The organism is Streptacidiphilus sp. ASG 303, assembly GCF_020991365.1.
Classification (GTDB): Bacteria; Actinomycetota; Actinomycetes; order Streptomycetales; family Streptomycetaceae; genus Peterkaempfera.
The window spans coordinates 228,259-452,496 of the sequence record NZ_JAJLRA010000003.1; the positions used below are offsets into that span (position 1 = coordinate 228,259).

At 74.3% G+C, this 224,238-nt stretch carries 202 protein-coding genes, 4 tRNA genes and 3 pseudogenes (1 of these 209 only partly in view); 64 read left to right on the forward strand and 145 right to left on the reverse strand.

All coding sequences use genetic code 11. From position 1 onward, the window contains the following. From LO771_RS05810 to tsaB, 5 genes are all read right to left on the reverse strand, one after another. On the reverse strand, positions 1-332 hold the 5' end (the start) of the coding sequence (locus tag LO771_RS05810) for a polysaccharide deacetylase family protein (protein WP_230648692.1). Its footprint begins 580 nt before the window's first position; 332 of the gene's 912 nt are visible here — the first part of the coding sequence; the start codon lies at positions 330-332; the stop codon falls past the left edge of the window. Between the two features lie 220 nt (positions 333-552). After that, entirely contained in the window at positions 553-852 is a 300-nt protein-coding gene (locus LO771_RS05815) for a hypothetical protein (protein ID WP_230648695.1), read from the reverse strand. Continuing rightward, the gene (tsaD, locus tag LO771_RS05820; RefSeq protein WP_230648697.1) at positions 849-1,943 is read right to left on the reverse strand and encodes a tRNA (adenosine(37)-N6)-threonylcarbamoyltransferase complex transferase subunit TsaD; all 1,095 of its coding nucleotides are present in this window, start codon (positions 1,941-1,943) and stop codon (positions 849-851) included. Before tsaD ends, LO771_RS05815 begins: the two co-directional genes overlap by 4 nt. Next, positions 1,936-2,481 carry a ribosomal protein S18-alanine N-acetyltransferase gene (rimI, locus tag LO771_RS05825; RefSeq protein WP_230649072.1) on the reverse strand — a complete coding sequence of 182 codons (546 nt, stop codon included), beginning with the start codon at positions 2,479-2,481 and terminating at the stop codon, positions 1,936-1,938. The genes tsaD and rimI overlap by 8 nt, the downstream gene beginning before the upstream one ends. 29 nt (positions 2,482-2,510) lie before the next feature. Then, a complete protein-coding gene (gene tsaB / locus LO771_RS05830) occupies positions 2,511-3,173 on the reverse strand; it encodes a tRNA (adenosine(37)-N6)-threonylcarbamoyltransferase complex dimerization subunit type 1 TsaB (RefSeq protein ID WP_230648700.1) in 663 nt (220 codons plus the stop codon). Positions 3,174-3,436: 263 nt separating this feature from the next. Here tsaB and LO771_RS05835 point away from each other — a divergent pair, with 263 nt between their 5' ends. Then, positions 3,437-4,003 (forward strand): hypothetical protein, encoded by a 567-nt coding sequence (locus LO771_RS05835; protein WP_230648703.1) that lies wholly within the window; start codon positions 3,437-3,439, stop codon positions 4,001-4,003. 190 nt (positions 4,004-4,193) lie between these two features. Here the strand turns inward: LO771_RS05835 and LO771_RS05840 are convergent, their stop codons facing one another. The 8 genes from LO771_RS05840 to glmS all read right to left on the reverse strand — a co-directional run bounded on the left by LO771_RS05840 (position 4,194) and on the right by glmS (position 13,088). Further along, the gene (locus LO771_RS05840) at positions 4,194-4,427 is read right to left on the reverse strand and encodes a hypothetical protein (protein WP_230648706.1); all 234 of its coding nucleotides are present in this window, start codon (positions 4,425-4,427) and stop codon (positions 4,194-4,196) included. Positions 4,428-4,624: 197 nt separating this feature from the next. Then, complete coding sequence (gene tsaE / locus LO771_RS05845; protein WP_230648708.1) at positions 4,625-5,173, reverse strand: tRNA (adenosine(37)-N6)-threonylcarbamoyltransferase complex ATPase subunit type 1 TsaE; 549 nt, start codon at positions 5,171-5,173, stop codon at positions 4,625-4,627. Positions 5,174-5,250: 77 nt separating this feature from the next. Continuing rightward, the gene (locus LO771_RS05850) at positions 5,251-6,615 is read right to left on the reverse strand and encodes an alpha/beta fold hydrolase (RefSeq protein WP_230649073.1); all 1,365 of its coding nucleotides are present in this window, start codon (positions 6,613-6,615) and stop codon (positions 5,251-5,253) included. A gap of 97 nt (positions 6,616-6,712) precedes the next feature. Next, the gene (alr, locus tag LO771_RS05855) at positions 6,713-7,924 is read right to left on the reverse strand and encodes an alanine racemase (RefSeq protein WP_230648711.1); all 1,212 of its coding nucleotides are present in this window, start codon (positions 7,922-7,924) and stop codon (positions 6,713-6,715) included. 164 nt (positions 7,925-8,088) lie between these two features. Beyond that, positions 8,089-8,808 carry a L,D-transpeptidase gene (locus tag LO771_RS05860; RefSeq protein ID WP_230648714.1) on the reverse strand — a complete coding sequence of 240 codons (720 nt, stop codon included), beginning with the start codon at positions 8,806-8,808 and terminating at the stop codon, positions 8,089-8,091. A gap of 229 nt (positions 8,809-9,037) precedes the next feature. Next, the gene (locus LO771_RS05865) at positions 9,038-10,642 is read right to left on the reverse strand and encodes an NAD(P)H-hydrate epimerase (RefSeq protein ID WP_230648716.1); all 1,605 of its coding nucleotides are present in this window, start codon (positions 10,640-10,642) and stop codon (positions 9,038-9,040) included. Between the two features lie 103 nt (positions 10,643-10,745). Further along, on the reverse strand, positions 10,746-11,114 hold the full coding sequence (locus tag LO771_RS05870; protein ID WP_230648720.1) for a holo-ACP synthase: 369 nt from the start codon (positions 11,112-11,114) through the stop codon (positions 10,746-10,748). A 126-nt stretch (positions 11,115-11,240) separates the two neighbouring features. After that, positions 11,241-13,088, reverse strand: coding sequence for a glutamine--fructose-6-phosphate transaminase (isomerizing) (glmS, locus tag LO771_RS05875; RefSeq protein WP_230648723.1), 1,848 nt, complete (start codon positions 13,086-13,088; stop codon positions 11,241-11,243). 120 nt (positions 13,089-13,208) lie between these two features. Between glmS and coaA the strand changes: the two genes are divergently transcribed. Further along, positions 13,209-14,243 (forward strand): type I pantothenate kinase, encoded by a 1,035-nt coding sequence (coaA, locus tag LO771_RS05880; protein WP_230648726.1) that lies wholly within the window; start codon positions 13,209-13,211, stop codon positions 14,241-14,243. A gap of 95 nt (positions 14,244-14,338) precedes the next feature. Here coaA and glmM read toward each other — a convergent pair whose 3' ends face one another. From glmM to LO771_RS05900, 4 genes are all read right to left on the reverse strand, one after another. Then, positions 14,339-15,700, reverse strand: coding sequence for a phosphoglucosamine mutase (glmM, locus tag LO771_RS05885; protein ID WP_230648729.1), 1,362 nt, complete (start codon positions 15,698-15,700; stop codon positions 14,339-14,341). Positions 15,701-15,901: 201 nt separating this feature from the next. Then, a complete protein-coding gene (rpsI, locus tag LO771_RS05890) occupies positions 15,902-16,384 on the reverse strand; it encodes a 30S ribosomal protein S9 (protein WP_230648732.1) in 483 nt (160 codons plus the stop codon). A gap of 47 nt (positions 16,385-16,431) precedes the next feature. Continuing rightward, the gene (gene rplM / locus LO771_RS05895; protein WP_230648735.1) at positions 16,432-16,875 is read right to left on the reverse strand and encodes a 50S ribosomal protein L13; all 444 of its coding nucleotides are present in this window, start codon (positions 16,873-16,875) and stop codon (positions 16,432-16,434) included. A 324-nt stretch (positions 16,876-17,199) separates the two neighbouring features. After that, a complete protein-coding gene (locus LO771_RS05900) occupies positions 17,200-18,849 on the reverse strand; it encodes an ATP-binding cassette domain-containing protein (RefSeq protein ID WP_230648738.1) in 1,650 nt (549 codons plus the stop codon). Between the two features lie 142 nt (positions 18,850-18,991). Here LO771_RS05900 and LO771_RS05905 point away from each other — a divergent pair, with 142 nt between their 5' ends. After that, entirely contained in the window at positions 18,992-20,158 is a 1,167-nt protein-coding gene (locus LO771_RS05905; protein ID WP_230648741.1) for a hypothetical protein, read from the forward strand. Between the two features lie 48 nt (positions 20,159-20,206). Here LO771_RS05905 and truA read toward each other — a convergent pair whose 3' ends face one another. The 31 genes from truA to rpsJ form a co-directional block, all read right to left on the reverse strand. After that, positions 20,207-21,124 (reverse strand): tRNA pseudouridine(38-40) synthase TruA, encoded by a 918-nt coding sequence (truA, locus tag LO771_RS05910; protein ID WP_230649074.1) that lies wholly within the window; start codon positions 21,122-21,124, stop codon positions 20,207-20,209. Between the two features lie 152 nt (positions 21,125-21,276). Then, positions 21,277-21,804 (reverse strand): 50S ribosomal protein L17, encoded by a 528-nt coding sequence (rplQ, locus tag LO771_RS05915; protein WP_230648744.1) that lies wholly within the window; start codon positions 21,802-21,804, stop codon positions 21,277-21,279. A 146-nt stretch (positions 21,805-21,950) separates the two neighbouring features. After that, complete coding sequence (locus LO771_RS05920; RefSeq protein WP_055585118.1) at positions 21,951-22,973, reverse strand: DNA-directed RNA polymerase subunit alpha; 1,023 nt, start codon at positions 22,971-22,973, stop codon at positions 21,951-21,953. A 123-nt stretch (positions 22,974-23,096) separates the two neighbouring features. Continuing rightward, positions 23,097-23,504, reverse strand: coding sequence for a 30S ribosomal protein S11 (gene rpsK / locus LO771_RS05925; protein WP_037575384.1), 408 nt, complete (start codon positions 23,502-23,504; stop codon positions 23,097-23,099). 74 nt (positions 23,505-23,578) lie between these two features. Then, positions 23,579-23,959: a 30S ribosomal protein S13 gene (rpsM, locus tag LO771_RS05930; RefSeq protein ID WP_230648746.1), complete on the reverse strand. Its 381-nt coding sequence runs from the start codon at positions 23,957-23,959 to the stop codon at positions 23,579-23,581. 164 nt (positions 23,960-24,123) lie between these two features. Next, on the reverse strand, positions 24,124-24,237 hold the full coding sequence (gene rpmJ, locus LO771_RS05935) for a 50S ribosomal protein L36 (protein ID WP_009740505.1): 114 nt from the start codon (positions 24,235-24,237) through the stop codon (positions 24,124-24,126). A gap of 87 nt (positions 24,238-24,324) precedes the next feature. Next, positions 24,325-24,546, reverse strand: a complete 222-nt coding sequence (gene infA, locus LO771_RS05940) for a translation initiation factor IF-1 (protein WP_014144336.1) — start codon at positions 24,544-24,546, stop codon at positions 24,325-24,327. Between the two features lie 167 nt (positions 24,547-24,713). Next, positions 24,714-25,547: a type I methionyl aminopeptidase gene (map, locus tag LO771_RS05945; RefSeq protein ID WP_230648748.1), complete on the reverse strand. Its 834-nt coding sequence runs from the start codon at positions 25,545-25,547 to the stop codon at positions 24,714-24,716. Positions 25,548-25,705: 158 nt separating this feature from the next. Further along, positions 25,706-26,353, reverse strand: coding sequence for an adenylate kinase (locus LO771_RS05950; RefSeq protein WP_230648751.1), 648 nt, complete (start codon positions 26,351-26,353; stop codon positions 25,706-25,708). After that, positions 26,353-27,666 (reverse strand): preprotein translocase subunit SecY, encoded by a 1,314-nt coding sequence (gene secY, locus LO771_RS05955; RefSeq protein ID WP_230648754.1) that lies wholly within the window; start codon positions 27,664-27,666, stop codon positions 26,353-26,355. The genes LO771_RS05950 and secY overlap by 1 nt, the downstream gene beginning before the upstream one ends. Positions 27,667-27,869: 203 nt before the next feature. Further along, positions 27,870-28,322, reverse strand: a complete 453-nt coding sequence (gene rplO / locus LO771_RS05960; RefSeq protein ID WP_230648757.1) for a 50S ribosomal protein L15 — start codon at positions 28,320-28,322, stop codon at positions 27,870-27,872. A gap of 1 nt (position 28,323) precedes the next feature. After that, on the reverse strand, positions 28,324-28,506 hold the full coding sequence (gene rpmD / locus LO771_RS05965; protein WP_030300409.1) for a 50S ribosomal protein L30: 183 nt from the start codon (positions 28,504-28,506) through the stop codon (positions 28,324-28,326). After that, the gene (gene rpsE, locus LO771_RS05970) at positions 28,506-29,117 is read right to left on the reverse strand and encodes a 30S ribosomal protein S5 (protein ID WP_230648760.1); all 612 of its coding nucleotides are present in this window, start codon (positions 29,115-29,117) and stop codon (positions 28,506-28,508) included. The genes rpmD and rpsE overlap by 1 nt, the downstream gene beginning before the upstream one ends. 46 nt (positions 29,118-29,163) lie before the next feature. Further along, entirely contained in the window at positions 29,164-29,547 is a 384-nt protein-coding gene (gene rplR, locus LO771_RS05975; RefSeq protein ID WP_230648762.1) for a 50S ribosomal protein L18, read from the reverse strand. Between the two features lie 3 nt (positions 29,548-29,550). Then, a complete protein-coding gene (gene rplF, locus LO771_RS05980) occupies positions 29,551-30,090 on the reverse strand; it encodes a 50S ribosomal protein L6 (protein ID WP_230648765.1) in 540 nt (179 codons plus the stop codon). Positions 30,091-30,112: 22 nt separating this feature from the next. Next, positions 30,113-30,520, reverse strand: a complete 408-nt coding sequence (gene rpsH / locus LO771_RS05985; protein ID WP_111489788.1) for a 30S ribosomal protein S8 — start codon at positions 30,518-30,520, stop codon at positions 30,113-30,115. 188 nt (positions 30,521-30,708) lie between these two features. Then, entirely contained in the window at positions 30,709-30,894 is a 186-nt protein-coding gene (locus LO771_RS05990) for a type Z 30S ribosomal protein S14 (RefSeq protein WP_104816571.1), read from the reverse strand. Between the two features lie 2 nt (positions 30,895-30,896). Then, entirely contained in the window at positions 30,897-31,466 is a 570-nt protein-coding gene (rplE, locus tag LO771_RS05995) for a 50S ribosomal protein L5 (RefSeq protein WP_230648768.1), read from the reverse strand. Beyond that, positions 31,466-31,789, reverse strand: a complete 324-nt coding sequence (rplX, locus tag LO771_RS06000; protein ID WP_230649075.1) for a 50S ribosomal protein L24 — start codon at positions 31,787-31,789, stop codon at positions 31,466-31,468. Before rplX ends, rplE begins: the two co-directional genes overlap by 1 nt. 15 nt (positions 31,790-31,804) lie before the next feature. Further along, positions 31,805-32,173 carry a 50S ribosomal protein L14 gene (rplN, locus tag LO771_RS06005; protein WP_230648770.1) on the reverse strand — a complete coding sequence of 123 codons (369 nt, stop codon included), beginning with the start codon at positions 32,171-32,173 and terminating at the stop codon, positions 31,805-31,807. Between the two features lie 99 nt (positions 32,174-32,272). After that, positions 32,273-32,551, reverse strand: coding sequence for a 30S ribosomal protein S17 (gene rpsQ / locus LO771_RS06010; protein ID WP_230648771.1), 279 nt, complete (start codon positions 32,549-32,551; stop codon positions 32,273-32,275). Continuing rightward, the gene (rpmC, locus tag LO771_RS06015; RefSeq protein ID WP_230648773.1) at positions 32,551-32,775 is read right to left on the reverse strand and encodes a 50S ribosomal protein L29; all 225 of its coding nucleotides are present in this window, start codon (positions 32,773-32,775) and stop codon (positions 32,551-32,553) included. The genes rpsQ and rpmC overlap by 1 nt, the downstream gene beginning before the upstream one ends. Then, positions 32,775-33,194, reverse strand: a complete 420-nt coding sequence (rplP, locus tag LO771_RS06020; RefSeq protein WP_055585134.1) for a 50S ribosomal protein L16 — start codon at positions 33,192-33,194, stop codon at positions 32,775-32,777. Before rplP ends, rpmC begins: the two co-directional genes overlap by 1 nt. Before the next feature lie 4 nt (positions 33,195-33,198). Beyond that, the gene (gene rpsC, locus LO771_RS06025; RefSeq protein ID WP_230648776.1) at positions 33,199-34,041 is read right to left on the reverse strand and encodes a 30S ribosomal protein S3; all 843 of its coding nucleotides are present in this window, start codon (positions 34,039-34,041) and stop codon (positions 33,199-33,201) included. Further along, complete coding sequence (gene rplV / locus LO771_RS06030; RefSeq protein WP_230649076.1) at positions 34,041-34,388, reverse strand: 50S ribosomal protein L22; 348 nt, start codon at positions 34,386-34,388, stop codon at positions 34,041-34,043. Before rplV ends, rpsC begins: the two co-directional genes overlap by 1 nt. Before the next feature lie 52 nt (positions 34,389-34,440). Further along, positions 34,441-34,722, reverse strand: coding sequence for a 30S ribosomal protein S19 (gene rpsS / locus LO771_RS06035; RefSeq protein WP_230648779.1), 282 nt, complete (start codon positions 34,720-34,722; stop codon positions 34,441-34,443). An 11-nt stretch (positions 34,723-34,733) separates the two neighbouring features. Beyond that, entirely contained in the window at positions 34,734-35,570 is an 837-nt protein-coding gene (gene rplB / locus LO771_RS06040; protein ID WP_230648782.1) for a 50S ribosomal protein L2, read from the reverse strand. 42 nt (positions 35,571-35,612) lie between these two features. Then, complete coding sequence (rplW, locus tag LO771_RS06045) at positions 35,613-35,933, reverse strand: 50S ribosomal protein L23 (protein WP_230648785.1); 321 nt, start codon at positions 35,931-35,933, stop codon at positions 35,613-35,615. After that, the gene (rplD, locus tag LO771_RS06050; protein ID WP_230648788.1) at positions 35,933-36,610 is read right to left on the reverse strand and encodes a 50S ribosomal protein L4; all 678 of its coding nucleotides are present in this window, start codon (positions 36,608-36,610) and stop codon (positions 35,933-35,935) included. Before rplD ends, rplW begins: the two co-directional genes overlap by 1 nt. A 5-nt stretch (positions 36,611-36,615) precedes the next feature. Further along, complete coding sequence (rplC, locus tag LO771_RS06055) at positions 36,616-37,260, reverse strand: 50S ribosomal protein L3 (protein ID WP_230648790.1); 645 nt, start codon at positions 37,258-37,260, stop codon at positions 36,616-36,618. Positions 37,261-37,274: 14 nt separating this feature from the next. Beyond that, complete coding sequence (gene rpsJ / locus LO771_RS06060) at positions 37,275-37,583, reverse strand: 30S ribosomal protein S10 (RefSeq protein WP_020549238.1); 309 nt, start codon at positions 37,581-37,583, stop codon at positions 37,275-37,277. Positions 37,584-38,212: 629 nt separating this feature from the next. Between rpsJ and LO771_RS06065 the strand changes: the two genes are divergently transcribed. Beyond that, a complete protein-coding gene (locus LO771_RS06065) occupies positions 38,213-40,546 on the forward strand; it encodes a protein kinase (RefSeq protein ID WP_230648792.1) in 2,334 nt (777 codons plus the stop codon). Between the two features lie 173 nt (positions 40,547-40,719). Here LO771_RS06065 and tuf read toward each other — a convergent pair whose 3' ends face one another. From tuf to LO771_RS06090, 5 genes are all read right to left on the reverse strand, one after another. Continuing rightward, the gene (tuf, locus tag LO771_RS06070; protein WP_230648794.1) at positions 40,720-41,913 is read right to left on the reverse strand and encodes an elongation factor Tu; all 1,194 of its coding nucleotides are present in this window, start codon (positions 41,911-41,913) and stop codon (positions 40,720-40,722) included. Positions 41,914-42,117: 204 nt separating this feature from the next. After that, the gene (gene fusA, locus LO771_RS06075) at positions 42,118-44,223 is read right to left on the reverse strand and encodes an elongation factor G (protein WP_230648796.1); all 2,106 of its coding nucleotides are present in this window, start codon (positions 44,221-44,223) and stop codon (positions 42,118-42,120) included. Between the two features lie 42 nt (positions 44,224-44,265). Continuing rightward, positions 44,266-44,736, reverse strand: a complete 471-nt coding sequence (gene rpsG, locus LO771_RS06080) for a 30S ribosomal protein S7 (protein WP_055588949.1) — start codon at positions 44,734-44,736, stop codon at positions 44,266-44,268. A gap of 2 nt (positions 44,737-44,738) precedes the next feature. Further along, entirely contained in the window at positions 44,739-45,110 is a 372-nt protein-coding gene (gene rpsL, locus LO771_RS06085; RefSeq protein ID WP_014144289.1) for a 30S ribosomal protein S12, read from the reverse strand. Between the two features lie 523 nt (positions 45,111-45,633). Next, positions 45,634-46,212, reverse strand: coding sequence for a DUF1707 and DUF4190 domain-containing protein (locus LO771_RS06090; protein WP_308188845.1), 579 nt, complete (start codon positions 46,210-46,212; stop codon positions 45,634-45,636). A gap of 188 nt (positions 46,213-46,400) precedes the next feature. On the opposite strand from LO771_RS06090, the gene LO771_RS06095 reads away from it, so the two are divergent. Both LO771_RS06095 and LO771_RS06100 read left to right on the forward strand, forming a co-directional pair. Then, entirely contained in the window at positions 46,401-47,189 is a 789-nt protein-coding gene (locus LO771_RS06095; RefSeq protein ID WP_230648798.1) for an ABC transporter ATP-binding protein, read from the forward strand. Then, positions 47,186-48,877 (forward strand): transporter, encoded by a 1,692-nt coding sequence (locus LO771_RS06100; protein ID WP_230648800.1) that lies wholly within the window; start codon positions 47,186-47,188, stop codon positions 48,875-48,877. Before LO771_RS06095 ends, LO771_RS06100 begins: the two co-directional genes overlap by 4 nt. A gap of 40 nt (positions 48,878-48,917) precedes the next feature. On the opposite strand, the gene LO771_RS06105 is transcribed toward LO771_RS06100, so the two are convergent. Together LO771_RS06105 and LO771_RS06110 are read right to left on the reverse strand one after the other, a co-directional pair. Continuing rightward, positions 48,918-49,568, reverse strand: a complete 651-nt coding sequence (locus LO771_RS06105) for a response regulator transcription factor (protein ID WP_230648802.1) — start codon at positions 49,566-49,568, stop codon at positions 48,918-48,920. Then, a complete protein-coding gene (locus LO771_RS06110; protein ID WP_230648804.1) occupies positions 49,520-50,929 on the reverse strand; it encodes a sensor histidine kinase in 1,410 nt (469 codons plus the stop codon). Before LO771_RS06110 ends, LO771_RS06105 begins: the two co-directional genes overlap by 49 nt. 182 nt (positions 50,930-51,111) lie before the next feature. Between LO771_RS06110 and LO771_RS06115 the strand changes: the two genes are divergently transcribed. Further along, entirely contained in the window at positions 51,112-53,451 is a 2,340-nt protein-coding gene (locus LO771_RS06115; RefSeq protein WP_230648806.1) for a helicase-associated domain-containing protein, read from the forward strand. 48 nt (positions 53,452-53,499) lie between these two features. On the opposite strand, the gene LO771_RS06120 is transcribed toward LO771_RS06115, so the two are convergent. The 12 genes from LO771_RS06120 to LO771_RS06175 all read right to left on the reverse strand — a co-directional run bounded on the left by LO771_RS06120 (position 53,500) and on the right by LO771_RS06175 (position 68,811). Next, positions 53,500-53,700: a hypothetical protein gene (locus tag LO771_RS06120; RefSeq protein ID WP_230648808.1), complete on the reverse strand. Its 201-nt coding sequence runs from the start codon at positions 53,698-53,700 to the stop codon at positions 53,500-53,502. A gap of 129 nt (positions 53,701-53,829) precedes the next feature. Beyond that, the gene (locus LO771_RS06125) at positions 53,830-57,723 is read right to left on the reverse strand and encodes a DNA-directed RNA polymerase subunit beta' (RefSeq protein ID WP_230648811.1); all 3,894 of its coding nucleotides are present in this window, start codon (positions 57,721-57,723) and stop codon (positions 53,830-53,832) included. Positions 57,724-57,824: 101 nt separating this feature from the next. Further along, positions 57,825-61,301 (reverse strand): DNA-directed RNA polymerase subunit beta, encoded by a 3,477-nt coding sequence (gene rpoB / locus LO771_RS06130; RefSeq protein WP_230648813.1) that lies wholly within the window; start codon positions 61,299-61,301, stop codon positions 57,825-57,827. Between the two features lie 990 nt (positions 61,302-62,291). Continuing rightward, entirely contained in the window at positions 62,292-62,675 is a 384-nt protein-coding gene (gene rplL, locus LO771_RS06135) for a 50S ribosomal protein L7/L12 (RefSeq protein ID WP_230648815.1), read from the reverse strand. An 87-nt stretch (positions 62,676-62,762) separates the two neighbouring features. After that, positions 62,763-63,326, reverse strand: coding sequence for a 50S ribosomal protein L10 (gene rplJ, locus LO771_RS06140; protein ID WP_230648817.1), 564 nt, complete (start codon positions 63,324-63,326; stop codon positions 62,763-62,765). Between the two features lie 375 nt (positions 63,327-63,701). Next, positions 63,702-64,562, reverse strand: a complete 861-nt coding sequence (locus tag LO771_RS06145; protein ID WP_230648819.1) for a hypothetical protein — start codon at positions 64,560-64,562, stop codon at positions 63,702-63,704. Positions 64,563-64,728: 166 nt separating this feature from the next. After that, positions 64,729-65,517, reverse strand: coding sequence for a hypothetical protein (locus LO771_RS06150; protein WP_230648821.1), 789 nt, complete (start codon positions 65,515-65,517; stop codon positions 64,729-64,731). 104 nt (positions 65,518-65,621) lie between these two features. Then, a complete protein-coding gene (rplA, locus tag LO771_RS06155) occupies positions 65,622-66,344 on the reverse strand; it encodes a 50S ribosomal protein L1 (protein WP_230648823.1) in 723 nt (240 codons plus the stop codon). A gap of 83 nt (positions 66,345-66,427) precedes the next feature. Continuing rightward, positions 66,428-66,862 (reverse strand): 50S ribosomal protein L11, encoded by a 435-nt coding sequence (gene rplK / locus LO771_RS06160; RefSeq protein WP_230648826.1) that lies wholly within the window; start codon positions 66,860-66,862, stop codon positions 66,428-66,430. A gap of 329 nt (positions 66,863-67,191) precedes the next feature. Continuing rightward, on the reverse strand, positions 67,192-68,151 hold the full coding sequence (gene nusG / locus LO771_RS06165; protein ID WP_230648828.1) for a transcription termination/antitermination protein NusG: 960 nt from the start codon (positions 68,149-68,151) through the stop codon (positions 67,192-67,194). Between the two features lie 189 nt (positions 68,152-68,340). Further along, positions 68,341-68,640, reverse strand: coding sequence for a preprotein translocase subunit SecE (secE, locus tag LO771_RS06170; RefSeq protein WP_230648830.1), 300 nt, complete (start codon positions 68,638-68,640; stop codon positions 68,341-68,343). Between the two features lie 98 nt (positions 68,641-68,738). Further along, positions 68,739-68,811, reverse strand: a tRNA-Trp gene (locus LO771_RS06175). Between the two features lie 281 nt (positions 68,812-69,092). On the opposite strand from LO771_RS06175, the gene LO771_RS06180 reads away from it, so the two are divergent. Next, positions 69,093-70,352 carry a pyridoxal phosphate-dependent aminotransferase gene (locus tag LO771_RS06180; RefSeq protein ID WP_230648832.1) on the forward strand — a complete coding sequence of 420 codons (1,260 nt, stop codon included), beginning with the start codon at positions 69,093-69,095 and terminating at the stop codon, positions 70,350-70,352. Between the two features lie 184 nt (positions 70,353-70,536). Next, positions 70,537-71,577 carry an adenosine deaminase gene (locus LO771_RS06185; RefSeq protein WP_230648834.1) on the forward strand — a complete coding sequence of 347 codons (1,041 nt, stop codon included), beginning with the start codon at positions 70,537-70,539 and terminating at the stop codon, positions 71,575-71,577. A 54-nt stretch (positions 71,578-71,631) separates the two neighbouring features. Here LO771_RS06185 and LO771_RS06190 read toward each other — a convergent pair whose 3' ends face one another. The 8 genes from LO771_RS06190 to LO771_RS06225 all read right to left on the reverse strand — a co-directional run bounded on the left by LO771_RS06190 (position 71,632) and on the right by LO771_RS06225 (position 76,548). Continuing rightward, positions 71,632-72,687: a UDP-N-acetylmuramate dehydrogenase gene (locus tag LO771_RS06190; RefSeq protein ID WP_230648836.1), complete on the reverse strand. Its 1,056-nt coding sequence runs from the start codon at positions 72,685-72,687 to the stop codon at positions 71,632-71,634. A gap of 134 nt (positions 72,688-72,821) precedes the next feature. Further along, positions 72,822-74,228, reverse strand: coding sequence for a DHA2 family efflux MFS transporter permease subunit (locus LO771_RS06195; protein ID WP_230648837.1), 1,407 nt, complete (start codon positions 74,226-74,228; stop codon positions 72,822-72,824). Positions 74,229-74,305: 77 nt separating this feature from the next. Continuing rightward, the gene (locus tag LO771_RS06200) at positions 74,306-74,863 is read right to left on the reverse strand and encodes a TetR/AcrR family transcriptional regulator (protein WP_230648839.1); all 558 of its coding nucleotides are present in this window, start codon (positions 74,861-74,863) and stop codon (positions 74,306-74,308) included. Positions 74,864-74,988: 125 nt separating this feature from the next. Continuing rightward, positions 74,989-75,417 (reverse strand): MaoC family dehydratase, encoded by a 429-nt coding sequence (locus LO771_RS06205; RefSeq protein ID WP_230649078.1) that lies wholly within the window; start codon positions 75,415-75,417, stop codon positions 74,989-74,991. An 8-nt stretch (positions 75,418-75,425) separates the two neighbouring features. Then, positions 75,426-75,878, reverse strand: a complete 453-nt coding sequence (locus LO771_RS06210; RefSeq protein WP_230648841.1) for a MaoC family dehydratase N-terminal domain-containing protein — start codon at positions 75,876-75,878, stop codon at positions 75,426-75,428. A gap of 246 nt (positions 75,879-76,124) precedes the next feature. Next, entirely contained in the window at positions 76,125-76,289 is a 165-nt protein-coding gene (rpmG, locus tag LO771_RS06215; protein ID WP_004571794.1) for a 50S ribosomal protein L33, read from the reverse strand. Positions 76,290-76,373: 84 nt separating this feature from the next. Continuing rightward, positions 76,374-76,446: transfer RNA gene (locus LO771_RS06220), tRNA-Met, on the reverse strand. Positions 76,447-76,475: 29 nt separating this feature from the next. Further along, a tRNA-Thr gene (locus LO771_RS06225) sits at positions 76,476-76,548 on the reverse strand. Positions 76,549-76,780: 232 nt separating this feature from the next. Between LO771_RS06225 and LO771_RS06230 the strand changes: the two genes are divergently transcribed. Both LO771_RS06230 and LO771_RS06235 read left to right on the forward strand, forming a co-directional pair. After that, on the forward strand, positions 76,781-78,049 hold the full coding sequence (locus LO771_RS06230) for an amidohydrolase family protein (protein WP_230648843.1): 1,269 nt from the start codon (positions 76,781-76,783) through the stop codon (positions 78,047-78,049). Positions 78,050-78,229: 180 nt separating this feature from the next. After that, complete coding sequence (locus LO771_RS06235; protein WP_230648844.1) at positions 78,230-78,895, forward strand: SDR family oxidoreductase; 666 nt, start codon at positions 78,230-78,232, stop codon at positions 78,893-78,895. Between the two features lie 44 nt (positions 78,896-78,939). Here LO771_RS06235 and LO771_RS06240 read toward each other — a convergent pair whose 3' ends face one another. The 5 genes from LO771_RS06240 to LO771_RS06260 form a co-directional block, all read right to left on the reverse strand. Beyond that, complete coding sequence (locus LO771_RS06240) at positions 78,940-79,500, reverse strand: N-acetyltransferase (protein WP_230648846.1); 561 nt, start codon at positions 79,498-79,500, stop codon at positions 78,940-78,942. Between the two features lie 217 nt (positions 79,501-79,717). Next, positions 79,718-81,310, reverse strand: coding sequence for a nickel transporter (locus LO771_RS06245; protein WP_230648849.1), 1,593 nt, complete (start codon positions 81,308-81,310; stop codon positions 79,718-79,720). Continuing rightward, positions 81,307-82,836 carry a lipopolysaccharide assembly protein LapB gene (locus LO771_RS06250; RefSeq protein WP_230648851.1) on the reverse strand — a complete coding sequence of 510 codons (1,530 nt, stop codon included), beginning with the start codon at positions 82,834-82,836 and terminating at the stop codon, positions 81,307-81,309. The genes LO771_RS06245 and LO771_RS06250 overlap by 4 nt, the downstream gene beginning before the upstream one ends. A 241-nt stretch (positions 82,837-83,077) precedes the next feature. After that, positions 83,078-84,691 (reverse strand): DUF4331 domain-containing protein, encoded by a 1,614-nt coding sequence (locus tag LO771_RS06255; RefSeq protein ID WP_230648853.1) that lies wholly within the window; start codon positions 84,689-84,691, stop codon positions 83,078-83,080. 243 nt (positions 84,692-84,934) lie between these two features. After that, the gene (locus LO771_RS06260; RefSeq protein ID WP_230648855.1) at positions 84,935-85,447 is read right to left on the reverse strand and encodes an STAS domain-containing protein; all 513 of its coding nucleotides are present in this window, start codon (positions 85,445-85,447) and stop codon (positions 84,935-84,937) included. A gap of 191 nt (positions 85,448-85,638) precedes the next feature. On the opposite strand from LO771_RS06260, the gene LO771_RS06265 reads away from it, so the two are divergent. From LO771_RS06265 to fxsT (LO771_RS06285), 5 genes are all read left to right on the forward strand, one after another. Beyond that, positions 85,639-85,863, forward strand: a complete 225-nt coding sequence (locus tag LO771_RS06265) for a hypothetical protein (RefSeq protein WP_230648857.1) — start codon at positions 85,639-85,641, stop codon at positions 85,861-85,863. A 715-nt stretch (positions 85,864-86,578) separates the two neighbouring features. Next, a complete protein-coding gene (locus LO771_RS06270; protein ID WP_230648859.1) occupies positions 86,579-87,409 on the forward strand; it encodes a hypothetical protein in 831 nt (276 codons plus the stop codon). Then, on the forward strand, positions 87,406-87,777 hold the full coding sequence (locus LO771_RS06275; RefSeq protein ID WP_230648861.1) for a transcriptional regulator: 372 nt from the start codon (positions 87,406-87,408) through the stop codon (positions 87,775-87,777). The genes LO771_RS06270 and LO771_RS06275 overlap by 4 nt, the downstream gene beginning before the upstream one ends. Positions 87,778-88,380: 603 nt before the next feature. Next, entirely contained in the window at positions 88,381-88,797 is a 417-nt protein-coding gene (locus LO771_RS06280) for a hypothetical protein (protein WP_230648863.1), read from the forward strand. Beyond that, positions 88,797-91,925 (forward strand): FxSxx-COOH system tetratricopeptide repeat protein, encoded by a 3,129-nt coding sequence (fxsT, locus tag LO771_RS06285; protein WP_230648865.1) that lies wholly within the window; start codon positions 88,797-88,799, stop codon positions 91,923-91,925. Before LO771_RS06280 ends, fxsT (LO771_RS06285) begins: the two co-directional genes overlap by 1 nt. A 2,622-nt stretch (positions 91,926-94,547) precedes the next feature. Here fxsT (LO771_RS06285) and LO771_RS06290 read toward each other — a convergent pair. From LO771_RS06290 to LO771_RS06300, 3 genes are all read right to left on the reverse strand, one after another. Then, positions 94,548-95,375 (reverse strand): serine/threonine-protein kinase, encoded by an 828-nt coding sequence (locus LO771_RS06290; RefSeq protein WP_230648867.1) that lies wholly within the window; start codon positions 95,373-95,375, stop codon positions 94,548-94,550. Positions 95,376-95,873: 498 nt separating this feature from the next. Continuing rightward, entirely contained in the window at positions 95,874-96,596 is a 723-nt protein-coding gene (locus LO771_RS06295) for an HAD family hydrolase (RefSeq protein ID WP_230648869.1), read from the reverse strand. Beyond that, positions 96,586-97,452 carry a winged helix-turn-helix domain-containing protein gene (locus tag LO771_RS06300; protein WP_230648871.1) on the reverse strand — a complete coding sequence of 289 codons (867 nt, stop codon included), beginning with the start codon at positions 97,450-97,452 and terminating at the stop codon, positions 96,586-96,588. The genes LO771_RS06295 and LO771_RS06300 overlap by 11 nt, the downstream gene beginning before the upstream one ends. 463 nt (positions 97,453-97,915) lie before the next feature. On the opposite strand from LO771_RS06300, the gene LO771_RS06305 reads away from it, so the two are divergent. From LO771_RS06305 to LO771_RS06370, 14 genes are all read left to right on the forward strand, one after another. Continuing rightward, on the forward strand, positions 97,916-98,164 hold the full coding sequence (locus LO771_RS06305) for a hypothetical protein (RefSeq protein ID WP_230648873.1): 249 nt from the start codon (positions 97,916-97,918) through the stop codon (positions 98,162-98,164). Then, positions 98,161-99,078: a DUF2637 domain-containing protein gene (locus tag LO771_RS06310; protein ID WP_230648875.1), complete on the forward strand. Its 918-nt coding sequence runs from the start codon at positions 98,161-98,163 to the stop codon at positions 99,076-99,078. The genes LO771_RS06305 and LO771_RS06310 overlap by 4 nt, the downstream gene beginning before the upstream one ends. A 44-nt stretch (positions 99,079-99,122) precedes the next feature. Beyond that, the gene (locus tag LO771_RS06315; RefSeq protein WP_230648877.1) at positions 99,123-99,449 is read left to right on the forward strand and encodes an RRQRL motif-containing zinc-binding protein; all 327 of its coding nucleotides are present in this window, start codon (positions 99,123-99,125) and stop codon (positions 99,447-99,449) included. Between the two features lie 92 nt (positions 99,450-99,541). After that, complete coding sequence (locus tag LO771_RS06320; protein ID WP_230648879.1) at positions 99,542-101,113, forward strand: hypothetical protein; 1,572 nt, start codon at positions 99,542-99,544, stop codon at positions 101,111-101,113. An 85-nt stretch (positions 101,114-101,198) separates the two neighbouring features. Further along, positions 101,199-103,415: a hypothetical protein gene (locus LO771_RS06325; protein ID WP_230649092.1), complete on the forward strand. Its 2,217-nt coding sequence runs from the start codon at positions 101,199-101,201 to the stop codon at positions 103,413-103,415. 216 nt (positions 103,416-103,631) lie between these two features. Beyond that, the gene (locus tag LO771_RS06330; protein WP_230648881.1) at positions 103,632-103,823 is read left to right on the forward strand and encodes a hypothetical protein; all 192 of its coding nucleotides are present in this window, start codon (positions 103,632-103,634) and stop codon (positions 103,821-103,823) included. Positions 103,824-103,836: 13 nt separating this feature from the next. Then, positions 103,837-104,328 (forward strand): hypothetical protein, encoded by a 492-nt coding sequence (locus LO771_RS06335; RefSeq protein ID WP_230648883.1) that lies wholly within the window; start codon positions 103,837-103,839, stop codon positions 104,326-104,328. 98 nt (positions 104,329-104,426) lie between these two features. Continuing rightward, entirely contained in the window at positions 104,427-104,984 is a 558-nt protein-coding gene (locus tag LO771_RS06340; RefSeq protein ID WP_230648885.1) for an RNA polymerase sigma factor, read from the forward strand. 44 nt (positions 104,985-105,028) lie between these two features. Continuing rightward, positions 105,029-105,706, forward strand: coding sequence for a class I SAM-dependent methyltransferase (locus LO771_RS06345; protein ID WP_230649079.1), 678 nt, complete (start codon positions 105,029-105,031; stop codon positions 105,704-105,706). Next, complete coding sequence (locus tag LO771_RS06350) at positions 105,703-106,545, forward strand: bifunctional DNA primase/polymerase (protein WP_230648887.1); 843 nt, start codon at positions 105,703-105,705, stop codon at positions 106,543-106,545. The genes LO771_RS06345 and LO771_RS06350 overlap by 4 nt, the downstream gene beginning before the upstream one ends. Positions 106,546-106,547: 2 nt before the next feature. Further along, on the forward strand, positions 106,548-108,026 hold the full coding sequence (locus tag LO771_RS06355) for an ATP-binding protein (protein ID WP_230648889.1): 1,479 nt from the start codon (positions 106,548-106,550) through the stop codon (positions 108,024-108,026). 486 nt (positions 108,027-108,512) lie between these two features. Further along, positions 108,513-108,692, forward strand: coding sequence for a hypothetical protein (locus LO771_RS06360; RefSeq protein ID WP_230648891.1), 180 nt, complete (start codon positions 108,513-108,515; stop codon positions 108,690-108,692). Between the two features lie 2 nt (positions 108,693-108,694). Beyond that, positions 108,695-108,883 (forward strand): AlpA family transcriptional regulator, encoded by a 189-nt coding sequence (locus tag LO771_RS06365; RefSeq protein WP_230648893.1) that lies wholly within the window; start codon positions 108,695-108,697, stop codon positions 108,881-108,883. Positions 108,884-108,978: 95 nt separating this feature from the next. Next, positions 108,979-110,322 (forward strand): tyrosine-type recombinase/integrase, encoded by a 1,344-nt coding sequence (locus tag LO771_RS06370; RefSeq protein ID WP_230649080.1) that lies wholly within the window; start codon positions 108,979-108,981, stop codon positions 110,320-110,322. A 181-nt stretch (positions 110,323-110,503) separates the two neighbouring features. Here the strand turns inward: LO771_RS06370 and LO771_RS06375 are convergent. Further along, a tRNA-Tyr gene (locus LO771_RS06375) sits at positions 110,504-110,584 on the reverse strand. Between the two features lie 185 nt (positions 110,585-110,769). Here LO771_RS06375 and LO771_RS06380 point away from each other — a divergent pair. After that, the gene (locus LO771_RS06380; protein WP_230648895.1) at positions 110,770-111,258 is read left to right on the forward strand and encodes a YajQ family cyclic di-GMP-binding protein; all 489 of its coding nucleotides are present in this window, start codon (positions 110,770-110,772) and stop codon (positions 111,256-111,258) included. Between the two features lie 30 nt (positions 111,259-111,288). Here LO771_RS06380 and LO771_RS06385 read toward each other — a convergent pair whose 3' ends face one another. The 12 genes from LO771_RS06385 to LO771_RS06440 form a co-directional block, all read right to left on the reverse strand. Beyond that, entirely contained in the window at positions 111,289-111,681 is a 393-nt protein-coding gene (locus LO771_RS06385; protein WP_230648897.1) for a YccF domain-containing protein, read from the reverse strand. After that, positions 111,678-112,541 carry a zinc metalloprotease HtpX gene (gene htpX, locus LO771_RS06390; protein ID WP_230648899.1) on the reverse strand — a complete coding sequence of 288 codons (864 nt, stop codon included), beginning with the start codon at positions 112,539-112,541 and terminating at the stop codon, positions 111,678-111,680. Before htpX ends, LO771_RS06385 begins: the two co-directional genes overlap by 4 nt. A gap of 220 nt (positions 112,542-112,761) precedes the next feature. Further along, positions 112,762-114,333, reverse strand: a complete 1,572-nt coding sequence (locus LO771_RS06395) for an NADH-quinone oxidoreductase subunit N (protein WP_230648900.1) — start codon at positions 114,331-114,333, stop codon at positions 112,762-112,764. Positions 114,334-114,384: 51 nt separating this feature from the next. Next, complete coding sequence (locus tag LO771_RS06400; protein ID WP_230648902.1) at positions 114,385-115,971, reverse strand: NuoM family protein; 1,587 nt, start codon at positions 115,969-115,971, stop codon at positions 114,385-114,387. A 55-nt stretch (positions 115,972-116,026) separates the two neighbouring features. Next, a complete protein-coding gene (locus LO771_RS06405) occupies positions 116,027-118,159 on the reverse strand; it encodes an NADH-quinone oxidoreductase subunit L (RefSeq protein ID WP_230648904.1) in 2,133 nt (710 codons plus the stop codon). Next, positions 118,156-118,557, reverse strand: a complete 402-nt coding sequence (nuoK, locus tag LO771_RS06410) for an NADH-quinone oxidoreductase subunit NuoK (protein ID WP_230648906.1) — start codon at positions 118,555-118,557, stop codon at positions 118,156-118,158. Before nuoK ends, LO771_RS06405 begins: the two co-directional genes overlap by 4 nt. Positions 118,558-118,563: 6 nt before the next feature. Beyond that, positions 118,564-119,226: an NADH-quinone oxidoreductase subunit J gene (locus LO771_RS06415; RefSeq protein WP_230649081.1), complete on the reverse strand. Its 663-nt coding sequence runs from the start codon at positions 119,224-119,226 to the stop codon at positions 118,564-118,566. A gap of 77 nt (positions 119,227-119,303) precedes the next feature. Further along, positions 119,304-119,909: an NADH-quinone oxidoreductase subunit I gene (locus LO771_RS06420; protein ID WP_230648908.1), complete on the reverse strand. Its 606-nt coding sequence runs from the start codon at positions 119,907-119,909 to the stop codon at positions 119,304-119,306. Further along, positions 119,909-120,868 carry an NADH-quinone oxidoreductase subunit NuoH gene (gene nuoH, locus LO771_RS06425; RefSeq protein WP_230648910.1) on the reverse strand — a complete coding sequence of 320 codons (960 nt, stop codon included), beginning with the start codon at positions 120,866-120,868 and terminating at the stop codon, positions 119,909-119,911. Before nuoH ends, LO771_RS06420 begins: the two co-directional genes overlap by 1 nt. Then, positions 120,865-122,073 (reverse strand): NADH-quinone oxidoreductase subunit C, encoded by a 1,209-nt coding sequence (locus tag LO771_RS06430; RefSeq protein WP_230648912.1) that lies wholly within the window; start codon positions 122,071-122,073, stop codon positions 120,865-120,867. The genes nuoH and LO771_RS06430 overlap by 4 nt, the downstream gene beginning before the upstream one ends. Next, positions 122,070-122,828, reverse strand: a complete 759-nt coding sequence (locus LO771_RS06435) for an NADH-quinone oxidoreductase subunit B (RefSeq protein ID WP_230648914.1) — start codon at positions 122,826-122,828, stop codon at positions 122,070-122,072. Before LO771_RS06435 ends, LO771_RS06430 begins: the two co-directional genes overlap by 4 nt. After that, positions 122,819-123,268: an NADH-quinone oxidoreductase subunit A gene (locus tag LO771_RS06440; RefSeq protein WP_230648916.1), complete on the reverse strand. Its 450-nt coding sequence runs from the start codon at positions 123,266-123,268 to the stop codon at positions 122,819-122,821. Before LO771_RS06440 ends, LO771_RS06435 begins: the two co-directional genes overlap by 10 nt. A gap of 341 nt (positions 123,269-123,609) precedes the next feature. Here LO771_RS06440 and LO771_RS06445 point away from each other — a divergent pair, with 341 nt between their 5' ends. Continuing rightward, the gene (locus LO771_RS06445) at positions 123,610-124,869 is read left to right on the forward strand and encodes a sensor histidine kinase (protein ID WP_230649082.1); all 1,260 of its coding nucleotides are present in this window, start codon (positions 123,610-123,612) and stop codon (positions 124,867-124,869) included. A 577-nt stretch (positions 124,870-125,446) separates the two neighbouring features. Here LO771_RS06445 and LO771_RS06450 read toward each other — a convergent pair. From LO771_RS06450 to LO771_RS06465, 4 genes are all read right to left on the reverse strand, one after another. Continuing rightward, on the reverse strand, positions 125,447-126,631 hold the full coding sequence (locus LO771_RS06450) for an acyltransferase (protein WP_230648918.1): 1,185 nt from the start codon (positions 126,629-126,631) through the stop codon (positions 125,447-125,449). 341 nt (positions 126,632-126,972) lie between these two features. Continuing rightward, positions 126,973-128,157 (reverse strand): acyltransferase, encoded by a 1,185-nt coding sequence (locus LO771_RS06455; RefSeq protein ID WP_230648920.1) that lies wholly within the window; start codon positions 128,155-128,157, stop codon positions 126,973-126,975. 205 nt (positions 128,158-128,362) lie between these two features. After that, the gene (locus LO771_RS06460; protein WP_230648922.1) at positions 128,363-129,874 is read right to left on the reverse strand and encodes an alpha-2,8-polysialyltransferase family protein; all 1,512 of its coding nucleotides are present in this window, start codon (positions 129,872-129,874) and stop codon (positions 128,363-128,365) included. Further along, positions 129,871-130,881 carry a glycosyltransferase family 2 protein gene (locus LO771_RS06465; protein WP_230648924.1) on the reverse strand — a complete coding sequence of 337 codons (1,011 nt, stop codon included), beginning with the start codon at positions 130,879-130,881 and terminating at the stop codon, positions 129,871-129,873. Before LO771_RS06465 ends, LO771_RS06460 begins: the two co-directional genes overlap by 4 nt. A gap of 368 nt (positions 130,882-131,249) precedes the next feature. Here LO771_RS06465 and LO771_RS06470 point away from each other — a divergent pair, with 368 nt between their 5' ends. The 5 genes and pseudogenes from LO771_RS06470 to LO771_RS06490 all read left to right on the forward strand — a co-directional run bounded on the left by LO771_RS06470 (position 131,250) and on the right by LO771_RS06490 (position 136,667). Beyond that, a complete protein-coding gene (locus tag LO771_RS06470) occupies positions 131,250-132,566 on the forward strand; it encodes a DUF6716 putative glycosyltransferase (protein WP_230648926.1) in 1,317 nt (438 codons plus the stop codon). 107 nt (positions 132,567-132,673) lie between these two features. Further along, a pseudogene (locus LO771_RS06475) lies at positions 132,674-133,066 on the forward strand (cytidylyltransferase domain-containing protein); the annotation flags it as partial. 489 nt (positions 133,067-133,555) lie between these two features. Beyond that, the gene (locus tag LO771_RS06480) at positions 133,556-134,464 is read left to right on the forward strand and encodes an N-acetylneuraminate synthase family protein (protein ID WP_230649083.1); all 909 of its coding nucleotides are present in this window, start codon (positions 133,556-133,558) and stop codon (positions 134,462-134,464) included. Beyond that, the gene (locus LO771_RS06485; RefSeq protein ID WP_230648928.1) at positions 134,461-135,753 is read left to right on the forward strand and encodes a hypothetical protein; all 1,293 of its coding nucleotides are present in this window, start codon (positions 134,461-134,463) and stop codon (positions 135,751-135,753) included. Before LO771_RS06480 ends, LO771_RS06485 begins: the two co-directional genes overlap by 4 nt. Further along, complete coding sequence (locus LO771_RS06490) at positions 135,753-136,667, forward strand: ABC transporter permease (protein WP_230648930.1); 915 nt, start codon at positions 135,753-135,755, stop codon at positions 136,665-136,667. The genes LO771_RS06485 and LO771_RS06490 overlap by 1 nt, the downstream gene beginning before the upstream one ends. 88 nt (positions 136,668-136,755) lie before the next feature. On the opposite strand, the gene LO771_RS06495 is transcribed toward LO771_RS06490, so the two are convergent. From LO771_RS06495 to LO771_RS06505, 3 genes are all read right to left on the reverse strand, one after another. Next, positions 136,756-139,125 carry a bifunctional glycosyltransferase family 2 protein/CDP-glycerol:glycerophosphate glycerophosphotransferase gene (locus LO771_RS06495; protein WP_230648932.1) on the reverse strand — a complete coding sequence of 790 codons (2,370 nt, stop codon included), beginning with the start codon at positions 139,123-139,125 and terminating at the stop codon, positions 136,756-136,758. Between the two features lie 2 nt (positions 139,126-139,127). Further along, the gene (locus tag LO771_RS06500; protein WP_230648934.1) at positions 139,128-140,777 is read right to left on the reverse strand and encodes a glycosyltransferase family 39 protein; all 1,650 of its coding nucleotides are present in this window, start codon (positions 140,775-140,777) and stop codon (positions 139,128-139,130) included. 356 nt (positions 140,778-141,133) lie between these two features. Further along, positions 141,134-142,420: a hypothetical protein gene (locus LO771_RS06505; protein ID WP_230648936.1), complete on the reverse strand. Its 1,287-nt coding sequence runs from the start codon at positions 142,418-142,420 to the stop codon at positions 141,134-141,136. Positions 142,421-142,614: 194 nt separating this feature from the next. Between LO771_RS06505 and LO771_RS06510 the strand changes: the two genes are divergently transcribed. Continuing rightward, on the forward strand, positions 142,615-143,775 hold the full coding sequence (locus LO771_RS06510; RefSeq protein WP_230648938.1) for an acyltransferase: 1,161 nt from the start codon (positions 142,615-142,617) through the stop codon (positions 143,773-143,775). A 16-nt stretch (positions 143,776-143,791) separates the two neighbouring features. Here LO771_RS06510 and LO771_RS06515 read toward each other — a convergent pair whose 3' ends face one another. Genes LO771_RS06515 through LO771_RS06525 form a run of 3 tightly spaced genes read right to left on the reverse strand, consistent with a single transcriptional unit; the run spans position 143,792 to position 149,417 of the window. Beyond that, positions 143,792-146,599, reverse strand: coding sequence for a stealth conserved region 3 domain-containing protein (locus tag LO771_RS06515; RefSeq protein ID WP_230648940.1), 2,808 nt, complete (start codon positions 146,597-146,599; stop codon positions 143,792-143,794). Between the two features lie 8 nt (positions 146,600-146,607). Then, positions 146,608-147,585: a hypothetical protein gene (locus LO771_RS06520; RefSeq protein WP_230648942.1), complete on the reverse strand. Its 978-nt coding sequence runs from the start codon at positions 147,583-147,585 to the stop codon at positions 146,608-146,610. 59 nt (positions 147,586-147,644) lie between these two features. Next, positions 147,645-149,417: a stealth family protein gene (locus LO771_RS06525; RefSeq protein ID WP_230648944.1), complete on the reverse strand. Its 1,773-nt coding sequence runs from the start codon at positions 149,415-149,417 to the stop codon at positions 147,645-147,647. 233 nt (positions 149,418-149,650) lie between these two features. Between LO771_RS06525 and LO771_RS06530 the strand changes: the two genes are divergently transcribed. The 3 genes from LO771_RS06530 to LO771_RS06540 all read left to right on the forward strand — a co-directional run bounded on the left by LO771_RS06530 (position 149,651) and on the right by LO771_RS06540 (position 153,335). Continuing rightward, positions 149,651-150,742 carry an acyltransferase family protein gene (locus tag LO771_RS06530; RefSeq protein ID WP_230648946.1) on the forward strand — a complete coding sequence of 364 codons (1,092 nt, stop codon included), beginning with the start codon at positions 149,651-149,653 and terminating at the stop codon, positions 150,740-150,742. 128 nt (positions 150,743-150,870) lie between these two features. Beyond that, the gene (locus tag LO771_RS06535) at positions 150,871-152,505 is read left to right on the forward strand and encodes a hypothetical protein (protein WP_230648948.1); all 1,635 of its coding nucleotides are present in this window, start codon (positions 150,871-150,873) and stop codon (positions 152,503-152,505) included. A 71-nt stretch (positions 152,506-152,576) separates the two neighbouring features. After that, the gene (locus LO771_RS06540) at positions 152,577-153,335 is read left to right on the forward strand and encodes a hypothetical protein (protein ID WP_230649093.1); all 759 of its coding nucleotides are present in this window, start codon (positions 152,577-152,579) and stop codon (positions 153,333-153,335) included. Between the two features lie 75 nt (positions 153,336-153,410). Here LO771_RS06540 and LO771_RS06545 read toward each other — a convergent pair whose 3' ends face one another. The 3 genes from LO771_RS06545 to LO771_RS06555 all read right to left on the reverse strand — a co-directional run bounded on the left by LO771_RS06545 (position 153,411) and on the right by LO771_RS06555 (position 159,430). Further along, complete coding sequence (locus tag LO771_RS06545) at positions 153,411-154,613, reverse strand: glycosyltransferase (protein WP_230648950.1); 1,203 nt, start codon at positions 154,611-154,613, stop codon at positions 153,411-153,413. Then, the gene (locus LO771_RS06550; RefSeq protein ID WP_230648952.1) at positions 154,610-157,573 is read right to left on the reverse strand and encodes a bifunctional glycosyltransferase family 2 protein/CDP-glycerol:glycerophosphate glycerophosphotransferase; all 2,964 of its coding nucleotides are present in this window, start codon (positions 157,571-157,573) and stop codon (positions 154,610-154,612) included. The genes LO771_RS06545 and LO771_RS06550 overlap by 4 nt, the downstream gene beginning before the upstream one ends. A gap of 147 nt (positions 157,574-157,720) precedes the next feature. Continuing rightward, entirely contained in the window at positions 157,721-159,430 is a 1,710-nt protein-coding gene (locus LO771_RS06555) for a glycosyltransferase family 2 protein (protein ID WP_230648953.1), read from the reverse strand. Between the two features lie 235 nt (positions 159,431-159,665). Here LO771_RS06555 and galE point away from each other — a divergent pair, with 235 nt between their 5' ends. Further along, positions 159,666-160,652, forward strand: a complete 987-nt coding sequence (gene galE, locus LO771_RS06560) for a UDP-glucose 4-epimerase GalE (protein ID WP_230648955.1) — start codon at positions 159,666-159,668, stop codon at positions 160,650-160,652. Positions 160,653-160,852: 200 nt separating this feature from the next. On the opposite strand, the gene LO771_RS06565 is transcribed toward galE, so the two are convergent. Then, complete coding sequence (locus LO771_RS06565; protein ID WP_230648957.1) at positions 160,853-163,369, reverse strand: serine/threonine-protein kinase; 2,517 nt, start codon at positions 163,367-163,369, stop codon at positions 160,853-160,855. Between the two features lie 527 nt (positions 163,370-163,896). On the opposite strand from LO771_RS06565, the gene LO771_RS06570 reads away from it, so the two are divergent. Next, positions 163,897-164,544 (forward strand): TetR family transcriptional regulator, encoded by a 648-nt coding sequence (locus LO771_RS06570; protein WP_230648959.1) that lies wholly within the window; start codon positions 163,897-163,899, stop codon positions 164,542-164,544. Between the two features lie 276 nt (positions 164,545-164,820). Here LO771_RS06570 and LO771_RS06575 read toward each other — a convergent pair whose 3' ends face one another. The 5 genes from LO771_RS06575 to LO771_RS06595 form a co-directional block, all read right to left on the reverse strand. Beyond that, positions 164,821-165,765, reverse strand: coding sequence for a beta-ketoacyl-ACP synthase III (locus LO771_RS06575; RefSeq protein WP_230648961.1), 945 nt, complete (start codon positions 165,763-165,765; stop codon positions 164,821-164,823). Positions 165,766-165,881: 116 nt separating this feature from the next. Then, complete coding sequence (locus tag LO771_RS06580) at positions 165,882-166,793, reverse strand: hypothetical protein (protein ID WP_230648963.1); 912 nt, start codon at positions 166,791-166,793, stop codon at positions 165,882-165,884. A gap of 780 nt (positions 166,794-167,573) precedes the next feature. Beyond that, positions 167,574-168,725, reverse strand: a complete 1,152-nt coding sequence (locus tag LO771_RS06585) for a GDSL-type esterase/lipase family protein (protein ID WP_230648965.1) — start codon at positions 168,723-168,725, stop codon at positions 167,574-167,576. A 20-nt stretch (positions 168,726-168,745) separates the two neighbouring features. Then, on the reverse strand, positions 168,746-169,201 hold the full coding sequence (locus LO771_RS06590) for an ATP-binding protein (protein WP_230648967.1): 456 nt from the start codon (positions 169,199-169,201) through the stop codon (positions 168,746-168,748). 353 nt (positions 169,202-169,554) lie between these two features. Continuing rightward, positions 169,555-169,965 (reverse strand): STAS domain-containing protein, encoded by a 411-nt coding sequence (locus LO771_RS06595; protein ID WP_230648969.1) that lies wholly within the window; start codon positions 169,963-169,965, stop codon positions 169,555-169,557. 478 nt (positions 169,966-170,443) lie between these two features. Between LO771_RS06595 and LO771_RS06600 the strand changes: the two genes are divergently transcribed. Beyond that, positions 170,444-170,995 carry a sigma-70 family RNA polymerase sigma factor gene (locus LO771_RS06600; protein WP_230648971.1) on the forward strand — a complete coding sequence of 184 codons (552 nt, stop codon included), beginning with the start codon at positions 170,444-170,446 and terminating at the stop codon, positions 170,993-170,995. Beyond that, on the forward strand, positions 170,992-172,107 hold the full coding sequence (locus tag LO771_RS06605; RefSeq protein ID WP_230648973.1) for a zf-HC2 domain-containing protein: 1,116 nt from the start codon (positions 170,992-170,994) through the stop codon (positions 172,105-172,107). Before LO771_RS06600 ends, LO771_RS06605 begins: the two co-directional genes overlap by 4 nt. Before the next feature lie 51 nt (positions 172,108-172,158). Here the strand turns inward: LO771_RS06605 and purU are convergent, their stop codons facing one another. Continuing rightward, entirely contained in the window at positions 172,159-173,052 is an 894-nt protein-coding gene (gene purU / locus LO771_RS06610; protein ID WP_230648975.1) for a formyltetrahydrofolate deformylase, read from the reverse strand. A gap of 193 nt (positions 173,053-173,245) precedes the next feature. Further along, on the reverse strand, positions 173,246-173,692 hold the full coding sequence (locus LO771_RS06615; protein ID WP_230649084.1) for a hypothetical protein: 447 nt from the start codon (positions 173,690-173,692) through the stop codon (positions 173,246-173,248). A gap of 285 nt (positions 173,693-173,977) precedes the next feature. On the opposite strand from LO771_RS06615, the gene LO771_RS06625 reads away from it, so the two are divergent. Next, positions 173,978-175,303 carry an ABC transporter substrate-binding protein gene (locus LO771_RS06625; RefSeq protein ID WP_304944763.1) on the forward strand — a complete coding sequence of 442 codons (1,326 nt, stop codon included), beginning with the start codon at positions 173,978-173,980 and terminating at the stop codon, positions 175,301-175,303. A 52-nt stretch (positions 175,304-175,355) separates the two neighbouring features. Here the strand turns inward: LO771_RS06625 and LO771_RS06630 are convergent, their stop codons facing one another. The 3 genes from LO771_RS06630 to LO771_RS06640 all read right to left on the reverse strand — a co-directional run bounded on the left by LO771_RS06630 (position 175,356) and on the right by LO771_RS06640 (position 179,493). Next, entirely contained in the window at positions 175,356-176,294 is a 939-nt protein-coding gene (locus tag LO771_RS06630; protein WP_230648977.1) for a uroporphyrinogen-III synthase, read from the reverse strand. A gap of 397 nt (positions 176,295-176,691) precedes the next feature. Beyond that, on the reverse strand, positions 176,692-177,894 hold the full coding sequence (locus LO771_RS06635; RefSeq protein ID WP_230648979.1) for a hypothetical protein: 1,203 nt from the start codon (positions 177,892-177,894) through the stop codon (positions 176,692-176,694). A gap of 216 nt (positions 177,895-178,110) precedes the next feature. Further along, positions 178,111-179,493, reverse strand: coding sequence for a transcriptional regulator (locus LO771_RS06640; RefSeq protein WP_230648981.1), 1,383 nt, complete (start codon positions 179,491-179,493; stop codon positions 178,111-178,113). A 576-nt stretch (positions 179,494-180,069) separates the two neighbouring features. Between LO771_RS06640 and LO771_RS06645 the strand changes: the two genes are divergently transcribed. Further along, a complete protein-coding gene (locus LO771_RS06645; protein WP_374228082.1) occupies positions 180,070-180,768 on the forward strand; it encodes a bifunctional DNA primase/polymerase in 699 nt (232 codons plus the stop codon). Positions 180,769-180,920: 152 nt separating this feature from the next. On the opposite strand, the gene LO771_RS06650 is transcribed toward LO771_RS06645, so the two are convergent. Next, positions 180,921-181,802 (reverse strand): YhjD/YihY/BrkB family envelope integrity protein, encoded by an 882-nt coding sequence (locus tag LO771_RS06650; protein ID WP_230648983.1) that lies wholly within the window; start codon positions 181,800-181,802, stop codon positions 180,921-180,923. Between the two features lie 519 nt (positions 181,803-182,321). Next, a complete protein-coding gene (locus tag LO771_RS06655) occupies positions 182,322-183,014 on the reverse strand; it encodes a metal-dependent transcriptional regulator (RefSeq protein ID WP_230648985.1) in 693 nt (230 codons plus the stop codon). A 231-nt stretch (positions 183,015-183,245) separates the two neighbouring features. Here LO771_RS06655 and LO771_RS06660 point away from each other — a divergent pair, with 231 nt between their 5' ends. Beyond that, positions 183,246-184,013, forward strand: coding sequence for a sugar isomerase domain-containing protein (locus LO771_RS06660; RefSeq protein WP_230648987.1), 768 nt, complete (start codon positions 183,246-183,248; stop codon positions 184,011-184,013). Positions 184,014-184,111: 98 nt separating this feature from the next. Here LO771_RS06660 and LO771_RS06665 read toward each other — a convergent pair whose 3' ends face one another. Then, positions 184,112-185,539 carry a PAS domain-containing protein gene (locus LO771_RS06665; protein ID WP_230648989.1) on the reverse strand — a complete coding sequence of 476 codons (1,428 nt, stop codon included), beginning with the start codon at positions 185,537-185,539 and terminating at the stop codon, positions 184,112-184,114. A gap of 167 nt (positions 185,540-185,706) precedes the next feature. Here LO771_RS06665 and LO771_RS06670 point away from each other — a divergent pair, with 167 nt between their 5' ends. Then, positions 185,707-186,612 carry a DUF4231 domain-containing protein gene (locus LO771_RS06670; RefSeq protein ID WP_230648991.1) on the forward strand — a complete coding sequence of 302 codons (906 nt, stop codon included), beginning with the start codon at positions 185,707-185,709 and terminating at the stop codon, positions 186,610-186,612. Between the two features lie 240 nt (positions 186,613-186,852). After that, the gene (locus LO771_RS06675; RefSeq protein ID WP_230648993.1) at positions 186,853-187,746 is read left to right on the forward strand and encodes an alpha/beta fold hydrolase; all 894 of its coding nucleotides are present in this window, start codon (positions 186,853-186,855) and stop codon (positions 187,744-187,746) included. Positions 187,747-187,788: 42 nt separating this feature from the next. Here the strand turns inward: LO771_RS06675 and fxsT (LO771_RS06680) are convergent, their stop codons facing one another. The 6 genes from fxsT (LO771_RS06680) to pdxH all read right to left on the reverse strand — a co-directional run bounded on the left by fxsT (LO771_RS06680) (position 187,789) and on the right by pdxH (position 198,340). Then, a complete protein-coding gene (gene fxsT, locus LO771_RS06680) occupies positions 187,789-191,745 on the reverse strand; it encodes an FxSxx-COOH system tetratricopeptide repeat protein (RefSeq protein ID WP_230648995.1) in 3,957 nt (1,318 codons plus the stop codon). Continuing rightward, positions 191,742-193,106 carry a TIR-like protein FxsC gene (locus LO771_RS06685; protein ID WP_230648997.1) on the reverse strand — a complete coding sequence of 455 codons (1,365 nt, stop codon included), beginning with the start codon at positions 193,104-193,106 and terminating at the stop codon, positions 191,742-191,744. Before LO771_RS06685 ends, fxsT (LO771_RS06680) begins: the two co-directional genes overlap by 4 nt. 208 nt (positions 193,107-193,314) lie before the next feature. Continuing rightward, a complete protein-coding gene (locus LO771_RS06690; RefSeq protein WP_230648999.1) occupies positions 193,315-194,109 on the reverse strand; it encodes an aminoglycoside N(3)-acetyltransferase in 795 nt (264 codons plus the stop codon). Between the two features lie 7 nt (positions 194,110-194,116). Next, positions 194,117-196,537, reverse strand: coding sequence for an FxsB family cyclophane-forming radical SAM/SPASM peptide maturase (locus LO771_RS06695; protein WP_230649001.1), 2,421 nt, complete (start codon positions 196,535-196,537; stop codon positions 194,117-194,119). A 21-nt stretch (positions 196,538-196,558) separates the two neighbouring features. Then, entirely contained in the window at positions 196,559-196,741 is a 183-nt protein-coding gene (locus tag LO771_RS06700) for a hypothetical protein (RefSeq protein WP_230649003.1), read from the reverse strand. A 966-nt stretch (positions 196,742-197,707) separates the two neighbouring features. Then, positions 197,708-198,340 (reverse strand): pyridoxamine 5'-phosphate oxidase, encoded by a 633-nt coding sequence (gene pdxH / locus LO771_RS06705; RefSeq protein WP_230649087.1) that lies wholly within the window; start codon positions 198,338-198,340, stop codon positions 197,708-197,710. Between the two features lie 507 nt (positions 198,341-198,847). Between pdxH and LO771_RS06710 the strand changes: the two genes are divergently transcribed. Together LO771_RS06710 and serC are read left to right on the forward strand one after the other, a co-directional pair. Beyond that, positions 198,848-199,948 (forward strand): citrate synthase 2, encoded by a 1,101-nt coding sequence (locus LO771_RS06710; protein ID WP_230649005.1) that lies wholly within the window; start codon positions 198,848-198,850, stop codon positions 199,946-199,948. Positions 199,949-200,154: 206 nt separating this feature from the next. Continuing rightward, entirely contained in the window at positions 200,155-201,273 is a 1,119-nt protein-coding gene (serC, locus tag LO771_RS06715; RefSeq protein WP_230649007.1) for a phosphoserine transaminase, read from the forward strand. Between the two features lie 195 nt (positions 201,274-201,468). On the opposite strand, the gene LO771_RS06720 is transcribed toward serC, so the two are convergent. Continuing rightward, positions 201,469-202,272, reverse strand: coding sequence for a hypothetical protein (locus tag LO771_RS06720; RefSeq protein ID WP_230649009.1), 804 nt, complete (start codon positions 202,270-202,272; stop codon positions 201,469-201,471). Positions 202,273-202,374: 102 nt separating this feature from the next. On the opposite strand from LO771_RS06720, the gene LO771_RS06725 reads away from it, so the two are divergent. Continuing rightward, positions 202,375-202,857, forward strand: coding sequence for a MarR family winged helix-turn-helix transcriptional regulator (locus tag LO771_RS06725; protein WP_230649011.1), 483 nt, complete (start codon positions 202,375-202,377; stop codon positions 202,855-202,857). Positions 202,858-203,143: 286 nt separating this feature from the next. Then, positions 203,144-204,448, forward strand: coding sequence for a S8 family peptidase (locus tag LO771_RS06730; protein WP_230649013.1), 1,305 nt, complete (start codon positions 203,144-203,146; stop codon positions 204,446-204,448). 146 nt (positions 204,449-204,594) lie between these two features. On the opposite strand, the gene LO771_RS06735 is transcribed toward LO771_RS06730, so the two are convergent. Both LO771_RS06735 and thpR read right to left on the reverse strand, forming a co-directional pair. Beyond that, positions 204,595-205,653: a hypothetical protein gene (locus LO771_RS06735; RefSeq protein WP_230649015.1), complete on the reverse strand. Its 1,059-nt coding sequence runs from the start codon at positions 205,651-205,653 to the stop codon at positions 204,595-204,597. 219 nt (positions 205,654-205,872) lie between these two features. Beyond that, on the reverse strand, positions 205,873-206,502 hold the full coding sequence (gene thpR / locus LO771_RS06740) for an RNA 2',3'-cyclic phosphodiesterase (protein WP_230649017.1): 630 nt from the start codon (positions 206,500-206,502) through the stop codon (positions 205,873-205,875). A gap of 156 nt (positions 206,503-206,658) precedes the next feature. Here thpR and LO771_RS06745 point away from each other — a divergent pair, with 156 nt between their 5' ends. Then, positions 206,659-207,177 carry a GNAT family N-acetyltransferase gene (locus tag LO771_RS06745; protein ID WP_230649019.1) on the forward strand — a complete coding sequence of 173 codons (519 nt, stop codon included), beginning with the start codon at positions 206,659-206,661 and terminating at the stop codon, positions 207,175-207,177. Positions 207,178-207,207: 30 nt separating this feature from the next. Here the strand turns inward: LO771_RS06745 and LO771_RS06750 are convergent, their stop codons facing one another. After that, positions 207,208-208,524: an MFS transporter gene (locus LO771_RS06750; protein ID WP_230649088.1), complete on the reverse strand. Its 1,317-nt coding sequence runs from the start codon at positions 208,522-208,524 to the stop codon at positions 207,208-207,210. 367 nt (positions 208,525-208,891) lie between these two features. Continuing rightward, positions 208,892-209,326 (reverse strand): MarR family winged helix-turn-helix transcriptional regulator, encoded by a 435-nt coding sequence (locus LO771_RS06755; protein ID WP_230649021.1) that lies wholly within the window; start codon positions 209,324-209,326, stop codon positions 208,892-208,894. Between the two features lie 185 nt (positions 209,327-209,511). Here LO771_RS06755 and LO771_RS06760 point away from each other — a divergent pair, with 185 nt between their 5' ends. The 3 genes from LO771_RS06760 to LO771_RS06770 all read left to right on the forward strand — a co-directional run bounded on the left by LO771_RS06760 (position 209,512) and on the right by LO771_RS06770 (position 211,460). After that, positions 209,512-209,994, forward strand: a complete 483-nt coding sequence (locus LO771_RS06760; protein ID WP_230649023.1) for a hypothetical protein — start codon at positions 209,512-209,514, stop codon at positions 209,992-209,994. 166 nt (positions 209,995-210,160) lie between these two features. Further along, positions 210,161-210,532: a VOC family protein gene (locus LO771_RS06765; protein ID WP_230649025.1), complete on the forward strand. Its 372-nt coding sequence runs from the start codon at positions 210,161-210,163 to the stop codon at positions 210,530-210,532. A gap of 157 nt (positions 210,533-210,689) precedes the next feature. Beyond that, positions 210,690-211,460, forward strand: a complete 771-nt coding sequence (locus tag LO771_RS06770) for a hypothetical protein (protein WP_230649027.1) — start codon at positions 210,690-210,692, stop codon at positions 211,458-211,460. Between the two features lie 96 nt (positions 211,461-211,556). Here the strand turns inward: LO771_RS06770 and LO771_RS06775 are convergent. Then, a pseudogene (locus tag LO771_RS06775) lies at positions 211,557-211,706 on the reverse strand (NCS2 family permease); the annotation flags it as partial. 164 nt (positions 211,707-211,870) lie between these two features. Here LO771_RS06775 and LO771_RS31605 point away from each other — a divergent pair. Continuing rightward, a pseudogene (locus LO771_RS31605) lies at positions 211,871-212,230 on the forward strand (recombinase family protein); the annotation flags it as partial. On the opposite strand, the gene LO771_RS06785 reads toward LO771_RS31605, so the two are convergent. After that, the gene (locus LO771_RS06785) at positions 212,131-212,454 is read right to left on the reverse strand and encodes a hypothetical protein (protein ID WP_230649031.1); all 324 of its coding nucleotides are present in this window, start codon (positions 212,452-212,454) and stop codon (positions 212,131-212,133) included. The pseudogene LO771_RS31605 and the gene LO771_RS06785 overlap by 100 nt on opposite strands. Before the next feature lie 26 nt (positions 212,455-212,480). On the opposite strand from LO771_RS06785, the gene LO771_RS06790 reads away from it, so the two are divergent. Both LO771_RS06790 and LO771_RS06795 read left to right on the forward strand, forming a co-directional pair. Further along, complete coding sequence (locus tag LO771_RS06790) at positions 212,481-213,281, forward strand: recombinase zinc beta ribbon domain-containing protein (protein ID WP_230649033.1); 801 nt, start codon at positions 212,481-212,483, stop codon at positions 213,279-213,281. A gap of 72 nt (positions 213,282-213,353) precedes the next feature. Beyond that, positions 213,354-213,845, forward strand: coding sequence for a DUF3592 domain-containing protein (locus tag LO771_RS06795; RefSeq protein ID WP_255743845.1), 492 nt, complete (start codon positions 213,354-213,356; stop codon positions 213,843-213,845). Positions 213,846-214,112: 267 nt separating this feature from the next. Here the strand turns inward: LO771_RS06795 and LO771_RS06800 are convergent, their stop codons facing one another. The 5 genes from LO771_RS06800 to LO771_RS06820 all read right to left on the reverse strand — a co-directional run bounded on the left by LO771_RS06800 (position 214,113) and on the right by LO771_RS06820 (position 217,880). Further along, positions 214,113-215,564 (reverse strand): replication initiator, encoded by a 1,452-nt coding sequence (locus LO771_RS06800; protein ID WP_308188848.1) that lies wholly within the window; start codon positions 215,562-215,564, stop codon positions 214,113-214,115. A gap of 273 nt (positions 215,565-215,837) precedes the next feature. After that, on the reverse strand, positions 215,838-216,029 hold the full coding sequence (locus tag LO771_RS06805; RefSeq protein WP_230649035.1) for a hypothetical protein: 192 nt from the start codon (positions 216,027-216,029) through the stop codon (positions 215,838-215,840). Further along, complete coding sequence (locus LO771_RS06810; protein WP_230649037.1) at positions 216,026-217,315, reverse strand: FtsK/SpoIIIE domain-containing protein; 1,290 nt, start codon at positions 217,313-217,315, stop codon at positions 216,026-216,028. Before LO771_RS06810 ends, LO771_RS06805 begins: the two co-directional genes overlap by 4 nt. Continuing rightward, positions 217,315-217,521 (reverse strand): hypothetical protein, encoded by a 207-nt coding sequence (locus LO771_RS06815; protein WP_230649039.1) that lies wholly within the window; start codon positions 217,519-217,521, stop codon positions 217,315-217,317. The genes LO771_RS06810 and LO771_RS06815 overlap by 1 nt, the downstream gene beginning before the upstream one ends. Next, positions 217,518-217,880, reverse strand: a complete 363-nt coding sequence (locus tag LO771_RS06820) for a hypothetical protein (RefSeq protein WP_230649041.1) — start codon at positions 217,878-217,880, stop codon at positions 217,518-217,520. The genes LO771_RS06815 and LO771_RS06820 overlap by 4 nt, the downstream gene beginning before the upstream one ends. Before the next feature lie 231 nt (positions 217,881-218,111). Here LO771_RS06820 and LO771_RS06825 point away from each other — a divergent pair, with 231 nt between their 5' ends. Next, positions 218,112-218,885 (forward strand): GntR family transcriptional regulator, encoded by a 774-nt coding sequence (locus tag LO771_RS06825; protein WP_230649043.1) that lies wholly within the window; start codon positions 218,112-218,114, stop codon positions 218,883-218,885. 432 nt (positions 218,886-219,317) lie between these two features. Further along, entirely contained in the window at positions 219,318-219,677 is a 360-nt protein-coding gene (locus LO771_RS06830; RefSeq protein ID WP_230649045.1) for a hypothetical protein, read from the forward strand. Between the two features lie 159 nt (positions 219,678-219,836). Here the strand turns inward: LO771_RS06830 and LO771_RS06835 are convergent, their stop codons facing one another. After that, positions 219,837-220,373, reverse strand: a complete 537-nt coding sequence (locus LO771_RS06835) for a DUF2716 domain-containing protein (protein WP_230649047.1) — start codon at positions 220,371-220,373, stop codon at positions 219,837-219,839. Between the two features lie 529 nt (positions 220,374-220,902). Beyond that, the gene (locus LO771_RS06840; protein WP_230649049.1) at positions 220,903-221,277 is read right to left on the reverse strand and encodes a YrhB domain-containing protein; all 375 of its coding nucleotides are present in this window, start codon (positions 221,275-221,277) and stop codon (positions 220,903-220,905) included. 277 nt (positions 221,278-221,554) lie between these two features. On the opposite strand from LO771_RS06840, the gene LO771_RS06845 reads away from it, so the two are divergent. Further along, entirely contained in the window at positions 221,555-221,869 is a 315-nt protein-coding gene (locus tag LO771_RS06845) for a CPCC family cysteine-rich protein (protein WP_230649091.1), read from the forward strand. Between the two features lie 142 nt (positions 221,870-222,011). Here LO771_RS06845 and LO771_RS06850 read toward each other — a convergent pair whose 3' ends face one another. Both LO771_RS06850 and LO771_RS06855 read right to left on the reverse strand, forming a co-directional pair. Next, positions 222,012-222,494: a hypothetical protein gene (locus LO771_RS06850; protein ID WP_230649051.1), complete on the reverse strand. Its 483-nt coding sequence runs from the start codon at positions 222,492-222,494 to the stop codon at positions 222,012-222,014. Positions 222,495-223,107: 613 nt separating this feature from the next. After that, the gene (locus tag LO771_RS06855) at positions 223,108-223,560 is read right to left on the reverse strand and encodes a hypothetical protein (RefSeq protein ID WP_230649053.1); all 453 of its coding nucleotides are present in this window, start codon (positions 223,558-223,560) and stop codon (positions 223,108-223,110) included. Between the last annotated feature and the right edge of the window lie 678 nt (positions 223,561-224,238).

Here is a 224,238-nt window from a genome sequence, read left to right on the forward strand (position 1 = left end):
ACGACCCGGTCGCGGGTGGGGATGCGGCTGACGACCGGGACCGGCCCGGCGCCGGTGCGCCTCGGCGGCACGGGCGCGGCGGGCGGCGGGGGCGCCGGGGGGAGCGGCGCCAGGCCCCAGGCGCGCCAGAGCGCGGCGCGGCGCCGGGCCTCGGCGGCGGGAGCCGGGAGTCCGGCGCGGGCCGTGGTGGCGGGTGCGGAGGCGGACGGGACGGGGGCGGACGGGGCCGGGCTGCGGCCCGCTCCCCCGCCGCACGCCGCCAGGGAGGCGGCCAGGGCTGCGGCGGCGGCCGCGGCGGCGGCGCGGGTGCTCCTGCGGGCGGTGCCGGGCACGGCTGCTCCTCCTCGTGGTCGGCGGTACCTGGAGGGACGTCCGCGGGAGGCGAACGGTTGTCCGACCGGAGGGATCCGGGCGTGCGGATGCCCGGCCGCGGCGGCGGCCGGGCAGGGCGGAGGCACGGGACACGGGCCGGCGGCCCCCGGGGAGCCGGCCGTCGGGGGGACCGAGGTCGGGCGGCCGGCGGTCACGGGGCCGGGAGCAGGGGGCCGGGGATCAGGGGTAGCTCTCGACCCGGCGGAAGCGCCAGCGGTGCGGCTCCCGCCGCAGCAGCCCGGCGGGCGGGTCCGGCAGTTCCGGCAGGGCGCGCTGCTCCGGCTCCTGCGCGGCGCCCGGCGCGGCCGACCACCAGGTGACCACCAGGACCCGGTCGTCGTCCGCCGTGAAGACCTCGGCCCGCTCCAGGCCGGCGACGGAGTCGGTGAGGTCGGGCAGGGCGTGCTGGAGCACCCAGTCGAGCAGGACGGCGCCGCGGCCCTCGGCCGCCCGCGCCTCCCACATGAGGGTGGTGGTCATGCCCCGCCTCCCAGGGAGTGGTGGGCGTGCGCGTGCACGGCGCCGTGCGGGTCGGGCACCGAGACCTCGGTGACCGGGAGGGACGAGTCGGCGGAGAGGTCCAGGGCGGAGGCGTCGCGCCCGCGCCGCACCATCTCGGCGCCGAGCGCGGCCACCATGGCGCCGTTGTCGGTGCACAGGCCCGGCCGGGGCACCCGCAGCCGGATGCCGGCCCGCTCGCAGCGCTCCTCGGCCATGGCCCGCAGCCGGGAGTTGGCCGCCACGCCGCCGCCGATCATCAGGTGGTCGACGCCGTTGGCGCGGCACGCCTTCACGGCCTTGCGGGTGAGGACGTCGGTGACGGCCTCCTGGAAGGAGGCGGCGACGTCCGCGACCGGCACGTCCTCGCCGGCCCGCCGCTTCTGCTCGACCCAGCGGGCGACGGCGGTCTTCAGGCCCGAGAAGGAGAAGTCGTACTCGGGGTCGCGGGGGCCGGTGAGGCCGCGGGGGAAGCGGATCGCCTCCGGGTCGCCCTCCCGCGCCATCCGGTCGACCACCGGGCCGCCGGGGAAGCCGAGGCCGAGCACGCGCGCCACCTTGTCGAAGGCCTCGCCGGCCGCGTCGTCGATGGTGGCGCCCAGCGGCCGCACGTCGGAGGTGATGTCCTCCGTCAGCAGCAGCGAGGAGTGGCCGCCGGAGACCAGCAGCGCCATGGTGGGCTCGGGCAGGCGGCCGTGCTCCAGCTGGGAGACGCAGATGTGCGAGGCCAGGTGGTTGACGCCGTACAGGGGCTTGCCGAGCGCGTACGCGTACGCCTTGGCCGCGGAGACGCCGACCAGGAGCGCGCCGGCCAGTCCGGGACCGGCGGTGACGGCGATGCCGTCGAGGTCGGCGGCGGTGACGCCGGCTTGGTCCAGGGCGCGCTGCACGGTGGGGACCATGGCCTCCAGGTGGGCGCGGCTGGCCACCTCGGGGACGACGCCGCCGAAGCGGGCGTGCTCGTCGACGCTGGAGGCGACCGCGTCGGCGAGCAGGGTGGTGCCGCGGACGACGCCGACGCCGGTCTCGTCGCAGGAGGTCTCGATGCCCAGGACAAGGGGCTCGTCAGCCATGAGTGGTGCTTCCTCGGTCGGCGGGTTCGGCGGGTCCGGCGGCTGCCGGGGGTCCGGCGGGGCGGGGGTGTGCGGGGTCGGGCAGCGGGGCGTGCGCGGGGTCCTCCAGGCGCATCACCAGGGCGTCCACGCCCGCGGGCTGGTAGTAGTTGCGGCGCACGCCCACCGGCTCGAAGCCGAACCGCTCGTACAGGCGCTGGGCCCGCAGGTTGTCGACGCGGACCTCCAGCAGCAGGTCGGCGCAGCCGCGCCGTCCCGCCTCGCGGACGAGGTCGGCCAGCAGCAGCGAGCCGAGGCCGCTCCCCCAGTGCCCGCGGGCCACCGCGATGGTCTGCACGTCGCCCTCCGCGCCGACCGCCATCAGCCCGGCGTAGCCGGCGACGCGGCCGGCGGTGTCCTCGGCCACCGTGTAGTGGCGGGTCGCACCGGGGTGGCGGGTGTCGGCGAGCTCGGACCAGAACATGCCCGCCGACCAGGCGTCCTCGGGGAAGAGCTCCCGCTCCAGCTCCAGCACCGGCGCGATGTCCCACCAGCGCATGGGCCGCAGCAGCACTCCGGCCGGACCGCTCACGCCGGCAGCACCGCCTTGTACCCGGCGGGCACCTGCGCGTCCGGGCGGCGCAGGTAGAGCGGGACCGGCGGCAGCAGGTCCCCGCCGGCGGCGAGGCGCTCGGCGGCGTGGGCGGCGAGGTGCCCGGCGGAGACGTGCTCGGGGCCGCGCGCGCCGGTGAGGACGCCGGCGTGGAGCAGCGCCCCGGCGCCGACGGCGGGCGCCCCGGCCAGCCGGTCGGCGATGTCGGCGGGCCGGTCGACGTCGGGACCGGAGACCCGGGCGCCGTGCTCGTCGTAGGCGGCCCAGTAGACCTCCTTGCGGCGGGCGTCGGTGACGGCCGCGAAGGGGCCGGTGACGCCCTCCGCGCGGGCGGCGCGCGCCAGCCCGTCGAGGGTGCAGACGCCGTGGACCGGGATGCCGAGGGCGTGGCCGAGGGCGGCGGCGGTGACCAGGCCGACCCGCAGCCCGGTGTACGGGCCGGGGCCGACGCCGACCGCCAGGGCGGTCAGGTCCCCCTTGGCCGCGCCGGCGTCGCGCAGCACCCGGTCGATCGCGGGCAGCAGCAGCTCGCCGTGGCGCCGGGCGTCGATCCGGGTGGACTCGGCGACCACGGTCGTCCCGTCGTGCAGGGCGGCGGTGACGGCGGGGGTGGCGGTGTCGAAGGCGAGGAGGAGCACGGATCCAGGTTAGAGCGTCCCGGGCGGACCCTGTCCGGGCGTCCGGTCCGGACGTGCGGCCCGGACGTCCCGGACGCGGCTCCGGCCGGGCGGCCGGTCCGCCCGGCAGGTCCGCGCGGCCGGTCCGCGCGGCAGGTCCGGCGGCACGTCCGCGCGGCCCGCCGGGACGACTCGTACGGCCGTGCGGCGCCGGGTCGCGGCGGAGCGCCCGGAGGGTGCTGGCACGATGGGACACGACAGGCGGCAGAGGACGAGGAGCGCTCGTGGCGAAGATCGGTTCGGGGACGGTCGTCACCGGACTCACCCTGGGGGCGATGGCGGCGGTCGCGGCCCTCGCGGTGCAGGCGCAGGGGACCGGGCGGAAGGCCGCCCCGGCCTCTCCCCCGCCGCCCTCCGGAGCCTCGGCGTCCCCCCGCCCGGGGGCGGCGCAGGCCCCGCCCGTCCCGGCGCTGCCCGCCGCCTCGGGCACCGGCCGCCGGGTGGTCTACTCCCTCGGCGCCGACCGGGTGTGGCTGGTGGACCCGGCGCGCACGCCGCAGGTGGTGCGGAGCTTCCGGGTGCGGCCCAGCGCCGTCGACCCGGCGCCCGGCACCTACGGCGTCTTCTCGCGCCGCCCGGCCGTCACCGGCTCGGACGGGCGGCCGATCGAGCACGTGCTGCTGTTCGCCCGGTCGTCCGGGGTCCCGGTGGGGTTCAGCGCGGCGGTGGACGGCAGTCTGCCGACGCCCGTCCCGGGGAGCCGCACGGGCGGGATCCGGGAGACACGGGCGGACGGCGCCGCGCTGTGGCGGTTCGCCCCGCTGCAGAGCCGGGTCGTGGTGGTGCCCTGACGCCGATGCCGCCCTGACGCGGTGGTGCCCTGACGCGGTGGTGCCCTGACGCGGTGGTGCCCTGGCGCGGTGCCGCCCTGGCGCGACGGTGTCCTGACGCGAGGGTGGACCGGCGCGCGCGGACCGGCGCGGCGGCCGGTCACCGGCGGTGATCGGCGGTGACCGGCGGTCCCGCCGGTGCGCGGGCGCGTCAGGCGGCGCTGCCGACCGGGTCCGGGTCGAGCGGGCCGGGGTCGAGCGGGTCCGGGTCGGTGCCGGGGGCGGGTGCGGCGGCGGGGGGCGTGGAGACGGCGGCCGCGGCGGCGCAGGAGGCCAGGAGCTCCCGCGTGCAGACGGCGGGCGCCTCGGGCGTCCCGGCGGCGGCGCGCGCGGGCGGGGCGGGCCGGGGCTCGTCCGCACGGTCCGGCGGGGTGCTGCTCGACATGGCGCCTCCCGGAGTTAGGTGCACCTAACCGCTTGCTCCATGTGACCATGCCTTCCCCGGAGGGCGCAACAGCATGCGGACGACGTGTCGGCGCGGCCGCCCCGGCCCGCGACGGGGGTGTCCCCGGGCACGGGCCGCCGGGCCCGATCCGGCCCCGCAGGGCCCGGCCAGGCCCGGCCCGGCCCGGCCCGGCCCGGTCAGTGCAGGCGGTCGGCGAGCGCGGAGAGGTCGGCGCCATCCCAGCGGCGGCCCACGCCGCAGAGCACGACCCGGCGCACGTCCCCGGCGCCGTCGTCGTCCCCGTCCGCCGCGCCGTCCGCCGCGTCCCCCTCCGGGCCGTCGCCGCCGAGCTGCCGCTCGATGCGGACCTCCAGCCGGTCCTCGGAGAGCTCCTCGACCCTGCCCTCGCCCCACTCGACGACCACCACCGACTCCGGCAGCGAGACGTCCAGGTCGAGGTCCTCCATCTCCTCCAGGCCGCCGCCGAGGCGGTACGCGTCGACGTGCACCAGGGCCGGGCCGCCGCCCAGCGGGGGGTGCACCCGGGCGATGACGAAGGTCGGGGAGGTCACGGCGCCGCGCACGCCCAGGCCCTCCCCCAGGCCGCGGGTGAGGGTGGTCTTGCCCGCGCCCAGCTCTCCGGAGAGCAGCACCAGGTCGCCGGGCCGCAGCAGCGCGGCCAGCTCGCGGCCGAGCCGCTGCATGCGGTCGGGCGTGGGCACGGTGAGGGTGGCGTACGAGCCCATGGGTGTGTCGCGGTCCTTCCGGGGGTGCGTGCCGGGTCCGGCCCCCGGGCGTTCGGGGTCCGGGGGCCTCCAGGGTCTCAGGGTCGCACGCCGGAGCCGTCCGGGTCGCCCGCGCCGTCGAGTCCGCCCAGGTCGCCGAGCGGGACGCCGCTGCGGCGGGCGGCCCGCTCCAGCAGGGCGGCGAGGTGGGCGTTGACCACCTCGGGGTGCTCCAGCATCACCAGGTGGCCCGCGTCGGGGACGAGCACCAGCTCGGCGCCGGGCAGCGCGTCGGCTATCGCCTCGCTGTGCGCGGGCGGCGTGAGCAGGTCGCGGGTGCCGCCCAGGACGAGGGAGGGGATGCCGTCCATGCCCGCCAGGGCGGCGGCCTTGTCGTGCAGGCCGAAGGCCGGGTAGAACTCGGCGACCACGTCGATGGGCGTGGCCTCCAGCATCTGCTCGGCGAAGCGGGCGACCGCCGGGTCCACGCCGCCGCTGCCGAAGGAGAACTTCCGGTACAGCACCGCCGTCAGCTCGCTGCCGGCCCGCCGGGTGGCCTCGACGAGTTCCACCTGGCGGCCGAGCGCCCGCAGCACACCCGGCGCGACGCGGTGCAGCACCCGGGCGCCGTAGGCGGGCAGGCCGAGGGTGACCTCGTTCCACCGGCCGGCGGTGGTGCCTATGAGGGCGACGCCCGCGACCCGCTCCCGGAACAGCTCGGGGTGCTGGTCGGCGAGGGCCATGACGGTCATGCCGCCCATGGAGTGGCCGACCAGGACGAGCGGGCCCTCGGGGGCGGCCGCGTCGATCACGGCCCGCAGGTCGGCGCCGAGCTGGTCGATGGTGGCGGGCTCGCCCGCCTGGTAGGAGCGGCCCCGCTCGGAGCGGCCGTGGCTGCGCTGGTCCCAGAACACCATCCGCACGCCGTCGCGCAGCGCCGCCCGCTGGAAGTGCCAGCTGTCCTGGTTGAGGCAGTAGCCGTGGCAGAAGACGACGGTCAGGGGCGGCGCGCCGGAGGGGCCGGGCGGCGCGGCGTCGGGGCCGGCGGGGGCGGTGGCGAGGACCGGCGTGCGCTGGACGCGCCGGCGGCCGAACCAGCCGCGGCGCACCGCGGCGCCGGCGGCCTCCCCGGGACCGGCCTGCGGCCCGGCGTCCGGCACGGCCCCGGGGCCGGCGGCGGCCCCGGCCGGGCCGGCGGCGGTGTCCTGTCCGGCGGGGAGGGCGGGCCGGGCGGTGCCGTCGAGCTCCACGTACAGGCGGGTGCCGTCGTCGGCGGTGACCTGGCGGGAGACGCCGCGCAGCGAGCCGAAGGGGGCGGCGGCGTCCAGTTCGGCGCGGGCCCGCAGGCGCATGGCGCGGCCGACGGTGAGGCGCTCCAGCGCCACGCCGGCCGCGGCGCCGGCGGCGACCACGCCGACGGACAGGCCGAGCAGGCCCGCCCGGCGCCCTGCCCGGACCAGCATCCCGTCGGCCACGGCCCCGGCGGCGTCGCCGACCGCCTGGACCGCCCGTACCGCGGACTCCGCGGCCCCGGAGGCCGCGTCCACCGCCCTGCCCGCGTCACTGCCCATGTCGGGTGATGCCCTCCTGCCCGCCGGCTCCGGTGCCGGCCGTCCCGTTCACATGCCTGCGCGGGACTCTTACCCCGATCCGGGTCACGATCTCGTAGGCGATGGTCCCGCAGGCCCGCGCCCAGTCCTCGGCGGTCGGCTCGCCCCGGTCGCCGGGGCCGAAGAGCACCGCCGTGTCGCCGGGCTCGGCGCTGTCGCCGCCCAGGTCGACGACGAACTGGTCCATGGCGACCCGCCCGGCGGCCGTGCGCCACTTCCCGGCGACCTGGACGGGCCCGGTGCCGCTGGCGTGCCGGGGGATGCCGTCGGCGTAGCCGACCGGCACCAGGCCGAGCGTGGTCTCGCCCGGGGTCGTGTAGTGGTGGCCGTAGCTCACGCCGTGGCCGCCGGGAACCCGCTTGACCGAGGCCAGCCGGGCCTCCAGCGTCATCACCGGCCGCAGCCCGAAGTCGGCCGGAGAGCCGACCTCCGGCACCGGTGAGAGCCCGTACAGGGCGAGCCCGGTGCGGACGAGGTCGTGGTGGGTCTCGGGCAGCAGCAGGGTGGCGGGCGAGTTGGCGAGGTGGCGGACCTCCAGGCGGGCCCCCTGGGCCTCCGCGTGGGCCACGGCCTCGTCGAACGCGGTGAGCTGGGCCCGGATCGAGGGGTGGCCGGGCTCGTCGGCGGCGGCGAGGTGCGACCAGACGCCGGCGATGCGCAGCAGGCCGCCGGCCTCGGCGCGGCGGGCGGCGGCGACCAGGTCGGGCCAGTCGTGGGGCTGGCAGCCGTTGCGCCCGAGGCCGGTGTCGGCCTTGAGGTGGACACGGGCCGGTACGCCGGTCTCCCCGACGGCGGCGAGCAGCTCGTCCAGGGCCCAGCGGGCGCTGACGGAGACGTCGACGGAGGCGCGCAGCGCCTCGGCCCAGGGGCCGCCGGGCGTCCACAGCCAGCACAGCACCCGGGCCTGATCCGGGCCGATGCCGGCGGCGCGCAGCGCGAGCGCCTCCTCGGGGGTGGCGGTGCCGAGCCAGGTCGCACCGGCCAGCAGGGCCTCGCGGGCGCAGGGCAGGGCGCCGTGCCCGTAGGCGTCGGCCTTGACCACGGCCATCAGCGCGGCGCCGGACGCGCGGGCCCGCAGGGTCTCGACGTTGGACCGCAGCGCCGCCAGGTCCACCGTCGCTTCGGCTCGCATCGCTGTTCTCATCGCCTGCCAGTCTCCCATCCCGGCGCCCCGGTTCCCGCGCGAGGTGGCCCGGGACACGTGATCGGGGACACGTGGTCGGGACACGTGGTCGGGCGAAGCAGCCGGGACACGCGGCCGGGAGACGCGCGGCGCCCGTCCCGGGTCCGGCCCGGGGCGGGCGCCGCGCGGCGGGGCGTGCCGGGTCAGGTGCCCGGGCGCTTGCCCCAGACGTAGACGTAGTCGTGGAGCTTGAGCACGCCCCACAGGCGCCTGGCGTCGCCGTTGGTCATGTTGACGCAGCCGTGCGAGCCGGGCGGCTGGGAGATCGGGATGGAGACGCCGTGGAAGGCCTGGCCGCCGTCGAAGAACTGGCTGTACGGCATGGCCACGTGGTAGAGCGTCGAGTAGTGGTCGATGTGCCGCCAGTAGACGCGCTTGAGGCCGGTGCGGGTCTCGTAGCCGTCGCGCCCGGAGCGGATCCTCACCGGGTTGAAGATCACCTTCTTGCCGTACTGGACCCACACGAGCTGCCGCTTGAGGTCGACGCAGGCGATGCGCCCCTTGTTGACCGGGCAGGCGCCGGAGGCGTTGGGGTTGGCGCGGGCCTGGAGCTCCTGCATCTTCCCCCAGGTGATCGGGCCGGCGTAGCCGATGTGCGGGGTGATGCCGTACCTGACCTGGAAGCTCTGGATGGCGCGGCAGTCGGTGGGCGACTGCCTCCCGTCGACCTTCAGCTTCAGGTAGGACTCCACCTGCCGCTGGTACGGGCCGGTCTGCGTGGTGCAGGACGTCGCCGCCTGCGCCTGGCCGCCGGCGAGGAGGGTCACCGGGGCCGCCAGGCCCGCGACGGCCAGTGCCGCGCCGGCCCGCCGGCCGAGGGCGGCCGCGCGTGGCCGCCGCGCGGCCCTCTGCTCGTTCTGCATGCTCTCGCCTCGCCTCTCCCCCTGAGGGTCGTGCGGGCGGCCGCCGCTCGGACGAGGGCGTGCTCCCCACCCGCACACCTCTGAAGACCACCCGGACGGAGCAGTGGTTGCAGGGGTGCGCGGGTGTTACGCAGCCGTGACCGGTCCGGTTCGGAGGGCGGGCCGGACGGGCCGGACGGGCCGGGCGAACCGGGCGGGCCGGGCGGGCCGTTGCCGGAGGCCGCCCGGCTCAGGGGGCGGACCGCACGCTCCGCCAGGCCGCGCGCAGCGCCGCGGCGACGTCCAGCGCCGAGACCGGGGCGCCCGCGGCGTCCCTGCCGCCGGGAGCGTGCCCGGCGGCGGCGGTGCGGGCGGCCAGGCCGTGCAGGTAGGCGGCGCAGGAGGCGGCGTCCACCGGGTCCAGCCCGGAGGCGAGGAGCGACCCGGCGAGTCCGGAGAGCACGTCGCCGCTGCCCGCGGTGGCCAGCCAGGGGGTGCCGGTCGGGTTCACCCGGACCGGGGTGCGGGCGGCGACCGGGAAGACCGGCCACTCGCGGTACTCCGCGGAGTGCACCCGCGCCGACTCCGCCGGGGCGGGCACGACGACCGTGGTGGAGCCCTTGAGCAGCACCGCCGCCCCGTACGCCTCCGCGATCCGCACCGCGTGCCGCAGCCGGGCCGCGGCGACCTCGGCGGCCGGGTCGGGCCGGTGCGCGGCCGCGAGCAGCCGCACCGCCTCCCCGGCGTGCGGGGTGAGCAGCACCGGGGCGCGGCGGCCCTCCAGGGCGGCCGGGCCGCGCCGCGCCAGCAGGGTGAGGCCGTCGGCGTCGACGAGGACCGGCACGTCCGAGGCCAGCGCCTCGTCCAGCGCCCGGTGCGCCTCGGGCCCGTCGCCGAGCCCGGGGCCGACCACCCACGCCTGGACGCGGCCCGCCTCCGCGGGCCCGCCCGCGGAGACCAGGGCCTCGGGGAAGCGCCGCACGACCTCCTCGGCGGCGCTGCCCGCGTACCGGACGGCGCCCGCGCCGCCGTGCAGCGCGCCCGCCGTGGCGAGCACGGCCGCGCCGGGGTAGCGGGCGGACCCGGCGGCGATGCCGACCACGCCGCGCCGGTACTTGTCGCTCTCGCCGGTGGGGCGGGGCAGCAGGGCGGCGGCGTCGGCGTGCTGGAGCGCCTCGCAGGCGGCGCGGCCGCCGGGGCGGCCCTCCCCCAGTTCGGGGCCGAGCCCGATGTCGACGAGGCGCACGACGCCCGCGTACCCGGCGCCGGGGTCGACCAGCAGCCCCGGCTTGTGGGTGCCGAGGCAGACGGTGACGTCGGCCCGCACGGCGGCGCCGTGCACCTCCCCGGTGTCCGCGTCGACGCCGCTGGGCAGGTCGACGGCGACCACCAGCGCGCCGCGGCGCTCGCGGGCCCGCTGCGCCGCCGCCGCGTACGGGAGCGCCTCCGGGCGGAGCCCGCCGCGGCCGCCGATGCCGGTGATGCCGTCGAGGACCAGGTCCGCGGCCTCGACGAGGCCCTCGCCGCCGCGGTCGACGGCGGTGCCGCCGGCCGCGCGCAGCGCCGCCAGGCCGCCGGGGTGGGCCCTCCCCGGGGCCAGCAGCACGGCGGTGACGCCCGCGCCGCGGCGGGCGAGGCGGGCGGCGGCGTACAGGGCGTCGCCGCCGTTGTCCCCGCCGCCGGCCAGGACGGCGACGCGGCTGCCGTACACGCCGCCGCGCCGGTCCGACAGGGCCGCCGCGCAGGTGGCGGCGATCCCCGCGGCGGCGCGCTGCATCAGCGTGCCCTCCGGCAGCCGCGCCATCAGCGCCGCCTCCGCCGCCCGTACCCGCTCCACCGTGTGCGCGTACCGCATCCGAGCCTCCCTCAGCGATGGTCCGCCCTGCGCCGGACGGATGACCCCTCGAACGGGTACCCCCTCCGGCGGGGTTCCCCCGGACGGGCCGCCCCGGGCCGGTTCACCCCTCGGCGACCACCACCGCCGACGCCACGCCCCCGTCGTGGCTGAGCGACACGTGCCAGGCCGTCACGCCGAGCTCGGCGGCGCGGGCGGCGACGGTGCCCGCCACCTTCAGCACCGGCCGCCCGGACGGCTCGCTGTGCACCTCGGCGTCGAGCCAGTTGAGCCCGGCGGGCGCACCGAGCGCCTTGGCCAGGGCCTCCTTGGCGGCGAACCGGGCGGCCAGGGAGGCGGTGCCGCGCCGCTCGCCGGACGGCAGGTGCAGCTCGGCCTCGGTGAAGAGCCGCTCGGCCATCCGGGGCGTGCGCTCCAGCGACTCCCCGAACCGGTCGATGGCCGCGACGTCGATGCCCACGCCTATGATCATCCGCCTGCTCCTCCCGGACCGGCGCGCCGTGCGCCCGCCTTGCGAACAGCATTCCGCACCCGCGGGGAAAGGGCAGGCCGGGCCGTCCCCCGAGGGGACGGCCCGGCCCGGTGCGGCGGGCGGCGGCTACTCCACCGTCACCGACTTGGCGAGGTTGCGCGGCTGGTCCACCTCGTGGCCCTTGGCGGTCGCCAGCTCGCAGGCGAAGACCTGCAGCGGCACCGTGGAGACCAGCGGCTGGAGCAGCGTCGGCGTCGCCGGGATGCGGATGAGGTGGTCGGCGTAGGGGGCCACCGCCTCGTCGCCCTCCTCCGCGATCACGATGGTGCGGGCACCGCGGGCGCGGATCTCCTGGATGTTGGAGACGATCTTGTCGTGCAGCACCGAGCGGCCGCGCGGCGAGGGCACCACCACGACGACCGGCAGGTCCTGCTCGATGAGGGCGATCGGGCCGTGCTTCAGCTCGCCGGCCGCGAAGCCCTCGGCGTGCATGTACGCCAGCTCCTTGAGCTTGAGCGCGCCTTCCAGCGCCACCGGGTAGCCCACGTGGCGGCCGAGGAAGAGCACGGCGGGGGCGTCCGCGAGAGAGCGGGCCAGCTCGCGGACCGGCTCCATGGTGCCCAGCACCTCCTCCACCTGGCGGGGGGCGTCGGCCAGCTGGCGGATGACCTCGTTGATCTCGTCGCCCCACTTGGTGCCGCGCACCTGGCCCAGGTAGAGGGCGACCAGGTAGCAGGCGACCAGCTGGGTGAGGAACGCCTTGGTGGAGGCGACCGCGACCTCGGGGCCCGCGTGGGTGTACAGCACCGCGTCGGACTCGCGCGGGATGGTGGAGCCGTTGGTGTTGCAGATGGCCAGCACCTTGGCGCCCTGCTCGCGGGCGTGCCGCAGCGCCATCAGGGTGTCCATGGTCTCGCCGGACTGGGAGATGGCGATGACCAGGGTCTGCTGGTCCAGGATCGGGTCGCGGTAGCGGAACTCGCTGGCGAGCTCGACCTCGCAGGGCACCCGGGTCCAGTGCTCGATCGCGTACTTGGCGATCATGCCCGCGTGGAAGGCGGTGCCGCAGGCCACGATGACGATCTTGTCGACCGCGCGCAGCACCCGGTCCTCGATCCGGACCTCGTCCAGGGTGAGGCGGCCGTCGGTGCCGATGCGGCCGAGGAGGGTGTCGGCGACCGCCTTGGGCTGCTCGGCGATCTCCTTGAGCATGAAGTAGTCGTAGCCGCCCTTCTCGGCGGCGGAGGCGTCCCAGTCCACGTGGTACTCGCGCACCTCGGCCGGGGCGCCGTCGAAGTCCGTCACCGTGACGGAGCCGGCCCGCAGCTCCACGACCTGGTCCTGGCCGAGCTCGACGGCCTCGCGGGTGTGGGCGATGAAGGCGGCGACGTCGGAGGCGAGGAAGTTCTCGCCCTCGCCGCGGCCGACGACCAGCGGCGAGTTGCGGCGGGCGCCGACGACCACGCCGGGGGAGTCCGCGTGCACGGCCACCAGGGTGAACGCGCCGTCCAGGCGGCGGCAGACCTTCCGCATGGCCTCGGCGAGGTCGCCCTCGTACTCCTCGCCCAGCAGGTGGGCGACGACCTCGGTGTCGGTCTCGGAGCGCAGCTGGTGGCCGCGCTCGGCGATCTCGGCGCGCAGGGCGGCGAAGTTCTCGATGATCCCGTTGTGGACGACGGCGACCTTGGCGGTGTCGTCCAGGTGGGGGTGGGCGTTGGCGTCCGTGGGACCGCCGTGGGTGGCCCAGCGGGTGTGGCCGATGCCGGTGGTGCCGCCGGGCAGCGGGGTGTCCGCGAGGGACTTCTCCAGGTTGGCGAGCTTGCCCGCCCGCTTGTCGACGGCCAGCGTTCCGTCGCTCTCGGTCTGCACGGCGACACCCGCCGAGTCGTAGCCGCGGTACTCCAGTCTCTTCAGGCCGGCGATCACTACATCAAGCGCGGGCTGCCCGCCCACGTAACCAACGATTCCGCACATGGCCGCCAGCATAAGCGGCCCCGGGCCCACCGGTACGACTCGTCACACCGCAGGAGGGACCGCGGGGGCCCCGCGCCGTGACGGAACCCACACGGTCCCGGTCGCCGGGCACGGACGACAATGGAGCACGTGCTGACGACCGAAGCCCTCCCCCAGGGCGCCCCCGCCCCGGCCGCGCAGACCCCGGCGCCGCCCTCGCCGACCCCCTACGTCGACCTCGACCGGGCCGGCTGGAGCGCCCTGCGCGACCGCACCCCGCTGCCGCTCACCGCGGACGAGGTGGAGCGCCTGCGCGGCCTCGGCGACGCCATGGACCTCGACGAGGTCGTCGACGTCTACCTGCCGCTCTCCCGGCTGCTCAACCTGTACGTCCACGCCACCCGGGAGCTGCGCGGCGCGGTCGGGACCTTCCTCGACCGCCCCCACCTGGTGGACGGCCCCGGCGCGGAGGCCGCCCGCACCCCGTTCGTCATCGGCGTCGCCGGGTCGGTCGCGGTCGGCAAGTCCACCACCGCCCGCGTGCTGCGCGCCCTGCTGGCCCGCTGGCCGGAGCACCCCCGGGTGGAGCTCGTCACCACCGACGGCTTCCTGCTGCCCAACGCGGAGCTGCGGCGGCGCGGCCTGATGGCCCGCAAGGGCTTCCCCGAGTCGTACGACCGCCGGGCGCTCACCCGTTTCGTGGCCGACGTCAAGGCGGGCCGCGACGAGGTGACGGCGCCGGTCTACTCGCACCTGGTCTACGACATCGTGCCGGGCGAGCGGCTGACGGTGCGCCGGCCCGACATCCTCATCGTCGAGGGGCTGAACGTGCTGCAGCCCGCGCTGCCGGGCAAGGACGGCCGGACCCGGCTCGCGGTCTCCGACTACTTCGACTTCTCCATCTACGTCGACGCCCGCACCGACGACATCGAGGAGTGGTACCTCTCCCGCTTCCGCAAGCTGCGGCAGACCGCCTTCCAGGACCCGTCGTCGTACTTCCGCCGGTTCACCGACGTGCCGGAGGAGGAGGCCCTGGAGTACGGGCGCACCGTCTGGCGGACCATCAACCGGCCCAACCTGGTGGAGAACGTGCTGCCCACCCGCGGCCGGGCCACCCTCGTGCTGCAGAAGGGGTCCGACCACAAGGTGCGGCGGGCGCGCCTGCGCAAGCTCTGAGGACCCGGCGCGGGTCCTGACGGCCCGGCGGGGCACGCCGGGAACGGTGCGGGGCGCCCCTCCGGGAGGGGCGCCCCGCACCGTCCGTACGGCGGTCAGCCCAGGTGGGTGCGGACGGCCTCGGCCAGCCGCTCGGCGACGGCCCGCGCCTGCCCCGCCTCCGCGGCCTCCACCATGACGCGCACCAGCGGCTCGGTGCCCGAGGGGCGCAGCAGCACCCGCCCGGTGGAGCCCAGTTCGGCCTCGGCGGCCGCGACGGCCTCGGCCAGGCCCTCGGAGGTGTGCGCCCGCGCCTTGTCGACGCCCTTGACGTTGACGAGGACCTGCGGCAGGCGGGTCATCACGGCGGCGAGGTCCGCGAGCGGCTGCTTGGTGGCGGCGACCCGGGCGGCCAGCATGAGTCCGGTGAGGGTGCCGTCGCCGGTCGTGGCGTGGTCCAGCAGGATGACGTGGCCGGACTGCTCGCCGCCCAGCGAGTAGCCGTGCTCCTTCATCGCCTCCAGGACGTAGCGGTCGCCGACGGCCGTCTGCACCAGGTCGATGCCCTCGCGCTCCATCGCCAGCTTGAAGCCGAGGTTCGACATGACGGTGGCGACCACGGTGTTCTTGCGCAGCGTGCCGGCCTCGCGCATGCCGACGGCCAGGATCGCGAGGATCTGGTCGCCGTCCACCTCGTTGCCCTCGGCGTCCACGGCCAGGCAGCGGTCGGCGTCGCCGTCGTGGGCGAGGCCCAGGTCGGCGCGGTGCTCGACGACGGCGGCGCGCAGCCGGTCGAGGTGGGTGGAGCCGACGCCGTCGTTGATGTTGAGGCCGTCGGGGTCCGCGCCCAGGGTGTGGACGACCTCGGCGCCGGCGCGTGCGAAGGCGTCGGGCGAGATGCGGGCGGCGGCGCCGTGGGCGCCGTCGATGACGACCCTCAGCCCGTCCAGGCGGTTCGGCAGCACGGCGACCAGGTGGGCGATGTAGCGGTCGACGCCCTCGTCGTAGTCGCGGACCCGGCCGACGGCCGCGCCGGTGGGGCGGGTCCAGGACGCGTCGGCGGCGTGCTGCCGGTACTGCTCCTCGATGGCGTCCTCGATCTCGTCGGCGAGCTTGTGGCCGCCGCGGGCGAGGAACTTGATGCCGTTGTCGGGCATCGGGTTGTGGCTGGCGGACAGCATCACGCCGAGGTCCGCGCCGAGCGCGCCGGTGAGGTACGCGACGGCGGGCGTCGGCAGCACGCCGACCCGCAGCACGTCCACGCCGGAGCTGGCGAGGCCGGCGATGACGGCGGCCTCCAGGAACTCGCCCGAGGCCCGCGGGTCGCGGCCGACCACCGCGACCGGCCGGTGGCCCTCGAAGGCCCCGGCGTCGCCGAGCACGTGCGCGGCGGCCACCGACAGCCCCAGCGCCAGCTCGGCGGTCAGGTCCGCGTTGGCGACGCCCCGAACGCCGTCCGTGCCGAAGAGTCGTCCCACTTGTTCATCCTCCGTGGCTCGTCGCCGCGCGGGAGCGCCCTCCGGGGGCAGGCGGCACAGTGCTCGTGCACCTGCCCGCGCCCGGGTTCCGCATTCCGTACGACTACTCCATCGGGCGTACCTGCCACGCCCGGCGATGCTGCTCAGGATGCACGACGCCCCGGGGGCGGGAGCCCCCGGGGCGTCGTACGACGGCTGTGCTTAGCGCTTGCTGTACTGCGGCGCCTTGCGGGCCTTCTTCAGACCGGCCTTCTTGCGCTCGGTGGCGCGGGCGTCGCGGGTCAGGAACCCGGCCTTCTTGAGCGGGCCGCGGTTGTTGTCCACGTCCGCCTCGTTGAGGGCGCGGGCCACGCCGAGGCGCAGGGCGCCGGCCTGGCCGGAGACGCCGCCGCCGCTGATGCGGGCGATGACGTCGTAGCGGCCGTCGATCTCGAGCACCTTGAAGGGCTCGTTGACGATCTGCTGGTGCACCTTGTTGGGGAAGTACTCCTCCAGGGTGCGGCCGTTGATCTTCCACACACCGGTGCCGGGGACGATGCGCACGCGGGCGATCGCCTCCTTGCGGCGGCCGAGGCCGGCGCCCGGGATGGCCTCGCCGAAGCGGGAGGCCAGCGACTCGGTGGTGTAGTTCTCCTCGACGGTCTCGTCGACCTCGAGGGGGGTCTCGATGGCAGTCTCGGCCACGGTGATCCTCAGCTCCTGCTACTCAGTTGGGGGTTTGGTGGCCGGAATTACTGCGCGACCTGGGTGATCTCGAACGGCACCGGCTGCTGGGCAGCGTGGGGGTGCTGGTCGCCCGAGTACACCTTGAGCTTGGAGAGCATCTGGCGGCCGAGGGAGTTCTTCGGCAGCATGCCCTTGATCGCCTTCTCCACGGCCTTCTCGGGGTTGTTCGCGAGGAGGTCGTCGTAGCGGACCGAGCGGAGACCGCCCGGGTAGCCGGAGTGACGGTAGGCCAGCTTCTGGGTCCGCTTGTTGCCGGAGAGGTGCACCTTGTCGGCGTTGACGATGATGACGAAGTCACCGGTGTCGACGTGAGGCGCGTACACCGGCTTGTGCTTGCCCCGGAGGAGAGAGGCTGCCTGGGAGGCCAGGCGGCCCAGCACGACGTCGGTCGCGTCGATGACGTGCCACTGACGCTGGACGTCGCCGGGCTTAGGGCTGTACGTACGCACGGTCGTAGCCTTCGCTTTTCAGTGAGTGTGTCCTGACAGGGCCACCCGGACGATCACGATCAGCCTGGACGTGCCGCCCTGGACGCAACAGGACGGGTCCGCTGGTCATCGGCCCGGTGAACCGGCGTACCGACCTCTCACGTGAGATGGAGCGAGCCAATACGCACAACAAGCTCGCAGAATACCGGCCGGACGGCGGACGGGTCAAAACGACCCGTACGGCGTACGGGTCATCTCTGCCGGTCGTCCCCGCCGACCGTCCCCGCCGGGCGTCCCTCCGTCCGCCCCGGCCGCCGCCCCCGCACGGCGGCCGGGGCACGGCGGTCACCGCTCGCGGGCCACCCGGGCCTCGTCCCAGACCGGCTCCGGCGCCTCCCGCACCCGTCCGTCCTGCCCGAAGACCAGGAAGCGGTCGAAGGACCGGGCGAACCACCGGTCGTGGGTGACGCAGAGCACCGTCCCGTCGAAGGACTCCAGCCCCTCCTGCAGCGCCTCGGCGCTCTCCAGGTCCAGGTTGTCGGTGGGCTCGTCCAGCAGCAGCGCGGTGACCCCCGACAGCTCCAGCCGCAGGATCATCAGCCGCGCCTGCTGACCGCCCGACAGCGACTCGAAGCGCAGGTCGGCCTGGCCGTGCAGCTCGTACCGGCGCAGCGCGGACATCGCCTGGCCCCGGTCCTTCGCGTGCTCGGTCTCCAGGATCTCCCGGGGCGTGCGGCCCCTCAGCTCCGGATGGGCGTGCGTCTGCCGGAAGTGGCCCGGGACGACCCGGGCGCCCAGCCGCCACTCCCCCGTGTGCCGCACCGAGGCGTCGCCGGCCAGCAGCCGCAGGAAGTGCGACTTCCCGGAGCCGTTGGAGCCCAGCACCGCGACCCGCTCGCCGTAGAAGACCTCCAGGTCGAACGGCTTCATCAGCCCGGTGAGCTCCAGGCCCTCACAGGTCACGGCCCGCACGCCGGTACGGCCGCCCTTCAGCCGCATGGAGATCTGCTGCTCGCGCGGCGGCACCTCCGGCGGCCCGGCCTCCTCGAACTTCCGCAGCCGGGTCTGCGCCGCCTGGTAGCGGGAGGCGAGCCCGTCGTTGAAGGCGGCCTTGGTCTTGAGGGTGTTCACCAGCTGCCTCAGCTTGGCGTGCTCCTCGTCCCAGCGGCGGCGCAGCTCCTCCAGCCGCTCGAAGCGCTCCCTGCGCGCCTCGTGGTACGAGGCGAAGCCGCCGCCGTGCACCCACACCCGGCTGCCCGCCGGGCCGGGCTCCACGCTGACGACCTTGTCCGCGGTGCGGGCCAGCAGCTCCCGGTCGTGCGAGACGAAGAGGACCGTCTTGGGCGTGGCCCGGATCTGCTCCTCCAGCCAGCGCTTGCCCGGGACGTCCAGGTAGTTGTCCGGCTCGTCCAGCAGCAGCACCTCGTCCGGGCCGCGCAGCAGCGCCTCCAGGACGAGCCGCTTCTGCTCGCCGCCGGAGAGGGTGGTGAGCCCGCGCCACTGGGCGCGCTCGAAGGGGACGCCGAGGGCGGCGGTGGTGCACACGTCCCAGACGGTCTCGTACTCGTAGCCGCCGGCGTCGGCCCAGTCGGCCAGCGCCTGCGCGTAGTCCAGCTGGGCGGGCTCGTCGTCCTGCGCCATCATCGCCAGCTCGGCGGCGTCCACCGCCCGCGCGGCGGTCCTGATCCGCGGCGGGGCGACGGAGACCAGCAGGTCGCGGACGGAGGCGTCGGACGGCAGCGCGCCGCCGTCCGGGCCGCGGCCGGTGGTGCCGACGAACTGGCGCATCACCCCCAGGCCGCCGCCGACCGTGACGGTCCCGCCGTGCGGCTGGACGTCGCCGGCGAGCAGCCGCAGCAGGGTGGTCTTGCCGGCGCCGTTGGCTCCGACCAGCGCCACCGCGGCGCCCTCGCCGACACGGAAGGACGCGTCGTCGAACAGCACCCGCCCGTCCGGCAGGTAGTACTCCAGGTGCGAGATCTCGACGTGTCCCATGGCAGGGATTGTGCGCGCAGGGCGGGGCCGCGCCCAAACGCTTTTCCCCCCGGGCGGCGGGGGCCGCGCCGTCGCCGCGCGGACCGGCGGACGCCGACCTGGCCGGGGATGCGTCCGCCCGGATGCCCTAGGATTCGGGCCCATGAACGATGGGTGGGGATCTGCTCCGGGGACGGGCGGCGGGCAGCCGCAGGAGGGGCCCGCGGCCGGGCACCCGCAGGGCGGCGCGCCGTGGCCGGGGGCTCAGCAGGGCGGTCCGCAGGCGTCGGCCCCCGCCGGGACGACACCGCAGGGCCTGCCGCAGCGCGCGGTGGGCGGCCAGCAGGGCCACCCCCAGCAGCCCGGACCGCAGCAGCCCGGGCCGCAGCAGGGCTCCGCGTTCCCGGCGCACGCCACCGGCCAGCCGGGCGGCTACGGCTACCCGCAGCAGGGGGGCTACGGCTACCCCGGCGGGCAGGGCGCGCCGCAGCAGGGCCTGCCGCAGCCCGGCCCCTACACCGCGCCGGACCCGCTGCCCCGCAACTCCTCCGAGCCGGACTGGGCGGCGCTCGCGGACCGCAACGACGCCGCGGCCCGCAGGCGCCGGCGCCTGTTCCTGGCGGGCGGCGGCGTGCTGGCCGCCGCCGCGGTCGCCGGGATCGTGGCGGTCGCCCTGAACGTCGGCGGCGGCAAGGACGTGGCGTCGGGCCCCTCGGCGAGCCCGTCGCCGTCGGTCTCCTCGGTGAAGCCGAGCCCCACGCCGCCCCCGCCGCCGGTGGACCCGCTGGAGATCATCGGCGACAAGAACAAGGACACCGCCCCGCTCAGCCCCCGCACGCTCTTCCCGGACGCCCGCGTGTCGGTCAACGGCCGCACCTACGACCGGGACGGCCGTCCGCACGGGACCGGCGAGTGCATCAAGGCGGGTTCGAGCGGCCTCGGCGAGATCCTGGTCCGCAACAAGTGCCGGGCCGTGTACCGGGCGACGTACATCACCAGGGACATCGCGGTGACCGTCGGCATCGTCGAGTTCGACACCCCCGAGCAGGCCCAGGCCGTCGCGAAGAAGCAGACCGGCAACATCTACTCGCTGTACCGGACCATCCGCCCGTTCTGCCGCGACGTGAAGTGCGTGCTCACCTACGGGTCGGCGGGCCGGTACGCCTACCTCACCACGGGCGGCTACCGGAGCGGGAAGCCGGCGACCCAGAAGGACAAGGCCGTCGGGCGCGCCTCGGCGGACATCGCCCAGCTGGCCCGCTTCACGCTGCTCCAGCGCGGCCGGCTGACCGCCGCGCAGCGCACGGTCACCGTCGCCCCGACGGGCTGACCGCCGCCGGCCCGCCGCGGCGGGCCGGCCGGCACCCCCGCGGGGGGCTCAGAGCCGCGGGGCGGGCCCGGCGGGGGCCGCGCCCGGCAGGGTGCGCATCCGGCGGGCGGTGCGGTTGCGCTCCATCAGCAGGCCGTCGGCCGGGTAGCCGACCTCCTCCAGGGTCAGGCCGTGCGGCCGGACCACGTTGACCGCGGAGTTGCGCACCCGCCCGGCCAGCACCTCGCCGGGGAAGCCGACCGGCCGCCGCCCGTCGCCGACCAGCAGCATCGCGCCGACCAGGGCGCGGACCATGTTGTGGCAGAAGGCGTCCGCGCGGACGGTGGCGACCACGAGGCCGGTGGCCGCGGGCCCCGCCGGGCCGGTGGCCGGCGAGGCGTGGGGGTCGGCGGGCGTGCGCTCCCAGCCCAGCTCCAGCAGGGTGCGCACCGTGGTGGCGCCCTCCCGCTTCTTGCAGTACGCGGCGAAGTCGTGCTCGCCCAGCAGCAGGGCGGCGGCCTCGTTCATGGCGTCGACGTCCAGCGGGCGGTCGTGCCACAGGACGTGCCCGCGCCGCAGCGGGTCGACCCCGCCCGGGTGGTCGGCGACCCGGTAGGCGTACCGGCGCCAGACCGCGGCGAAGCGGGCGTCGAAGCCGTGCGGCGCCTCGGTGAGGGACCAGACCCGGACGTCCGCGGGCAGCCGCCCGGCGAGCCGGCGGCGCAGCTTCTCCCGGTGCGCCTCCCACAGCTCCGCCGGGAGGTCGACGTGGGCCACCTGCCCGCGTGCGTGCACCCCGGCGTCGGTGCGGCCGGCGACCGTGAGCTCCACCGGCAGGCCGGTGCGGAGCACCGTGCGCAGGGCGTCCTCGACCTCGCCCTGCACGGTCCGCCGGCCGGGCTGCCGGGCCCAGCCGGAGAAGTCCGTCCCGTCGTACGCGAGGTCCAGCCGGACCCGGACGGCGCCGTCGGCCGGCCCGTCCGGCACGGCGGGCGTCTCGGCGCACTCGTTCACCACTGCTCGACTCTCCCTGTACGGCGGTGTACGGCGGTCGGGGCACCGGGCCCCGATACGGCGGGACGGGCCCGCTCCCCCGGGTGGGGGGAACGGGCCCGTCCGCTGCGAACCCTGCGAGGGGCTCAGGCGTCCTTGGCGTCGCCCTCGGCCTGCTCCTTGGCCGAAGCCTCGGTGGCCTGCTCGGAGGTGGCGTCCTCGGAGCCCTCGGCCTTGGCGGCCTTGGCCTCGTCGGCCTCCTTGACGGCGCGCTTGGTGGCGGCCTCGGCCTCGCCCACCGCGTTCTGCGCGACGGTCAGCGCCTCGACCAGCTCGATCACGGCCATCGGGGCGTTGTCGCCGCGACGGGGGCCGATCTTGGTGATGCGGGTGTAACCGCCGGGGCGGTTCTCGTAGCGCGGCGCGATCTCGGTGAAGAGGGTGTGCAGCACCGACACGTCGGTGATGGTCTGGCGCACCAGGCGACGGTTGTGCAGGTCGCCCTTCTTCGCCTTGGTGATCAGCTTCTCCGCCACCGGGCGCAGGCGGCGGGCCTTGGCCTCGGTGGTGGTGATGCGGCCGTACTGGAACAGCTCGCGGGCCAGACCGGCCAGCAGCAGGCGCTCGTGCGACGGACCGCCGCCGAGGCGGGCTCCCTTGGTGGGACGCGGCATGGGGATCGATCTCCTCATATCTCCTGCTCCGGCCGTACCAGGTACCGGAGAGGGCCTGCGGGCACGGTGCCCGCAGGACTTGGCTCAGGGGTGCCGGGCGGCGCGGACGCCGCCCGGCGGGGTGGTGCTGCGTACGGAGCCGGGGCTCAGTACTGCTCGGTCTCCGCGTAGCCGGAGTCGTCGAGGTCGTCGGCGCCGAACGCGTCGGCGGCGGCGGTCGGGTCGAACCCGGGCGGGCTGTCCTTGAGGGCCAGGCCCATGCCGGCCAGCTTCGCCTTGACCTCGTCGATCGACTTCGCACCGAAGTTGCGGATGTCGAGCAGGTCGGCCTCCGAGCGGGCGACGAGCTCACCCACGGTGTGGATGCCCTCACGCTTGAGGCAGTTGTAGGAGCGGACCGTGAGCTCCAGCTCCTCGATCGGCAGCGCCAGGTCGGCGGCCAGGGCGGCGTCCGTGGGGGACGGGCCCATGTCGATGCCCTCGGCGTCGACGTTCAGCTCGCGGGCGAGGCCGAACAGCTCGACGAGGGTCTTGCCGGCCGAGGCCATGGCGTCGCGGGGGCGCATGGCGGGCTTGGTCTCGACGTCGACGATCAGCTTGTCGAAGTCGGTGCGCTGCTCGACACGGGTCGCCTCGACCTTGTAGGTGACCTTCAGCACGGGGCTGTAGATCGAGTCGACCGGGATCCGGCCGATCTCCTGGCCGGACTGCTTGTTCTGCACGGCGGAGACGTAGCCGCGACCGCGCTCGACGGTCAGCTCCATCTCCAGCTTGCCCTTGCCGTTCAGGGTGGCGAGGACCAGCTCGGGGTTGTGCACCTCGACACCGGCCGGGGGCGCGATGTCGGCGGCGGTGACCACACCCGGGCCCTGCTTGCGCAGGTACATCACGACCGGCTCGTCGTGCTCCGAGGAGACGACCAGCTGCTTGATGTTGAGGATGAGGTCGGTGACGTCCTCCTTGACGCCCGGCACGGTGGTGAACTCGTGCAGGACGCCGTCGATCCGGATCGAGGTGACGGCGGCACCCGGGATCGAGGAGAGGAGCGTGCGGCGGAGCGAGTTGCCGAGGGTGTAGCCGAAGCCCGGCTCCAGCGGCTCGATCACGAACCGGGAGCGGAACTCGTCGACGACCTCTTCGGTCAACGAGGGACGCTGAGCGATCAGCATGAGAGGTGTTCCTCCAGTTGTCTTCGGCACCCGCTATTTGATGCCGATGGACTCAAGCGTACGGGCTCCCCCGGTGGAGGGGAGCCCGTACGGGGTCGAGCGGACCCCGGTCCGACCGAAAGGTCAGACGCGGCGGCGCTTCGGCGGGCGGCAGCCGTTGTGCGGGGTCGGGGTGACGTCCTGGATCGAGCCGACCTCGAGGCCGGTGGCCTGGAGGGAGCGGATCGCGGTCTCACGGCCGGAGCCGGGGCCCTTGACGAAGACGTCGACCTTGCGCATGCCGTGCTCCTGGGCGCGGCGGGCGGCGGCCTCGGCCGCCATCTGCGCGGCGAACGGCGTGGACTTGCGGGAGCCCTTGAAGCCGACGTGGCCGGCGGACGCCCACGAGATCACGTTGCCGGTCGGGTCGGTGATCGAGACGATCGTGTTGTTGAACGTGCTCTTGATGTGGGCGTGCCCGTGAGCGACGTTCTTCTTCTCCTTGCGGCGCACCTTCTTGGCGCCCGCAGCCTGACGGCCCTTCGGAGGCATAAGTCTGAATCTCCTGATGAGGTGGTCGGTCCGCTACCAGCGGGCCGGATGGGAAGTCCGGTTCTGGGAGCGGACTACTTCTTGCCCGGCTTCTTCTTGCCGGCGATGGCGCGACGCGGGCCCTTGCGGGTACGGGCGTTGGTGTGGGTGCGCTGACCGTGGACCGGGAGGCCGCGGCGGTGGCGCAGACCCTCGTAGCAGCCGATCTCGACCTTGCGGCGGATGTCGGCCTGGACCTCGCGGCGGAGGTCGCCCTCGATCTTGTAGTTGGCCTCGATCCAGTCGCGGAGCTTGACCAGGTCGTCCTCGGCGATGTCACGGACGCGGACGTCCGGGTTCACGCCGGTCTCGGCCAGCGTCTGCTGGGCACGGGTGCGGCCGATGCCGAAAATGTAGGTGAGGGCGATCTCGATCCGCTTCTCGCGGGGGAGGTCGACGCCGACAAGGCGTGCCATGGAGTGGCTCCTGTGGTTCTTCGGAGGTTTGGCGCGGTGCCGCCTCTCCCGCTGCTGCGGGAGGCCCCGGCCTCCGCCGGGGGTGGCGCCCCCGGGAGGGGACGGGCACCGCGTGGGAAATTCGCGTCGCGCGAAGAGTTACGGCAGGTGCAGAAGGGGGATGATCAGCCCTGGCGCTGCTTGTGGCGCAGGTTCTCGCAGATCACCATGACCCGGCCGTGGCGGCGGATCACCTTGCACTTGTCGCAGATCTTCTTGACGCTCGGCTTGACCTTCATGGGATTCAGGTTCTCCGGGTCGTGCGCCACGAGAGGGCCGCACCCCCTCGAGGGCGCGGCCGTCACGGCGCGAGATCTGTCTGGGTCCTACTTGTAGCGGTAGACGATGCGCCCGCGGGTGAGGTCGTACGGGCTGAGCTCGACGACGACGCGGTCGTCCGGGAGGATGCGGATGTAGTGCATCCGCATCTTGCCGCTGATGTGCGCGAGGACCTTGTGCCCGTTCTGGAGCTCCACCTTGAACATCGCGTTCGGCAGAGACTCGATGACGGTGCCCTCGATCTCGATGGCCCCTTGCTTCTTGGGCATAAGGTTCGCTGATCGCCTTCCGGGCTCGACTACCGTGATCGTCTCATCCCGGGCACGGCCGTGCCGAAGCCAGGAATGAGCCGACGCGTCAGTCTACTTCAGGGGGCAACCAAACGCGAAACCGGCCCGGACCGGCGGGTCCGGGCCGGTCGGGGCCGGCGGGAGGCTCAGCCCAGCGGGTCGGGGGCGGCGGTGACGCCCAGCGCGGCGAGCTCCGCCCGGCCGCCGTCGAAGGCGGTGAGCACGAGCGGGCCCTGCTCGGTGAGCGCGACCGAGTGCTCCCAGTGCGCGGCCCAGGTGCCGTCGTTGGTCTTGACCGTCCAGTCGTCCTCGAGGACGTGGGTGTGCGGGGTCCCCAGGCTCACCATCGGCTCGATGGCGATGCAGAGGCCCTCCACCAGCTTCGGGCCCCGGCCGCGGCCGCGGTCGACGTAGTTCAGCACGTGCGGGTCCATGTGCATGGCGGTGCCGATGCCGTGGCCGCCGTAGCCCTCGACGATGCCGTACTTGCCCTTGGGCGGCAGCGGCTGGCGGCGGATGTACGACTCGATGGCGCGGCTCACGTCCTGGAGCCGGTTGCCCTTGCGCACCGCGGCGATGCCGGCCCACATCGAGGCCTCGGTGACGCGGCTCAGCTCGTGGAGCTCCTCGCCGTGGCCGTCGCCGACGAGCACGGTGATCGCGGCGTCGCCGTGCCAGCCGTCGACGATCGCGCCGCAGTCGATGGAGATGACGTCGCCGGACCGCAGCTCCAGGTCGCCCGGGATGCCGTGGACGACCACGTCGTTCACCGAGGAGCAGATGGTGCCGGTGAAGCCGTGGTAGCCGAGGAAGTTGGAGGTGGCGCCGTGGTCGGCGATCACCTTCGCCGCGACGGCGTCGAGCTCCTTCGTGGTGACGCCGGGGACGGCCGCCTCGCGGCACGCCTTCAGCGCCTCGGCGACGACCAGCCCGGCCTCACGCATCTTCGCGATCTGCTCGGGGGTCTTGATCTCTACCATGCGGTCTCGCCTTCCCAGCACCACTGCGTGTTCTCCATGCCCTGGCCGGTCGGGCGGTCCGCCCGGCCCCTCCACGGTACGGCCTCGCCGCACCCGGGAAGCACACCGGGCCGCGGCACCGCCCTGCGGCGGCCGCGGCCCGGTCGTGCGTGCGTGCGCTACCTGCGGAGCGCCTCGATGGCGCGCTCCGTGACCTCGGAGACCCGGCCCAGTGCCGGGATGGTCACCAGCAGGCCCTGGTCCGCGTAGTAGCCGATGATCGGCTCGGTCTTGCTGTGGTACTCCTCGAGGCGGACCCGGACGGCCTCCTCGGTGTCGTCCGTGCGCTGGTACAGCTCGCCGCCGCACTCGTCGCAGACGCCGTCCTGCGCCGGCGGGTTGTAGTCCACGTGGAAGACGTGGCTGCCGTTGTTGCGGCACAGCCGTCGGCCGGCGATGCGCTTGACGACCTCCTCCTCGGGGACCTCGAGGTCGAGCACGCCGTCCAGCGCTATCCCGGCGTCGGCCAGGATCTCGTCGAGCGCCTTGGCCTGGCCGAGGTTCCGCGGGAAGCCGTCCAGCAGGAAGCCCTTGGCGGCGTCCGGCTGGGTCATGCGGTCCTTGGCCATGCCGATGGTGATCTCGTCCGGCACCAGCTTGCCCGCGTCCATGTACGCCTTCGCCTCGAGCCCCAGCGGGGTGCCCTGGCTGATGTTGGCGCGGAACAGGTCGCCGGTGGAGATGTGCGGGATCGAGAGGGTCTTGGCCAGGAGATGGGCCTGGGTCCCCTTCCCGGCCCCGGGCGGTCCGACGAGGACGATTCGCATCAGCGGAGGAACCCTTCGTAGTTGCGCTGCTGGAGCTGGCTCTCGATCTGCTTGACAGTTTCGAGGCCGACACCCACGACGATGAGGATGCTGGTGCCGCCGAACGGGAAGTTCTGGTTGGCCTTGAACGCCACCAGGGCGATCATCGGGATCAGCGCGATGATGCCCAGATAGAGGGAACCGGGCCAGGTGATCCTGGTGAGGACGTAGTTCAGGTACTCCGCGGTGGGGCGGCCTGCCCGGATGCCCGGGATGAAACCACCATACTTCTTCATGTTGTCGGCGACTTCCTCGGGGTTGAAGGAGATCGCGACGTAGAAGAAGGCGAAGAAGACGATCAGCACGAAGTAGACGACCATGTAGATCGGGTGGTCGCCGCGGGTGAAGTTGTCCTTGATCCAGACCGCCCACCCGGCGGTGCTCCCGGTCAGCTGGGCCGCCAGCGACGGGATGTAGAGCAGCGACGAGGCGAAGATGACCGGGATGACGCCGGCCTGGTTCACCTTGAGGGGGATGTAGGTCGAGGTGCCGCCGAAGGCGCGGCGCCCGATCATGCGCTTGGCGTACTGGACCGGGATCCGGCGCTGGGCCTGCTCGACGAAGATGACGAGCGCGACCACGACCAGGCCGATGGCGATGACGCTGAGGAACTCCACCCAGCCGCCGCCGATCTTGCCCTGGAGCTTGATCGCCCACAGGGAGGTCGGGAAGCCGGCCGCGATCGAGGTGAAGATCAGGATCGACATGCCGTTGCCGATGCCGCGGTCGGTGATGAGCTCGCCGAGCCACATGATCACGGTGGTGCCGGCGGTCATGGTGATGACCATGGTGGCGATCCGGAAGACGCCGGTGTCCGGCACGATCTGGTTGCCCACCGAGCAGCCGCTGAAGAGCGCGCCGCTGGAGGCCGTCGCCACGATGCCGGTGCCCTGGAGCACGGCGAGGGCGATGGTGAGGTACCGGGTGTACTGGGTGATCTTCGCCGTGCCCGCCTGGCCCTCCTTCTTCAGCGCCTCCAGCCGCGGGATCACCACGGTGAGGAGCTGGAGGATGATGCTGGCGGTGATGTACGGCATGATGCCGAGGGCGAAGATCGTCAGCTGGAGCAGCGCACCGCCGCTGAACAGGTTCACCAGGCCGAACAGGCCCTGGCTGCCCTTGCTCTCGTCGATGCACGTCTGGACGTTCTCGAAGCTGACCCCCGGCACGGGTACGTGCGCGCCCATCCGGAACAGCACCATGATGCCCAGTGTGAACAGCAGCTTCTTGCGCAGGTCGGGCGTCTTGAACGCCCGCGCGAACGCACTGAGCACGGGTGCCTCCTGCGCCTCCCGCGCGTCGTCGGCGGAAGGGTCGGTGATGAAGGGGCGTAAGGGTGGACTCCACGGACTCTAACAGTGCGTGGCCACCCTGATGAAGCGCGTGGCCCGCTCCGCGGCGGATGCCACCCGCAAATGGGACGGGGCCGCCCCTCGGAGGAGGGACGGCCCCGTACTCACTGCTTCCGGCCGAGGGCTCAGATGAGCTCGGTCACGGTACCGCCGGCGGCGGTGATCTTCTCCTTGGCGGAGCCGGAGACGGCGTCGACCGTCACCTGCAGCGCCACGGAGACCTCGCCGGTGCCGAGCACCTTGACGAGCTGGTTCTTGCGAACCGCGCCCTTCGCGACCAGGTCGGCCACGGTGACCTCGCCACCCTGCGGGTAGAGGGCCGCGAGCTTGTCCAGGTTCACGACCTGGAACTCGACCTTGAAGGGGTTCTTGAAGCCCTTCAGCTTCGGCAGGCGCATGTGGAGGGGCATCTGGCCACCCTCGAAGCGCTGCGGAACCTGGTAGCGGGCCTTGGTGCCCTTGGTGCCACGACCGGCGGTCTTGCCCTTGGACGCCTCACCACGACCCACGCGGGTCTTGGCGGTCTTGGCGCCCGGGGCGGGCCGCAGGTTGTGGATCTTGATCGGGTTGTCGCCCATGTCAGTCCACCTCCTCGACCGTGACGAGGTGACGCACGGTCTGGGCCATCCCGCGGATCTCGGGACGGTCCTCCTTCACGACCACATCGTGCATGCGCTTGAGACCCAGCGAGCGCAGCGTCTCGCGGTGGTTCTGCTTGCTGCCGATGTAGGACTTGGTCTGCGTGATCTTCAGGCGAGCCATCAGGCACTCGCCCCCGCAGCGCGCGCCCGCAGCAGTGCGGCGGGGGCGACGTCCTCGAGCGGCAGGCCGCGGCGGGCGGCGATCTCCTCGGGGCGGACGAGCCCCTTCAGAGCCTCCACCGTGGCGTGCACGATGTTGATGGCGTTGTCGGAGCCGAGCGACTTCGACAGGATGTCGTGGACGCCGGCGCACTCCAGGACGGCGCGCACCGGGCCGCCGGCGATGACGCCGGTACCGGGGGAGGCCGGCTTCAGCAGCACGACGCCCGCGGCCTTCTCACCCTGGATGGGGTGCGGGATGGTGCCCTGGATACGGGGGACCTTGAAGAAGTGCTTCTTGGCCTCCTCCACACCCTTGGCGATGGCGGCCGGCACCTCCTTGGCCTTGCCGTAGCCGACACCGACGGTGCCGTCGCCGTCGCCCACCACGACCAGCGCGGTGAAGCTGAAGCGACGACCACCCTTGACAACCTTGGCGACGCGGTTGATCGCGACGACGCGCTCGACGTAGGCGGTCTTCTCGGCGGCCTGGCCGCCGTCCCGACCGTCCCGCTTACGGTCACGCCGCTCGCCGCCACCGGCGCCGCCACCGCGGCGCTGGGGTCCAGCCATTGGAATTACCTCTCTCGTTTACGTCCGCTAGCTTGCGACGAACGGCTCAGAAGTCGAGCCCGGCCTCACGGGCCGCGTCCGCCAGGGCCGCGATGCGGCCGGCGTAGCGGTTGCCCGCGCGGTCGAAGACGACCTGCTCGATGCCGGCGGCCTTGGCACGCTCGGCGACCAGGGCTCCGACCTTCTTGGCCTGCTCGGTCTTGTCGCCCTCGTTGCCGCGGATCGACACGTCGAGGGTGGACGCCGACGCCAGGGTGTGACCCTGGGCGTCGTCGATGACCTGGGCCACCATGTGGCGGTTCGAGCGGGTCACGACGAGGCGCGGACGCACCTCGCTGCCGACGACGCGCTTGCGAACGCGGATGGCGCGGCGCTTGCGGGCGGTGCCCTTGTAGGCGTTGCCCTTGCCGATCTTCACACCGACTGCCATGGCTTACTTACCAGCCTTTCCGACCTTGCGGCGGATGACCTCGCCCGCGTACTTCACGCCCTTGGCCTTGTACGGGTCGGGCTTGCGCAGCTTGCGGATCTTCGCGGCGACCTCGCCGACCTTCTGCTTGTCGATGCCGTCCACGTGGAACTTGGTGGGCGACTCGACCTGGAAGGTGATGCCCTCAGGGGCCTCGACCAGGATCGGGTGGCTGTAGCCGAGGGAGAACTCCATCGAGGAGCCCTTCGCGGCCACGCGGTAACCGACACCGCTGATCTCGAGCGACTTGCGGTAGCCCGCGGTCACGCCGGTGATCATGTTCGCCACCAGCGTGCGGCTCAGGCCGTGCAGGGCCTTCGACTGACGCTCGTCGTTGGGACGCGTGACGACCAGGTTGCCGTCCTCGCCCTTGCCGATCTCGATCGGCGCAGCGACGGTGTGGGAGAGGGAACCCTTGGGGCCCTTCACCGAGACCGTCCGGCCATCGATGGTGACGTCCACGCCGGCGGGAACCGGGATGGGCAGCCGTCCAATTCGCGACATGGCTATACCTCCGTTTCCCGAATTACCAGACGTAGGCGAGGACTTCCCCGCCCACACCCTTCTTGGCGGCCTGCTGGCCCGTCAGGAGGCCCTGGGACGTCGAGATGATCGCGACACCCAGGCCACCGAGGACCTTCGGCAGGTTGGTGGACTTTGCGTAGACCCGCAGGCCCGGCTTGCTGATGCGCTTGATGCCGGCGATCGAGCGCTCGCGGTTGGGGCCGAACTTGAGCTCGATGGTCAGCTTCTTGCCGACCTCGTTCTCCTGCGGCTCCTCGACCTTCCAGCCGGAGATGTAGCCCTCCTGCTGGAGGATCTCGGCGATGTGCGCCTTGATCTTGCTCGCCGGCATGGCCACGGAGTCGTGGTAAGCCGAGTTCGCGTTCCGCAGACGCGTCAGCATGTCTGCGATCGGGTCGGTCATGGTCATGATGGCCTTAGGCCTCTCTCACCGCGGTTTCCGACAGCGCGCAGCCCGCCCCGCGAGGGGCGCGATAGGCGCGGCAGGGACCTACGGTGTAGTAAGACGAATTCCGGGCAGCAGGGCGCCCGACCCCAACACTTTACGGGACTGTGCTACGGAGTCCCAAACGCGTCGGGGTCGGGGCGCCCCGGGTGCTACCAGGAGCTCTTGGTCACGCCCGGCAGCTCGCCGCGGTGGGCCATCTCACGAAGGCACACACGGCAGAGGCCGAACTTGCGGTACACGGAGTGCGGGCGGCCGCAGCGCTGGCAGCGGGTGTAGCCGCGGACAGCGAACTTCGGCTTGCGCTCCGACTTCGCGATGAGGGACTTCTTCGCCACGGTCAGTTCTCCTTGAACGGGAAGCCGAGGGCGCGCAGCAGCGCCCGGCCCTCGTCGTCAGTCTGGGCGGTGGTGACAACGGTGATGTCCATGCCCCGCTGACGGTCGACCTTGTCCTGGTCGATCTCGTGGAACATGACCTGCTCGGTCAGACCGAACGTGTAGTTGCCACGGCCGTCGAACTGCTTCGGCGACAGACCGCGGAAGTCGCGGATGCGCGGGAGCGCCAGCGACACCAGACGGTCCACGAACTCCCACATGCGGTCGCCCCGGAGGGTGACGTGGGTGCCGATCGGCTGGCCCTCGCGCAGCTTGAACTGCGCGATGGACTTGCGGGCCTTCGTGACAGCCGGCTTCTGGCCGGTGATCGCGGTGAGGTCGCGGATGGCGCCCTCGATCAGCTTGCTGTCACGGGCGGCCTCGCCGACACCCATGTTGACGACGACCTTGACCAGGCCGGGGATCAGCATGGGGTTCTCGTACGAGAACTGCTCCTGCAGCTGGCCCTTGATCTCAGCGCGGTACCGCTCCTTGAGGCGCGGCTGCACCTTCTCGACAGTGGTCTCGCTCATCAGATGTCCTCACCGGTCCGCTTGGCAACGCGGATCTTGTTGCCCTCGTCGTCGAAGCGGTAGCCGACGCGGGTGACGACCTTCTTGCCGTCCTTCTCCACGACCAGCTGAACGTTGCTGACGTGGACGGGGGCCTCGGTGGTCACGATGCCGCCGGTCTGGGAACCACGGGCGGTCTGGCCGACCTTGGTGTGCTTCTTGACCCGGTTGACACCCTCGACCAGGACGCGCTGCTCGGCGGGGAAGGCCTGGATGACCTTGCCCTGCTTGCCCTTGTCCTTGCCGGTGATGACCTGGACCAGGTCACCCTTCTTGATCTTCATGCTGTCAGCCATCGGTTAGAGCACCTCCGGCGCGAGCGAGATGATCTTCATGAACTTCTTCTCGCGCAGCTCACGGCCCACGGGGCCGAAGATGCGGGTACCACGGGGGTCACCGTCGTTCTTGAGGACGACCGCGGCGTTCTCGTCGAAGCGGATGTAGGAACCGTCGGGACGACGGCGCTCCTTCACGGTCCGCACGACGACGGCCTTGACGACGTCGCCCTTCTTCACGTTGCCACCGGGGATCGCGTCCTTGACGGTAGCCACGATGACGTCCCCGATGCCCGCGTAGCGCCGGCCGGAGCCACCGAGAACGCGGATGCAGAGGATCTCCTTGGCACCCGTGTTGTCGGCGACTCGCAGTCGCGACTCCTGCTGGATCACGTCTTTCTCCTGATCGTCAACGATCGGGACCGGGCCGGCCGCTGCTCACCCGGTCGCCTGACGGCACCGGGCACATACGGCCGCACCCAATCGCGTTCGTTACTTGGCCTTCTCGAGGATCTCGACGACGCGCCAGCGCTTCGTCGCGGACAGCGGCCGGGTCTCCATGAGGAGGACGCGGTCGCCGACGCCACAGGCGTTCTGCTCGTCGTGCGCCTTCAGCTTGTTCGTACGGCGGATGACCTTGCCGTACAGCGCGTGCTTGACGCGGTCCTCAACGGCGACGACGACGGTCTTGTCCATCTTGTCGCTGACGACCAGACCCTCGCGGGTCTTGCGGAAGCCGCGTGCCTCGGTGTTCTTCTCGTTCTCAGTCATCAGGCGTTCTCCACCGTCTCGATGCCCAGCTCGCGCTCGCGCATCAGGGTGTAGATCCGCGCGATGTCCTTCCGGACGGCGCGAAGCCGACCGTGGTTCTCGAGCTGCCCGGTCGCCGCCTGGAAGCGGAGGTTGAACAGCTCCTCCTTGGCCTCACGGAGCTTGCCGACGAGCTCGTCGTCGGCCAGACCGCGAAGCTCAGCAGCCTTGGTGCCGGCCGACATCAGCTCTCACCTGCCTCGCGCCGGACAATCCGGCACTTCATCGGGAGCTTGTGAGCAGCGCGGGTCAGCGCCTCACGAGCCACCTTCTCGTTGGGGTAGGACAGCTCGAACATCACCCGTCCCGGGTGGACGTTCGCAACCCACCACTCCGGCGAGCCCTTGCCGGAACCCATGCGGGTCTCGGCGGGCTTCTTCGTGAGCGGGCGGTCCGGGTAGATGTTGATCCAGACCTTGCCGCCACGGCGGATGTGACGGGTGATGGCGATACGAGCGGACTCGATCTGCCGGTTCGTCACGTAGGCCGGGGTGACGGCCTGGATGCCGTACTCGCCGAACGCGAGCTCAGTGCCGCCCTTGGCAGCGCCACGCCGCTTGGGGTGGTGCTGCTTGCGGTGCTTGACCCTGCGAGGGATCAGCATTGGGTCAGGCCTCCGTTCCAGCGTTGTTGGAAGCCGGCGCCTCGGCGGCCGGCGTCTCGGCGGGGGCGGTCGAGGCCTGGGCCTCGGCACCCTGCTGCGGACGGCGGCCACCGCGGCCACCGCGCTCGCCACCGCGGCCGCCACGGGCCGGACGGTCGGCGGCGCCGCGGGCCGGGCGGTTGCCGGCGCGGGCGGCGGCGTTCTCGGCGCGGACCTCGGCGATGTTCTTGACGTCGCCCTTGTAGATCCAGACCTTCACACCGATGCGGCCGAAGGTGGTACGGGCCTCGAAGAAGCCGTAGTCCACGTTGGCGCGCAGGGTGTGCAGCGGCACGCGACCCTCGCGGTAGAACTCCGAGCGGGACATCTCGGCACCGCCGAGACGGCCGGAGCACTGGACCTTGATGCCCTTGGCGCCCGACTTCATGGTGCCCTGCATCGACTTGCGCATGGCACGACGGAAGGACACGCGGGAGGAGAGCTGCTCGGCGACGCCCTGGGCGACCAGCTGAGCGTCCATCTCGGGGTTCTTGACCTCGAGGATGTTCAGCTGCACCTGCTTGCCGGTGAGCTTCTCCAGGTCGCCGCGGATGCGGTCGGCCTCCGCGCCGCGGCGGCCGATGACGATGCCCGGCCGGGCGGTGTGGATGTCGACGCGGACGCGGTCGCGGGTGCGCTCGATCTCCACCTTGGAGATGCCGGCCCGCTCCATGCCCTTCGTCATCATCCGGCGGATGGCGACGTCTTCCTTGACGTAGTCCTTGTACAGCTTGTCGGCGTACCAGCGGGACTTGAAGTCCGTGGTGATGCCGAGCCGGAACCCGTGCGGGTTAACCTTCTGGCCCATTACCGGGTCCCTTCCTTGCTGCTGACGACCACGGTGATGTGGCTGGTCCGCTTGCGGATCCGGTAGGCGCGGCCCTGGGCGCGCGGCCGGAACCGCTTCAGGGTCGGGCCCTCGTCGACGTACGCCTCGGAGACGTAGAGGTCGTCCACGTTGTTGTGGTTGTAGTTGTGCACGGCGTTGGCGATGGCGCTGTCCAGCACCTTGCCGACCGGCACGGTCGCGGCCTGCGGAGCGAAACGCAGGACCGCCTGGGCCTCCGTGGCACTCATGCCACGGATGAGGTCCACCACGCGGCGGGCCTTCATGGGCGTGACGCGGATGTACCGCGCCTGGGCCCTGGCTTCCATGGTTGTCCCCTTGTTGATGGTGTCAGTCATCGGTCTTCGCTATTTCCGCAGATCAGCGACGACGCGACTTGCGGTCGTCCTTCTCGTGGCCGCGGAAGGTGCGGGTCGGCGCGAACTCACCGAGCTTGTGGCCGACCATCGACTCGGTGACGAACACCGGGACGTGCTTGCGGCCGTCGTGCACCGCGATCGTGTGCCCGAGCATGGACGGCACGATCATGGAGCGCCGGGACCAGGTCTTGATGACGTTCTGGGTACCCGCTTCGTTCTGGGCGTCCACCTTCTTGGCGAGGTGGTCGTCGATGAAGGGGCCCTTCTTGAGGCTGCGCGGCATCGAACCTGCTCCTAGCGCTTCTTGTTGGTCTTGCGGCGGCGCACGATGAGCTTGTCCGAGGCCTTGTTCGGGCGACGGGTACGGCCCTCGGGCTTGCCCCACGGCGAGACCGGGTGGCGACCACCGGAGGTCTTGCCCTCACCACCACCGTGCGGGTGGTCGATCGGGTTCATGGCCACACCGCGGACGGTCGGGCGGACGCCCTTCCAGCGCATACGGCCGGCCTTGCCCCAGTTGATGTTCGACTGCTCGGCGTTGCCGACCTCGCCGACGGTGGCGCGGCAGCGCACGTCGACCTGGCGGATCTCACCCGACGGCATGCGGAGGGTCGCGAAGCGGCCCTCCTTCGCCAGCAGCTGGATGCTGGCGCCGGCGGAGCGGCCCATCTTGGCGCCGCCGCCCGGACGCAGCTCCACGGCGTGCACGACGGTGCCGACCGGGATGTTGCGGAGCGAGAGGTTGTTGCCCGGCTTGATGTCGGCGCCGGGGCCGTTCTCGACCCGGTCGCCCTGCTGCAGCTTGGCCGGGGCCAGGATGTAGCGCTTCTCGCCGTCCGCGTAGTGGAGCAGCGCGATGCGGGCGGTGCGGTTGGGGTCGTACTCGATGTGCGCGACCTTGGCCGGCACGCCGTCCTTGTCGTGGCGACGGAAGTCGATCACGCGGTAGGCGCGCTTGTGTCCGCCACCCTGGTGGCGAGCGGTGATACGACCGGCGTTGTTACGGCCGCCCTTGCTGTGCAGGGGGCGAACCAGCGACTTCTCCGGCGTGGACCGCGTGATCTCGACGAAGTCGGCGACGCTGGAACCACGACGGCCCGGGGTCGTCGGCTTGTACTTGCGGATGCCCATGGCTTCTTTCGTCCTCGTCCGTATCGACGATCCGATGCTCCGTTAGGAGACCGGACCACCGAAGATGTCGATGCGGCTGCCCTCGGCCAGGGTCACGACGGCGCGCTTGGTGTCCTTGCGCTTGCCGAAACCGGTCTTGGAGCGCTTGCGCTTCCCCTGCCGGTTGATCGTGTTGACCGCGGTGACCTTGACCGAGAAGACGGACTCGACCGCCTGCTTGATCTGGGTCTTGTTCGCGCCCGGCGACACGATGAACGTGTACTTGTTCTCGTCGAGGAGGCTGTAGCTCTTCTCGGAGATGACCGGCTTCACCAGGACGTCACGGGGGTCCGTGAAGGTCTTGGAGGTGATCTGCTCGCTCATCAGGCGGCGCTCCCTTCGAGCTCGCCCTCGGACGCGACGGCCTTGGCGGACGCGGCCGGACCGGCCACGAAGCGCTCGAAGGCGGCCTGGGTGAAGACCACATCGTCGGAGACGAGCACGTCGTACGTGTTCAGCTGGCCCGCGTCCAGGATGTGCACCGACGGCAGGTTGCGAGCCGACTTGATCGCCAGCTCGTCGTCGCGCTCGACGACGAGGAGGACGTTCTTGCGCTCGCTGATCTTGCCGAACAGCTCACGGACAGCCTTGGTGGAGGGCTGCTCGGTCGCGACCACACCGGTGACGACGTGGATGCGGTTGTGGCGGGCCCGGTCGGTGAGGGCACCGCGCAGGGCGGCGGCCTTCATCTTCTTCGGGGTCCGCTGCGAGTAGTCGCGCGGCACGGGACCGTGCACGACGCCACCACCGGCGAACTGCGGCGCGCGGGTCGAGCCCTGACGGGCGCGGCCGGTGCCCTTCTGGCGGTACGGCTTCTTGCCGCCGCCGCGGACCTCGCCGCGGGTCTTCGTCTTGTGGGTGCCCTGGCGGGCAGCGGCCAGCTGGGCGACGACGACCTGGTGGATCAGCGGAATGCTGACCTTGGCGTCGAAGATCTCGGCGGGCAGCTCGACGGAGCCGGCCTTCTCGCCCACGGGCGAGAGGATGTCAATGGTGCTCATCTGCTTCAGGCCCCCTTGGCCGCGGTGCGGACCAGGACGAGGCCGCCGTTCGGACCAGGGATTGCGCCCTTGATGAGCAGCAGGCCCTTCTCCGCGTCAACGGCGTGAACGGTCAGGTTCTGGGTGGTCACACGCTCGTTGCCCATGCGGCCCGCCATACGGAGGCCCTTGAACACGCGGCCCGGGGTGGCGCAGCCACCGATGGAGCCGGGCGAGCGGTGCTTGCGCTGCGTGCCGTGTCCGGCGCCCAGGCCCTTGAAGCCGTGGCGCTTCATGACACCGGCGGTGCCCTTGCCCTTGCTGGTGCCGGTCACGTCGACCTTGACACCGGCGTCGAACACCTCGGCGGTGATCTCCTGGCCCAGGGTGTACTCGGACGCGTCAGCGGTGCGCAGCTCGACCAGGTGGCGGCGGGGAGTGACGCCGGCCTTGGAGAAGTGGCCCTGGAGGGGCTTGTTCACCTTGCGCGGGTCGATCTCGCCGAAGCCGATCTGCACCGAGTCGTAGCCGGTGGTGTCAGCGGTGTGGACCTGGGTCACGACATTCGGCCCGGCCTTGACGACGGTGACCGGAACGATCCGGTTGTTCTCGTCCCAGACCTGGGTCATGCCGAGCTTCTCGCCCAGGATGCCCTTAATCTGCTTAGCCATCTTCGGTGCGCCTCTCAGAGCTTGATCTCGATGTCGACACCGGCCGGCAGGTCGAGACGCATCAGCGAGTCAACCGTCTTCGGGGTGGGGTCGAGGATGTCGATCAGGCGCTTGTGCGTACGCATCTCGAAGTGCTCGCGCGAGTCCTTGTACTTGTGCGGCGAGCGGATGACGCAGTACACGTTCTTCTCAGTGGGCAGCGGCACCGGGCCCGCGACCTGCGCACCAGTACGGGTGACGGTCTCGACGATCTTCTTCGCCGAGGAGTCGATCACCTCGTGGTCGTAGGCCTTGAGCCGGATGCGGATCTTCTGTCCCGCCATGGCTACTTCGTAGTCCTTGTCTGTCGTCTTGCCACTACGGCGCCCGATCGGCCGCTTGTCCGACCCACGCGGTCGGGTGTGTCGCACTCCCGCTCGCAGTAAACCCTTGAAAGAATCCCCAGGAGGCTTCTGCTCCGGGCCGCGGACGGCCTTCAGGCGCCGGGTCGAGGCCCCGCCCACGCTTCCCGGAAGATTCCCGTACGTCCGCCCTCGCAGCTACTGCAACAGCAGGCATCACGGGGGCGACGAGTACTGTGGGACTCGCTTCCGGTCCTCCCGGCGGGAGGCGCGCAGCATCGGCACTCAACCGAGCAACTCGGACAGTGTGCCACACCGGGCGCGCCGGGGGCCAATCGGAGCGCATGACACTACCCGCACGGTGCCGACTGTCAAACCCCCGGCGTACCGCGGCTCCTCCCGCGCCCCCTCGCCTCCCCCGCCGCCTCCCCACCGTCCCGGCCCCCGCCTCCTCTCCGCGCCCTCCCGCCCGCGCCGCCGCGGCGGCGTCCGCACGCCCCCGGCCCCCGCCGGGGCCGCGCGCAACCGGCGGACGCTTGACGGCAGTCCTCACCGGCGGTACTGAGAGACGTCACCGCGCGCAGGCGGTGCGGACCGATGGGGACGGGACCATGAAGCCGCTTCAGGCAGGCGACCCGGAGACGGTGGGCGGGGGAAGGTACCGGATCACCGCCCGGCTGGGCAGCGGCGGCATGGGGGTGGTCTACCTCGGGCGGTCCCCCTCCGGACGGACGGTCGCCGTCAAGGTCGTGCGGCCGCAGCTCGCCGAGGACCGCGGCTTCCGGCGGCGGTTCGCCCAGGAGGTCGCGGCGGCACGGCGGGTCGGCGGCTTCCACACCGCGCCCGTCGTGGACGCGGACCCCGACGGCGACCCGCCGTGGCTGGTCACCGCGTACGTGCCGGGACCCTCCCTGCACGAGGTGGTGGGCCGGTGCGGCCCGCTGCCGGCCGACACGCTGACCGTGCTCGCCGCCGGACTGGCCGAGGCCCTGGAGGCGGTCCACGGGGCCGGCGTCGTGCACCGCGACCTCAAGCCCGCCAACATCATCGTGGCCGACGACGGCCCGCGCGTCATCGACTTCGGGATCGCCCGCGCCCTGGACCACACCTCGCTCACCCTGACCGGCCTCCAGGTCGGCACCCCCGGCTTCCTCGCGCCCGAGCAGCTCACCGGCGGCGCCGTGAGCCCCGCCGTGGACGTCTTCGCCCTCGGCGTCGTGCTCTGCCGCGCGGCGGGCGCCCTGCCCTTCGGTGACGGCCCGTCGGCCTCCGTGCTGTACCGGATCGTCCACGAGGAGCCCGACCTCCGGGCCGTGCCGGAGGGGCTGCGCGGGACCGTCGCCGCCTGCCTGGCCAAGGACCCCGCGGCGCGGCCGTCGCCGCGGGCCCTGCTGGACCGGCTGGTGGTGCCGGACCGCGACGACGAGGGCGATTGGCTGCCCGAGGACGTCCGGGCCCTCCTCGCCGAGCACGCGGCGCGGGTCCCGGGCGCCCGCCGCCCGGCCGGGACCGGGGCGGGGTCGGGGGCCGGGGCGGGGTCGGGGGCCGGCGCGGGGTCGGGGGCCGGGGCGCCGGCGGAGGCCGCCCCCGCGGCGGCACCGGGAGCGGGTCCCGGGCCGGGAGCGGTACCGGCCCTGCTACCGACGGCGGATCGGGCGGCGGACCCGACGGCGCGTCAGGCGGCCGAGCGGGCGGCAGGCCCGGCGGTGGCGGCGACGCCCACGGCGCCGTCGCTCCCGGCGCCCCCTCGGCCGACCGCCGCCGACCGGGGCACCCCGCAGCCGGTCCCCGGCGGCGGCGCACGGCCGATTCCCGGCGGGGCGGACGCCCCGCCGCCAGGAGGGTCCGCCCCCGGCGGGGCCGCCGGGCCGGGTGCCGGGCCGGGTGCCGCCGCCGCGCCGTCACAGGCCGCGACCGCCCCGTGGAGCCCCGCTCCCCCGCCGCCGGGCCGCACCCGGCGGCGGCTGCCCCTGGCGGCGGCCGCCGTCGCGGTCCTGGCCGCCGCCTCCGCCGTCCCCATGGCCCTCGACCAGTTCGGCGGCGGGAAGGGGAAGGACGCGGGCCCCGGGACCCCGTCACCGGGGGCCTCCGCCTCCGCCCCGGCGGGGCCGCCCGACGCGCAGCTGCTGATCCGGCTGGACCTGCCCGGCAACGTCCTCGGGAAGCACTGCCGCTCCGTGATCGGCACGCGGCCCACCGGGCGGGACGCCCCGTCCCCGCTCGTCCGGGACGGCAGCTGCGACAGCCTCCCCCAGTGGGCGCCCGACGGGCGGTCCTTCGCCTTCACCCGCACCGACGGCGACAGCTCGGCGGTGTGGACCGCCCGCAGGGACGGCACCGGCGCGCGGAGGATCGCGCCCATCGCGAAGGGCAGCCGGGTCTCCTGGTCGCCGGACGGGACGCGGCTCGCCGCCCTGCAGGTCGTGGAGGGCGTGCAGCAGCTGGTGGTGGTGACGGTCTCCGACGGGAGCAGCCGGCCGCTCACCACCGGCACGGAGAGGATCGAGGACCCCGCCTGGTCCCCCGACGGGAGGTCCGTCGCCTTCTGCACGCAGCGCAGCGGCACCTGGCAGGTCTACCTGACGGACCCGTACACGCAGGACGGCGCCCGCCGCCAGGTGACGCACGCGCCCGTACGGGCCCTGGACCCCGCGTGGTCGCCGGACGGCAGGCGGATCGCGTACACCAGCGGCAGCACCACCAGCGGGCCGGGCAAGGGGGACATCCACGTCGTGGGTGCGGACGGCCGGGGCGACCGGACCGTGGCGGCGAGCGCCGACCACGAGATGGACCCGTCCTGGTCGGCCGACGGCGCGTGGATCGCCTACGTCCGCGGGCCGATCCCCGAGCCCCGGATCTGGGCGGTCCGCGCCGACGGCACCGGCGCGCGGGAGCTCACCACCGGCGCATCCTGGGAGAGCCACCCCGCCTGGCCCCGCCGCTGAGCGGGCGGGGCCGGAAGGGGGCCGTCCCGCGCGCGGGGCCGGGGTCCGGGCGGCAGGCCCGGGCGGGGGCGTCCTCCGCACGGAAAAGCCCGAGGGCCCCGCACCGCCGTCCTCACGGACGGGGTGCGGGGCCCTCGGGGTGTGCCTGACGGGCAGGCAGGTCCCTCAGGTCGTCACTTGACGATCTTGGTGACCTGGCCGGCGCCGACGGTGCGGCCACCCTCGCGGATGGCGAACTTCAGGCCCTCCTCCATGGCGACCGGCTGGATCAGCGCGACCGTCATGGCGGTGTTGTCGCCCGGCATGACCATCTCGGTGCCCTCGGGGAGGGTCACGACGCCGGTCACGTCCGTGGTACGGAAGTAGAACTGCGGGCGGTAGTTGTTGAAGAACGGGGTGTGGCGGCCACCCTCGTCCTTCGACAGGATGTAGGCCTGGGCCTCGAAGTCGGTGTGCGGCGTGACCGAACCCGGCTTGATGATGACCTGGCCGCGCTCGACGTCCTCGCGCTTGATGCCGCGGAGGAGCAGACCGACGTTCTCGCCCGCCTGGCCCTCGTCGAGCAGCTTGCGGAACATCTCGATGCCGGTGACCGTGGTGGTGGTCTTGGTGGGCTTGATACCGACGATGTCGACGGTCTCGTTCACCTTGAGGACACCGCGCTCGATGCGGCCGGTGACGACGGTGCCACGACCGGTGATCGTGAAGACGTCCTCGATCGGCATCAGGAACGGCTTGTCGACGTCACGCTCGGGGGTGGGGATGTTCTCGTCCACCGCGTGCATGAGGCCGAGGAGCTTCTCGCCCCACTCCTTGTCGCCCTCGAGCGCCTTGAGCGCCGAGACGCGCACGACCGGGAGGTCGTCGCCCGGGAACTCGTACTCGGAGAGGAGCTCGCGGACCTCGAGCTCGACGAGCTCCAGGATCTCCTCGTCGTCCACCATGTCGGCCTTGTTCAGGGCGACGACGATGTAGGGGACGCCGACCTGGCGGGCCAGGAGGACGTGCTCCTTGGTCTGCGGCATCGGGCCGTCGGTGGCGGCGACCACGAGGATGGCGCCGTCCATCTGGGCGGCACCGGTGATCATGTTCTTGATGTAGTCCGCGTGACCCGGGCAGTCGACGTGGGCGTAGTGACGCGCCTCGGTCTGGTACTCGACGTGCGCGATGGAGATGGTGATACCGCGCTGCCGCTCCTCCGGCGCCTTGTCGATCTGGTCGAACGGCGTGAAGGGGTTGATCTCCGGGTACGCGTCGTGCAGCACCTTGGTGATCGCCGCGGTAAGGGTGGTCTTACCGTGGTCGATGTGACCGATGGTGCCGATGTTGACGTGCGGCTTAGTCCGCTCGAACTTCGCCTTCGCCACTGGGGTCCTCCTGTGGGACTGGTTCTGTACGCCGTACGACGTCAGTTGGTCTTGGTCGGGACGGCTCCGGACGCTGGTCTGCGAACGGACCCGGCCCGCGGGTGGGGGCCGGAGGCCCCCCGGCACCCGTCCCCCTGGGAGGGGGGTGCCGGGGATGCCTCCTTACAGCCTAAGGCTTGCGGTTGGTCCGGAAAATCCGGATCGTCACTCGCCCTTGGCCTTGGCGATGATGTCGTCCGCCACGTTCCGCGGAACCTCGGCGTACGAGTCGAACTGCATCGAGTAGCTCGCGCGGCCAGAGGTCTTGCTGCGCAGGTCACCGACGTAGCCGAACATCTCGGACAGCGGGACGAGGGCCTTGACGACCCGGGCTCCGCTGCGCTCCTCCATGGCCTGGATCTGGCCGCGGCGGGAGTTGATGTCGCCGATCACGTCGCCCATGTAGTCCTCGGGCGTGGTGACCTCGACGGCCATCATGGGCTCGAGCAGGGCCGGGCTGGCCTTGCGCGCACCCTCCTTGAACGCCATGGAGCCGGCGATCTTGAAGGCGAGCTCGGAGGAGTCGACCTCGTGGTAGGCACCGTCGAGCAGGGTGACGCGCACGCCCACCATCGGGTAGCCGGCCAGGACGCCGAACTCCATGGCCTCCTGGGCACCGGCGTCGACCGAGGGGATGTACTCCTTCGGCACGCGGCCGCCCGTGACCTTGTTCACGAACTCGTAGCCCTCGCCGCCCTCGAGAGGCTCGATGGCGATCTGGACCTTCGCGAACTGGCCGGAGCCACCGGTCTGCTTCTTGTGCGTGTAGTCGATCCGCTCGACACCCTTGCGGATGGTCTCGCGGTACGCCACCTGCGGCTTGCCGACGTTGGCCTCGACCCGGAACTCGCGCTTCATGCGGTCGACCAGCACCTCGAGGTGCAGCTCGCCCATGCCCGCGATGATGGTCTGGCCCGTCTCCTCGTCCGTGTGGACCTGGAAGGACGGGTCCTCCTCGGCCAGGCGCTGGATCGCGACGCCCAGCTTCTCCTGGTCGCCCTTGGACTTCGGCTCGATGGCGACCTGGATCACCGGGGCCGGGAAGTTCATGGACTCGAGGATCACCGGGTTCGCGGCGTCGCACAGGGTCTCACCGGTGGTGGTGTCCTTCAGGCCCATGACGGCGATGATGTCGCCGGCACCGACGCTGGGGATCTCCTCACGCTTGTTCGCGTGCATCCGGTAGATCTTGCCGATCCGCTCCTTGCGGCCCTTCACCGAGTTCAGCACCTGGGTGCCGGACTCGAGACGGCCGGAGTAGATCCGGACGAAGGTGAGCTTGCCGAGGTGCGGGTCGCTCATGATCTTGAAGGCCAGGGCCGAGAGGGGCTCCTCGTCGGAGGCCTTGCGGAAGATCTCGGTCTCCTCGTCGCCGACCTTGTGGCCGGTGACGCCCTCGACGTCGGTCGGGGAGGGGAGGTACTCCACGATCGCGTCGAGCAGGGGCTGGACACCCTTGTTCTTGAACGCGGTGCCGCAGAAGACCGGGGTCAGGCTGCCGGCGATGGTGGCGCGGCGGATGCCGGCCTTCAGCTGCTCCATGGTGGGCTCGGTGCCCTCCAGGTACAGCTCCATCAGCTGGTCGTCGGCCTCGGCCGCGGTCTCGAGCAGCTTGTCGCGCCACTCCTGGGCGACGTCCACGTGGGTGTCCGGGATGTCGACGACGTCGTACATCTCGCCCTTGGGGGCGTCCTCGGACCACAGCAGCGCCTTCATGCGGACCAGGTCGACGACGCCGCGGAAGTCCGCCTCGGCACCGATCGGGAGCTGCATGACCAGCGGGGTCGCACCGAGGCGGTCGACGATCATGTCGACGCAGCGGTGGAACTCCGCGCCCACGCGGTCCAGCTTGTTGACGAAGCAGATGCGCGGGACGTTGTAGCGGTCGGCCTGGCGCCACACGGTCTCGGACTGGGGCTCCACACCGGCGACACCGTCGAACACCGTCACGGCACCGTCGAGCACGCGCAGCGAGCGCTCCACCTCGACGGTGAAGTCGACGTGGCCCGGGGTGTCGATGATGTTGATGGTGTGGTCGGCACCGTCCACGGTCCAGTGGCAGGTCGTCGCGGCGGACGTGATGGTGATGCCGCGCTCCTGCTCCTGCTCCATCCAGTCCATCGTGGCGGCGCCGTCGTGGACCTCACCGATCTTGTAGCTCACACCGGTGTAGAACAGGATCCGCTCGGTGGTGGTGGTCTTGCCCGCGTCGATGTGGGCCATGATCCCGATGTTGCGGACCTTGGCCAGGTCAAGGGAGGTAGTAGCCATGGTGGCTCGTCTTCTCTCTCGTTTGCGTCGTAGGCGGGTCGACTACCAGCGGTAGTGCGCGAAGGCCTTGTTGGACTCGGCCATCTTGTGGGTGTCCTCGCGGCGCTTCACGGAGGCGCCGAGGCCGTTGGAGGCGTCGAGGATCTCGTTGAGCAGGCGCTCGGTCATGGTCTTCTCGCGGCGGGCGCGGGAGTAGCCGACCAGCCAGCGCAGCGCCAGGGTGGTGGAGCGGCCCGGGCGGACCTCGACCGGCACCTGGTAGGTGGCGCCGCCGACGCGGCGGGAGCGGACCTCGAGGGTCGGCTTCACGTTCTCCAGGGCGCGCTTGAGGGTGACGACCGGGTCGTTGCCGCTCTTCTCACGGATGCCCTCGAGGGCGCCGTACACGATGCGCTCGGCGGTGGAGCGCTTGCCGTGCAGGAGGACCTTGTTGACGAGCGAGGTCACCAGGGGGGAGTTGTAGACCGGGTCGATGATGACCGGGCGCTTCGGGGCGGGGCCCTTGCGAGGCATTCTTACTTCTCCTTCTTGGCGCCGTAGCGGCTGCGGGCCTGCTTGCGGTTCTTGACACCCTGGGTGTCGAGGGAGCCGCGGATGATCTTGTAGCGCACACCCGGCAGGTCCTTCACACGACCGCCGCGCACGAGCACGATGGAGTGCTCCTGCAGGTTGTGGCCCTCGCCCGGGATGTAGGCGGTGACCTCGATCCCGCTGGTGAGGCGCACACGGGCGACCTTGCGGAGAGCCGAGTTGGGCTTCTTCGGGGTGGTCGTGTACACACGCGTGCAGACGCCGCGGCGCTGGGGCGAACCCTTCAGTGCGGGCGTCTTGTTCTTCTCGACCTTGTCCTGCCGGCCCTTTCGGACCAGCTGCTGGATCGTAGGCACCGTTTCTCCGTTTTCTGTGTGCCAAGGCTTGGTGGAACTAACCTGGCGCTCCCGCCCCGTCCGACCCACGAGGTCGGGCGTGTCGGGCCTCTTCCGATCCTGTGGCCCGCGACTGCGGGCTCGGGACGAGGAATCACGGAATCCCAAGGTGCGGTGTGCCGCCGCCGCGCCCGCTCGGGCGGACCCGCGGGGCGGTTCCGGCCGCGCGGCGGCCGGTGTGCATGCACGCACAAGAGACCCGGGGACACCCCAGGCACAAGGTCAGAGCGTACCTACCGCATGGGCGCGGGTCAAAACAAATGGGCAGCCGCAGGTCGCGGGGCGTCGCCGGGCACGGGCCGGGTCCGGGGCGGCACGGCGCGGTCCGCCGGACCGGCCGCCGCGGCGGGTTCCGGGCAGGCCCACGGTAACCCGGTGCGGCGCGGTGCGAAACCCCTCCCGACCGGCCCCGGTCCGACCGGCGGCGGTGCGGCCGGTCCGGCGGGCGCCTGCCCGGCGGGCACGGCCGGACCGGGCCCGCGCCTCAGGCGGCCGTGGAGAAGAGGAGGACGAGCGCCCAGAACGCGGTGCCGATCCAGCCCAGCACCAGGCCGGCCGTGGCCATGCCGTCCCCCTGCTCCCCCGACTCCCGGATCCGGGCCCGGGCGACGTGCCCGAGCACCGCCGCCGGCAGGGAGGCGAGGCCGAACGGCATGAAGCCGAGCAGGCCCAGCACCATCGAGGCCGCCGCCATGCCGTTGGTCGGCGGCGCGGGCCGGTACGGCGGGACGAAGACGTACGGCTGGGGGTGGACGAGGGGCTGCGGCGGCCCGAAGGCCGCGGGCACCATGCCCCCCGGCACGCCCATCGGACCGGTGGGCAGGTCCGCGACCAGCGCGGTGAGCTCACCGTACGTCAGCGCGCGGTAGGCGGCCTCGACCCGCTGGCCGTACTCGTCGGGCGTCAGCCTGCCCTCGGCGTAGGAGGCCTTGAGCACGTCGACGGTGCGCTCGCGGTCGGCGTGCGCCGCGCGCATCACCGCCTGCGGCGACTGGACGGACTGCTGGGCTGGCTGCCAGGGCCCCCACGGCTGAGGGGCGCCCCGCCCCGGCTGAACGGCCATCGGTCACCTCCGGATCCCGCCCCAGTGTCCTCCTCATAGTGGACGACGGGGCGCCGCCGCGCGTTCCCGCCGCGGAAACCGTCGAGGACCTGTGACACGCGGCGGCGCCCGGCGGGTGGGCCGTTCGGGAAGGATGACGGCCGACGGCCCGTCAGCGGGCGTCGGGGACGAGGGCGAAGGGGCGGCACATGGACGCAGCACCACCGGTCGCGGTGGGGATACGCGGCCTCTGGAAGAGGTTCGGGCAGCAGGTCGCCGTGGCGGGCGTCGACCTGGAGATCCCCGCCGGCAGCTTCTTCGGCCTGGTGGGGCCGAACGGCGCGGGCAAGACCACCACGCTGTCGATGGCCACCGGACTGCTGCGGCCCGACCACGGCACGGTCCTGGTCCACGGCGCCGACGTGTGGCGCGACCCCGTCGCGGTCAAGGCGGGGATCGGGATCCTCCCCGAGGGGCTGCGGATGTTCGAGCGGCTGAGCGGGCGGGAGCTGCTGCAGTACGGCGGGCGGCTGCGGGGGCTGCCCGCGGCGGAGGTGGACCGGCGCGCCGACGAGCTGCTGCGGGTCCTCGACCTGGACGGCGCCGGGGGCAGGCTGGTCGCGGACTACTCCACGGGCATGCGGAAGAAGGCCGGGCTGGCGGCGGCGCTGCTGCACAACCCGCGGGTGCTCTTCCTGGACGAGCCCTTCGAGGGCGTGGACCCGGTCTCCGCCCAGACCGTCCGGGGCGTGCTGAAGCGGTACGCGGCGTCCGGCGGCACCGTGGTCCTCTCCAGCCACGTCATGGAGCTGGTGGAGCAGCTCTGCGACCGGGTGGCGGTGATGAACGCCGGACGGGTGGTCGCCCGGGGGCCGCTGGACGAGGTGCGCGGCGGCCGCAGCCTGCACGAGGCGTTCCTCGACCTGGTCGGGGCGCGCGACGACGGCGCCGGCGCCTCGCTGGGCTGGCTCGGCGCACGCCCCGGGGACGCCCGGTGACCGCCGCGGACACGTCCGCCGGGGACACGCCGGCCGGGGGCGCCTCCGCCGGGGTCGCGGCACCCGCCCGGGGGGCGGCCGCCGACCGGGACGTGGTGCGGGCGGTGGTCTCACTGAAGGTGCGGCTGCTCCGCAACGGCCTGCGGCGCAACGGCGGCCGGGCCGTCGCCTACGTCGTCGGCTCCGCCCTGGGCCTGCTGCTGGCGTCCGGGACCGCGGTCGCGCTGGCCGCCCTGCACGGCCACCGGGGCGCGGGCGACGCGGCGGTGGTCGTCGCCACCGGGCTGGCGCTGGGCTGGGCGGGCGTGCCGCTCTTCCTCTTCGCCGGCGACGAGAGCGCCGACCCCACCCGCCTGACGATGCTGCCGCTGCGGCCGTCGCCCCTGCTGCGGGGGATGCTGCTGGCGGCGCTCGTCGGCCCGGGCCCGCTGCTGAGCGCGGTGGTGCTGGGCGGTGCGGCGGCGGCCGCGGCGGCCGGGGCGGCCGGGGCCGCGACGGCGGTGGCGGCGGTGCCGCTGGCGGTGCTCACCCTGGTGGTGCTGTCCCGCGCGGTGGCGGCGGGCAACGCCCGGATGCTCTCCAGCCGGCGCGGCCGCGACCTCGCCGTCTTCGGCGGCCTGCTGTTCGCGGTGCTGATCCAGAGCGCCAACATCGCCTTCCAGGGCGTCCTCGGCAGGCCGGGCACGGGAGGCGTCGACCTCTCGGCGCTGGAGCCGGCGGGCGCCGTGCTGCGCTGGGTGCCGCCGGTGAGCGCGCTCGGCGCGGTCCGCTCGGCGGGCGACGGCGCGTGGGCGGCGGCCGCGGTGCAGCTGGCGGCGGCCGCGGGCCTGCTGGTGCTGCTGCTCCGCTGGTGGCGGGCCTCCCTGCAGCGGCTCATGGTCACCGCGGACTCCTCCACGCTCGCCGCCGCCCCCGAGGTCCGCGAGGCGCGGCGCGGCGGGGGCCTCTCCTCGCGGCTGCTGCCCGCGGACCGGTCCGGGGCGGCCCTGCAGCGGCAGCTGCGCTACGTCCGGCGGGAGCCACGGGCGAGGGCGGCCGTGTTCAGCGGCATCGGCATGATGGCCGCCCTGTCCGTGCTCGCCGCGGTGCAGGGCGGCATGAGCGTGTACACGGTGGCGTTCGGCGGCCTGGTGCTGGGGCTGCAGACGCTCAACCTGTTCGGCATGGACGGGTCCGCGTTCTGGATGGTGGCGGCCACGATCGCCGGTCCGGCGGACGCCAGGGCCGAACTGCGCGGACGGGTCCGGGCGGTGGCCGCGTACGCCGTGCCGTCCACGGCGCTGCTGGGGGCGGTGCTGGCCGCGTTCGGCGGGGGCTGGGCGGACCTCCCGGAGGCGCTGGGGCTCACCTGGGGCCTGCTGGGCGGCGGCGCGGGCGTCGGCGCGGTGCTGAGCGTGCTGCTGCCGTACGCCATGCCGGCGGGCGGCAACCCCATGCAGAACGCCGCCCCCGGGCAGGCCGGGCTGGTCCTGGGCAACATGTTCGGGTCCATGCTCGGGGTGGTGGTGCTGACGGTGCCGCTGGGCGTGGCGGCGTTGGCCCTGCACCTGGCGGACGGGCCGACCTGGACCGTGCTCCCGGCCGGTGCGCTCTACGGCGCCGGGATGGCGGCGCTCGGCGTCCGGCTGGCGGGCCGGCTGCTGCCCCGGCGGCTGCCGGAGGTGCTGGCCGCCGTGGTGGAGCGCTGAGCAGCGCCGTACCGGGGCGGCCGGGCGCCCGGGCCGTCCGTCAGCGCACCGCGTCGAGGTGCGCCAGGACGGCCTGGACCCGGCGGTTCGCGTCGTCGGTGGGGGCCAGCCCCAGCTTGGCGAAGATGTTGGCGATGTGCTTGGCGACGGCGCCGTCGCTGACGGTCAGCCGGGCGGCGATCGCCGAGTTGGAGCAGCCCTCCGCCATCAGCTCCAGCACCTCCCGCTCGCGGGGCGTGAGCCGGCCCACCGGCCGGGAGCGCTCCCCGCGCTCCAGCAGCCGGGCGATGACGTCGGGGTCCATGGCGGTGCCGCCGGCCGCCACCCGGCGCACGGCGTCGACGAACTGGCCGGCGTTGAAGACCCGGTCCTTGAGCAGGTAGCCGACACCGCCGGTGCCGTCCGCCAGCAGCTCGCGGGCGTACAGCTGCTGCACGTGCTGGGAGAGGACGAGCACCGGCAGGCCCGGGATCTCCCGGCGCGCGGCCAGCGCCGCCTGGAGGCCCTCGTCGGTGAGGGTGGGCGGCAGCCGGACGTCCACCACGGCGACGTCCGGCCGCTGCTCCAGGAGCGCGGCCAGCAGGTCGGGGCCGGTCTCCACGGCGGCCACGACGGTGAAGCCGTGGGCCTCCAGCAGCCGGGTCAGGCCTTCCCGGAGGAGGTAGAGGTCCTCGGCGAGGACGACGCGCACGGCAGCTCCATGGTCACGGTGGTCGGGCCGCCCGGCGGGCTGCTCAGGGCGAGGACTCCGTCGAAGGTACCGAGCCGGCGCCCGATCCCGCGCAGCCCGCTGCCGCGCGCCGGGTCGGCGCCGCCGCGCCCGTCGTCGGTCACGGTGATCCGCAGGGACCCGGCGCGGTGGAGCAGGTCCACCCAGACCTGGCGGGCGCCGGAGTGCTTGGCCGCGTTGGCCAGCAGCTCGCAGACGCAGAAGTAGGCGGCGGCCTCCACCGGGGCCGGCGGGCGCTCCGGCAGGTCCGCGCAGACCTCCACGGGCAGCGGGCTGTCCAGCGCCAGGGCGCGGACGGCGTCGGCGAGGCCGCGCTCGGCCAGGACCGGCGGGTGGATGCCCCGCACCAGGTCCCGCAGCTCCTGCAGGGCCTTGTGGGACGCCTGCCGGGCGTCGGCGAGCAGGGCGCGGGCGGCGGGCGCGTCGGTGTCCATCAGGTGCTCGATGGTGCCCAGCGTCATGCCGATGGCCACCAGGCGGGCCTGGGCGCCGTCGTGCAGGTCGCGCTCGATGCGCCGCAGCTCGGCGGCCTGGTCGCCGACGGCGTCGGCACGGCTGGCGGTGAGGTGCTGCACCCGCTCGGCGAGCTCCGCGCGGGTGGCGCCGTCCTCGGGGTCGAGGAAGTGCCGCATCCAGCGGGTGTGCAGGCGCAGCGCGTACGGGGCCAGCACCAGGCCCGCGGCCGCGGCGGCCAGGCCCAGGAGCAGGGCCTGGGCGATCCCCGGCTTCTCGAAGGGGTAGCTGTCCAGGAGGTTCACGAAGGCCAGTCCGGTGACCGGGACGCCCGCCGCGAACAGGCCGGCGGCCACCCCGGCGGTCAGTCCGGCGGCCACCGGGTTGGCGAGCAGCCACGCCTGGTCGCGCCAGGTGCCCGGGTCGCGCAGCGCCCGGTGGACGTGCCGGGAGACCTGCGCGGTCCAGCGGCGGCGGTGGTAGGCGTGGCCGCTCCACCAGTGGCCGCGGTCGCCCTGCTCCAGCGGGGGCAGCGGGTCGTAGGACTCGGGGAGGCGGACGCCGAACCACTGCGCGGCCTGCCGCCGGGACCACCGGGCGTTGCGCCGGCCGAGGCCGAAGGCGGCGGCCGCCAGGGCGCAGCCTCCGGCCGCGAGGTACGGCAGGACGGTGAGGCGGCCCACGACGCCCTGGACGGCGAACGCCAGCAGGACGGCGAGGACCGCCAGCAGGACCGCCGGTCCGAGGAACGCCCGGAGGCAGAGCAGGGCGCACCGCCACAGCGCCGTCAGCCGCTCCGCCGTCCACACCCGGACCCGCTCCAGCTCGGCCCTCGGGCCCTCCCCCGCCACCGGCTCCCCCACGCTCATGCACCGCTCCCCGTCCGTACGCCCGTCCCTGCCGCTGTCGCACGCCAGTCTGCCGCGCCCGCCCCCGCCGGGTCACTGGCCCTGGGACCCCTCGGCGGGGGTGGTGCCAGCACCACCCCCGCCGGTGCGGCCGCCGCCGGGAAGCGGCACTCCGGCGGCCTCGCCAGGCCTAGGGTCGTGCCATGCACAGAAGCGCCGCCGCCCTCACGTCCTGGCTCGCCGACCGCACTCCCGACCAGCTCACCGTCCTGCTGCGGGAGCGTGGACTGCCCGCGGCGGCCGCGTACGAGCCGCAGGCGCTCGGCAGCCTCCGGGGGCTCGCCGCCCACCTGCTAGGCGACCACTCCACGGCCGCGGCCCTCGGCCTGCTCACCCTGCCGGAGCTGCAGGTGCTCACGGCCGCGGCGGGGCTGGCCGACCGGCGGTACGGGCCGTGGGACGCGAGCGGCACCGACCCCGCGGAGCGGGCCGTCCCCCGTGCCGCACTGCTGGACGCCCTGGCCCGGGACAGGCCCTCCCGGCAGGCCGCGGAGGAGTGCCTCGACCGCCTGGCGGCGCGGGCGCTCGTCCTGCCGCCGCACGGCGCCGACGTGGCGGTGCCCGCGCTGGTGCACCGCCGGTCCGCGCGGCTGCGGGGACTCGGCAGGCCGGCCGCCGCCCTGCTGGGCGATGCCTTCAACGCGGGCGAGATCCACGCGATCGCGGCCGAACTGGGGCTGCCGAAGGCCCGCAACCGGGACGAGGCGCAGCGGGCGGTCGCGGCGGTGCTCGGCGACCGGACGGCGGTGCGGGCGCTCGTCTCCGAGGCGCCGCAGGAGGCGCTGGACCTGCTGGAGCGGCTGGTGCCCGGGCCGCCGGCGCTGCTGACCCGCTGCTTCACGGCGCAGTACGGCTACTACGTCGCGGGCCGCACGAAGTTCGCGTTCCGGCCCGGCGGGTCCGGCGACCCGGGCACGGACTGGCTGGCGGCACGGGGCATGGTGGTCCCCGTCGGCACCGACCTGGTGGAGCTGGTGCGCGAGGTCGCCGAGGCGCTGCGCGAGGACGGGGACGCCTGGACGTTCGACGCCCTTCCGCCCCGGGCGGCCGGGCTGGTGCCGCTGCCCGCGCGGGCCGCGGACGAGGCACAGGCCGCCGCAGCCGCGGCGGCCGCCCGGGCGGAGCTGCTCCTGCGGGCGGTGGCGGAGCAGCCGCCCTCGCTACGGAAGGCGGGCGGGATCGCGGTGCGGGACACCCGGCGGCTGGCGAAGGCGGCCGGCGTCCCCGAGGAGCAGGCGAGGCTGTGGCTGGACCTGGCGGCCAACGCCGACCTGCTGGCCCCCGTGGAGGAGGAGCCGCCGCCGAGGACCCGCGGCCGCCGGTCCGCGCCGCCGCCGCAGCCTGCGGCCCGGCTGCTGCCGACCGCGCGGTACGACGCGTGGCTGGCGGAGCCGCCCGCCGGGCGGCTGCTGCCGCTGCTGGCGACCTGGGCGGTGGTGCCGGAGGTCTTCACCCACTGGCCGGAGGAGGACGGTACCCCGGTGGCGCTGTTCGGCCCGCAGGACCCGGGCGCGGTGACCGTGCGCAGGGTGCTGCTGGACGCCCTGGCCGACCTCCCCGGCGGCCGCGGACTGGGACCGGCGGGGGCGGACTCCCTGCGGGACGCGGTGGCGTGGCGGCGACCGCTGGAGTTCGCCGGGGCCTTCCCGGAGGAGCGGGCGCGGGCGACCCTCGCCGAGGCGGAGCTGCTGGGCGTGGTCGCCCACGGGGCGCTCACCCCGGTCGGGCACGCCGTGCGCGGGCTGCTGGACTCCGGCGCGGACCGGTGGTTCCCCGCCGTCCCCGGTGCCGGGCCCCGGCTGGACTCGGAGCCGGCGGTCGACGCCGCGGTGCGGCGGCTCTCCGGGGCGCTCGCGGAGCTGCTGCCCACGCCGCAGACCACGGCGCGCTTCCAGGCGGACCTGACGGCCGTCGTTGCGGGGGCCGCCTCCCCCGAGCTGACCGACCTGCTCTCCTCCTGCGCGGTCCGCGAGTCGGAGGGCCACGCCATGGTGTGGCGGATCAGCGCCGCCTCGGTGCGCCGTGCCCTGGACGGCGGCCTCGACGCGGCCGACCTGCTGGAGCGGCTCGCGGCGGCCTCCGCCGACGGGCGGGCGCTGCCGCAGCCGCTGGAGTACCTGGTCAAGGACGCCGCCCGCACCCACGGCCGGATGCGGGTGGTCCGCTCCGCCTGCTGCGTCCGGTCCGACGACGAAGCGCTGGTGCTGGAGCTGTCCCGCTCCCGCGTCCTCGCGAGGCTGGGCCTGCGCCGGATCGCCCCGACCGTTCTGGTCAGCGCCGCCGAGCCGGACGCCGCACTGGCCGCCCTGCGGGCCGCCGGGTACGCCCCGGTGCTGGAGGCGGCGTCGGGCACCACCGTGGTGGAGCGGGTGCCCGGGCAACGCGCCCCCTCCACCATGCCGCCGCTCTCCCGCGCGGTGCGGCGCGGCGGCCCCGGCCCGCACAGCGCCGAGGCCCTGGCGGCGAAGCTGCTGGGCCGCTGAGACCGGGAGGCCGGGTGCTCCGGCGGGCGGACGGGCCGGTGCTCGGGGTCACCGACCGGCCAGTCTCCGCAGCAGCTCCCCGTCCTCCGCCGTGATCCGGTCCAGTGCCTCGGTGAAGCGCTCGGGCCGCCGGGCCGGGTGGCGGGGGACGGCCTCGGCGGCGGCCTCCTCCCCGGAGCGCCGTTCCGGGGCCGCCCGCTCGATGGGGAGCCTGTCGTCGGCCTCATCGGGCCGGGGGGTCGTCTCCATGACCCGATGATGGCGCCCGCGACCGCGCGGTGCCACACGGTGCCGGTGAGGTCCCCGCACATGCCGCGAGGGCGGCCGCCCCCTCTCGGGAGCGGCCGCCCTCGCGGTCGTGCGGTGCTGTCGGGCGACTCAGCCGGTGTACGGCCCGTAGTCGTAGTCCTCCAGCGGGACGGCCTGGCCGGAGCCGGCGCCGAACGGCGAGATGTCGTAGTCGTCGTAGCCGACGGCCGAGTACATCGCGGCCTTCGCCTCCTCGGTGGGCTCGACCCGGATGTTGCGGTAGCGGGGCAGACCCGTACCGGCCGGGATGAGCTTGCCGATGATGACGTTCTCCTTGAGGCCCAGCAGCGGGTCCGACTTGGCGTGGATCGCCGCGTCGGTGAGCACCCGGGTCGTCTCCTGGAAGGAGGCGGCCGACAGCCAGGACTCGGTGGCCAGCGAGGCCTTGGTGATACCCATCAGCTGCGGACGGCCGGAGGCGGGGTGGCCGCCCTCGGACACCACGCGGCGGTTCTCGGTCTCGAAGCGGCCGCGCTCGACGAGCTCGCCGGGCAGCAGCTCCGCGTCGCCGGACTCGATGATCGTCACGCGGCGCAGCATCTGCCGGATGATGATCTCGATGTGCTTGTCGTGGATCGACACGCCCTGCGAGTTGTAGACCTTCTGGACCTCCTGGACCAGGTGGACCTGGACGGCCCGCTGACCCAGGATGCGCAGCACGTCGTGCGGGTTGGTGGCGCCCATGGTCAGCTTCTGGCCGACCTCGACCGCGTCGCCCTCGCCGACGAGCAGCTTCACGCGCTTGGAGACCGGGTACGCGATCTCCTCGCTGCCGTCGTCGGGGGTGACGACGATCTTGCGGGTCTTCTCGGTGTCCTCGATGCGGACCCGGCCGGCCGCCTCGCTGATCGGGGCGACACCCTTGGGGGTGCGGGCCTCGAAGAGCTCGACGACACGGGGCAGACCCTGGGTGATGTCGTCACCGGCCACACCACCGGTGTGGAAGGTGCGCATCGTGAGCTGGGTGCCGGGCTCACCGATGGACTGGGCGGCGATGATGCCGACGGCCTCGCCGATGTCCACCAGCTTGCCGGTGGCCAGGGAGCGGCCGTAGCACATGGCGCAGGTGCCGACCGCCGACTCGCAGGTGAGGATCGAGCGGGTCTTGACGGTGGAGACACCGTGGCGGACCAGCTCGTCGATCAGCACGTCGCCCAGGTCGGTGTTGGCCTGCGCCAGCACCTTGCCGTCGACGGTGATGTCCTCGGCGAGCATGCGGGCGTAGACGCTGGTCTCGACGTCGTCGGCCTTGCGCAGCACGCCGTCGGCGCCCACGGAGGCGATCTCCAGCTTGAGGCCGCGCTCGGTGCCGCAGTCCTCCTCGCGGATGATCACGTCCTGCGAGACGTCGACCAGACGACGGGTGAGGTAGCCCGAGTCGGCGGTCCGCAGGGCGGTGTCGGCGAGACCCTTACGGGCACCGTGGGTGGAGATGAAGTACTCCAGCACGGTGAGGCCCTCGCGGAACGAGGCCTTGATGGGACGCGGGATGGTCTCGTTCTTGGCGTTGGACACCAGACCGCGCATACCGGCGATCTGACGCATCTGCATCATGTTTCCGCGGGCTCCCGAGTCCACCATCATGAAGATGGGGTTGGTCTTCGGGAAGTTCGCGTTCATCGCCTCGGCGACCTCGTTGGTCGCCTTGGTCCAGATCGCGACGAGCTCCTGCTTGCGCTCGTCGTTGGTGATCAGACCGCGCTCGTACTGCTTCTGGATCTTCTCGGCCTGCGCCTCGTAGCCCTCGAGGATCTGGGGCTTGCTCGGCGGCACGACGACGTCGGAGATCGAGACGGTGACGCCGGAGCGGGTCGCCCAGTGGAAGCCGGCCGACTTGAGGTTGTCCAGCGTGGCCGCGACGGTGACCTTGGGGTACCGCTCGGCCAGGTCGTTGACGATCGCCGAGAGCTGCTTCTTGCCGACCTCGTAGTCGACGAAGGGGTAGTCCTCGGGCAGCAGCTCGTTGAAGAGGGCGCGGCCCAGGGTGGTGGAGAGCCGGAAGGGCTCACCGTCGACCCAGGTGGGGGCGCCGTCCTCGTCGAGCGGCGGGGTCCAGCCGCGCGGCGGCACGGTGCCGGCGGGCAGGCGGACGTCGATCGGGGCCTGGAGGTCCAGCTCGCGGGCGTCGAAGGCCATCATGGCCTCGGCGGTCGAGGTGAACGAGCGGCCGCCGCCCTTCACGTCCTCGCGGTCGGAGGTGAGGAAGAACAGGCCGAGCACCATGTCCTGGGTGGGCATGGTCACCGGGCGGCCGTCGGCCGGCTTGAGGATGTTGTTCGAGGACAGCATCAGGATGCGGGCCTCGGCCTGGGCCTCCGCCGACAGCGGCAGGTGGACGGCCATCTGGTCGCCGTCGAAGTCCGCGTTGAACGCGGTGCAGACGAGCGGGTGGATCTGGATGGCCTTGCCCTCGACCAGCTGCGGCTCGAAGGCCTGGATGCCCAGGCGGTGCAGGGTGGGCGCACGGTTCAGGAGGACCGGGTGCTCGGCGATGACCTCTTCGAGGACGTCCCACACCACGGGGCGGGCGCGCTCGACCATGCGCTTCGCCGACTTGATGTTCTGCGCGTGGTTGAGGTCCACCAGGCGCTTCATCACGAACGGCTTGAAGAGCTCCAGCGCCATGGCCTTGGGCAGGCCGCACTGGTGCAGCTTGAGCTGCGGGCCGACGACGATGACGGAGCGGGCCGAGTAGTCGACGCGCTTGCCGAGCAGGTTCTGCCGGAAGCGGCCCTGCTTGCCCTTGAGCATGTCGGAGAGCGACTTCAGCGGGCGGTTGCCCGGGCCGGTGACCGGCCGGCCGCGGCGGCCGTTGTCGAACAGCGCGTCGACGGCCTCCTGCAGCATGCGCTTCTCGTTGTTGACGATGATCTCGGGCGCGCCGAGGTCGAGGAGCCGCTTGAGGCGGTTGTTCCGGTTGATCACGCGGCGGTACAGGTCGTTCAGGTCGGAGGTCGCGAAGCGGCCGCCGTCCAGCTGCACCATCGGACGCAGGTCCGGCGGGATGACCGGGACGCAGTCCAGCACCATGCCGTTGGGCTTGTTGCGGGTCTGCAGGAACGCGGAGACGACCTTGAGGCGCTTGAGCGCGCGGGTCTTCTTCTGGCCCTTGCCGGTCTTGATGATCTCGCGGAGGCGCTCGGCCTCCTCCTCGAGGTCGAAGGACTCCAGGCGCTTCTGCAGCGCCGCGGCGCCCATCGCACCGGAGAAGTAGGTGCCGAAGCGGTCGCGCAGCTCGCGGTAGAGCAGCTCGTCGCCCTCGAGGTCCTGGACCTTGAGGTTCTTGAAGCGGCTCCACACCTCGTCGAGGCGGTCCAGCTCGCGCTGGGCGCGGTCGCGCAGCTGCTTCATCTCGCGCTCGGCGCCCTCGCGCACCTTGCGGCGCACGTCGGCCTTGGCGCCCTCGGCCTCCAGCTCGCCCAGGTCGGACTCGAGCTTCTTGGCGCGGGCCTCCAGGTCGGAGTCGCGGCGCTGCTCGATCTGCTGGCGCTCGACGGAGACGTGGGCCTCCAGCGACGGCAGGTCGCGGGTGCGGCGCTCGTCGTCCACCCAGGTGATCATGTAGGCGGCGAAGTAGATGACCTTCTCGAGGTCCTTCGGCGCGAGGTCGAGGAGGTAGCCGAGCCGGCTCGGCACGCCCTTGAAGTACCAGATGTGCGTGACGGGGGCGGCCAGCTCGATGTGGCCCATCCGCTCGCGGCGCACCTTGGCGCGGGTCACCTCGACGCCGCAGCGCTCACAGATGATGCCCTTGAAGCGGACGCGCTTGTACTTGCCGCAGTAGCACTCCCAGTCCCGGGTGGGGCCGAAGATCTTCTCGCAGAAGAGCCCGTCCTTTTCCGGCTTCAGGGTGCGGTAGTTGATGGTCTCGGGCTTCTTGACCTCGCCGTGGGACCACTGGCGGATGTCGTCGGCGGTGGCCAGGCCGATGCGCAGCTCATCGAAGAAGTTGACGTCGAGCACTTTTCGTCAAGCCCTCTTTCAGGGGTCGAGTCTTTCGTCTGGTCTGATGGGGGCCTTGGGGGTGGCGGGGCCTCGCCGGGGCGGGGCCCCGCCGACCTCCGTCAGACCTCTTCGACGCTGCTCGGCTCGCGCCGGGACAGGTCGATACCGAGCTCCTCGGCGGCGCGGAACACGTCCTCGTCGGAGTCACGCATCTCGATGGACATGCCGTCGGACGACAGCACCTCCACGTTCAGGCAGAGCGACTGCATCTCCTTGATGAGGACCTTGAAGGACTCGGGGATGCCGGGCTCCGGGATGTTCTCGCCCTTGACGATGGCCTCGTAGACCTTCACGCGGCCGAGCACGTCGTCGGACTTGATGGTGAGCAGCTCCTGCAGGGCGTAGGCCGCGCCGTACGCCTCCAGGGCCCACACCTCCATCTCGCCGAAGCGCTGACCGCCGAACTGCGCCTTACCACCGAGCGGCTGCTGGGTGATCATCGAGTACGGGCCGGTCGAACGGGCGTGGAGCTTGTCGTCGACCAGGTGGTGCAGCTTGAGGATGTACATGTACCCGACGGAGATCGGGTGCGGGAACGGCTCGCCGGAGCGGCCGTCGAAGAGCTGCGCCTTGCCGGAGGCGCCGACCATGCGGTTGCCGTCCCGATTGGGGATGGTGTTCTCCAGCAGGCCGGTGATCTCGTCCTCGCGGGCGCCGTCGAAGACCGGGGTCGCCAGGTTGGTGCCGGGCTCGACCTGGTCCGCGTCGATCGCCTGGAGGCGGCGGGCCCACTCGTCGGCGATGCCGGAGACGTCCCAGCCCTGCTTGGCCAGCCAGCCGAGGTGGGTCTCCAGGACCTGTCCCGGGTTCATCCGGGACGGGACACCGAGCGGGTTGAGGACGATGTCGACCGGGGTGCCGTCCTCGAGGAACGGCATGTCCTCGACCGGGAGGATCTTGGAGATGACGCCCTTGTTGCCGTGGCGGCCGGCGAGCTTGTCACCGTCGGTGATCTTCCGCTTCTGGGCCACGTAGACGCGGACCAGCTGGTTGACGCCCGGGGGAAGCTCGTCGCCCTCCTCGCGGTCGAAGACGCGGACGCCGATGACCTTGCCGGACTCGCCGTGCGGCACCTTCAGCGAGGTGTCGCGGACCTCGCGCGCCTTCTCGCCGAAGATCGCGCGGAGCAGGCGCTCCTCCGGGGTCAGCTCGGTCTCGCCCTTGGGCGTGACCTTGCCGACCAGGATGTCGCCGGTGACGACGTCGGCGCCGATGCGGATGATGCCGCGCTCGTCGAGGTCGGCGAGGACCTCCTCGGAGACGTTCGGGATGTCCCGGGTGATCTCCTCGGGGCCCAGCTTGGTGTCGCGGGCGTCGACCTCGTGCTCCTCGATGTGGATCGAGGAGAGGACGTCGTCCTGCACGAGGCGCTGCGACAGGATGATCGCGTCCTCGTAGTTGTGGCCCTCCCACGGCATGAACGCCACGAGCAGGTTCTTGCCGAGGGCCATCTCGCCCTCGTCGGTGCAGGGGCCGTCGGCCAGCACCTGGCCGACCTCGATACGGGCGCCCTCGTCCACGATCACCTTCTGGTTGAAGGCGGTGCCCTGGTTGGAGCGCGTGAACTTGGCCACCCGGTAGGTGGTGTAGGTGCCGTCGTCGTTGGCGACGGTGATGTAGTCCGCGGAGACCTCCTGGACCACACCGGCCTTCTCGGCGGCGATGACGTCGGCGGCGTCGACGGCGGCGCGGTACTCCATGCCGGTGCCGACCAGCGGCGCCTCGCTCTTCAGCAGCGGGACGGCCTGGCGCATCATGTTCGAGCCCATGAGCGCGCGGTTGGCGTCGTCGTGCTCGAGGAAGGGGATCATGGCGGTCGCGACCGACACCATCTGGCGCGGCGAGACGTCCATGTAGTCGACCTCGGTGCCCGGGATGTAGTCGATCTCGCCGCCGCGGCGGCGGACGAGGACACGGGGCTCGGCGAAGGTCAGCTCGTCGGTCAGCGGGGCGTTGGCCTGCGCGATGACGAAGCGGTCCTCCTCGTCGGCGGTGAGGTAGTCCACCTGCTCGGTGACCACACCGTCGACGACCTTGCGGTACGGGGTCTCGACGAAGCCGAAGGCGTTGACCCGGCCGTAGGAGGCGAGCGAGCCGATCAGGCCGATGTTCGGGCCTTCGGGGGTCTCGATCGGGCACATGCGGCCGTAGTGCGACGGGTGCACGTCGCGGACCTCGAAGCCGGCCCGCTCACGGGACAGACCGCCGGGGCCCAGCGCGGAGAGACGGCGCTTGTGGGTCAGGCCCGACAGCGGGTTCGTCTGGTCCATGAACTGGGACAGCTGGCTGGTGCCGAAGAACTCCTTGATGGAGGCGACGACCGGCCGGATGTTGATCAGGGTCTGCGGCGTGATCGCCTCGACGTCCTGGGTGGTCATCCGCTCGCGGACGACGCGCTCCATGCGGGCCAGGCCGGTGCGGACCTGGTTCTGGATGAGCTCGCCGACGTTGCGCAGGCGGCGGTTGCCGAAGTGGTCGATGTCGTCGACCTCGACGACGATGTCGCGACCCTCCTCGGCGTCCACCCACTCGGTCTCGCCGGCGTGCAGCTTGACCAGGTACTTGATGGTGGCGATGACGTCCTGCTCGGTGAGCACGCCGGAGTCCAGGGACTCGTCGATGCCGAGCTTGCGGTTGACCTTGTAGCGGCCGACCTTGGCGAGGTCGTAGCGCTTCGGGTTGAAGTAGAGGTTCTCCAGCAGGGTCTGGGCGGCCTCCTTGGTCGGCGGCTCGCCCGGGCGCAGCTTGCGGTAGATGTCCAGCAGCGCGTCGTCCTGGCCCTGGGTGTGGTCCTTCTCCAGGGTGGCGCGCATCGACTCGTACTCGCCGAACTCCTCGAGGATCATCTCGTTGGTCCAGCCGAGGGCCTTCAGCAGCACGGTGACGGACTGCTTGCGCTTGCGGTCGATGCGGACGCCGACCATGTCGCGCTTGTCGATCTCCATCTCCAGCCAGGCACCGCGGGAGGGGATGACCTTGGCGGAGAAGACGTCCTTGTCGGAGGTCTTGTCGAGCGACGAGTCGAAGTAGACGCCCGGGGAGCGGACCAGCTGCGACACCACGACACGCTCGGTGCCGTTGATGACGAAGGTGCCCTTGTTGGTCATGAGCGGGAAGTCGCCCATGAAGACCGTCTGCGACTTGATCTCGCCGGTCTCGTTGTTGGTGAACTCGGCGGTGACGAAAAGCGGCGCGGCGTAGGTGAAGTCGCGCTCCTTGCACTCGTCGATGGAGTTCTTCGGCGGCTCGAAACGGTGGTCGCGGAAGGTCAGCGACATGGAGCCGGAGAAGTCCTCGATCGGCGAGATCTCCTCGAAGATCTCCTCGAGGCCGGACTTGGTGGGGACGTCGTGTCCGTTCGCGAGGGCGCTCTCGACACGGGCCTTCCACGCCGCGTTGCCGAGCAGCCAGTCGAAGCTCTCGGTCTGCAGGGCGAGGAGGTTGGGTACCTCGAGAGGCTCGCGGATCTTCGCGAAGGAGACACGCAGGGGTGCGGTGGAGGCGGAGTTGTTCGAGGCGTTGCGCGAGGCGGCCAAGAGGGGGTCCTTCCGAGGGCTCGGACTCACTACGCGCGTACCGGGCCCGACCTTCCCAGGACCGGCCCCCGACCTCGCGGACCCCTCACCACCAGGAGGTTTCTCCTGGTCGGGAAGAGTTTCGGTCGGGATGCCACCCCTGTTCAGGGCAGTGCGAACTCCGGGCGACGAGTCACGGAGCAGCTAACAGGCAGCGCAAAGGGACAGTGTAGCCGTTCGGCACACTGCTGTCCAGCTCTGATCCGGAGGCCGAATCGGAGACTCCCTCCCTCGTGCCGACCGCCCCCGTCGGGGCGGTCTGCAGGGCGGTTCCTGCCTGTCGTACGGCCCCTCGGAAAGGCCGTACATCTCACGCCGTGTTCACTTCCCGTCACGGGCCCGGTTCATGCACGCCGGACCGGACGGAGTGACCGCGCGTCCTGAGAATCGCGCGCGGCGTGCGGTTCGTCAAGGGCCGGACGCTGCGGGGATCGCCGCGGGCGCCGGTCGGCGGTGCCCCCGTGCCGACGGAGAACCCGTGGTGGGGGCGGTGCGGCCGTGACTGCGCTCACCATACCGGGCGGCACCGACGGAGGCGGGGACGGCGGGCCGGGGCACCGGGACGGAACCGGGACGGGGCCGCCCCCCGGTGGCCGCCGGGGGCGCACGGGGCGTGGGGCGGGCCCGGAGGGCGGGAGGGGCCGGGAGGGGCGCGGCGGTCCGGGAAGGGGCCCGCCGCGGGCCGTCAGGGCCGCAGGAGGGCCCGCGGGGCCGGGCGGCGGGGAAAAGCAGGGCCCGCGCCCCCGGGGCGCCGGAGGGCGGCGGTGCGGGGCGGCGGGAGCGGGCGGGCCGGCGGGGCCGGGCACAGGGGCGGCCGGGGCACGCAGAAGGCCGGGGCACGCAGAAGGCCGGGGCACGCAGAAGGCCGGGGCGGCCACCCCGGAGGGTGGCCGCCCCGGCCCGCCCCGCGAGGGGGCTGCAGTCCGCGGGACTGCGGTCAGGAGACCGAGGTCACTTGACGGTGACCTTGGCGCCGGCGCCCTCGAGGGCGGCCTTCGCCTTCTCGGCGTCCTCCTTCTTGACCTTCTCCAGGACCGGCTTCGGGGTGCCGTCGACCAGGTCCTTGGCCTCCTTCAGGCCGAGGGAGGTCAGGGCGCGGACCTCCTTGATGACCTGGATCTTCTTGTCACCGGCGGACTCGAGGATGACGTCGAACTCGTCCTGCTCCTCGACGGCCTCGGCGGCGGCGGCCGGACCGGCGACACCGGCGACGGCGACCGGGGCGGCAGCCTCGACGTCGAACTTCTCCTCGAAGGCCTTCACGAACTCGGAGAGCTCGATGAGGGTCATCTCGCCGAAGACCTCGAGCAGCTCGTCCTGCGACAGCTTCGCCATGATTGGCGTCCTTCCACTAATTCGGCTGGTGCCGGATGTACATAACGGCGGGCGTACGGGCCCGCTGCGAGGGCGTGAGCCCGCCGATTACTCGGCGGCCTCCTCCTCGGCGGCGGGAGCCGGCGTACCGGCACCGCCCTGCTCGACCTTGCTGCGAAGGGCGTCCGCGGTGCGGACGAACTTCGAGAGCGGGGCCTGGAAGGTCGCCGCGGCCTTGGCCATGGACGCCTTCATGCCACCGGCAAGCTTGGCGAGCAGCACCTCGCGGGACTCGAGGTCCGCGAGCTTCTTGATCTCATCGGCGGACAGCGCCTTGCCGTCAAGGACACCGCCCTTGATGATGAGAGCGGGGTTCTCCTTGGCGAAGTCACGCAGACCCTTCGCCGACTCCACCGGGTCACCGGTGACGAAGGCGACAGCCGTCGGACCCGCGAACAGGTCGTCCAGCTCGGTGATCCCGGCCTCGTTGGCAGCGATCTTGGTCAGCGTGTTCTTCACCACGGCGTACTGGGCGTTCGCGCCCAGCGAGCGGCGCAGCGTCTTGAGCTGCCCCACGGTCAGACCGCGGTACTCGGTCAGCACGGCCGCGTTGGAGGTGCGGAACTTGTCCGTCAGCTCCGCGACGTCGGCAGCCTTGTCGGGCCTCGCCATAGGCTTACGCCTCCTTCCGTGATGTCGATGCTCGGCCGACCGTTCGGGAGTCGACCTGGTGCGCCGGTTCCGCGGGAAGGGGGCTGGGAGAACGAGAAGAGCCCCGGCGCGCAGGCGCACGGGGCTCGCATGACCTCGACGGCCCCGCGGGGCCGGAGATCGAACTCCAATCGCACCTGCGCGGGCCGTCTGCACTTCGTTCGCAGATCCTTCGGCCGTCGTGCGGTCCTTGCGGGCGCACGCCGACAACCAGCGGTCTTTGGCAACGCCCACAGTAGGCGACGGGGGCGGCCCCGGGCAAATCGCCTCCCGGGGCCGCCCCCGTCACGCCGGTGGGCGGGCCGACCGCTGCTCAGGACCGCTTCCCGCGACCGCTCAGGCCTGCTTCTTGATCTTCTTCAGCAGGCCGGCGAGGTCCGCGGTGTCGGACGCGGGCGGGACGGCGACGTCCAGCGGCGCCCCGTAGTCGGAGAAGTCGGCCTTCACCGTGATGGTGCCGCGCTTGGTCGGCATCGACTGGTTGATCCGGACCGGCAGCCGCTTCGCGTCCACCCAGACGTCGATGGTGGTCCGCTCGATGCCCGCCGCGGCGAGGGCCTTGAGCTGCTGCTGCCGCTGGGCCGCGGTCATCCCGGTGCGGGCGGCGACGAGCTTCTGCGCCGCGACCGTGCCGGAGAGGTGGGTGGTCTCGGCGCCGGCGATGGTCTCCTTGCCGACCTCCTTGAGGCCCCCGGCGTCGGTGAGCGCCCGCGCGGACGCGGAGGGGTCCTGGTAGAGCTGGCCGTCGGAGCCCGCGCCCGCCGCCCCGGCCAGGGCCGACATGTCGAACTTCATCCAGTGCTTGCCGCCGAAGCGGGAGATCGCGGGCCCGTGCAGCTCGTAGTAGATCACCGGGCCCTTGCCGAGGGCGTGCACCGAGCCGTCGGGGTCCAGGCCCTTCAGGGCGTCGTTGCCCGAGTACTGGATGTCCATCCCGGCCTTGGAGCCCCAGCCCATGACGCCGTCGGCGGTCACCGCGCCCGCCATGCCCGGCATCCTCATGGTCATGGAGACGCGGGCGGTGCCGGCGCTGCCGGCGTTGCGGCCGGCCAGGTCCAGCAGGGCGGCCGGGGCCAGCTGCGCGGCCTTCTGCGTCGTCTTCTCCGCGACGGTGGAGCACGCCGCGGTGGCGGCCAGCGCGGCGACCGCGAGGCCGGCGGCTATCGGACGGACGTGCTTCGGACGGATGTGCTTCAAAGGGATCCCCCTGGGTCTGCCTGCTCGGCTGCTGCTCGTCGGGTCGCTGTCTGTCCGCCGCCGTCCGCCGTCCGCCGGCAGGGCCGCCGGTCCGGCGGACCGGCCGCACGGGCTCCTGCCCGCCGTGGCCGTTCGGCCACCCGTCCTTTCAGGACACGCTCCGGGCTCATCCGGTTGCGTCCTTCTCCGCCTTCGCGGCGTCGACGGTCTCGCCGGGGAGCGGGGCCTGGATGTCCACCTCGGTGCCGAGGTCCGTGTAGCGGGTGGTGGTCGTCGCCGCGCCGCGGGGCATCCGCCAGGTCTTGCGCTCCTGGACGACCTCGTCGCGGCCGTTGATCCAGACGTCGGCGGTGATGCCGGTCGCCCCCTGCCTGAGGTACGCGCCGAGGACGGAGACCCGCTGCGCGGCCGGGAGGCCGCCGGAGGCGCCCACGAGGGCCCTCACCGTGGCGGTGCCCCGGTAGTGGACGGCGTCGTCGCCGCCCACCCGCTCCGTGCCGATCCGCTCCAGCGTCCCCACCTCGGCCAGCGCCTCCAGGTCGGCGACCGGGTCGAGCTGCTCGCTCCAGGTGGAGTACACGGCGGCCGCCGCCGCGCCGGGCCCGCCGGCCGCGGGGTCCTCCGGGTCGTACTCCGTCCAGTCGCCGCCGTCCGGGCCGAGGTGGACGGTGCCGTCGAGGGTCCGGACCTCGGTGGTGCCCGAGGGGCCGCGCAGCACGAGGTCCATCGCGGGCCTGCCGCCCCAGGAGAGCACCCCGCGGCCACCCACCGCGCCCTGCCCCGGGTCCTGCCGCTGCAGGGCCACCCGGGCGGCGCCGGCCTTCCGCATGACCCGGGAGGCCGCCAGGAACGCCTCCGCGGGGGTCCGCTCCCGGTGGTCCCCGCACGCCGCGGCACCGGCCAGCACCGCGGCGGCGGTGGCGGCCGCGGCGGCGGTGCGGAGGAGGGCGCGCATGGCCCGGGACTCTACCGACCCGGGGACGGCGGCGGGCCCGCACCCCTGTCGACCAGGGGTGCGGGCCCGCCGTACTGCGCTGCCGCGATGGCGCCTCGGGGGCGTCAGACCGCCGCGGGGTCCTCCTCGACGAGGAGGTTGCGGGTGCGGTTCGGGTCGACCGGGACGCCGGGGCCCATGGTGGTCGACACGGTGGTCTTCTTGATGTAGCGGCCCTTGGCGGCGGACGGCTTGGCCCGCAGCACCTCGTCGAGGGCAGCCGCGTAGTTCTCGACGAGCTGCTCGTCGGAGAAGGACGACTTGCCGATGATGAAGTGCAGGTTCGAGTGCTTGTCGACGCGGAACTCGATCTTGCCGCCCTTGATCTCGGTCACGGCCTTGGCCACGTCCGGGGTCACGGTGCCGGTCTTCGGGTTCGGCATGAGGCCACGGGGACCGAGCACGCGGCCCAGGCGGCCGACCTTGCCCATGAGGTCCGGGGTGGCGACGACGGCGTCGAAGTCCAGACGGCCCTTCGACACCTCGTCGATCAGCTCGTCGGCACCGACGATGTCGGCGCCCGCAGCCTCCGCGGCCGCCGCACGCTCACCGGTCGCGAAGACCAGGACCCGAGCGGTCTTGCCGGTGCCGTGCGGCAGGTTCACGGTGCTGCGGACCATCTGGTCGGCCTTGCGCGGGTCGACACCCAGGCGCATGGCGACCTCGACGGTCGAGTCGAACTTGGTGGTGGAGGTCGCCTTGGCCAGGCGGATGGCCTCCAGGGGGGCGTAGAGACGCTCGCGGTCGACCTTGCCGGCCGCGGCAGTCAGAGCCTTGCTGCGCTTCACTGCTGCTCCTGAGTGATCTGTGTGGAGTCGTGGTGGCGACGGGCCAGCGCCTGGCCCTACCACTGCGAGAACCGGAAGGGTTCTCAGCCCTCGACGGTGATGCCCATCGACCGGGCGGTGCCGGCGATGATCTTCTCGGCCTGGTCCAGGTCGTTGGCGTTGAGGTCGGGCATCTTGGTGGTGGCGATCTCGCGGACCTGGTCGCGGGTGATCTTCGCGACCTTGGTCTTGTGCGGCTCGCCGGAGCCCTTCTCCACGCCCGCGGCCTTCAGGATGAGGCGCGCGGCCGGCGGAGTCTTGGTGACGAAGGTGAAGGTGCGGTCCTCATAGACCGTGATCTCCACCGGCACCACCATGCCGCGCTGCGACTCGGTGGCGGCGTTGTACGCCTTGCAGAACTCCATGATGTTGACGCCGTGCTGGCCCAGGGCGGGGCCGACCGGCGGCGCGGGGTTGGCCGCGCCTGCGTTGATCTGGAGCTTGATGAGCCCCGTGACCTTCTTCTTCTTGGGAGGCATGTCTCTCCGGGTCCTTCTGAGAGGTGTTTCCCGACGGACGAGACCGGACGCGCGAGGCGTCGCGGACGGCCGTCAGGGCCTTGAGTGGCAGCGTGTGCGGGGTACCGGGCGGCGCCCGGGGTCACGCACACACATCGGACCACGGTAACGCGAACCGGCCCCCGCACCAAAAACGGATTCCCCGGCCCGGCGCCCGGCCGCCCCGCGCACGCCCCGGGACGCGGGGTGCGGGGCGCCGCCGCCGGGCGTGCGGCGGCGCCCCGCCCGGAACGCGGAGGCCCCCGCCGGGCGGTCTTCCGCCGGACGGGGGCCTTGCGCGGGGATCCGCGTCAGTTCTTCTGGATCTGGTCGAAGGAGAGCTCGACCGGGGTCTCCCGGCCGAAGATCTCGACCAGGCCCTTGACCTTCTTCGAGTCGGGGTTGATCTCGTTGATGGTCGCCTGGAGGGTGGCGAAGGGGCCGTCGGTGACGGTGACCGAGTCGCCGACCTCGAAGTCGAGCACCTGGACCTCGACCGGGCGGGACACCGAGGGCTTGCCGGCCTCCTTGGCCGCGGCGCGCTCCACGTCGGGGGCGAGCATCTTGACGACCTCGTCCAGGGTCAGCGGGTACGGGTCGTAGGCGTTGCCCACGAAGCCGGTGACGCCGGGCGTGTTGCGGACGACGCCCCAGGACTCGTTGGTGAGGTCCATGCGCACCAGGACGTAGCCGGGGAGCTTGTTCTGGCGGATGGTCTTGCGGTCGCCGTTCTTGATCTGGACGACCTCTTCCTGGGGCACCTCGGCCTGGTAGATGTAGTCCTCGACGTTGAGCGAGACGGCGCGCTGCTCCAGGTTGGCCTTCACGCGGTTCTCGTAGCCCGCGTAGGTGTGGATGACGTACCACTCGCCGGGGGCGAGCCGCAGCTCCTCGCGGAACTTGGCGACGGGGTCCACGTCCTCGGCCTCGGACTCGTCTGCCTCCGCGTCGCCGGCCTCCGCGTCGGCGGCCTCGGCGTCATCCTCGGACCCGGCGGCCCCGGACTCGCCGGCCTCCGCGTCGTGGCCCTCGTCGAAGGCCTCCTCGGCCTCGGTCTCGGCGTCGCCGGCGACGTGCAGGGCGGCCTCCTCGGCCGGGGCGCCGGCCTCGGCCTCGGCAGCCTCGACCTCGTCCGCGTCCGCGTCGGCCGCGTCGACGACCTGCTCCGCGGTGTCGCCCTCGGCCTCGGCCGAGCCGGCCGCGTCGCGCTCCACGGCGTCGTCCGCCTCGCGGACGGTCTCGTCGGCGTCGTACAGGGGGGACTCAGACACGGTGGCTGCTTCTTTCCTGGAGAGAGATGGAACGGTTCCGCGCCGTTGCCTTCTCCTGTCCAGTCCTCGAATCGGATCCTCGAATCAGATCGATGCGAACAGCGTCCGTGTACGGCTCGGAAACTCAACAGTACCGAGTCAACGGTAGCGGGATTGTCCGATCGGTGCCGACGGCGCGGTCGTGGCAGGTCAGCCGAAGATCCAGAAGCTGAGCTTCGCGAAGCTCCAGTCGAGGCCCGAGACGAGCAGCATGATGACCACCACGAACGCGATCACGACGGTGGTGTAGGTCACCAGGTCGTTGCGGGTGGGCCAGACGACCTTGCGCAGCTCGGCGATGATCTGGCGGTAGAAGAGGGCGAGACGGGCGAAGAGGCCCTTCTTCTGCTTCGAGGCGCGCTTGCGGTCGCGGCGCGAGGGCAGCTCGCTCTGCTCTTCCCCGGGACGGCCGCGCTCAGGCGTCGCGGTGGAGCCCGTGGTCTCCGTCACTCGTCCTCACCTGAATCCGGTCGCAGTGCTGTCGGGGCCATCTCCGCGGCGAGCCCGCACGCTCGGTGGAGCGGGCGGGCTCGGCGCGGATCCAGCTGCAGGGCCAGAGGGACTCGAACCCCCAACCGCTGGTTTTGGAGACCAGTGCTCTACCAATTGAGCTATAGCCCTTCGGAGCCTCGCGGCGCCGAGATGCCTCCCAACCTACCGCATCCTCACCGCTGCGTGGTGTACGCCGGCCGGTTGCATGTGACGGGGTGCCATCGAGCGACGAGTGTACGGGGTCCGGGCCGCCGCGTCGAACCTGTTCCCGACGGCCGCGCGTCGGGATGCCTGCTCACGGGCGCGCGGGGCCTCCCGCGCGCCGCCCGTCCGGCCGGCCGTTCACCCGCCCGTGGACGCATGGTGGAACGGCCGTGCCCGGCCGGGGGCGGTTCTGCGACGATGCAGGCATGAGCGCTGCTTCCCCCCACCCTGCTCCTCAGCCCGACCCCGCCGCGCGGCCCGCCGACCGCCGGGTGTCGGCCCGCATCGGCGCCATCGCGGAGTCCGCGACCCTCGCCGTGGACGCCAAGGCCAAGGCCCTCAAGGCGGCCGGACGCCCGGTGATCGGCTTCGGCGCCGGCGAGCCGGACTTCCCCACCCCGGACTACATCGTCGAGGCGGCGGCACAGGCCTGCCGCGACCCGCGGTACCACCGCTACACGCCGGCGGGCGGCCTGCCCGAGCTGAAGAAGGCGATCGCGGAGAAGACCCTCCGCGACTCGGGGTGGCGGGTGGACCCCTCGCAGGTCCTGGTGACCAACGGCGGCAAGCAGGCCATCTACGAGGCGTTCGCCGCGATCCTCGACCCGGGCGACGAGGTGATCGTCCCCGCGCCGTACTGGACCACCTACCCGGAGTCGATCCGGCTGGCGGGCGGCGTGCCGGTGGAGGTCGTCGCCGACGAGACCACCGGCTACAAGGTCTCCGTGGAGCAGCTGGAGGCCGCGCGCACCGCGGACACCAAGGTGCTGCTCTTCGTCTCCCCGTCCAACCCGACGGGCGCCGTCTACACCCGCGCCGAGGCCGAGGCGGTCGGCCGCTGGGCGGCGGAGCACGGCCTGTGGGTGCTCACCGACGAGATCTACGAGCACCTCGTCTACGGCGAGGCGGAGTTCCACAGCCTGCCGGTGCTGGTGCCCGAGCTCGCCGACAAGTGCATCGTCGTCAACGGCGTGGCGAAGACCTACGCCATGACCGGCTGGCGCGTGGGGTGGCTGATCGGCCCGCAGGACGTCGTCAGGGCGGCCACCAACCTCCAGTCGCACGCCACCTCCAACGTGGGCAACGTGGCCCAGGTGGCCGCGCTCGCCGCGGTGAGCGGCGACCTGTCCGCGGTGGACGAGATGAAGACCGCCTTCGACCGCCGCCGCCGCACCATCGTGCGGATGCTCAACGAGATCGACGGCGTGGAGTGCCCCGAGCCCGAGGGCGCCTTCTACGCCTACCCGTCGGTGAAGGCGCTGCTGGGGAAGGAGATCCGCGGGAAGCGGCCGCGGACCTCCGTGGAGCTGGCGGCCCTGATCCTGGACGAGGCCGAGGTCGCGGTGGTCCCGGGCGAGGCGTTCGGCACCCCCGGCTACCTGCGCCTGTCGTACGCGCTGGGCGACGACGACCTGGTCGAGGGCGTCTCGCGGCTGCAGAAGCTGCTGGCCGAGGCGCGCGACTGACGCGCCCGCGTCCGCAGGGGGCCCGCCGTCCTCCGGGGCGGCGGGCCCCCGCCGTTCCCGGGCCCGCCCTTCCGGGGCCCGCCGTTCCCGGGCCCGCCGTTCCCGTGCCCCGGACGCGGCGCCGGACCCCCGGTTTTCGGGCGGTCGGTGTCCGCGGGGGCCTCCGGCACGGCAGAATCTCCCAATGGACCACCTGCACTCCTCCCCCGCGCCCGGGCGTGACGTACGGCTCCTCCCCAAGGCCCACCTCCACCTGCACTTCACCGGATCCATGCGGCCGACGACGCTGCTGGAGCTGGCCGACAAGCACGGCGTGCACCTCCCGGAGGCGCTGAGCTCGGGCGAGCCGCCGAGGCTGCGGGCCACCGACGAGCGCGGCTGGTTCCGCTTCCAGCGGCTGTACGACATGGCGCGCTCGGTGCTGCGCGACGAGGAGGACATCCGCCGGCTGGTCCGCGAGACGGCGGAGGACGAGCGGGCGGACGGCTCGGCCTGGCTGGAGATCCAGGTGGACCCCACGTCGTACGCGCCGCGGCTGGGCGGCCTGATCCCGGCGCTGGAGCTGATCCTGGACGCCGTCCGGGAGGCGTCGGACGCGACCGGCGTGCACATCCGGGTGCTGGTGGCCGCCAACCGCATGAAGAGCCCGATGGACGCCCGGACGCTCGCCCGGCTCGCGGTCCGCTACACCGACCGGGGGGTCGTCGGCTTCGGCCTCTCCAACGACGAGCGGCGCGGACTGGCCCGCGACTTCGACCGGGCCTTCGACATCGCCCGGCGCGGCGGGCTGCTGGCGGCCCCGCACGGCGGCGAGCTGTCCGGCCCGGAGAGCGTCCGGGACTGCCTGGACGACCTGGGGGCGGCGCGCATCGGGCACGGCGTGCGGGCGGCCGAGGACGACCGGCTGATGCGGCGGCTGGCGGACCGGCAGGTCACCTGCGAGGTGTGCCCGGCCTCCAACGTGGCGCTGGGCGTGTACGAGAAGCCGGAGGACGTGCCGCTGCGGCGGCTCTTCGAGGCGGGCGTGCCGATGGCGCTGGGGGCGGACGACCCGCTGCTGTTCGGCTCGCGGCTGGCGGCCCAGTACGACCTCGCGCGGGAGGCGCACGGCTTCACCGACGCGGAGCTGGCCGAACTGGCCCGGCAGTCGCTGCGGGCGAGCACGGCGCCGGACGACGTGCGGGCCCGGCTGCTGGCCGGGGTGGACGCCTGGCTGACGTCCTGACCGGCCGCGGACGCGGCCGGTCCCGGCCGGGCCCCCAGGGCCCGGCCCCGGACCTCAGAGCTCCACGCCGACCATCACCGGCTCGTTGACCAGTTCCACGCCGAACGCGGCGCGGACGCCGTCGCGCACCTCGCGGGCGAGGGCCAGCAGGTCCTCGGTGGTGGCGTCGCCGCGGTTGGTGAGGGCGAGGGTGTGCTTGGTGGAGATGCGGGCCGGGCCGGCGCCCCAGCCCTTGGTGAAGCCGGCCCGGTCGATCAGCCAGGCGGCGGAGGTCTTCACGTGCCCGTCCCCGGCCGGGTAGGCGGGGGGCGCGGTGTCGGGGCCGAGGCGGTCGCGGACCCGGTCGAGGAAGGCGGCGTGGGCGGCCGCGTCGAGGATCGGGTTGGTGAAGAAGGAGCCTGCGGACCAGGTGTCGTGGTCGTCGGGGTCGAGCACCATGCCCTTGCCGGCGCGCAGCGCCAGCACGGTGTCGCGGGCGGTGGCGAGCGGCACCCGCTCGCCCTGCTCCACGCCGAGGGCGCGGGCGACCTCGGCGTACTTCACGGGCGTGGAGAGGCCGCCGGCGTCCTCCAGCGCGAAGCGGACGCGCAGCACGACGTACCGCTCCGGGTCGGCCTTGAAGCGGCTGTGCCGGTAGGCGAAGCCGCACTCCGCACCGGGGATCGCGACGGTCCCGCCGAGGCGCCGGTCGTAGGCGGTGACCTCGGTGACGGTGGCGGAGACCTCCTGGCCGTACGCGCCGACGTTCTGCACGGGGGTCGCGCCGGCGGAGCCGGGGATGCCGGCCAGGAACTCGATCCCGGCGAGCCCCAGCCCGACGGTGCGGGCGACGGCGTCGGTCCACACCTCGCCGGCGGCGAGCTCCAGCACGCCGTCGCGGAGCTCGAAGCCGGTGGTGGCGATCCGCAGCGCGGTGCCGTCGAAGCCCTTGTCGCCGATGACGAGGTTGGAGCCGCCGCCGAGGAGCAGCAGCGGCTCGCCGGCGCGGTCGGCGGCCCGCACGGCCTCGACGACCTCGGCGTCGGTGGTGGCGGTGACCAGCCGGCGGGCCGGGCCGCCGAGGCGGAAGGTGGTCAGCGGGGCGAGCGGGGCGTCGTGGAGTACCTGCACGGGAACAGCGTACGGGCACGCCGCGCCCCCGCTCCGGGACGGAGCGGGGGCGGGTCGGGGGCGGTCGGGCGGGGGGTGCCGGGGCACCGGCCCACCGCCCGGCGGCCCGGGGCGGCCGGGCCGCCCGGGGCCGTTCAGGCGACCGGCTGGGGCACCGCCGCCGCCTCGGCCGGGGCGGGGGCGGTGCGGCGCCGGCCGGGCACCAGCAGGGCGGCGACGGCGGCCAGGGCGATGGCGCCGGAGCCGGTCCACAGGGCAGGGACGAGGCCGTCGGTGAAGGCCTGCGGCGAGGTGTAGCCGCCGCGGGCGGAGAAGACGGCGGAGAGCACGGCCACGCCGAGGGCGCCGCCGAGTTCGCGCAGGGCGTTGTTGGCGCCGGAGGCGATGCCCTGCTCGTGGGGGCGGACGCTGGCCATCACCAGGTTGGCGGTGGGGGCGAAGAAGAGCGCCATGCCGACGCCGCAGACGACCAGCGCGGGGACCTCGGCGGCGTAGGAGACGTCCGGGGCGGCGATCAGGGCGAACATCGCCAGGCCCGCCGCCTGGAGCGCCAGGCCCGCGGCGACCACGGGGCGGCCGCCGACGCGGTCGCTGAGGACGCCGGCGACCGGCGCGACGAGCATCGGCATGCCGGTCCACGGCAGCATGCGCACGCCGGCCTCCATCGGGGAGTAGCCGCCGACGCCCTGCAGGAACTGGCTGAGCAGGAAGATGGACCCGAACATGCCGAGGAACATCAGCAGGCTCGCGGCGTTGACGGCGCTGAAGGCGCGGCTGCGGAAGAGCCGCATCGGCAGCATCGGGGCGGGGGACCGCAGCTCCCAGCCGACGAAGGCGGCGACCAGCGCGGACCCGGCGAGCAGGCCGGTGAGGACCGGCCCGCTGGTCCAGCCGTCGGCGTTGCCGCGGACGAGGGCGTAGACGATGCCGAAGAGGCCCGCGCTGGCGAGGACGGTTCCGGGGATGTCGAGGCGGCCGGCGGGGCCGCGGCTCTCGGCGAGGCGGAACCGCGCGAAGGGCAGCAGGAGCAGGCCGACGGGGACGTTCAGCCAGAAGATCCACTGCCAGGAGATGTGCTCGACCACGGTGCCGCCGATGAGCGGGCCGGTGGCGACGGCGAGGCCGTTGACGGCGCCCCAGATGCCGAAGGCGAGGCCGCGGCGGCCCTCGGGGACGGCCGCGGTGAGCAGGGTGAGGGTGAGGGGCATCAGGACGGCGGCGCCGACGCCCTGGACGGCGCGGGCGGCGATGAGCTCGCCCATGCCGGGGGCGAGGGCGGCGGCCGCGGAGCCGAGGGTGAAGACGGCGGTGCCGGCGAGGAACATGCGGCGGCGGCCGAAGCGGTCGCCGAGGGCCGCGCCGGTCATCAGCAGCACGGCGAAGGTGAGGGTGTAGGCGCTGACCGTCCACTCGAGGTCCGTCAGACCGCCGCCGAGGTCCTGGCGGATGGCCGGGAGGGCGGTGGTGACGACGAGGTTGTCCAGGGCGGCCATGAAGCCGGCGACGCTGGTGATGACCAGCGCCCAGACCATGGAGCGCATCGCGGTTCTCCCTTGCTTAGTTATTGATCAATAACTTTCGGGGGCGTGCGGAACGCGCCTCGCGCGGAGGCGCGCGGTCAGAGGCAGTCGGGGCCGAAGCCGGCCCACACGCGGTGGTCCGGCGGGAAGCCCATGGCGAGCAGGACGTTGATCAGCATGCCGTGGGCCATGAAGTCGGTGGCGGCGCCCGGCTCGGCGCCCAGCCGGAGGTTCACCCAGTCCCACAGCTCCGCCCAGCCGGCCCGGACGGCCTCGCCCACCTCGGGCTCCCCCGCCGCGTCGCCGGTGGCGGCCGCCACGTACATCTGCATCTGCATCAGCAGGACCTCGCGGTCGGCGATCAGCTGCGTGTACGCGGCGCCCATGGCCTCGGCGACCCGGTCGTCCGGGACGCCCTCGGCCGCCTCCTCGAAGGCGCGCCGGGTCCGCTCCATGCAGAGGCGGGAGGCGGCCAGGAAGATCGCCTGCTTGTTGGGGAAGAGGCGGAACAGGTACGGCTGGGAGACGCCGACCCGGCGGGCGATGGCCTCGGTGGAGGTGCCGAGGTAGCCGCCGCGGGCGAACTCGGTCATCGCCGCGCGGACGACGCTCTCGCGCCGCTCCTCGGCCGACATCCGGGTGGTGGTCCTCGCCATGCACCTAAGTTATTGGCCAATCACTAACGACGTCAAGGGGAGGGGCGGAACGGACGCGGGGGAGGGGCCGCCGTCCGGCCCCTCCCCCGCGGCGCCCCGACATCCGGAGCCTGCGCGCCCGGCCCTCAGGCCAGCTGCACCACGGCCCGGGACATGCCCAGCACCTTCTGGCCCGCACTGGTCGCGGTGAGGTCCACCCGCACCCGGCGGCCGTCCAGCTTGGCGGCGACCTTCCCGGACACCTCCACCACCGCGCCGGCGCCGTCGTCGGGCACCACCACGGGCTTGGTGAAGCGCACGCCGTACTCGACGACCGCACCCGGGTCGCCCGCCCAGTCGGTGACCACTCGGGCCGCCTCGGCCATGGTGAACATGCCGTGGGCGATGACGTCGGGCAGGCCCACCTCGCGGGCGAACCGCTCGTTCCAGTGGATCGGGTTGAAGTCGCCCGAGGCCCCCGCGTACCGGACCAGGTCGGCCCGGGTCACCGGGAAGGACCGCGCCGGCAGCTCGGTGCCGACCTCGACCTCGTCGTAGCTGATGCTCGTCGCCACTGCTCCGCTCACTCCCCTGCCGTACCGCGCGCCACCAGCGTCATCCACGCCGTCACCACGTGCTCGCCGGAGGCCTCGTGGACCTCGCCGCGCACCGAGAGGATGTCGTTGCCCGCCAGGGACTTGATCGAGTCGATGGAGACCGTCACCGACAGCCGGTCGCCCGCCCGCACCGGGCGGGTGTAGGCGAACCGCTGGTCGCCGTGGACCACCCGGGTGAAGTCGAGCCCCAGCTCGGGGTCCTCGACCACCTGGGCGGCGGCCCGGTAGGTGACCAGGAACGGGAAGGTGGGCGGCGCGACCACGTCCGCGTGGCCGAGGGCCTTGGCGGCCTCCGGGTCGCGGTAGGCGGGGTTGGCGTCCCCGACCGCGTCGGCGAACTCGCGGATCTTCTCGCGGCCCACCTCGTACGGCGCGGTGGGCGGGTAGGACCGCCCGATGAAGGAGGGGTCCAGCGGCATGGGCAGCTCCCTTGGCTGTGGACTGCGGTGCGACGGCCGCGGCGGCTGCGGCACGGCGCCTGCGGCGTGACGGCTGCGGCACCGCGGTCCGCGCCGCCGGGGACACGGCCCCGGCGCCCGGATCACGCGGCACCCGGGGCCGAGGCTATCGGGCCGGGGCGCACCGGTACGGACGCGGGCGCACCAAACGGCTCCAGACCGTCCCCGCACGGGGGACGGCCTGGAGCCTTGGGCCTGACGCTGGGGTCAGCGGGTCTCGCGGTGCGCGGTGTGCGCGTTGCAGCGGGGGCAGTGCTTCTTCATCTCAAGACGGTCCGGGTCGTTGCGCCGGTTCTTCTTGGTGATGTAGTTCCGCTCCTTGCACTCCACGCAGGCCAGCGTGATCTTCGGGCGGACGTCGGTGGCAGCCACAGGAGTGCCTTCCTCGGAACAGACGGATGAACGCAACAAGAGTAGCCGATCGGGAGTGCGATCCCCCCGACCGGCTACGCGGGGTAGCGGTGACCGGACTTGAACCGGTGACACAGCGATTATGAGCCGCTTGCTCTACCGACTGAGCTACACCGCTTTGATGGCCAGGAAGGACCTGGTCACCAGAGCCCCAATACGGAATCGAACCGTAGACCTTCTCCTTACCATGGAGACGCTCTGCCGACTGAGCTATTGGGGCGGGCCGAGGAAGAGATTACACGGTTCCGGGCCGAAGGTGAAATCCGTATCCGGCCCGCAGGTTCCCAGGCCAGGACGGTGCCGCCGGGCCCGGGCGCCCCGTACCGGTACGACTAATGCCCGCCTCCCGCCGGTTGCGCACCCCGCGGCCTACGCTCGCCCCATCGATCTTCCGGCCGGCCCCTCCCGGGGCCCGCCGGCCGGTCACCGGTGGACGGCGGAAGGAGCCGCGCATGACGGCGGACGGCGCGCCGCACACCCTGCTGCTGAGCGGTGCCCGGCTGCTGGACGGCCGGGTGGTGGACGTCAGGATCAGCGGCGACCGGATCCAGGCGGTGGGCACGGCCGGGAGCCTCGGCCCCGCGCCCGCCGGGCCGGGCGTGCCGCGCACCCTGCGCGTCGCCCTCGACGGCTACCTGCTGCTCCCCGCCCCCGCCGAGCCGCACGCCCACCTGGACGCGGCCTACTCCGCGGCCCACGCCGGCCCGCCCCCCGACGACGGCCAGGACCTGCTCCGCCGGGTCACCGAGGCGGCGCTCACCGCGCTCGGGTACGGCGCCACCGCCCAGCGCACCCACGTCCGGATCGGCGACGTGCACGGCCTGGCTCGGCTGGAGGCCGTCCTCCAGGCCCGCCGGGCGCTGCGCGGCCTGGTGGACCTCCAGGCGGTGGCGATGCCCCGGCTGCTGACCGGCGCGGCGGGCGCGGCGGAGCGCGAGATGCTGCGGGAGGCGCTCAAGCTGGGCGCGCACGCCGTGGGCGGCTGCCCCGACCTGGACCCGGACCCCACCGGGTACGTCGAGGAGCTGGCCGGCATCGCGGCCGAGTTCGGCTGCCCGGTCGACCTGCACACCGACGGCGGCGACCCGGCGCGCCTCGCCCGGCTGGCGGGCGTCCTGGGCTCGGTGCGGCCGCGCGCCGTCATCGGGCCCTGCACGCGGCTCGGCCTGCTCCCCGACGAGGCCGCCACCCGCTGCGCCGACCGGCTGGCCGCCGCCGGGGTGGCCGTGGTCTGCCTGCCGCAGAGCGGCACCTGCACCGGGTCCGGCGGACCGCCCGCGCCCGCCCGGCCGCCGTTCCCGTTCCCCTCCCCCACCCGGGTGCTGCGCCGCTCCGGCGTGGCGGTGGCCGCGGGCAGCGGGGCACTGCGCGACTCCAGCAACCCGGTGGGGCGCGCCGACCCACTGGAGGCGGCGTTCCTGCTGTCGGCCGCGGGCGGGCTGGACGCGGTGGCGGCGTACGAGACGGTGAGCACGGGGGCCCGGGCGGTCCTGGGGCTGCCGGAGGTGCGGGTGGAGGCCGGGTTCCCGGCGGAGCTGCTGGCGGTGCGCGGGGACAGCCTGCCGGGGGTGCTGGCGGGCGGCCACAGCCGCCTGGTGGTGCACGGCGGGCGGGTGGCGAGCCGGACGAGCGCGGTCCGGGAGTTCGCCGACACGACCGCCCTCGCCCTCCCGAGGCAGACCCGCGCCGTGCCGCCGGAGTGGACGCCGCCGGACCGCTGAGCCGGGACCGCAGGTCGGGGCGGCGGATCGGGACGCCGGGCCGGGACGCCGGGCCGGGGCGGCGGGCCCCGGCGGGCGCTCCTCGGGGCGCGGGGTGGCGCGACGGGGTGCGGAGGGGGGCGACGCGCCGGGCGGACGCGGCGCACGGCGGCGCGCAGGCCCCACGCATAGGCTCGCCCCATGCGCATCGTCATCGCCGGCGGACACGGCCAGATCGCCCTGCGCCTGGAGCGGATCCTCTCCGGGCGCGGCGACTCGGTGGCCGGGATCGTCCGCAACCCGCAGCACGCCGACGACCTCCGCGCCGCGGGGGCCGAACCGCTCGTCCTGGACCTCGAGCAGGCCTCCGCCGACGAGGTGGCCGCCCTGCTGGAGGGGGCGGACGCGGTGGTCTTCGCCGCGGGCGCCGGCCCCGGCAGCGGGACGGCCCGCAAGGAGACGGTCGACCGGGCCGCCGCGGTGCTGCTCGCGGACGCCGCCGAACAGGCCGGGGTGCGCCGGTACCTGATGGTCTCCTCGATGGGCGCCGACGCGGCGGCCCCCGACGGCCGGGACCCGGTATTCGGCGCCTACCTGCGCGCCAAGGGCGCCGCCGACGACGCGGTGCGGGGCCGGGAGGCGCTGGACTGGACGGTGCTGCGGCCGGGGCGGCTGACGGACGGTCCGGGGACCGGGCGGGTGCGGCTGGCCGGGTCCACGGGGCGCGGCGAGGTGGACCGGGAGGACGTCGCCGCGGTGCTGGCGGCGCTCCTGGACGAGCCGGGCACGGCCGGGCTGACGCTGGAACTGGTGGGCGGGGACGTGCCCGTCGCGGAGGCGGTGGCGGCGGTCGCGGAACACGGGTGAGCCGACGGGGCCCGGCCGCGCGGCCGTCCGTCCGGGCCGTCCGCTCAGCCGGGCGGGCGGGGTGCGAGGTCGCGCCGGTACTGGACCACGAGCTCGCCCCAGTCGTCGATGCGGGCGCGTCCGGTGCGGCGGAAGCCGACCGCCCGGTACAGGCGGTTGGCGCGGGTGCTGTCGGCGTGCGCCCACAGCTGGGCCTGGCGGTAGCCGCGGACCGCGGCGCGGGCGAGCATCGCCTCGACGAGCAGCCGTCCCACGTGCCGCCCCCACTGGTCGGGGTGGACGGACACCAGCGCGATGTGCAGCAGGCCGGGTACCGGCCCGCCCGCCCCGTCGTCCTCGCGGGCGGGCTCGCCGAGGATGGATCCGACGATCGGGGGCGGCCCGGCGGCCGCGGGGTCCTGCGGGGCCGGCCGGTACGGGACACCGAGGTCCTCCGCGATCAGCAGGAGGCAGCCGGGGTCCGCCATCCGGCCCTGGGCCAGTTCGTGCCGCTCCTCGGGTAACGCCCGGCCACCTCGGCGCACCTGGTGGGAGGCGTACCAGAGGTCGGCGGCGGCGGCCACGTCGGCGGGCCCGGCCTGCCGCACCACGACGGTCTCCCCCATCCCGGCCTCCCCTCCGAGCATGCGCCTTCCCCGCGTGCGGTGCTTTCTACCATGCGGCACCGTCATATGCCCTGGGAACGTTTATTTCTGATGATTAGTCAGTAGGCGTGCCGCGCGGGAGGGCCACGGCCACCGTACCCGCCGGAGGCCGCGGCCGTGGGGCGGCCGGCGGATCGGCGGGGGGCGGACCGGAGCAGCGGGGCGGCGCGGACAGCGGTCACCCGACGGCGGCGGCCACCCCCCGCAGCACCAGACCGCAGCCCAGCGCCAGGACCAGCCCCGCCGTGCCCACCGGGACCAGACGGGAGGCGGCCCCCAGCAGACGGGCGCGGCCGGGGGCGCGCGTCCGGACGTGCGCCCAGCGCGTGAGGCGGTGCCCCGCGCGGACGGCCAGCAGGCCGACGCCGATGAGGGTGAGCGCCAGTCCGGCGCCGTAGGCGAGGACCAGCAGTCCGCCGAACCACGCCTGCCCGAGGGCGGCCGCGCCCACCAGCACGACGACGGCGGACGGGCTGGGCACCATGCCGCCGGCCAGCCCCATCACCACGACACCGCGCAGGGACCGGCTGCCGCCCAGGACCCGGTGGCCGTGGTCGTGGCCGTGGCCGTCGTGGTCATGGCCGTCGTGGTCATGACCGTCATGGGTGTGGCCGTCATGGGTGTGGCCGTCGTGGTCGTGGTCGTGATGCCCGTGCCCGTGCCCGTGGCCGCCGTCCCGCAGCGCGGTGCGGAGCAGGGTGAACCCGGCGGCGGTGACCAGGAGTCCGCTCGCCACGCCCAGCCACGACAGCACCGACGGCGCGGCGGCCGAGCCGGCGGCCACCAGCAGGCCCAGGCCGAGCACCCCCAGGGTGTGGGTGAGGGTGACCGTGAGGCCCAGGGCCGACACGTCGCGCAGGGTCCGCCGCCGCCCCCGGCCCGCGACCGCCGCCGCAGCCATGATCGTCTTGCCGTGCCCGGGGGCGAGCGCGTGGAGCGCGCCCAGGACCAGGGCGGCGCCCAGCGCGAGCAGGGCGAACCCGGGCGTGAGGCGGTGCCGGGCCACCAGCCCGGTCAGCGCCTCCGACAGCCGGTCGGCGCCGCGCGGCAGGATGCCGGCCGGTGCTGCGGCGGGGGCTCCGGGCTGTGCGAGCGCCGGTCCGCCGGGGCGGACCCGGAGCGTCGCGCCGGTGGCGTCCGCCGGCGAGGAGAGGGCGTCGCGGGGGTAGGCGGTGAGCCGGGCGGTGCGGGAGGCGGAGGGGACGTCCGAGGCGGTGAGCGTGGTGCGGTCGCCGCGGGCGGTGACCTCGTGCCAGCCGGGCGCGCCGTCGCCGCGGGCGGCGGTGAACACCAGCGCACGCTCCGCATCCGGCGCGTCGGGTGTCCCGGACGGGGTGGGCACGGCGGGCAGGGCGGCGGTGAGCAGGCACTCGACGCGCAGCGTGCGGAGTCCGGCCTGCCCGGGACGCGGCTCGGCAGCGGACCGGGCCACGGCGACCGGCCCGGTCCGGCGGCCGTCGACGGCCACGGCCGAGCCGCGGGCCGCCGCGGCGCAGCGCGTCCGCGCCCAGGAGGCGAGCTCCGCCGGCGCCGCGGTGCCGTCGTGGTCGGCGTCGACGTCGGGCAGGACCTGGGCGGCGGGGATCTCGGCGAGGTCCTCGACGTGGTCGACGAGCAGCTGCCGGGCCCCGACGGCCAGGCCGTCGTAGCGGTTGACGGTGAAGTTGCCCAGGGGGTGGGCGGCGGCGGGTGCCGCGCCCGCGACCGTGAGCACGGCCGCCGCCGCGGCGGCACCGGCGAGCCGCAGCGCGCGTGCCGCGGCCCTCCTCACCGCGTCCTCCCCTCGGCGGGACGGCCCGGGCCGGCGCCCCTCGGCCCGGCGCCCTCCGGCCCGGCGCCGTCCGGCCCGGCGCCGTCCGGCCCGGCGCCGCCCAGCGCGGCGAGGGCCGCCCGGGCGCGCGGTGCGTCCAGGGGGGCGAAGCCGGGGTCGAGCGAGAGGGCGGCGCGCAGGCTGCGGCGGGCGTCGGCGTCGCGGCCGAGCGCCTTCTCGATGATCCCCCGGTGGTAGAGGAAGAGGGCGTTGCGGTACCCGGTGGCCGTGGCGCGGCGGGCCAGGTCCAGGGCGCGGCGGTCGTCGCCGGCCCGGTGGAGGGCCCAGGCGTAGGCGTCCGCCACGTGGATGCCGTGCCGCCGCCCCCACTCGGCGCGGGCGGCCCGCACGGCGTCCGCCGGGTCGCCGTGGTCGGCGGCCACCAGGGCCGTCTCCAGGTCGGTGGCGACGCCGCCGGCCCGGGCGAGCGCGGTCCAGGCGCCGGTGACGGCGTACTGGCGGCGGGCCTGCTCCCGGTCGCCGAGGGCGGTGTCCAGGTCCCCGAGGAAGGCCAGCTTGTCGGGCAGCGGGAAGCGCCGCACGACGGCGGCCATGTCGGCGGCGGCCGCCCTCAGGTCCCCCTGTGCGGCGCGGGTGCGGGCCCGGCCCTCCAGGGCGGCGAGGTTGCCGGGGTCGGCGCGGAGCGCCTCGGCGTACCGGCGCAGCGCCTCCCGGTGGTCCCCCCGGCTGCGGGCGAGTTCGCCGAGGGCCGTCGCGGTGTACGCGACGTCGGACGGCGCGGTGGCCGCCGCGCGGGCCCGCAGCAGGACGCGGCGGGCTCCCGCGGTGTCGCCGCGCAGCTCCAGCACGTACGCGCAGCGGGTGAAGACGGGGATGCCGGGGCGGCGGCGGTCGGCCTCCTCGGCGGCGCGGCGGGCGTCCTCGTACCGGCCGAGCTCGACCAGGGCGTCGATGCGGACGGCGAGGGCGCGCTCCCCGTACGGGTTGAGGGCCAGCGCCCGGTCGGCCTCGGTCAGGGCGCGGGCGAAGTCGTGGCGGGCCGCGGCGAGGGAGGCGAGGCCGGCCACCGCGGCGTCGTTGCCCTGCGGGCGCAGCCGCAGGGAGGTGCGCAGGGCGCGCTCGGCCTGCGGGTAGCGGGCGGGGTCGGCGGTGGTGCGGGCCTGCTCGACGTACGCCTGGCCGAGGGCGGCCCAGGAGGCGTCGTCGCGGGGCCGGGCCCGGAGGCGGGCCTGCAGGGCGGCGATGCCCCGGGCCAGGTCACCCGTGCCGAGGCGGTCCAGGGGGGCCGCGGCGGGCGCGACACGGACGGGTACGGGCGGACGGACGGCCTGCGGCCGCGGAGCGGGCGCGGGACCGAGGACGACGGCGGCCACGGAGGCCGCCGCGGCGATGCCCGCGGCCGCGAGGGCTAAGGCGGTGGCGCGGCGGTCGGCGTCCTGCAGGACGGCGGCGCGGCGGACGGAGGCTTGGCGGACGGAGGCGCACAGGGCGGCGGCGCGGCGGACGGAGGCGGCGCGGGGCGGCATGCGGGGTCTCCTCCCGGTGCTGCTCCGCACGGGGCGGGCAGCCGGGGCTCGGCGGGCGGACGGGGCCCGGCGGGGGACGAGGACAGGGCGGGGGCCGACGGGCCCGGGCGGGAGGCGGGTGCGGCGGTCCGGGCAGCGCGGGTCGGCGGTCCGGCCGCACCCGCGCCGCCCGGGCCCGTCACCGGGTCGGCGGACCTCACCGCGTCGGCGGACAGTCACCGGGCAACGGGGCGCCACCGGGTCAGCGGGCGTGCGCGCCGCTGCGGCGGCGCCTGCGGCGCCCCACGAGGAGCCCGGCGAGGAGCACCGCGCCCACGGCGCCGCCCAGCCCGATGCCGACGGCCATCCCGTTGCCGCCGCTGCCTCCGGCCAGGGCGGCGAGGCCGCTCTCGGGGGCGGCCGCCTGCCCGTACGCGCCGGCCTGCGGGGCCCCGCCCGCCGACGCGCCCCTGGCCCCGGGGGCGTCGGAGCCCGCGTGCGGGAGGGCGACGTACGGGAACGCCTTCTCGAAGTCGACGTCGTTGGCGTCGACCGCGTCGCCCAGGTCGCTCCTGGCGCCCCTGAGCTCGCCGGTCACCGCCTGCAGGGCGATGTCGACCACGTCGTCGGTGAGCCGCCGCCCGTTGGGGAAGCCGGCCGTGTCGCCGTCCAGCACGCCGAGCCGCTTGGGCTCGGCGGCGGGCCTGACCGCGGTGTTGAGCCGCAGCACCTCGGACGGCCTGCCGCCCACGACCTCGTTGAGCTTCGGGACGCCGGTGAGGAAGACCTGCACCAGGTCGTCGCGGGGCTCGGCGGGCGCCGGGATCCTGTGGACGGCCTCCAGCAGCTTCGGCAGCTCGGGATTGGTGACCCGGCGCAGGAACTGCGCGTCGTCCCTCGGCTTGGAGGCGTTGAACCGGTCCTTCTCGGCCACCGGGATGACCACCTCGTTGACCAGCGGGTTCCCCAGCCGGGACACCTGCTCCCAGTCCTTGCTCAGAGCGGACTGCCGGGAGGTGGTGGACCAGATCCCGATCACGGGGTGCTGCGCGTCGGCGGTGAGCATGTGCGTGGGCACCTGCAGGGCGACCGTGTTGACGTTGTAGCCGCGCAGGGTGTCGTCCCCGACCTCGGAGAGGTCGCCGCCGTACAGCAGGTCGAAGACCCGCAGGTCGAGGAAGAACGGGTCGTCGGCCTGGCCGGCGAAGCCCGTGGAGCCGTCGTAGAGCCTGCTCACCGCGTGGTGGCGCAGCGACGCGTAGTCGGGCATGGACGCCCTGCCCACGTCGGACGGGGCGACCGGGGCGTTGGCAGCGAGCTTCTGCACGGAGGTGCGGTGGCCGTGGCTGAGGTGGACGAGCTCCAGGTCGTACGTCTGCCGGACGTTGAGGTCCGGGTCGTCCAGGCTGGTGACCGGGCCGGTGTTGTAGAGGAAGGTGCTGCCGTTGCGGGTGCTGGTCCGGAACGACCAGCGGTAGACGAGGTCGGGGAGGGCGTCCCCGTCGTTGTCGATGTTGACCTCGTAGCGGGCGTCGGTCGGGAACGGGTAGAAGTTGGGACCGCCCGTCGGGTCCTCGAACGGGGTCCAGTTCGCGATCAGCGTCGTGGTGTCCGGCTTGTCGGGGCTGACGAAGGCGTAGAGGTCGGTGTTGTCGTACTGCGGCTGGCCCGAGATCAGCGGCGCCTCGCGGTGGCTGGACGCCGCCGCGGGCGTCGCCTGCAGGACGACCAGCGCGGCGGCGGCGAGCGGGCCGGAGGCCAGCAGCGACGCGGCCGCTAAGGCGGTGCGGCGGCGCCGGCGTACGGGCGGTCCGGGATCGGCACCTCCCGGATGTGCGCCGTCGTCGACCGGTCCGGAGGGCATGGCTGAGGACATGCGGTACTTCCTCTCCGCGCGCAGCGAAAGACTGTGCGGAGCCGGCCCTGGGGGTGCCTCCCCCGGGGGGCGTGGGCCCGGCCACCGCGCGGAAGTCGTCGTTCCGCCCCCTGCCCTCTGTACGCGCGGGGGCGCCGGTACGGCCGGGTCCCGGCGCCGGTTTCTGCAGGACGGCCCCGCTGCGGCGGGGCGCGCGGCCGTACGGGGGCGCGCGGCGGGGTGCCGGGCGCGGCCCTGCCGGGCCTACGCGGGAAGCCGCCTGGCCGGCGCCCCGGGGCCGGGCGCGGGTGCGGGTGCGGGACCGGCCGCGGATGCGGGCCGGGGCTGCTTTCGCGGCTGCTTCCGTCCCTGCGGCTGTCCCTGCGACTGCGGTCGGGGCTGCGCCTGCGGTCGGGGCTGCGCCTGCGGTCGGGGCTGCGACTGCGGCGTCCCGTCGAGCGAGGGCAGGACGGCCACCACCTCGGAGATACGGGTCCAGGCCAGCAGTTCCAGGAGCCGGGGGGCGGTGACCATCGCGGTCACCGTGCCGCCCCGTTCCTGCGCCCGCCGCGCCGCGCACGCCAGCGGGCCCAGCCCCGCACAGTCGGCGAAGGTCACCTCGCGCATGTCCACCAGCAGGTCGCACCCGGGATGGCTCTCGGCGGCCTCCCGCAACAGCCGGTCGGCGGCAGGGGCGGTCAGCAGGTCCAGTTCACCCCGCAGGACCACGACGGATCCGAAGCAGGGGGCGGACGCGGAGAGCCGGCTGCGGTGCATGGCCTGCTCCTCTCCCGGAGGCCCCGGTGGTGGTCCCCGGGATTCCGATCGTGTACTGACCAGGACCGCCCCGTCAAGGTTCCGTTGGTCCCGGATCCGCCGGTCCGTGCGGCGACCGGGCCGCACCCCGCCCCTGCGGGCGGGGCGGCTCCCCTGGCCGCCTGTCGGTGTCCTGCTGCACCCTGGTCGGTATGCGCGCACCCAGAGTCCAGTGCCCGACCTGCGGACGGCCGGTCGCCCTCGTGCCGACACGCCGGGCGGGCTACGGCGTCGTCCACGACCACAAGAAGGACCGCCGCTCGCTCCTCCTGTGCGAGGGCAGCATGCGGCAGATGGCGCTCTCCGAGGCGACCGCCTGGCAGGACCCGCTCCCCGGCGTGGCCGAGCACCGGGGGACGGCCGCGACGCTCTTCTGAGGACGCCGCACCGACCGGCCCCGCCCGCAGCAGGCAGGGACGACCGCCCCGGACGGCGCAGGTCCGCTCCCCCGGTGGGCACCGGACGCCGGACCACCCGTCCGCAGCCGTGGCACGCTCCCGCCCACGGGGACCGGCAACCAGGACGGCGCGAAGGGCCCCGACCGCGGAGGCCGAAGTGCTTCGCCCTGCCCGCGGCGGGTGCAGGGTTCGAACCTGGGCAGCCCGCGCGACAGATCTGCAGGACCGCACGGTGAATCCTCCGGCCAGGAGCGCCCGGCGTCGGGAGTACGGCGCCCCGCGCGTGCCCCACGGTGGCATCGGCCCGTCACCGACGGCTGGAGAGGGTCGCGAGGTGGAAAAGTTCGCGTCTTCTTGCCCCAGCTGCCGTCCTGACCTGCGGCCAAGGATGGTGGAGCCCCTGGTGGGCCGCCGCATGATTCCCCGGCGCTTCCCCCGGCCCCCGTCCGGCCTGGCGCGCGTCCGGCACGACTCATGCGCCCCGGACTGTGAGCGGAGCAGTCGCTGCCGTCTCTTCGGACCATCAGCCGGCCTGCCTGCCGTTGCCCCTTCGAAGGGCCTCCTGATGCTGCCGGCACGCGGCTTACTCTTGTATGCCATGTACTTTGTGTTGCAAAGTTAGGCCTTCGGCGGGCGCGCCCTTCTGGCGGTCCGCCCACGAGCGCTGCCGAAGCGCCGGCCACAAGGGGGAGAGATGAGAACATCGGCACCGAGCGGCGCGGAGCCGGAGCCGAGAGCGGCCGCAGCCGCCCTGCTGGCTGCGACGGAAGGCCTCCGGGCGAGGACCCGTACGCAGACCAACGGGGCATGGACTCCCCTCCTCGGCTTCGGACTCCTTGCACTGGCGGCCGTTCCGGTCGCCCGGTACGCCTTCAACTTCGGAGCCCACGGGCGCTTCATCGGGTCCTATCCGGCCTTTGCCTACGCCGAGCTGACCGGCCTGTGCGTCGTCCACGAGCAGGGAACCCCGTGCCTGAAGGGGGAGTTCGACGGAGCCGTCCTGCGCTTCGTGGCATGGGGCGTGTGGTTCGCGCTCCTCCCCCTCGCATGGGTCGTCTTCGCCCGCTGGTATCGCGTGCGCGGCGAGGCCCGGGGCATCGTCCCCCGACGAGGCATGTGGGTCCGCGTGACCGCTGCGGCCACCACGGTGATCACGGCAGCTCTGGCGGCGCTGCTGTTCGGCAAGGACCAGCCGTGGGAGGCGGCGCTGCTGGAGAACAGGTACGCCTCCCCGTGGTACCTGGTCGGCGTCGGACTCCTCGCCCTCGGCGTTGCCGAACGCAGTTGGATCGCCGCAGCGGCCGGCACTGCTCACGCCCTGCTGCTCACGCAGTACCTGGGAGCCTCCTGGGGCAGCGGATGGCTTCCCTGGCAGCACCCCGCGCACCCCGGCTGGTCCGACGGGCCGCAGGCCAAGGCCCTTCTGCTCGCTGCGATCCCCCTCCTCGCCGGCCTGTACGAGTGGACAGCGGTCCGCCGCCGGGGCGCGCCCGGTGTCGCCGGTGCAGGTACGGTCGTCCCATGAGCGTCGAAGACTCGACCGCTGCGCAGGACGGCCAAGAGGAGCTGCATCCCACCCAGGCGCTGGACGACACCGTCCACCAGCGCGTGCGGCTCGGCGTCCTCACCGTTGCCCGCGAGGCCGACCGGGTCGAGTTCGGCTTCCTGAAAAGGCACCTGGCCGTCACCGACGGAAATCTCTCCCGGCACCTGAAGGTGCTGGAGGAGTCCGGAATGATCACCGTGGAGAAGGGCTACACCGGTCGACGACCCCGGACGTGGGTGACCCTGACCCGTGAGGGCGCGCAGGCCCTGGACGCCGAACTCCGGGCCCTCCGTGCACTCGTGCTGCGCCTCGAGGCTCCCCGCCCCGCGCCCGGCGCAGCCGACTGAACCGCACCCCGGGCACATCACCTCCGTACGAACCGACGCAGTTCGCCCTCGGGCACTGGGCCTCTCCATCCGTTGAGGCGTGCAACGCCACCTGCTGCCGCCCGTTCGCGGCGGTCGAGGAGAAGATCCGCGGAGAGGCCGTCCAGGGGCGTGGGCACCTGGACGAGGCGTGGACGGAGGAGGACCGGCGCACCCGCGGCCATCCGGATCCCACAGCCCGGCCGTAGCCGCCGGCGCCCTCCTGGCGAGACGTATCCGCCGCGTGCCCGCCGCAGGATCCAGCGGGGAGACGCGGGGGCCCGCAGGCGGCGGGCGACGGGCATGCGAAGGGCCCCTGACCGTTGGTGCCGGTCAGGGGCCCTTCGTGCTGCAAGTGGCGGGTGCAGGGTTCGAACCTGCGTAGCTTGCGCGACAGATTTACAGACCGCGCGCCGGACCGCGTCGACCAGCGGTGCTTCGGCTCCGGGGAGGCGGTGCCCCGTGTCTGCCCCATGGAAGCAGTCGGTCGCGGCTTTGCCCGACTGCCCCGATCGGGTCTGGCGGCGGCTCTACGCTGCGTCCTGACCGCTGTACCAAGCCAAGCGCGTAGATGGGGGTTTCGCGATGAGTACGGAGATCGTGGAGTTGGTGGAGCAGGCCGGCCCGTACCTGACGGCGGCGCTGGGCGCCTACGGGGGTGCGGTGCTCACGCGGGCCGAGAGCGCCGCGGCCGACGCCACCGCCAACCTCGGCCGCCGCATCCTGCACGCCGTCTGGCACCGCCGCGGCGCAGACGGACGGGCCGCACTGGAGAGCGCGGTGCAGGACGCCGCCGAGGACACCCAGGACCCAGACGCCGCCGCCGCACTGCGCCAGCAGATCAAGCGAGCCCTACGCGACGACGACGCCCTGCTCGCCGAACTGGCGGACCTGCTGCCCGAACCGTCCGGGACGGTGACGATCACCGCCTCCGGCACCCGCGCCATCGCCGCCCACACCATCACCACCGCCGTCACCGGCGACAACACCCAGATCGGCTAGTGACCAACGACCCGCCGCTCCGGGACACGGGCATCGAAGCATCCGGTGCCCGGTCGATCGCTGCCGGCAGCATCGTTAACGCCCACAGTGGCGACGTCATCAAGCTGCCCGCCGAGGTGCTGAACGCCGCCCGGGACGTCCAGGCACCGCACGGGGCCAGCAACCTGCCCCCACTGGACCTGTGCCTGGGCCGTGACGACGACCTGGTCTGGCTGCGGAAGGCGCTGGCCTCGGACGGTGAGACGGCGATCACTCAGGCGCCGACGATCCACGGGCTGGGCGGGATCGGCAAGAGCACCCTGGCCCTGGCCTACGCCCACCGCCACCGCCGCAACTACAGCCTGGTCTGGTGGCTCACCGCCGACTCCCCCGCGAACATCGAGCAGTCCCTCGCCGACCTCGCCCTGCGCCTCTTCCCCGCCTGGGCCGAAAGAGCATCCGAGCAGGCCCGGGTCGCATGGGCCAAGTCCTGGCTGCAGTGGCACCCCGGCTGGCTCCTGATCTTCGACAACGTCGAAGACCCCAGCCACCTCGACCCCTACACCGGCGACCTCAGCGGCGGCCACCTGCTGGCCACCAGCCGCCGCGCCACCGGCTGGCCCCGCACCACCCCCACCCGCGCCCTCGGCACCCTGCCCCCCGACGACGCCGCAGAGCTCCTGTGCACCCACGCCCTGGACGGCAACCCGCCAACCGCCCGCCAGCTCCACGACGCCCGCGCCCTGGCTGCCGACCTCGGCCACCTGCCGCTGGCCCTGGAGCAGGCCGGCGCCTACCTGCACCAGAACCCCACCATCGGCATTGACGCCTACCGCCGCCGGCTGTCCGTGAAACTGGACAAGGCCGCCGACGGCATCGACGCCGAACGCACCATCGCCCGCATCTGGACCCACACCCTGACGGCCCTCACCACCCGCAACCCGCTCGCCGTCATCGTCCTGCACACCCTCGCCTGGCTAGCCCCCGACCACATCCCCCTCACCCTGCTCGACGGTCTCAGCCCCGACCCGGACGACCTCGGCGAGGCCCTCGGCGACCTCCACGCCTACAGCATGATCACCATCGCCCCCGGCGGCACCAGCATCAGCGTCCACCGCCTCGTCCAAACCGTCCTCCGCCACACCGCAACCACCGAAGACAACCGACCGCCGGCAGGACGGGACGAGGCCGAGCAGGCCCTCGTACACGCCCTGACGGACCAGCCGACACCCGGCACCGGCCCCGCCCCGGAGTGGGACGCCCTGATGCCCCACCTCATCGCACTCGCCACCACCACCCCGGATAGCCACCACTGCGATGCGACCACCGGTCTGTACGACACCGCTGCTCAATACCTCTACCGGCAGGGTCACGACGCCCGCACAATCCCACTACGAGAAGCCGCTCTCACCCAATGGGAGCAAACTCTCGGCGACACCCACCCCGACACCCTGACCAGCCGCGGCAACCTCGCCGGCGCCTACCAGACAGCGGGGAACCTGGCCCGCGCGATCCCTCTGCTGGAGACCACCCTCACGCAGTGCGAGGAGGTCCTCGGCGACACCCACCCCGACACCCTGACCAGCCGCAACAACCTCGCCAGCGCCTGCCAGGACGCCGGCGACTACGCCCGCGCCATCCCCCTGCTGGAGACCACCCTCACCCAATTCGAGGAGGTCCTCGGCGACACCCACCCCGACACCCTGACCAGCCGCAACAACCTCGCCAGCGCCTACCAGGACGCCGGCGACTACGCCCGCGCCATCCCCCTGCTGGAGACCACCCTCACCCAACGCGAGCAGGTCCTCGGCCACACCCACCCCTCCACCCTGGCCAGCCGCGGCAACCTCGCCGGTGCCTACCGGGCAGCGGGCGACCTGACCCGCGCCATCCCCCTGCTGGAGACCACCCTCACCCAACGCGAGCAGGTCCTCGGCCACACCCACCCCGACACCCTGACCAGCCGCAACAACCTCGCCTACGCCTACCAGGCAGCCGGCGACCTGACCCGCGCCATCCCCCTGCTGGAGACCACCCTCACCCAGTGCGAGCAGGTCCTCGGCCACACCCACCCCTCCACCCTGGCCAGCCGCGGCAACCTCGCCGGTGCCTACCGGGCAGCGGGCGACCTGGCCCGCGCGATCCCTCTGTTGGAGACCACCCTCACCCAGTGCGAGGAGGTCCTCGGCGACACCCACCCCGACACCCTGACCAGCCGCAACAACCTCGCCTACGCCTACCAGGACGCCGGCGACCTGACCCGCGCCATCCCCCTGCTGGAGACCACCCTCACCCAATTCGAGGAGGTCCTCGGCCACACCCACCCCTCCACCCTGGCCAGCCGCGGCAACCTCGCCAGCGCCTACCAGGACGCCGGCGACCTGACCCGCGCCATCCCCCTGCTGGAGACCACCCTCACCCAACGCGAGCAGGTCCTCGGCCACACCCACCCCTCCACCCTGACCAGCCGCGGCAACCTCGCCAGCGCCTACCAGGACGCCGGCGACCTGACCCGCGCCATCCCCCTGCTGGAGACCACCCTCACCCAACGCGAGGAGATCCTCGGCCACACCCACCCCTCCACCCTGACCAGCCGCGGCAACCTCGCCGTCGCGTACCGGGCAGCCGGCGACCTGACCCGCGCCATCCTCCTGTTTGAGACTGTCCTCGCCCAATGCGAGGAGATCCTCGGCCACACCCACCCCGACACCCTGACCAGCCGCGGCAACCTCGCCGGTGCCTACCGGGCAGCCGGCGACCTGACCCGCGCCATCCCCCTGCTGGAGACCACCCTCACCCAACGCGAGCAGGTCCTCGGCCACACCCACCCCGACACCCTGACCAGCCGCGGCAACCTCGCCAGCGCCTACCGGGCAGCCGGCGACCTGACCCGCGCCATCCCCCTGCTGGAGACCACCCTCACCCAGTGTGAGGAGATCCTCGGCCACACCCACCCGCGCACCCTGACCACCCGCAACAACCTCGCCAGCGCCTACCGGGCAGCCGGCGACCTGACCCGCGCCATCCCCCTGTTCCAGACCGTCCTCACCCAGCACGAAGAGGTCCTCGGCCACACCCACCCGCGCACACAGAGAGTGCTTGCCAACCTGGTCAGCGCACGGAAGGCGCTCAAAGACGCGCAAGAGTGAGGCGGACGACTCCGGTTGACCCGCAGCGTTACAGGCCGCTTACCGATCTCTCGTGCAGCGTGCCCCGACCTGCAACTACGTCTCGCGTGGCGCGCGGTTCCAGCGACGGTCCGCACCTGGTCCGGATCATGGTTTGCGCTTGACACTTGCATCCATCACCCTATGTGCCGCGCCTGCGACCGCAGGAAAGCGGGAAGTAGGTCCGCTCATGGAGCACCCCCGGCCAGCCCGTCAGCCACCTAGACCGTTGCAATGCTTCCGTTATGCACGTCGGCGCATCATGGCTGAACGCGCCCTCAACTCAGTAGGTTGCTGCCAGAACCCGACACGGCCTGCAACCGTTGTACAGGTGACCGTTCCGGCTCGCCAACGACACCTCACAGGATCCGCGACATAGCACTTGTCTACATCAACCGAATATAGAAAAATAACCAGAACGAGACGCCCCTCAACGGAAGGGAGGCATTTGTGCCAAAGCAACAATTCGCCCGAGAAGCTGACATGCTATCCCAAATCGCCGATCACGCTCGCTACTTGCTACAGCAGTCGGGCGATGTCAATACGTTTTTCGAGGTTCAGGCACCTGCAGGCATCCCCGATGTAGTGCTCGTCCAGTTCAACCAGAGCGAAGTAGCAAAGCGCTATAAATTGGGGCTAGAGCCCGTTCTGGATCTACCCAGCATGTCAGCTCTAATTACCCTGCAAACCCTATCCAGAAAATATGACAGAACAGGAGATGGATTTAAGACATCTCAGATTTCTTCCCTCTCTGGAGTTAGTCCGGGGCACTTGTCTTCTTCAGTTCTGCCCAAATTGGCACATGGGGGGCACCTGGAGCGCGTTAAGCGCGGATACTGGACAGTTACCTATTCTAATAGGAGCCTAGCCCGCAAGATTGTTACAGTTGAGGCAAAAATTCGCGACTGGCGCAGTGGATATTCGCAAACGCTTAGACATAGAATTTCCGCCGACCAAGCGTGGCTAGTCCTGGATTCCGGCTTTGCCAATCCGGCGCTAGCACATTCCGATTGGTTCCGGCAAGGGAGAATCGGCCTTGCCACATTGCATGAAGATCACGGATTGCGGCCTAAGGTAACACCTCCACAAAGGATAGATGTCTCGGCTGCTTATAGGGAACTACTTGCCGAGCGGGCGTTCCTGCTTCACCGTACCGGCCAAGTTAGTGGACCAGTGCAGCATGTATTCGGAGCTCACCTGACTACTACTACAGGATCTGACCCCAGACTGGTAGGTGCCTCGGAACGTTAGCCTGTGCAAGCGGCCGGCCCTCCGTGAACCGTACCGCCGCATCGACGATCCTCCGCACGGCTCCGTATCTACCGCCGCGTTTTGAATCCCTTGCCACAGCGGCCGTTAGCGATCCCATGCTGTGCAGATGATGGAAAGCTGCCAACTCGTGAGACCAGATAGCACCGGATTCCAGAGCTGGGCAGTACGGACAGCTACAGTCAACGTACCCATCGCCCTTTGCGAGAGACCTATGAACGCTGCTCTCAACAGTATGTATGAGCTGACTTTCAAAGTATCGCTCGACTTGCGTTCTGCCTGGGGCACTTCGACGAAACACATACTCAGCGAAAGATTGATCACTGCCGCTAACGCCGATCCCGAAGCCAGTCGCACCGAAGGCCAGGCAAAGCCACCCGGTAAGCCCTGTTTGAGGAAGCAACAACCTGCGATCCTCGTCCAGGCACAGGTTAGAAAGCTTCTTGAGCCCGCGGAGCAGCGATAGGTCCTCTGTCGGAGTGAAAACTCGTGACTGCTCCCATTGCACTCGCACATAGAGAGTGTCGAATTGGTCCTGGTCGACTATTTGGTCTAGAAGCCTGGTCCGCAGAGGCTCACTGGACAGCCAGCGAGCTGGCACGGTGAGGTTCAGGGCGAGCCTCTCTCCTCCGTTGAGGAGTGAAAGAGCCTGGTCTGCCTCCGCGCAGACAGCATCCAGTGATTCCTGTGGCTTGTCTGGATTCAGTGCTCTACCTGGCGTAAGAAGCAGATTAGCTCCAGAGATCCTTTGAGCATCCAAAACACGTGAAACCCAGTCGTCCGCTTCAGGTTCGGACAAATATTTTCCATACTGGAAGGCGCGCAGAGAAATTGGCTCCTGTGACAGGCGAAGAATCTGGGAGTCAAGCAGGTAACAGGCGGGGTCAGCAATCTTCAATGCGGCCGCAGAAGCTTGCTCAAAGAAAGTTTGGTGAGACTTTGTAGTGGCGCTGGAAATACGCGCGATTGCAGCCAGAGAGGCATGCTGTCCGTACGAGGTGTGCAGGTGAGCGAGGAGCCTCGGAATGGACTTAGAGTACAAACGTCCTCGGTGCACCATGTATATGGGCGCGTCACCATCTAGCGCCTCATCCCTGCTCTTCAGCGCCCCGACGGAAGGCGCATTAACTTTCTTCGCACCAGTCGGCGGCTTCTCAAGAACGCTACCGGCTCCAACCCCACTCAGAATCAGGAAACCCTCTCCCGAAGGCAGAGAAACGAACTCTTTTTCGTCGCCTAGATATGACCCCGGATCACGACTCTCCACTTCGCCTGAAGACCAGTCGAGGTCATCTTCCGAGAACCAGTCAGGCTCTTCTCCGTGCACTAGTCCCCCTAGCGTTTATCGCCCAGTCGCGAAAGGTTGCTGTTAGAGCTGCCACGCTCGTGCTCTGCTACGGAAGTGAGGCGATCGAGCACACCACGGATATGTGATGGGCAATCGGTAGGCAACGGGATGGGGCCCTTGGCCAGCCGATCCATTGCCTCATCTATAGTGAATGCCTGGCCAGGCTCGTAAAACGGGTGCCGGCCGCAGATCATTTCCCTAACTGTCACGCCGATCGCCCACAGGTCTGCGGATTTTCGAGCCCTCATACCCTGAAGTTGCTCAGGAGCCATATATGGATAAGTTCCTATGTGGCCGGGGTAGACGGTGATTGTAGATGAATCCAGCTGTTTAGCTAGACCAAGATCCAGCAGCACTGGACTATTCCAGTCCCCCCCACGGAGAACAATATTCCCAGGCTTGATATCCCGATGAATAGTAGAGGCTTTGTGCAGCGCCTGCGCGCCAATCAGCAGACCTTTTAGCAGAGGCTCAATTGAGTTCATCGGAACACGCTGGTTCTGCTGCCTCTTACGCTCAAGGTCACCCCCGCTGATGTACTCAAATCGGAGAGCCGGCCTAACCGTTCCGCCCAGATTGAGCTCCAAGGTTCCCTTGAAGGAAACTACAAAGGGAGAGTCTACGCGCCGGAGTCCTTCGACTTCTCGTTCTATACGGGCTCGCGGATAGTCATCCTTGCAGATTACTTTGATTGCCTCATTTGCAACCCGCCAAGTGTCACCAAAGGTACCCGCGCCTAGGAATGTTGCCTGACACCCTAGTGCTTTACTTACCTCGTCGGCTGAAAATCTGGGCTGTGCGCTTCCGTCGGACATGGCGTGGTCTCGCTCCAACAAGAGTCGGATCTCGACTGGTCAATGTACAGACCTTCACGCCACCTTGACAGCACTCCTGCGCAAGTTGACCGCCTCAGGTGATGATAAATTTTCCACATTTAAGACAAAGTTACACTTTTCATCCAGCCTGGTCTAGTCCAATGGAGCTTTCAACGATCGAACCGCTTGTAAGGCGAACAGGGCGGTGTCCAGCATCGGCTGGCAAGCTGGGCTGGGTGCGCCGCCGCGGGAGCCTCGAAAGGTGGCGAGGGCTATGCGGAGGCTTTCGCGGCCATCAACCGCTTGCACCTGATCCACGCCCCAGCCACCCGTCGGCCTGCCCTCATCCTCCCGCCTTGTGGCACGGAGCGGGCCGTCGCCGGAGCGGGATGCAGGCAGGAGCGACGGCGAACGGCGCCGCGCGGCGCCAGTGCCAGCGAAGTGAGCCTCGAACCCGTGGAGGAGGTTGTTACACCTTGGCGGATCCAGTATCACGAGCTAGTGGTCTACGGATGCTCCACTTACCCGACCTCCCGGAAGGGTCAACGCGTTCGCGAGAGTGTCCATGCATGTGATGACAGCTGTGGCTCCGGCTGTCGTCAGGGCGGAGCGCTTGCCAGGCTTATTCGCAAAGCCGACGACAGCCATGCCAGCCGCCTTGGCCGCTTGAACATCGGTCACTGAGTCGCCCACGAGGACTGCGCTCCTGGGATCCGTGTCGAGTGAGGTTGCTGCGACTAGCAGTGGGTGTGGTGACGGTTTCATCAGGCTTGGCGCTAGGACCGGCCGACCGACGACCTCATGCACTAGCCACACCAAGCCATGCAGAGCCAGGAACGCGTTAACGCACTCGGCCGAGTTGTTGCTGACAACAGCGACCCTGCGGCCTGTGGAGTACGCAGCCGTCAGAGACCGGACAGCTCCAGCGACAGGAGGGCCAGCAACTGCGACGGCCGCCACTTCGGCTGCGGTCAGTGCGCCTTCAACGACCTTTAGGAGGCCTTCACCGCCAGCCTCCGAGATACGATGCACTTCCATGGGGTCATCGGTCGCCTCTGCGTCATGGGCGAGCTCTGGAGCTTGCCGCGCGACGATACCTGCAAGCTCTTTTGCCACCTCGGGTGCTGGCGCCCCTGCAAAGACGTCGCAGATGGGGCCGTCGAAGTCGAACAGGACTGCGTCGGTTGCTTCGACCAAGGCAGTAAGCGCTTCAGTGGCCATCCGGATTGAAGTCCCTTCCGATGGTGTCCCAGACGCTCTCGAACCACATGCGGGCCTGTTCGACCTGCTGGGCCCCTGTCGATGAGTCGCCCTCGTTCACCGAGTAGTGGAACAGGGTGGCGTCCTTACCGACGAGGTCGTAGATCTCGATGGCTTCGCCCTGGGCGACAACCTTATTCGGACGGATCGGGTAGTAGCCGAAGAAGGCGTCCTCGTTGTTAATGACGTAGAGCTTGAAGAACTGAGTGCCGCTGTGCACTCGGACGCTGACGTTGCTCTCCTGGACGAGACCGAGGTGGCTCAACTCGCTTATGGCATCGGAGATGCTGCGGGCATAGTTGACCATGATGCTGTGCATCCGGGTGCGGAGTCGGGGATCGTCCGAGCAGTCCGCTCTGCGGACGGGCGCAGCCTGAGGGACCCCCATGTCGGGGACGAGGATGCGGATGTTGATGCTCGTTGGTGTCAGGCGGCCGACTCGGATCTTGTCGAGCGGTTCCTGAAGGGCTCCGTGGAGAGTTTCGCTGGAGAATCCGGCGAAGTCGATGGAGACGTGGCGGCTGGCGAAAGCCTGCTCGACGTAGGGGCGGAGTCCCGCCGGCCGTTCGGTGCGATTGCGGACGAAGACGCCGCTGCCCTTGCGGGACACGACAAGGCCTTCATCCTCCAAGTCGCGCAGGGCGCGTTGGATCGTTGCCCGCGCGAAGCCGTAGTGCTCGGTCAGCATCTTGTGGGAGGGCAGCTTCTCCCCAGGGGTCAGCTTCTTCGTTCGGATGGCTGCGCCAAGGCTGCGCGAGACCTGCTCGTAGGGCGGGCGGTCGTCGTCCGGGTCCAGGGGCTCAAGGGCGAACGTCATGGCTCGATGCTACGGCGAACATGACTATTTGGACAGCCTGGCTACTCATCTCTTGACGTGGATAGTCATGCTGGCTACGTTGTTCCCGTGCCCACAAGGCTAGCCATGTTGATCAGGTTGGCCGGCGGAACTGCACCTGCAAAGAGGCAGCTCAGGACACAGATTGCGCCCGGAGAACCTCGTGAGACGGGTCCGAAGGAAGCGTCGGTTCTTTGACAACTGCATGGGGATCACGCCGCCTCTCCTCGGCCAAGTAGGCGGCCACGCGGGCTCTGCCCGCGTGAGGTACAGCGCATCCCGACCTCTCCGCGGCCTTGTGGCTGCGGCCGGTTGCCTCCGCCGCTCGTCTCGCACGAGCGGCGCCGAGGGGAGCCGGATCGACCGACTTCAACGGCGCGCGGCCCCGGTGCTGGAACACCGGGGCCGCTGCATGGGCCGTTCCTGCCGAAAGGACGCACGACCCATGAAGGACATCGTCTCAGGTCAGCATGCCGCTACGGCCTCCGAGTTCGCCGAGCTGGCGCTCGGCATCGACACCGAGCTGTTCACCGGCCCGGCCGGCCCCGAGTCGCCCGAGGAGCGGGCGGCCCGGCTGGACGTGGCCGGCGCGGTGCTGGCGGACCTGCGCCGGGAGGACCCGGAGCTGGCCGCCCGCGCCGCGGCCGAGGCCGCCCGCCGGGCCCGCGAGGCCGCCGACGGGGGTGCCCGGTGAAGCGCGGACCGAAGATCCTGCTGGTGCTCGGACTGCTGGCCGTGGTCGGCATGGCGTTCCGGGTCTCCTGGAACGCGCTGCGCGACATCGCGCACGCCATCGGCGCGGACCCGGTCGCCGCCACCGTCTACCCCCTGGTGGTCGACGGCCTGATGGCCCTCGCCCTGGTCGCGGCCCTGGTCCTGCCGGAGGGCGACCGCCGGTTCGCCCTGCGGATCCTGGCCGGGTACACCGCGGCGTCGCTGGTGCTGAACTACGTGCACGGTCTGGTGCCCGGCCTGCACGGTGCCGGTCGGGTGCGGCTGGCCGACTGGTCGCCCGCCAACTGGGCGCTGGTGCTGCTGGCCACCTCGCTGCCGGTCGGCTCCATCTTCTACGGCTCCGACCTGGTCGCCAAGGTCCTCCACCACCGCCCCGCGACCGGCGAAGCACCGCAAACCGGCATGGGTCGGTCTGCCGTTGACCTGGGGCAGCCCGCCGGGGTGCCCGCCGAGCGGTCGGCCGACCGGGCCCTGACCGCGCCGGAGTCCGGGCCGGCGGCGGAGCCCGAGGGAGGCGTTCTGGCCCCGGCCGATCGGCCGACCGGTGCGCCGCGGACGCGACGGCCGCGCAAGCCGACCGGCAGGGTCCCGGCCGCGGCCCGCGGCACCCGACCGCGCCGCACGCCGGAGGAGCTGCTGACCGAGGCCCGGACCGCCACCGCCGCGTGGCCGGTCGAGCGACTGACGGCCGACCGCATCCGGGAGGCCGTCCACACCTCGCCCGCCAAGGCGCGGGTGCTGCGGGAGACGCTGAAGGCCGAGCGCGCCGCCGCCCCGGCCGGGCTGCACCTGGTCACCGACCCGCACACCACCGCCCCCGACACGGCCCCGGAGCCGGAGCCGGCGGCTGTGGTCGCCGCGGCAGGTGAGTGATGGGCCGCCCCCGGTTGTGGGACCCCGGCGGGGAGCGGTTCGGTATGCCGACCTACCCGTGGCGGATGGCCCCGGCAGGGCTGGCCACCCGCCGCCAGCTCCGCGCCGCCGGGCTGCGGCCCGGCGGCCAGCCGGTGTGCGCACAGATCCTGTGGCAGAGCCGCCGCCGGGGCGTGCGTGCCGCCTACCTCTACCGGATCGACCGGGCCCGCCCGGTGCGGCCGATGACCCCCGCCCGCGCCGCCGCCCTGGCCGCTGCGATGCGGGCCCGCCGCACCTGCCCGATCTGCGGGCGGGACGCGGGCTACTGCATCCCGCGCCACCTCGGCATCTGCGTGCCGTGCGCGGATGCCGCCGCAGCCGCGGCCTGATGGAACAGCGCCACCCGATGACCGGCAGCGCGGGGCCGGACGCTTGCCGGCTCCCCGGCCCCGCTACCTCGCTGAGAGAGGCGTTCCCCACGATGACAGAGACCATCGCCGAGCGTGCGGCCGTCGCCGAGACGCCGCCCGCCGACACCTCCACCCCCGCTCCCACGCCGCCGCGTGCCGTGCGAGAGCCGTCCGGGCAGACGGCGGGCGGGCTGCCAGCAGTGCCGCTCGCGGTGGCTACCGCGAACGCCGCCGTCGCGCTGGCCTCCGCCGCCGCCCTGACCACCGGACCGATCGCCGCGCTGACGGCGGCCGGGGCCGCGGCCACCGCCGCGGTCAGCGCCCGCACCGGACGCGCCGCCACCCGCCTCACCCGCACCGCCACCCGCGCCGCCGCGAACCGCACCGCCTCCCCGGCCGGGACGGGCCGGACCGGGGCCCGCCCCGCCAGACCGTCCGGCCGAGGCGGTGCGGCAGGCCGCACGGTCCCGCGGCAGGCCCGCCCCACCACCAGCACCGGCCACCGTGCCCCGGCCCGGGCGGGCGGGAAGCCGACCGCCGGACACGGCCCGCTCTCCGCTCTTAAGAGCAGCAGCTCTGCCGGGCGCCGGGCCGCAAGCACCGCGACCGCGCGGCCGGCCCGGACCCCGGTGGGGGCGGTGCGTGCGCTGCGCCGGGACCATCGGGCGGCGGCCCCGACCCGCGCCGCCCGGCGCACCACCCGCACCGCCTCCCGGCGGCAGGCCGCCGACACCCGCCGCACCGCCAAGGCCCAGGCGCGCGAACAGCGCACCGCCACCCGCGGAGCGGCGGCCCGCACGCTGGCCAGGCCGATGCGGGCCGCCCGCCGCGCCGCCGACACCGCCCGGGGCAGGGCCCGGGCGACGGCCGACCGCCGCACCACCGGCCGGGTCACGGCGGCGCGGGGCGAGGCCCGCAAGGCCCCCGCCCGCCGCCACGCGCGGCAGCAGCTCCGGCGCTCCGCGGCACGGTTCCACGGCCGGCGCCTGCTGGCGGCGCTGCTGGCCGGCCCGGTCGGGCTGCTCGGCATCCTCACCACCATGCTCGGCCGCAAGCTCGGCCTGCCGTGGCTGATGCACCCCGGCCGCCGCCTGTACCGGCGCCTGACCGCCACCGCCCGCGCCGCCCGCACCGGGCGGGACACCGCGATCCGCACCGACCTCGCCAGCGCGGAGGAGGCCGCGGACGCCGCCGCGCAGGAGACGGACGCCCCGCCGGTCGGGGAGTCCGTGCCGCGGGCCCCGAAGCACCACACCGCCCACCTCGCCCAGTCGACCCAGGGAGAGCACGTGTCCAGCACCGGTTTCAACTTCGACGAGGCCGCCTCCGAGATGTACGCCGCGGCCACCTCCTTCGAGCCCGACGGCATGATGCAGGTCCTCGCCTCCATGGAGTCCATGCCCGAGGCGCTGACCTCGGTGGCGAACACCTTCCGCATCCTGGCCGAGCGCTGCGACTCCGAGTTCCCGCTGGACTCGGCCGTCGGCGAGGCCCTGAACGAGGTCTACGAGCGCCTGATGCAGGCGGTGACCGCGTCGGAGGAGGTGGCCAAGACCTTCCGCACCCGGCACGAGGGCGACATCGCCCGCCACGAGGACCCCCGCACCGGCGAGGACAAGTGGGACACCCACAACAACCAGTGACCAGCGCCGTCCCGGGCCGCCCCGCACACCGTGCGGGGCGGCCCGCCCCCATCCCCGCCGCCATGACTTGTCTCGGGAGACCCGCATGGGAGCCCAGCCCCCGCACAGCCTGAACCTGACGAACCTGCCCAAGCCCAAGCCGTCCCGCCGCGGTCGGCGGGAGTGGATGCCGCCGCTGGACTGGACCGCAGGCCACGGCCCCGTCACCGGCGCCCTGTCCGCCACCACCGGCGCCGCCGCCGTCGCCCTGTTCGGCGCCGCCACCTCCATGCCCCCCGGCTGGCCGATGGCCGCCGGCGCCGCCGGGGCCCTCGGCCACGGCGTCGGCCACACCCTCATCCGCCGCATGACCGGCCGCACCCTGGCCACCCGCACCGCCTCCTGGCTGCTCGCCGGCGGCTGGACCACCTGGGCCATGACCACCGGCCCGCTGTCCTGGGCCGCCGCCGGCACCCTCGCCACGCTCGGGGTGGGCATCGGGGCGATGGCCTCCCACGCCGCCATCTGGGAGGAGGCGGTGGAGGAGGAGCGGATCAGCGCCGAGGCCCGCGAGGCCGCCCGCAAGCTCTCCGCCGGCCGCGAGGCCGTCGCCCGGGAGTGGGAGGCCCGCATCAAGCGGGTCACCGGCATCGACGTGCGCGTCTTCGCCGTCGAGACCTGGGCCACCGGCGCCGGGTTCTCCCTCGCCGCCGAGCTGCCCGGCGGCGCCGCCACCTGGGACCGCATCGCCGCCGCCGCCCGCGCCCTGGCCACCGACGCCCGCCTCCCGCTGGGCTGCACGGTGGGGGTGGAGGAGGGCGACCGGCAGGGCCGCGTCGTCCTCGACATCGCCACCCGCAACGTCATGGCCGGCAGCTACGACTACCCCGACGACTACTCCGCGCTGTCGATCCTCACCGGCATCCCCTGGGGACTGCTCCCCAACTCCGAGACCGTGCAGGTGGTGCTGCGGGAGGCGTGCGCGCTGATCCTCGGCCCGCCCGGGGCGGGCAAGTCCACCTTCCTCGACGTGGTCCTCGCCGGATTCGCCCGCTGCACCGACGTGCTCACCTTCCTGGTCGACCTCAAGGCCGGCGCCGCCGGCATGTCGTGGGTCCGCCCCTGGCTGGAGGCGCTGGGCCGCGCGCGGACCAAGCCCGGGACGGCGCGCCCGCCGCAGGGGACACGGCCGGGGGTGGACTGGCTCGCCGCGACCCCGGAGGAGGCGCTGCGCATGTTCAAGGCGGCGCTGGCCATCAACGCCGCCCGGCAGCTCGGCTACCAGGACCTGATGGACCGGGAGGACACCACCCTGCTGCCCGTCTCCGCGGCGGTGCCGCAGATCATGATCGTGGTGGACGAGGGCGCCGAGCTGCTCTCCGCCACCTCCTTCCGCGACCCGGTGATGAAGGCGCTGCAGGAGGCGGTGAAGAAGACCATGCGCACCACCCGCGCCATGGGCATCCGCCTGGTCCTCACCGCCGTCGACGGCAACGTCTCCGCCCTGGGGGACACCTCGGTGCGGAAGTTCTCCCCGGTCGGGGTGGCGCTGACCTCAGGGGAGTCCAGCGGCAACAACCTGGCCAAGCTCTTCCCCGCCGCGAAGGCCGACACCCGCCAGCTCACCGCCAAGGGCTGCGGGGTGATCGGGCAGGCCGGTGCCGACGGGTTCGCCCCCACCGGCTTCAAGGGCTGGCGGACCAGCCCGGCCATGGTGCGTCAGGTGGTGCTGGCCACCAACGACCGCCGCCCGGTCCTCGACCCGGTCTCCGCCCGCGCGGCGGGCGAGGACTACGCGCGGCGCTGGGAGGCGGACCGCGCCGGATGGCTCTGGCAGCACCCCGGCAACGACACCGGCGAGGAGACCGGCCCGAAGGACGACTCGGTCTACGCCGCCGAGCCGCCCGCTCGCACCGGTGGGCTGAACCTCTCCTACCAGCGCCCCGCCCCCGGCCCGGCCGAGGACGCGGACGCGCTCGCGGACCGGTTCATGCGCGAGATCGACGCCACCTACGGCACCACCGACGAACCCCACCCCACCCCGCCGCAGCCCGAGCGCCCGCCCGGGCTGAACCTCTCCTACCAGCGCCGCCAGCCCCCGCCGCAGAACGCCGCGGCGGGCGGGCCGGACTGGCTGCCCGAGGCCGTCGCCCTGATCGCCGCCGCCGGCCCCGCCGGCATGAAGCCCTCCGCCGTCGCCGACGCCGTCGGCCGGGACCGCAAGACCGTCCGAGCCGCCCTGCGGGCCGCCGCCGACCGCGGAGAGCTGGCCTACCGGGACAACGGCCCGCACTCCGTCTACGTCCACCCCGACCACACCTGAGAACCAGTCACGCACAGCTACCGGGTAGTGGGTAGTGGGACACACCCCACTACCCACTAGACCACCCCAGTAGAGCCCATGAGGGCCCTCACGGGCGGCTTTTAGCGGGAACCCCACTACCCACTACCCGGTACCCACTACCCAGTACGGCCACGCTCCGTGACGAGCGCGGCCCGCCCCGCCCTGCCCGCACACCGAAGAGAACCGGAGTCCGCCGTGCTCGTCACCCTGTCCACCGCGTTCCTGTTCGCCGTGATCACCGGCGTCCTGATCTGGGCCCGCCGCGTCACCCTCGGCACCGCCGCCATGGTCTGGCTCTCCGGCTTCACCATCGCCGCCACCGGCCTCGCCGGCCCCGTGAACGCCGCCCTCGCATCCGTCCTCACCGCCCTGACCCGCCTGCACTGACCGGAGGAGACCCGTGGACACCGCACCCGCCCCCCGCACGCCCGCCGACTCCGTCTACCGGCCCCACCCCCTGCCGGGCCCGGTCGCGCTCCGGCAGGACACCGACCGCGTCATCCTCCCCGCCGCCCTCGCACCCGAGCACCTCGCCCTGCTGCTCGCCCCCGCCACCCCCACGCCGGCGCCGGTGGACACCCGGCTCTCCGGGCGGGCGAAGGACGCCGCGCTGGTCGCCGTCTCCGGCGGCCTCGGCGTCGGGGCGGCCACCGCGGGGGTGGGCTACGGCGCCGGAATGATCGCCTCGGCCTCGGAAGGACTCATGACCGCCTCCCTCGCCCTCGCCCTCGGCTCCGCCTCCGTCACCGGCCTGGTGCTGTTCCTGCGCACCGCCTTCGGCCGCAGCCACAGCGGCGGCGGGGCCGACGGGCAGGCCGGGCCGCACATCACGCAGAACATCACCGCCACCGGCCTGTTCGGCCGCGCCCACGGCACCATCACCCGCCGCTGACCAGCACTCCACGTACGGGCCCCGGGACGGCCACAAGCCGCCAAGCATCGCACCGCCCCGGGCCTGCCCTCGCTCATCACGAGACAGGAGCCACCAGGATGCACCCCAGCACGCCCGAGCCGCACCCCGCGGCGGACCTCGGCACCCTCTACCGCGCCTACCGCGCCCACGTCCTCGCCCAGGCCCGCGCCGCCACCGGGCCCGACCTGGCGGAGGACATCGCCTCCGAGGTGTGGGCGGAACTCGCCGCCTCCCCCCGGCCGCTGGACGACCCCGGGCACCTGCACGCCTACCTGGCCGTGCTGGTGCGGCACGCCGCCGCCGACCACTACCGCCGCGCCTCCGCCCATGAGATGCCCACCGCGGATGACGCCCCCGCCTGGCACCGCGCCACCGCGCCCTCCGCCGAGGACACCGCGCTCGCCGGGCCCGCGCGGGAGGAACCGGGCATGCCCGTCGGGTGGCGGGACGCCATGGAGGCCGCGCTGACCGGGCGGCAGCGCTCGGCGCTGCTGCTGCACTGCGAGGGCCTGTCCCAGCGGGCGATCGCCGCCCGCGAGGGCTACGCCCCCGCCACCGCCTCCTTCCACGTCCGCCGCGCCGTGGTCTACCTCCGCGCCGCCCTGACCGCGTCCGGGGCGGGGGTGGCGGCGTGAGCGCCCAGGAGCTGTTCGCCGCCGCCCGACCCGCCGCCGCCTGGCTGCCGAAGCGGCCGTGGAACGGGCTGACGGTGCTGGACGCCTACTGCTGCCAGGGCGGCGCCGGCCTGGGCTACCACCTGGCCGGGTTCCGGGTGCTGGGCGTCGACCTCGCCGGCCAGCCCCGCTACCCCTTCCCCTTCCTCCAGGCCGACGCCGTGGACTTCATCCGCGCCCACGGCACGGAGTTCGACTTCATCCACGCCTCCCCGCCCTGCCAGCACGACAGCGACTGCCAGCGCATCCAGGGCAACGACCACCCCGACCTGATCACCCCCACCCGCAAAGCGCTCGAAGCCACCGGCCGCCCGTGGGCGATCGAGAACGTCCGGGGCGCCCTGCCCAAGCTGCGCGGCCCCGTGATGCTCTGCGGAGCCGCCTTCGGCCTGGAGACCTACCGCCACCGCTACTTCGAAGCCGGCGGAGGACTCCGCCTGCCCCAGCCCCCGCACCCCGGGCACACCGCGCCGCAGGCCAAGATGGGCCGCCCCATCCCGCCCGGCCACTACGGCCAGTTCGTCGGCAACTTCTCCGGCGTCGACCTCGCCCGCCGCGTCATGGGCGTGCCCTGGATGAACCGCGACGGCATCCGCGAGTGCATCCCGCCCGCCTACACCCGCTTCATCGGCCGCAGCGCCGCCGCGCACCTCACCGGCACCCTCCGGGAGGCGGCGGCATGAGCACCGTCCACCTGCAGACCGCGCTGGAGCTGGCCGCGGCCGGGCTGCCGGTGCTGCCCCTGCGCGCGGGCAAGGTCCCGTTCGGGAACTGCCCCGCCTGCACCCGCGGCGCCTGCGGCGGCCGGCCCGCCATGAAGACCCCCGGCCCCTGCTCCTGCCCGGCCCCGTGCCACGCGTGGGCCGCCGCCACCACCGACCCGGGCGTCATCGCCTCTGGCGCCTGGGCCTCGGCCTGGCGGCGGGCCGCGGCCGTGGCCTACCACCCCGGCGGGGCCGGGCTGACCGTGGTGGACCTCGACAATGCGGCGGCCATGGCCTGGGCCCGCGAGGCGCTGCCGGCCACGCGGACCGTGCCGACGACCCGCGGGGAGCACTGGATCTACCGCGGCGCGATGGCCCCGGCCAACAACGTCCGGCCCGGGGTGGACCTCAAGTCGCTCATGTCCTACGCCCGCTGGCTCGGCCCCGGCACCGGCCCCCTGGCCGACCTGCCCGCAGCCGTCCGCGCGCTGGTTGTGAAGGAATCCCCCATGGCCGGTCCGGTGCGGCAGGGCATCGCCGTGCCGGTGCCGGCCGGGGGCGGGCGGTGCCCGCACCGCACGCCCGCCTACCTGGAGCGGGGCATCGCCATGGCCGAGCAGCGCATCACCCAGGCCGCCGCCGCGGTGCACGCCACCGTCTACCGCACCTTCCTCGCCGTGCTCTCCACCCACGGCCGGTGCGGCTGCCTCACCCAGGCGCACACCGCGCGGCTGTTCACCGCCGCCCAGGCCAGGGGCGAGTCGCCCCGGCACTGCGCCGACGCCTGGACCAACGCCCGCACCCGGTTGGGACTGTGACCATGTCCGAGGACGAGAAGACCCCCGCGCGCGAGGTCATCGCCGACTACGCGCAAGCGCACTTCCGCTACTTCCGCACCGCCGACGGCACCGTCTACGCCCAGAGGAACGGCCACCCGGTGGCCCGCCCGATCCGCTCCCAGGGCACCACCGGCAGCCACCGCCAGGAACTCATGGTCGGCCTGTACAAGGACGGGCTCGGCGTCTTCAACGGCACCGCCCTCAAAGAGGCCCTCGACCTGATCGAAGCCCTCGCCCTGACCGAGGACACCGAAGCCGTCCACATCCGCGTCGCCCCCGGCTTCGACGGCGCCACCTGGCTGGACCTCGGCCGCAGCGATGGGCAGTCCGTCCGCATCCACCCCACCGGGTGGGACATCCGCACCCCCGACCCCCGTGAGGTGTGCTGGCGCCGCACCCAGCTCACCGGAGAGCTGCCCCTGCCGGCGAAGGACACCGACGGCAAGGGCATCGACCTGCTGCTGCGGCTGTGCAACTTCGGCGGCGCCGCCACCGAGTGCCTGGCCCTGGCCTGGCTGATCGGCTGCCTCGGCCCGTCCGTGCCCGTCCCCGCCCCCTTCCTCACCGGCCCCCAGGGCGCGGGGAAGTCCACCGGCGGGCGGATGCTCGTGCGGGTCATCGAGGGCATGAGCGGCGACCTGCGCCGGGCGCCGAAGGACGAGGAGAACCTCATCGCCGCGGTCGCCGCCGGATGGGTCACCGCCCTGGACAACCTCTCCCACATGACCCCCGACCTCTCCGACGCCATGTGCTGCATCGTCACCGGAGCCGAGAACGTCAAACGCGCCCTGTTCACCGACGGCGACGTCTTCCGCGCCCGCTACCGCCGCCCCCTGCTGCTGACCGGCATCGACGTCGGCGTCATCCGCCCCGACCTCGCCGAACGCCTCCTGCCCCTGCGCCTGGAACGCCCGCGCGTGCGGCGCACCGAGGCGGAGCTGTGGGCGGAGTACGCCCAGGCCCTGCCCGTCATCCTCGGCTCCCTCCTCGACCTCACCGTCAAGGTCCGCGCCGCCGAGGCCGAGACCCCCACCGACCTGCGGATGGCCGACTTCGCCCACCTGTGCGCCCAGCTCGACGCCGCGACCGGCTTCGGGGCGCTCGCCGCCTACCGGGCCAGCCTGGACGACCTCAACGACGACGTCATCGAGGGCGACCTCCTCGCCCAGACCGTCCTCAGACACGCCGACACCCTCGACCCCGGCACCGCGCAGCGCATGACCTCCACCGAATGGCTGGCCTGCCTCAGCCGCCTCTACAGCGGCGACGACGGCCGCCCCCTGCCCAAGGGCTGGCCGACCACCGGCAAAGTCCTCTCCGACCGCCTCAAACGCCTGCAACCCACCCTCGCCGCCCGCGGCGTCCTCATTGAGTCCGGCCGAACGAAAGAGGGCCGCTACCTGGAGATGGCCCGACCGGCGCCCACCGCGCCCCCGCACGAGCAGCCGCCGCTGCTCTAGCCCCGGGCCGCCGCCCGAAAGGCAAGAAGAGCACCGGCGTCCGCACGGCGCGTGCTCCTCTTGCTGTTCGGCGGCGGAGCCGCCCCAGAGTCGCGCCGCGCAGCGGCTCCTTCTCTCCGCTCTGAGCGGGCCTTACCACTTACAGAGACCCCCTCTTTTTCCTAAGTAGGAAGACGCTGCGTCACCTGCGTCACCGGCGCCGAAAAACGGCCCCTGACCTGCGGCAAAGGGGGGTGACGCAGACGGCCGCGCCTGCGTCATCCTGCGTCATCTGCGTCACCGGCCGCGTCACGGTGACGCAGCCGGTGACGCGCCGGTGACGCAGGCCCCTGCCGCTGCGGCACCCAACACCGCAGGTCAGAGGCCCGGGTGACGCTGATGACGCGGTGACGCAGAAATCCCCACCTCGGACAGGTACGGGTCTCCGGCGCCGCCTGCCAGGCGCCGACCGACGCCGCCAAGGCAAGCCACACCCGAAGGGAGACCGTGCGCATCCGCCTGCACGGCACCGAAGACGAGTGCCGTCGCACCGCCGCCGCCCTCGCCACCGTCGTGGACATCCTCGACACCAGCCGCCCCTACCCCGACCGGCCGCCCTCCCGTCTGGTCCGGCTTTACCTCACCACCACCCCGCCCGCCGAGCAGCACCTCCCGAAGGAGACCTGAGCATGGCCAAGCCGGAGTCCTTGAAGCTCTCCGAGGTACTGGAAGAGATCCGCATGTCCCGCGCCGCCTTCTACCGCATGCGGGCCCGCGGGCAGGCCCCGAGGATCCACACCCTCCCCAACGGGCATATCCGCATTCACCGCGCCGACCTGGACGCCTGGTGGGCCAGCCGGGCGGAGACCGCCGCCTGATCTGGGCGGACCAGCATCGCGGGGCCCGGCGCCTGCCGGGCCCCGCCTTCGAGAGGAGATCCACCACCTTGGCCAAGCCGACCTATGACGTCCGCATGTGGGCGATCCGGCAGCGCACCGACCGCAACCAGACCTCCGCCGAACTGCGCTGGAAGGTGGGCGGCACGGCCCACTCGGCCACCTTCCGCACGAAGACCCTGGCCGACGGCCGCCGGGCTGAACTGATGCGGGCGATCCGGGCCGGGGAGCCGTTCGACGAACTGAGCGGACTCCCCATGTCCGAGATCCGGGCGCGCGACGACGTGAGCTGGTACGTCCACGCCCGGGACTACATCGAGATGCAGTGGCCCACCTCGCCCGCGAAGACGCGCACCACCTTGGCCGATGCCCTGGCCACCGCCACGCCCGTGATGGTCTCCTCCCACCGCGGGATGCCGGAGCCCGCGGTACTCCGCACTGCTCTGTACGGCTGGGCCTTCAACGTCAACCGCTGGCGGGACGAGCCGCCGGAGGAGCTCCGCAAGGCACTGGAATGGGTCGACCGCAACGCGCTGCCCATGAGCGCGCTGGACGACCCGCTCCTGATGCGGCGGGTGCTCACCGCCTTCACGCTGCGCCTGGACGGGAAGCCGGCCGCACCTTCCACGGTCCGCAGGAAGCGCGCCATCTTTCACCACACCCTGGGCTACGCGGTGGAGGCCCGACGGCTGCCGCACAATCCGCTGTCACAAGTGCAGTGGAAGGTTCCCCCCGCGGTGGAGCAGGTAGAGCCCGCGTGCGTAGTCAACCCGCGCCAGGCGCGCGAGCTTCTGGAGGCCGTCCGGGCCCAGGGGAAGCGAGGCGTGCACCTGGAGGCGTTCTTCGGCTGCCTCTACCACGCCGGGCTGCGGCCGGCCGAGGCCGTGTGGCTTCGCGCGCCGAACTGCGACCTCCCCGCCGAAGGCTGGGGGAACTTGGTCATCGACGGTTCACGGCCCCGTGTGGGCCGTTCCTGGACCGACGGCGGCGCCGCTCACGACCAGCGCGGGCTCAAGTGGCGCCCTCGCAAGGAGACCCGCAGCATCCCCATCCCGCCGGTCCTGGTGGACCTGCTGCGCCGGCACATCGAACTCCACGGGACCGGGCCGGACGGCCGGCTGTTCCGAACGGCGCGGGGCGGCATCGTGCAGGAGAGCGGCTACGGCGTCGTCTGGGCCAGGGCCCGGGAAGGCGTGTTCACCCCGGCGCAGGTGGCCTCTCCCCTCGCCTCCCGGCCGTACGACCTGCGCCACGCAGCGGTCTCCCTGTGGCTGAACTCCGGGGTGGATCCGGCGGAGGTGGCCCGACGGGCGGGCCACAGCATCGCCGTGCTGCTGCGGGTCTACGCGAAGTGCCTGGACGGGGCGACGGCCCAGGCCAACCAGCGGATCTCGCAGGCCCTGGAGAAGTGGGGGCAGTAGGCGAGGCTCGCCCGACGCTGCCCCACGGATGCCCCACACGCACTGGTCAGCACCGAAATTCAGGTGAGACAAGCCGGGACAAAAACACCCATTCGGCCCACAGGCCACCGTCGGGCCGACCCGGGAACGAGAACGGCCCCTGACCGCGTTTCCGCTGATCAGGGGCCGTTCTTGTTGCAAGTGGCGGGTGCAGGGTTCGAACCTGCGTAGCTTGCGCGACAGATTTACAGTCTGCTCCCTTTGGCCGCTCGGGCAACCCGCCGGGTCGTCTTGCCGGGCTGAGCCCCGCTCGACGACGTAAACAATACCCGATGCCCAGGGGTGCTCCGCCACTCCATTGATCACGGGCGGGTCGACCGGGCCGGGCTCGTCGGGCGCCCCCGGGGGCCCCGGTCGATAGGGTTGGTCCCAGCCAGTGACGTACCACCGCCAAGGAGAACCCACAGCATGGCCGACTCCAGTTTCGACATCGTTTCGAAGGTCGAGCGGCAGGAGGTCGACAACGCCCTCAACCAGGCCTCCCGCGAGATCGCGACGCGCTTCGACTTCAAGAACGTGGGCGCCTCGATCGCCTGGTCGGGCGAGAAGATCGAGATGAAGGCCAACTCCGAGGAGCGCGTCAAGGCGATCCTCGACGTCTTCGAGACCAAGCTGGTGAAGCGGAGCATCTCGCTGAAGGCGCTGGACGCCGGCGAGCCGCAGCTCTCCGGCAAGGAGTACAGGATCTCCGCGTCCATCAAGGAGGGCATCTCCCAGGAGGACGCGAAGAAGGTCTCGAAGATCATCCGGGATGAGGGCCCCAAGGGCGTGAAGGCCCAGATCCAGGGCGACGAGCTCCGGGTCTCCTCCAAGAGCCGCGACGACCTGCAGGCCGTCCAGGCCCTGCTCAAGGGCAAGGACCTGGACTTCGCCCTGCAGTTCGTCAACTACCGCTGACCCGTCGCCGCACCGCCGGCCCGGCGCCGCTCAGCGGGTGGCGAAGGGCCGGTCGGTGGGGACGATCTCCCGCCCCAGGGGCAGCAGGGAGATCGGGATGAGCTTGAAGTTGGCGATGCCCAGCGGGATGCCGATGACCGTGAGGCACAGGGCGATGCCCGTGGTGATGTGGGCGAGGGCCAGCCACCAGCCGGCGACGACGATCCAGATGATGTTGCCGACGAGCGACCCGGCGCCCGCGTCGCGCCGCTCCACGGTGGTGCGGCCGAAGGGCCACAGGGCGAAGCCGGCGATACGGAACGAGGCGATCCCGAACGGGATCGTGATGATCAGGATGCAGCAGATCACGCCGGCGACCACGTAGCCGATCGCCATCCAGAAGCCGCAGAGGACGAGCCAGATCACGTTCAGCAGTGTCTTCATGACCGGTACCCCGCCATGCGCTCGAGCCGGGCGATGCGTTCCGCCATCGGCGGGTGGGTGGAGAAGAGGCGCGAGCCGAGCTCACCGGGCCGGAACGGGCTGGCGATCATCATGTGGCTCGCCGTCTGGAGCTGCGGCTCGGGGGGCAGCGGCAGCTGCTTCGTGCCGGCGTCGAGCTTGCGCAGGGCGCTCGCGAGGGCGGCCGGGTCGCCGGTGAGGCGGGCGCCGTCGGCGTCGGCCTGGTACTCCCGGGAGCGGCTGACGGCGAGCTGGATCAGGGAGGCCGCTATCGGGCCCAGGATCGCGATCATCAGCATGCCGGCCAGGCCCGGGCCCTCGTCGTCGTCGCTGCGGCCGACCGGGATCAGCCAGGCGAAGTTCACCAGGAACATGATCACCGAGGCGAGCGCGCCGGCGACCGACGAGATGAGGATGTCGCGGTTGTAGACGTGGCTCAGCTCGTGGCCGAGCACGCCGCGCAGCTCGCGCTCGTCGAGGATGCCGAGGATGCCCTCGGTGCAGCAGACCGCGGCGTTGCGCGGGTTGCGGCCGGTCGCGAAGGCGTTGGGGGCGGGGGTCGGCGAGATGTACAGGCGCGGCATGGGCTGGCGGGCCGAGGTGGAGAGCTCGCGGACGATGCGGTAGAGCCAGGGCGCCTCAATCTCGCTGACGGGGCGCGCGCGCATGGCCCGCAGGGCCATCTTGTCGCTGTTCCAGTAGGCGTAGGCGTTGGTGCCCAGGGCGACGACGACGGCCACCAGCAGGCCGGTGCGGCCGAAGAAGCTGCCGATCAGGATGATCAGCGCGGAGAGGGCGCCGAGCAGGACGGCGGTCCTCAGTCCGTTGTGCTGGCGGTGCACGGACGGCCCTCCAAGACGTACGACGGGGAAGCCTTCTCGTCGGGTCAACGCGGGGACGCGCTGCTCTGGTTCCCTTCTCCCCCGCGGGCGGGCCCCGCGCAAGCGGGGCGGCCCGGACGGGGCGGGTGCGGGCCCGGGGCGGGTGCGGGCCCGGGGCGGCCCGGACGGGGCGGGTGCCGGTCCGGGGCGGCCCGGGCGGCCGCGGGGAGGAGGGGGCGGCTCAGAAGAGCGCCGCGTCGACCACCCGGAGGACGAGCTGCGGGGCGGCCGAGAGAACGACCGCGGCGGCGGCGGTGAGCGCCACGGCAGCCGCCAGGGGGGCCGGGGTGCGCGGCGGCCGGGCCGCGGCGCCCTCGGCGCCGGCCTCGGGGGCGGGGGCCGGGGCGAACAGGCGGGCGGTCCAGGCCAGGTAGTAGTACAGCGCCACGACGACGTTGGCGGCCATGACGACCGCGAGCCAGCCGAGGCCCCCGTCGATCGCGGCGCGGAAGACCACGACCTTGGCGAAGACGCCGACCACGCCCGGCGGCAGGCCGGCCAGGCAGAGCAGGGCGAAGGCGAGCGCGAGGGCGGCGCCGGGGCGGCGGGAGAAGAGGCCGCGGTAGTCGTCGAGCCGGTTGCCGGGGGCGGTGCGGCCGACGGCGGCGACCACGGCGAAGGCGCCGAGGTTGACCACCGCGTAGACGAGGGCGTACGCGGCGGTGGCGCCCAGCGGGCTGCTGCCGCTGTGCCCGTACCCGGCGGCGGCGAGCGGCACCAGCAGGTACCCGGCCTGGGCGACGGAGGACCAGGCGAGGAGGCGGACCGCGCCGCGCGGGGCGTCGGGCCGCTGCCGGAGCGCGGCGGTGTTGCCGGCGGTCATGGTGGCGGCGGCGAGGACGGCCAGCAGCAGGCCCCAGGTGGGGGCGTAGGGGCGCAGGGCGAGGGTGGTGACCAGGGCGATCCCGGCGAGTCCGGCGGCCTTGGAGACGACCGACAGGTAGGCGGCGACGGGGACGGGGGCGCCGGTGTAGGTGTCGGGCAGCCAGAAGTGGAAGGGGACGGCGGCGACCTTGAAGGCGAAGCCGACGAGGGTGAGCGCGGCGCCGGCCTCGGCGAGGTGCCGCAGCTGCGCGGGGGCGCGGTCGAGGCCGTCGGCGAGGGCGGTGAGGTGGAGGGTGCCGCCGGCCGCGTAGAGGAAGCCGACGCCGAGCAGCATGACCGCGGTGGCGGTGACGGAGGAGAGGAAGAACTTGAGGGCGGCCTCGCCGCCGAGGCGGTCGCGGCGCAGGCCGACCAGGGCGAAGGCGGGCAGCGAGACCGTCTCCAGGGCGACGACGAGGGTGGCGAGGTCGCGGGAGGCGGGGAGCAGGGCGGCCCCGGCGGCGCTGGAGAGCAGCAGGAACCAGTACTCGCCGCCGGGGAGGCGCTCCTCGTCGACGGTGTGCAGCGAGAGCAGCGCGGTGAGCAGGGCGCCGCCGAGGGCGATCAGCTGGAAGACCAGCGCGAAGTGGTCGGCGACGTAGGAGCAGCCGGCGTTGTCGGTGGTGCCCGCTACGGTTTTCAGGCAGAAGGTGGCGCGGTCGCCGTGGCGCAGGGGGACGAGGGCGAGCAGGGCGAGGGCGAGGGCGGCCACGGTGCCCCAGCCGAGCAGCTGCTTGCGCCGGGCGGGCACGAAGAGGTCGGCGACCAGCACGGCGAGCGCGGCGACGGCGGCGACGAGCGGAGGGGCGATCGCGGTCCAGTCGACGGACTGGATGAGCGCGCCCGCGTGCGACACGGCGAGGTCGGTGAGGCTGAGCGTCTCGGTCATGGCGGGCTGCCCGGGGGTGGGAGTGGCGGGGAGGCTGGGGAGCGGCACGGGTCAGCCGCCTCCGAGGAGGCTCTTGACCGCGGGGGCGGACAGGCCGAGGAGGACGGCGGGCCACAGCCCGGCGACGACGGTGAGGGCGGCGAGGGGGCTCCAGGCGGCGGCCTCGTAGCCCCGCACGTCGGCGAGGGGGGCGGTGGCGGGGACGGCGTCGGTGCGGGGGGCCTGCGCGGGGTCGCCCATGCAGACGCGGCGGACGACGGTGAGCAGGTAGGCGGCGGTGAGGAGGGTGCCGAGGCCCGCCAGGGCCATGAAGACCAGGTACGCGGGGCGGGAGAGCCCGGCGGCGGGGTGGAAGGAGCCGAACATGGCGAGCAGCTCGCCCCAGAAGCCGGCCAGGCCGGGCAGTCCGAGGCTGGCGACGGCGGCGAAGGCGAGGAGGCCGCCGAGCCGGGGCGCGCGCCCGTAGAGGGCGGCGCCGGTGGCGGTGCCGGTCCCGGCGAGGCGGTCGAGGTCGGCGGTGCCGTACCGGTCCTTGACGGCGCCGACGAGGAAGAACAGCAGTCCGGTGATGAGGCCGTGGCCGATGTTGGCGAAGAGCGCGCCGTTGACGCCGGTGGGGGTGAGGGTGGCGATGCCGAGCAGGACGAAGCCCATGTGGCCGACGGAGGAGTAGGCGATGAGCCGCTTGAGGTCGCCCCCGGCGCCGGGGCGGGCGAGGGCGAGGCAGACGAGGGAGCCGTAGACGATGCCGACGGCGGCGAGGGCGCCGAGGTAGGGCGCGAGGGCGGCGGCGCCGTCGGGGGTGGCGGGGAGCACGACGCGGACGAAGCCGTAGGTGCCCATCTTGAGGAGCACGCCGGCGAGCAGCACGGACCCGGCGGTGGGGGCGGCGGTGTGGGCGTCGGGCAGCCAGCTGTGCAGGGGCCACATCGGGGCCTTGACGGCGAGGCCGAGGCCGATGGCGAGGGCGGCGGTGACCTGGGTGGTGCGGGAGAGGCCGTCGCCGTGGCGGGCGGCGAGCGCGATCATGTCGAAGGTGCCGGCCTCGCTGCCGAGCAGGAGCAGGCCGAGCAGCATGACGGCGGAGCCGAGCAGCGTGTAGAGGATGAAGCGGTTGGCGGCGGGGCCGCGCCCCTCCCCGCCCCAGCGGGCGATGAGGAAGTACATGGGGATGAGCACGACCTCGAAGGCGAGGAAGAAGAGCAGCAGGTCGAGCACGGCGAAGGTGCCGAGCATCCCGACCTCGAGGAGGAGCAGCAGGCCGGTGAAGGCGAGCGGGGAGGGGGTGCCGGGGCCGTCGGGGAGGCGGCGGGTCGAGTACAGCGCGCAGAGGAAGGTGAGCAGCGCGGTGAGGACGAGCAGCGGCAGGGAGACGCCGTCGACGCCGAGGTGGAGCCGCACGTCGAGGGCGGGGATCCAGCGGACGTCGGTGACGGCCTGCATGCGGCCGGGGTCGCCGTGGTCGAAGCCCGCCGCGAGGGCGACGGCGAGGAGCAGCACCAGGCCGGTGACGGCGGTGCCGAAGCGCAGGGCGCGGCGGCCGCGGACCTCCGGGTCGGCGCCGAAGGCGCGCGGGGCGAGGGTGGCGGCGGCACCGAGCAGCGGCAGCAGGAGGAGGGCGATGAGGACGGCGTTCACCGGGCGGTCTCCGTGAGGGGGGCTGGTGCTGCGGGCGCGGTGGCGGGGCGGCCGGTCATGTGCCCACCGCCACGGCGACGGCGAGGACGACGGCCCCGGCGAGCAGGGCGCCGAGGTAGGCCTGGGCGTTGCCGTTCTGGGCGCGGCGGACGGCGGCGCCGAGCAGGCGGGCGCCGAGGCCGCTGCCCTGGACGTAGCCCTCGACGACCTCGCGGTCGAGGAAGCGGGCCAGGCGTGCGGCGGCGGCGGTCGGGGCGGCGAAGACCGCGGCGTAGAGCCGGTCGAGGCCGAAGCCGCGGGTGGCCGGGGTGAGGAGGGGCCCGAGCAGGGTGCGGGCCGGGTCGGGGGTGAGGGCGACGGCTTCGGCGGCGGCGATCGCGGCGTCGATGGCCTCGTGGGTGGGCGGGGCGCCGGCGGGCCGGGCCGGGGGGAGGTCGGCGGCGAGGTCGGCCGGGGTCTCCTCGGGGGCGGCCTGGGTGCCCGCGGGGCGGACGGCGTGTTCGGCGGCGGCGCGCTCCAGGGCGGTGTTGGCGGCGTCGGCCTGGGCCCGGGCGACCTGCCGGGAGGCGGCGCGCCAGGCGGTGTACGCCACGAGGACGCCGGCGGCGGCGAGGCCGGTGCCGAGGACGGCGGTGTCGGAGGAGGGGCGCAGCGATCCCCCGTCGAGGAGGGAGGGCAGCCAGTCGGTGCGCAGGCCCGCGACGCCGAAGGCGAGGGTGGGGACGGCGAGCACCCACAGCGGCCAGCGCATGGCGTGCGGCTCGGCGGCGCGGCCGCCGGCCGCGTCGTCGGGGGCGAGGGCGGACACGACGGGGCGGGCGGCGGGCGCGTGGAAGGCCAGCAGCCAGAGCCGGGTGGCGTAGGCGCCGGTGAGCAGGGCGGTGACCGCTCCGGCGACGAGGACGATCCAGCCCGCGGCGGCGGGGACGGCGTCGGCGGGGCCGAGGCCGCGGGTGAGGGCCTCGCCGGTGGCGGCGTGCTCGGCGGCGGTGAGCACCGACTCCTTGGTGAAGAAGCCGGTGAGGGGCGGCAGGCCGACGAGGGCGACCAGGCCGATGCCCATCGTCCAGGAGGCGTCGGGGACGCGGCGGCGCAGCCCGGGCATGCGGGACATGGCGGTGAGCGAGTTGGTGTGCGCGGCGTGGATGACGACGCCGGCGGCGAGGAAGAGCAGCGCCTTGAAGAAGCCGTGGCCGAGGAGGTGGAAGACGGCTGCGTCGCGGTCGCCGGAGGCGAGGGCGCCGGCCATGTAGCCGAGCTGGCCGACGGTGGAGTAGGCGAGGACGCGCTTGAGGTCGTCCTGGGCGAGGGCGCACAGGCCGGAGCCGACCATGGTGACGGCGGCCAGGACGGCCAGGACGACGAGCGCGGCGGCGGAGAGCAGGAAGACCGGGAGGAGGCGGGCGACCAGGTAGATGCCGGCGGCGACCATGGTCGCGGCGTGGATCAGCGCGGAGACCGGGGTGGGGCCGGCCATGGCATCGGGCAGCCAGGTGTGGAGCGGGAACTGGGCGGACTTGCCGGCGACGCCGGCGAGGAGCAGCAGCGCCACCAGGGTGGGGTGGCCGAGGTGCCCGTGGGCGGCGGCGTCCAGGACGCCGCTGATGCGGAAGGTGCCGGCGTCGGCGCCGAGGGCGAAGAGGCCGAAGAGGAACGGCACGTCGCCGAGCTTGGTGACGAGGAACGCCTTGAGGGAGGCGGAGCGGGCGTCCGCGGTCTCCCAGTGGTGGCCGATGAGGAAGTAGGAGCAGATGCCCATGACCTCCCAGCCGACCAGCAGCACGATGAGGTCGCCGGAGTAGACGACGAGCATCATCGCGGCGGTGAAGAGGGAGACCAGGGCCGCGTAGGAGGGGTAGCGGGGGTCGTCGCGCAGGTAGGCGGTGGAGTACACCTGCACGCAGGTGGCGACGGTGCCGACCAGCACGGCGATGGCGGTGGCCAGCCCGTCGAGGTGGATCGCGAGGTCGATCGCGGGGCCGCCGGTGGGGGTGAGCCGGGTGGCGGCGTCCAGGGTGCGGCCGGTGCCGAGGTCGAGGGCGACCAGCAGGGCGAGGACGGCGGAGGCGGCGACGGGGAGGACGGCGAGCGGCCGGACGAATCCGGGCGCGCGGCGGCCCGCGGCGAGGCCGGCTGCGGCGCCGAGCGCGGGCAGCGCGGGGACGAGCGCGGCGAGGGTGACGGTCATGCGGCGGCCCGGCCCTTCTCCTGGTCGGCGGCCCGGGAGGGGCCGGGGTGCCCGGCGGGGAGGGCGTCGTCGGCGCCGTCGGCGGGTTCGGCGTTCTCGGCGAGGTCGCGGAGCCGGTCCACGTCGGCGGTGCCGCGGTTGCGGAAGACCATGAGGACGACGGCGAGGCCGAGGCCGATCTCGGCCGCGGCGACGGTGATGGTGAACAGGGTGAGCGCCTGGCCGGCGTGGAGGGTGTCGCGGAGCCAGACGTCGAAGGCCACCAGGTTCAGGTTGACGGCGTTCAGCATCAGCTCGACGGACATCAGCACGAGGACGGCGTTGCGCCGCGCGAGCACGCCGTAGACGCCGACGCTGAAGAGCAGGACGGCGAGGACGGCGGGATAGGCGAGGTGCATCGGCGGTCAGCGCTCCTGCGGGGGTGTCGCGGGGTTCGTCGCGGGGTTCGCGGAGGTCCCGGGGGCGGCGGGGGTCGCGGTCGGGGCGACCGGGGCGGCCGGGGTCCGGCGGGCAGCCGAGACGGCCCGACCGGGCCGGGGGCGGGGCGGGCGCGGCGGGGTGCGGTCCCCGTCGCGGCGGGAGAGCACGATGGCGCCGACCAGGGCGGCGAGGAGGAGGACGGAGAGCGCCTCGAAGGGCAGCACCCAGTGCCGGAACAGGCTGGACCCGGTCGCCCTCGCGCTGCCGGTCCCGGCGTCCAGGTCGACCCAGGTGGTGCGGAAGGCGTCGACGACGAGGGTGACCAGGGTGGCGGCCGCGGCCGCGGCCGTGCCGAGGGCGACGGGGCGGTTGCGCGAGTCGGCGTCCGGCGAGCGCCCGATGGGCGCCCTGGTCAGCATCAGGCCGAAGAGGACGAGCACGACGACGGACCCGATGTAGATGAGGACCTGCACCCAGGCGATGAACTCGGCGGTGAGGAGGAGGAACTCGACGGCGAGGCCGCCGAGCGCCACCACCAGCCACAGGGCGGCGTGGACGAGCTGCCGGGTGGTGACGGAGAGCACGGCGGCGCCGAGGACGGCGAGGCCGACCAGGACGAAGACGATCTCGACCCCGGTCGGGGACAGGAAGGAGTGGCCCTGGGACGAGAGGGAGCCGGCGGCGAGGGGTCCGGCGGCGAGGCCGGGGCCGAGGACGGGGGCGGTCACGAGTCCTGCTGCTCCTCTGCGCTGTCCGGGGACGGGGACACGGCGGCGGGCGCCGCAGCGGCCTCCCGCGCCGCGGCGGCCGCGGCCGCCTGCTTGTCCGCGGTCTTGCGGGCGGCGGCGACCTCCTTGGGCTCCTCGGCCGCGGGGTCCAGGGCGGGCGGGGCGGGGACGGTCCACATCCACTCGCGCAGCCGGTCCCGCTCATGGGTCAGCTCGTGGATGTCGGTCTCGGCGTACTCGAACTCCGGCGACCAGAAGAGGGCGTCGAAGGGGCAGACCTCGATGCAGATCCCGCAGTACATGCAGAGCGAGAAGTCGATGGCGAAGCGGTCGAGCACGTTGCGGGTGCGGGCCCGCGCGCCGGGGTCGGCGGCGGGCAGCGTCTCCTTGTGGGAGTCGATGTAGATGCACCAGTCCGGGCACTCACGGGCGCAGAGCATGCAGACCGTGCAGTTCTCCTCCAGCAGCCCGATCACACCGCGGCTGCGGGGCGGCAGCTCCGGCTGGACATCCGGGTACTGCGCGGTGACGGACCTGCGGGTCATCGTCCGCAGGGTCACGGCCAGGCCCTTGGCCAGGCCGCGGCCGGGGAGGGGGGCCATCAGGAGATCACCACCTTGACGACGCCGGTGAGGGCGAGCTGGGCGAGGGAGAGCGGGATGAGGACGGTCCAGGCGAACCGCATCAGCTGGTCCTCGCGCAGCCGGGGGTAGGTCACGCGCAGCCAGATCACCACGAAGGCCAGGGCGAAGGTCTTGAGCAGCGTCCACAGCCAGCCCAGGCCGTCGGAGAACGGCCCGTGCCAGCCGCCCAGGAACAGCACGGTGGTCAGCGCGCAGAGGACGAGGATGCCCGCGTACTCGGAGAGGAGGAAGAGGGCGAACCGCAGTCCGGTGTACTCGGTGTAGGCGCCGAAGATGATCTCGGAGTCGGCGACCGGCATGTCGAACGGGGGGCGCTGCAGCTCGGCGAGGCCCGCCGTGAAGAAGACGAACCCGCCGACGACCTGCCACGGCACCCACCACCAGTGGAAGGCGTCGACGATGCCGGACAGGGAGAGCGTGCCCGCCGCCATGGCCACCGAGGCGGCGGCGAGCAGCATCGGCAGCTCGTACGACATCAGCTGGGCGGCGGTGCGGATGCCGCCGAGGAGGGAGAACTTGTTGGCGGACGCCCAGCCGGCCATCAGCGACCCGAGGACGCCGACGCCCATCACGGCGAGGACGAAGAAGAGGCCCGCGTCGACCGCCTGGCCGACGAGGCCGTGCGGTCCGACCGGGATCGCGATCAGCACGACCAGGTACGGCAGCAGGGCGACGGCCGGGGCCAGCTGGAAGACGCGGCGGTCCGCCTCGGCGGGGACCACGTCCTCCTTCTGCGCGAACTTCACGCCGTCGGCGACGAGCTGGGCCCAGCCGTGGAAGCCGCCGGCGTACATCGGCCCCAGGCGGCCCTGCATGTGGGCCATCACCTTGTGCTCGGTCTGGCCGATGACCAGGGGGAACACCAGGAACACGGCGAGGACGGCGACGCAGCGGAGCAGCGCGTCGAGCAGGGTCATGCGCTGTCTCCGTCCGGGCGGGATGCGGGGTCGGGGCGGGATGCGGGGTCGGGGCGGGATGCGGGGTCGGGGCGGGAATCGGCCTCGGGGTGCGGGGCGTCGGAGGCGGCGGGGTCGCCGCCGGCGCCGGTGCCCTCCGGGGCGTCGGCCTCGGCCGTGTCCTCCGCACCGGCAGGGGTGCGGGGTGCGCCGGGGATGCCGGGCGCGGCGGGCCCGGGGGCGGCCTGCGGCGCCGGGCCGGGCTGCGGGGCTGCGGGGACTCCGGGCTCGGCCGGGGCATCCGGGACCGCGGGGTCCACCGGGGGCCGGGGCACCCGGGGTTCCACGGGGGTCGCGGGCGGCTCCGAGGCGGTCGCGGGCGGCTCCGAGGCGGTCTGCCAGGGCGCGTCCGGCGTGCGGCGGCGCTCCCGGCGGGGGGCGGCGTCGCCGTCGGCCTGGGTCGCAGGCCCGGCGGCCGGGGCCGCCTGGCTGGCGGAGCCCTCGCTGACGCTGCGGGCGCGGCGGGGGCGGTCCGCCCGTACCGGCCGCTCGCCCGGCGCTGCGGCGCCGGCCGCGCCTGCGGCGGCGCGTCCCGCGGCACCCGCCCGGGCACCGCGGGCGGGCCGCTCGGGGGCCGGGGGCAGGGTGCCCTTGAGCGGTCCCCACTCGTTGGGGTCGGGCACGCCGGGCGGCAGCATCCGGCGGCGGCCCGCCGCCTGGCCCTCGCCGTGGTCGCTCTCGCCGGGCTCCTTGGCGCCCGGCCACGCCTTGGCGACCCGGGCGGCGAGCACGAACTCCTTGCGCAGCGGGTGGCCCTCGAAGCCGTCGGGCAGCAGGAGCGTCGCCAGGCCGGGGTGGCCGGTGAAGCCGATGCCGAACATCTCGTGGGTCTCCCGCTCGTGCCAGCCCGCACCGGCGTAGACGCCGGTGGCGGTCGGCAGGGAGGCGGCGTCGCGCGGCACGCGGGTGCGCAGCAGCAGGTGGCGGACGGGGGCCGCCCCGCCGACGGCGGCGAGGTGGGCGACGACGGAGAAGCCCTCCGCCAGCTCGTCCACCGCGCTCAGCCAGTCGAAGTAGGCGAGGCCGAGGGTGTCGCGGGCGGCGGTGAGGGCGTCGGTCCAGTGCTCGGCGGGGACGTCCACAGTGAGCAGCTCGTAGGTCTCCTCGGCGGTGGCCCACGGTCCGACGGCGGCGGCCACCTCCTCCGGGGTGCGCTCGCGGGTCACCGGTCCGCTCCGGACCGCGGGGCGCCGGACGCGCCGGCGGCGGGGCCGGACCCCGGGCCGCCGACCAGCGGGCGGCGCAGCGCCGCGTCCGGGACGCGGGGGGCGGCCGGTGCGGCGTCGGGGCCGTCGGCGTACCGCTCGGCGAGCGACTCGCCGGCGATCTTCTCCTGGAGCTTGAGGATGCCCTGGAGCAGTGCCTCCGGCCGCGGCGGGCAGCCGGGCACGTAGACGTCCACGGGGATGATCTGGTCGACGCCCTTGGTCACGGCGTAGGAGTCCCAGTAGGGGCCGCCGGAGTTGGAGCAGGCGCCGAAGGAGATGACGTACTTGGGCTCGGGCATCTGCTCGTAGAGGCGCTTGACCGCGGGCGCCATCTTGTCGGTGACGGTGCCGGAGACGATCATCAGGTCGGCCTGGCGGGGCCCGGGGGCGAAGGGGATGACGCCCATGCGGATGAAGTCGTGCTTGGCCATCGAGGCCGCGATGAACTCGATGGCGCAGCAGGCCAGGCCGAAGTTGAAGCACCACAGGCTGTAGCGGCGGCCCCAGTTGAGGACGACCTTGACCGGGTCGGGCGCGAGCCGGGCCAGCGGGCCGAGGCGGCGCTGCTCGACGGCGGCGCCGGGCCGGGCGGGGTCCGGGATGCCGAGCGGCACCGGGCCGCCGGCCGGAGCACCGTGGCCGTGGCCGTGGCCGGCGCTGTGGCCGCCGGAGGTCCCGGAGGTCCCGGAGGTGCGGACGGGGGTCACGTCCATGCCAGGACGCCCTTCTTCCAGGCGTAGAGCAGGCCGACGGCGAGGAACCCGATGAAGACGAACATCTCCACCAGCGTCCCGGCGCCGTAGCCGGGGGCGGCGAAGACGGTGGCCCACGGGAAGAGGTAGATGGCGTCCACCGCGAAGATCACGTAGAGGAAGGCGTAGACGTAGTAGCGGATGTGGGTCTGGGCCCAGCCCTCCCCCACCGGGTCCACGCCGCACTCGTAGGCGAGCAGCTTCTCCGGCGTGGGCACCACCGGCCGCATGAGCCGGTTGGCCGTGAACGCGACGGTGACGAAGAGCACGCCGACGACGGCCAGCAGCCCGACCGCGGCGTAGGCGTCGAAGTAGCCGCCGTCCCTCGCCGGGCCGTCCGCCGACGCGGCGGCCCACTGCGCGAGCCGCCCCACCGTGCGGGGCGCCTGCGTTGCCTCCATGATCGGTGTCCCTCGGTGTCCCTTTACGCAGCCATGACGTTCCGTACGCCTGGGAGTCTAGGTGCACCCGGCCCCGGGCCGTGAACCCCTCCCGAGGTGCGGGACGGCGGGGGTCCGGCGGTGCGGCGCGCGGAGGCGCACGGGGGCCTCCCCGCCCGGGCCTGCGGAGGCCCCGGGCCCGCCCGGGGGGGTGGGGCTGTCCCCCCCGGCGGACCGGGCGGCCACCCCATGGCCCCCCGCGCCTCCGGGACGGCAGGCTGGAGCTGTCGGGGTCGCTGGGCGCGGGCCGGGGGCCGGGCAGCGGGGACCGGGCGGATCGGAGGAGAGAGGACGTGCACGCCATGGAGGGGTCGCAGCGCAGCGCGGCGGCGGGGCCGGTGCCCCGGCCCGACGGACCGGCGGACGGAACGGCGGACGGAACAGCAGACGGAACAGCGGACGGACCGGCGGGCGGGTCCGGCGTCCGGGCCGACGCCCCGTACGGGGCGCGGACGTGGGCGGCGACGGCGTACCTGCTGCTGAGCCTGCCGGTGGGCCTGGCCGGCTTCGTGTTCACGGCCGTCCTCGTCTCGGTGGGCGCCGGCCTGGCCGTGACGGTGGTGGGCCTGCCGCTGCTGGCCGCGGGCCTGCTGGGGTGCCGGGCGCTGGCCTCGGCGGAGCGGGTCCGGGCCGCGCGGCTGCTGGGCCTGCGCGTCCCCGAGCCGGACCCGCCGCTGCCGGGGCGCCCCGGCGCGGCCGGGCGGATCGCCGCCGTGCTCACCGACGGCCAGGGCTGGCGGGCGGCCCTGTACTTCACGGTGCTGCTGCCCTGGGGCGCCCTCACCTTCGCCGTGGCGCTGGCCGTGCTGCTGGTGGGCTGGCCCGTGCTGCCCTGGGTGGTGCGCGGCCTGACGGCCGTGGACCGGGCACTGGTGGCCGCGCTGCTGAGCCCGTCGCCGCTGTCGGAGCGGGTGCGCGAGCTGGAGGAGGACCGCGGCACGGTCGTCGACACGGCCGCCGCCGACCTGCGGCGCATCGAGCGGGACCTGCACGACGGCGCACAGGCCCGCCTGGTCGCCCTGGCCATGGACCTGGGGATCGCGCGGGAGCGCCTCGCCGAGGACCCCGGGACGGCCGCCCGCGTGGTCGACGCGGCGCACGGCGAGGTGAAGCTCGCCCTGCAGGAGCTGCGCGACCTGGCCCGCGGCATCCACCCGGCCGTCCTCACCGACCGCGGCCTCGACGCGGCCCTGTCGTCCGTCGCCGCGCGCTGCACGGTCCCGGGCGGCGTCCGGGTCTCCGTGGACCTGCCCGACCGGCCGGCGGCCGCCGTGGAGGGCATCGCGTACTTCACGGTCAGCGAGCTGCTCACGAACGTCTCCAAGCACGCCGGCGCCCGCACGGCCGCCGTGGACGTGTGGCGGAGCGGCGACCGGCTCATGCTCCAGGTGCGCGACGACGGGCGCGGCGGCGCCCGGGAGGAGGCGGGCGGCGGACTGGCCGGGCTCGCCGAGCGGGTCCGCGCGGTCGACGGCGTGCTCCTCGTGGACAGCCCGTCCGGGGGCCCGACCACGGTGACGGCCGAGCTCCCCTGGCACACCCGCACGGCGGTGCGCGGCTGAGGAGCGGCGGGCGGGCCCGGTCCTGCGGGGACGGCCGGACCGGGGCGGGGGCACCCGGACCGGGCCTGGGCAGCCCCACAGGGGCGGGGCGGGCAGGGGTCGGGGCCACCGCGGGGTGCCGGGGTCGGTACTGCGGCCGGGGCGCACACAGGCAGCGGGCGCGCCCCGGCCGGAGCGGGCCCTCCTGGGGGGAGGGCCCGGACGCGGCGGCGGTCGGTGCAGGCCCTTGCGCTGGGTGTGCACGGCTGCCGCCGGTCCCGGAGGGAAACGGTCGGGGTCCGGGAGCGGCTCCGCCCAGGGTGGGCGGCCCTCCGGCCGGGGTGCGGGACGGGCCCGGGACCGCGTGTCCGTTATGGGCATTTTGTCGGAGGTGACGCCGGTCGCGGCGTCGGCACGCCGACCCGTTCGCGCCGCCGGTCCGGGACGCCCGGGACGCCGGGGGCGTCCCGGACCGGCGCGGACGGAACCTGCGCGGGCGGAACCTGCGCGGGCGGACAGGGCCGGACGGAGCCGGACGGAGCCGGACGGGAACGGCCGGTGGGCGGAGGGACGGCCGCGGGCGGGGGCGGCCGGCCCCTCAGTCCGTCCGCGGGGCCGCCAGGAGGGCGCGCTTGAGCCGGGGGCCGACGGTCCGCTCCACCAGCCGGTGGATCACCCAGGCCAGGAGCAGCATGCCCCCCACGGTGGCGGCGAGGACGGTGTGCGGGGAGAGGCCGGCCTGCCGCCGCAGGAGTTCGATCACCACCCAGCCCAGGTGCTCGTGCACCAGGTAGAAGGGATAGGTGAGGGCCCCCGCGACGGTGAGCCACCGCCAGTCGACCCGGTCGAGCCACCCGAGCGCGACCGCGGCCACCGCGAGGTAGCCGGCCGTGACGACGGCGACGACCACCCAGGCGGAGCGGTGATGGAAGGCGCCGGGCGTCTGCGGCCCGACCAGGCCGCGGACGGCCTGGTACTGGCCGAGCGCCCAGCTCATGCCGACGACCGACCAGAGGAGCGGCCGACTGCCGAAACGATTCACCAGGTAGAGCGCCAGGCCCCCGACGAAGAAGGGCGCGGAGTCGGGCATCACCACGAGGTCCAGCGCGGGCAGGTGCGCGGCGGCCGCCAGCACCGCGGCCACCAGCCAGACCGCGCAGAACGCCACCGAGCGGCGGTAGGTGACCCCCCGCCACACCACCAGGGCGAAGAGCAGGTAGAACCGGGTCTCCACCCAGAGCGTCCAGCACACCCCGAGCACCCGGTGGGCGCCCATCGGCTGCTGCAGCATCGTCAGGTTGACCAGCACCTCCTCCAGCGGCAGCGGGCGCGCGACCACCGGCCGCAGCGCCAGTACCGCCGTGACCAGCAGGACGGCGCACCAGTACGCGGGGTAGAGCCGCGAGACCCGGGAGGCGAAGAACTCCTTGAGGGTGCGCCCCCACGACGACATGCAGATCACGAAGCCGCTGATCACGAAGAAGACCTGCACGCCGAGGCAGCCGTAGGAGAAGGCGCCGTGGAGCGTCGGGAAGAGCTCGCGGGGCGACTGCCCCCACGCCTGCTGCACCGTGCCGCCGCGTCCGGCGTAGTGGTACGCGCAGACCATCAGCGCCGCCACGAGCCGCAGCCCGTCCAGGGCGCGCAGCCGGCCGCCCCGGCGGGCGCGCGGGGGTCCGGGGCGGGCCGCGGGGGCGGGCGGCGCGGCAGCCGGACGGGTGGGGGCCGCGAGGACGGACGGCGCCTGCGGCTGCGGCTTCGGTCGGACGGCCGGCGGTATCACGCGCGGAGGCTCCTGCGGCTGCGGCCCGCACGGGCGACGGGCGACGGGCGGGCGGTGCGCCCCGCTCCGTCACGGCCCGGGGTGCACCTGCACCCTCGGCCCGCGAGGCGGCGCACCCGCGAACGCCCGCGGGCCGGGGACCGGCGGAAGGGTGAACACCGGGTGGCCGCGGCGGCCGGCGGGGCGGCCCCTGCAACCCTGCGGTCCTGCAACACGGCGGCGCGGCGGCCCGGCGGCCCGGGGACGCCGCGCACCCCGCCGCACCGGGCCCCGCACACGCCGAGGGCCGGCCCGCGCCGTGAAGCACGGGCCGGCCCTCGGGGAGGCCGGACTGTCCGGTGTCAGCGTCCTCCGGCGGCCGCCGTCTCCGGACGCGGCAGCGGCTTCTCCAGGGCCCGCTTGAGCCGCCGGGCGAGCGGCTTCTCCGCGAGGCGGTGCACCAGCCAGGCGAGCAGCAGCATGGCGGCCGTGGTCACGGCCAGGACGCCCGCCGGGGGCAGCTGGTCGCGCAGGTTGTAGATGACCAGGTGGCCGAGGTGCTCGTGGACCAGGTAGAGCGGGTAGGTGAGGGCGCCGGCCGTGGTGAGCCAGCGCCACCGGACGCGCGAGGTCCACCCGAGGGCGACGGCGGCGAGCACGGCGAAGCAGGCGGTGACCACGACCGCGCCCACCGCGCCCGAGAGGTGGGTGTGGATCATGTCACCGAAACGTTCCGTCTCCTTGGTGACCATCTTCTGGGCGATCAGCCAGGAGACGCCGACGATCCCCCACGACAGGGCGTGCGAGCCGAAGCGGTGGATCAGGTAGAGGCCGATGCCGCCGACGAAGTAGGCCGAGTACTTCGGCACCAGGACCGCGTTGAGCAGCGGCTGGTCGACCATGACCGCGATCACCGACGCGGCGGTCCACACGGAGCAGAAGAGCACCGTGCTGCGGTAGGTGACGCCCTTCCAGACGACCAGGGCGAAGAGGAGGTAGAACCGCATCTCGACCCAGAGGGTCCAGAAGACGCCGTCCACGTGCGGCGAGCCGAGCGGCTCGTGAAGCATCGTCAGGTTGAGCAGGATGTCGTGCATGCTCATGCGGCTCTTCACCACGACCGGGTACAGGGTCTCGGCGACGACGATGAGCACGATCGCCGTCCAGTACGCCGGGTAGAGGCGGGTCACGCGGGAGCGGAAGAACTGGCCCAGGCCGCGACCCCAGCAGCTCATGCAGATCACGAAGCCGCTGATGATGAAGAAGAACTCCACGCCGAGCCAGGCGTAGTCGGCGACCGGGTCCAGGGCCGGCAGCACGGTGCGGCTCTGCTGCCCCCAGGCGTGGCTGGCGTTGCCGCCCCGCGCGAGGTAGTGGAAGAGGAGGACGGACAGCGCCGCGAGCAGCCGCAGACCGTCGAGGGCGTAGAGGCGGCCCGGGGCCGATCCGGTCCGGCGCCCGGCTGCGTGTGCGCGCTGCCGGGGAGCCGGCACCGTCCCTATTCGGGTGTCCGGTGCCTCGGCGGCAGGGGCATCCAGGGTGGTCATTCGGCGCTGCCGCCCTTCACGTCGGTTCCGTTCGCTTCTGCTGTGAACGGATCGTGGATGGAACATCTCCGTACGCGCACCTTCGCCGTCTGGAGGGGAGGGCGACGGTCCGCACACCCTAACGGAAGGTCGGGACTACGTCCCCCCTCGGTCGTGGTCGCACCCCCGCCAGTCGGCGGGGGTGCGGCCGCGGGGCGCCGGGGGGTCAGGAGACGCCGGGCGAGGACCTGCGCGCGCGGGCCTGCCGCACCACGCGGCGGACCAGCGGGGACCTGCCCAGCAGCCGCGCCCCGGCGGGCACACCCCCCGCGAACCCGCCCGGCAGGCCGCCGGGCAGGCCGAGCGCGGTGAGCCGGCGGCGCTTGAAGTACCGGGCGGTGTCCGGCCCGTAGTGGGCGTGCAGCCAGTCGGCGGCCTCGGCGGCGAGGTGCGGGTAGGCCTTGCCCTGCATGCAGTAGCCGACGGCGGTGACCAGCGGGCCGAGCCGCCCGGCGGCCCCCTCCGGGCCGGGGTCGGGCAGGGCGGCGGTGAAGCCTGGCGCCTCCAGGTCGGGCAGCAGCGCGTCCACGACGGTCACCGGGATGCGGTTGCTGTTCTCGTACGGGGCCAGGCGCTCCAGCAGCAGCGCGGTGCCGACCCGGGCGGCGGGGATGCCGTACAGGGAGGCCGCGGTGAGCAGCGCGGTGGAGAAGCAGCCGACGACGAGGGACGGGCGCAGCCGCTCGTACAGGGTCTCGGCGAGCACCGGGTCGTCGAGGATCCGCAGGGTGGCGCCGGCGTCGGCGGCGGCCTTCTCCAGCTCCCGGGAGAGCCGGGACGGGGCGCTGGGGTGCGGTTTGAAGACGATGTCGGTGAGGCCTGCGGCGACGGCGCCGCGGAGCATGCGGGCGTGCAGCTCCTCCTCCTCGGCCGGGGTGATCAGGCCGAGCGCGGAGAGGTACTGGCCGAGCAGGAGGGCGGGGCCGGGGGCGGACCCGTCCCCGGCGGCCGGGCCGTCCTCCCCTGCCGGAGCGGCCGGGGTGGGCGGCGCGGCACGGCCGACGGAGGCGAGGACGTCGAGGAAGGCGCCGGTGGGCACGGCCTGCGGCTCGACCCCGTACTCGGAGAGCAGCAGCGGGCGCAGGCCGGGCACCAGGTCGAGGTGGAGGAGGCGGCGGATGCGGCCGTGCAGCAGGTACGGCAGCGGGTTGCGGGTGGGGCCGTAGCTCATCAGGCCGTCGGCGTAGACGTGGACCGGGCCCTCGTCGAAGACGGCGGTGATCGCGCGGGCCGGGCTGACCTGGATGGACTCGACCGCGATCTCCACGGGGGCGTCGCCGAGCCCCCAGGTCCGCCGCATGAGCCGCTGCAGGATGGGGACGTCCTCCGGGCGGGGGGTCCAGCCGCTGGGGTGGTAGGGCTCGATCTCCTCGTTCCAGGAGCGGACCTCGTCGAAGCGGTCGCGCAGCGCGGCGAAGGAGGCGGTGCGGTCCAGCGGGACGGCGTTCTCCGGGATCGCGGCGTTGTTGCAGACCAGCAGGATGCGGCGGTGGTCGGCGCGGGGGCCGAAGAGCCCGGCGTCCAGGGCGGCGCAGACGGTGGCGGCCCCGTAGAGGGTGGAGGCCGCGAAGATCTGCACGGTGCCGGCGGGGGCGGCGGCGGGTACGGGTGCGGCGGCGGGACGGGACACGGCGGCGGGGGTCTCCTCACGGGGGCCGGGGGTCGCGGGCGCGGTCATCGGGCGCCCACCGCGGTCAGCGAGCCGCGCAGCCGGCGGATCACGGCGGCGCGCTCGGCGTCCATGGCGTCGAGCGCGTCGGCCAGGTGGTGCTGGGGCATGCGGCGCAGCGCCTCGGCGGAGAGCGTCCGCAGGCGGCGGGCGACGTCGCGCTCCAGGCGGTCGGCGTTGCGGCGGTGGTGGACGAGGACCGCGCAGTAGGTGCGGACGGCCTTGGGCAGCAGCAGCTCGGCGTCGGGGTCGTCGGCGAGCTGCTCCAGCACGAGGTCGAAGGCGCGGATGAAGTCGAGCTGCCGCTCGTCGCCGACCTGGGTGAGCGAGGTGGCCACGGCGCGCCGGTAGTGGACGCCGCGCAGCCCGGTGACGGCGTAGGAGTCGGCGAGCCGGTGCAGGCGCCATATCCAGGGGCGGTCCTCGGCGGTGCGCAGGCCCTCGTCGAAGTGGAGGGCGCCGCGCTCCAGCAGCCGCCGGTGGTAGACGCCGGCCCAGGCGTAGGGGTAGTCGACCATGGTGGCGCGGTCGGCGGGGAGGATGCCGTCGCGGGGGTCGAGGACCTCGTCGCGGCGGGCCTGCGGGGCCTTCTGGACCTGCCGCTTCACGCCGGTGACCTGGACGTGGTCGACGCGGACGAAGTCGCAGCCGTGCCGCTCGACGGCGCCGACGAGCCGCTCCAGGTAGCCGGCCGAGATCCAGTCGTCGCCGTCGAGGAAGGTGAGGTACTCGCCGCGGGCGGCCTCCAGGCCGACGTTGCGGGCGCCGGCGAGGCCGCGGTTGTGCTCGGGCCGGACGACGACCGCCCCGGGGAGGGTCCGGGCGTACTGCTCCAGCACGGCGAGGGTGCCGTCGGTGGAGCAGTCGTCGACGAGGACGAACTCGAAGTCGGGCCGGGTGTTGGCGGCGAGGCTGCGCAGGGTGTCGGGCGCGTACGCCTGCACGTTGTAGAAGGGGACGATGACCGACAGCTTCACGTGAATTCTCTCCTGCAGGGCCCGCGTGCGCGTCCGCATTCCACGCGCGCATGTGTCCGTGTGCTCCGGGCGAGGGGCCTTCCGGGCCCGGGGAGGGATGGCCGGACCGGCGGTCCGGGGAATCCGGGGCGCGGCTTCCGCCGAGGTACCGGATTCGCTGCGGACTCTACCCGCAGGCGCGCACAGGATGAAGCCCGGACCGCCCTGACCTGCCGGTTCGTCTGACGTTGACGGGGAGTTCACGTGATGTCGGACGGAATTCCACACCCCGTCAACCCGCGGTGGATATGCGGCCGGGCTGTTCACCGTCCGTCCATTCTTCATTTCTCCGATCGACTCCGTGGAGCCCTCCGTGCGCCATGGTCGCATCCCTATGCTCGCCGGGTCACACAGAACCGGAGCACTCCATGCGTATCGATGTCCTGGCCGATTCGGACACCCGCTGGAAATGGGGCGCCCTGCTGGCCGGACAGCTCTGCCCGGAGGGCGGCGCCGACGTCCACGCGCACCTGCTGCGCGGCCGGGCCACCCCGACCGGGCGCCAGCTCGCCGAGGTGGGCGTCTCCCCCGCGTCCCTGCGGGAGACCACGGTCGCCGACTTCCTCGCCGACGCGGCCGAGCCCGGCCCCGGCGGCCTGGCCGACGCCGACGTCGTCGTCCTCGCCCTGGTCGGCGGCGGCGTGCAGGCGCTGGTGCACGGACTGGCCCGCGCCTGGCGCGGCCGTGCGCGCCGGCCGGTGGTCGTCACCGGCTACGTCGGCGTCGTCTACGAGAAGCTGACGGACGGCCTGCTGCTGCGGGCGGGCGCCGACGCGGTGCTGGCCAACAGCGCCTTCGACGCCCGGCGCTTCCGCGACCTGTACGGGCCGCTGGGCGTCGACACCGGCAGCGTGGTCCGCGCCGCGCTGCCGTTCCTGGCGGGCACCGGCGAGCGCTACCGGCCCTCGGAGAACCGGCCGTTCACGGTCTGCTTCGCCGCACAGCCCTCCGTGCCCGAACCGCGCGACGCCCGCCTGCACCTGCTGGAGCGGTGCGTGCGCCACGCCGAGCTGCACCCGGACCGCCGGGTGCTGGTGAAGCTGCGCAGCCGGCCGGGCGAGCACACCACGCACCTGGAGGAGCACCCGTACCAGCGGCTGGTGTCGCGGCTGGGCCGTCCGCTGCCCGCCAACTGCGAGCTGGTGTACGGCAACATGGGCGAGGTCCTGGACCGCACCGACCTGCTGGTCACGGTGAGCTCCACGGCCGCCCTGGAGTCGCTGCAGCGCGGCATCCCCACAGCGGTGCTGGCCGACGCCGGGGTCCGCGAGGCCCTCGGCAACCACTACTTCACCGGCTCCGGCTGCGTCACCTCCTGGGACCGGCTGGACGCGGGCCACCTGCCCGCCGCCGACGAGGACTGGCTGCGCGACCAGGGCGTCCTCGACCCGGCGCCGTACGAGGGCCTGCGCAAGCGGGTCGCGGAGCTGCGGGCCCTGCCCGCGATGCCCCCGCTCTCCCCCTACTACACGGCGGAGAACGCCCCGGCCTACCTGCCCGGGGTCCTCGCCCGCTACGGCCTGGCGCCCGACGGCTCCCCGCTGCCCACCGCCGCCCGCACGGGCGCGGAGAGCGCCGGGCCGCGGCGGGCCGTCCGCCGGGCGCTCGCCCAGGGCGCCCGCGGCGCCTACCGGATGGGCGTGCAGCACGTGGCGCCCGCGATCCGCCGCTGGGGGCAGCTGTGACCGCGCCCGGGACGGCGCACCCCGCCACCTCCGCGGCCCCCGGGACCGCCGGAGCCCCCGGGCCCACCCGGCGCCCAGGGCCCCCCGAGACCTCGGAGCACACCCCCATGACCCACCGGACCACGCCCCCGCCCCGCGTCGTCGCCGTCGTGCCGGCCCGCGGCGGCTCCAAGGGCGTCCCCGGCAAGAACCTCGCCGAGGTCGGCGGCGTGCCGCTGGTCGTCCGCGCCGTCCGCGCCTGCCTGGCCGCGGCCGGGGTCGACCTGGTCGCCGTCTCCACCGACGACGACGGCATCGCGGCCGCGGCCGCGGCCGCCGGCGCGGAGGTCGTCCGCCGCCCGGCGGCGATCTCCGGCGACACGGCCACCAGCGAGTCCGCCCTGCTGCACGCGCTGGACGAGCTCGCCGCACGCTGCGGAGGCCCGGCCGAGGTGGCGCTGATGGTGCAGTGCACCTCGCCGTTCGTCACCCCGGAGGAGGTCGGCGGCCTGGTCGCCGCGGTCGTCGACGGCGGCGCCGACAGCGCCCTGACCGCCGCGCCCTTCCACGGCTTCCTGTGGCGGGCCGAGGAGGTGCCGGCCGCCCCCGCGGCGGGCGGCTCCCCGGCCGCCGGCGGCGCACCCGGCGACGGCGCGCCCGACGGCCCGTACGGCGCCGTCGGCGTCAACCACGACAACCGGTTCCGCCCTCGCCGCCAGGACCGCCCCGAGGACCTGCTGGAGACCGGCGCCGCGTACGCCATGCGCGTCGACGGCCTCCGCGCGGCCGGGCACCGCTTCTTCGGGCGGGTCGCCCTGGTCCGCACCGACCCCGCACGGGTGCTGGAGATCGACGAGCCCGCCGACCTGGCGCGCGCACGGGCCCTGGCGCCCGTCGTCGACCCGCACCCGTCCCCTGTCCCCCACCCCGCCGCCGGGACCTCACCGGCCGCCTCCCACGCGGCCGTCCCGGCGGCACCGCACAGCCCCGTCGAAAGGAAACCCCTCCCCATGACCACCCACCGCACCCGCACCCTCGGCGACCGCCAGGTGGGCCCGGGCCGCCCCGTCTACGTGGTCGGCGAGATCGGGATCAACCACAACGGCGAGCTGGAGAACGCCCTCGCGCTGGTCGACGCCGCCGCCGACGCCGGCTGCGACGCCGTGAAGTTCCAGAAGCGCACCCCGGAGATCTGCACCCCCCGCGACCAGTGGGAGATCGAGCGCGACACCCCCTGGGGCCGCATGACGTACATCGACTACCGCCACCGCGTGGAGTTCGGCGAGGCCGAGTACGCCGCCATCGACGCCCACTGCCGCAAGCGGGGCATCGACTGGTTCGCCTCCCCGTGGGACGTCCCCTCCGTGGAGTTCCTGGAGAAGTTCGACCTGCCGGCCCACAAGGTCGCCTCGGCCTGCCTCACCGACGACGACCTGCTGCGCGCCCTGCGCGCCACCGGCCGCACCGTGATCATGTCGACCGGCATGTCGACGCCGCGCCAGATCCGCCACGCGGTGGAGGTGCTGGGCAGCGAGAACACCCTGCTGTGCCACACCACCAGCACCTACCCGGCCCCGGCCGAGGAGCTCAACCTGCGGATGCTGGACACCCTCCGCGCCGAGTACCCGAACATCCCGATCGGCTACTCCGGCCACGAGATCGGCCTGCAGACCACCCTCGCCGCGGTCGCCCTGGGCGCCGTCTTCGTCGAGCGCCACATCACCCTGGACCGCGCCATGTGGGGCTCGGACCAGGCGGCCTCCGTCGAGCCGGGCGGCCTGCAGCGCCTCGTCCGCGACATCCGGGTCATCGAGCAGGCGCTCGGCGACGGCGTGAAGAAGGTCTACGACGGCGAGCTGGCCGCCATGAAGAAGCTGCGCCGCGTGAAGGGCGCCGCCGAGGAGGTCGTCCCCGCGTGACGCGCACCCTCGCCCTGGTCGAGAGCCCCGTCCAGCTGCTGAACGCTCTGGAGTGGGCGCACCGGTACGCACAGGGGCCCGACCGGGGCGAGGGCGCTCCCGCCGGGACCCGGCACCCGCTGCCGGGCCTCCCCCTCCCCGACTTCCCCGTCGAGCTGCCGGCCGACGTCCTGTCCGACGACGCCTCCCCCGACGACGTGCTGCCCGGCGGCGTCCTGCCCGACGGCTCGCTGCCCGGCGGCGTGCTGCCCGCGAAGGACCGGGCCCGCGACGCGTGGCCCGCCGCGGGCGCAATACCGTCGCAGCGCCCCGGCGCGGCCGCGCGGCCGCCGTCGCCGCCGTCCCCGCTGTCGATGCTGTCGATAGCCGTCCTGCAGCCGGTGGACCCGGTGACCCGCGCCCAGCTCGCGGCCCTGTCCGTGCTCGCGGCGGCGGAGGGCGTCCGGGTCACCGCCTACGACCCGCGCGGCGGCGCGGCGGGCCGGGCCCGCTCGCTGGCCGCGCTGGCGCCCCGGGTGGCCCGGGCGCCGCGGCTGCTCATCGGCGACGCCTTCTCCGGGCTGATCCAGTCGCTGCTGCCGCTGTCGCGCGCGGCCGAGCTCGTGGTGGTGGACGACGGCACGGCCACCGTGGAGCTGGTCGGCCTGCTGAACACCGGCCGGCCGCTGGTGCGCTGGCACCGGGAGGGCCCGGTCCCGGGCACCGCCGTGCGGGCCGCCCGCCGCCTCGGGCCGGACCCGCGGCGCCGGCTGGAGCTGTTCACCTCCCTCGCGGTCGAGCCGCCGCCGGGCGCCCGCGGCACCGCCAACCACTACGCGTGGACCCGGGCCCGCTTCGGCCCGCCGCGCGTGCTGCCCGGCGCCGACCTGCTGGGCAGCTCCCTGGTGGAGACCGGCGTGGTGGCCGCCGACCGCTACCTGGCGACCGTCGCCGGACTGGCCGCGGAGCACGGCGTGCGCCGGTACTTCGCGCACCGCCGGGAGCACCCCGACAAGCTGGCCCGGATCGCCGCCGCGACCGGCGCCGAGATCGTCCGCCCGCAGCTGCCGCTGGAGGTCGAGGCCCGGCGCGGCCCGGTCTCCTCGACGCTGCTGAGCTTCCCGTCCACCGTGGTGCACACCCTCCCCCTGGTGCTGGAGGGCACCGGGGTGCGGGTGAAGATCTGCGCGGTGGACGCGGACTGGCTCACCCCCCACGCGTCCGCCCGCTCGCTGAGCTTCCTGACGGACGTCTCCGCCTCCGCCCGCAGCCGCCACGGCCTCGAGATGATCTCCCCGGTGACCGCCTGATGACGCACGCACCCACCGCCCCGGCGCCCGACCGGGCCGTCTTCCCCGCCCCGCCCGGGGCCCAGGAGCTCGCCGCCCGGTACGGGCTGGTCCGGCCCGGGGCGCGGCCGCCGCTCGGCGCGTACACGCGGATGCTGTGGCAGCGGCGCCACTTCACGCTCGCCTACACCCAGGCGCGGCTGACCACCATGTACACGGGCGCCCGGCTGGGGCAGCTGTGGAAGGTGCTGACCCCGGTCCTCAACATCGCCGTCTACTACCTGATCTTCGGCGTCCTGCTGAAGCAGCGGCACAACACCGGCGGCGGCAACTACATCTCGTTCCTCTGCATCGGCATCTTCGTCTTCACCTACACCCGCGAGTCGGTGACCACCGGCGGCAAGTCGGTGGCCGACCGGCTGGACCTGATCCGCGCGGTGCAGTTCCCGCGGGCCTGCCTGCCGCTGGCGGCGGTGCTGGTGCAGCTGGAGCAGCTGCTGATGTCGCTGCTGGTGGTCGCGGTGGTCGTGCTGGGCAGCGGCGAGCCGCTGACCGCCTCCTGGCTGCTGGCCCTGCCGGCGCTGGCCCTGCAGACCCTCTTCAACACCGGCCTGGCGATGGTCCTGGCCCGGGTGGTGGCGACCGTGCGCGACCTGGGCGAGGTCGTGCCGTTCGTGATGCGCACCTGGATGTACACCTGCGGCGTGATGTACAGCATCGACCGCGTGAGCGGGCACCTGCCGCACGCGGCGGCGGTGGCGCTGAGGGCGAACCCGGGCGCCGTCTACATCGAGCTGGTCCGCGGTGCGCTGCTGGAGAGCTACCCGGCGGTGCCGGTCTGGACCTGGGCGGTCGCCGCCGGGTGGGCGGTGCTCTCGCTGGCGGCGGGCTACGTCTGGTTCTGGAAGGCCGAGGACCGGTATGGGCGCGGCTGACCGGTCCCCGGACGGGCCGGCACGGCCCGGGACATGCGGGAGGCCGGTGCGCGCAGCAGCGCACCGGCCTCCCGCGGCCGCACGGCCGTCAGGGCTGGAGCACCGTCGCGGCGTCGGCGGAGACGCGGCTGCCGGGGACGCGGCCCTTGAGCAGGGCGTACGCCCGGTCCGGCGCGGGCGCGGGGGTGCGGTCGGCGACCGGCACCGGAGCGGGCAGGCCGTCCTCCTGCCCCAGGAACAGGCGGCGGACCACCCGCTCCGCGGCCAGGCCGTCGTCCCACGGGCAGAAGCGCTCGCGGAACGCGGCGCGCCGCTCGGCGGCCTGCACCCCCCGCCACTCGCCGGTGCGCAGGACGTCGATCAGCTCGTCCTCGCTGCGGGCGACGGCGCCCGGCGCCTGCTCGGTGATGTCGAAGTAGGTGCCGCGGGCCTCCCGGTACGTCTCCCAGTCGTCGGCGAAGACGACGATCGGGCGGTCCAGGTTGGCGTAGTCGAACATCAGGGACGAGTAGTCGGTGATGAGCGCGTCCGACGCGAGCGCGAGCTCCTCCACGGAGGGGTGCTCGGTGACGTCGATCAGCCGGCCCTCCTGCTTCAGCCGGGACATGGCCTCGGCGCCGCCCGCGGCGTAGAAGTAGTGGGCGCGGGTGAGGAGTACCGTGTCCTCGCCCATCTCGCTGCAGAACCGCTCGAAGTCGATCCGCGGCTCGAAGGTGCGCCGGTAGTCGCGGTGGGTGGGCGCGTACAGGAGCGCGCGGACGCCCTCCTTGATCCCCAGCTCGCGCCGGATGCGCACGACGTCCTCGGCGGTGGCGGTGGAGTACACGTCGTTGCGGGGGTAGCCCAGCTCCAGACCGGTCCAGGAGGAGGGGTACACCCGCTCCCACACCAGGGTGGAGTGCCGGTTGGAGGAGAGGCTGAGGTCCCAGCGGTCGACGCGGCTGAGCAGCTTGCGGAAGCTCATGCCGTTGCCGCTGGCCGGGTACTCCTGCTGGTCCAGGCCCATCGACTTCAGCGGCGTGCCGTGGTGGGTCTGCAGGTGGACCTGCTCGGGGCGCTTGACCCAGCCGTCGGAGAAGTTGACGTTGTTGACGAAGTACTTGGCGCGGGCCATCGCGTGCCAGTACTCGCGGGAGCCGGGCTGCACCGTCTCGATGCCCTCGGGCACCAGGTGCTGGTGGGTGGCGCGGACCACCCAGACGGAGCGGATGCGCGGTGCCAGCTCCTGGACCTTGCGGTGGATCGCCGCGGGGTTGCAGGCGTAGCCGCGGTCCCAGTAGGCGGAGAAGACCGCGAGGTCCGGGTCGACCGGGCGGAGCCGCTGCAGCTGGTAGTCCCGGTCCATCAGTCGCTTCTTGGTGGCCTTGCCCTTGGCCCGGCCGGCCTTGAGGGTGCGGCGGGCGACGGTGCGGGCGGTGCGCAGGCCGCTGAAGGTGTGCGACGAGCCCTGCTCCACCATGCGGAAGTACACGCCGGGGCGGCCGACGGGCGGGACGAAGCCGGCGGGGCGGTAGCGGCGGCACTGCTCGGCGCAGCGGCGCAGGAAGTCGTTCCGGGCCTCGGGCGGCAGCCGGTCGGGGCTGTTGAGGATGGTGACGAGGTGCTCCACCATGCGCTCGTAGAGCAGGGTGCGCCAGCGGGCCAGCTCGGGCCGGGAGTCGACGAAGGAGAAGACCCGGTCGTACTGCTCGAAGATGTCGAAGTGCTTGCGGCTGCGGGTGCGCAGGATGTTCCCGCCCTGGCGGCGCTGCCGGTAGTGGACGCAGACGCGGTCGAGGACGGCGACGGTCCGCGCGGCCAGCATGGCCGGGTAGGTCCACGGGGTGTCCTCGTAGTACCCGCCCGGGAAGGTGAGGCCGACGCGCTCGATGTAGTCGCGGCGGTACGCCTTGTTCCACACCACCATGAGGAGGTTGAGCAGCTCGGGGCGCTCGGTGACGTCGAAGACGTCCGGGCCCTTCTGCTGGAGCAGCTCGCCGAGGGAGTTCCGCTCCGCCTTGCCGTACCAGTAGGTGCGGGCGTAGTCGTAGACCAGCACCTCGGGGTCGCCGGTCTCGTCGAGGCGCCCGGCTATCGCGGCGAGGGCACCCGGGACGAGGGTGTCGTCGCTGTCCAGGAAGAGGACGTACTCGCCGCGGACGCGCTCCAGGCCGGCGTTGCGGGCGCGGCCCAGGCCGACGTTCTCGGGCAGGTGCATGACCACGACGCGGGGGTCCGCCGCCGCGAACTCGTCCATGATCTCCCCGCAGGCGTCGGGGGAGCAGTCGTCGACGGCGATCAGCTCGAAGTCGGAGTACGACTGGTTGAGGACGGATTCCAGGCACTCGCGCAGGTAAGCCTGCACCTTGAAGGCCGGAATGATGATACTAAGTCGCGGTGTGGACACCCCGGTGAGGCTAGGCTCGGCGGCCCCGGTGTGCAAGCTCCGCCCGCGGTCGTCGTCGGTCGTTCCGGCCATGGCTAGCCCTTCTCCTTGCGCTCGTACAGCCGCACGTCCAGCCCGTGCACGTGCACGGTGGTGACCGTCCGGTAGGACCCCCCGAGTACATCCTTCTTGTTCCGCGCGCCGGAGTCGCCGCTCCTGACGCGCAGCCCCGCCCGCCCCACCAGCCAGATCCGGTCCCTGGCCAGCACGGCCCCGCGGACCTCCCTCCTGCTGAGCTCGGTGCCGCGCAGGTTGGCCGCCCGCAGGGGGGTCCTCTCCAGCGCGACGTCCGCCGTGTTCCGGAAGGCGCCGGGGTAGGCCAGCTCCACCGCACGGTAGTTCGGCGTGAGGAAGACCACTCCGTCGCCGGGGCGGGCCCCGGCCGCCACGGCCCGTGCCGCCCCCGCCAGGTCGTCCGGGCGTGCCTGCAGGGTACGCAACTCGGACTGGCGCGGCAGCTGCGGCAGCACCGCGGCCGCGACCGCGGCGGCGGCCAGCAGGGCGGCGGCCCCCCGGAACCGCAGGAGGGCCGCGGCCCGCTCCGCGCCGGCGGCGGCCAGCAGCGGCAGCCCGGCGGCGCAGAAGAGCACGTACCGCTCGTGGTACACGGGCCGGACCTGCGACGCCAGCAGCAGCAGCGCGGGCGGGACGACGGCCAGCGGGGCGGCCACCGCCGCGAGGCCCAGCGGGCCCCGGCCGCGCGGCGGGAGGACGGCGCCCGCCGCGGCCAGCACGAGCACCGCGGCCACGGCGGCGGGCGCGGGGCCCGCGAGGGACCGCACCAGCCCCCACACGGCGTCCCAGCCGGGCCGCTCCAGCCAGCCGACCTGGCCGGACTGGCGGCGGGAGTACAGCGCGAGCGGGGCCAGCACCGCGCAGCAGGCCGCCGCGGCGGCCGCCCAGCGCAGCCACACCCGGCGCGGCACCCGGGACAGCAGGAGCGCGGCGGCGTGCGCGGCCAGGGCCAGCACGGCGAACTCGTGCAGCAGCGAGGCCGCCGCGGCGGCCGCCGCGTACCCGGCCCACCAGCACCGGCCCTCCGGCGCCTCCACCGCCCGCACCAGGCAGTACGTCGCCAGCAGCACCGCCGCGCAGACCAGCGCGTACGAGCGGCCCTCCTGGGCGTAGAACGTGACGAGCGGCGTCGCCGCGAAGAGCAGGCCCGCCAGCAGCCCGGCCCGGGGCCGCAGCAGACGGGCGCCCAGCGCCGCCACCAGCGCGGCGGCCGCGGCCGCGCCGAGCACCGACGGGACCCGCATCCACACCTCGCCGCCGCCGGGCAGCATCCAGACGTGCATCAGCAGGTAGTAGGCGGCGTGCACCGCGTCGACGTGCCGGACCATGGCCAGCAGCTGCGGCACCGTGCGGTGCGCGGCGTCGAAGGTGGCCTCCTCGTCCCGCCACATCGACCCGCGGTCCAGGCCCCACAGCCCCACGGCGAGCATCACGGCGGCGACCAGGGCGGGCACCGCCCACGCGGGCGCGGCCCTGCGGCCCGAGGCCGCGGGGGCGGCCCCGTCGTCGCCTGCGGCAGGAACGGACTTACCGTCAGGATTGCTGCTGCCGAACACCGCTGACGGCGCCTCGGCCTCATCCGGCCCGGTCGCGGCCGGCCCGCGCTCCGGGACGGCTGCGGGCGCGGGGCCGCCGCCGGCGGGACGGTCGGGTGCGGCACGGGGGTCCATGGGTGTCCTGCGGGTCGGGGACTTGGGGACGCCCAGATCTTAGGGCAGATCGGCCGCGGGTCCGCCGGGATGTGGGCCCTGCGGGCGTCCACTTCGCCGGCGGGGGCACGATCGTCCACGGGCCCGCTCCCGCGCCCGCCGTCCGGATGCCGAGGTCCGGGATCACCGGACCCGCCTCCGTGCAGGGGGACGGCGGCGGGATCACGTGCCTGCCGCGCCACCGGGCCTGAGCCGTACGGGAGGACCGGGGCCGGCGCACCCGCCGATCGCGCCGGCTGTGCCGGGTGTCCTGGAGGTCCTGCGGTCTCCCAGGTGCCGCCGACAGGGCGATGTGCCAGGCCCCGGGGGCTCCCTGCTCAGGGCGAATGGGTCCAGACGAGGGCCAGGTGGCCGCCGTACACCGCCGAGAGGAGGGCGGCGGCGGCGAGGACGACGGCGGCCTTGGCGGGGCGGGCGAGGGCCAGGGGGCGGGCCAGGGGCAGGAGCAGCGGGAAGGCGGGGACGAGGAACCTCGCCTTGGCGTGGAAGAAGCCGGCGGTCCCGAGGGTGAGGACGAGCAGGGCGGCGCAGTAGAGCAGCAGGACCGGGGGGACCCGGTCCAGGGCGCAGAGCAGGAGGAGCACCAGGGAGGCCAGGAGCACGGCGGTGACCACGGCCGCCGCGAGCATGGTCCGCTCGGACCTCGCGAACTGGTCGACGACGCCGTGCACGGTGAACGCGCCGCCGTCGAACGTCGTCCCCCATGCGGTCTGGACGGCAAAGTAGCCGTCCCACCGGTGGAGCCGGACCCCCACCCAGGCGGTGTACGCCACCCAGCCCGCCGGGGCGAGCACGGCGCCGAGAAGGCATCGCCAGGCGGCGGGCCGGTCCGCGCCGGCCGCCCCGTCGCGGCTCCCGGCGCACCGCCGCAGTCCGGCCAGGGCGCCCAGTGCGACCGCCGCCGCCAGGGCGGCCCCGGTGGGCCGGGTCAGGCCGGCGAGGAGGCTCAGGAAGCCCGCCAGGACCCACCGCCGGTCGAGCGCGGCGCGGAGCGACCACGCGGCGAACGCGGTGAAGACCGGCTCGGTGTAGGCCATCGACTCGGTGAGGGCGTGGGGCAGCACCCCCCACAGCACGGCCAGCGCCACCCCGGTGCGCCGGCCGTGCAGACGCCGTCCGACGGCGAAGACCCCCCATGCGGCGATCAGCGAGAAGACCCAGGAGGCCACGAGTCCGACCGTCGGCGAGGACAGGGACGTGAGGGCTGACACCGCGCGGACGATGCCGGGGTACAGGGGGAAGAAGGCGAGGTTGCTCAGGGACTTGCCGTCCGGCCCGGGGGCCGGCAGGGCGGTGTCGTAGCCGTGGTCGGCGATGCCGAGGTACCACACCGAGTCCCAGCTCCGGGCGAGGAGGTCGCCGAGGTGCCCGCCTCGCCGGTGGGCCCACCAGGCAAGCACCAGGACCCCGGTGAGCCGGACGGCGGCGTAGCCGAGCAGGGCGGGTGCGGCGGCGCGCAGCGCGGCGGAGGCCGGAGCGGTCGCCGCCGCGGTGCGGCGCCGCCACCGGCCCCCGGGCGCCCCCCGTTCGGGAGCGGTCCCCGCGGCCGTTCCGGCGGCGGCCTCCTCCGTGGTGCGCCGGGCGGTCGACGTGTCCTGGCTCATGGATGTCCCGGGGGTCGGAGGGGGCGGGCACGGAGATGGTACGGGTGCGCTCCGGCACCCCCTGACGGCCCTTCGGCGGGAACGCCCTTCCCGGAGACGCGGCAGGCGGTGCGGGCGTCCCCGCGGTACGGGGCCAGTGGGCCGACTGGTTGAATCGCCCCGCGCACCGGCAGCCGTCCCCGGAGAGGAACCCCGTGCCCACCCGTCTCAGAGCCCCCGCCGCCGTCCCGGCGCCGTCCCAGCCGCCCCCTGCGGGGCATGCGCGCCCACGCCTCCACGTGCTGGACGGGATCCGCCTGGCGGCTGCCCTCATGGTGGTGGCGTTCCACTACGCGGCACGGGGCAAGGGCTGGGACCGGCCCGTGCAGCAGGTCTTCCCCCACGCGTCCCTGCCGGCCTCCTACGGCTGGCTGGGCGTCGAGCTGTTCTTCCTGATCAGCGGCTTCGTCATCTGCATGAGCTGCTGGGGCAAGTCGGTGGGCGGCTTCTTCGTCTCCCGGGTGGTGCGCCTCTACCCGGCCTACTGGTTCGGGGTGCTGGCGACCACCCTGGTCCTGCTGGCCGTCCCCGGCGGGATGGATCCGCACGGGCCGAGCGCGGTGCTCGCCAACCTGAGCATGCTCCAGGAGCCCCTGGGGGCTCCGCAGGTGGACGGCGTGTACTGGACACTGCTCGCCGAGCTCAAGTTCTACCTGCTGTTCTCCCTCGTGGTGTGGCGGGGCGTCACCTATCGCCGGGTGGTGCTCTTCGCGTGCACCTGGGCGGTGGCGAGCGCGCTCCTCGTCCGGACGGACGACGGCTGGCTCCGGCAGCTGCTCATCCCGGACATGAGCTGGTACTTCATCGCCGGCATGGCGATGTACCTGATGTACCGGTTCCGCCCGAACGCGCTGCTGGCGGGCATCGTCGCGGTCTGCTTCCTGGCCGGCCAGTGGTTCGCCCTGGCCCGCCTGGCCCGCACGGAGCGGCAGATCGGCCACGACGTGCCGGACTGGCCCGTGCCGGTGCTCCTCGCGTGCTTCTTCGGGCTGATGCTGCTGGTCGCCACCGGGCGGCTGTCATGGATCTCCTGGAGGTGGCTGCCGACCGCGGGCGTGATCACCTACCCGCTCTACCTCCTGCACGAGAACATCGGCTGGGAGGCCATCGGCCTGTTCCAGGACCGGGTGCCGGCCCGGGTGCTCCTGGCCGTCCTCGTCCCGGGCATGCTGCTCGCCGCGTGGCTCGTGCACCGGTTCGTCGAGCGGCCCGCGGCGAGGCGGCTGCGCGTGCTGCTCGACAGGGCGCTGGAGCAGGCGGCGGAGGCGTCGCGGCGGCCCCCGCGGCAGCGGGTCCACGACGGCGCCGCGCCGTAGGCCGGCGGCCCGGCGCTCAGCGCTCGTACGGGCTCGGCACCGGGAAGTAGGCGCGGAGGAACGCCCGGACGACCCGGTCCTGCTCCTCCGCCGGGACCTCCGCGTCGAGGGACTCGTTGAGGCAGAACACGTCGTGGCCGCGGTTGGTCAGCAGCCGGGTGAGCTGCAGGTGCTGGTCGTAGGAGCCGACGTCCACGTACGCCGCCCGGATCGACCCCGGGACCGCGCGGCCGGTCAGGTAGGCGTAGTGGTGGTGCAGGGACGAGGGGATGGCGATGTCCCCGGTCCCGCGCAGCCGGGAGTGCGCGGTGCGCTCCCACTCCTCGGGGAACCGGCCCGCGATCTCCTCGAGCACGCTGCGGCGCAGCGCGTACGGGCTGTGAAGGAAGCCGTGGGTGGTCACCCTGCCGAACTCCCGCTGGATGAGTGCCCGGTTGTTCTTCCCCGCGGCGAAGTACCCCTCGTCGTCCTCCGCGACCGGGGTCATCGGAATCGCGGTGGGCGACCGGAAGTACTTCGCCGTGCCGTTGCTGAGGAAGAACTGCCGGGGCCGCACGGCCCGCCCCAGGAACATGTCGTCGTTGAAGTAGAGGAAGTGCTCGGACAGGCCCTCGATGCGGTGCAGCTGGCTCTCGATGGCGTGCGAGTTGAAGGTCGGCAGCGCGTCCGGGTCCGCGAAGATCTCGCGGTGGGAGACCACGCGGACGTCGGGGTGGGCGGTGTCGAGCCAGTCGGGGACCTGGTCGTCGGTGACCAGGTGGATGGTGCGGATCCAGGGGGCGAACATCGCCGCCGAGCGCAGCGAGTAGCGGAGCTCGTCGCGGTTGCGGAAGCGGGCGGCCTCCGCGCCGTCGGAGACGGGTTCGGCACCGGCCGCGGCGCGCGCCTCGGCCATCCGCGCCCGCCACCGCGGGTCGCCGTCGTCCACCCAGGTCCACACGGCGTCGACGGGGAAGTCGAGGTCGTCGGTCAGCGGGCGGGTGAACTGCTCGAGGGTGGGGTAGGTCCGGCCCGCCCTGGACGCGCGGGCGGTGGGCTCCAGCGACTCCAGGCGCTTGCCGACGGAGGTGGCGCCCCGGGGCGCCACGCGGAGTCCGTCCTCGGGGTCGGTGTCCCAGAACTCGACGTCGCAGCCGTAGCCGGGCCCGTACCGCAGGGTGCGGCTGGTGCTCGCCACGGGCCGGAACACGCGGACGCCCTTGACCTCGCCGACGTCCGCGAGCAGCTCCGCGAGGACCGCGCCGGGGGCGGCGGAGGACGGCTCCAGCAGTTCGGCGTAGACGGCCTCGCCCTGGAGGCTGCGGGCGAGGGCGAGCAGCGCCTTCTCCCGCTGCTCGGCGGGGACCGCCAGCCGGGCCTGGGCGCCGGGGTGCTTGAGGAGGACGTGGTCGACGGCGTGCGCCTCCAGGGCGTCGGCCGCGGTCCGCAGGTTCTCCTCCTGCATCTGCCAGGCGAGCAGGTCGTCGCGGACCTCGGCGATCCGGCCCGCCGAGCGGACGAGGCCGGGCCGCGCGGCCAGCAGCTCGTCCTCGCGGGCCCGCTGCTCGCCCTGGGAGGGCGCCATGCGGTCGGCGGGGACCGCCGGCTGGAACCGTCCCGCTCCCATGGCGGAGCGGAGGGCCGTGCGGTCCGCCTTCTCCCGGGCGCGCTCCGGGCTGTCCCGGCGGGCCACCAGCTCCTCGAAGAGCTCCTCCCACTGCGCAACGACCTTCTCCGCGGCGAACCGGGAGGTCCCCTCGAGGGCGGCCTGCCCGTAGGCGGCGCGCAGGCCGTCGTCGGCGAGGAGGCGGTCCATGGCCGCCGCGAGCAGCTCGACGTCGCCCGCGGGCACGAGCAGCCCGTCGACCTCGTGCCGGATGATCTCGGCGGGCCCCGAGACGATGTCGTAGGCCACTGCGGGGACCCCGGCGGCGAAGGCCTCCAGCAGCACGAGGGGGAAGGCCTCACCGTCCGCCGACGGCAGCAGGCACAGGCCGGCCTTGGCCCACTCCTCGGTCATGTGCGGAGTGCTTCCGGGCATCGTCACCTGGTCGTGGAGGCCATACTCCTCGATCATGCGCCGCAGGCGGCTGGTCTCCGGCCCCTCGCCGTAGATGCGCATCGACCAGTCCGGGTGGTCGGCGGCGATCAGGGCGAAGGCGCGGATCGCGTGGTCGACCTGCTTGTCCTTCACCAGGCGGCGCGGCAGGACGATACTGCGGTTGGCCAGCCCGGACCGGGGGCGGTAGCCGGCGGGTACGGCGTTGGGGATCGCGGCGAGGCGGGGGGCGGCGGCGCCGAGCGACTCCTCGAACCACTCGCGGGTGCGCTCGGTGAGGACGACGACCGCGTCGGTCTGCGGGGCGAAGAGCAGGAGCGGCTCGCCCGTGCCGCCGCGCAGCTGGGAGGGGCGGTGCTCCTGCTGGACGGTGACGACGCGGGGCGGCGCCAGGCGGACGGCCGCCGCCATGAGGGCGGGCGAGGTGGTGACCAGGACGTCGGTGTCGAGGTCGCCCAGGGCGAGCTGCAGCTCGACGTCGGAGAGGCGGTTGAACGCCTTCTCCCAGGACCGCCTGATGAGTTCGCTGCCCTGGAGGGCGAGGACGCGGCAGTCCTCCTCGGAGAGCCCGTGCTCGCGGAGAGGACGCTGGTACGGCCCGGTGGCGTCGACGAGGTAGCGGACGGGCACCCGCTCGTCGAGGGCGAAGAACGGTTCCTCGCGGGTCCGGAAGACGCTCAGCACGCGCACGTCGTGCCGCGGTGCCAGATGGGCGGCCTGGGTGAACACCGCGAGCTCGGTGCCGCCCATCTCGTCCGCCCAGGTGAGCAGGAAAGTGATCTTCATGGGTGCGTCTATTCCGTTCCGAGGGCCACGCAGGACAGGCAGAGGCTGCCGCCCGCGGTGTAGTAGGCGTGCGCGCGGACCGTCCGGCCGTCCTCGGCGACGAGGAGGCGGTAGGGGGTCCGGAAGACCTGCTTGGGGTCCCGCACGTCGGTGAGGCGGCGGCCCAGCCTGAGCGGCCGCTCGCCGCAGCGCAGCCGGACGTCCCAGATCAGCTCCCGGCCGTCCGGGTCCGCCATCCGGTCGAGGGGCAGGGGGAAGGTGAAGCGGGCGCCGTCCCACAGCAGCGGGATCCGCTCGGATCCGCCCGTGTCGCGGCGGACGGCCTCCGCCTGGAGCAGGGGGAGGTCCCCCTCGGGCACCCCGACCGGGCGCCCGGAGACGGTGACGGCCGTCCATCCCAGGTCGACCCGGGTCACCTCGGCGCAGGGCGCCACTTCGCCGATCCTGAGCAGGGCGCGACCGTCCTTGGTGGCGTCCACCCTGGCCTGGTGCGCGGTCTCGGGGGACGGCGGGTCGGGACGGGTCGGGCCGGTGCCGAGGAGTTCCGGGGCGGCCCCCACGTCGGCGTGCTCGACCTGTCCGACCGGCCCGGCCAGCGCGACGCGCAGCCGCCACCGGCCGGGTTCCAGCACCACGCGGCCCAGGGCCGCCGGGCCGCTTTCACCGGGGAGCGACAGCAGGGCCGCCGCCTCCGCCCGCGGGGGACCGTACGGCGAGGCGGTCACGGTCATGGGGACGGGGACCACGGCCTGGTCCTGCACGAACTCCAGGACGACAGGGCGGCCGCGCCTGGCATCGGGGACCTCCACGCAGACGTTCAGCGTCCGGCCGTCGAGCACCGAGAGGTGGACGGTCCGCAGGCGGCGCCTGGGCGCGGCGGGTGCGGCCGCGGGTACCGGCTGCCCGTGACGGGGGCTGAGCCGCTGGGCCAGCGAGCGCAGCCGGGAGCCCGCCCGCAGGGCGCGGTCACTGGTGATTCCGTTCATCTGTCGACTTCCTGCTACGGGGCCGTGCCGGGGAGGACGGCAGGGAGCCCTTGGAACGGTCAGCGCGTCTCGCGGCGGTCGGACTTCTCGAAGCGGCTGGGCAGCGGGAAGTACGCCTCCAGGAACGGTCCCAGGAGGGCGAGCTGCGCCTCCACGTCCCGCTCGGTGGAGACGGTGTCGTTGAGGCAGAAGGCGTGCCGGTTGCGGCGGGCCAGCAGCCGGGCGAGGCGGTCGGGGGTGTCCGGCAGGGCGAGGTCGACGTAGCTGTAGCGCAGGTTGCCCGGGACGGCGCGGCCGGTGTGGAAGGCGTAGTAGTGGTGGAGCGAGGAGGCGATGGAGAGGTCGTCCAGGCTGCGGAACCGGTTGCCCATGGTGGTGCGGTGCCGCTCGGCGAACTCCTCCTCGATCTCGTGCAGCACGCTGCGCCGCAGCGGGTAGGGCACGTGCTTCATCTTCTGGGTGAGGGTGGTGCCGAAGCGCTCCTCGATCAGCTCGCGGTTGTTCTTGCCCGCGACCGACACCGGCACGTCCAGCTCGGAGGGCTCGCCCTGCGGCACGTTGGCGGGGCTGGGGAAGAACTTGGTGAGCCCGTTGGCGTGGAAGAAGTCCTGGGGCACGACCTCGCGGCCGAGGAACATGTCGTCGTTGAAGTAGAGGAAGTGCTCGGCCAGGCCGTCGATGTGGTGCAGCTGGCTCTCGATGGCGTGCGAGTTGAAGGTCGGCAGCACGCTCGGGTCGCTGAAGATCTCCTTGTGGCTCACCACCTTCAGCCCCGGCACGGAGGTGTCCAGCCACGCCGGCACCTGGTCGTCCGTCACCAGGTAGATGTTCCGGACCCACGGCGCGTGCATGCGCAGCGACCGCAGCGAGTACTTGAGCTCGTCGCGGCTGAGGTAGCGGGCGGCGTTGGCCGCCTCGGCGTGGTACGCCTGCCCGGCGGCCTGGGCGCGGCGGCGCAGCCACTCCGGGTCGGAGCCGTCGACCCAGGTGTAGACGACGTCGACGGGGAAGTCGACGTCGTCGGGGCGGGCCGCGGTGAACTCGGCGCGGGTGCGGACCGGCGGCAGCGGGTCGCGGCCGGCCGGGGCGAGGCGGGTGAAGAGGCTGTCGGACGCCTCGACGGGGGCGCCGGAGGCGGGCACGACCTCGGTGACCCGGTTGCGGCGCGGCGCGGTGAGCACGCCCGGGGTCTCCTCGGTCCAGAACTCGACGTCGCAGCCGTAGGGGACGCCGAGGACGAGCCGTCCCTCGGGGTCGGTGTGGAACCAGGTGAGCCGCACGGCGCCCGCGGCGGCGGCCCGCTTCCACACGCCGGGCTGGTGGCCGGGTTCGCAGAAGCGCGGCTCGCGGCTCTCGCCGTGCGGGATGGGGGTCACGCAGCCCGGGGTCCGCTCGCAGAGGCGGGCGAGGGCGCGCAGCACGCGGGGGCGGTCCCGGTCCGCGACGGCGACGGTCGAGGAGCGGTCGAAGGCGCCGCGGACGCAGAAGTGGTCGATGCCCGCGCCCTCCAGGGCGTCGAGCACGGCGTCGAGGTTCTCCCGGCGGGCGAGCAGCGGGGTGAGGTCCTCGTGGACGAAGGCGGCGCGGGGCTGGTGGTCGACGGTGACGGGGATCCGGTCCGGTCCGGAGTAGAGGTCGGGGCGGCGGCGCACGGCGCGCTGGACGCGTATCCGGTCCACCTGCTGCGGGACCGCCGCGACCTCGGCGATGCGCTTCTTGACCTGGCTTCGGACCTCGGGGGTGATGTGCTGCGCTATCCGGTACCGCGTGTACGCGGGGAGCACTCTCCGATAGGCGGAGACGACCCGCGAGGCTTCCGGACTGCCGCTCATGGTTTGGCTCCCCTGTACGTTCCGCCGTTCCTGCATGCCTACCGACGACGGGGGCAGGGAAAAGGTTGTCTTTTCCGTGGTGCGGAAGCGTCCCCCGTGACGGCTCCACGATTCGCTCATCGTATCCAGGGGGGCAAGGGAGTTCGCAGACCACCCCTTTTGCCGCTCTTTGCCTTCCGCCGGGCCGGTGCCGCCCCGCGCCCCGCGGAGGACCGGGCGCGGACCGCCGCCGGATGAGTAGCATCGCGCCGGTGGAGAACACCGTCGCCGTACCGGCACCCCCCGCGTCACCGGAGGCCCGGCAGCAGGACGGCGCGGCAGCGCCGGGCCCCCGCCCCCGCGACGCGTCCCTGGACAACGCCCGGTTCCTGCTGCTCGTGCTGGTGGTGGCCGGCCACACCTGGTCCGCCTCGCGCACGGTGCAGGACAGCACCGCGGTCAGGGCCGCCTACGCCTGGGTGTACCTGTTCCACATGCCGGCGTTCGTGCTGGTCTCCGGGTACCTCTCGCGCGGTTTCGCGGCCCGGCGCGACCAGACGGCCCGGCTGGTCGGCGGCGTCCTCGTGCCGTACGTGGTCTTCACCTGCCTGTACTGCCTCTTCCGCAGCGAGGTCCTCGGCCAGCGGCACGTCTCCCTCGACCTGCTGCGGCCCTGGTACGCGTCCTGGTTCCTGGTCGCGCTGTTCCTCTGGCGGCTGGGCACGCCGCTCTGGCGGTCCGTCAGGTACCCGTTCGCCGTCGCGGTGCTGGTCGCCCTGCTCTCCGGGACGACCGACAACGGCGACATCCTCTCCTTCGGCCGGGTGCTGCAGTTCCTCCCCTTCTTCGTGCTGGGCCTGCAGCTGCGGCCCGAGCACCTCGCGCGGCTGCGCACCCGCCGGGTGCGGGCGGCCTCGGCCGCCGTGCTGGCGGCGCTCGCGGCGGGGGCGTACGCGCTCGTGCCGCACGTGCGCACCCTGGACTGGCTCAACCGCGACCGCGGGTACGGGCAGCTGCACACCACGCTCCCCCACTACCTGGCGGTGTCCGCGGCCCTGCTGGCCTGCACCCTGGCGGCCTGCGCCGCCTTCCTCTCGCTGGTGCCGGCCCGCACCGCCTGGTTCACCGCCCTGGGCACCCGCACCATGTACGCGTACCTGCTGCACCCGATGCTGGTGAAGCTCGCCCAGTACCGGGGCTGGTACGACGGCCTGCACGGCCCGCTCGGCGAGCTGGCCCTGACCGCCGCGGCCGTGCTGACGGCCACCGTGCTGATGACGGCCCCGGTGCGCCGGGTGCTGCGGCCGCTGGTGGAGCCGCGGCTGCGGTGGCTGCTCCGCCCGTGAGGGGCGGGCCGCGCACCGGCGGGTAGCCTTCCTGGGGCGTCCCGGCCCCGCGCGGTCCCCGGGGCCCGCGAGGTCCCACGCCCACGACGCCCCCGCCCCCACGCCCACGCCCACGACGGACGGAACAGATGGCCCAGGACCCCTCCGCAGCCGCGCGCGCCGGCACGGGTGCCGTCACCGGCCGCGGCAGCGGCCCCGGCACCGGCCCCGGCAGCGGCCCCGACGCCCCCTCGGGATCCGGCGGCGGCGCGTGGGCGCGCAGGCTGCGGCCGCACCTGCCCTACGCGGCCCTCGGCCTCCTCGCCCTGCTGGTGATGCTGCCGTTCTGCGTCGAGCTCCCCTGGGCGGGCGACCAGGGGCTGCACGCCGCCGTCGTGGAGCGGCTGCGCCACGACCTGGCGGACCCCGGCAACCCGCTGGTCGCCGAGGACACGCCCAGCCCCTACTACTCGCCGTGGATGCTGCTCCTCGGGGCGGTGGCGCGGCTCACGGGCTGGGACACCTTCACCGTCCTCTCCCTCGCGGCCGTGGCCGCGACCGCGGCGCTCGTCACGGGCGTGCACCGGTTCGTCCGCACCCTGACCGCCCGCCCCTGGGCGCCCGTGCTGGCCCTGCCGGCGGTCGTGCTGCTCTGGGGCTGGGAGCTCTTCGCCTGGAGCGGGTGGATCTCCTTCACCTCGCTCACCCTCACCGTGGCCTACCCCAGCACCTTCGCGCTCGGCCTCACCCTCCACCTGTGGGCCTGGCTGCGGCGCGAGGGCGACGCCGGGTGGCGGTTCGCGCCCTGCGTGCTGCTGGGCCTGCTGGCGGGCGTCGTGGTGCTGGTGCACCAGTTCACCGGGGCCGTCGCGCTCGTCGGGGCGGCCGCGGTCGCGGTCTGCGCCCCCGCCACCCGCTCGCCGCGCGCCGTGCGGAACCTGGCGGCGGGCGCCGCCGCCCTGGCCGTCCTGCCGGCCCTGTGGCCGTACTACGACGTCTGGCGGCTGGCCGGCGCCGAGGGCGACCTCACCGCGATCCACCGCAACCTCTACCGGGACCTGCTCGCCCGCAACGGCCTCGCCCTGCTCGCGCTGCCCGCCCTGGCCGCGCGCGCCCGCCGCACCCGGGGGCTGGACCCGCTGGTCCTGGTCTTCGCGGTGTGCGGCGCCCTCTTCGCCGCCGGGGGGCTGCTGGGCCACTGGTCGTGGGGCCGGGTCTGGCCCGGCGTGATGCTCTCCGCGCAGCTCGCCCTCGCCGTCGAGCTGGCGTCGATGCGGCCCGGGGCGCTGCGCCGCGCCGCGGGGGCGGCCACCGCCGCCGCACTGGCCGTCGGCGCGTGGACCCAGGCCGGGGCGGCCGTGTTCGTCCTGCCGCAGGCCCGGCACGCGGCGGACCGCCTGGGGGTGCAGCAGGTCCCGCTCTTCGGCGACTACCGGTGGATCACGCCCTACGTCCGGTACGGGGACGTCGTCCTGACCAAGGACTACTACGCCCTGCGGATGGCGCCCGCCTACGGCGCCACCACGGTGGCGCCGGCCTACCCGGACTTCTTCCTGCCCGACGAGCGGCAGCGGTGGAAGGACACCGCGGACTTCTTCGCCCGGGGCACCACCGCGGCCCGGGGGCGGGAGATCCTGCTCCGCCGTCACGTGCGGTGGATCGTCAAGTCGGCCTCGGAGGGGCCGGTGCCGAAGGGCCGCGTCTTCACGACCGTCGCCACCGGCCCGCGCGGCGAGCGCCTGGTCCGGGTCGACCTCGACGCGCTGCGCGCCGGGGCGCGCTGACCGGCGGCGGGACCCGGCCGGCGGGCCGGGCGGGCCGGACCACCGGGCCGGGCGGGGATACTGGGGTGGTTATGCGCAGACGATCAGCCTTCCTCGCCGTGTCCGCGGTCGCCGCGACGGCGGCCATCACCGTGCCGTCGATCGCGACCAGCCCCTCGCACGGGGACACCGCGATCACGTCCGTGGTGGTCAACGACGGCCGGACCGTGGTGCTCGGGGCGGACCGGCGGGAGACCTTCCGGGTCTCCGTCACCGCCACCGACGACTCCGGCATCAGGTCGGTCTCGCCCGTCGGGGTGTGGGGGCCGAAGTACGGCATCCTCAAGGTCTCGCCGATGCGCTGCGTGCGGCAGTCGGCCACGACCTCCACCTGCACCGGGACGGTGTCGGTGGACACCGGGCGGAAGCAGGTCTGGAACGACGAGGCGGGCACCTGGTTCGTGGACGCCCAGGCCAACGCCAACGACGGCGACGACGCCCGGTCGGGCGCGGCGGGCGGCTTCTCGCTCAAGCGCGCCTCGCGCCTGGGCGTCTACGGGCTGCCCGCCCGGGCCCCGGCCGGGTCCCGGGCGACCGCGCAGGGGTGGCTCTCCCGCGTGTGGTGGGACAGCGGGGACTACCACGGCAGCCCGGACGACCACCTGCAGCTGCTGTTCCGCCCGGACGGCGGCGACACCTGGACGCCGGTGGCCGACGAGGTCACCAATCCCCTGGGGCAGGTGTCGGCCGGGGTCCGCCTCACGCGGTCCGGCTGGTACCGGTGGGTGTTCGCCGGCAGCAAGTGGACCGGGCCCGCCCGGTCGAAGGCCGTCCACGTCGCCGTGCGCTGAGACCCGGCCCCGTGCGGGCGGCCGGGCCCCGCACCGGGGGGCCCGGCGCCCGGCGCTCCCGCGCCGGACGGTCCCTCACCGTTCCAGCAGGTCGAACAGCTCCTCCCAGCGGCGGACGACCGCCTCCGGCGCGTACCGGGCGATGTTGGCCCGCGCCCGGTCGCCCATGGCGTCCCGCAGCTCCCGGTCGTCCATCAGGCGGCCGAGCCGGTGCGCCAGCCCGGTGGTGTGGCCCATCGGCACGAGCAGGCCGTCCTCGCCGTCGCGCACGATCTCCCGCACGCCCGGGGCGCAGTCGAAGGCCACGCACGGCACGCCGCACTCCATGGCCTCCATCAGGGAGAGCGGGAAGCCCTCGCCGCGCGAGGAGAGCGCGAAGACCGACGCGCGGGCGAGCGCCCCGGGCACGTCGCCGGTGCGGCCGGCGAACTCCACCGAGCCGTCGAGCCCCAGCGCGGTGCACTGCCGCCGCAGGCGCTCCTCCTCCGGCCCGCTGCCGTGGATCCGCAGCCGCCAGCCCTCCCGGCCCCGGACCGCCTCGGCCCAGGCGTCGAGGAGCATGTCGTAGCCCTTCTCCTCGGAGAGCCGGCCGATGGAGAGGACGGTCCGCTCCTCGCGGGGCGACGGCGCGGGGGTCTCGAAGGGGAGCGGGTTGGGGATGCCGCAGGTGCTGTTCATGCCCTCACGGATCCACCGGTCGGCGTCCTCCGGGGTGAGGACCACGAGCCGGTCGACGTCCCGGTACCAGCGCTTGACGCGGGCGAAGCGGGACGAGGCGCGGCAGGTGTCGAAGGACTCGTGGCTCATCCCGATCACGGTCAGGCCGGAGAGGTCGGCCCTGGCCACCCACTCCATCGCCCACACCTGGGTGACGATCACCACGGCGCCGGGGCCTGCCTGGCGGAGGACCGCGGACAGCCGGGCGGCGGCGGCGTCCATCCCGGCCTCCCGGGCCGCGTTCCGGCGGCGGGCGGCCAGGTCGAGCCGTCCGCGGACGCCGCGCGGCGACCAGGCCGGCGGCGGGTGCTCGGTGTAGAGCGTCGTCATCGGGTACGGCGGCTCGGCGGAGAACACCTGCCGGCGGTCCTCCGGGACGGGCACGACCCCGACGAGGTGCAGGCGGTGGCCGCGGTCGGTGAGGAGGCCCGCCATCCGGTGGGCCCAGCTGCACACGCCCCCCATCTCGTCCACGCTGTTGGAGACGATGAAGACGTCGCGGGTGCGCGCGGCGGACGGCGCGGCCCCGGCGGGGGCGGTGTCTGCGGCGGTGCTGGTCACTTTCCGTCCCTCCTCGCGCCGGGGGCGGCGTCCCCGGGCGGGGTGCTGCCCGGGCGTGCTCCGTCCCGGGCCGTTCCGGTGAAGAACAGGTCGGCGATCCGGGCGGCGGCGTCCCCCTGGTCGTACTCGCCGTACTCCTTGACGAACCGCCGGCGGGCGTCGGCGTGGCGCTCCCCGGAGGCCTGCAGGTCCTCCAGCGCCGCGTACAGCGCCTCCGTGTCCCGCACCACCGGCCCGGGGGCCTTCTCGACCAGGTCGAAGTAGGTGCCGCGGGTGTCCTCGCTGTACTCCTCCAGGTCGTACGCGAAGAAGACCATCGGCCGGTCCAGCAGCGCGTAGTCGAACATCACGGACGAGTAGTCGGTGACCAGCGCGTCCGCCATGAGCAGGAGCGGGGTGACGTCGGGCACCCGGGAGACGTCGACGACCCTGCCCCGCACCGAGGGCGGCAGCACCACGGAGTTGAGGTAGTGGCAGCGGACCAGCAGGGTCAGCCGGTCGCCGAAGCGGTCGGCGAAGTCGTCCGGGTCGAAGGGGAGGGTGAACCCGCGCACCTGGCCCGCGGCGTTGGCCCGGAAGGTCGGCGCGTAGAGCACGACCGGCTTGTCCGGGTCGATGCCGAGGCTTTCCATCAGCGCGGTGTCCCGGGGCCTGCGCTGCGCCAGGACGTCGTTGCGCGGGTAGCCGGTGCGCAGCAGGCGCTCCTCGCCGATGCGGTAGGCGCGGGCGAGGGTCCGCACGTCGTGCTCGCTGCGGACCAGGAAGTGGTCGAAGCGGTCGAGCGCCCGCTGGTACTCCTCCTGCTCGGCGTAGGGCATCCGCTTGAAGGCGGGCATGTCGAAGCCCATCTTCTTCAGGGCCGAGCCGTGCCAGGTCTGGATGTAGGTCGTCCCGGGGCGCTTGGCCAGCTTCAGCGGGAAGCCCTGGTTGTCGACCCAGAACTCCGCCTGGGCCAGGGCCCGCAGGTAGGGCCAGGACCAGCGCCTGACCAGCCGGGCGTCCTCGGGGAAGCCCTCCGGGCTGCCGGAGTGGGCCCACACCGGCCTGATCGGGGCGCCGCGGCGGCGCAGCTCCTCGTAGAGGGCCCGCGGGGAGTCGCTGTACTGCTTGCCGAGGTGGCTCTCGAAGACCACCTGCCCCTTGACCACGGGCAGCCGGAGCAGGACCTCGTGGTAGACGCGGAGCTTGGTGGAGCCGTCGTTGAGGCTGCGCTTGAGCTTCCGGGCGCCGCGCACCGCGGACTTGGCCCCGTCGACGGCGCGGCGGGCGCCGGCCCCGGCCTCGCCGCGCAGGGTGCGCCGGATGAGGTCGGTGGTGCGGCGGGCGGCGGCGCCCTCGGCGGCGAGGTGGAAGGCGAGGTGCCCGCGGGCGGTCACGGACGGCTCCAGCCGGTCGCCGACGAGCCGGGTGAGGCGCGGGCGGACGGGCATGCCGGCCGCGTCCTCCAGGCCGTGGTCGCCGACCGTGATGCGGGTGGTGGTGCGGCGTCCGTCCGCCTCCAGGACCAGCCGGACGTCCCACACGGCGTCGACGACGCCGAGCGGGCGCAGGCGCCGGGCGAGGTCGGCGACGGCCTCCCAGGCGATCCCGTCGCCCTCGTGCCGGAGCTCCCGGACGGGGAAGGCGAAGGACTGCAGGGAGCGCCGGCGGGCGGTGAACTCCAGGCGGCCCGCCAGCCGGGCGCCGGGGGCCACCTTCCCGAGCGGGTTGACGATGCGCCCGGTGAGGTGCAGGCCCGCGGGCCCGACCCGGTACCCCGTCAGGCGGTTGCGGAGGAAGAGCTTCTCCAGGGGCCTGGTGTGGTAGCCGGCCTCGGTGACGTCGAGGATCCGGCGGCCCTCCTCGTCGTCCAGGTGCTCGGCGCACCAGTAGACGCGCCCGTCGCGCTCGACCAGCGGCTCGGAGAGCTTGTCGCGGTTGAGCAGGGTGTCGATGGCGGGGAGGAGGTTGGCCCAGTCGTCGCGGACCAGGAGGTAGGCGCAGATCCGCTGGATGTGGGGCACCTGCTCCCACGCCTCGGCGGAGAGGGTGGCGAGGTAGTCGCGGGCGTGCTCGGAGAACTCGTGCCGGAACTCGGCCGGGAGGAAGGGCAGGTCCCTCAGGTGCAGCACGAGGTCGTGCTTGAGGAACTTGACGTCCTTGTGGGCCTTGAGGGCGGTCATGCCCCGGTCGGCGAGCATCCGGTCGATGCGGCGGTGGATCTCCAGGCGGTCGGTGAAGTTGGAGATCTCGTGGCGGCGGTTGCTGAGCGACTTGGCCGCCGTCCGCTCCACGACGTCCCACCAGTAGACGCGGTTGGGGATGAGGGCGATGCGGTCGGCGGCCAGGTAGGCCTGCGCCGAGAAGAGCAGGTCCTCGTAGAGGATGCCGACGGGGAACTCCAGGCCGGCGCGGAGCAGGAAGTCGCGCCGGTAGCACTTGTTGGTGGAGAGGGTGTCCCACACCAGCAGGTCGGGCAGCTCGTCGACGGAGTCCAGCTGCCGGGTGCGGCTGTAGAGCCACGGGTACCACTCGACGGTCTTGCCGTGCCGGCTGTCCAGGTGGCGGCGCACGCTGAGGCCGGAGACCAGGTCGGCCCCGGTGCGCTCGCCGGCCTCCAGCATGTTGCGGCAGGCGTGCAGGTCGAGCTCGTCGTCGCTGTCGAGGAACATGACGTACCGGCCGCGGGCGGCGGCCACCCCGTGGTTGCGCGGCGCGCCGCAGCCGCCGCTGTTGGCGGGGAGCTGCAGCGCCCGGACGCGTCCGGGGTGCTCGGCCTGGAGGCGGAGGGCGACGTCGTGGCTGCCGTCGGTGCTGCAGTCGTCGACGATCAGCACCTCGGTGCTGCGCAGCGACTGGCCGAGGACGGAGCGCACGGCGCGCGGCAGGCGGTCGGCGTCGTTGTAGACGATGACGACGACGCTGACGTCGGGAGCCGCGGGCTCCACGGCGGCCTCCGGGGCCGCCTGGGTGGAAGGCATCGAGGAGTTCCTTATCAGCAGGTCGGCGGGACGGCAGCCACGCTCTGCGGGTCCCTGTGGTCTCGGCGACCGCCCTCCGGTTCATCCTGCCATGCGGCCGGAGGGGCCGCGGGCGCCTGCCGCGGCCCGGGGACGGGGCCGGACGGGTCAGTGCTGCAACCGGGCCAGCAGCCGGGCGAGGCGGGCGCCGGCCACCTCGCGGACGCCGGAGAGGCCGCCCGCGATCCGCAGGCCGAGGCCGCCGGAGGCGGTGGTGTGGGCCTGGACCAGCGCGAAGGCCGCGGGCGGCCGGTAGGCGAAGGAGCGGCGCGAGACGCCGCCGGGTGCGCGGACGGCGGTGGTGAGGGTGCGGCCGTCGGCGAAGCGGACGTCCGCCCAGAGCGTCCAGGCGGTCATCGGGGCGGCCGCCCGGCCGGCGCGGACCAGTTCGAAGACGTCCACCGGCAGGGCGGCGGTCCAGGTGTCGCCGGAGTTGACGGCGGCGCCGGGGCGGCCGGTGCCGCCCGCGCGGGCGGGGCCGTCGGAGGGGCCGGCGGCGGGGCCGGCCGAGCGGACGAGGGGCGCCGCGTGGCTCAGGGCGACCGGCGGGGCGCCCGAGCGGGAGCGCAGCTCCAGCGCGACCGACTCGGGCGCGGCGGGCGCCAGCCTCCCGTACAGCTCGTGGAGGCGCAGCCGCACCTCGCAGCGGCGGCCGATGCGGACCGCGCCGTCCACCGCGACCGGCAGCCTGGTCAGCGGGAGCCGGTCCAGGCCGTCCAGGGGGACGGCCGCGTCCCCGGCGCCGAGCACCGGGGAGCCGTCCGCGGCGGTGAGGTACGGCGGCACCAGGCGGGCGGGCCCGGCGGCGAGCTCGATGAGGCGGCCCACCTCGACGGGCCGGTCCGAGGCGAGGACCGCGGCGGTGATCCAGCGGGCCGCCGGGTGCGCTGCGGCGGCCGCGGAGGGGTCGAAGCCCTTGAGGTACTCCCGGGTGATCGTCCACCACTCGGCCAGGTAGGCGTCGGAGCGGCCGCCGAGCTCGCGGACGTACATCCGCAGGTCGTAGTCGAGGAACTTGGTGGCGGCGGCGTCGGCGAGGGACTTCTCCCCGGCCTCGCCCAGGGCCCGGACCGCCCCGGCGTGGGCGTCGACCCGGTCCCGCCAGTTGCGGATCTCGTCGCGGCGCAGCGAGATGGACTGGCGTCCGGCGCCGCGGCGGACGTGCCAGTGGTAGACGGGGTCGGGGATGGCCACCAGGCGGGGCCGGGCCGCGTAGACCATGGCGGTGAAGAGGAAGTCCTCGTAGTGCACGTCGCCGTCGGCGAACCGCACGCCGTGCCGCTCCAGGAAGGAGCGGTCGTAGAGCTTGCCGGCGGAGAGGGTGTCGCGCAGGAAGCCGGGCCGGGTGCCGATGCCGTCGGGGAGCAGCAGGGGCGCGGCGCCGTCGGGCGGGTAGAGGTCGCGCTGCCAGGGGGTGTCGGGGCCGCCGGGCAGTTCGCGGCGGACCGCGACGCCGGCGGCGACGTCGGCGCGGTGCGCGGTGGCGGCGTCCAGCAGGGTGCGGGCGGCGCCGGGCGGCAGCACGTCGTCGCTGTCGAGGAGCATGACGTACGGCTCGCGGGCGGCGGCGATCCCCTCGTTGCGGGGCGTCCCGCAGCCGCCGCTGTTGGCGGGGCGGGTGAGGACGCGCACCCGGGGGTTCCCGGCGGCGAGGCGGGCGAGGACCTCGGGGGTGGCGTCGGTGGAGCCGTCGTCGACGACGAGGACCTCGCCGACCGCGTCGCCCTGGTCGAGGGCGGAGTGCACGGCTTCGGCGATGCGGTCCGCGTCGTCGAAAACGATCACGACGACGCTGACCCGCGGCTCGCCAACCGACATGCGTGCCTGCTCCCTCGTGCGCGGCTCGGCAGGGCCGCCGTCCGGCCCTCCGCAGTCCCCCCGCGGCCGCCGTGCGTCCTGCCCGGATCCCTGACCGGTCCCCGGACCGGCCGGGCGGCGGTGGCCGGGCACGCTCCTCATGAGCGTACTGGTCCTCGCCCCACCATACCGGACAGCCGGGGAGGGGCTTCCGGGACCGCGGAGGGCGGCCGCCGACCCGTCCTATGATCCGAGTATGACCTGGTTGATCACCGGCGGAGCCGGCTACATCGGCGGACACGTGGTACACGCGATGCGCGCGGCGGGGCAGCCGGTCGCCGTGCTCGACGACCTGAGCACCGGCGACGCGGCGCGCCTGCCCGCGGACGTGCCGCTGGTCCGCGGCTCGGTCCTGGACCGCGGCGCGGTCGACCGTGCGCTGCGGGAGCACGGGGTCACGGGGGTGCTGCACATCGCCGCGAAGAAGCAGGTCGGCGAGTCCGTGGAGCGGCCCCTCCACTACTACCGCGAGAACGTGGAGGGCCTGCGGACGGTGCTGGACGCCGTCGTGGACGCGGGCGTGCGCCGCTTCCTCTTCTCCTCCTCCGCGGCCGTCTACGGCATGCCCGACGTGGACCTGGTGACCGAGGCCACGCCGTGCGCCCCCATGAGCCCCTACGGCGAGACGAAGCTCACGGGCGAGTGGCTGGTGCGGGCGGCGGGCCGGGCCCACGGGATCTCCACCGCGGCGCTGCGCTACTTCAACGTGGCGGGCGCGGCCTCCCCCGCGCTCTCCGACGACGGCGTCCTCAACCTGGTGCCGATGGTCTTCGAGCGGCTGACGGCCGGCGAGGCGCCGCGGATCTTCGGCGCCGACTACGCGACGCCCGACGGCACCTGCATCCGCGACTACATCCACGTCTCGGACGTGGCCTCCGCCCACGTCGCGGCCGCCGGGCGGCTGGCCGCCGACCCGGCGGGCGCGACCTCGCTGGTCCTCAACATCGGCCGCGGCGAGGGCGTCTCGGTCCGGGAGATGCTCGACGTGGTCGGGCGGGTGACCGGGTACGACGCCACCGGCGAGGTGACGCCCCGGCGCCCCGGCGACCCGGCGCGGGTCGTGGCCTCGGCCGACCTGATCCGCCGGGAGCTGGGCTGGACCGCCCGCCACGGGGTGGAGGAGATGGTCTCCTCCGCGTGGGAGGGCTGGCGCCTCCGCCACCCGGAGGCCCGGCGGGGCTGACGGCCCGTACCGCCTCCCGCCCCGCCCCGGGCACCCCTCACGCGCCCGGCCATCCGGCGGAACCGTCCGCCGGCGGGCCGGGCGCGGTGCCGTCCGGGGGTGCGTCAGAGGGTGCGTCCGGGGGCGCGGCAGAGGGTGCGTCCGGGGGCGCGGCAGAGGGAGCGTCCGGGGACGGACCCGCCGTCACCGCCGCCCCGCGGTCACCGCTGCTCGTCGGGGATGGCCGTGCCGTACACCGAGTCCAGGGCGTAGACGCAGCGGTCCTTGCTGCCGACGAAGACCCGGCCGCCGGCCGCCACCGGCGAGCCGGTGATCTCGCCCTTGGTGCCCAGCTCCCAGCGCAGCCGCCCGGTGGCGAGGTCGACGGTGTGCAGCGACCGGTCGCGGCTGCCGATGTGCACCAGCCCGCCGGAGACCGCCGGGGAGCCCACCACCTCGCCGCGCGCGGCGTACCGCCACAGCTCGCGGCCGCCGGCCGTGTCGAAGGCGAAGACCGTGTCGCCGCTCGCGAGCAGCACCGAGCCGTCCGCCACCACGACCGGCTCGGCGCCCTGCCGGCTGGCGGTGCGGCCGCGCCAGCGGGGGCGGCCGCTGGTGGCGTCCAGCGCGTAGAGGGTGCCGAGGTAGTCGGCGACGTACACGCCGGGGGCGGTGCGGGTGCCGCCCGCCGGGCCCGCCGCGGGCGGGTCGAGCGCCGGCGGGGTGAAGAGCACCACCGGCGCCTCGAAGCGCCAGTGCTCCCGGCCGGTGGCGGCGTCCAGCGCCAGCACCCGGGTGCCCGCGGTCACGTACAGGGTGCCCTCGCGCTCCACCGGCCGCGCCGGCACGTCCTCGCCGACCGGGACGGTCCAGCGGATCCGGCCGGTCCGCAGGTCGGCGGCGCGCAGCAGGCCGCCGCCGTAGTAGTGGACGGAGCCGCCGACCAGGGCCGGGCCGGACTGCGGGGTCTCGTAGTCCTGCTGGGCGTCGCCGGCCCGCCACAGCTCGGTGCCGTCCGCCGCCGAGAGGACCTGCACGCCGCCGCCGCGGGTGCCCGCGCAGACGACGCCGTCGGCCGCGTCCAGGGAGTAGATCCAGCCGTCGAGGGCGGAGCGCCACCGCTCGGCGCCGCCGGCGGCGTCCAGGGTGTGGAGGTTCGGGCCGTCGGCGGCGTGGACCCGGCCGTCGGCCACGGCCGTCGCCCAGGCCACGTCGCGGGTCTTGAAACGGCGCTGGCCGGTGGCGATGTCCAGGGCGTGCACCTCGAAGCTGGACACGAAGAGGACGCCGTCGGCGACGACCGGGGTGCCCCACACGTCGTTGGACATCCGGAACCGCCAGGGCCGCCACGGGCCGGCGGGCACCGGCTGCCGGGGGGCGCCGGACCCGGCGGCCCGCGGCCCGGGCGCGAAGGGACCCGGGGCGGCCGGGCCCTGCGCGGACGGGGCGGAGGCGGCCGGGGCGGCCGGGAGCCGGCCCGGGGGGCGCACCCACCCGGTGGCCGGGGAGGCGGGGGGAACCGCCACGAGGCCGGTCTCGGCCCTGGGACCGGGCCCTATCGGGACCGAGGCGCCGGCGAGGCGCACCTCGCCGCCGCCGTCCTCGGGGGCGGGGCCGCCGCGGTGCCGCGCGCCGCCGTGCGGCCCGGCCGACCGCGGGTCGGGCAGGTCCGGCGGGGCCGCGCCGTGGCGTGCCGGAGAGGCCGGGGCCGGGAAGGCGCGGTCGGGGTGTGCGGGCGCGGGGGACGGGGGCTCGGTCGGCGCGGGGGGAACGGGGGGCACGGCGGGCGGCTGCGCCCGCGGTGCCTGCGGCTGCGGCAGGGCCCGGGGCGGGGCGGTGGCGCGCCGGGACCGCTTGCGCTCGATCAGCTCGATGGCCGGCTGCGGCAGCCACTCCCCCGCGTCCCCGTCGCCGCCGCCGTCGCCCCGGGCGAAGAGGTGCGGGGCCAGTTCGGCCTGGATCTCCGCCGGGGTGAGCCGCCGCTCCGGCGCCGGGCGCATGCAGGACCGCACCAGCGGCACCAGGTCCTCCGGCAGGCCGGAGAGGTCCGGCTCCTCCCGGAGCAGCATGAAGACGGTCTCCACCGGGTTGGCCCCCCGGTAGGGCGGGTGGCCGGTGGCTGCGTACACCAGCAGCGAGCCCAGGGAGAAGACGTCGCTGGCGCCGGTGACGCTGCGGCTGTCCCGGGCCTGCTCGGGCGACATGTAGGCGGGCGTGCCGACGGCGACGTTGGTCATGGTGAGCCGGGTGTGCGAGACGCCGGCGGCGATGCCGAAGTCGATGACCCGGGGGCCGTCCTCGACGACCAGGACGTTCGACGGCTTGAGGTCGCGGTGGACCAGTCCGGCGGCGTGGATCGACTGCAGCGCCTCCGCGATGCCCGCCGCCAGCCAGCGGACCGCCTCGACCGGCAGCGGGCCGCACTCGCCCACCAGGTCCTCCAGCGACGGCGCCGGGACGTAGGCCGTGGCCAGCCACGGCACGGGGGCGTCGGCGTCGGCGTCGACCACGGCGGCGGTGTAGAACCCGCTGACCGTCTTGGCCGCCGAGATCTCGCGGCTGAAGCGGACCCGGAAGAGCTCGTCCTCGGCGAGTTCGGCGCGCACGGTCTTGATGGCCACCCGCCGCCCCGACGCGGACCGCGCCAGGTACACGAGCCCCATCCCGCCCGCGCCGAGGCGTCCCAGCACCTCGAAGGGCCCGATCCGCCTCGGATCGTGCGCCGTCAGCTGGTCCACTCCTCCGCCACCTCCCCGCTCTGCCGCCCCGCGGCGCGTCGCCGCGAGGGGGGTCGTCCGATTCTCCATGGCCGACCCGCCGAACGGCCAACCAGGTACGGCGGGCCGGTCCGCCGCCGCGGGCGGACCGGGCTCCCGCGGTCCCTGCTCAGAGGACTGACGTGCAGGACGCCGCCGCGGTTCGCCCGGTCCGGCGGCGGGACCGCGCGGCGGGGCCGGCGGACCCGGAAAGCCCGATTGCCCCTAACGGAGCAGTCACAACTCCATTACGGCCGGGAGACCGGATTCGAAGCCGCGGGCGAATGCATACCGGACCGCGGTATCCGACTGCCGCCGAATTGTCCGTCAGCGCCCGGCCGCGAAGTCCTGACCTGGCCGAGAAACGGTCCGTAACGAAACTCCCGGGCCACTCCGGCAGGGCATCCGGTCATTCTCCGCGCCTCCCCGGCGACACTGCGCCACCCCCGGTCGGAGTATTCGTCACATTGCCGAATCGCGCTCTGATCTTGCGCGGGTAAGCTGACGGCATGACAGGACAAGTTCGCACCGTCGACGGCCGCGTCGCCGGGCGACGCGGACAGGCCACTCGGCAGAAGCTGCTCGACTGCCTCCGCGAGATGCTCAGCACGTCGCCGTACCGGGACGTCAAGGTCATCGACGTCGCCCGGATGGCGGGTACCTCCCCCGCAACGTTCTACCAGTACTTCCCCGACGTCGAGGGCGCCGTCCTCGAGATCGCGGAGGAAATGGCCAAGGACAGCCTCGGGCTCAAGGAGCTCGTGGCCGACAAATCCTGGGCGGGAAAAACCGGTCTGACCACCGCCGAGGGGCTGGTTGACGGCTTCCTCGGGTTCTGGCGCAAGAACGACGCCATCCTCCGTGTGGTCACCCTCGGGGCGGCGGAAGGGGACAAGCGGTTCTTCAAGATCCGCATGAAGGTCCTCAACGCCGTGGCCGGCCCGCTCACCGACACCCTCAAGGACATGCAGGCGAAGAACCGGTTCGACAAGTCGGCGAATGCCGGGGCGGTCGCCGGTTCGCTCATCACCCTGCTGGCCGCCGCGGCCGAGCACCAGAAGGCATTCGACTCCTGGGGCGCCAAGGCCAAGGACCTCAAGCCCAACCTGGTGTCGCTGGTCTACCTCGGGGTGACCGGCAAGAAGCCGCCGAAGTAGGGCTGCACCCGCATCACCGCACCGCAGCAGTACCCGCACCGCATCCACCGTGCGCGCACCCTCCCGGTCTCCTGTCCGGACCGGGGGCGGACGGAGGACGCCGGCCGTGCCTCGGGGGAGGTGGGCCGGACGTCCGAAGCGCGCCCGCACCGGGGCGGTCCCGGCACACCGCCGGGGCCGCCCCGTGGCGCGGCGGGGCCGCGCACCGGCCCGCACCCGACGCCCCGCCGGGGCCGGCCGGGGCCGGCGGAATCGCCGGGGCGGACCGGCGGCCCGTCAGGGGCAGCGCACGACCTGGCCCGCGTACGCCAGTCCGCCGCCGAAGCCGAAGAGCAGCACCGGCGCGCCGGAGGGCAGCTCGCCCCGCTCGACCAGCTTGCTGAGCGCCAGCGGGATGGAGGCGGCCGAGGTGTTGCCCGAGTCGACCACGTCCCGGGCCACCACGGCGTCCCGCACGCCCAGCCGGGCCGCGATCGCGTCGATGATCCGCAGGTTGGCCTGGTGCGGGACGAAGCCCGCCAGCTCCGAGGGGTCCACCCCGGCCCGCTCGCAGGCCTCACGGGCGATCGGGGCCAGCTGCGTGGTCGCCCAGCGGAAGACCGTCTGGCCCTGCTGGCTGATGCGGGGCTCCCAGCCGGTGATGGCCACCGCGTCGCCCTTGTCCGGCGCCGAGCCCCACACCACCGGCCCGACGCCGGGCTCCACGCCCTCGGGCACGGCCTCCAGCACGGCGGCGCCCGCCCCGTCCCCGAAGATCACGCAGGTGGTCCGGTCGGTCCAGTCCACCGTGTCGGACATCCGCTCGGCCCCGATCACCAGGGCGCGGCGGGCCGCGCCGGCCCGCAGCGCGTGGTCGGCGGTGGCCAGGGCGTAGGAGAAGCCGGAGCACGCCGTGTTGATGTCGTACGCCGCCGGGGCGGGGATGCCCAACCGGGCCGCGACCGCGGCGGCGGTGCTGGGACTGCGCTCGACGGCGGTGCAGGTGGCCACGGCGACCAGGTCGATCTCGGCGGGCTGCAGGCCGCTGCCGGCGACGGCCTTCCAGGCGGCCTGCTCGGCGAGGTCGACCAGGGTCTCGTCCTCGGCGACGTGCCGGGTGCGGATGCCCACCCGGCTGCGGATCCACTCGTCGTCGGTGTCGACCATGCGCGCCAGGTCGTCGTTGGTGAGGACCCTGGGCGGCTGGTGGTGGCCGAGTGCCACGATGCGCGATCCGGTCATGCCACCACTCAACCCGTTACCGGCGGGTCACTCGGTGGCGCCCCGGGACAGGATCGGGCGGCGGATGCTGTAGCTCCCTGACAAGGGTCGGCCGGGCCTCCGGGGCGGACACCGGGTCAGGCGGCGAGGGAGCCGCGGTCGCCCATCACGATCACCGGGTGGGCCGCCGGGTCCAGGGCCCGCAGCAGCGCCACCATGTCGCCCTCCGCCAGGGAGACGCAGGCGTGGGTCGGACCGCCGTGGTCGACGTGCACCCAGATGCCGCCGCCCCGGGCGGCCCCGAGCGGCTTGGTGCCGTCCAGGGGCGAGGTGCCGGCCTTCCGGTTGTAGTCGATGGCCACGACGTAGTCGAAGGAGCCCTCGAGGTTCTCGCCCTCGAAGCCCTTGCCGCTGATGGTGAAGCTGGGGTCCCGGTGGTACGGGAGCCTGGACCCCGGATCGGCCTTCAGTCCGCCGGCGTCGCTGAGCGGGTAGACGCCGATCGGGCTGCGCAGGTCGTCCAGGTGGTGGTCGTCCGTCCAGCCCTTGAGCGCGTTGTGGGCCCGCCAGGAGGCGCCGGCCTTCCAGCGTCCGTCGGCGGTGCGGGTCCAGAGGGTGGCGGTGGAGTCGGAGGAGTCGCGGCCCTCGCCGGAGACCAGCAGCACCTGCGCGGTGCGGGCGGGGATCCGCGCCCGGAAGCGCGGTCCGACGCCGGGCAGTTCGTCGGCCATGCCGTCGGAGCGGTCGGAGCGGTCGGCGGCGGGCGAGGAGGTGTGGCCCTCGTCCAGCGGGCCGCTCTGGGCGCGGGCCGCGGTGGTGGCGTCGCCGGCGTGCTCGGGGGAGAGCGAGGCCGCCACGCTCGTGAGCGCGCCCTGCGGGCCGAAGGCCATCCAGCCGCCGGCCGCCGCGAGGAGCAGCGCCGTGGTGCCCGCCGCGGCCGCGGCCGCGCGGCCGCGCGCGGGCCTGCGGCGCTCCCCGCGGTGGCGGGGACGCCGGCCGGGCTCGGGCCGGGACTCGGGCAGATCGGCGGTGCGCTCGGTGCGGGACATGGGTGCGATCCTCCCAAAAGCCCGGGTCGCTCCCGGTACCGGGGTGCGTGTTGCAGTGTGTGAGCCTACGCACAGCAGGCCCCCCTGGTTCAGCGCGCACGTACCCCCGGAACTCCGGTGCAAGCGGGCGGGCGCGGCATCGCCGGTCCCGGTCGGCCCCTCCCACCAGCACCGACGGGCGGGGCGCGGTAAACCCGGCCGTGCGGCGCGTTCACCCCGTCGGCGGGCGTGCACGCAGGGCTCCACGCCGGTCGGCGGCTCCCGGATTCCCGGCCCGGGCGCGCGGGGAGACGGTCCGTCGGATCCGTCACGGGTGCGGCGGCCCGCCCGGACCGGCCGGGGACGGCCGTGGCGGCAGGCGCGCCGCGGCCGCGGGCGGCGGGTACGGGACGGGTTCCGGCCGGGCCGGCGGCGGTCGTCCGGCCGACCGCGACGAGGCCGGCGGGCAGCCGGCACGGGCGGCGGGGGCGGGTAGCGGCGCGGGCAGGTCGCGGCGGGCGACGACCGGGTGGCGGGGCGCCCTGCGCGCCCGCAGGGGCACGGCGCTCCGCCACCCGACCGCGACGCCCGGGCCCTGTCCGGCGCCGCGTGATCCGCACTCGCCGAGGAGGCTCCTCCCGGTGGCCACCGGGGGCTTCCGCCTCGACGTCCCCTCGCAACGGACCGCTGCACCCAAGGGTGATCAGACAGACACGCGCCGTCAATGCCTTGTCCGAAACTCGGAAGGGTTGCCGTGCATTTCAGCCGTCCTCGACCCCCGGACCGTCCGGAAACCGACGGTCACCCGGCCGTCGCGCGCTCCGCCCAGCGCTCGCCCATCAACCGTTGACCTGCGGCGTCGGGGTGCAGCCCGTCGGGCATGCGTCCCGCGGCGGCGTCCTCGGCGCCGAACAGTTCCCGCCCGTCCAGATATGCCAGCCGCCCGTCCCCGCGGCGGCGGCGCACCGCGACCACGTCCTCGAGCACCCCCCTGATGTGACGGAGCGTCATGTCCCCGCTGATGCGCCGTCGCACGCCGTCGGGCGTCTCGTACCAGCTGTCGGGCGTGTCCTCGCGCAGCTCCCCGCCGTACACGGGCGAGACCACCGTGACCGGCACGTCCGGCCGCCGGTCGCGGACGGCGGCGAGGAAGCCGTGCAGGGCCGGGCCCAGCGTGCGGTCGCGCAGCGCCGCCGAGTTGTGGACGTTGATGCCCACCTCGAGGGTGATGCGGTCGGCGGGCAGCGCCGCGACCACGCGGGCCACCAGCGGGTCCAGGAGGCAGGAGCCCCCATAGCCGAGGTTGGTGAGCCGCAGGCCGAGGCGCCGGGCGGCGACCGCGGGCCAGCTGCCGGTCGCGGCGACGCCGTGGCCCTGGGTGATGCTGCTGCCGTACACGGTCCAGCGGGGACGGCGGTCCGGAGCCGGAGGGCGCAGCGGGCGGCCGTCGACGGCCCGCAGGGCGCGGATCCGCACGCCCGGCAGCACGGGGAGCCAGACCTCGACCTGCTTCTCCCCCGGCGGCAGGCCGGGCAGGTCGACGACGGCGTCGGCGAGGGGCTCGGCGGGGGCGGGCACCTCCCGCAGCGGCTCGCCGTCGACCACCAGCGCGTAGGGCGCGGGCACGGCGGGCGGCGGGGCGCCGGGCAGTGCCACCGGCTGGACGTGGAGCGCCAGGTGGCGCGCGTCGGTGGTGCAGCGCAGCCGCACGCCGCTGGGGCCCATGGCGGCGACGGCGAGCAGCGGGTGGTGGAGCTCCAGGTCCGCGTACGGCAGGCGCCAGGGCTGCACCCAGCCGTCCCCGCGCTCCAGGTCGACGGCGCCGTCGACGGCGGTCGCACCGTCGGCCAGGACGAACCCGCCGGGCGGGGCGTCGGGGCCGGGCGGGGCGGACGCATCGGGCGGGGCGGACGCGTCAATCGGCGCGGCGGGGCCGGGTGGGGAGGACGCCACGGAGGGCAGGGGGGCGCCGGTCACACCGCCAGGGCCCGCGGCCCGACGGCGGGCGCGGACTGCAGGGGCGGCTGCCGCCGGTCGATCTCGCACCAGACACGCTTCCCCGATCCGTCGGGGGCCCAACCCCACCGGTCGCAGAGGCAGTCGACCAGCTCCAGGCCGCGTCCGCCCACCGCGTCGTCCTCCGCGCGGCGGGGCTGCGGCGGCGCACCGCTGGCGTCGGCGACCTCGACGCGCACGGCGGGGGCCCCGGACTCGTCGCCGAGCGGGAAGAGCAGCCGCAGCACCGCGGGCGAACCGGTGTGCACGACCGCGTTGGTGACGAGTTCGGAGACGACGAGCACGAGGGTCTCGGCGAGCGCGGCGTCGGGGTCGAGGCCGCTGCCGCGCAGCCGTCCGCGGGCCCAGGCGCGCGCCCGGCCGACCTCCGCCGGATCCGGCTGCACCGCCGTCTGCAACTGAAGCACCTGCACCGCTCACACCACCCGTAGTCGCGGGCCGTCACGCCGTCCTCGGCACGGTTCGCCCAAGAATGATCCGCCGAGACAGGGGCAGCAAGCGCTTCGGGCATATTCCGGCGGCCAGGGTGCAGGACGGTGCATACTGTCCCCCGCCGCTTCCCCGGGGACGGCCCCGGCCGCACGTGGGACGAGCGTAACGAAGCGGGGTGCGCCGCCCGGGCCGCGGCGGCGCGGCGGCGGCGGGAACCACCCTTCCTACATATGTCCAGCCGCGGTCGAACGGCGGCGCCGCGCCGCGGGAGGCGCGGGGCGGCCGGCGGCCGCTGCGGGCCGCAGCGCGGGACCGGACGCCGGCGGACGCCCCGTCAGGCGGAGAGCGGCACCGCGCCCTGCCCGGCCCGGCCGCCGCCGCTCCCGGGCGGCGCGGCCACCGCGGAGTCCGCGTCCGGGTGGATGTCGAAGAGCCGCCGCACGCCGAGGGCGTTGAAGACCCGCTGGACCCGGCTCTCGCGGCCGTCCTCGTACCGGCCGGGGATGGCCAGCCGCAGCTCGCCCGCGCAGGAGCGCATCAGGCGGCGGGCCGCGATCAGCACCCCCACCCCGCTGGAGTCGCAGAACTGCACCTCGGAGAGGTCCAGGACCAGCCGGCGGCGCCCCTCGGCGACCGCCTCGTGGACCCGCGTCCGCACGGTGGCCGCGGAGACGAGGTCGATCTCCCCCGCGACCCGCAGCACGGTCCAGCCGTCACGCTCCTCCGAGGTCACTGCCAGCACCACGGGCCCCTGTCCCTTCCGTGCCGGGCGAGAGCGGTCCGGGCGGCTCCCGGGCGGCGCACCGGCCGCCGACGACCCTATGCCGTCTTTGCGCCGGTTGGACAGGGCAGGGGCGCCGCGGCCGCGGTCCTGCACGGGAAGCGCCGCTTTCGTCCCGTCCCGGGGCGCCCGGTCCCCGGCGGCCGGCGCGTCCGGGCCGGGGCCGGACCGGGCCCGGGCGTGCGGGGGCGCGGCCGGGGGCGTGCGTCGCCGCGGGCGCGCCCTCACCGCCGGACCGGACCGGCCCCCCGGGGGCGGGGCGGCCGACCCGCCGCTCTTCGGACAATCCTGCGCACCGCGCCCCCGTCGCCGGATACCTTGGGATCTATCCGAGCGCAGCGGCCGCCCTCCCCCCGGGGCGGACGGGGCGTCAGGACGGTGCGTCGGACCCGCCAGGGGGAGCTCGGCCCGGGTCCGGCGGTGTGCAGGAAGGGTGGTGCGCATGGCGACCCCCACCCCGGGCCGATGGGACCGGCAGATCCAGCAGCGCCTCGCCCGCGGCGAGGAGGCGGCCCTGGGCGAGCTGTACGACCAGTTCTCGCCGCTGGTCCACGGCCTCGCCAACCGGGTGCTCGACAGCCAGGAGGCGGCCGAGCACATCACCCGTGAGGTCTTCGCCCACGTCTGGGAGCACCCCGGCGAGTTCGACCCCGACCGGGGCTCCATGCGCTCCTGGATCGGCACCCTCACCCACCGCCGCGCCGTGGAGCGCCTGCGCCGCCGCACCGGCCCGGCCGCCGGCGGTCCGGCCGGGGCGGGGTCCGCGGGGCTGGAGGAGGAGCTGCTGGCCGCGGCCACGGCCGCCCGGGTCCAGTACGTCGTCACCTCACTGCCGCCCGCGCTGCGCGAGACGCTCACCCTCACCTACTTCAACGGGCGGACCTACCAGGAGGCCGCCCGCGAGCTGGGGATAGCGGAGGCCACCGCCAAGCACCGGATGCGGCTCGGCCTCCAGCTGCTCGCGTCCGCCCTCGCCGCGGAGGACGGCCGGTGACCGGCGCGGACGCGGCCGTCCTGCCGCCCGCCGAGCACGAGTCGGTGCGCCTGCTGCTCGGCGCCTGGGCCCTGGACGCCTGCCCGGACGACGAGACCGCCCTGCTGGAGGAGCACCTGCACGGCTGCGGGCCCTGCGCGGCCGAGGCCGCCCGGCTGCGCGACGCCGCGGGCTGGCTCTCCGCCGACGAGCCCCTGGACCCCGCGCCCGACCTGCGCGGCCAGGTGCTGGAGAGCTGCCTGGGGCGGCGGGCGCCCGAGATCCGCGTGCCCGACTGGGCCGTGCCGTACTCGGCCGAGACGGCCAGGCTGGACGCCCTGCTGCGCGACCTCGGCGCCGGGGAGTGGCTGGAGTACGCCGAGCTGCCCTGGCACGGCGGCGTCGAGCGCCTGCGCCCCGCCGGGGTGCTCTGCCACCTCGCGGCGGTGGACGGCTTCGTGGCCCTGGCCCACGGGCTGGCCGACCCCGTGCCGGGCCGCACCGGCGGGCGCACGCCGGACGGCCCCTGGGCCGCCGTGGCGGACCGCACCGCCCGGATGGCCGGCGCCCACGCGGGCAGCGGGCCCGACGAGGTCCGCGCCCTGTGGCGCGAGCAGACCCGCGCCCTGGTCCGGGCGGCCTCGCTGGCCGGCCCCGCGGGCGGGGACCTGGAGGTCGACTACGGGGACGCCCGCCTCCCGGCGCGGGACGCCTTCGTGGACCGCGCCTTCGAGTGCTGGATCCACGCCGACGACGTGGCGCGCGCCGTGGACTACCCCTACGAGCCGCCGTCCGGGCCGCACCTGCGGCGGATGGTCGACCTGGCCGCCCGGATGCTGCCCGCCGCCCTCGGCGGGCTGCGCGGCACCGCCCCGGCGCCGGACGGGCCGACCCGCGTCCTGCGGCTGGTGATCGAGGGGGCGGCCGCCGGGGAGTGGCTGGTCCCGCTCGACACGGCCGGACCGCCGGGTGTGGAGGCGGAGCCGGTGGCCTCGCTCGTGGTGGACGGCCTGGAGTTCTGCTACCTCGCCGCGGCCCACCGCGACCCGGCCCGGATGCCCGTCGGCCAGCACGGCGACGGGGAGGCCGTCCGGGAGGTCCTGCGGGCCGTCCCGCTGCTGTCCCGGCCCTGAGCGCGCCCCGCACCCGGGCCCCCGCGCCGCGGGACGGGCCCGCAGGCGGGCTCAGGCGAAGACGACGGTCCGGGTGCCGTTCAGCAGGACGCGGTGCTCGCTGTGCCACTTCACGGCGCGCGCCAGGGCCTGGCACTCCACGTCGCGCCCGATCGCGACGAGCTGGTCGGGGGTGACGTCGTGGGTCACCCGCTCGACCTCCTGCTCGATGATCGGGCCCTCGTCGAGGTCGGCGGTGACGTAGTGGGCGGTGGCGCCGATGAGCTTGACGCCGCGGGCGTGCGCCTGGTGGTAGGGCTTGGCGCCCTTGAAGCTCGGCAGGAAGGAGTGGTGGATGTTGATGATCCGTCCGGACAGCGCCTTGCACAGGTCGTCGGAGAGGACCTGCATGTACCGGGCGAGCACCACCAGGTCCACCCGCTCCTCCTCCACCAGCGCCAGCAGCCGGGCCTCGGCCTCGGCCTTGGTGTCGCGGGTGACGGGGATGTGGTGGAAGGGGACGCCGTAGGAGTCCGCGAGGCGCTCGAAGTCGGTGTGGTTGGAGACCACGCCCGCCACCTCGACCGGCACCGCGCCGATGCTCGTGCGGAAGAGCAGGTCGTTGAGGCAGTGGCCGAACCTGCTGACCATCAGCAGCACGCGCATCCGCTCGTCGGACGGGTGGATCCTCCAGTCCATGCGGAACGAGGCGCCGACGGCGGCGAAGCTGGCCCGCAGCTTCTCGGCGGTGACCGGCGCCTCGGCGGAGAAGTGCACCCGCATGAAGAAGAGGCCGGTGTCCTGGTCGCCGAACTGCTGGCTGTCGAGGATGTTGCAGCCGGTCATGAAGAGGTAGCTGGAGACGGCGTGCACGATCCCCTGCCGGTCGGGGCAGGACAGGGTGAGGACGTACTGGCGGGGGCGGCCGGCCGCGTCCGCTGCCGCCGCGTCGTTCTGCTCTGCCACGGTCGTCGCCGTCCTCTCCTCGCCGGTGCGGGCCGCGCGGGGCCCTCGCAGACCAAGCGTGGCACAGACCGCGGGCCCGCCCCGGCGCTGCCCGCACTGCGGGACGGGCGGGTCGCGGCGGAGCGGGCGGTCCGGAGGCGCGGGCGGGCGGCCCCGGGCGGTCCGGAGGCGCGGGCGGGCGGGGACAGGCGGGTCAGGCGGCGCGGGTGAGGATGGCCAGCACGCCCAGCGAGCGCGGCGGGACGTCCGGGTCGTCGCCGTCGTTGGCGGCGAGGCGCACGTGGGCCTCGCGGGCGGCGCGGACCGCCTCCGGCCACCCGTGGTGGCCCAGGTAGGCGGTGGCGGGGGCGTCGGCGCCCACCTGGTGCAGGATGCGCAGCACCCGGAGCACGGCCACGTCCACCAGGGCGGCCTCGCCGGAGTCGCGGAAGATGGTCCCGACGTACTTCTCCGCGGACCAGCGGTCCAGCCAGGTGTCCTCGACCAGCCGGTACACGGCGTCGGTGACGTCTCCGAAGCCTTCGCGGCCGGCCACCCAGCACTCCTGCTGGAAGGCGGGGTCGGAGAGCATGTGCAGCGCGGAGCGGACGCGGGCCCTCCAGCGCCACCAGGGCATGTCGTTGAGCGGCATGCCGCCCATGGTGGTGGAGCGGGGGCGCGTGCGGAAAGAGTTCGAGGAGACCGGCATAAGAATCCGATCGTACGTTCTTCGCGAGGGGGACATTACGGCGCCCCCGCACGGGCCGCGCCCCCGGAAAGGTCGTACACCCTCACATGCGCCCCACCCGGTGTTCACATCCGGTTGACCGCCCGTTTCCTTGCCGTCCCTCCGGCTGTGTGCTGCTGCGGACACGCTGGGTCGCCGGAACGACGCGTACCGCGGGTCCCCCGCGACCCGCGGTTCTCGCAGGGAGGGACGCGACCCATGAGGCGGCTCGGAAGCACCGGCAGCAGCACCACCACCGGCACCGCCGGCAGGCAGCGGGGCTCCGGGGTCCCGGGGAGAGGGCGCCGGCTGGCCGGGGCGCTCGCCACCGGCGCGCTCGCCCTGCCCGCGGCCCTCGGCGCCGCCGGCTGCGGCGGCCCGGCCGACGCCGCCACCTCCTCCGACATCACCGTCATGACCTGGGCCCCGTCCGGCACCGGCGGTGCGGACCGGCCCGGGATGACCGCGCTCGCCGAGGCGATAGGACGCCAGGTGAACGCCTCGGGCGGCGTCGCCGGCCGCAGGCTGCGGGTCCTCACCTGCAACGAGCACGACACCTCCGCCGGCGCGGACGCCTGCACCCAGCAGGCGGTGCGGGAGGGGGCCGTCGCGGTCGTGGGCTCCTACAGCCAGTACGGCGCCGCCATCCTCCCCACGCTGGAGAGCCACGGCATCCCCTACATCGGCGGCTACGGCCTGTCCTCGGCCGAGTTCCAGAGCCCCGACTCCTACCCGGTGAACGGCGGCACCCCCGCCCTGCTCGCCGGCAGCGGGCGGCAGCTGCTCACCGAGGGGTGCCGCAGCGTCTCCGTCGTGCGTCCGGACACCCAGGCCGGCGACGTGATGTTCACCTACCTCTCCCGGGCGCTCACCCCCGCCGGCATCACCCCCGTCGACATCCCGGCGCCCGAGCAGTCCACCGACTACGGCACCGTCGCCGAGCGCGCCGTCGGCGACGACCGGTCGGGGCACTGCGTCACCGTCGCCCTGGCCGCCGTCCCCACCCAGAACTTCCTGGACGCCTACCGGCAGCAGCGGCACCGCCGCACCCGGCTCTCCTCGGTCATCGGCAGCTTCCAGCAGTCGGTGGTCGACGCGACGGGCGGCGCCGGGGGCCCGCTGGGCTCCGCGTACGCGGCCAGCTGGTACCCCGCGGAGTCCTCCCGCGTCTGGGACCCGCTGCGGAGGACGGCCGCCGCGTACGGCTCCGGCGACAGCGGGATCGACGCGTCCGACCCGGGCGTGCAGACGACCTGGGTGGCCTACCAGGTGTTCCTGGAGACGGTGCGCCGCCTGGGGCCGCAGGTCGGCGCCCGCGCCCTGGGCACGGCCCTGAGCACCCAGGCCCCCGTCGCGACCGGCGGCGCCACCCCGCCGCTGGCCTGGCGGCTGACGGACATGCTGGCGAGCATGGACACCCCGCGGCTGGTCAACACCGCGGTGACCTTCCAGGCGGTGCGCGACGGGCAGTTCACCGACCAGCGGCACGGCTTCGTCGACGTGGGGTGGGTGCTGACCGGCAGCGGCCGGGCGGGCGGGAGCTGACCGCCGCACCGGCCGCCCGGGGACCGGGAGGCCGCCCGCGGCGGTCCCCCGGTCACCCCCGGCGGGCCCCGAGCTCCTGCTCCAGGGTGCGCACCAGGGAGGACAGCCGGCCGCGCTCCGGGTGCACCGACGGCACCCCGGCGGCCTGCAGCGGCCGCGCGCAGACCTCCCCGACGGCCGCGGCCAGCACCCGGCCGTCCCGCAGCGCCGCCACCACCTCGTCGTAGCGGCCCAGCTCCCGGGCCTGCGCGAAGAGCCCCTCCACGGCGGGCTGGCTGGTGAACGCCACCGCGTCCACCCTGCCCGCCGCCACAGCCGCCACCAGCTCCCGCGCCGGCCGCGGGTCGGCGGGCGGCCCCCACCGGTACACCGGCACCGGCAGCACCTCGGCCCCGGCGGCCCGCAGCGCCGCGGAGAACTCCGGCATGGGCGCCCCGTGCTCCTGGAGCGCGACCCTGCGGCCCGCCGGACCGCGGGCCAGCAGCCAGGCGAGAAGGTCGTCGTTGGACTCCTCCGGCGCCGCGTACGCCTCCCGCAGCCCGCAGCCGCGCACCGCGCCGGTGGCCTTCGGGCCCCGGCACGCCACCGCGGAGCGGCCCAGGGCGTCCCTCAGGGCGGCGCCGAGGCCCCAGGAGGCCGCCGCCTCCAGCCAGCCGCGGAAGCCCACGCCGGTGGTGACCGCCGTGTAGTCGGGCGGCGCCGCGACGCACGCCTCGACGGCGGCCCGCAGCTCCCGGTCGTCCTCCAGCGGCAGGGTGGACATGGTCGGCGCCTCCACCACCCGGGCGCCGCGGCGGCGCAGCAGGGCGGCCAGGTCCCCGCGCCGCCGGTCGGCGGTGACGGCGACGGTGCGGCCCGCGAGCGGACCCGGGCCCGGCTCGGGCGGGGGCCCGGACGGCGCCTCGGAGGGCGGCCCGGGCGGAGGCGCGGACGGCGGCCCCGGCGGGGGCGCGGCGTCGGCGGCGGTGCGGGGGGTGCGGGGGTCCGGCATGCGCCCAGGATGCCAAAACCGGCCCGGCACGCCACCGCGCCGCCCGCTCCTCGGGACGCGGCCCGGACCACGGCGGACGCGGTGCGCGGCGCAGCGGACGCGGTGCACGGCGGACGGCGCAGCGGACGCGGTGCACGGCGGACGGCGCAGCGGACGCGGTGCACGGCGGACGGCGGACGGCGGACGGCGGACAGTGGGGGACGGGGCACGGGGACGGGGCACGGGGACGGGGACGGGGCGGACGCCGTGCCGCCGTCCGAGGCCCGGTCCGGGCCTTCGGCGGCCCTGCCGGCGGAGGCCCCCCGGGCACCCGGCCGCGGACGGCGGCCCCGGCGCCCGCCCGCGGGCGGCGGTGCGGGCGGTCCGCGACGCGGACCGCCCGCACCGCCCGGCGGCCTCAGAGGTCGGTGTAGGCGCGGGTGGGCTGGCCGGTGCGGCGGGCGATCGGGTTCCACAGGGCGGCCGCCTGCTTCTTGGCCGCGGTCGCCACCCCGCTGGCGGTGTTGCCCTCGGCCCGGTGGCCGCCCGCGGCCGGGGTGTGGCGCTTGCGGCAGGACTTGGCCGAGTCCGCCGCCCAGGCGGCGTACTCCCGGTCGGCGCGGGCCGAGGCCTCCCAGGCGGTGCGCAGCCGCTCGACGAGGCGGGGGCCCTGCGGGAGCTTGTCGACCTGGAGCCCCGCCAGGCCGGCGACGAGCTGCTGCCGCTGCCCGGAGGCCTGGATCAGCCGCTGCCGGGCGCCCGCCAGGTCCTCGCAGCGGCCGACGGACTGCACGGCCGCGACGACCGCGCCGCGGCTGCCGCTCGCCGTGCCCAGCAGCCCGGCCAGGGCCTGGGCCTGGGCCTGCATCGCGGGGTCCGCGCCGGCCGGGGGGACGTTCGTGGAGGCGGGGGCGGCGGGGGCCGACGCCGCCGAGCCGCCGGTGGCCGGGGCCGAGGAGGCCGCGGTGGCCTTCCCGTCGCTGCCGTCGCCGCCGCCGAAGAGCGCGCCGGCGAGGATGCCGACCAGCGCACAGGCGCCGACCACCACGCCGGCGATCACCTTGGCGGAGGGCCTGCGGCCCCCGCCCCCGGGTCCGCCGTCCGGCTCGTCCTCCAGGTGCTGCTGGAGGTAGCCGCCGGGCGCGCCGCCGTAGGGGGCGGCGGGCTGCTGCGGCGGCAGGGCGAAGCCCGGCTGCGTCGGTGCGGAGTGCTGCGCGAACGCCGGGCCGCCGGCGCCGCCCGGGCCGCCCGGGCCGCCCGCCGGGTAGGGCGGCAGGTACTGCGTGGCCGCCGCCCCCTCCTCCGGCCCGCCGGGGGCGGGGGATCCCGGGTAGGGCGGCAGGTACTGGGTGGCCGCCGCCTGGTCGGGCGACCCGCCGGGCCCGCCGGGGGCTGGCGACGCCGGGTACGGCGGGAGGTACTGCGTGGCCGCGGCCGCCTCGTCCGGGGCACCGGTCTGCGGGGGCGCGCCCCAGGCGGCCCCCTGCGCGGGCTGCGGCCCGCCGGCCGGCCCGGGGTAGCCGTACCCGTCCCCGCCCTGCGGGTGCGTCGGCTGGTCCGGGTCGGGCCGGAACAGGTCCTCGGGATTGAGTTCTCGGGAGTGCGGGCGGCGCTGGTTCAACGCGATTCCTCAACTGTGCGCGGGGTGCCGGGCTGCAGCAGGCGGCCTGGCCCCCACGGTCCACCTCTTCAGAACGTCGACCCACGCTACCCGTTCACCGCAACGGGTGACTACGCGCACGGGGTTTCGTCCGGTATGACGGAACCCCGTGCGACGGGAGGGCGGCAGGGGGGCGACGGGAGGGCGACCGGCCGGTGGCCGGGCGGCCGCCCCCGGTCACGCGGCCGCGGCCTCCGTCCGCGCGCGCTCGTGGAACTCCCGTACCGCCCGCTGCTCCCGGAACGGCTCCAGCCGCCGCCGGAAGTCCTCCAGGTACTCCTCGCCCCGGCCGGAGCGCAGGCCGGAGAGCAGCTCCACGGCGCGGGCGCCGGTGTCGCAGGCCTCCTCCAGCTCCCGCTGCTGGAGCTGGGCCGTCGCCAGCAGCACCAGGTCGACGGCGCGGCGCCGCACCCGGGTCTCGGGGTGCAGCTCCAGCGCGGTCCGCGCCTGGCGCTCGGCCTGCCGGCCCTGGCCCAGGTCCCGGTGGCAGTGCGCCAGTTCGTCGGCGAGGTAGGCCTCGTCGAAGTGCGCGATCCAGTCCGGGTCCTCCTCCGGGCGGCGGCGCTCCATCGCGTCCACCGCCCGGGCGGCGAGCAGCCGGCAGGCGCGCTCGTCGCCCAGCAGGGCGTGGCCGCGCGCCTCGGCGGCGTGGAAGAGGGCCGTCACGGTGGCGGTGGCCGCGCCCCGCGCGCCCTCCTGGGCCGCCCGCGCCAGCTGGGCGATCTCCCGGGGGTTGCCGAGGCCGGCCGCCAGGTGGCTCATGGAGGAGGCGAGGACGTACCCGCCGTAGGCGCGGTCGCCCGCCGCCTGGGCGAGGCGCAGCGCCTGGATGTAGTAGCGCTGGGCGAGGCCCGGCTGCCCGGTGTCCACGGCCATGTAGCCGGCCAGCTCGGTGAGGCGCGCCACCGCGGAGAACAGCCGCCGCCCGGTCTCCTCCCGGTACGAGCCGCCCAGCAGGCCGGAGACCACGCTGTTGAGATAGTGCACCACCAGGGGCCGCACGTGGCCGCTGCCGAAGCGGTGGTCGAGGTCGACCAGCATCCCGGTGGCGGCCCGCACGGCGGCCACGTCGGAGTCGCCCACGCGCGGGCCGCCGGCGCGGGCGACCGCGTGGTCGGGCGGGGTGATCAGCCAGTCGCGGCTGGGCTCCACCAGCGCCGAGGAGGCCACCGGGGCACCGGTGAGGAAGTCGCGGCGGCCCACGTCGCTGCGCCACAGCTCGCAGGCCTGGTCGACCGCCCCGGCGAGCACCGGGGCGAACTGCAGCCCGACCCCGCTGGAGAGGTTCTTCCCGTCGGCCATGCCGATCTCGTCGACGCTCACCGGGCGGCCGAGCTTGCGGCCCAGGGCCTCGGCGATCACCGCCGGGGCCTGCCCGCGCGGCTGCTGGCCGCGCAGCCACCGCGCGACGGACGTCTTGTCGTACCTCAGGTCGAGCCCGTGCTCCGCGCCGCAGAGGTTGACCCTGCGGGCGAGGCCGGCGTTGGAGCAGCCGGCCTCCTGGATCAGGGACTGCAGCCGTTCGTTGGGCTGCCGTGCGACGAGCGGTCTGGCGGCCATGGCCTTATCGCCTCCCCAATGCCCCCGGCACACCCGGTGGGCGACCTGTCCTCTCCGGCCCGGCGGGCCCCTGCACCGGCACCGGTCCCGCGCGCCGGCCCCCCTTCGCGGAGGGGGCCCGCGCGCCCGGCCGCGGCCCCTCCACCCGCCGTGCCGCCGCCGGACCGGCCGGCGCAGCGCCGACCGTCGACGCGGGCGCGCGGCGTCCGGACCGCGACCTGCGTCACCCCCGGTGTACCCACCGCGGACCGGTCGACTCCCCGCGCGCCCCGGGGGCTGCACCCGTGCGCCCCGCCGCGCGCCGCCCCTGACCTGCGGCGCTCCGCTGCGGGACGGGCCGCGCGGCACGGGCGGGGCTCACCGGGACGGGTGATGCCGCGTCGGACCCCTGCCGGCAGAGCCTCCTGACACCGTCACAGCCCAGCAACCCCCGGTCCCCGGACCGCCGGATCACCGGCCCTCCGGCCCTCCGGACGGGGAGGGCCGCCCCCACAGCGCGGGCCGGGCTCCGCACCGTCGGCGGACACCGGCCCGCGCAGGCCGTAACCCCGCGGGCCGCGGGGAGTTGAGCAGCACGTGGAAGAGACCCTGGGAGCGGCCGCGCCGGGGCGCGCCGCCGCCTCCTCCGTACGCGGCCCGGCCGCGGAAGCCGTGGGATACGTCGAGGACCGCCACTGGGACGTCTGTCCGGGCACCTGGCTGATCGAGGGGGACGGCCGCACCCGCTGCTCGTGCGGCGACCGGACCTGTCCGGCGCCGGGGGCGCACCCCGACGGACCGGACTGGCGGTCCCTGGCCGGATCCTCGCCGGCCGCGGTGCGGCGCTGGTGGGCCGAGCGGCCCCAGGCGTCGGTGATCCTGCCCACCGGGCGGAGCTTCGACGTCCTCGACGTGCCGGAGACCGCCGGGTGCCTCGCGCTGGCGCGGATGGAGCGGACCGGGGTCCGGCTGGGCCCGGTGGTGGCGATGCCGGCCAGCGGGGGACGCGGCCGGCGGCTGCTCTTCCTGGTGCTGCCCGGGGTGCCGCCGAAGCTGCCCGACCTGCTGCGGCGGCTCGGCTGGGCGCCCGGCCGCCTCGACCTGACGGCCCACGGCGAGGACGGGTGGATCGTCGCCCCGCCGTCGCGGGTGGGGGCGCACGGGTTCGCCCAGTGGGCCCGGCAGCCGTCCGAGGCCAACCGGTGGCTGCCGGAGGCCTCCGAGCTGATCGACCCGCTGGCGTACGCGTGCGGCCGGGAGGCGCCGCCCCCGGCGTACGCGCTCACCGCGCCGTAGCCGCCGGGCGCGCCGTCGCGCCGCCTGCGGCCGAGCCGCCGAGCCGCCGTTCCGCCTGCAGCCCCGCCTCCGCCGGAGGCGGGGCTGCAGGCGCTCCCGCCGGGCGCGCCCACGGCCGGTCCGGCCCCGGGACGCGGGATGCGGGGACGGCGTCAGCCGCGTGGGGCGTCCGCCGGACCTGACCGGCGCCGGGCGCGGCGCTCGGTGTACAGGCGCCCGGCGGCCGAGCCGAGGTGGACGACCACGCCCACCGCGATGAGCCAGGACAGGACGACCATGACGACGCCGATCGGGCCGTACTGCTGCTCGTTGGAGACGATCGCGTCGGAGAAGAACCGCGCGGAGAAGAGCCCCAGGCCCGCCCAGCAGACGGCGGTGGCCAGCGCCGGAGGGATCAGCTCGCGCCACCCGGCGGTGCCCGCGAGGAGCACGTGCATGCTCCACCACCAGAAGAGCGCCGCCAGGACGAGGCCGGCCAGGACCTGCGCCACGGGCCCGCCGCCCGCGCCGAGCGCCCTGCCGCCGGCGGCCTGCGCGGCGCCGTACGCCAGCAGGCCCGCGAGCCAGCAGAGCTGGGCGGCGGCGTTGCGCCGCCACCCCCGGTCCCGGGCGTCGAACACCCTGCGGTACCAGCCCTGGAGGGTGCCGGCGACGGCCATGGCCCCGAGGACGAGCAGGCCGGCGCTGACCGCGGTGGGCACGACCGGGACCGGGCCCGGCTTGAAGAGGGTCGCCACGGCCTCGGCCGCCCGCCGGTCCAGGCCCAGCCAGCCGGCGAGGACCTCGGCCGCGTCCTGCCCCACCGCGGCGGTGACGACGATGAGGAACGGGAAGAAGCACAGGATCGCGAGGGCGGCCAGTTGGAAGGAGTTGCCGAAGAAGTCGACCGCCGACAGGCGGTCCCAGAGCCGGCCCGGTCCGGCCGCCCGCAGCCGCCGGGCGGCCCCCCTGCCCCTCGCGGTCGGCGGCTCGTGCGGCGTGCCCCCGCGCCCGCGCCCGGGGCGCGGTCCGTCCGGCTTCCTGCGGCCTCTCATGCCCGCCAGTCAACCGCCGGGCGCGCCCTGGGGACGGCCGACCGGGCCCGGCGAATCGCCCTGACGTTCTCTCATACCCGTTCGGCAGCGGGGAAAGCCCCTCGCACGGGGGACAGGGCTCAAGGATTGCCGGGCGCTGCCGAGGGGAGAAATCCTGTCAGGAGGGAGCAGCACCGGACGGAACGGAAGGAGTGGGAGAAGTCGGTCGGAGGTTCGGCGCCGGACGGGGAAGCCGGTGCGGTACCTCGGGGAGGGGCCCCAGGAAGGACGTCCCGGGGAGGACGTCACGAAAGGGGCCTCCGGGGAGGGAGCCGGGGGAGGGTGCCTCGGGGAGAGGTGCAGGAAAGGGAAGAGGAAGGGTCGGGGAGGGACCGCCACCCGGTGCGCTCGGGGTTCCGGGAGGCGGCTGTGGGCGGAGGGACTCGGCGCGCGGGGAGCGCCGGGGCCCTCCGCCCCCGGCGTCGTGCCGGGCGGGGAGCCCGCACCGGATCCGGGCCGCGCGGTGTGCGGTGCCGTCCGTCAGGGACCCGCGACGAAGACGTGGGAGGCGATCTCCCGGTCCAGCTCGGCGGCCTCGCCGCCGCTGCCGACCATCACCCCGCCCGCCGCCTGGGTGACGTGCACCACCGCGCCCGGCTGCACCCCGGCCCGGCGGAGCGTCTGCATCAGCTGGGCGTCGGTCTGGATGGGCTCGCCGATCCGGCGGACCACCACGTTCTTGCCGTCCGCCCCCGGCGCCAGCGCGTCCAGGGTGATCAGGCCAGCATCGAAGCCCTCGTCGGCCGCCGGGGCGTCGCCCAGCTCCTCCAGGCCCGGGATCGGGTTGCCGTACGGCGACTCGGTGGGGTGGCCCAGCATCTCCAGCACCCGCCGCTCCACCGCCTCGCTCATCACGTGCTCCCAGCGGCAGGCCTCGGCGTGCACCTGCTCCCACTCCAGGCCGATGACGTCGACCAGCAGGCACTCGGCCAGCCGGTGCTTGCGCATCACGCGGACCGCGAGCCTGCGGCCCTCCTCCGTGAGCTCGAGGTGGCGGTCGCCCGCCACCCGCAGCAGCCCGTCGCGCTCCATCCGGGCGACGGTCTGGCTGACCGTGGGGCCGCTCTGCTCCAGGCGCTCGGCGATGCGGGCGCGCATCGGGACGACGCCCTCCTCCTCCAGTTCCAGGATGGTCCGGAGGTACATCTCCGTCGTGTCGATCAGTCCACTCACGGCCGCCGGCTCCGTTCCTCGAATTCCTCCCCCAATTCTGGCCCATCGGCGCGGCATGGGTACGCCGCTGTTGACAGCGGGCCCCGCCAGGCCGCACCGTGCTCGCCGGGACGGGCGCGGTCCAGACCACTGCGGGCCGCCGGGGCGACCGCCGCGGCGACTGCGGCCGCCCCGGCGCCGGCCGCCGACGGCGGCACCGACGGACCCAGAGCACAGGAGAGCGGACAGCCCATGACCGACCTGGCCGGACAGTACTTCGACGCCGCCCTCACGCTGCTGCGGCGGGTCCGCGACGAGGAGGCCGCCAACGTGGAGCGGGCCGCCGAGGCGCTGGCCGACGCGGTGGCCGGGGGCCGCCGGGTCTTCGCGTTCGGGGCCGGCCACTCCTCGCTGCCGGCGCAGGACGTGGTCTACCGGGCCGGCGGCCTGGTGCCGATGAACCTCCTGTGCGTCCCGGGCGTCACCGGCGTCGACGTGGTGCCCGCCCCGCTGGGCAGCGCCCTGGAGCGGGTGTCGGGGCTGGCGACCGCCACCCTGGACGCCGGACCGGCCCGCAGCGGCGACCTGCTCTTCGTCGTCTCCCTCTCCGGCCGGAACACGATGCCGGTGGAGCTGGCCGCCCACGCCCGGGCGCGCGGGCTCACCGTCGTCGGGCTGACCTCGCTGGCGTACCCCGGGGCGGTGTCCTCCCGGCACGCCTCGGGGACGTACCTGAAGGACCACTGCGACATCGTGCTGGACACCAAGGTCGCGGTGGGCGACGGCGAACTGGCCCTGGAGGGCGTGCCGACCACGTTCGGCCCGGCGTCCACCGTGGTCACCGCGGCCCTGATGCAGGCCGTGGTCGCCTCGGCGGTCGGGCGGCTCGCCGACCGGGGGGCGGAGCCGCCGCTCTTCCGCTCCGGCAACGTCGACGGCGGGACGGCGTGGAACGCGCGCCTGCTGGAGCAGGAGGCCCACCGGGTCTTCTACGCCTTCCCGGCCGGCCAGGACCGCTGAGACCCCGGAGGTCCGGTGCGGCCCGGGCGGCACCCGGGCCGACGGCACCCGGGCCGGGCCGGCGGCGCCGACGGGCCCGTCGGGCGGAACCGGCGGGCTCAGCGGGCGGCGCCGCCCGCGCGGCCCGACAGGTCGACCGCCGCGGCCACCCGGGAGCCGATGTCCTCGGCGTAGGCGAGGTCGGCCCGGTCGAAGCGGTGGCGCCCCGGGCCGCGCAGGAAGGTCAGCACGCCGACCGTGCGGCCCCGGCTGCGCAGCGCCGTGCACAGGCCGTGGACGGTGGTGGACGGCCAGCGCCGCTCCACCGCCCAGGCCGCGTCGCCGCCGCCGGTGACGCAGACCGTGCCGCCGCGCTCCAGCGCCCGCAGCGCCGGGTGCAGCTCGCCGTAGCGGACGGGGATGCCCGACGGCTCCGGACCCGGCTCCTGCGCCGCCGTGCCGACCGGGGAGGCGGCGGCCCGCACCAGGCCGCCGGTGTCGCCGTCGGCCGCCAGGTCGAGGTAGGCGTGGTCGGCGAAGCCCGCGAGGACGAAGTCCAGGTAGCCGACCGCCCCCTCCATCGGGTCCTCGCACTCGGCGGCGGCGATCCCGGCGCGGCGCAGCTGGGTGGCGCGGAAGCGGAGCACCGCCCCGCCCTGCTCGGTCTGCTCCCGCTCGGTGACGTCCTCGAAGAGCCACGCCACGCCGAGCGGCACCGGCTCCTCGCCGAGGGGCGAGCCCAGCCGGACGAACTGGCTGCGCCAGCAGCGGCGGCGGCGCTCCTCGTCGCCGCGCAGGGCGCCCCACAGCTTGACGCCGCCGAGCGGCTCCCCGGTGGCCAGGACGTGCTGGAGCGCCGACTCCAGCTCCTCCACGCCGTCGCGCAGCACCTCGCCCAGGGGGTGGCCGAGCAGGTCGGCGCGCCGGACGCCGAGGGTGCGGGCGGCGGAGGCGCCGACCGCGGCGGGCCGCAGGTCGGCGTCGACCAGGACCACGGAGAGCGGGGCCTCCTCGAAGAGGGCCTCGGACAGCCCGAGCGAGCGCTCCAGGTCGATCTGGGAGCGGGCCTCGGAGAAGGCGAAGTAGAGGCCGTCCGGCGCGTCCCCGCCGTCCTCGGCGGCGACGGGGCTGACCTGGGCGCGGACCAGGACGCGGCGGCCGTCACGGGTGAGCAGGGCGAACTCCTGCACCCGGCGGCGGCCCTCGGCGGCTGCGTCCCGCAGCAGCGCCCCGACCGTGTCGGCGTCGGCCTCGCGGACCGCCCACCCGGCCAGGCCCGGCCTGCCGACCGCCTCCGCGGCGGGCCAGCCGAGGAGGCGCTCGGCCTCGCGGTTCCAGTGGGTGACGGTGCCGTCGCCGGCCAGGGCGCAGAGCCCGACCTCCATGGCCTGCATGAGGGCGGAGAGCAGGTCGCGGTCGGCCGGACGGGCGGGGCCGGCCCCGTCGGGGCCTGCCTCCTCCGGGCCGGGCGGCGGCGCGGTTCCGGCCTTGCGGAGCCGCGAGCCGGGGCCCGTCGGTCCGGGTGCCGTCGGTCGCTGTGCGGTCATGGTGCCCACCTCCCCCACACGCACGCCCATTCAACCTGCGGAATCCCGGCCGCACACCCGGTTCCGCGGATTCCCCGGCCGAATCGGCCCGTCCGTGTGCTGTGCGGCCGGCCCCGCGGCCCCCATACTGGCCGCGGTGGAGGGCCGGCGACGGGGGGTTGGGTTCCATGGCGGCGGAGTCGCGTCGGACGGTTCAGGAGTACGAGCTGCTCCCGGAGCTCTTCTGGGTGGCGGACGGGGTGTCCCTGCAGGGGCAGCAGAAGACCGTCGTGATGTCGCGCCTGCAACTGGCGCTGCTGACCGCGGCGGCGGTGGCGGGGTCCGCCGACCAGCCGTGGATCGCGGGCGTGTCGGCGGGGCTCTTCTTCCTCGCGATGTGCGCCTCGGGGCTGGCGAACCTGCACAACCCGCAGGGCCTGTGGTACGAGGGCCGGGCGGTCGCGGAGTCGGTGAAGACCCTGGCGTGGAAGTACGCCGTCCGGGCGGACACGTACACGCCGCCGCCGACCGCCGTGGAGGACGCCGAGTCGCTGTACCGGCTGCAGCTGACCGGGGTGCTGCACGCCTTCCGGCGCAGCCGGGCGGTGCCGCCGGGCGTCCGGACGGACGTCACCGAGGGGATGCAGCGGCTGCGCGGCGCCCCGCTGGCCGTCCGCCGGGACGTCTACCTGCGCGAACGGGTGCAGCAGCAGCACGACTGGTACGCGTCGCGGGCGCACCGCTGCGAGCGGGCGGCGCGGTTCACCGGCTTCCTGTCGGTGGCCCTGCCGCTGCTGGGCGTCCTGCTGTCGGTGCCGCGGATCGAGGGCGACTTCAGCTACGACATCCTCGGGGCGGTCGCCGCGCTGGCGGCGTCGTCGACGGCGTGGGCGCAGCTGCGGCAGTACCGGCCGCTGGCCTCCGCCTACCGGGTGGCCGCCGACGAGCTGGAGCTGATCCGGGCGCAGCTGGCCGCGATGGACCTGTCGGCGCCGGACGCGGAGGAGCGGTGGGCGCGGCTGGCCCGCGACGCGGAGGAGGCGGTGTCGCGGGAGCACACGACCTGGCAGGCGCGGCGCGAGGTGCGCGGCTGAGCCGGTCCGGGGACGCCCGGCGACGGGCCGGGGCGCGGCCGGGGCACGGCGGGACGCGGCGGGACGCGGCCGGGCACCGCTGGGCACGGCAGGACACGGCCGGGCACGGCCGAGGGACGGCCGCGGCACGGCCGGGACGCACGCACGGCAGGCCGGATTCCGCACGGCTGGACGGGGACGGTTCGGGGAAGAACGGCTACGGGCGGCGCGCCCCGGGCGCGCCGCCGCGGGGAGGCTCGGGTGCTGGTACTGGTACGGACCCCCGACGGCAGGGCGCTGGCGGCGGAGAGCCGGGGCGATCCGGAGGGCAGTCCGGTGTTCCTGCTGCACGGCACGCCGGGCAGCAGGATGGGCCCGGCACCGCGCGGCGCCGTCCTGCACCGGCTGGGCGTGCGGCTGGTCGTCTTCGACCGGCCGGGGTACGGCGACTCGGACCGGCTGCCCGGACGGCGGGTGGCCGACGCCGCGGCGGACGTGGCCGCCGTCGCCGACGCCCTGGGGCTGGAGCGCTTCTCGGTCGTGGGCCGCTCGGGCGGGGGCCCCCACGCCCTGGCCTGCGCGGCGCTGCTGCCCGACCGGGTGACCCGGGCGGGGGTGCTGGTGAGCCTGGCGCCGCGGGTGGCGCCGGGCCTCGACTGGTTCGCGGGGATGGCCGAGTCCAACGTCCGGGAGTACAGCGCGGCAGCGGAGAGCGCCGTGCGGCTGGCGAGCAGCCTGGAGCAGCGCTCCCGGCTGATCCGCGCCGACCCGACGGTGCTGGTCGCCGCCCTGCGCACCGAGCTGCCCGAGTCCGACCTGCGGGTCGTCGCGGACGCCGGCATCCGGGCGATGCTGGTGCGCAACTACGCGGAGGCGCTGCGGGAGTCCGCGGACGGCTGGATCGACGACGCGCTGGCCTTCAGCGGCGACTGGGGGTTCGACCCGGGGGCGATCCGGGTGCCGGTGCTGCTCTGGCACGGCCAGGACGACGTCTTCTCGCCGGCGGCGCACACCCGCTGGCTCGCGGAGCGCATCCCGGGCTCGACCGTGGAGATCGAGCCCGGCGCGGCCCACTTCGGCGCCCTGCCGGTCCTGCCGCGGATCCTGGGCTGGGCGACCGGCCAGGGCGCCGCCCGCCCGGAGGCGGCCCGCTGAGGGGCGGCCGGCCGGTCCCCGCAGCGGACCGGCCGGGGGCGGCTACATCGGCTGGGGCTCCAGGTCGCTCCAGGTCCGCTGCCAGGTGCGGACGGCCAGCACCAGCGGGTGGTCCTCGTCCAGGAGGGAGAGGAACTCCTGCAGCGCACGGGAGCGCAGCTCCTGCGCCTCGGCCTGGCGCCCGGCGGCGCGCAGGGTGACGGCGAGGTTGGCGCGGCAGGCCACGGTGCCGGGGTGGGCGGGGCCGTGCAGGGCCTCCAGGCCCGCCAGCGCGGTCCGTTCCAGCTGCTCGGCCTCCTGCAGCCGGCCGGCCTCGGCCCGGAAGCCTCCCAGGTTCGCCATCGCCCGGAGGGTGAACGGGTGCTCGTCGTCGAGCACCGCCCGCAGCCCTTCCAGAGCCTCCTCGGCGAGCCGGACGGCGCGGTCCTGGACCCCGGCGCCCCGCAGGTGGACGGCCAGTCCGGCGGAGCAGGCCAGGGTGAAGGGGTGCCGTTCGCCCATGGTCCGCCGGTACCCCTGGAGGGCCTCGGCGGCCAGGTCCCGGCCGCGTGCCGCGTCGCCGGCCGCGGCGAGGTCGGCGGCGAGGGTGAGGGCGCAGGCGAGGGCGTCGGGCGTGTCGGCGCCGTACCGCTTGAGGTACAGGTCGTAGGTCTCGCTGCTGAGGCGCAGGGCCTCCTCGGTGCGGCCCATGCGGCGCAGCGAGACGGCGAGGCTGGTGGCGGCGCGCAGCGTCTCGGGGTAGTCCTCCCCCAGGACCTCCCGGCACCGGGGCACGGTCTCCTGCAGCAGGTCCAGCGCGCCGCCCCAGTCGCCGGTGTCGCGCAGGTCCCGCGCCAGGTGGGACATGGAGTTGAAGGTGTAGTGGTGGTCCGGGCCCAGCACCTCGCGGCGGCCGTCGAGGGTGTCCCGGTCGATGTCGGTGGCCTCGGCGGACAGGCCTGCCAGCCGGAGGTCGACCGCGAGGTTGTTGGCGGCTGCGAGGGTGCGGTGGTGGCGGTCGCCGAGCAGGTCCTTGAACTGCCGGTGGATGTCCCGGTCGCGCTCCAGGGCGTCGTCGAAGCGGCCCAGCGCCCGCAGGTCGGCCGCGAGGCTGCCGGCGGTGGTGAGGGCGTCGGCGTTCTTCGGCGAGAGCACCGCCTGCTGGCGCTCCAGGGTGGCCTGGTCGAGGTCGAGGGCCGCCTGGTAGTCGCCGCGGCTGCGGAGCACGTTGGCGATGTGGAAGCGCAGGCCGAGGGTCTGCACGTCCTCGACGCCGAGCTTCTCGGTCCAGACCTCGTCGAGGCGGGTGCCCAGGGCGAGGGCGGGCTCGTACTCGCCGCGCTTCCACAGGTACCGCACCCGGTCGATCAGCAGCTGGCGGGTGGCCGGCTCGTCGCAGATCTCGGCGCCGGAGGGCCGCAGGTGGGGCCAGATCTCCTCGAAGCGCTCCCAGTTGCGCGGGTCGTCGGTCTCGCCGCGCTCGGGGCGGGCGTCGACGAGGATGCGGTGCACCTCGTGCATCGCCTGCTCCTGCTCGGCGGGGGTCATCTTCGACCGGATGACGGCCTGCACCAGGCGGTGGATCTGGATGCCCTTGCCCTGGCCGCCCTTGGCCAGCGCGTAGCGGTTGATGGCCTGGATGGAGCGGCCCAGCAGGTAGCCGGCCTGGGGGTCGTGGTCGTAGGGGACGAGCGCCTCGCGCATCCTGCGGCTGTGGACGAGGTTGAGCGCGATGGGCTCCGGGGCGAAGAAGGCGCAGAGCTGGAGGAGCCGCACCGCTGCGGGGTTCTCGTCCTGCAGGCGGGCGATGGAGACGTTCCAGGTGGCCGCGACCGGCTCGGGGTAGTGGGGGGAGGTGGCGACGCCCAGGGCCTCCTGCGGCTCCTGCCGGAGCTGGGCGACGTAGCTCTCCACCGGGGTTCCGGTCTCGGCCAGCCAGGCGCCCGCGACCTCGACGGCCAGCGGCAGGTCGCCGACGGCGGCCGCCACCTCGTCGGCCTCGTCCTCGGTGAGGGAGGGCGAGCGGCGGCGCAGGTGCTCGACGGACTCCCGGCGGTCGAAGACGTCCACCGGCAGCGCCTCCGCGTGGGCGGACCAGGCGTGGTTGCGGGAGGTGACCAGGACGTGGCCGGAGCCGCCGGGGAAGAACCGCTTGACCTCGACGGGGTCGTCGGCGTTGTCGAAGACCAGCAGCCACCGGTCGGTGACCGTGCCGCGCCGCAGCGCCTGCCGGGCGGCCTCGGCGGCCTCCGAGACGTTGTCCCCGATCCGCAGCTTCAGCTCGGCGGCCAGGTCGGCCACGGCCGGGGAGGTCCGGGCCAGCTCGGCCGCCAGGTCGGCGAGGGCGGTGACGACCTGGTCGCCCTGCTCGGCGTTGATCCACCAGACCAGGTCGTAGTCGGCCATGAAGCGGTGCGCGTACTCCTGGACGACCTGGGTCTTGCCGACGCCGCCGAGGCCGTAGAGGGTCTGCGGGGTGGGGAGGACGGCGGTCATGCCCGCCCCCAGCTGGTTGCGGAGCCGCTCCAGCACCTGGGCGCGGCCGGTGAAGGCCGGGTTGCGCGGCGGGACGTTCCACACCGCGGGCCTGGTGCCCGGGAAGCGGGGCCCGCCCTCGGCCGCGGGGGCCACCGCGGTCTCGGGGCGGCCGAGGGCGCGCAGCACGGCCGACCGGGCCGGGCCCTCGGCGAGGTGCAGCAGGTCCACGGCCACGGGCAGGCGCAGGCCGGCGGCGTGCCGGACGTCGCCGACGCGCACGGGCACCAGCTGGCGGCGGATGCCGGACGGGTCGCGGCCCACGACCGTGCTCATCAGGTCGCGGGCCTGCGGGTTGCGCAGGTAGGCGGCGGAGAGCAGCACGACGGTGCGGCGGGCTGCCTCGGCGCCGGTCTCGGGCTGCCGTCCGGCCGCGGGCTCGGCGCCGATGTCCCGCACCAGCACCTGGAACCCGGCGGCGGTGAGCACGGACTCGATCCAGTCCGCCCACATGCGGTCCTCGGCGGCGTAGGAGAGGACGAGTTCGCTGGGCCCGGCCGGGCGGCGGCGGGTGTAGAGGTCCACGGTGCGCAGCCGCTCCGCCTCGGGCACCGGCGGCAGCGCCGTCACCCGGCCCTCGGTGACCACCGAGGTGAGGCGCTCGCAGGAGGCGAGCATGGAGGAGGACAGGCCCGGGGTGTCGCCGAAGGTCGCGAGGATCTCCTCGTACGCGTAGAAGGGCCGGTACGGCACCTCGACCGCGCCCCAGTAGGACGCCAGCTCCTCCTCGCGCAGGCCGGCGGGGAGCCCGTCGAAGCGCAGCCGGGCCAGGGCGCGGCCGGCGTCGGCCTTCTCCTTCTCCCCCTCGTCGACGCGCATGGGGACCGGCAGGATGCGGATGCTGCGGTTGCGGTAGCGCTCGTGGATGTGCTGGGCGACGGAGGCGGCGCCGTCGATGGACTGGTCGCTGAGGGTGAAGCAGACGACCAGGACGTCCGGCATCTCCACGGTGCAGATGTCGGCGATGTCGCTGAGGCCGGTGCGGCTGTCGATCAGGATCCAGTCGTAGTGCTGCCGCATGTCCTCGCGCAGCGCCGCGAAGAACCGGCCGCCGGCGAAGCGGTCGTAGAAGTCGTCCCAGTAGAGGCTGCCCAGCGTGGCGGAGTAGTCGCGGTTCTGACGGCCCGCCGAGAGGAAGTCGAGGCTGCCGCCGCCGGGGAACTCCCACTGCAGGGAGAGGGCGTGCCGGCGGGCCCGGGCGTACTGGCGGTGCCAGTCCGGCGCCCGGGGGACGTTGCGCAGCGCCTGCTCCCGGTACTCGGTGATCAGGTCGATCATGCCGGGGCTGGTGCCCAGCAGGGCCGGGTCGAGGAAGGGGTGGAAGAAGCGGTGCAGGCCTGGGGCCTCCAGGTCCCAGTCGACGGTCAGCACGCGCATGCCGTTGGCGGCCAGGATCCAGGCGGTGTTGGCGAGGGTCATGGTGCGCCCGGTGCCGCCCTTGTACGAGTAGAACGTGACCACGCGCCCGTCGCGGCTCTCGGTCATGCTGCTCCTCCGCCAATGTCGGTGTAGTCGTCGTCGGGCCGGTGGCCGGGCTGGGGGTCGGACGGCCCGTCCGGTCTCCCGGGCCCGCGGCCGGGCGGGGGGTCGGGGACGCCGGGGGCGAGGGGCCCCATGAGCCGGGGCAGGCGCACGGGCTCCCCCTCCGGGGGATGGGTCACGGCGTGCCGCAGGTACTGCTGGGAGGCCCGGCGGACCGCGGTGGGCAGGTCGTCGTAGAAGACGTCCAGGTTGGGCAGCAGGGTGCGGGTGAGGCGGTAGGAGGTGGGGCCCTCGTGGAGCTTGCGGTGGAGCGCCTCCTCGGTGGCGGCCTGGAGCTCCTCCTCGCGCCGGGCGGCCCCGGCGTGGTCGCGGTTCCACGGCAGCATGATGCTGATCCAGGGGCGCGGCACGGCGTCGAGGCGCTGCAGCAGGCCGCGGTGGCGCGGGTCGGTGAGCGCCCAGCGGTCGACCAGGAGCAGCTCGGGGCCGGTCGGGGGGCCGGGGGCCAGCATCCGCTCGGCCTCGTCCTCGAAGGCGCCCACCCGCACCCGGTAGTCCAGGCTGCGCGCCAGGTCGGCGACGTGGTCGGCGAGGGCGCGCTTGGAGTGGGGGTGGTAGGGGTTCCAGTCGACGGGCGAGGGGCCGTAGCAGTCGGCGCAGCGGGCGCCGGTGCGGTCCCGGCGGCTGCCCGCGAGGACGACCACGCGGAGCTCCTGCACGCCGTCGGCGGGTTCGAAGGCGCTGGGCACGTCGCGGTAGTCGGCGCGCCGGCCCGGCGGTATCCGGGTCTCGTGGGCGACGGTGACGATCCGCTTGGCGAGGTGGTAGACCACCCGTTCGTAGTCGGAGTGCAGGTAGCCGAGGCGGCTGAGGCCGTACAGCCCCTCGGAGGCGTAGTCGGGGCCGAGGTCGGCCTGGCTGAACTGGAGGCTCTCGGCGGGCCCCGGCAGGGACTCGGGCGGCACCGGGACCCATAACGCCGGCACCATGCCCTCCATGCGGCGCGCCCCCGCCGCCCGGTGGTAGGCGGTCCGCCGGGAGAAGAAGAACCACTCCTTGCCGCACTGCTCGCTGCTGAAGTAGCGGGGCGAGTACAGGGGTACGAAGACCCGGCAGCGCGACAGCGCGTCGGACAGGCTCGCCGGCCAGCCCTCGCCGGGGGTGAGCCGGCGGTCCATGAACCCCGCCGCCGCCCCCCTGGGCAGGTCGGTCATCTGCATGACATCGGCGCACAGGTCCTCGAAGAAGCGGTCGACCAGGAGGTCGGGGTCCCCGGACCGGCTGTCGCTGGGCGGCGTGTGCGCGTAGCTGAGGAAGAAGTAGGGTTCGGAGCCGCCCCCGGAGGCTCCTCCTGGTCTCTGCACGTGTGCCCCCGCCCCGCAGATGAAGGAGCATCAGTGTAGGAAGCGACGGACCGTCAGCGGAACACCGCGTGCGGACTCCGTCCGCTTTCCGCCGTCCGCCCTCCCCCGCCTGCTTTCCGCCGGTCGCCCTCCGCCGGTCGCCCTCCGCCGGCCGGGACGGCACCGGCCGGGACGGCACCCGCCCCGGCCCGCGGTCCGGTGCGGCCGGTCAGACCCCCGCGCGGCGCTGCACGGCCACGGCGGCGTCCACCGCCTCCCGGACGGGGAGCAGCCGGCAGGGGGCGGACCCGAGGGTCCCGACGGGCACCCGGACCAGCCGCCGCACCTCGCGGTCGAGCGCGGCGAGGTGTCCGTCGTCCAGGGCGGGCGCCGCGAAGCGGCGCCACTCCCGGCCGCCGTCCGCGCCCCGCACCACGCACGCGTACTCCCGCGGCGGGAACCGGCCGGTCCGGTAGTCCGCCAGGTGGTACACGGTGCACCGCTCGATCGGGCCCACCACCAGGGCCTGCCCGCCGGCCCGGTACAGGGCGCCCAGCGGCGACTCCTCGCCGAGGTGGCTCTCCAGCGGGTGGCGGCGCACGAGGTCCGCGGCGGCCGGGCCGACGGCCGCGAAGGAGGTCTGCGGGTGGCGGCTGCGCAGCGCGCCCGGCGTGGTGCGGATCTGCTCGGCCAGGCGGCCCATGGTGGGGGACGCCGGGGTCGCGGCCGGGTCGAAGGGGGGCATGGCGGCGAGGTGGGCGGCCAGGCCGGCCTCGTCCATGCCGCGCACCCGCTCGCGGTGGAGCGGGGAGGTGGTGGAGTTCTCCGGGGTGGCGGTGTAGCCGACCAGCGTCCCGCCGGGGCCGAGGGCGGTGCGCAGCGCCGCCACCACCGCGGCGGCCCCGCCCGCCACCGGTCCGACGCTGCGCAGCGACGCCTGCACCAGCAGGACGCCTCCCGGCCGGACGCCGAGCGCCGCCAGGTCCCGGGCGAGTCCGGCCGCGGTGTGCGGCGGAGCCTGCACGGCGGGCTCAGCTCCCGGCCGCGGCACGGGCCTGCCATGCCTCCCGGTGGCGCTGTGCGGCCAGCCGCGCGCCGCGGACGGCCTCGGGGGCGACCGGCTCCTCCAGCCAGGGGGCGACCGTCGCCCGCATGCCCTCGGCGAACCGCATGCCCAGCGGGGTGAGCGACCCGGACCCGGCCAGCACCTCCACGGCCTCCGCGGTGTGCCGGCGCCAGCGGGCGAAGTGCACCTCGGCCTCGGCGGCGGCCGCACCCCGCGCCGTGTGCCGCCGCACCCGCCAGAAGTCGGCCACCGCGATGTGGGCGTACGTCCCCTGCAGCAGGCCCTCCAGCGGGCGGGGGTCCTCCCGCCACGGCGCGTAGTGGAGCCGGGTGTCCTCCGGGTCGTGGAGGTCGGCGAGGTCCAGGACGGCGCCGAGCTTCACGTGCTGGAACTCGTGGACCAGCAGCAGTGCCAGCACGTCCGCCCGGCCGGGCCGGGCGATGCCGACCGCGCCGAACGCCTGCCGCGCGGCGGCGCTGACGTCCTGCCCGGCGGGCGCCTCCAGCGGGGTGACGGTGGACAGGCCGGCGGACAGGCCCGGCGCGTACCGGGGCAGTTCACGGCCGATCAGCTCCCAGGCCTCGGCGAGTCCCGCGCGCCAGGCCTCGGCCTCGCCGTCCGGCAGCCGCCCGGCCACCGGCCACTGGTGGCCGTCGCGGTACGGGTCGGTGTCCTCCAGCGCCACCGTCCACCCGGGGGCGGCCAGGCGCCGCACGGGGTGCCAGCGGTCGCCCGGCGGGTCGTCGCGGCCGATCCGCAGCACGGCGCCGCCCACCGCCACGGTGAAGCCGTCCGGGCCGCCGGACACCACGGCCTCGCCGCCGTCGCCGCCCACGAGCACCCTGCCCAGGGTGGGCAGCCGCACCGCGCCGCCGCGCACCGGCACCCGGACCGGCTCGTCACGGCCCGCACGCAGGGCGGCCGCGGCCGCGACCTCCGCCAGGCCGCCCGCGTCGGCCCCGGCCGCGCCCTCCAGGCAGCGCACCGCCCAGGCCCGGGTGTAGGGGTGGGCCAGCACCGCGTCCAGCGCGTCCGGCGCGTCGGAGTCGAGGGCGGTGAGCAGCTCCCAGGCGGCCGCGGCGGGGGCGGACCGGTCGGCGGACAGGTCCGCCGACCGCTGCCGGACGGCGGCGAGCAGCTCGCGCACGATGCCCAGCTGAGCCCGCGCCAGGGAGCGGACCGCCTCGGCGCCGCCGAAGCCGGCGGCCAGCTCGTCCAGGTGCGCCTCCGGCAGCACCGGCGGGCCGGGCTGCGGGGGCGGCGGGACGGGGGCGGCGGCGAGGCGGTCGCGGATTCCGGTGATCAGCTGCATGAGGTCCCCGCAGTAGACGGAGGGGTTGGCGAAGCCGCTGCCGGCGCGGTACCGGTGGGCGTACAGGCCGCCGCCGCAGGAGCGGACGACCGGGCAGGCCCGGCACTCCGCGGCCAGCCCGTCGAGGCCCTGCGTCCGGGCCAGCATGCCCGGGTGGCGGGAGGCCTCGTCGAAGGTGTGGGAGAAGACGTCGAGTCCGGTGGCGGGCGCGCCGTCGAAGGCGGTCTTGAGGGAGTCGGCCTGCTCCAGCGTGCCGTCGGTCTCGACCACGACCAGGTCGGAGGGTTCCAGGCCGAGGGACTCGGTGAGGCTGCTGCCGCCGCGCAGGGTGCGCTCCACGGAGTCGAAGACCCGCACGGGGAAGGGCCGCCCCTGCCCGTGCCAGCGGTCGAGGACCGCCAGCAGCCAGTCGGCGTAGGGGGTGCCGCCGCCGGGGCGCGGCGGGGGCTGCTCCCAGGTGGCGTGCGGCAGCAGGTAGTCCACGCGGGGCGGGTCGAGCTCCGCCAGCGCGTCGTGGACGGCGGCGGGGTCGTTGCGGACGTCGACGGTGCAGAGCAGGCCCGCGAAGAGGTGCCGGTACCGGGGGCGGCGGAGCAGCCCGACGGCCCGCAGGACGTGGGGGTGGCTGCTGCGGCCGTCGGCGAAGCGGCGGTGGCGGTCGTTGGCCGCCCGGTCGCCGTCCAGCGAGATCCCGACCTTGACGCCGAACTCCGCGAACAGGTCGAGGAAGCGCTCGTCCAGCAGGACGCCGTTGGTGTGGATGCGCAGGTCGAGGGCGCAGACGCCGTCGAGGGCGCGGTGCAGCTCCTCGGCCGCCCGGCGCAGGCGGGCCGGGCCGGCGAGCAGCGGCTCGCCACCGTGCAGCACGACATGGACCGCCGCCGTCCCGTGCGCGGCGGCGTGCTCCGCGATGCGGTCGGCGGTGCGCACCAGCACCTCGTCGGGGACCGCCCGGGGGCGGCCCCGCCAGCTGGTGTCCGCGTGCTCGTACACGTAGCAGTGGTCGCACGCGAGGTCGCATCGGCTGTGCACCTTCAGCACGAACTGCCTGAGGGGCACGGGGGATCGGTCCATGTCGGCTGGTCGGGCGCCTCCTCAGATCGAGGAGTTGAAGGCGGCCACGGCGACCGGGCGGGGGGCACCGCTGCCGGGGACGATCCGCTTCAGGGTCTCCGAGTCGGTCCGGTGGGCAAGAGAGGCGAGCGGGATGCGTGGGGACGGCGCGTCCCCACGGGGCGCGAGGGCGGGCGCAGGCGCGGGTGCGACGGAAGTGTTCAACGCGATCCCCTTGGGTAATGGGCACGGAGAGGAGGAGACGCGCCGGTTCGTCGGGCCACCTGTGTACGATCCTTCGGACAGCCATCCCGGTCATGGACCAGGGGTGGCCTTTCGGCGTGCGCGCATTGCAATGCCTGTGCGCGAAGTCTAGGGCCAGGAGCGCGGCGACGCCCGCGATCCGGGGATGTCCCGGGCGCCCCGGGCGGCGCGCCGCCGCCGGGAGTTGACGCACAGGGCGCTGATCGCGGCTTTCCCGCCGTCCGCCCCTCCGCGAACCACCCGTTCGGGCCTTCCACCGGTCGGCCCAACACCGTGCGCCGCCCGCCCCCGCCGCTGCGGCCCGTCCGGCCGCGGGACCGGTCGGAGGGCTGTCCGGTGCCCGGCGGAGGCCCGTCCGGTGCCCGCCCGGGGCGCGCACGGCGCGGCGGCGCGGACACGGCCGTGCCGGGGACCGGAAAAACACCGTTGCCTCCCGGCGGGGAGCGTGCCTATGGTGGCGGGACACGGGAAGGAGGTGATCCTGAGTTGAGTACTTTCAGGACGTGTGAGGTGGCTGCTTCCTAGCCGCCCCGCCCGGTTGCCGAAGCGCGGCGGCGGGCAATCCACAGCAGACACCCGACCCGCGGGCCCACCGGGATCGTCCCCCGGTGCCCGGTCGAAGGCCGCACGGCGGCCACCGGCCGGGAGCAGCCCGCGGGTTGTCCGCTGTCCTGGGACGGCCGCGCCCCTGACGGTCCGGGGCGCCCCTCCGTCCGGTCCTCTCCCGGCACCGCACGTGCCCGTCGGCGCCCCCGGCCCGGCCCCCGCGCCCCGGGACGCACCCGCGGCGGCGCTCCCCCGCCGGACCCCTCGGACCCGTCGGCCGTCCCGTCGGTCCGCAGGCGCACCGGACGTCCCGGGCGCTCCCGGGCGCTCCCGGGCGCCCCTGTGGTGCGCGGGGCCCGCGGACCCCGCCGCACCGCGGCGCTAGGGGCAGAGCCGCTCGACGGTCCAGCCGGTGGGCGCCTCCGGGTCGGCGCGGTAGCGGAGCCGGTCGTGCAGCCGGTTCAGCCGCCCCTGCCAGAACTCGACGGTCTCCGGGTGCAGCCGGAAGCCGCCCCAGAACGGCGGCACCGGCACCCCCTCGCCCTCCGGGTAGCGGGCGGCCAGCTCGGCGTAGCGCTCCTCCAGCTCCTGCCGCGAGGCGACGGTCCGGGACTGCTCGCTGGCCCAGGCGCCCAGCTGGGAGCCGTGCGGGCGGGTGCGGAAGTAGGCGGCGGTCTCGTCGCGGCCGACCCGCTCGACGGAGCCGGTGACGATCACCTGGCGGGCGACGGGGTGCCAGGGGAAGAGCAGCGACGCGTGCGGGTTGGCGTCCAGCTCGGCGGCCTTGCGGGAGCCGTAGTTGGTGAAGAAGACGAACCCGCGGGCGTCGTAGCCCTTGAGCAGGACGGTCCGGGAGCTGGGCCGCCCGGCGGCGTCGGCGGTGGAGAGCACCATCGCGTTGGGCTCGTGGACCCCGGCCGCCCCGGCCTCGGCGAACCAGCGGCCGAACTGGGTGACCGGGTCGTGGGCCAGTTCGTGCTCGGCGAGGCCTGCGGCGCTGTACTGGCGGCGCATGGAGGCCGGGTCCGGCTCGGGGAGGCGTCCCGCCCCGCCGGGTTCGGGCGGGGAGGCCGGCGGCTCGGGGACGGGCGTACGACGGGCTGCGGGGCGGGCGCTGTCCGGGAGATGCACGCTCCCATCATCGCGTACGGCGCCCCTCCGCGGGGCGTCCGCCGCCCGGGCGATGTGCCGTGGGTCACGCCGGACGGAGCGGTCCCGGGGGGCCTCCGGGGCGGTCGCGCCCCTGGTCGGGGCGGTCCGGGGGCGGCGCGACCAGCGGTGTCCCCCGCCGGTCCGGCGGGGAGGCCGGGGCGCGGCGGGCGTCGCGCCCCGGCCTCCCCGCCACCGCGGCGGAGCACGGCGCGCTGCACGCGGTGCCCGGGAATCTGGCACCGCGTGCCATGCGGGCGTACGCTGCGCATCACCCCGCACAGCACGGACAGCACTGCCACCCCAGCCAGACCGCGAGGCGTACCAAGCCGTCAGGTCGTCCGGACCAACCAGATCAAGAGGAGCCGCCCGATGTCCGATTTCGTACCCGGACTCGAAGGTGTCGTCGCGTTCGAGACCGAGATCGCCGAGCCCGACAAGGAAGGCGGCTCGCTGCGCTACCGCGGCGTGGACATCGAGGACCTGGTCGGACACGTCTCGTTCGGGCACGTCTGGGGCCTGCTGGTGGACGGCAAGTTCAACCCGGGCCTGCCGCCGGCGGAGCCGTTCCCGATCCCGGTCCACTCCGGCGACATCCGGGTCGACGTGCAGTCCGCGCTCGCCATGCTGGCCCCGGTGTGGGGCCTCAAACCGCTCCTGGACATCGACGCCGAGGAGGCCCGCGACGACCTCGCGCGCGCCGCGGTGATGGCGCTGTCGTACGTCGCCCAGTCGGCGCGCGGCCAGGGCCTGCCGATGGTGCCGCAGCGGGAGATCGACAAGGCCGAGACGATCGTCGAGCGGTTCATGATCCGCTGGCGCGGCGAGCCCGACCCCAAGCACGTCAAGGCCGTCGACGCCTACTGGACGTCGGCCGCCGAGCACGGCATGAACGCCTCCACCTTCACCGCCCGCGTCATCGCCTCCACCGGCGCCGACGTCGCCGCCGCGCTCTCCGGCGCGGTGGGCGCCATGTCCGGCCCGCTGCACGGCGGCGCGCCCTCCCGCGTCCTCGGCATGATCGAGGAGATCGAGCGGACCGGCGACGCGGTCGGCTACGTGAAGAACGCCCTGGACAAGGGCGAGCGCCTGATGGGCTTCGGCCACCGCGTGTACCGCGCCGAGGACCCGCGCGCCGCCGTGCTCCGCCGCACCGCCAAGGAGCTGGACGCGCCCCGCTTCGAGGTCGCCGAGGCGCTGGAGAAGGCCGCCCTGGAGGAGCTGCACAACCGCCGCCCCGACCGGGTGCTCGCCACCAACGTCGAGTTCTGGGCCGCGATCATGCTGGACTTCGCCGAGGTCCCGGCGCACATGTTCACGTCGATGTTCACCTGCGCCCGCACCGCCGGCTGGTCGGCGCACATCCTGGAGCAGAAGCGCACCGGCCGCCTCGTGCGCCCCTCCGCCCGCTACGTGGGACCCGGCCCGCGCAGCCCGCGCGAGGTCGAGGGCTACGGCGACATCGCCCGCTGACGCCAGCGCCCGTAGCGCCTGACGCCTGACGTCAGACGCCTGACGCCGCCCGCACCGCCCGGCGTGTGCGGCCCGGCGGGCGGCGGCACGGGCCCCGGTGCCGCCGCCCGGCCCCTCCCCGAGGGGCCGGGCGGCGGCGTCCGACACGCGTCTCAGCCGCTGGACGGCGGCTCCGCAGCGGCGGGGGCGGCCGTTACGCTTCGGCTGTGGCTCAGATCCGGATTCCCGCTGACATCAAGCCCGCCGACGGCCGCTTCGGCTCCGGCCCGTCCAAGGTGCGGCCCGAGGCGCTGGGCGCCCTCGCCGCCACCGGCACCTCCCTGCTGGGCACGTCCCACCGCCAGGCCCCGGTCAGGAACCTGGTCCGGCGGGTGCGCGACGGCGTGAGCAGCCTCTTCTCCCTGCCCGAGGGCTACCAGGTGGTCCTGGGCAACGGCGGCTCCACCGCCTTCTGGGACATCGCCGCCTTCGGGCTGGTGCGGGAGAAGTCCCAGCACCTGCACTTCGGCGAGTTCTCCTCGAAGTTCGCCGCCGCCACCAAGGCCGCGCCGTGGCTGGCCGACCCGAGCGTGGTGAAGTCCGAGCCGGGCACCCACCCGCTGCCCGTGGCCGAGGCCGGCGTGGACGCCTACGCGCTCACCCACAACGAGACCTCCACCGGCGTCGCCATGCCGATCCGCCGGGTCGAGGGCGCCGACGAGGGCGCGCTGGTCCTGGTGGACGCCACCTCCGGCGCCGGCGGCCTGCCCGTCGACATCACCCAGAGCGACGTCTACTACTTCGCCCCGCAGAAGTGCTTCGCTGCCGACGGCGGCCTGTGGATCGGCGTCTTCTCCCCCGCCGCCCTGGAGCGCGCCGCCGAGATCGCCGGCTCCGGCCGGTACATCCCGACCTTCTTCGACCTGCCGACCGCGATCGACAACTCGTCGAAGGACCAGACGTACAACACCCCGGCCCTGGCCACCCTCTTCCTGCTGGCCGACCAGCTGGACTGGATCAACGGGCAGGGCGGCCTGGACTGGGCGGTCGCGCGGACCGCGGACTCCTCCTCGCGCCTGTACACGTGGGCCGAGAAGTCCCCGTACGCCAACCCGTTCGTCGCCGAGCCGGCGCAGCGCTCGCAGGTGGTCGGCACGATCGACTTCGCGGAGGGCGTGGACGCGGCCGCCGTCGCCAAGGTGCTGCGCGAGAACGGCATCGTGGACACCGAGCCCTACCGCAAGCTGGGCCGCAACCAGCTGCGCGTGGCCATGTTCCCGGCGGTGGACCCGGCGGACGTCGAGGCGCTGACCGCCTGCATCGACCACGTGGTCGAGAAGCTCTGACCGCGCGGCGCCGCACCGGCGCCCGCGACGCGGCGGCCCCGTCCCGGAACCCTCCGGGACGGGGCCGCCGTCGTTTCCCCCCGCCGCCGGCCGGGCGGGGCACCCCCGGGAGGCGCCCGGCCGGGGCCTCGCCTCGGCCGGGGGCCGCCGGGACTTCCGCCGAGGAGGCGTGGCCTCAACCGGGGGGGCGGGACCTCAGCCGAGGAGCGAGAGGCCGAGCGCCGCCGCCAGGAGGACGCCGTAGCCGGCCGAGGCCGCCGCCACGGCACGGGTGCGGCGCGCCGTGTCCCATCCGGCGGCGGCGAGCAGCCGGGCGAGGGCGGGGAGCACGAGGACACCGTGCAGGGCGACCCCGTGGACCGGCTTGAGGAAGCCCACCGCGTGATACGCCTCCTGCTGGTGCCCGGCCCGGACGAGCACCACTCCGCGGGCGATCATGACCGCTCCGGACACGAGGCCGACGAGCAGGGAGGCGAACCCGGCCCGCAGGGCCAGGCGCATGTCCGGCGGGGCGTCCGCCCGGCCCCGGAGGGCCGGGACGGCCAGGGCACTCAGAACCCCGACGAGCACGGCCCCTCCCACGGCGAGGGTCATCGAGACCGCCGAGTCGAACGGCGTCTCCATGTCGACGTGCGAGGAAACCCGCCGCCACGCCTGCAGCGTGATCCCGCCGACCTCCACGAGGCTGTCCGCCGCGAGGACGCCCAGCAGGACGGTGCGCAGGCGCACGCCCAGGCGGAGGGGGGCGGACACCCGGGCGACCGCTGCGAGCGTGAGGCCGAAGGAGAGGCCGAACGTGGCGGGCTTGCGCCAGGAGACCGGCCCCTCCCAGGGGCCGCCGTCGACGGCGAGGACCGCGAGGTGGAACAGGCCGGACGCGGCGAGCACGGCGGCGAGGACGAGGCAGGCGCGCTCGATGCGGCGCGCCTGCGCCCACGCCCGCCCCACCGCCCCGGAGGCGGCCGGACGCGCGGCGGGCGCGAGGAGCGGGCGGGTCATCACGGCCTCCCGTCGGCGGGGCGCACGGTGCGCATCCGAATCGATTTCCATGCGTAAATGATTACACATGCTGAATCATTTTTGAAGCGGTAGCATTCTGCCGTGAGTGCGGAGGAGGACGGGCCCCGAGGCCCGCAGAGGACCGGTGTGGCGTTCGCCCTGGCCCAGCTCGGGGCCCACGCGAGCGGCCTGTTCGCCCGGCGCCTGGAGGAGCTCGGCCTGACCCCCGCACAGGCCGGCCTGCTCCGCCTGCTGGCGGCGGCACCCGGGCGCAGCCAGAAGGAGATCGCCGCCGACCTGGGCATGCCGCCCAGCCGCTTCGTCCCCTTCGCCGACGAGCTCGACCGGCGCGGGCTCATCGAGCGGCGCCGGGACCCCGAGGACCGCCGACGGCACGCCGTGCACCTGACCCCGGACGGCCGGCACCTCCTCGACCGGCTGGCCCGGGCCGGCCGGGAGCACGAGCGGCAGCTCTGCCGGGGCCTGTCCGACGGCGAGCGGGAGCAGCTGCTCGGGCTCCTGGACCGCGTCGTGGCGGAGCAGGGCCTGACGCCGGGCGTGCACCCGGGGTACCGGACCGGCTGAGCCCGCTCCCCCGGCGCAGGACCGGGACCGGGCGCGGCGGCGGGCACCGGGCGTCGCGGGCACGCGGGGCCCGGCCCGCCCAGGCTCGCGGCCGGGCGGCGGGCCGGGCGGGCCGCAGCACGGCCGGGACGGGGCCGCGAGCGGCGTGGGCCGTCGGGGTCGGGCCCGTAGGCCGACCGGCGGCTTTCCGCGCGGCGGCGGCCTGAGCGGGGCGTTCCCGGGCGAGACACCCCCTGTCGGCGCGTGGTCCCACCGCGCCGCGGCACCCGAGACAGGAAGCTCCCGCATGGCCCTGACGCGCCCCCTCCCCCGTGCCCTGGCAGCCGCTCTGGCGTGCGCCGCAGCCGCCGCGGCGGCGCTGCCAGCGGCGCCGTCCGCCGCCGCCGGTCCCGCCCCGGCCGCGCCGGCCGCGCCGGTCCGGACGGCCGCGGACGGCACCACCGCCGCGGTCCCCGGGGAGCAGGTCTCCGCCCGGGCCCGCGCAGCGGCGGCCGGGAGCTGGATCGTCACGCTGAAGGCCGCGCTGCAGGCCGACTCCGCCCGGGGCACCCAGGCGGCCGGCCGGGCGGGGCGGGACCTGGTGGCCCGGTACGGCGGCACCGTCCGGCACGTCTACGGCGCCGCCCTCAACGGCTTCTCCGCCCGTCTCGACGACGACCAGGCGCGGCGCCTCGCCGCCGACCCCGCCGTCCGCTCGGTCCACCGGGACGCCGTGGTGCACGCCACCGCCGACCGCGCCGCGGGGACCGCCACCCAGGCGGCCCCGCCCTCGTGGGGCCTGGACCGGATCGACCAGCAGGCCCTGCCGCTGGACTCCGCCTACCGCTACCCCGACACCGCCGGGGCGGGCGTCACCGTGTACGTGGTCGACACCGGCGTGCGGACCGGCCACCGGGACTTCGGCGGCCGCGCCTCCTCCGGCTACGACTTCGTCGACGGCGACGCCACCGCCCAGGACGGCAACGGCCACGGCACCCACGTCGCCGGGACGGCCGCCGGGACCGCCCACGGCGTCGCCAAGCGGGCCGCGGTGGTGGCCGTGCGGGTCCTGGACGACGCGGGCTCGGGCACCGCCTCCGACGTGGTGGCCGGGATCGACTGGGTGACGGCCCACGCCCGCAGGCCCGCCGTGGCCAACCTGAGCCTCGGCGGGGGCGCGAACGCCGACATCGACGCCGCCGTCCGCAACTCGGTCGCCGCGGGCATCACGTACACGGTCGCGGCGGGCAACGACGGCGCCGACGCGTCCGGCGGCTCACCGGCCCGGGTCCGCGAGGCCCTGACCGTCGGCGCGACGGCCAGGGACGACACCCGCGCCGACTACTCCGACTACGGCCCGGCGGTCGACCTCTTCGCCCCCGGGTCCGACATCACCTCGGACTGGGCCAGCGGCGACACCGCCACCCGGACCGTCTCGGGCACCTCGATGGCGGCGCCCCACGCGGCCGGCGCGGCGGCCCTCTACCTCGCCGGGCACACCGGTGCCTCCCCGGCGGAGGTGGCGGCCGCGCTCACCGGTGCGGCCACCGGTGGGAGGCTCGCCGGGGTGGGGAGCGGCAGCCCGGACCTGCTGCTGCGGGTCACCGGTTGACCCCGCCGGGGCGGGCGGGGCAGGGCCGCCCGCCCCGGCGGCATCCGCACGCCGCCCCGGGACGGCCCGGGCCGCGCCGGGACGGCCCGGAAGCCCCGCGCCGGGACGCGGCCCGGGGAGGTGCCCGCACGCCGCCCCGGCGGTCCTCAGCCCCGCCCCCGGCCCCGCCCCCGGGTGCGGGCGCGCCGGCGCAGTCCGGCCGCGGCCAGCGCGACCGCCCCGGCCCCGGCGAGGACCGCCGCCGTCCGCCCGGTGAGGGTCCCGGCGCCGGCGGGCGCACCGGACGGGCCGTCGGACGGGCCGGACCGCGGCCCGGCGGAGCCCGCCGGCGCGCCGCTCCGGGCGGGCGAGGGGGATCCGGCCGGGCGGGCCGAGTCCGGCAGCGCGGCGCCCGTCAGCGGCTGCCGCCACACGGAGGTGCCGCGGCCCTCGCTGCCGTACAGCAGCGCCCGGCCGTCCGGCGTGAAGGTGACGCCCTCCCCCTGCCGCTGGAGGGGCACGTCGACCGGGCCCAGCGGCTGCGGGGCGCCGTTCCGCCAGCGGTAGGCGTCGGCCGAGAAGTAGCCGCGCAGCACCAGCCGGGTGCCGTCCGGGGAGAAGGCGCCGTCGGTGACCGTCGACGGCACGTCGGCGATGCGGCGGAAGACGTTGACGCCGGACGTCGAGAGCCGCCGGGGGCCCGCGTAGAGGCCGCCGCCGGAGCCCTGCTTGGAGGCGATGTACACCCGGCCGGTGCGGGGGTGGACCATCAGCGCCTCGGCGTTGCGCGGGCCGTCGGCGTAGCGGACGGTGTACCGGACGGCCCGGACGGTCGTGTCGTGCAGCGGGCCCGCGGGCTCGGCGAAGCGGTAGATCCACACCTCCGGCCACCGCCCGCCGAGGTTGTCGCCGATGTCGGCGAGGTACAGGGCGGGGCGGCCCCGGTCGTCGCGGCCGAGCGAGACCGCCTCGGCGTCGCGCGGGGCGACGCCGGCGAGGGTGACGGTGGCGAGGGTGCGGCCGGTGCGCCCGTCCACGGCGAAGACGCGGCCGCCGTCGTCGCTGTCGTTGTGGGTCCAGACCACGCCGGGGTGGAGGGCGCTGGCGGCCAGGCCGCTGGACTCGGTGATGCGGGGGTCGCGGAAGGCGAAGAGGTCCCCGGCGCCGTCCGCGGCCGGGGCCGTCCCGGCCGTGCCGGCCCACAGCGCCGCCGCGGCTGCCGCCACCGCCGCGGCCCTCGCCCCGGGCCGAGCCGCCCGCCGTTCCGCCCGCCGCTCCCCCGCCCCGCCCCGTCGCTCCATGCGCCAAGCCTGGCACGGCCCCGGCGCGCGCCGCAGCCGGGTACGGGTCAGCGCAGCAGGGCCCCCACCAGCACGGCGAGCAGGAGGAGCAGCAGCGCGGCGGTCACGACGCGGGTTCGGGTCTTCGGATCCACGGGCCCGAGACTACTCCGGGGTCCCGCCCTCCCCGGCCGGCGGGCGGCCGAGCGTCCAGCTGCGCAGGACGGTGTACCGGGCGGGCCCGGCGCCGAGGAGGCTCCGCACGAGCTGCACCTCGACGGCCTCCCACTCGGCGCCCCGGAAGCCGGCCAGCTCCGCCGCGAAGGCCCGCAGGTCGGGCCGGTCCCGGTCCGGGGTGCCGCGCGGGGGGCGGTGGGGGGCGCCGCGCGGGACGCTGCTGCGGGCCAGGGTGAGGTGGGCCCGGTACGGGCGGTCGTCGTCGGCGGCGGGCGCGCCCGCGCGTCGGGCGGCGGCCTGCACGGAGGCGGCGAGGCGGCGCAGGGCGGGGGTGTCGCCGCGGACCCCGGCCCACAGGGCCCGGTCGCCGAACCGTCCGCCGCCGGCGAGGCTCAGCCGGTGCGCCTCGTGCCGCCGCGCGGCCCGGGCGAGCCGCTCCTCCAGGTCGGGGAGCGACTCCTCCGGGACCTCGCCGAGGAAGGCGAGGGTGAGGTGCCAGCTGTCGGGCTCGGTCCAGCGCAGCGGCAGGCCGGCGGCGGCGGCGCGCAGCGCCCGCACCTCGGCGTCGAGCTCGGCGAGCGCGGCCCGCGGGGGCGTCACCGCGACGAAGAGCCTCATCCGTCCCTCCTCCCCGGACGTCACCGGGCGTGCTCGGACGTCCCCGGACGTGCTCGGGCCCTCCCGGGCGTGCCCGGCGGCCGTCCCGCCGGGGCGCCGTCCCGCCGCACCCGGGGGGCTGGCGCCGCCCGGCGGCGACCCGGTAGGAACAACTGTATGAAGATCCGAACCGGCGGGCCCGACGACGCGCCCGCCCTCCTCGCCCTGCTCGACGACGCCGTCGCCTGGCTCGTCTCCCTCGGCCGCACCGGCCAGTGGGGCACCGAGCCCTGGTCGGCCCGCCCCGCCGCCGCGGACCGCGTCCGCCGCTACGCCCGCGACCACCTCGTCCGCGTCGCGGAGACCGGCGACGGCCGCCCGGCGGGCGTCTGCGTCCTCGCCGAGGAGCCGCCGGAGTACGCCCCGCCCGTGGCCGGGCGGGAGCTGTACGTGCGGCTGCTGGTGACCGACCGGGCCCTGTCCGGGAGCGGCGTCGGCCGGGCCCTGGTGGAGGACGCGGCCGCCGAGGCCCGCCGCCGGGGCATCGCCCTGCTGCGGGTGGACTGCTACGACGGCGACGACCACCGCCTGGTGCGGCAGTACGAGGCCCTGGGCTTCACCGCGGCCGACGGCTTCACCGTCGAGGTGCCCGGCCGGGAGCCCTGGCCGGGCCGGATCCTGGAGCGGCGTCCCTGACGCGCCCCGCGCCGGCCCGGCCGGCCGCCCTCAGCAGGCGGTGGCCAGCTCCTCGCGCGACTCGCGGGCCTCGTCGCCGGCCGCGTCGCCGTCCGGGCGGCGCGGCACCAGGGCGACGATCCGCCCGCGGTGCCCGGCGTGCAGGTCCACCCGGACCCGCAGCCCGGCCGAGCGGGCCAGGACGGCGGCGACGGCGCCGGCCGCGGCGGCCGAGACCAGGCCGCAGGCCAGCAGGCCCACCCGGGGCCCGTACTGCTCGGTGACCCAGCCGACGACCGGGCTGCCGATCGGCGTGCCGCCCGCGAAGACCAGCATGAACAGGCCCATCACCCGGCCGCGCATCGCGGGGTCGGTCGCGAGCTGCACGGTGGTGTTGGCCGTGGTGTTGAAGGTCAGGCCGAGCATGCCGACCAGGGTGAGCAGGGCGGCGAAGAGCCAGTAGCCGGGCGCGAAGGCGGTGACCGCCTCCAGCAGGCCGAAGCCCAGCGCCGCACCGACCAGCATCCGCAGCCGGGTGGAGCCGCGGCGCGCCGCCAGCAGCGCGCCCGCCAGCGAACCGACCGCCATGGCCGTGTTGAGCAGGCCGTACTGCCCGGCCCCGACGTGGAAGACGTCGTAGGCGAAGCCGGAGAGCAGCGTCGGGAAGTTGAACCCGAACGTGCCGACGAAGCCCACCAGCACGATCGGCCAGATCAGCTCGGGCCGCTCGCGGACGTACCGCAGGCCCTCCCGCAGCTGCCCCTTCTCACGCGGCCGCGGCGGCGCCGGGTGCAGCTCGCCGGTGCGCATGGCGAGCAGGCCGGCGATGACCGCGGCGAAGGAGAGCGCGTTGAGCGCGAACGCCCAGCCGCTGCCCACGGCGGCGATCAGCAGGCCGGCCGCGGCGGGGCCGACCAGCCGGGCCGTCTGGAAGTTGGCGGCGTTGAGGCTGACCGCGTTGCGCAGCTCGGACGGGCCCACCATCTCGGTCACGAACGCCTGCCGGGTGGGGTTGTCCACCACGGTGACCATGCCCAGCAGGAACGCGAAGGCGTACACGTGGGCGACCTCGACGGCGCCGGCGAGGGTGAGCGCCGCCAGCCCGGCGGCGAGCAGGCCCATCACGGCCTGGGTGGCGACCAGCAGCCGGCGCTTGGGGTAGCGGTCGGCGAGGACGCCGCCGAAGAGGCCGAACAGCAGCATCGGCAGGAACTGCATCGCGGTGGTCACGCCGACCGCGAAGGGGCTGCCGGTCAGGCTCAGCACCAGCCAGTCCTGGGCGATGCGCTGCATCCAGGTGCCGGTGTTGGAGACGGTCTGACCCAGGAAGAAGTAGCGGTAGTTGCGGATGCGCAGCGAGGAGAACATCCCCCCGGCGGGGCGCTCCGGCGCGGGGGCGGGTGCGGCGGTGGGGACCGCCGCGGTGCGTATCTCGGGGTCGTCGTCCGCGGGTCCGGCGGCGCGGGCCGCGGGCGCGGCCGGGGCCGCGGCGGACGCGGCGGCGGGGTCGACGGTGGTCTCGGCGGTGTCGGTGGCGGCTGCCGGGGCCGCGGCGGCGGCCGGCGGTGTCACAAGGCCCTCCCCTGCTCGTGGCGTCGTCGTGGTCGTCGTGTACCTCGTGGTGCTGCGCTCCTTCCCGGCGGTGCCGGTCGCAGTGGTCGTCCTCACGTCCTCGTCCCCTCCTCATCCCGGTGCCGGGAGGGCGGCGCGGCGGCCCCGGGGTGCTCCCCCGGGGTCACAGGTGCGCCAGCTTCTCCAGCACCGGGGCCGCGTCCCGCAGCGCGGCCCACTCCTCCTCGGTCAGCCCGGACGCCAGCTCCGCGAGCCAGGCGTTGCGGCGCCGCCGGCTCTCGCCGAGGATCGCCTCGGCCTGCTCGGTGCTGCTCACCAGCACCTGGCGCCGGTCCTCCGGGTGCGGCTCGCGCCGCACCAGCGCCTTCTCCTCCAGCATCGCGATGATCCTGGTCATCGACGGCGGCTGGACGTGCTCCCTGCGGGCGAGCTCGCCGGGCGTCGCGCTGCCGCAGCGGGCCAGGGTGCCCAGCACCGACATCTCGGTCGGGCTGAGCGACTCCTCGACCCGCTGGTGGCGCAGGCGGCGGGAGAGGCGCATCACGGACGAACGCAGCATGGAGACCGCTGCGAGATCGTCCTCGGACATCTCGGGCATGACTTTTAGTCTAGGTCATTACTCTTGCTAAGGAAAGTCGGGGGCCGGTTGTTCCCGCGGGGCCGCTCCCCGGAGGACCCGTCCAGGGGCGGCCGGGTGCGGCGGTACGGCGGGGGCGGTGTGGCGCGCCCGCCCGGCGGGCATACCCGCATCGGCCGTCACGGGAGCACGAGAACGGGGGGCCGATGCTGCAGGACTGCCCGGGACAGGGTGCGTGCTGGTCCGGCAAGGCGACGCCGGTCGGCCGGGTGCACCACGAGAGCACGTCCCCCGCGAAGCCCTACCCGCCGCCCGCCCCGGCGGTCCCGCCGGAGCGCGTAGGCCGGCTGCTGCCCTGGCTGCTGCCGGTGCTGCCCCTCCTGGCGGGGCTGTCCTGGTCCACGGCCTCCTGGGCCCTGGTCCTGGCGGCCTCCGTCGCCGCCGCGCAGCGGGTCGCGGACCGGCGCCACGCGGCCGCCCTGGAGCGGCACCGCAGCGCCGAGGCCTTCGCCCTGCGGTACCACGGCGGGGGGCCGCAGGACGGCTCCGACTTCCGCCACTGCGACGGCTGCGCGCTGATGATCGTCCGCGACGCGCTGCCCGACGGGGGGCACCGCTACCGCCGCATCCACCCGCGCGAGTTCGTCCGGTGGGCCCGCCGGGAGGGCGGCAACTACCCGTCCGGCTGAGCGGCGCCCGCCCCGGGCGGGAGGCCCCGGGCACGCCGGGGCCCGCCCCGGCCGGCCGCCCGCAGCCGCCCCGAAGGACCGCGGCCGTACCTGACAGGAGGTGTCAGGTACGGCCGGGAGGCTGGTCGGCGCACGGGGGACCGACCACCGAAAGGCCGTGATCGACATGTCCGGAACCGCAGACCTCGCCATGGTGAACATCGACTGCGCCGACCCGCAGGCCCTCGCCCGCTTCTGGGCGGAGGTGCTGGGCCGGGACGTGGTCCACAGCGAGGAGCAGTACGCCATGGTGGACGGGGCCGGGGGCGCCCCGCTGGGCTTCGGCCGGGTGGAGGGGTACCGGCCGCCGCAGTGGCCGAACCCGGAGGGCACCAAGCAGTTCCACCTGGACCTCTACGTGGACGACCTCGACAAGGCGGAGGCCCGCTGCCTGGAGCTGGGGGCGTCCCGGCCGGACCACCAGCCCGGGACCACGTGGCGGGTGCTGCTCGACCCGGCCGGGCACCCGTTCTGCGTCTGCCGCCGCAGCGCGGAGTAGCGCCGAGCGACGCCGGGTGACGCCGAGTGGCGCGGCAGGGGCCCGGGCGGCGCACGGATGCGCGGCATTTAGTCCGTTTCGTACCTTTCTGTACGGCACCTTTATGCCGTGCGTCACATCATGGATCCCATCGGCCCCATGCCGAGGGGAGAACCGCATGACGCTCGAACCCAGGGACCGGCACCCCGCACCGCGCGGGGACCGGCCCCACGGCGACCCTCACTACGGCGACCAGCCCTACGGCGACCCACGCCACGACCGGGAGGCACCGTCCGGACCGGAGGCGGACCGCAGGCCCCCGCGCAGGCACGCGACGGCGGCCGCGGTGACCGCCGCCGTGCTGGCGGCCGGCGGGACGGTCGCCTACGCCGTCGCCACCGACGACGGCTCCTCCGGCTCCGCACCGGCGGCGGCGCCGGCCGCGGCCCCGCTGGACGGCATGCCGTCGGCGGGCCCGGCCGGCCCGGCGCAGGCGGACCCAGGCCAGTCGGCCCCGCCGTCCTCAGGACCGCAGACCGCCCCGGAGGAGGGGCTCCCCCTGCACGGCGGCGCCGCCGTCCACGGCGAGGCCACCGTGCGGGACCCGGGGACGGGGAGGTGGACCGTGCGGATCTGGCAGCGCGGGACCGTCGCGTCCTCGTCCGGCGCGTCGTTCACCGTCCGGAGCGCCGACGGCGCCGTCTGGACCTGGCGGACCGGCCCGGACACGGCCACCCGCGACGGCAACGGGGGCCGGGCGCCCGCCCGGGGCTCCGCCGTCCTGGTCTCCGGCACCCGGGGGGCCGACGGCACCGACACCGCCGCCCTGGTGCTCGCACGCCCGGACGGCGGCGGGCAGGACGGCCGGACGCCCCCGCACCGCCACGGCGGGTGGCCGCCGTGGACCGGCGGCGGCCACCGGGGTCCGGGCTCCTGGGCCTGGTCCTGACCCCCGACGCCGTTCCCGCCCCCGCCGTCGGCGGCGGGAACGCGACGGCGCCCCGCCCGGGAGGGCGGGGCGCCGTCGCGCCGTGCGGGGTCCGGCTCAGGTGAGCTGGAGGGCCGGCATCAGGTAGTAGAAGGCGAAGATCGCCGCCACCGCGTACAGGGCGACCGGGACCTCGCGGCCGCGCCCGGTGGCCAGGCGCAGCACGCAGAAGGCGATGAAGCCGATGCCGATGCCGTTCGTGATCGAAGTCAGCATGCTCTCAGGTGTACTTTCGGTCCATGCCACTTCCCACGCCGCGCCGCTCCGGAGGGCGCACCGAGTTAGACATCGATCCGGACCAGCTGTCATGGGTGCTGTACGCGCGTGAGTCGGAGGACGCCGAAGGCGACGCCGAGCAGGTCACCAACCAGATGGACGACCTGCGCGAGCACGTTGGCGCCATCGGCGGACGCATCGGCCGCGAGGCAGTCGAGAACGACACGTCCGCCTTCCGCAAGAAGCGCGTCCAGTTGCCGGACGGCACCCACGCCTACCGGGTGGTGCGCCCGGTCTGGGACTCCGTACTCACGGACCTGCGCCGAGGCACGCAGAACGCCATCGCCGTCGTGAACATCGACCGCGGCATGCGCGACCCGCGCGACCTCGAAGACCTGATCGACCTCGTTGAGCACTACGGGGTCCTGGTCGTCGCCATCACCGGTTTCCTGGACCTCACCACCGACGCCGGCATCGCCATGGCCCGCAACGAGGTCAACCAGCGCAACATCGAGTCGCGGAACATCTCGCGCCGCATCACCAACGGGAAGCGCAAGGCCGCACTCAAGGGCCGCAACTCCGGCAGCGCCAACCGTCCCTTCGGCTGGAACGACGACAAGACCACACTCAACCCGGCGGAGGCCCAGCTCATCCGCGACGCCGCCGCCAAGGTGATCAGCCGCACGAAGCCGGCCAGCATCGTCAAGAGCTGGAACGAGCAGGGCATCCTCAGCGTCACCGGCAAGCGGTTGGACCACCCGCGCCTTGGAGCAGATCCTCACCAACCCCCGGCTCCACGGCGTCCGAACCTACAAAGGCGAAGTCCTGCTGAGCAGCGACGGCGAGCCCATCCGAGGCCAGTGGGAGCCCATCCTCACCGAGGAGCAGTTCGCCGCGGTACAGCAGCTCATCAAGAGCTACGGCCCGCGTGCCGGCGTACGGGACGGACGAGGCCACACGACGAAGTACCTCCTCTCCCCCTTCGTCCGCTGCGGAGGCTGCGGCACCCGCATGCGGGGAGGACAGCGGCCGGCAGCCGGGGGCGGGAAGGTGCACGTCTACTTCTGCCGCGACCGCAACGAGGGTGGTTGCGGTGGCTGCTCCCGTATGGGGACAGAGGTCGACCGCTACATCACCGAGCTGGTCATCCAGGACCACGAGCGCGCATCGCTCAGGCAGATCGCCGAGCTGCCGCCCTGGGGCGAAGAGGAGGAGCTGCGCGCCGTGAGGGAGCAGATCAACGAACTCACGCAGCAGTACCGGTCTCGCAAGATCACCGGCGGCCGGTACTTTCCTCTGCTTGAGGACCTGGAGAAGGACGAGCGGACCCTGCTCACCGAACGCCGACGCCACGAGGCCGCCCGAGAGTCCCGGACGGCAGCCGTGGTCGACCTGCGCCAGAAGTGGGCTGACCCGAGCTTCACTCTGGAGCAGCGGCAGGCAGCCGTCGCCGAGAGCCTGGTGGCCGTGATCATCCAGCCCACCGGCGGCGGACGCAAGACGTTCGACCCCAGCAAGATTGAACCCGTCTGGCGAGACCACGAGGCCGAACCGGTGATCCGCTGAGGCTCTCCGAGCGACATCGCGATGACCCGCCCTCTTGTGCCGGCGCCCGGCTGAGCGCCGCAAGCATTCAAAATGCCGGGTGGCTCGCCCTCTACAGGCCCAAGATGGGGTGTTGTGATACGCAACGGCAGTGCACGACGACGGCCACTGGTCCAGTGCGCCGCGGCCCTCCTCCTGGCGCTCGCCGGCCCACTGCTCTGGTGGGCCATGGTCGCAGGGGAAATCCGCGCATACTCGTTCAGCCACCGTGCAGTCCCAGTCACCGCGATGGTGGACGAGGTGCGCCATCACGGGAGGAATACGGATTATCTGGTCTCGTTCCGACTTGCAGATGGATCAACCGGAAGAGGTTGGATTTCTCTTCCAAATGAATACCAAGTCGGCGATTCGGTTCCCGTCCTCTACGACCGACATGACCCCACCGACATCCAGGACAGCAAGAGCCTTGATGCCGGGATCTGGTTCGATGTGATCATCTTTCTTCCGTTGGGTGGCCTGCTCCTGTGGTGCTCGCGGCGAGCATGGCGCGCCGATCCGGCAAAGTGGCGCCTGCGTTCCCGCTGAGTCCATGCCCGGTACCAAGCTGCTTGCCGAACGTTCATCGCGCCGAAGCTCGCCGGCACAGGGCCGATGGGCCCGGAGTGCCAGTTGTGGGGGACGCCATCGCTGATGCCGATCAACAGCTGGCGTCGACTTCCAGTCCGTAGATCCGCCCGACACGACGCATCCACTCCCGGGACCGAGCGGGGGCGTGCTTCAGGTGCTCTCGCGCCCACTCCTCCGGGGGCGGCACGGATGTCGTCGGCTTGCGCTTCTGCCGTCGAGAGACCGTCACCTTGGCGTCTCCCGAGCGATCGCACGGGAAGAGGCGAGGTCCTCAGCGATCCCTGATGCGAGGAGCGCTTCGGCGGGAGTGTGGCCGGAACCGGCATAGCGCCAGGTGGCGTCGGTGAGGGTGTCGTTTTCCCAGTCGGCATACAGGGCTGGCCCCGCGGCTGTGCGACGGTGGTCGGCCCGCGCCTGGCGCAGTGCGCCGTAGGTGGTCGAGTAGGCGCGGGACTTGGTGAGGCAGTGGCCCCGGTAGCCGAGCATGTGCGCCCAGGCCCGCAGCCGCAGGTGTTCCAGTTCGAGGAGGCCGTCGAGTCGCCAGCAGGTGCCGATGAGAGCGCGGTAGTGGTCGTTCACGCGGAGGTGGCGGATCTCCGCTTCGGTGTCGATACGGCGGTCGGTGCCTCCGGTGTCGCCGGTGCTCTTGGTGGTGTACTTCGCGATGTAGCCGGCCACCGCCTCCGGCCGCAGAACCGCCCCGGCGTCCAGGCCCCGCAGCGGACGCACGTCGAGCTGGGCACCCCAGCGCAGCAGCCGCTCACCGGTACCGGCCGCCGGGGGAGTCCGCACCACGACGGACGCGGCAGCGTCGTGCACGGCGGTGGTGAGCAGTTCCGGGGTGGCCCAGGTCGGGGATGGGGTGGCGGGTCCGTCGGGACCGTCGAGGCGGATGACGGCGTGAAAGTGGACGGCGCCCCGGCGTTGGTACTCGGCGACTTTGGCGAAGGACAGCCGGGCGTGTTCCGCGAAGCGGGATTGGACGAGTCCGGCGGCGGTGGCCAGGTGGCGGCGCAGGTTGCGGGTGAAACGGTCCCACAGGTCGCGGGTGTGCGCGTGCCACAGGACGTGGCCAAAGTAGTCGTAGCACTCGCGGCAGAGGGGTTGGCCGGCCGCCGGGTCGTCCTCTGCGTGGCGGGCGACGCAGCCGAAGGGGATGTTGTGGGGACAGGTGCCGCGCCGGGGTCGGCAGGGCTGGCCGGTGGTGGTGCGGTGGACCGGGCCGAAGCCGGGGGCGGTCAGGGTGACGAACAGCGCCGGGTGCGCCTGGACTGTCTCCGGGGTGCCCTTGCCGCCGAGAAGTCCGGCGCGGACGAGGTGGAAGGTGTCGCCCTGGTGTTCCCAGGCGCAGGGTGCACAGCGGGAGGAGCGGCGGTTGCGGCAGCGAACCGCGAGGCGTCCTCCGGGTTCGTCACTGGTGGTGTAGTGCCGCAGGACGGCACCGGTGACGCGGTCGACGGTGGTCGAGACGCCCGCCAGGTAGATCGGGTGGGCGCAGCCGCCGGTGGCGGTGATCTGTTCCAGCCAGCGAGCGAAGCCGGCTGCCTGTGCCAGGCGGATCAGCTCTTGGTCGATGTCGGAGAGGGCCCGGAGCCGGGACTCACGGTCGAGGTGAGCGCGGCGGGCGGTCGGATTGGTGAACGGGTTTCGGTCAGCGTCAGGTGGGGTCGCTGTCAGGGGGCACCCTCCGGGGCGGGAGGCCGGGCCGAGCTCCCGGGATGCAGGGAGCCGGGCCGGGCGTGCGAGTGGTCGGGGGCGTGTCGGTGCGCGGGTGTGTGGTCATGGCGTCTCCTGTGGTCGTGGCGGTCGGTCGTGGTTCAGCGGACGGTGCCCTTGCCGCGGCAGCAGCGGCAGCGGTGGTGTCCGCCGGTGGGCATCCGGCGGGAGCGGACGCCGTGGCAGTGGGGGCAGATCACGCGGCGCATGGCCATGGGACGCACTCTCCGAATCTCAGGCGGTGTGGGTGAGGCCGGTGACGATCCACTTCACGGCCCCCTCGATGGGGTCGGCGAGGTGGGTGCGGGCGAGGTAGAACCCGAAGAGGCCGACGATCAGCACGTGCCAGACGGCCAGGTCCCGGGAGCGGATCAGGAGGACGACGACGACCCCGAGGAAGATCACGAAAGGCAGGGCGAGGGTCATGCGTACACTCCCGGTTCTTCCAGGTCGTCCAGGGCGGGGGTCAGGTGGGCCCACTGCTCGGCGGCGGCGCGTGCCTGCGCCGGGGTGACGAGGGCCGAGCGGGCCCGCATCCAGGCACCGTCGTCCCCGGCGACGATCGCCACACCCTGTTCGGCGGGGGTGATCTGCTGAGCCGCGGCAAGGGCGTCCTTGTTGAGGTCGCCGAGGGTCATCACGGCCGTCTCCTGGTCGTTGACCCGGTGGCAGACGCGGCCGGCGAGCTGGGCCCGCAGCGCGGTGACGCCGGGGCCGAGGTCGGAGCCGACCCGCTGTCCGGCGATCACCAGGTGGACCCCGAGAGCCGCGCCGAGCTGGGCGAGCCGGATCAGGGCCGTGACGGTCTGGATGATCTCGGCCTTGTCCTCGCGGCTGCCCGAGGACAGGAACAGCTCCGCCACCTCGTCCACGATCACCACCACGGGAACGGGCCGGATCTTGTCGTCCAGCTCCCAGACCGACCGCGCTCCGTGGGTGCGGCAGATGAGCATCCGGGTCGCGGTGACCTCCACCAGTCGACCGAGGAGTTCCGCAGCCTCGGTGCGGGTGGTGGCCAACGCGGACAGGCGCGGTTGGAAGGGTGCCAGTTCCATACCGCCCTTGAGGTCGATCCCGACCAGGGCGAGGCGCTGCGGCGCCCACGTGCGGACGAGGGCCGCGATCAGTGTCGACTTCCCGGACCGGGTCGCGCCGGTGACCAGCCAGTGCGGCACCCGCCGCAGGTCGACCAGCCACGGGGCGCCGTCCTCCCGGGCCCCAACGACCGCCGCCAGCAGACGCCCCGGATCGCGTGCGGCAGCGGGCGAGGTGAGCGGATCGGCACCAACGGCCGACAGCAGCACTCGCCCTCGTGCGTCCGAAGTGACCCGGACCGCGTGGACCTTCCACGCGTGCGTGATCGCCTCTGCCGCGGCTGTGTACTGATCCGGCACCTGCCCGGGGTGCATCCGTACCGGGACGACCAAGCCGCCGCGCCGGAGCCGGGGTATGCCCAGCCGGGGCGGGACCGGCCGCAGTGCCTGGCCCTTGACCACCAGCTGACCGAACCGCGTGAGTCCCGGTCGGCGGGATACTGCCAGGTCGCACAGGGTGGTCAGCCTTCGCCAGGTGACCAGCAGCCGGCCGACGGTTGCCGGGAAGCCGACCAGGTACCAGCCCATATGGGGGAACCGGCGCCGCAGCTTCGGTGCGGCGAGCAGCAGCCCCAGCGCCAGGGCGAGCAGGAGCCACCAGAGGAACTGCCGTCCCATCAGACACCCTCCCCGTTCTCCGCCGCCGTGTTGTGTGCAGTGGCGACCAGGTCGCGGGCCAGTGCGGCAGCCTGCTCGGCGGTGTCCGCGATCCGCTCCAGCACCACGGGTCCGGTGTCGTCACGGCCGAACGGGTCGATGTCGTCGGCCAGGTCGGACAGATCCCACAGCAGGGAGCGCAGCTTCGTCCTCTCGGCCACCGTCACCCGGCAGCGCCTCCCTTGCCGACCGGGGCCGCCGGGGCCGGGCCGGCGAGCGCCGGGGTGATGGCCGCGGCCCGGAAGGACATCCCATGTCGGTCGCCCATGGCCCAGGCGAACGCCTGCAGGTCCTTGACCTGCACCCGCACCCCCTCCGCGACTCCCTTCGGCTCACCCGAGACGGCGATCTCGATCACGCTCGCGCGGCGGCCGTCCTGCCGCACAGAGACCCCCACCGTGTAGACCGTGACGCCTTCACGGTCGCGCCTCACCTCTCCTGTCTCCTGATTGATCAGCTTCGGCTCCGGCGGCACCACACACATGAGCGTGCCGAGCCGGGCCACATCCACTGGGATGGACTGCATGAGTGAAGGACTCCCTGTCCGACACAGCCGCGCCAGCCCTCACGGCTAGCTGTCAGCTGTCCTTACAGGTGGAAGCATGGGGGAGGTTGACGCCGTCGCGCAACCACCTATCCTGACAGGTGACACCTGAGTGCAGCCGAGGCTGCGCCCGACCAGGGCAGACGGCACCTGAATAACGATCAGATCACGCAGAAGCCGGGCGTCGGCCGCCCGCCGACGAGGGGCCCAGGCATGGAGATCACCCGCAACGAGCCGCTGTACAAGCAGGTCGCCGCCGTACTGCGCCAAGCCGTCGCCGACGGCGAGTACCTGCCGGGCAGCCTGCTCCCCTCGGAAGCCCAGCTCTCCCAGCGCTACAGGGTCTCCCGCCCCACCGTCCGCCAGGCCATCGCCGCCCTGCGCACCGAAGGGCTCGTCGACGTCGTCAACGGCAAAGGCTCATTCGTGCGCGCCCGCTCCGGCCGCCCCGCCCCCACCGTCGAGCGCACCATCACGAGGACTGACAACCACTTCAGCACTCCCACCGACGACTGGCCCGAAGCCGAGCCGCCCACGGTCTACCGCACCCAGACCGACGCCGTCACAGGCCCCCTGCTCGGCCTGGAGAGCGAAGAAGCCCTCATCGGTTGCGACCGCCTGATCACCGATCCCGCCACCGGCGCCCGCACCCTCCACCAGACCCTGGTCCCCTTCGCGACCGCCGACAGCACGCCTCTGGAGAACACTCCCGAAGCGCGGCCGTCCGAGATCTACGCCATCCTCACCGCCGCCGGCCACGACCTCACCTGGCGCGAGACCGTCTACGCCCGCATGCCTCTCCCTGACGAGCGCACCGCCCTGCACCTACCGGAGGCAGTACCACTCATGGTCATCACCCGCATCACCTACGACGCGAGCGGGCAGCCTCTCCTCCTCGAAGAGAGCCGAACAGGCGGCATCCATGCGGCATTCGGCTACGCCATCACAGCTGCGTCGGACAAGCGACATGCAGTCCGCAGCCGATAGGGCAAGCCACATCGGTCGCAACTCTCTTCACTTCCTCAAGGCTCGCTGCGCTCGCAGCGGCGCCGCGCGGCGCCGCTCGCCGTCGCTCCTGCCTGCGTCCCGCTCCGGCGGCGGCCCGCTCCGCGCCGCGAGGCGGGGGGTGAGGGCTGGCCGGCCGGTGGCTGGGGCGGCCGGTTCCACGGCTTTAGGCACCTCTCCGGACCGGGGCCCGAGTCGAGCAAGACCAAGGGGCCGATCGGGCTTATTGCGGGCAGGCAGGAGCCAGCCCGATTCGCGGCCAGCGTATGGCCCCTTGGCCATGCTCGACCCCAGACCGGACAGGACACCGCCCAAAGCCGCTCCACCGGCCTTGCGGGAGCGTGTACCGATGCTGCTGGTCGGGTGGACGTAGAGCCACTACGCTCCGTCTCGCCGATCGAAGGAGGTGGGTGCATGACTCAGCCCGAGCAGATGTCGAACTTGACTATTGAGCGTCTGTGCTGGATCGCCGCTCGCGAGCAACTCAGCAGGAAAGCGCACAAGGCGGGCCTATTTGGTTGGCTAGCTGCACTGGGGGCGGGCGCGGTTAACCGCCGAAGCGGATCCGAAGCACGAACCGCCGCCGGGATCGCTGGCGACATGCGACGCGAGTCGGCATCGGGCAAAATGCACGAATACGCGTTCGCTGTGGACGACGCAGCGGGCACCCTCACCGCCGCCGAGCGCGAGCACCTTCGCGCCACCGGGGAGCTTCCTGAGTGGTTCCTGGCCGACGTGGAGCGCCGCGTCGCCGAGATGCGAAAGCGCAAATAGCCGGGAACTCTGACGGCAGCGTGACGGCAACGTCAGCGGACGAAGCAGTACGCAGCGGGGAGTCACGGTCAACCATCACGTGTGGCAGCGACCCCGGCTGACGCATGACGTGGCAGGACGTACTCGCCTGAAAAGCGGAAGGTCGGCCCACAAGGTGGCTCAGGTCACGGGTGCCCCGTTGCGGCGGAGGACGGTGGGAAGCAGGCGGTGCACGGCGTCGGCCACCTCGTTCAGCAGGGGCGCGCCGAACAGGCACAGGGAGTTCTCCCAGGGGTGTCCGAAGCTGCCGAGGCTGAGGTCCTCGGACAGGAAGATGTAGTAGTCGCCGTCGGGGCACGGGCTGAGCGGCCAGCCCTCTCGGGAGCGGCCTTCAAGGACGCGCGGCAGGAACATGTCGCTGGGCGGAAGGTCGGGCCGCAGCGCGTAGCAGGTGTGCTGCCAGTTCAGGATCAGCAGCGACGCCCCGAGCGGGGTGCAGGCAGTGAGGCCGTCCTGGACCGCATCGATGAGCAGGTCCCGCCGGCGGCTGTGCGGATCGTCGCCCAGGGCGTCCAGGCTCCAAGTCACCGAGGGCACGGGTTCCCGGATGCCGGGGAAGTCAATGAGGCTGGGTCGGAAGTCGAACGCGGCGTCGAAGCGATCCCATGTTGCACTATGTTCCGCGTCGTTGAGACGACGCAGGGACTGACTGGTCACCGCCCGACCCTAGTGCCTGCCTTACGAGGAACTTGGGCCGTCGCTGGGCCGTGCGAGGCAGACCAAGGCTGACCAACGCTGACAGGCAATGCTCAGGCTGCCGCAGGTCAGAAGTCGGAAGCGCCGAGTAGCCGCAGGTGACAGACTCGGCTGCCTAGTTCCAGGGCAAGAAGTCACCAGACAGGACACCCAAAGCCGCCCGGCTGCCTGCACGGTCCGGCGTCGGCCTGGAGGGGTTACCGTTCTGCTCATGAAGAAGGCGCGCTGGTGGTCGAAGGCTGGACACTTGCTCGTGGTCTGGCTGATGACAACGGTTGCCTACTGGCTCTTCGTCAGAGCAATGGGGACGCCTCACACCCTGAGCGCGAGTGCCGCCGTGGGTGCCATGGGCACGATGGTTGGCGAAACCGCGCCCCGATGGCACCAGTACCGCCGATCAAGGAAGATGAGCAGCTCAGGGCACTGAATGACACCTGAGGCGTGGAGGCAACTAACGGCTCGACGTCGCCGCGCCCCCTCATCCGGACGGCTACCAAGTCGGGCCAGCCACCGTCTCGATGGCCAGGGGCGGACACCTCTCCTCTTTCACCGGATCGGGCGGTCGAATGCCCTTGATCTGCTGGAGGTAGAGCGCCTCCCAGTCCTCACAGGCCCAAGTGGTGGCCGGGATGTGGTGGATGCTCCCGTCTTGCCGGTCCACCAGGTAGGGGCCGGCGCCTAACAGCATCTTCCGGAATTCACGGCTGCGGATGTACTCCACTGACTGCCAGAAGACCAGCCACCCGAGAGCATGTTCCTCCACATCGAGAACAGCGACGGGTACTGATGCCAACGGCGGCACCTCCTGCTGCCGCCTCGACAACAGAGCCTCAACCAGGCTGACGGCGCGCTCTTGGGTGACCACATCCCTCATCATTCACCACCGAGCCACCGGGAGCGGACTGAGCCGACAGCCGGTACAAGCGCGTCGTGCCCGCTGCGTGCCCGTTCCAAAGGGCTACAGCGGGGCGTCACGGGCAGAAGAGGGCCCTGAGGCGCTCCACCCCAGGTCGACGTCTCCGCAGGCCGCCCAGCGCCCGCATACGGCGTCTTCCAAACTGGGGCTCGGCAGGCCGGCCCGCAGCCCAGAAAAGCAGGTGTGTGCATCGCGGAGACCGCGCATCATGCCGAGCGTGACGTTCATGGTTGTACAGGGCAGCGCCGAAGATGGGCCGTACCGCTGTCCGTGCTGCAGATTCATCACGTTGACCGAGCGCGGAGCGTTCGAGATCTGCGAGGTCTGCTTCTGGGAGGACGACGGCCAGGACGACCACGACGCAGACCAGGTCCGCGGCGGCCCGAACCATGACCTCAGCCTGCGGCAAGCCCGCCGGAACTTCGAGACCATCGGGGCCTGCAACGACCACTGCGCCCGGTTCGTACGGGACCCACTGCCCGAAGAGCATCCAGATAGCGGCACGCCGTACGGCTACGGCCACCTTCGGACCTGGCCGTGACATCCACGTCTGACATCAACGTTGCCGGATGTCAGCGGACCGGTCCGACCGGGCTGGGACCAAGCCACGAGCGTGAGCGCGGGTTCTGGCAGGCCGCGTGAGAGCTGGCTCGAACTTGTAAAGCGGTGATTAGCCCGACCGATCAGTCCTCTCCTACCTGGAGCAGGACCACGACGGCTTCTGGGCCGACACCTGCGATCACCCCGTCGAAGGTGTACCGGGTAACCGGGGTCCAGGCCCGAACACCGGCGGATAGCTCCATGTTCGTCCACCACGTTGCGTCATGGCCGAGCAGCCGGACCACTCGCTCAGCGGCCCGACGTGCATGGGCCCGATCGCGCGGCCCTGAGTCGGGGAAGACAAGATCATTAGCGGATAGGTACGTCATGACTTTCACTGCCTGCGTCGCGCTGACAGCCTCCAGCGCATCGGCGATGTCGTCAGGGCCGGTCGGCCCCTGCGAGCCCTTGACGGCGCAACCTGCCCAGGCGTCCTGTGCGTCCAGCACCAGGCGGTAGACGTGTTCTGCAACGGTGCCGGCATCGGCACGCGCCGCGCGTCCGAAGACACCCTGTTCCTTGGACAGCGAACTGAGCATCACCTCAAGCTCATCCACGAAGTTCACGGTGCGATCCTTGCACGGCCCGTCTGACTGGAACCGTGCCAGATCCGTGCCAGAACGAGCGGTCACCTACGGTCAACAGCAGGGTGATCCACACGACGCGGCAGAGGCTGTGCAGGCGGTCTGCCCTGTTCAGCGGCTCGGTAGCGCGGATCCGGCCGGTGATTCCCAAGCTCAAAGCGCGAGTTCGATTCTCGTCACCCGCTCCACAGGAAAAGGCCCAGGCCAGGGAATGAATCCCCAGCCCGGGCCTTTCTGCTGTCCAGACCTTTTCAGGCGTCGCGCATCAGATCCGCACCAGATGACCAGGTACCCGGCCGCGGTCGCTCCTGTCTTCGCCTTGCTTCGGCGGCGGCCCGCTCCGCGCCGCAGGCGGGAGGGTGAGGGATCGGCCGGCCGTGGCTGGGGCGGCCGGTTCTACGGCTTTACGCACCTCTCCGGACCGGGGCCCGACATCGAGCAGGACCAGGGAACCGATCGGGCTAGAGGCGGGCAGGCAGGAGCCAGCCCGATTCGCGATCAGCGCACGACCCCCTGGCCGTGCCCGACCCCAGACCGGACAGGACGCCGCCCAAAGCCATTCCACTGGTCGGGCGCACGTCGCCCCGCCGCGCATTTACCGCCATTCGGCCATGCAGTCGTGGCCGTCGCTTTGTGCGCTAAATTCGACAATGTCTACCTCCTTGGGAAGTTCGGGAATTTTCATTCCTGGGACCGGCCCATTAGCGGAAACGAAGATGCTCCAATCGTCACGAATCAAGTGCACGTACTCGCTAGTGCTATTCTCGGCATCGCGCCAGGAATTCTGCTTCAGTTGGTTGCTCATCTCTCTCATGACGCGTCCAGTTTCCTTCGGGTCGAGGAATGCGCCTTGCCGAATCCCGCAATGAGTGACCAGGTCGATCGTGCCCTTTACATCTTCAGTGAAGCGAAACCTTTTTGACACTCGGGCGGCGTCCAGTGCTGCCGCCATATCGACTGATGCCGCTCGGTAACGCTTGTCTCGTTCCGCCTTTGCGAGATCAACGCTAGGCGATGCAGTCGGTTTGGCCGAGGCCTGCGAGTGCATGGAATTTCCGACTGTCGGCGCGGTTTGACATCCAGCGGCCGGGATGACTGCTGTGCATACCAGAGCAACTGCCATAAGGGATGTTCGCATAGTTTAAGCCTCGATCTGCATGCTTGAGGAAGATGGCACGTCGATCAGGTTAAGCGCAGCATTGAGTGCTACCTAAGGCGGGGCCGCCTACGGGCCGTTCGAGGGGAACCAAGAGGAGATGGCGCGCCAGATCTCTGGCACAGCGACCGAGCCAAGGAAAGCGGCGTGGTGAGTGTCTAGCCGCGTGACAACGCTGACACACAAGGGCGGACGAGCACGGGCTGTCGCCGCGGGCAAGAGAGATGCAAGCCCAGGGTGGAGCGCCCATCCAAGTTGCTTCGGGACGAAGAGGCCTCGTGCCCGTTGCGTGCCCGTTCCGGCGGGACGTGGCGGGTACTCACGGGGAACAGCGGCGCCGACCGCGCTTCGGCCCAGGTCAGAGAGTCGCCAGGTCAACCGCGACCCGCATACGCCGTCTCCCAAACTGGTGCGCATGACGTTGCTCGGACCGTCGACTATAGGCTGCGCTGGTAGAGCGCGATCACTCGAGGAACGTCATGGAGCTATCACCGTCGCCCCTTAACCGTCTGGGGAACAGCAGCCTCGGAGTCCTTCCGGCGGTTGCTGGCATTGCCTACGCGGCGCAAG

What these genes read in the sequence shown, in the direction of transcription:
- LO771_RS06115 (WP_230648806.1), top strand. Translation starts at nt 51,112, where the DNA reads ATGCACAGAAGCGCCGCCGCCCTCACGTCCTGGCTCGCCGACCGCACT.
- LO771_RS06465 (WP_230648924.1), bottom strand. Translation starts at nt 130,881, where the DNA reads ATGCGGACGCGCACGCGGGCCCTGCAGGAGAGAATTCACGTGAAGCTG.
- LO771_RS06710 (WP_230649005.1), top strand. Translation starts at nt 198,848, where the DNA reads ATGTCCGATTTCGTACCCGGACTCGAAGGTGTCGTCGCGTTCGAGACC.
- LO771_RS06845 (WP_230649091.1), top strand. Translation starts at nt 221,555, where the DNA reads ATGGTTGTACAGGGCAGCGCCGAAGATGGGCCGTACCGCTGTCCGTGC.
- LO771_RS06615 (WP_230649084.1), bottom strand. Translation starts at nt 173,692, where the DNA reads ATGGGCGGCATGCCGCTCAACGACATGCCCTGGTGGCGCTGGAGGGCC.
- rplR (WP_230648762.1), bottom strand. Translation starts at nt 29,547, where the DNA reads ATGGCAGTCGGTGTGAAGATCGGCAAGGGCAACGCCTACAAGGGCACC.
- LO771_RS06825 (WP_230649043.1), top strand. Translation starts at nt 218,112, where the DNA reads ATGGAGATCACCCGCAACGAGCCGCTGTACAAGCAGGTCGCCGCCGTA.
- LO771_RS06855 (WP_230649053.1), bottom strand. Translation starts at nt 223,560, where the DNA reads ATGCACTCGCAGGCCTCGGCCAAACCGACTGCATCGCCTAGCGTTGAT.
- LO771_RS05950 (WP_230648751.1), bottom strand. Translation starts at nt 26,353, where the DNA reads ATGCGAATCGTCCTCGTCGGACCGCCCGGGGCCGGGAAGGGGACCCAG.
- LO771_RS05865 (WP_230648716.1), bottom strand. Translation starts at nt 10,642, where the DNA reads ATGCGGTACGCGCACACGGTGGAGCGGGTACGGGCGGCGGAGGCGGCG.
- LO771_RS06525 (WP_230648944.1), bottom strand. Translation starts at nt 149,417, where the DNA reads ATGAGCGGCAGTCCGGAAGCCTCGCGGGTCGTCTCCGCCTATCGGAGA.
- thpR (WP_230649017.1), bottom strand. Translation starts at nt 206,502, where the DNA reads ATGAGGCTCTTCGTCGCGGTGACGCCCCCGCGGGCCGCGCTCGCCGAG.
- LO771_RS06765 (WP_230649025.1), top strand. Translation starts at nt 210,161, where the DNA reads ATGTCCGGAACCGCAGACCTCGCCATGGTGAACATCGACTGCGCCGAC.
- LO771_RS06235 (WP_230648844.1), top strand. Translation starts at nt 78,230, where the DNA reads ATGCGCATCGTCATCGCCGGCGGACACGGCCAGATCGCCCTGCGCCTG.
- LO771_RS06240 (WP_230648846.1), bottom strand. Translation starts at nt 79,500, where the DNA reads ATGGGGGAGACCGTCGTGGTGCGGCAGGCCGGGCCCGCCGACGTGGCC.
- LO771_RS06090 (WP_308188845.1), bottom strand. Translation starts at nt 46,212, where the DNA reads ATGGCCGTTCAGCCGGGGCGGGGCGCCCCTCAGCCGTGGGGGCCCTGG.
- LO771_RS06260 (WP_230648855.1), bottom strand. Translation starts at nt 85,447, where the DNA reads ATGCACCGCAGCCGGCTCTCCGCGTCCGCCCCCTGCTTCGGATCCGTC.
- LO771_RS05815 (WP_230648695.1), bottom strand. Translation starts at nt 852, where the DNA reads ATGACCACCACCCTCATGTGGGAGGCGCGGGCGGCCGAGGGCCGCGGC.
- rpsK (WP_037575384.1), bottom strand. Translation starts at nt 23,504, where the DNA reads ATGCCTCCGAAGGGCCGTCAGGCTGCGGGCGCCAAGAAGGTGCGCCGC.
- rplQ (WP_230648744.1), bottom strand. Translation starts at nt 21,804, where the DNA reads ATGCCGCGTCCCACCAAGGGAGCCCGCCTCGGCGGCGGTCCGTCGCAC.
- LO771_RS06755 (WP_230649021.1), bottom strand. Translation starts at nt 209,326, where the DNA reads ATGCCCGAGATGTCCGAGGACGATCTCGCAGCGGTCTCCATGCTGCGT.
- LO771_RS06395 (WP_230648900.1), bottom strand. Translation starts at nt 114,333, where the DNA reads ATGACCGAGACGCTCAGCCTCACCGACCTCGCCGTGTCGCACGCGGGC.
- LO771_RS06665 (WP_230648989.1), bottom strand. Translation starts at nt 185,539, where the DNA reads ATGACCGCACAGCGACCGACGGCACCCGGACCGACGGGCCCCGGCTCG.
- LO771_RS06810 (WP_230649037.1), bottom strand. Translation starts at nt 217,315, where the DNA reads ATGGGACGGCAGTTCCTCTGGTGGCTCCTGCTCGCCCTGGCGCTGGGG.
- rplF (WP_230648765.1), bottom strand. Translation starts at nt 30,090, where the DNA reads ATGTCGCGAATTGGACGGCTGCCCATCCCGGTTCCCGCCGGCGTGGAC.
- LO771_RS06370 (WP_230649080.1), top strand. Translation starts at nt 108,979, where the DNA reads ATGTGGGCGATCCGGCAGCGCACCGACCGCAACCAGACCTCCGCCGAA.
- rplC (WP_230648790.1), bottom strand. Translation starts at nt 37,260, where the DNA reads ATGGCTAAGCAGATTAAGGGCATCCTGGGCGAGAAGCTCGGCATGACC.
- LO771_RS06640 (WP_230648981.1), bottom strand. Translation starts at nt 179,493, where the DNA reads ATGGCCGCCAGACCGCTCGTCGCACGGCAGCCCAACGAACGGCTGCAG.
- LO771_RS06320 (WP_230648879.1), top strand. Translation starts at nt 99,542, where the DNA reads ATGACAGAGACCATCGCCGAGCGTGCGGCCGTCGCCGAGACGCCGCCC.
- tsaD (WP_230648697.1), bottom strand. Translation starts at nt 1,943, where the DNA reads ATGGCTGACGAGCCCCTTGTCCTGGGCATCGAGACCTCCTGCGACGAG.
- rplE (WP_230648768.1), bottom strand. Translation starts at nt 31,466, where the DNA reads ATGAGCGAGACCACTGTCGAGAAGGTGCAGCCGCGCCTCAAGGAGCGG.
- LO771_RS06385 (WP_230648897.1), bottom strand. Translation starts at nt 111,681, where the DNA reads ATGAAGACACTGCTGAACGTGATCTGGCTCGTCCTCTGCGGCTTCTGG.
- LO771_RS06440 (WP_230648916.1), bottom strand. Translation starts at nt 123,268, where the DNA reads ATGGAGGCAACGCAGGCGCCCCGCACGGTGGGGCGGCTCGCGCAGTGG.
- LO771_RS06830 (WP_230649045.1), top strand. Translation starts at nt 219,318, where the DNA reads ATGACTCAGCCCGAGCAGATGTCGAACTTGACTATTGAGCGTCTGTGC.
- LO771_RS06500 (WP_230648934.1), bottom strand. Translation starts at nt 140,777, where the DNA reads ATGGACCCCCGTGCCGCACCCGACCGTCCCGCCGGCGGCGGCCCCGCG.
- LO771_RS06195 (WP_230648837.1), bottom strand. Translation starts at nt 74,228, where the DNA reads ATGCGCTCCATGGTCTGGGCGCTGGTCATCACCAGCGTCGCCGGCTTC.
- LO771_RS06575 (WP_230648961.1), bottom strand. Translation starts at nt 165,765, where the DNA reads ATGACCGGATCGCGCATCGTGGCACTCGGCCACCACCAGCCGCCCAGG.
- LO771_RS06625 (WP_304944763.1), top strand. Translation starts at nt 173,978, where the DNA reads ATGAGGCGGCTCGGAAGCACCGGCAGCAGCACCACCACCGGCACCGCC.
- LO771_RS06600 (WP_230648971.1), top strand. Translation starts at nt 170,444, where the DNA reads ATGGCGACCCCCACCCCGGGCCGATGGGACCGGCAGATCCAGCAGCGC.
- rpsE (WP_230648760.1), bottom strand. Translation starts at nt 29,117, where the DNA reads ATGGCTGGACCCCAGCGCCGCGGTGGCGGCGCCGGTGGCGGCGAGCGG.
- LO771_RS05920 (WP_055585118.1), bottom strand. Translation starts at nt 22,973, where the DNA reads ATGCTGATCGCTCAGCGTCCCTCGTTGACCGAAGAGGTCGTCGACGAG.
- infA (WP_014144336.1), bottom strand. Translation starts at nt 24,546, where the DNA reads ATGCCCAAGAAGCAAGGGGCCATCGAGATCGAGGGCACCGTCATCGAG.
- LO771_RS06550 (WP_230648952.1), bottom strand. Translation starts at nt 157,573, where the DNA reads ATGCCTTCCACCCAGGCGGCCCCGGAGGCCGCCGTGGAGCCCGCGGCT.
- LO771_RS06295 (WP_230648869.1), bottom strand. Translation starts at nt 96,596, where the DNA reads ATGGCCACTGAAGCGCTTACTGCCTTGGTCGAAGCAACCGACGCAGTC.
- rplK (WP_230648826.1), bottom strand. Translation starts at nt 66,862, where the DNA reads ATGCCTCCCAAGAAGAAGAAGGTCACGGGGCTCATCAAGCTCCAGATC.
- LO771_RS06580 (WP_230648963.1), bottom strand. Translation starts at nt 166,793, where the DNA reads ATGTCCCGCACCGAGCGCACCGCCGATCTGCCCGAGTCCCGGCCCGAG.
- rpmC (WP_230648773.1), bottom strand. Translation starts at nt 32,775, where the DNA reads ATGTCGGCCGGCACCAAGGCTGCTGAGCTTCGCGGTCTGGCCGACGAC.
- rpsS (WP_230648779.1), bottom strand. Translation starts at nt 34,722, where the DNA reads ATGCCGCGCAGCCTCAAGAAGGGCCCCTTCATCGACGACCACCTCGCC.
- fxsT (WP_230648995.1), bottom strand. Translation starts at nt 191,745, where the DNA reads ATGACCGAGAGCCGCGACGGGCGCGTGGTCACGTTCTACTCGTACAAG.
- LO771_RS06570 (WP_230648959.1), top strand. Translation starts at nt 163,897, where the DNA reads ATGACAGGACAAGTTCGCACCGTCGACGGCCGCGTCGCCGGGCGACGC.
- LO771_RS06490 (WP_230648930.1), top strand. Translation starts at nt 135,753, where the DNA reads ATGACGCACGCACCCACCGCCCCGGCGCCCGACCGGGCCGTCTTCCCC.
- LO771_RS06760 (WP_230649023.1), top strand. Translation starts at nt 209,512, where the DNA reads ATGCTGCAGGACTGCCCGGGACAGGGTGCGTGCTGGTCCGGCAAGGCG.
- LO771_RS06720 (WP_230649009.1), bottom strand. Translation starts at nt 202,272, where the DNA reads ATGACCCGCCCGCTCCTCGCGCCCGCCGCGCGTCCGGCCGCCTCCGGG.
- rpsJ (WP_020549238.1), bottom strand. Translation starts at nt 37,583, where the DNA reads ATGGCGGGACAGAAGATCCGCATCCGGCTCAAGGCCTACGACCACGAG.
- nuoH (WP_230648910.1), bottom strand. Translation starts at nt 120,868, where the DNA reads ATGACCCTGCTCGACGCGCTGCTCCGCTGCGTCGCCGTCCTCGCCGTG.
- nuoK (WP_230648906.1), bottom strand. Translation starts at nt 118,557, where the DNA reads ATGCACCTCGCCTATCCCGCCGTCCTCGCCGTCCTGCTCTTCAGCGTC.
- rplW (WP_230648785.1), bottom strand. Translation starts at nt 35,933, where the DNA reads ATGAGCGAGCAGATCACCTCCAAGACCTTCACGGACCCCCGTGACGTC.
- rimI (WP_230649072.1), bottom strand. Translation starts at nt 2,481, where the DNA reads ATGCGCTGGTGGGACATCGCGCCGGTGCTGGAGCTGGAGCGGGAGCTC.
- LO771_RS06505 (WP_230648936.1), bottom strand. Translation starts at nt 142,420, where the DNA reads ATGAGCCAGGACACGTCGACCGCCCGGCGCACCACGGAGGAGGCCGCC.
- LO771_RS05900 (WP_230648738.1), bottom strand. Translation starts at nt 18,849, where the DNA reads ATGGGACACGTCGAGATCTCGCACCTGGAGTACTACCTGCCGGACGGG.
- rplX (WP_230649075.1), bottom strand. Translation starts at nt 31,789, where the DNA reads ATGAAGATCAAGAAGGGTGACCTGGTCCAGGTCATCACCGGCAAGGAC.
- LO771_RS06455 (WP_230648920.1), bottom strand. Translation starts at nt 128,157, where the DNA reads ATGACCACCCTGGATGCCCCTGCCGCCGAGGCACCGGACACCCGAATA.
- LO771_RS06380 (WP_230648895.1), top strand. Translation starts at nt 110,770, where the DNA reads ATGGCCGACTCCAGTTTCGACATCGTTTCGAAGGTCGAGCGGCAGGAG.
- LO771_RS06750 (WP_230649088.1), bottom strand. Translation starts at nt 208,524, where the DNA reads ATGTTCTCCTCGCTGCGCATCCGCAACTACCGCTACTTCTTCCTGGGT.
- LO771_RS06420 (WP_230648908.1), bottom strand. Translation starts at nt 119,909, where the DNA reads ATGGCCCCCCTCCCCGGCCGCGGCCTGGCCAAGGGCCTGGCCGTGACC.
- LO771_RS06340 (WP_230648885.1), top strand. Translation starts at nt 104,427, where the DNA reads ATGCACCCCAGCACGCCCGAGCCGCACCCCGCGGCGGACCTCGGCACC.
- LO771_RS06270 (WP_230648859.1), top strand. Translation starts at nt 86,579, where the DNA reads ATGAGAACATCGGCACCGAGCGGCGCGGAGCCGGAGCCGAGAGCGGCC.
- alr (WP_230648711.1), bottom strand. Translation starts at nt 7,924, where the DNA reads ATGGGAGACTGGCAGGCGATGAGAACAGCGATGCGAGCCGAAGCGACG.
- LO771_RS05850 (WP_230649073.1), bottom strand. Translation starts at nt 6,615, where the DNA reads ATGCTGGTCCGGGCAGGGCGCCGGGCGGGCCTGCTCGGCCTGTCCGTC.
- LO771_RS06300 (WP_230648871.1), bottom strand. Translation starts at nt 97,452, where the DNA reads ATGACGTTCGCCCTTGAGCCCCTGGACCCGGACGACGACCGCCCGCCC.
- LO771_RS06535 (WP_230648948.1), top strand. Translation starts at nt 150,871, where the DNA reads ATGGCCCAGGACCCCTCCGCAGCCGCGCGCGCCGGCACGGGTGCCGTC.
- LO771_RS06325 (WP_230649092.1), top strand. Translation starts at nt 101,199, where the DNA reads ATGGGAGCCCAGCCCCCGCACAGCCTGAACCTGACGAACCTGCCCAAG.
- LO771_RS06795 (WP_255743845.1), top strand. Translation starts at nt 213,354, where the DNA reads ATGCCGGGTGGCTCGCCCTCTACAGGCCCAAGATGGGGTGTTGTGATA.
- rplV (WP_230649076.1), bottom strand. Translation starts at nt 34,388, where the DNA reads ATGGAAGCCAGGGCCCAGGCGCGGTACATCCGCGTCACGCCCATGAAG.
- LO771_RS06770 (WP_230649027.1), top strand. Translation starts at nt 210,690, where the DNA reads ATGACGCTCGAACCCAGGGACCGGCACCCCGCACCGCGCGGGGACCGG.
- LO771_RS06250 (WP_230648851.1), bottom strand. Translation starts at nt 82,836, where the DNA reads ATGCCGCCCCGCGCCGCCTCCGTCCGCCGCGCCGCCGCCCTGTGCGCC.
- LO771_RS06200 (WP_230648839.1), bottom strand. Translation starts at nt 74,863, where the DNA reads ATGGCGAGGACCACCACCCGGATGTCGGCCGAGGAGCGGCGCGAGAGC.
- LO771_RS05870 (WP_230648720.1), bottom strand. Translation starts at nt 11,114, where the DNA reads ATGATCATAGGCGTGGGCATCGACGTCGCGGCCATCGACCGGTTCGGG.
- glmS (WP_230648723.1), bottom strand. Translation starts at nt 13,088, where the DNA reads ATGTGCGGAATCGTTGGTTACGTGGGCGGGCAGCCCGCGCTTGATGTA.
- LO771_RS05840 (WP_230648706.1), bottom strand. Translation starts at nt 4,427, where the DNA reads ATGTCGAGCAGCACCCCGCCGGACCGTGCGGACGAGCCCCGGCCCGCC.
- LO771_RS06445 (WP_230649082.1), top strand. Translation starts at nt 123,610, where the DNA reads ATGGAGGGGTCGCAGCGCAGCGCGGCGGCGGGGCCGGTGCCCCGGCCC.
- LO771_RS06650 (WP_230648983.1), bottom strand. Translation starts at nt 181,802, where the DNA reads ATGAGAGGCCGCAGGAAGCCGGACGGACCGCGCCCCGGGCGCGGGCGC.
- LO771_RS06630 (WP_230648977.1), bottom strand. Translation starts at nt 176,294, where the DNA reads ATGCCGGACCCCCGCACCCCCCGCACCGCCGCCGACGCCGCGCCCCCG.
- LO771_RS06515 (WP_230648940.1), bottom strand. Translation starts at nt 146,599, where the DNA reads ATGAAGATCACTTTCCTGCTCACCTGGGCGGACGAGATGGGCGGCACC.
- rplB (WP_230648782.1), bottom strand. Translation starts at nt 35,570, where the DNA reads ATGGGCATCCGCAAGTACAAGCCGACGACCCCGGGCCGTCGTGGTTCC.
- LO771_RS06185 (WP_230648834.1), top strand. Translation starts at nt 70,537, where the DNA reads ATGGACCACCTGCACTCCTCCCCCGCGCCCGGGCGTGACGTACGGCTC.
- rpsG (WP_055588949.1), bottom strand. Translation starts at nt 44,736, where the DNA reads ATGCCTCGCAAGGGCCCCGCCCCGAAGCGCCCGGTCATCATCGACCCG.
- LO771_RS06805 (WP_230649035.1), bottom strand. Translation starts at nt 216,029, where the DNA reads ATGACCCTCGCCCTGCCTTTCGTGATCTTCCTCGGGGTCGTCGTCGTC.
- LO771_RS06265 (WP_230648857.1), top strand. Translation starts at nt 85,639, where the DNA reads ATGCGCGCACCCAGAGTCCAGTGCCCGACCTGCGGACGGCCGGTCGCC.
- LO771_RS06180 (WP_230648832.1), top strand. Translation starts at nt 69,093, where the DNA reads ATGAGCGCTGCTTCCCCCCACCCTGCTCCTCAGCCCGACCCCGCCGCG.
- rpsQ (WP_230648771.1), bottom strand. Translation starts at nt 32,551, where the DNA reads ATGACTGAGAACGAGAAGAACACCGAGGCACGCGGCTTCCGCAAGACC.
- LO771_RS06095 (WP_230648798.1), top strand. Translation starts at nt 46,401, where the DNA reads ATGGACGCAGCACCACCGGTCGCGGTGGGGATACGCGGCCTCTGGAAG.
- rpmJ (WP_009740505.1), bottom strand. Translation starts at nt 24,237, where the DNA reads ATGAAGGTCAAGCCGAGCGTCAAGAAGATCTGCGACAAGTGCAAGGTG.
- LO771_RS06280 (WP_230648863.1), top strand. Translation starts at nt 88,381, where the DNA reads ATGAGTACGGAGATCGTGGAGTTGGTGGAGCAGGCCGGCCCGTACCTG.
- LO771_RS06670 (WP_230648991.1), top strand. Translation starts at nt 185,707, where the DNA reads ATGGCGGCGGAGTCGCGTCGGACGGTTCAGGAGTACGAGCTGCTCCCG.
- LO771_RS06480 (WP_230649083.1), top strand. Translation starts at nt 133,556, where the DNA reads ATGACCACCCACCGCACCCGCACCCTCGGCGACCGCCAGGTGGGCCCG.
- LO771_RS06315 (WP_230648877.1), top strand. Translation starts at nt 99,123, where the DNA reads ATGCCGACCTACCCGTGGCGGATGGCCCCGGCAGGGCTGGCCACCCGC.
- LO771_RS06520 (WP_230648942.1), bottom strand. Translation starts at nt 147,585, where the DNA reads ATGAACGGAATCACCAGTGACCGCGCCCTGCGGGCGGGCTCCCGGCTG.
- LO771_RS06495 (WP_230648932.1), bottom strand. Translation starts at nt 139,125, where the DNA reads ATGGCCGGAACGACCGACGACGACCGCGGGCGGAGCTTGCACACCGGG.
- LO771_RS06230 (WP_230648843.1), top strand. Translation starts at nt 76,781, where the DNA reads ATGACGGCGGACGGCGCGCCGCACACCCTGCTGCTGAGCGGTGCCCGG.
- LO771_RS06275 (WP_230648861.1), top strand. Translation starts at nt 87,406, where the DNA reads ATGAGCGTCGAAGACTCGACCGCTGCGCAGGACGGCCAAGAGGAGCTG.
- coaA (WP_230648726.1), top strand. Translation starts at nt 13,209, where the DNA reads ATGGAGCACGTGCTGACGACCGAAGCCCTCCCCCAGGGCGCCCCCGCC.
- LO771_RS06110 (WP_230648804.1), bottom strand. Translation starts at nt 50,929, where the DNA reads ATGAGCGTGGGGGAGCCGGTGGCGGGGGAGGGCCCGAGGGCCGAGCTG.
- LO771_RS06660 (WP_230648987.1), top strand. Translation starts at nt 183,246, where the DNA reads ATGACCGACCTGGCCGGACAGTACTTCGACGCCGCCCTCACGCTGCTG.
- rplD (WP_230648788.1), bottom strand. Translation starts at nt 36,610, where the DNA reads ATGAGCACCATTGACATCCTCTCGCCCGTGGGCGAGAAGGCCGGCTCC.
- LO771_RS06120 (WP_230648808.1), bottom strand. Translation starts at nt 53,700, where the DNA reads ATGGAGACGACCCCCCGGCCCGATGAGGCCGACGACAGGCTCCCCATC.
- LO771_RS06405 (WP_230648904.1), bottom strand. Translation starts at nt 118,159, where the DNA reads ATGACCGTCACCCTCGCCGCGCTCGTCCCCGCGCTGCCCGCGCTCGGC.
- LO771_RS06255 (WP_230648853.1), bottom strand. Translation starts at nt 84,691, where the DNA reads ATGTCCTCAGCCATGCCCTCCGGACCGGTCGACGACGGCGCACATCCG.
- LO771_RS06210 (WP_230648841.1), bottom strand. Translation starts at nt 75,878, where the DNA reads ATGCCGCTGGACCCCTCCTTCATCGGGCGGTCCTACCCGCCCACCGCG.
- rpsM (WP_230648746.1), bottom strand. Translation starts at nt 23,959, where the DNA reads ATGGCACGCCTTGTCGGCGTCGACCTCCCCCGCGAGAAGCGGATCGAG.
- LO771_RS06530 (WP_230648946.1), top strand. Translation starts at nt 149,651, where the DNA reads ATGAGTAGCATCGCGCCGGTGGAGAACACCGTCGCCGTACCGGCACCC.
- LO771_RS06065 (WP_230648792.1), top strand. Translation starts at nt 38,213, where the DNA reads ATGAAGCCGCTTCAGGCAGGCGACCCGGAGACGGTGGGCGGGGGAAGG.
- LO771_RS06305 (WP_230648873.1), top strand. Translation starts at nt 97,916, where the DNA reads ATGAAGGACATCGTCTCAGGTCAGCATGCCGCTACGGCCTCCGAGTTC.
- galE (WP_230648955.1), top strand. Translation starts at nt 159,666, where the DNA reads ATGACCTGGTTGATCACCGGCGGAGCCGGCTACATCGGCGGACACGTG.
- map (WP_230648748.1), bottom strand. Translation starts at nt 25,547, where the DNA reads ATGGTAGAGATCAAGACCCCCGAGCAGATCGCGAAGATGCGTGAGGCC.
- LO771_RS06555 (WP_230648953.1), bottom strand. Translation starts at nt 159,430, where the DNA reads ATGTCGGTTGGCGAGCCGCGGGTCAGCGTCGTCGTGATCGTTTTCGAC.
- LO771_RS05860 (WP_230648714.1), bottom strand. Translation starts at nt 8,808, where the DNA reads ATGCAGAACGAGCAGAGGGCCGCGCGGCGGCCACGCGCGGCCGCCCTC.
- LO771_RS06290 (WP_230648867.1), bottom strand. Translation starts at nt 95,375, where the DNA reads ATGTCCGACGGAAGCGCACAGCCCAGATTTTCAGCCGACGAGGTAAGT.
- rpsH (WP_111489788.1), bottom strand. Translation starts at nt 30,520, where the DNA reads ATGACCATGACCGACCCGATCGCAGACATGCTGACGCGTCTGCGGAAC.
- LO771_RS06365 (WP_230648893.1), top strand. Translation starts at nt 108,695, where the DNA reads ATGGCCAAGCCGGAGTCCTTGAAGCTCTCCGAGGTACTGGAAGAGATC.
- LO771_RS06460 (WP_230648922.1), bottom strand. Translation starts at nt 129,874, where the DNA reads ATGACCGCGCCCGCGACCCCCGGCCCCCGTGAGGAGACCCCCGCCGCC.
- LO771_RS06730 (WP_230649013.1), top strand. Translation starts at nt 203,144, where the DNA reads ATGGCCCTGACGCGCCCCCTCCCCCGTGCCCTGGCAGCCGCTCTGGCG.
- tsaE (WP_230648708.1), bottom strand. Translation starts at nt 5,173, where the DNA reads ATGGGCTCGTACGCCACCCTCACCGTGCCCACGCCCGACCGCATGCAG.
- rpmD (WP_030300409.1), bottom strand. Translation starts at nt 28,506, where the DNA reads ATGGCTCGCCTGAAGATCACGCAGACCAAGTCCTACATCGGCAGCAAG.
- LO771_RS06355 (WP_230648889.1), top strand. Translation starts at nt 106,548, where the DNA reads ATGTCCGAGGACGAGAAGACCCCCGCGCGCGAGGTCATCGCCGACTAC.
- LO771_RS06745 (WP_230649019.1), top strand. Translation starts at nt 206,659, where the DNA reads ATGAAGATCCGAACCGGCGGGCCCGACGACGCGCCCGCCCTCCTCGCC.
- LO771_RS06435 (WP_230648914.1), bottom strand. Translation starts at nt 122,828, where the DNA reads ATGGACGTGACCCCCGTCCGCACCTCCGGGACCTCCGGGACCTCCGGC.
- pdxH (WP_230649087.1), bottom strand. Translation starts at nt 198,340, where the DNA reads ATGCGCCGCCAGTACAGCGCCGCAGGCCTCGCCGAGCACGAACTGGCC.
- LO771_RS06150 (WP_230648821.1), bottom strand. Translation starts at nt 65,517, where the DNA reads ATGCGCGCCCTCCTCCGCACCGCCGCCGCGGCCGCCACCGCCGCCGCG.
- LO771_RS06820 (WP_230649041.1), bottom strand. Translation starts at nt 217,880, where the DNA reads ATGCAGTCCATCCCAGTGGATGTGGCCCGGCTCGGCACGCTCATGTGT.
- LO771_RS06695 (WP_230649001.1), bottom strand. Translation starts at nt 196,537, where the DNA reads ATGGACCGATCCCCCGTGCCCCTCAGGCAGTTCGTGCTGAAGGTGCAC.
- rplJ (WP_230648817.1), bottom strand. Translation starts at nt 63,326, where the DNA reads ATGGCGAGGCCCGACAAGGCTGCCGACGTCGCGGAGCTGACGGACAAG.
- rplL (WP_230648815.1), bottom strand. Translation starts at nt 62,675, where the DNA reads ATGGCGAAGCTGTCGCAGGACGAGCTGCTCGAGGTCTTCGGCGAGATG.
- LO771_RS06470 (WP_230648926.1), top strand. Translation starts at nt 131,250, where the DNA reads ATGCGTATCGATGTCCTGGCCGATTCGGACACCCGCTGGAAATGGGGC.
- LO771_RS05905 (WP_230648741.1), top strand. Translation starts at nt 18,992, where the DNA reads ATGAACGATGGGTGGGGATCTGCTCCGGGGACGGGCGGCGGGCAGCCG.
- LO771_RS06350 (WP_230648887.1), top strand. Translation starts at nt 105,703, where the DNA reads ATGAGCACCGTCCACCTGCAGACCGCGCTGGAGCTGGCCGCGGCCGGG.
- rplO (WP_230648757.1), bottom strand. Translation starts at nt 28,322, where the DNA reads ATGGGCGACAACCCGATCAAGATCCACAACCTGCGGCCCGCCCCGGGC.
- LO771_RS06540 (WP_230649093.1), top strand. Translation starts at nt 152,577, where the DNA reads ATGCGCAGACGATCAGCCTTCCTCGCCGTGTCCGCGGTCGCCGCGACG.
- rpsC (WP_230648776.1), bottom strand. Translation starts at nt 34,041, where the DNA reads ATGGGCCAGAAGGTTAACCCGCACGGGTTCCGGCTCGGCATCACCACG.
- fusA (WP_230648796.1), bottom strand. Translation starts at nt 44,223, where the DNA reads ATGGCTACTACCTCCCTTGACCTGGCCAAGGTCCGCAACATCGGGATC.
- rplP (WP_055585134.1), bottom strand. Translation starts at nt 33,194, where the DNA reads ATGCTGATCCCTCGCAGGGTCAAGCACCGCAAGCAGCACCACCCCAAG.